General features: G+C 62.7%; 181 protein-coding genes and 3 pseudogenes. 89 read left to right on the top strand and 95 right to left on the bottom strand.

All coding sequences use genetic code 11. The features are described 5' to 3' along the window. Window positions 1-272, top strand: a 272-nt coding sequence (locus GCT19_RS20260; RefSeq protein WP_193727426.1) for a transposase, incomplete at its 5' end; no start/stop codon positions are given. Between the two features lie 13 nt (window positions 273-285). Continuing rightward, a pseudogene (locus tag GCT19_RS20255) lies at window positions 286-630 on the top strand (ATP-binding cassette domain-containing protein); the annotation flags it as partial. A 192-nt stretch (window positions 631-822) separates the two neighbouring features. Here GCT19_RS20255 and GCT19_RS20250 read toward each other — a convergent pair. The 9 genes from GCT19_RS20250 to GCT19_RS20210 form a co-directional block, all read right to left on the bottom strand. After that, on the bottom strand, window positions 823-1,155 hold the full coding sequence (locus GCT19_RS20250; protein WP_018434775.1) for a Rieske (2Fe-2S) protein: 333 nt from the start codon (window positions 1,153-1,155) through the stop codon (window positions 823-825). Between the two features lie 3 nt (window positions 1,156-1,158). Continuing rightward, window positions 1,159-1,470, bottom strand: coding sequence for a YciI family protein (locus tag GCT19_RS20245; RefSeq protein WP_013093843.1), 312 nt, complete (start codon window positions 1,468-1,470; stop codon window positions 1,159-1,161). Between the two features lie 5 nt (window positions 1,471-1,475). Then, window positions 1,476-2,348, bottom strand: a complete 873-nt coding sequence (locus GCT19_RS20240; RefSeq protein ID WP_152852910.1) for an intradiol ring-cleavage dioxygenase — start codon at window positions 2,346-2,348, stop codon at window positions 1,476-1,478. 45 nt (window positions 2,349-2,393) lie between these two features. Continuing rightward, window positions 2,394-3,461: a maleylacetate reductase gene (locus GCT19_RS20235; RefSeq protein ID WP_152852909.1), complete on the bottom strand. Its 1,068-nt coding sequence runs from the start codon at window positions 3,459-3,461 to the stop codon at window positions 2,394-2,396. Between the two features lie 7 nt (window positions 3,462-3,468). After that, window positions 3,469-4,935 carry an aldehyde dehydrogenase family protein gene (locus GCT19_RS20230; protein ID WP_152852908.1) on the bottom strand — a complete coding sequence of 489 codons (1,467 nt, stop codon included), beginning with the start codon at window positions 4,933-4,935 and terminating at the stop codon, window positions 3,469-3,471. A 46-nt stretch (window positions 4,936-4,981) separates the two neighbouring features. Then, window positions 4,982-6,001 carry a hydroxyquinol 1,2-dioxygenase gene (locus GCT19_RS20225; RefSeq protein WP_152852907.1) on the bottom strand — a complete coding sequence of 340 codons (1,020 nt, stop codon included), beginning with the start codon at window positions 5,999-6,001 and terminating at the stop codon, window positions 4,982-4,984. A 144-nt stretch (window positions 6,002-6,145) separates the two neighbouring features. After that, window positions 6,146-6,640, bottom strand: coding sequence for a cupin domain-containing protein (locus GCT19_RS20220; protein WP_018434781.1), 495 nt, complete (start codon window positions 6,638-6,640; stop codon window positions 6,146-6,148). Window positions 6,641-6,768: 128 nt separating this feature from the next. Continuing rightward, the gene (locus GCT19_RS20215) at window positions 6,769-7,698 is read right to left on the bottom strand and encodes a LysR family transcriptional regulator (protein WP_018434782.1); all 930 of its coding nucleotides are present in this window, start codon (window positions 7,696-7,698) and stop codon (window positions 6,769-6,771) included. Window positions 7,699-7,830: 132 nt separating this feature from the next. Beyond that, a complete protein-coding gene (locus GCT19_RS20210) occupies window positions 7,831-9,102 on the bottom strand; it encodes an MFS transporter (RefSeq protein ID WP_152852906.1) in 1,272 nt (423 codons plus the stop codon). 775 nt (window positions 9,103-9,877) lie between these two features. Here GCT19_RS20210 and GCT19_RS20205 point away from each other — a divergent pair. Beyond that, the gene (locus GCT19_RS20205; protein ID WP_018434784.1) at window positions 9,878-10,783 is read left to right on the top strand and encodes a cation diffusion facilitator family transporter; all 906 of its coding nucleotides are present in this window, start codon (window positions 9,878-9,880) and stop codon (window positions 10,781-10,783) included. Between the two features lie 108 nt (window positions 10,784-10,891). Here the strand turns inward: GCT19_RS20205 and GCT19_RS20200 are convergent, their stop codons facing one another. Further along, window positions 10,892-11,164: a hypothetical protein gene (locus GCT19_RS20200; RefSeq protein WP_013093856.1), complete on the bottom strand. Its 273-nt coding sequence runs from the start codon at window positions 11,162-11,164 to the stop codon at window positions 10,892-10,894. A 303-nt stretch (window positions 11,165-11,467) separates the two neighbouring features. Between GCT19_RS20200 and GCT19_RS20195 the strand changes: the two genes are divergently transcribed. Then, window positions 11,468-12,283: a class I SAM-dependent methyltransferase gene (locus GCT19_RS20195; RefSeq protein ID WP_018434785.1), complete on the top strand. Its 816-nt coding sequence runs from the start codon at window positions 11,468-11,470 to the stop codon at window positions 12,281-12,283. A gap of 58 nt (window positions 12,284-12,341) precedes the next feature. Here the strand turns inward: GCT19_RS20195 and GCT19_RS20190 are convergent, their stop codons facing one another. The 3 genes from GCT19_RS20190 to GCT19_RS20180 are packed head-to-tail and all read right to left on the bottom strand — an operon-like array spanning window position 12,342 to window position 14,243. Beyond that, a complete protein-coding gene (locus GCT19_RS20190) occupies window positions 12,342-12,647 on the bottom strand; it encodes an acylphosphatase (RefSeq protein ID WP_018434786.1) in 306 nt (101 codons plus the stop codon). A 45-nt stretch (window positions 12,648-12,692) separates the two neighbouring features. Further along, window positions 12,693-13,781, bottom strand: coding sequence for a hypothetical protein (locus GCT19_RS20185; protein WP_018434787.1), 1,089 nt, complete (start codon window positions 13,779-13,781; stop codon window positions 12,693-12,695). Between the two features lie 21 nt (window positions 13,782-13,802). Next, window positions 13,803-14,243: a hypothetical protein gene (locus GCT19_RS20180; RefSeq protein ID WP_018434788.1), complete on the bottom strand. Its 441-nt coding sequence runs from the start codon at window positions 14,241-14,243 to the stop codon at window positions 13,803-13,805. 403 nt (window positions 14,244-14,646) lie between these two features. Between GCT19_RS20180 and GCT19_RS20175 the strand changes: the two genes are divergently transcribed. Together GCT19_RS20175 and GCT19_RS20170 are read left to right on the top strand one after the other, a co-directional pair. Further along, window positions 14,647-14,916 (top strand): hypothetical protein, encoded by a 270-nt coding sequence (locus GCT19_RS20175; protein ID WP_018434789.1) that lies wholly within the window; start codon window positions 14,647-14,649, stop codon window positions 14,914-14,916. A 97-nt stretch (window positions 14,917-15,013) separates the two neighbouring features. Further along, window positions 15,014-16,648 (top strand): NADP-dependent glyceraldehyde-3-phosphate dehydrogenase, encoded by a 1,635-nt coding sequence (locus GCT19_RS20170; protein WP_018434790.1) that lies wholly within the window; start codon window positions 15,014-15,016, stop codon window positions 16,646-16,648. A gap of 114 nt (window positions 16,649-16,762) precedes the next feature. On the opposite strand, the gene GCT19_RS20165 is transcribed toward GCT19_RS20170, so the two are convergent. Then, window positions 16,763-16,942 (bottom strand): hypothetical protein, encoded by a 180-nt coding sequence (locus tag GCT19_RS20165; RefSeq protein ID WP_018434791.1) that lies wholly within the window; start codon window positions 16,940-16,942, stop codon window positions 16,763-16,765. Between the two features lie 10 nt (window positions 16,943-16,952). Then, window positions 16,953-17,120: a hypothetical protein gene (locus GCT19_RS42830; protein WP_162094074.1), complete on the bottom strand. Its 168-nt coding sequence runs from the start codon at window positions 17,118-17,120 to the stop codon at window positions 16,953-16,955. Between the two features lie 522 nt (window positions 17,121-17,642). Between GCT19_RS42830 and GCT19_RS20160 the strand changes: the two genes are divergently transcribed. Next, on the top strand, window positions 17,643-18,335 hold the full coding sequence (locus tag GCT19_RS20160; RefSeq protein ID WP_018434792.1) for a CBS domain-containing protein: 693 nt from the start codon (window positions 17,643-17,645) through the stop codon (window positions 18,333-18,335). 115 nt (window positions 18,336-18,450) lie between these two features. Here GCT19_RS20160 and GCT19_RS20155 read toward each other — a convergent pair whose 3' ends face one another. Beyond that, the gene (locus tag GCT19_RS20155) at window positions 18,451-18,897 is read right to left on the bottom strand and encodes an SRPBCC family protein (RefSeq protein WP_018434793.1); all 447 of its coding nucleotides are present in this window, start codon (window positions 18,895-18,897) and stop codon (window positions 18,451-18,453) included. 223 nt (window positions 18,898-19,120) lie between these two features. On the opposite strand from GCT19_RS20155, the gene GCT19_RS20150 reads away from it, so the two are divergent. Next, window positions 19,121-19,855, top strand: a complete 735-nt coding sequence (locus GCT19_RS20150; protein ID WP_152852904.1) for a haloacid dehalogenase type II — start codon at window positions 19,121-19,123, stop codon at window positions 19,853-19,855. On the opposite strand, the gene GCT19_RS20145 is transcribed toward GCT19_RS20150, so the two are convergent. Next, window positions 19,838-20,437 carry an NUDIX domain-containing protein gene (locus tag GCT19_RS20145; RefSeq protein ID WP_026228547.1) on the bottom strand — a complete coding sequence of 200 codons (600 nt, stop codon included), beginning with the start codon at window positions 20,435-20,437 and terminating at the stop codon, window positions 19,838-19,840. The genes GCT19_RS20150 and GCT19_RS20145 overlap by 18 nt on opposite strands. A 79-nt stretch (window positions 20,438-20,516) precedes the next feature. Between GCT19_RS20145 and GCT19_RS20140 the strand changes: the two genes are divergently transcribed. The 6 genes from GCT19_RS20140 (at window position 20,517) to GCT19_RS20115 (ending at window position 27,534) form a co-directional block, all read left to right on the top strand. Beyond that, window positions 20,517-21,272: a DeoR/GlpR family DNA-binding transcription regulator gene (locus GCT19_RS20140; RefSeq protein WP_026228548.1), complete on the top strand. Its 756-nt coding sequence runs from the start codon at window positions 20,517-20,519 to the stop codon at window positions 21,270-21,272. Between the two features lie 212 nt (window positions 21,273-21,484). Then, window positions 21,485-22,285, top strand: a complete 801-nt coding sequence (locus tag GCT19_RS20135) for a transporter substrate-binding domain-containing protein (protein WP_018434797.1) — start codon at window positions 21,485-21,487, stop codon at window positions 22,283-22,285. Window positions 22,286-22,646: 361 nt separating this feature from the next. After that, a complete protein-coding gene (gene treA, locus GCT19_RS20130; protein ID WP_152852903.1) occupies window positions 22,647-24,320 on the top strand; it encodes an alpha,alpha-trehalase TreA in 1,674 nt (557 codons plus the stop codon). 74 nt (window positions 24,321-24,394) lie between these two features. Then, window positions 24,395-24,763 carry a DUF2784 domain-containing protein gene (locus GCT19_RS20125; RefSeq protein WP_152852902.1) on the top strand — a complete coding sequence of 123 codons (369 nt, stop codon included), beginning with the start codon at window positions 24,395-24,397 and terminating at the stop codon, window positions 24,761-24,763. A gap of 485 nt (window positions 24,764-25,248) precedes the next feature. After that, a complete protein-coding gene (locus GCT19_RS20120; RefSeq protein ID WP_152852901.1) occupies window positions 25,249-27,084 on the top strand; it encodes a S10 family serine carboxypeptidase-like protein in 1,836 nt (611 codons plus the stop codon). Between the two features lie 51 nt (window positions 27,085-27,135). Then, window positions 27,136-27,534, top strand: coding sequence for a 2-oxoglutarate dehydrogenase (locus tag GCT19_RS20115; protein WP_152852900.1), 399 nt, complete (start codon window positions 27,136-27,138; stop codon window positions 27,532-27,534). A 104-nt stretch (window positions 27,535-27,638) separates the two neighbouring features. Here GCT19_RS20115 and GCT19_RS20110 read toward each other — a convergent pair whose 3' ends face one another. The 5 genes from GCT19_RS20110 to GCT19_RS20090 all read right to left on the bottom strand — a co-directional run bounded on the left by GCT19_RS20110 (window position 27,639) and on the right by GCT19_RS20090 (window position 32,627). After that, window positions 27,639-28,049, bottom strand: coding sequence for a VOC family protein (locus GCT19_RS20110; RefSeq protein WP_018434802.1), 411 nt, complete (start codon window positions 28,047-28,049; stop codon window positions 27,639-27,641). 88 nt (window positions 28,050-28,137) lie between these two features. Next, window positions 28,138-29,382, bottom strand: coding sequence for a metal-dependent hydrolase family protein (locus GCT19_RS20105; protein WP_152852899.1), 1,245 nt, complete (start codon window positions 29,380-29,382; stop codon window positions 28,138-28,140). Window positions 29,383-29,445: 63 nt separating this feature from the next. After that, a complete protein-coding gene (locus GCT19_RS20100; protein ID WP_018434804.1) occupies window positions 29,446-30,813 on the bottom strand; it encodes an MFS transporter in 1,368 nt (455 codons plus the stop codon). 144 nt (window positions 30,814-30,957) lie between these two features. Then, window positions 30,958-31,491 carry a helix-turn-helix domain-containing protein gene (locus GCT19_RS20095; RefSeq protein WP_018434805.1) on the bottom strand — a complete coding sequence of 178 codons (534 nt, stop codon included), beginning with the start codon at window positions 31,489-31,491 and terminating at the stop codon, window positions 30,958-30,960. A 62-nt stretch (window positions 31,492-31,553) separates the two neighbouring features. Further along, window positions 31,554-32,627, bottom strand: a complete 1,074-nt coding sequence (locus tag GCT19_RS20090) for an AI-2E family transporter (protein ID WP_152852898.1) — start codon at window positions 32,625-32,627, stop codon at window positions 31,554-31,556. A gap of 457 nt (window positions 32,628-33,084) precedes the next feature. Between GCT19_RS20090 and GCT19_RS20080 the strand changes: the two genes are divergently transcribed. After that, the gene (locus GCT19_RS20080; RefSeq protein ID WP_026228549.1) at window positions 33,085-34,362 is read left to right on the top strand and encodes a hypothetical protein; all 1,278 of its coding nucleotides are present in this window, start codon (window positions 33,085-33,087) and stop codon (window positions 34,360-34,362) included. A 39-nt stretch (window positions 34,363-34,401) separates the two neighbouring features. Here GCT19_RS20080 and GCT19_RS20075 read toward each other — a convergent pair whose 3' ends face one another. Then, entirely contained in the window at window positions 34,402-35,190 is a 789-nt protein-coding gene (locus tag GCT19_RS20075) for a hypothetical protein (RefSeq protein ID WP_176134754.1), read from the bottom strand. 304 nt (window positions 35,191-35,494) lie between these two features. Between GCT19_RS20075 and GCT19_RS20070 the strand changes: the two genes are divergently transcribed. Beyond that, on the top strand, window positions 35,495-37,081 hold the full coding sequence (locus tag GCT19_RS20070) for a phospholipase D family protein (RefSeq protein ID WP_018434809.1): 1,587 nt from the start codon (window positions 35,495-35,497) through the stop codon (window positions 37,079-37,081). A gap of 8 nt (window positions 37,082-37,089) precedes the next feature. Here the strand turns inward: GCT19_RS20070 and GCT19_RS20065 are convergent, their stop codons facing one another. The 3 genes from GCT19_RS20065 to tssH all read right to left on the bottom strand — a co-directional run bounded on the left by GCT19_RS20065 (window position 37,090) and on the right by tssH (window position 41,296). After that, entirely contained in the window at window positions 37,090-37,644 is a 555-nt protein-coding gene (locus GCT19_RS20065; RefSeq protein ID WP_018434810.1) for a hypothetical protein, read from the bottom strand. Between the two features lie 116 nt (window positions 37,645-37,760). After that, window positions 37,761-38,144, bottom strand: a complete 384-nt coding sequence (locus tag GCT19_RS20060; protein ID WP_013093882.1) for a PLDc N-terminal domain-containing protein — start codon at window positions 38,142-38,144, stop codon at window positions 37,761-37,763. Window positions 38,145-38,608: 464 nt separating this feature from the next. Further along, window positions 38,609-41,296 carry a type VI secretion system ATPase TssH gene (gene tssH / locus GCT19_RS20055; protein ID WP_018434811.1) on the bottom strand — a complete coding sequence of 896 codons (2,688 nt, stop codon included), beginning with the start codon at window positions 41,294-41,296 and terminating at the stop codon, window positions 38,609-38,611. 564 nt (window positions 41,297-41,860) lie between these two features. Here tssH and GCT19_RS20050 point away from each other — a divergent pair. The 8 genes from GCT19_RS20050 to GCT19_RS20015 all read left to right on the top strand — a co-directional run bounded on the left by GCT19_RS20050 (window position 41,861) and on the right by GCT19_RS20015 (window position 50,099). Then, window positions 41,861-42,478, top strand: coding sequence for a TagK domain-containing protein (locus GCT19_RS20050; RefSeq protein ID WP_018434812.1), 618 nt, complete (start codon window positions 41,861-41,863; stop codon window positions 42,476-42,478). Continuing rightward, window positions 42,462-43,298, top strand: coding sequence for a type VI secretion system accessory protein TagJ (locus GCT19_RS20045; RefSeq protein WP_018434813.1), 837 nt, complete (start codon window positions 42,462-42,464; stop codon window positions 43,296-43,298). The genes GCT19_RS20050 and GCT19_RS20045 overlap by 17 nt, the downstream gene beginning before the upstream one ends. Next, window positions 43,295-43,813 (top strand): type VI secretion system baseplate subunit TssE, encoded by a 519-nt coding sequence (gene tssE / locus GCT19_RS20040; RefSeq protein ID WP_018434814.1) that lies wholly within the window; start codon window positions 43,295-43,297, stop codon window positions 43,811-43,813. Before GCT19_RS20045 ends, tssE begins: the two co-directional genes overlap by 4 nt. Window position 43,814: 1 nt before the next feature. Next, the gene (gene tssF, locus GCT19_RS20035) at window positions 43,815-45,695 is read left to right on the top strand and encodes a type VI secretion system baseplate subunit TssF (protein WP_018434815.1); all 1,881 of its coding nucleotides are present in this window, start codon (window positions 43,815-43,817) and stop codon (window positions 45,693-45,695) included. Between the two features lie 2 nt (window positions 45,696-45,697). Further along, the gene (gene tssG / locus GCT19_RS20030; protein ID WP_152852897.1) at window positions 45,698-46,765 is read left to right on the top strand and encodes a type VI secretion system baseplate subunit TssG; all 1,068 of its coding nucleotides are present in this window, start codon (window positions 45,698-45,700) and stop codon (window positions 46,763-46,765) included. Beyond that, entirely contained in the window at window positions 46,762-47,832 is a 1,071-nt protein-coding gene (locus tag GCT19_RS20025; protein ID WP_152852896.1) for a type VI secretion system protein TssA, read from the top strand. The genes tssG and GCT19_RS20025 overlap by 4 nt, the downstream gene beginning before the upstream one ends. A 73-nt stretch (window positions 47,833-47,905) precedes the next feature. After that, window positions 47,906-48,916, top strand: a complete 1,011-nt coding sequence (locus GCT19_RS20020) for a fimbrial protein (RefSeq protein ID WP_018434818.1) — start codon at window positions 47,906-47,908, stop codon at window positions 48,914-48,916. 79 nt (window positions 48,917-48,995) lie between these two features. Further along, the gene (locus tag GCT19_RS20015; RefSeq protein ID WP_321576838.1) at window positions 48,996-50,099 is read left to right on the top strand and encodes a GlcNAc-transferase family protein; all 1,104 of its coding nucleotides are present in this window, start codon (window positions 48,996-48,998) and stop codon (window positions 50,097-50,099) included. Window positions 50,100-50,265: 166 nt separating this feature from the next. Here GCT19_RS20015 and GCT19_RS20010 read toward each other — a convergent pair whose 3' ends face one another. From GCT19_RS20010 to GCT19_RS19915, 20 genes are all read right to left on the bottom strand, one after another. After that, window positions 50,266-53,700, bottom strand: coding sequence for an RHS repeat-associated core domain-containing protein (locus GCT19_RS20010; RefSeq protein WP_321576837.1), 3,435 nt, complete (start codon window positions 53,698-53,700; stop codon window positions 50,266-50,268). Between the two features lie 16 nt (window positions 53,701-53,716). Continuing rightward, window positions 53,717-53,983, bottom strand: coding sequence for a PAAR domain-containing protein (locus GCT19_RS20005; protein WP_013093893.1), 267 nt, complete (start codon window positions 53,981-53,983; stop codon window positions 53,717-53,719). A gap of 89 nt (window positions 53,984-54,072) precedes the next feature. Then, window positions 54,073-57,201, bottom strand: coding sequence for a type VI secretion system Vgr family protein (locus GCT19_RS20000; RefSeq protein WP_152852895.1), 3,129 nt, complete (start codon window positions 57,199-57,201; stop codon window positions 54,073-54,075). Window positions 57,202-57,234: 33 nt separating this feature from the next. After that, the gene (tssM, locus tag GCT19_RS19995; protein ID WP_152852894.1) at window positions 57,235-61,200 is read right to left on the bottom strand and encodes a type VI secretion system membrane subunit TssM; all 3,966 of its coding nucleotides are present in this window, start codon (window positions 61,198-61,200) and stop codon (window positions 57,235-57,237) included. A gap of 13 nt (window positions 61,201-61,213) precedes the next feature. Continuing rightward, window positions 61,214-62,548, bottom strand: coding sequence for a type VI secretion system protein TssL, long form (gene tssL, locus GCT19_RS19990; protein ID WP_152852893.1), 1,335 nt, complete (start codon window positions 62,546-62,548; stop codon window positions 61,214-61,216). Beyond that, a complete protein-coding gene (gene tssK, locus GCT19_RS19985) occupies window positions 62,545-63,894 on the bottom strand; it encodes a type VI secretion system baseplate subunit TssK (protein WP_026228315.1) in 1,350 nt (449 codons plus the stop codon). Before tssK ends, tssL begins: the two co-directional genes overlap by 4 nt. Before the next feature lie 5 nt (window positions 63,895-63,899). Beyond that, window positions 63,900-64,445: a type VI secretion system lipoprotein TssJ gene (gene tssJ / locus GCT19_RS19980; RefSeq protein ID WP_152852892.1), complete on the bottom strand. Its 546-nt coding sequence runs from the start codon at window positions 64,443-64,445 to the stop codon at window positions 63,900-63,902. A 141-nt stretch (window positions 64,446-64,586) separates the two neighbouring features. Continuing rightward, window positions 64,587-65,069 (bottom strand): Hcp family type VI secretion system effector, encoded by a 483-nt coding sequence (locus tag GCT19_RS19975; protein ID WP_018433640.1) that lies wholly within the window; start codon window positions 65,067-65,069, stop codon window positions 64,587-64,589. 108 nt (window positions 65,070-65,177) lie between these two features. Beyond that, window positions 65,178-66,683, bottom strand: coding sequence for a type VI secretion system contractile sheath large subunit (gene tssC, locus GCT19_RS19970; protein WP_408582389.1), 1,506 nt, complete (start codon window positions 66,681-66,683; stop codon window positions 65,178-65,180). A gap of 44 nt (window positions 66,684-66,727) precedes the next feature. Beyond that, complete coding sequence (gene tssB / locus GCT19_RS19965; protein ID WP_152852891.1) at window positions 66,728-67,261, bottom strand: type VI secretion system contractile sheath small subunit; 534 nt, start codon at window positions 67,259-67,261, stop codon at window positions 66,728-66,730. 209 nt (window positions 67,262-67,470) lie between these two features. Next, window positions 67,471-69,231, bottom strand: coding sequence for an OmpA family protein (locus tag GCT19_RS19960; protein WP_227749294.1), 1,761 nt, complete (start codon window positions 69,229-69,231; stop codon window positions 67,471-67,473). Further along, entirely contained in the window at window positions 69,153-69,842 is a 690-nt protein-coding gene (locus tag GCT19_RS19955) for a DotU family type IV/VI secretion system protein (RefSeq protein ID WP_152852890.1), read from the bottom strand. The genes GCT19_RS19960 and GCT19_RS19955 overlap by 79 nt, the downstream gene beginning before the upstream one ends. A 24-nt stretch (window positions 69,843-69,866) precedes the next feature. Next, window positions 69,867-70,487, bottom strand: a complete 621-nt coding sequence (locus tag GCT19_RS19950; protein ID WP_227749293.1) for a fimbrial protein — start codon at window positions 70,485-70,487, stop codon at window positions 69,867-69,869. 13 nt (window positions 70,488-70,500) lie between these two features. Beyond that, entirely contained in the window at window positions 70,501-73,092 is a 2,592-nt protein-coding gene (locus tag GCT19_RS19945) for a fimbria/pilus outer membrane usher protein (protein ID WP_227749292.1), read from the bottom strand. 261 nt (window positions 73,093-73,353) lie between these two features. After that, the gene (locus tag GCT19_RS19940; RefSeq protein WP_018433647.1) at window positions 73,354-74,118 is read right to left on the bottom strand and encodes a fimbria/pilus periplasmic chaperone; all 765 of its coding nucleotides are present in this window, start codon (window positions 74,116-74,118) and stop codon (window positions 73,354-73,356) included. A gap of 99 nt (window positions 74,119-74,217) precedes the next feature. Then, the gene (locus GCT19_RS19935) at window positions 74,218-74,754 is read right to left on the bottom strand and encodes a fimbrial protein (protein ID WP_018433648.1); all 537 of its coding nucleotides are present in this window, start codon (window positions 74,752-74,754) and stop codon (window positions 74,218-74,220) included. Between the two features lie 254 nt (window positions 74,755-75,008). Then, window positions 75,009-75,659: a response regulator transcription factor gene (locus tag GCT19_RS19930; RefSeq protein ID WP_321576836.1), complete on the bottom strand. Its 651-nt coding sequence runs from the start codon at window positions 75,657-75,659 to the stop codon at window positions 75,009-75,011. A 498-nt stretch (window positions 75,660-76,157) separates the two neighbouring features. Continuing rightward, window positions 76,158-76,547: a BON domain-containing protein gene (locus tag GCT19_RS19925; protein WP_193727424.1), complete on the bottom strand. Its 390-nt coding sequence runs from the start codon at window positions 76,545-76,547 to the stop codon at window positions 76,158-76,160. A gap of 181 nt (window positions 76,548-76,728) precedes the next feature. Continuing rightward, window positions 76,729-77,916: a porin gene (locus GCT19_RS19920; protein ID WP_152852888.1), complete on the bottom strand. Its 1,188-nt coding sequence runs from the start codon at window positions 77,914-77,916 to the stop codon at window positions 76,729-76,731. A gap of 77 nt (window positions 77,917-77,993) precedes the next feature. Then, entirely contained in the window at window positions 77,994-79,175 is a 1,182-nt protein-coding gene (locus tag GCT19_RS19915) for a M20 aminoacylase family protein (protein ID WP_152852887.1), read from the bottom strand. A 154-nt stretch (window positions 79,176-79,329) separates the two neighbouring features. Between GCT19_RS19915 and GCT19_RS19910 the strand changes: the two genes are divergently transcribed. Then, entirely contained in the window at window positions 79,330-80,226 is an 897-nt protein-coding gene (locus GCT19_RS19910) for a LysR substrate-binding domain-containing protein (protein WP_018433652.1), read from the top strand. Between the two features lie 67 nt (window positions 80,227-80,293). On the opposite strand, the gene GCT19_RS19905 is transcribed toward GCT19_RS19910, so the two are convergent. From GCT19_RS19905 to GCT19_RS19885, 5 genes are all read right to left on the bottom strand, one after another. Next, window positions 80,294-81,721, bottom strand: coding sequence for a basic amino acid/polyamine antiporter (locus tag GCT19_RS19905; RefSeq protein ID WP_152852886.1), 1,428 nt, complete (start codon window positions 81,719-81,721; stop codon window positions 80,294-80,296). Between the two features lie 68 nt (window positions 81,722-81,789). Further along, on the bottom strand, window positions 81,790-83,226 hold the full coding sequence (locus tag GCT19_RS19900) for a basic amino acid/polyamine antiporter (RefSeq protein ID WP_152852885.1): 1,437 nt from the start codon (window positions 83,224-83,226) through the stop codon (window positions 81,790-81,792). 178 nt (window positions 83,227-83,404) lie between these two features. Further along, window positions 83,405-84,907, bottom strand: coding sequence for an efflux transporter outer membrane subunit (locus tag GCT19_RS19895; RefSeq protein WP_152852884.1), 1,503 nt, complete (start codon window positions 84,905-84,907; stop codon window positions 83,405-83,407). Beyond that, window positions 84,904-87,963, bottom strand: coding sequence for an efflux RND transporter permease subunit (locus tag GCT19_RS19890; protein WP_152852883.1), 3,060 nt, complete (start codon window positions 87,961-87,963; stop codon window positions 84,904-84,906). The genes GCT19_RS19895 and GCT19_RS19890 overlap by 4 nt, the downstream gene beginning before the upstream one ends. Next, window positions 87,960-88,934: an efflux RND transporter periplasmic adaptor subunit gene (locus GCT19_RS19885; protein ID WP_018433657.1), complete on the bottom strand. Its 975-nt coding sequence runs from the start codon at window positions 88,932-88,934 to the stop codon at window positions 87,960-87,962. Before GCT19_RS19885 ends, GCT19_RS19890 begins: the two co-directional genes overlap by 4 nt. 910 nt (window positions 88,935-89,844) lie before the next feature. On the opposite strand from GCT19_RS19885, the gene GCT19_RS19880 reads away from it, so the two are divergent. Genes GCT19_RS19880 through GCT19_RS19870 form a run of 3 tightly spaced genes read left to right on the top strand, consistent with a single transcriptional unit; the run spans window position 89,845 to window position 91,226 of the window. Then, entirely contained in the window at window positions 89,845-90,195 is a 351-nt protein-coding gene (locus tag GCT19_RS19880; protein ID WP_152852881.1) for a hypothetical protein, read from the top strand. Then, window positions 90,171-90,617 (top strand): hypothetical protein, encoded by a 447-nt coding sequence (locus tag GCT19_RS19875; RefSeq protein ID WP_152852880.1) that lies wholly within the window; start codon window positions 90,171-90,173, stop codon window positions 90,615-90,617. The genes GCT19_RS19880 and GCT19_RS19875 overlap by 25 nt, the downstream gene beginning before the upstream one ends. A gap of 30 nt (window positions 90,618-90,647) precedes the next feature. After that, window positions 90,648-91,226 (top strand): hypothetical protein, encoded by a 579-nt coding sequence (locus tag GCT19_RS19870; RefSeq protein WP_152852879.1) that lies wholly within the window; start codon window positions 90,648-90,650, stop codon window positions 91,224-91,226. Window positions 91,227-93,332: 2,106 nt separating this feature from the next. Here GCT19_RS19870 and GCT19_RS19865 read toward each other — a convergent pair. Together GCT19_RS19865 and GCT19_RS19860 are read right to left on the bottom strand one after the other, a co-directional pair. Beyond that, window positions 93,333-94,307: a ParB/RepB/Spo0J family partition protein gene (locus tag GCT19_RS19865; protein WP_152852878.1), complete on the bottom strand. Its 975-nt coding sequence runs from the start codon at window positions 94,305-94,307 to the stop codon at window positions 93,333-93,335. Continuing rightward, window positions 94,304-95,515 (bottom strand): ParA family protein, encoded by a 1,212-nt coding sequence (locus GCT19_RS19860; protein WP_026228326.1) that lies wholly within the window; start codon window positions 95,513-95,515, stop codon window positions 94,304-94,306. The genes GCT19_RS19865 and GCT19_RS19860 overlap by 4 nt, the downstream gene beginning before the upstream one ends. Before the next feature lie 45 nt (window positions 95,516-95,560). On the opposite strand from GCT19_RS19860, the gene GCT19_RS19855 reads away from it, so the two are divergent. Next, a complete protein-coding gene (locus GCT19_RS19855) occupies window positions 95,561-95,746 on the top strand; it encodes a hypothetical protein (protein WP_152852877.1) in 186 nt (61 codons plus the stop codon). 801 nt (window positions 95,747-96,547) lie between these two features. Beyond that, window positions 96,548-97,951 carry a replication initiation protein gene (locus GCT19_RS19850; RefSeq protein WP_026228327.1) on the top strand — a complete coding sequence of 468 codons (1,404 nt, stop codon included), beginning with the start codon at window positions 96,548-96,550 and terminating at the stop codon, window positions 97,949-97,951. A 125-nt stretch (window positions 97,952-98,076) separates the two neighbouring features. On the opposite strand, the gene GCT19_RS19845 is transcribed toward GCT19_RS19850, so the two are convergent. Then, on the bottom strand, window positions 98,077-99,573 hold the full coding sequence (locus GCT19_RS19845; protein ID WP_013093917.1) for a GntP family permease: 1,497 nt from the start codon (window positions 99,571-99,573) through the stop codon (window positions 98,077-98,079). Between the two features lie 2 nt (window positions 99,574-99,575). Continuing rightward, window positions 99,576-100,619, bottom strand: coding sequence for a patatin-like phospholipase family protein (locus tag GCT19_RS19840; protein WP_176134724.1), 1,044 nt, complete (start codon window positions 100,617-100,619; stop codon window positions 99,576-99,578). Window positions 100,620-101,174: 555 nt separating this feature from the next. Between GCT19_RS19840 and GCT19_RS19835 the strand changes: the two genes are divergently transcribed. From GCT19_RS19835 to GCT19_RS19810, 7 genes are all read left to right on the top strand, one after another. Then, window positions 101,175-101,546, top strand: a complete 372-nt coding sequence (locus GCT19_RS19835) for a GFA family protein (protein ID WP_152852876.1) — start codon at window positions 101,175-101,177, stop codon at window positions 101,544-101,546. After that, on the top strand, window positions 101,543-101,665 hold the full coding sequence (locus GCT19_RS44405; RefSeq protein ID WP_018433665.1) for a hypothetical protein: 123 nt from the start codon (window positions 101,543-101,545) through the stop codon (window positions 101,663-101,665). Before GCT19_RS19835 ends, GCT19_RS44405 begins: the two co-directional genes overlap by 4 nt. 7 nt (window positions 101,666-101,672) lie before the next feature. Then, complete coding sequence (locus tag GCT19_RS19830; protein WP_013093921.1) at window positions 101,673-102,413, top strand: response regulator; 741 nt, start codon at window positions 101,673-101,675, stop codon at window positions 102,411-102,413. Beyond that, window positions 102,410-103,753 carry an ATP-binding protein gene (locus tag GCT19_RS19825; protein WP_013093922.1) on the top strand — a complete coding sequence of 448 codons (1,344 nt, stop codon included), beginning with the start codon at window positions 102,410-102,412 and terminating at the stop codon, window positions 103,751-103,753. The genes GCT19_RS19830 and GCT19_RS19825 overlap by 4 nt, the downstream gene beginning before the upstream one ends. Window positions 103,754-104,134: 381 nt before the next feature. Beyond that, on the top strand, window positions 104,135-105,556 hold the full coding sequence (locus GCT19_RS19820; protein ID WP_152852875.1) for a basic amino acid/polyamine antiporter: 1,422 nt from the start codon (window positions 104,135-104,137) through the stop codon (window positions 105,554-105,556). A 50-nt stretch (window positions 105,557-105,606) separates the two neighbouring features. Next, entirely contained in the window at window positions 105,607-106,866 is a 1,260-nt protein-coding gene (gene arcA / locus GCT19_RS19815) for an arginine deiminase (protein ID WP_013093924.1), read from the top strand. 297 nt (window positions 106,867-107,163) lie between these two features. After that, entirely contained in the window at window positions 107,164-107,499 is a 336-nt protein-coding gene (locus GCT19_RS19810) for an RcnB family protein (protein ID WP_013093925.1), read from the top strand. Window positions 107,500-107,599: 100 nt separating this feature from the next. Here the strand turns inward: GCT19_RS19810 and GCT19_RS19805 are convergent, their stop codons facing one another. The 4 genes from GCT19_RS19805 to GCT19_RS19790 all read right to left on the bottom strand — a co-directional run bounded on the left by GCT19_RS19805 (window position 107,600) and on the right by GCT19_RS19790 (window position 112,735). Then, the gene (locus GCT19_RS19805) at window positions 107,600-108,856 is read right to left on the bottom strand and encodes an MFS transporter (RefSeq protein ID WP_152852874.1); all 1,257 of its coding nucleotides are present in this window, start codon (window positions 108,854-108,856) and stop codon (window positions 107,600-107,602) included. After that, the gene (locus GCT19_RS19800; RefSeq protein WP_152852873.1) at window positions 108,853-109,416 is read right to left on the bottom strand and encodes a GAF domain-containing protein; all 564 of its coding nucleotides are present in this window, start codon (window positions 109,414-109,416) and stop codon (window positions 108,853-108,855) included. The genes GCT19_RS19805 and GCT19_RS19800 overlap by 4 nt, the downstream gene beginning before the upstream one ends. Window positions 109,417-109,454: 38 nt before the next feature. Then, window positions 109,455-110,882, bottom strand: a complete 1,428-nt coding sequence (locus tag GCT19_RS19795) for an MFS transporter (protein WP_018433671.1) — start codon at window positions 110,880-110,882, stop codon at window positions 109,455-109,457. Window positions 110,883-110,950: 68 nt separating this feature from the next. Further along, window positions 110,951-112,735 (bottom strand): gamma-glutamyltransferase family protein, encoded by a 1,785-nt coding sequence (locus tag GCT19_RS19790; protein ID WP_152852872.1) that lies wholly within the window; start codon window positions 112,733-112,735, stop codon window positions 110,951-110,953. A gap of 221 nt (window positions 112,736-112,956) precedes the next feature. Here GCT19_RS19790 and GCT19_RS19785 point away from each other — a divergent pair, with 221 nt between their 5' ends. Beyond that, the gene (locus GCT19_RS19785) at window positions 112,957-113,634 is read left to right on the top strand and encodes a FadR/GntR family transcriptional regulator (RefSeq protein ID WP_013093930.1); all 678 of its coding nucleotides are present in this window, start codon (window positions 112,957-112,959) and stop codon (window positions 113,632-113,634) included. A 42-nt stretch (window positions 113,635-113,676) separates the two neighbouring features. On the opposite strand, the gene GCT19_RS19780 is transcribed toward GCT19_RS19785, so the two are convergent. Both GCT19_RS19780 and GCT19_RS19775 read right to left on the bottom strand, forming a co-directional pair. Further along, window positions 113,677-115,002, bottom strand: a complete 1,326-nt coding sequence (locus tag GCT19_RS19780) for a type II toxin-antitoxin system HipA family toxin (RefSeq protein WP_152852871.1) — start codon at window positions 115,000-115,002, stop codon at window positions 113,677-113,679. Between the two features lie 2 nt (window positions 115,003-115,004). After that, window positions 115,005-115,541 (bottom strand): helix-turn-helix transcriptional regulator, encoded by a 537-nt coding sequence (locus tag GCT19_RS19775; protein ID WP_321576835.1) that lies wholly within the window; start codon window positions 115,539-115,541, stop codon window positions 115,005-115,007. Between the two features lie 896 nt (window positions 115,542-116,437). Here GCT19_RS19775 and GCT19_RS19770 point away from each other — a divergent pair. The 3 genes from GCT19_RS19770 to GCT19_RS19760 all read left to right on the top strand — a co-directional run bounded on the left by GCT19_RS19770 (window position 116,438) and on the right by GCT19_RS19760 (window position 118,987). Continuing rightward, window positions 116,438-116,815, top strand: coding sequence for a hypothetical protein (locus GCT19_RS19770; RefSeq protein WP_035490626.1), 378 nt, complete (start codon window positions 116,438-116,440; stop codon window positions 116,813-116,815). 11 nt (window positions 116,816-116,826) lie between these two features. After that, window positions 116,827-117,042 carry a hypothetical protein gene (locus GCT19_RS19765; protein WP_018433676.1) on the top strand — a complete coding sequence of 72 codons (216 nt, stop codon included), beginning with the start codon at window positions 116,827-116,829 and terminating at the stop codon, window positions 117,040-117,042. A gap of 379 nt (window positions 117,043-117,421) precedes the next feature. Then, window positions 117,422-118,987, top strand: coding sequence for an alpha/beta hydrolase (locus GCT19_RS19760; protein ID WP_152852870.1), 1,566 nt, complete (start codon window positions 117,422-117,424; stop codon window positions 118,985-118,987). A 40-nt stretch (window positions 118,988-119,027) separates the two neighbouring features. On the opposite strand, the gene GCT19_RS19755 is transcribed toward GCT19_RS19760, so the two are convergent. Further along, window positions 119,028-120,188, bottom strand: coding sequence for an endo-1,4-beta-xylanase (locus tag GCT19_RS19755; RefSeq protein WP_152852869.1), 1,161 nt, complete (start codon window positions 120,186-120,188; stop codon window positions 119,028-119,030). Between the two features lie 365 nt (window positions 120,189-120,553). Beyond that, window positions 120,554-120,862 carry a BON domain-containing protein gene (locus GCT19_RS19750; protein ID WP_013093938.1) on the bottom strand — a complete coding sequence of 103 codons (309 nt, stop codon included), beginning with the start codon at window positions 120,860-120,862 and terminating at the stop codon, window positions 120,554-120,556. Between the two features lie 842 nt (window positions 120,863-121,704). On the opposite strand from GCT19_RS19750, the gene GCT19_RS19745 reads away from it, so the two are divergent. The 10 genes from GCT19_RS19745 to GCT19_RS19700 all read left to right on the top strand — a co-directional run bounded on the left by GCT19_RS19745 (window position 121,705) and on the right by GCT19_RS19700 (window position 131,619). After that, window positions 121,705-122,859 (top strand): porin, encoded by a 1,155-nt coding sequence (locus GCT19_RS19745; RefSeq protein WP_013093939.1) that lies wholly within the window; start codon window positions 121,705-121,707, stop codon window positions 122,857-122,859. A 204-nt stretch (window positions 122,860-123,063) separates the two neighbouring features. Next, window positions 123,064-124,155 (top strand): LacI family DNA-binding transcriptional regulator, encoded by a 1,092-nt coding sequence (locus GCT19_RS19740; protein WP_152852868.1) that lies wholly within the window; start codon window positions 123,064-123,066, stop codon window positions 124,153-124,155. A 204-nt stretch (window positions 124,156-124,359) separates the two neighbouring features. After that, window positions 124,360-125,607 carry an ABC transporter substrate-binding protein gene (locus GCT19_RS19735; protein ID WP_152852867.1) on the top strand — a complete coding sequence of 416 codons (1,248 nt, stop codon included), beginning with the start codon at window positions 124,360-124,362 and terminating at the stop codon, window positions 125,605-125,607. Window positions 125,608-125,736: 129 nt separating this feature from the next. Then, window positions 125,737-126,771 carry a carbohydrate ABC transporter permease gene (locus tag GCT19_RS19730; protein ID WP_152852866.1) on the top strand — a complete coding sequence of 345 codons (1,035 nt, stop codon included), beginning with the start codon at window positions 125,737-125,739 and terminating at the stop codon, window positions 126,769-126,771. Continuing rightward, window positions 126,768-127,598, top strand: a complete 831-nt coding sequence (locus tag GCT19_RS19725) for a carbohydrate ABC transporter permease (RefSeq protein WP_018433683.1) — start codon at window positions 126,768-126,770, stop codon at window positions 127,596-127,598. Before GCT19_RS19730 ends, GCT19_RS19725 begins: the two co-directional genes overlap by 4 nt. A gap of 58 nt (window positions 127,599-127,656) precedes the next feature. Continuing rightward, a complete protein-coding gene (locus GCT19_RS19720; RefSeq protein ID WP_152852865.1) occupies window positions 127,657-128,994 on the top strand; it encodes a GH1 family beta-glucosidase in 1,338 nt (445 codons plus the stop codon). Between the two features lie 112 nt (window positions 128,995-129,106). Then, window positions 129,107-130,237: an ABC transporter ATP-binding protein gene (locus tag GCT19_RS19715; RefSeq protein WP_018433684.1), complete on the top strand. Its 1,131-nt coding sequence runs from the start codon at window positions 129,107-129,109 to the stop codon at window positions 130,235-130,237. Window positions 130,238-130,287: 50 nt separating this feature from the next. Then, window positions 130,288-130,527: a hypothetical protein gene (locus tag GCT19_RS19710; RefSeq protein ID WP_152852864.1), complete on the top strand. Its 240-nt coding sequence runs from the start codon at window positions 130,288-130,290 to the stop codon at window positions 130,525-130,527. Window positions 130,528-130,999: 472 nt separating this feature from the next. Continuing rightward, the gene (locus tag GCT19_RS19705) at window positions 131,000-131,230 is read left to right on the top strand and encodes a type II toxin-antitoxin system Phd/YefM family antitoxin (protein WP_013093946.1); all 231 of its coding nucleotides are present in this window, start codon (window positions 131,000-131,002) and stop codon (window positions 131,228-131,230) included. Then, a complete protein-coding gene (locus GCT19_RS19700; RefSeq protein WP_018433686.1) occupies window positions 131,230-131,619 on the top strand; it encodes a type II toxin-antitoxin system VapC family toxin in 390 nt (129 codons plus the stop codon). Before GCT19_RS19705 ends, GCT19_RS19700 begins: the two co-directional genes overlap by 1 nt. Here the strand turns inward: GCT19_RS19700 and GCT19_RS19695 are convergent. Then, window positions 131,598-132,647 (bottom strand): LacI family DNA-binding transcriptional regulator, encoded by a 1,050-nt coding sequence (locus GCT19_RS19695; RefSeq protein WP_013093948.1) that lies wholly within the window; start codon window positions 132,645-132,647, stop codon window positions 131,598-131,600. The genes GCT19_RS19700 and GCT19_RS19695 overlap by 22 nt on opposite strands. A gap of 270 nt (window positions 132,648-132,917) precedes the next feature. On the opposite strand from GCT19_RS19695, the gene GCT19_RS19690 reads away from it, so the two are divergent. From GCT19_RS19690 to GCT19_RS19635, 12 genes are all read left to right on the top strand, one after another. Further along, window positions 132,918-134,213 (top strand): extracellular solute-binding protein, encoded by a 1,296-nt coding sequence (locus tag GCT19_RS19690; protein WP_035490628.1) that lies wholly within the window; start codon window positions 132,918-132,920, stop codon window positions 134,211-134,213. A 63-nt stretch (window positions 134,214-134,276) separates the two neighbouring features. Then, a complete protein-coding gene (locus GCT19_RS19685) occupies window positions 134,277-135,194 on the top strand; it encodes a carbohydrate ABC transporter permease (protein WP_026228331.1) in 918 nt (305 codons plus the stop codon). A gap of 3 nt (window positions 135,195-135,197) precedes the next feature. Further along, window positions 135,198-136,028: a carbohydrate ABC transporter permease gene (locus GCT19_RS19680; RefSeq protein WP_013093951.1), complete on the top strand. Its 831-nt coding sequence runs from the start codon at window positions 135,198-135,200 to the stop codon at window positions 136,026-136,028. Between the two features lie 69 nt (window positions 136,029-136,097). Beyond that, on the top strand, window positions 136,098-137,228 hold the full coding sequence (locus GCT19_RS19675) for an ABC transporter ATP-binding protein (protein WP_152852863.1): 1,131 nt from the start codon (window positions 136,098-136,100) through the stop codon (window positions 137,226-137,228). Between the two features lie 284 nt (window positions 137,229-137,512). Continuing rightward, window positions 137,513-139,918, top strand: coding sequence for a glycoside hydrolase family 3 N-terminal domain-containing protein (locus tag GCT19_RS19670; protein WP_018433690.1), 2,406 nt, complete (start codon window positions 137,513-137,515; stop codon window positions 139,916-139,918). 65 nt (window positions 139,919-139,983) lie between these two features. Further along, window positions 139,984-140,751 (top strand): SDR family NAD(P)-dependent oxidoreductase, encoded by a 768-nt coding sequence (locus GCT19_RS19665; RefSeq protein ID WP_152852862.1) that lies wholly within the window; start codon window positions 139,984-139,986, stop codon window positions 140,749-140,751. Next, complete coding sequence (locus GCT19_RS19660) at window positions 140,748-141,632, top strand: SMP-30/gluconolactonase/LRE family protein (RefSeq protein ID WP_018433692.1); 885 nt, start codon at window positions 140,748-140,750, stop codon at window positions 141,630-141,632. Before GCT19_RS19665 ends, GCT19_RS19660 begins: the two co-directional genes overlap by 4 nt. A 156-nt stretch (window positions 141,633-141,788) precedes the next feature. Continuing rightward, window positions 141,789-142,784 carry a LacI family DNA-binding transcriptional regulator gene (locus tag GCT19_RS19655; protein ID WP_152852861.1) on the top strand — a complete coding sequence of 332 codons (996 nt, stop codon included), beginning with the start codon at window positions 141,789-141,791 and terminating at the stop codon, window positions 142,782-142,784. Window positions 142,785-142,999: 215 nt separating this feature from the next. After that, window positions 143,000-144,403: an MFS transporter gene (locus tag GCT19_RS19650; RefSeq protein ID WP_026228335.1), complete on the top strand. Its 1,404-nt coding sequence runs from the start codon at window positions 143,000-143,002 to the stop codon at window positions 144,401-144,403. A 42-nt stretch (window positions 144,404-144,445) separates the two neighbouring features. Further along, window positions 144,446-146,230, top strand: a complete 1,785-nt coding sequence (locus tag GCT19_RS19645; protein ID WP_013093958.1) for an IlvD/Edd family dehydratase — start codon at window positions 144,446-144,448, stop codon at window positions 146,228-146,230. An 84-nt stretch (window positions 146,231-146,314) separates the two neighbouring features. Next, a complete protein-coding gene (locus GCT19_RS19640; RefSeq protein ID WP_152852860.1) occupies window positions 146,315-147,502 on the top strand; it encodes a fumarylacetoacetate hydrolase family protein in 1,188 nt (395 codons plus the stop codon). Between the two features lie 39 nt (window positions 147,503-147,541). After that, entirely contained in the window at window positions 147,542-148,984 is a 1,443-nt protein-coding gene (locus tag GCT19_RS19635) for an aldehyde dehydrogenase family protein (RefSeq protein ID WP_018433696.1), read from the top strand. A 152-nt stretch (window positions 148,985-149,136) separates the two neighbouring features. On the opposite strand, the gene GCT19_RS19630 is transcribed toward GCT19_RS19635, so the two are convergent. The 4 genes from GCT19_RS19630 to GCT19_RS19615 all read right to left on the bottom strand — a co-directional run bounded on the left by GCT19_RS19630 (window position 149,137) and on the right by GCT19_RS19615 (window position 151,777). Continuing rightward, window positions 149,137-149,403 carry a DUF4148 domain-containing protein gene (locus tag GCT19_RS19630; RefSeq protein WP_152852859.1) on the bottom strand — a complete coding sequence of 89 codons (267 nt, stop codon included), beginning with the start codon at window positions 149,401-149,403 and terminating at the stop codon, window positions 149,137-149,139. A 314-nt stretch (window positions 149,404-149,717) separates the two neighbouring features. Continuing rightward, complete coding sequence (locus GCT19_RS19625) at window positions 149,718-149,984, bottom strand: DUF4148 domain-containing protein (RefSeq protein ID WP_013093963.1); 267 nt, start codon at window positions 149,982-149,984, stop codon at window positions 149,718-149,720. Between the two features lie 198 nt (window positions 149,985-150,182). Beyond that, window positions 150,183-151,016, bottom strand: a complete 834-nt coding sequence (locus GCT19_RS19620; RefSeq protein ID WP_152852917.1) for a DUF2182 domain-containing protein — start codon at window positions 151,014-151,016, stop codon at window positions 150,183-150,185. Continuing rightward, window positions 151,016-151,777, bottom strand: a complete 762-nt coding sequence (locus GCT19_RS19615) for a DUF899 domain-containing protein (RefSeq protein WP_152852858.1) — start codon at window positions 151,775-151,777, stop codon at window positions 151,016-151,018. The genes GCT19_RS19620 and GCT19_RS19615 overlap by 1 nt, the downstream gene beginning before the upstream one ends. A 167-nt stretch (window positions 151,778-151,944) precedes the next feature. On the opposite strand from GCT19_RS19615, the gene GCT19_RS19610 reads away from it, so the two are divergent. The 5 genes from GCT19_RS19610 to GCT19_RS19590 all read left to right on the top strand — a co-directional run bounded on the left by GCT19_RS19610 (window position 151,945) and on the right by GCT19_RS19590 (window position 159,171). Then, the gene (locus GCT19_RS19610; protein ID WP_321576834.1) at window positions 151,945-153,174 is read left to right on the top strand and encodes a helix-turn-helix domain-containing protein; all 1,230 of its coding nucleotides are present in this window, start codon (window positions 151,945-151,947) and stop codon (window positions 153,172-153,174) included. A 14-nt stretch (window positions 153,175-153,188) separates the two neighbouring features. After that, window positions 153,189-153,863 (top strand): Vgb family protein, encoded by a 675-nt coding sequence (locus GCT19_RS19605; RefSeq protein WP_152852857.1) that lies wholly within the window; start codon window positions 153,189-153,191, stop codon window positions 153,861-153,863. A 590-nt stretch (window positions 153,864-154,453) separates the two neighbouring features. Beyond that, window positions 154,454-156,868 (top strand): alkaline phosphatase family protein, encoded by a 2,415-nt coding sequence (locus tag GCT19_RS19600; RefSeq protein ID WP_026228337.1) that lies wholly within the window; start codon window positions 154,454-154,456, stop codon window positions 156,866-156,868. Between the two features lie 122 nt (window positions 156,869-156,990). Continuing rightward, window positions 156,991-158,472, top strand: coding sequence for a cytochrome-c peroxidase (locus GCT19_RS19595; protein ID WP_152852856.1), 1,482 nt, complete (start codon window positions 156,991-156,993; stop codon window positions 158,470-158,472). Window positions 158,473-158,499: 27 nt separating this feature from the next. Beyond that, entirely contained in the window at window positions 158,500-159,171 is a 672-nt protein-coding gene (locus GCT19_RS19590) for a hypothetical protein (RefSeq protein WP_152852855.1), read from the top strand. 72 nt (window positions 159,172-159,243) lie between these two features. On the opposite strand, the gene GCT19_RS19585 is transcribed toward GCT19_RS19590, so the two are convergent. From GCT19_RS19585 to GCT19_RS19555, 7 genes are read right to left on the bottom strand one after another with little or no spacing between them, the layout of a single operon-like run. Then, on the bottom strand, window positions 159,244-162,339 hold the full coding sequence (locus GCT19_RS19585) for a complex I subunit 5 family protein (protein ID WP_152852854.1): 3,096 nt from the start codon (window positions 162,337-162,339) through the stop codon (window positions 159,244-159,246). Further along, window positions 162,333-162,707 (bottom strand): sodium:proton antiporter, encoded by a 375-nt coding sequence (locus GCT19_RS19580; protein WP_013093972.1) that lies wholly within the window; start codon window positions 162,705-162,707, stop codon window positions 162,333-162,335. Before GCT19_RS19580 ends, GCT19_RS19585 begins: the two co-directional genes overlap by 7 nt. 14 nt (window positions 162,708-162,721) lie before the next feature. Beyond that, a complete protein-coding gene (locus GCT19_RS19575; RefSeq protein ID WP_152852853.1) occupies window positions 162,722-163,426 on the bottom strand; it encodes a Na(+)/H(+) antiporter subunit B in 705 nt (234 codons plus the stop codon). Further along, on the bottom strand, window positions 163,423-163,767 hold the full coding sequence (gene mnhG / locus GCT19_RS19570; RefSeq protein WP_152852852.1) for a monovalent cation/H(+) antiporter subunit G: 345 nt from the start codon (window positions 163,765-163,767) through the stop codon (window positions 163,423-163,425). The genes GCT19_RS19575 and mnhG overlap by 4 nt, the downstream gene beginning before the upstream one ends. Window positions 163,768-163,770: 3 nt before the next feature. Beyond that, window positions 163,771-164,013 carry a hydrogenase subunit MbhD domain-containing protein gene (locus GCT19_RS19565; RefSeq protein ID WP_018433708.1) on the bottom strand — a complete coding sequence of 81 codons (243 nt, stop codon included), beginning with the start codon at window positions 164,011-164,013 and terminating at the stop codon, window positions 163,771-163,773. A gap of 3 nt (window positions 164,014-164,016) precedes the next feature. Continuing rightward, window positions 164,017-164,277: a monovalent cation/H+ antiporter complex subunit F gene (locus GCT19_RS19560; RefSeq protein ID WP_013093976.1), complete on the bottom strand. Its 261-nt coding sequence runs from the start codon at window positions 164,275-164,277 to the stop codon at window positions 164,017-164,019. After that, the gene (locus tag GCT19_RS19555) at window positions 164,270-164,797 is read right to left on the bottom strand and encodes a Na+/H+ antiporter subunit E (RefSeq protein ID WP_321576833.1); all 528 of its coding nucleotides are present in this window, start codon (window positions 164,795-164,797) and stop codon (window positions 164,270-164,272) included. Before GCT19_RS19555 ends, GCT19_RS19560 begins: the two co-directional genes overlap by 8 nt. Window positions 164,798-165,035: 238 nt before the next feature. Here GCT19_RS19555 and GCT19_RS19550 point away from each other — a divergent pair, with 238 nt between their 5' ends. The 3 genes from GCT19_RS19550 (at window position 165,036) to GCT19_RS19540 (ending at window position 166,874) form a co-directional block, all read left to right on the top strand. Continuing rightward, on the top strand, window positions 165,036-165,818 hold the full coding sequence (locus GCT19_RS19550; RefSeq protein WP_152852851.1) for an ABC transporter substrate-binding protein: 783 nt from the start codon (window positions 165,036-165,038) through the stop codon (window positions 165,816-165,818). Window positions 165,819-166,027: 209 nt separating this feature from the next. Beyond that, complete coding sequence (locus tag GCT19_RS19545; RefSeq protein WP_018433711.1) at window positions 166,028-166,354, top strand: DUF190 domain-containing protein; 327 nt, start codon at window positions 166,028-166,030, stop codon at window positions 166,352-166,354. A 235-nt stretch (window positions 166,355-166,589) separates the two neighbouring features. Continuing rightward, entirely contained in the window at window positions 166,590-166,874 is a 285-nt protein-coding gene (locus GCT19_RS19540) for a hypothetical protein (RefSeq protein WP_152852850.1), read from the top strand. Between the two features lie 29 nt (window positions 166,875-166,903). Here the strand turns inward: GCT19_RS19540 and GCT19_RS19535 are convergent, their stop codons facing one another. The 4 genes from GCT19_RS19535 to GCT19_RS19520 form a co-directional block, all read right to left on the bottom strand. Beyond that, a complete protein-coding gene (locus GCT19_RS19535) occupies window positions 166,904-167,152 on the bottom strand; it encodes a hypothetical protein (protein WP_152852849.1) in 249 nt (82 codons plus the stop codon). 120 nt (window positions 167,153-167,272) lie between these two features. Beyond that, entirely contained in the window at window positions 167,273-167,752 is a 480-nt protein-coding gene (locus tag GCT19_RS19530; protein WP_152852848.1) for an SRPBCC family protein, read from the bottom strand. Continuing rightward, a complete protein-coding gene (locus GCT19_RS19525; protein ID WP_013093983.1) occupies window positions 167,745-168,080 on the bottom strand; it encodes an ArsR/SmtB family transcription factor in 336 nt (111 codons plus the stop codon). The genes GCT19_RS19530 and GCT19_RS19525 overlap by 8 nt, the downstream gene beginning before the upstream one ends. Window positions 168,081-168,577: 497 nt before the next feature. Beyond that, window positions 168,578-168,901 carry a hypothetical protein gene (locus tag GCT19_RS19520; protein WP_152852847.1) on the bottom strand — a complete coding sequence of 108 codons (324 nt, stop codon included), beginning with the start codon at window positions 168,899-168,901 and terminating at the stop codon, window positions 168,578-168,580. Window positions 168,902-169,070: 169 nt separating this feature from the next. On the opposite strand from GCT19_RS19520, the gene GCT19_RS19515 reads away from it, so the two are divergent. Continuing rightward, complete coding sequence (locus GCT19_RS19515) at window positions 169,071-169,940, top strand: RNA polymerase sigma factor (protein ID WP_227749291.1); 870 nt, start codon at window positions 169,071-169,073, stop codon at window positions 169,938-169,940. A 119-nt stretch (window positions 169,941-170,059) separates the two neighbouring features. Next, window positions 170,060-170,635, top strand: coding sequence for a cysteine hydrolase family protein (locus GCT19_RS19510; protein ID WP_152852845.1), 576 nt, complete (start codon window positions 170,060-170,062; stop codon window positions 170,633-170,635). A 359-nt stretch (window positions 170,636-170,994) separates the two neighbouring features. Here the strand turns inward: GCT19_RS19510 and GCT19_RS19505 are convergent, their stop codons facing one another. The 5 genes from GCT19_RS19505 to GCT19_RS19485 form a co-directional block, all read right to left on the bottom strand. Continuing rightward, window positions 170,995-172,116: a LacI family DNA-binding transcriptional regulator gene (locus tag GCT19_RS19505; protein WP_193727423.1), complete on the bottom strand. Its 1,122-nt coding sequence runs from the start codon at window positions 172,114-172,116 to the stop codon at window positions 170,995-170,997. A 65-nt stretch (window positions 172,117-172,181) separates the two neighbouring features. Further along, window positions 172,182-173,141: a dihydrodipicolinate synthase family protein gene (locus tag GCT19_RS19500; protein WP_152852844.1), complete on the bottom strand. Its 960-nt coding sequence runs from the start codon at window positions 173,139-173,141 to the stop codon at window positions 172,182-172,184. Between the two features lie 38 nt (window positions 173,142-173,179). Continuing rightward, on the bottom strand, window positions 173,180-174,499 hold the full coding sequence (locus GCT19_RS19495) for an MFS transporter (protein WP_152852843.1): 1,320 nt from the start codon (window positions 174,497-174,499) through the stop codon (window positions 173,180-173,182). A 53-nt stretch (window positions 174,500-174,552) separates the two neighbouring features. Continuing rightward, window positions 174,553-175,467, bottom strand: coding sequence for a ribokinase (rbsK, locus tag GCT19_RS19490; protein ID WP_184131839.1), 915 nt, complete (start codon window positions 175,465-175,467; stop codon window positions 174,553-174,555). A 192-nt stretch (window positions 175,468-175,659) separates the two neighbouring features. After that, complete coding sequence (locus GCT19_RS19485) at window positions 175,660-176,379, bottom strand: TetR/AcrR family transcriptional regulator (protein WP_152852841.1); 720 nt, start codon at window positions 176,377-176,379, stop codon at window positions 175,660-175,662. A 344-nt stretch (window positions 176,380-176,723) separates the two neighbouring features. Between GCT19_RS19485 and GCT19_RS19480 the strand changes: the two genes are divergently transcribed. The 5 genes from GCT19_RS19480 (at window position 176,724) to hydA (ending at window position 183,884) form a co-directional block, all read left to right on the top strand. Continuing rightward, window positions 176,724-177,989: a Zn-dependent hydrolase gene (locus tag GCT19_RS19480; protein ID WP_018433723.1), complete on the top strand. Its 1,266-nt coding sequence runs from the start codon at window positions 176,724-176,726 to the stop codon at window positions 177,987-177,989. Window positions 177,990-178,115: 126 nt separating this feature from the next. Then, window positions 178,116-179,498 (top strand): NAD(P)-dependent oxidoreductase, encoded by a 1,383-nt coding sequence (locus GCT19_RS19475; RefSeq protein WP_152852840.1) that lies wholly within the window; start codon window positions 178,116-178,118, stop codon window positions 179,496-179,498. A gap of 48 nt (window positions 179,499-179,546) precedes the next feature. Next, window positions 179,547-180,827: an NAD-dependent dihydropyrimidine dehydrogenase subunit PreA gene (gene preA / locus GCT19_RS19470; protein ID WP_152852839.1), complete on the top strand. Its 1,281-nt coding sequence runs from the start codon at window positions 179,547-179,549 to the stop codon at window positions 180,825-180,827. Window positions 180,828-180,881: 54 nt separating this feature from the next. After that, entirely contained in the window at window positions 180,882-182,384 is a 1,503-nt protein-coding gene (locus GCT19_RS19465) for an NCS1 family nucleobase:cation symporter-1 (protein WP_018433726.1), read from the top strand. Between the two features lie 42 nt (window positions 182,385-182,426). Next, window positions 182,427-183,884, top strand: a complete 1,458-nt coding sequence (hydA, locus tag GCT19_RS19460; RefSeq protein WP_152852838.1) for a dihydropyrimidinase — start codon at window positions 182,427-182,429, stop codon at window positions 183,882-183,884. Window positions 183,885-184,097: 213 nt separating this feature from the next. Here hydA and GCT19_RS19455 read toward each other — a convergent pair whose 3' ends face one another. Next, window positions 184,098-185,132: an oxidoreductase gene (locus GCT19_RS19455; RefSeq protein ID WP_321576832.1), complete on the bottom strand. Its 1,035-nt coding sequence runs from the start codon at window positions 185,130-185,132 to the stop codon at window positions 184,098-184,100. A gap of 64 nt (window positions 185,133-185,196) precedes the next feature. Then, window positions 185,197-185,649 carry a MarR family winged helix-turn-helix transcriptional regulator gene (locus GCT19_RS19450; RefSeq protein WP_152852837.1) on the bottom strand — a complete coding sequence of 151 codons (453 nt, stop codon included), beginning with the start codon at window positions 185,647-185,649 and terminating at the stop codon, window positions 185,197-185,199. 156 nt (window positions 185,650-185,805) lie between these two features. Here GCT19_RS19450 and GCT19_RS19445 point away from each other — a divergent pair, with 156 nt between their 5' ends. Further along, a complete protein-coding gene (locus GCT19_RS19445; protein WP_152852836.1) occupies window positions 185,806-186,228 on the top strand; it encodes a PPC domain-containing DNA-binding protein in 423 nt (140 codons plus the stop codon). Window positions 186,229-186,266: 38 nt separating this feature from the next. On the opposite strand, the gene GCT19_RS19440 is transcribed toward GCT19_RS19445, so the two are convergent. Further along, on the bottom strand, window positions 186,267-186,878 hold the full coding sequence (locus GCT19_RS19440) for a LysE family translocator (protein WP_152852835.1): 612 nt from the start codon (window positions 186,876-186,878) through the stop codon (window positions 186,267-186,269). A 599-nt stretch (window positions 186,879-187,477) separates the two neighbouring features. Here GCT19_RS19440 and GCT19_RS19435 point away from each other — a divergent pair. From GCT19_RS19435 to GCT19_RS19425, 3 genes are all read left to right on the top strand, one after another. After that, complete coding sequence (locus GCT19_RS19435) at window positions 187,478-190,120, top strand: glycosyl hydrolase family 28 protein (RefSeq protein ID WP_152852834.1); 2,643 nt, start codon at window positions 187,478-187,480, stop codon at window positions 190,118-190,120. Window positions 190,121-190,392: 272 nt separating this feature from the next. Further along, window positions 190,393-190,911, top strand: a complete 519-nt coding sequence (locus GCT19_RS19430) for a DUF2778 domain-containing protein (protein ID WP_176134689.1) — start codon at window positions 190,393-190,395, stop codon at window positions 190,909-190,911. Next, window positions 190,892-191,152: a hypothetical protein gene (locus GCT19_RS19425; protein WP_152852833.1), complete on the top strand. Its 261-nt coding sequence runs from the start codon at window positions 190,892-190,894 to the stop codon at window positions 191,150-191,152. The genes GCT19_RS19430 and GCT19_RS19425 overlap by 20 nt, the downstream gene beginning before the upstream one ends. Window positions 191,153-191,283: 131 nt before the next feature. On the opposite strand, the gene GCT19_RS19420 is transcribed toward GCT19_RS19425, so the two are convergent. Together GCT19_RS19420 and GCT19_RS19415 are read right to left on the bottom strand one after the other, a co-directional pair. Further along, the gene (locus tag GCT19_RS19420; protein WP_152852832.1) at window positions 191,284-192,966 is read right to left on the bottom strand and encodes an alkaline phosphatase family protein; all 1,683 of its coding nucleotides are present in this window, start codon (window positions 192,964-192,966) and stop codon (window positions 191,284-191,286) included. A 403-nt stretch (window positions 192,967-193,369) separates the two neighbouring features. Next, complete coding sequence (locus tag GCT19_RS19415) at window positions 193,370-193,774, bottom strand: DUF427 domain-containing protein (protein ID WP_018433736.1); 405 nt, start codon at window positions 193,772-193,774, stop codon at window positions 193,370-193,372. 352 nt (window positions 193,775-194,126) lie between these two features. On the opposite strand from GCT19_RS19415, the gene GCT19_RS19410 reads away from it, so the two are divergent. Continuing rightward, window positions 194,127-195,113: a hypothetical protein gene (locus tag GCT19_RS19410; protein ID WP_026228346.1), complete on the top strand. Its 987-nt coding sequence runs from the start codon at window positions 194,127-194,129 to the stop codon at window positions 195,111-195,113. Between the two features lie 51 nt (window positions 195,114-195,164). On the opposite strand, the gene GCT19_RS19405 is transcribed toward GCT19_RS19410, so the two are convergent. Beyond that, entirely contained in the window at window positions 195,165-195,707 is a 543-nt protein-coding gene (locus GCT19_RS19405) for a DUF4142 domain-containing protein (RefSeq protein WP_018433738.1), read from the bottom strand. A 160-nt stretch (window positions 195,708-195,867) separates the two neighbouring features. On the opposite strand from GCT19_RS19405, the pseudogene GCT19_RS19400 reads away from it, so the two are divergent. From GCT19_RS19400 to GCT19_RS19380, 5 genes and pseudogenes are all read left to right on the top strand, one after another. Then, window positions 195,868-196,901 (top strand): annotated as a pseudogene (locus tag GCT19_RS19400) (glycosyltransferase family 4 protein). Window positions 196,902-197,310: 409 nt separating this feature from the next. Continuing rightward, window positions 197,311-197,532 (top strand): DUF2795 domain-containing protein, encoded by a 222-nt coding sequence (locus tag GCT19_RS19395; RefSeq protein ID WP_013094009.1) that lies wholly within the window; start codon window positions 197,311-197,313, stop codon window positions 197,530-197,532. Next, window positions 197,531-198,001, top strand: a pseudogene (locus GCT19_RS19390) (membrane-bound PQQ-dependent dehydrogenase, glucose/quinate/shikimate family); the annotation flags it as partial. The gene GCT19_RS19395 and the pseudogene GCT19_RS19390, both read left to right, overlap by 2 nt. Window positions 198,002-198,100: 99 nt before the next feature. After that, window positions 198,101-199,918 carry an HAD family hydrolase gene (locus GCT19_RS19385; protein ID WP_152852831.1) on the top strand — a complete coding sequence of 606 codons (1,818 nt, stop codon included), beginning with the start codon at window positions 198,101-198,103 and terminating at the stop codon, window positions 199,916-199,918. A gap of 100 nt (window positions 199,919-200,018) precedes the next feature. Continuing rightward, window positions 200,019-200,306, top strand: coding sequence for a hypothetical protein (locus tag GCT19_RS19380; protein ID WP_018433743.1), 288 nt, complete (start codon window positions 200,019-200,021; stop codon window positions 200,304-200,306). A gap of 31 nt (window positions 200,307-200,337) precedes the next feature. On the opposite strand, the gene GCT19_RS19375 is transcribed toward GCT19_RS19380, so the two are convergent. From GCT19_RS19375 to GCT19_RS19360, 4 genes are all read right to left on the bottom strand, one after another. Next, entirely contained in the window at window positions 200,338-200,937 is a 600-nt protein-coding gene (locus GCT19_RS19375; protein ID WP_018433744.1) for a hemerythrin domain-containing protein, read from the bottom strand. A gap of 87 nt (window positions 200,938-201,024) precedes the next feature. Continuing rightward, entirely contained in the window at window positions 201,025-201,348 is a 324-nt protein-coding gene (locus GCT19_RS19370) for a hypothetical protein (protein ID WP_227749290.1), read from the bottom strand. A gap of 43 nt (window positions 201,349-201,391) precedes the next feature. After that, window positions 201,392-201,649, bottom strand: a complete 258-nt coding sequence (locus tag GCT19_RS19365) for a hypothetical protein (protein WP_321576831.1) — start codon at window positions 201,647-201,649, stop codon at window positions 201,392-201,394. An 86-nt stretch (window positions 201,650-201,735) separates the two neighbouring features. After that, complete coding sequence (locus GCT19_RS19360; RefSeq protein WP_018433747.1) at window positions 201,736-201,933, bottom strand: hypothetical protein; 198 nt, start codon at window positions 201,931-201,933, stop codon at window positions 201,736-201,738. A gap of 411 nt (window positions 201,934-202,344) precedes the next feature. On the opposite strand from GCT19_RS19360, the gene GCT19_RS44400 reads away from it, so the two are divergent. Beyond that, entirely contained in the window at window positions 202,345-202,470 is a 126-nt protein-coding gene (locus GCT19_RS44400) for a hypothetical protein (protein WP_265334628.1), read from the top strand. A 27-nt stretch (window positions 202,471-202,497) separates the two neighbouring features. On the opposite strand, the gene GCT19_RS19350 is transcribed toward GCT19_RS44400, so the two are convergent. Next, complete coding sequence (locus GCT19_RS19350; protein ID WP_152852829.1) at window positions 202,498-203,382, bottom strand: manganese catalase family protein; 885 nt, start codon at window positions 203,380-203,382, stop codon at window positions 202,498-202,500. Between the last annotated feature and the right edge of the window lie 38 nt (window positions 203,383-203,420).

Here is a 203,420-nt window from a genome sequence, read left to right as displayed (position 1 = left end):
GTGCGATGCTCGAGCAGTGGTGTACCAACGTGATGCGCTCCAAGGTTGAACCGATGAAGGAGGTCGCCCGCATGATACGCAAGCATTTCGACGGCATCGTCGCATGGACCCAGACGCGCCAGACCAACGGCTTTCTGGAAGCACTCAACGGCCTGTTTCAAGCCGCCAAGCGACGCGCTCGTGGCTACGCAAACCTCGAAACTATGCGCACCGTGCTGTTCCTGATCGCCGGCAAGCTCAACTTCGCGTCGATCAATCCGCACGCGGCATAACCCATTCAAATTTCAAAAGAGCCAAAAATATCCGTCGCATCTGTCGGGCGGTCAGCAGCAGCGCGTCGCGATCGCCCGCGCGCTTGCGATGGAGCCGGAAGTGATGCTGTTCGACGAACCGACTTCGGCGCTCGACCCCGAGCTAGTCGGCGAAGTGCTGCGGGTGATGCAGGCGCTCGCCGAAGAAGGCCGCACGATGATCGTCGTCACACACGAAATGGGCTTTGCGCGCAACGTGTCGAATCATGTCGTGTTCCTGCACAAAGGCAAGATCGAGGAGCAAGGGCATCCGCATCAGGTGCTGACGAATCCGCGTAGCGAGCGGTTGCAGCAGTTTCTGGCGGGGCGTTTGAAGTAGGAGTGGCGGGGTCTGGCAGCGTCGTTCAGCCTCGCGCCTTACCCCGAATCATCCGCAAAACGAATGCGCCACTCACCAGATGGCCCCCGCGTAGGCCCGGAATTGCAGCAATTCGAAGTACAGTTCCCGTTTCCCTGAGCCGTTGGCCTAATCACGCTACCGCAGGGGTTGAACGTGCTATCAGAGCGACGACTACGGATTCAACACCACCCACGCATTCCCGTCGACCGTGATCTTCACCGCATCGAGGCTCGCCCCCGCGCACGGTCCCTCGATGCAGCGTCCGTCTTCGAAGCGAAACAACGCGCTGTGATGCGCGCACATCAACACCTGCGAGCGATAGCACAGCACATCGCCGGGTTCGAAATCGAGCGGCACCGAAAAATGCGGGCAGCGGTTCGCGTAAGCCCACACCTGCTCGCCACGCCGCACGACCACGACGGGCACGCCGGCGGCCGTTGCATCGACGACTCGCGCGCCGCCGTCGGGCACCTCGGCGAGCGGACATAGCAGCGCTTCGTTCATCGCTCAGACCCTGCGTTCCGGATTGCCGAGGCTCCAGTCCCACGGACGAATCTCGACGCAATCGAACAGCCCCGCCTTCATGTACGGATCGTTGCTGACGAACTCCATCACGTCGTCGATACGCTCCGCTTCGACGACCAGTAACGTGCCATTCATCGCATCGCATTGCGGTGCGAGCGTCGGACCACCGAGGCGCACGAACACGCCGCGATGCGTACCGCCGCGCAGCCACGTCCGATGCACCGGACGCACCCGTTCGCGCACTTCGCGCATGCCGGGCTTGTCGGTCGCGAATACCGCGAAAAAACGTGCCATTGCCATCAGCTCCGATCGAGGATGAAGTCGTAGCGCGCTTCGCGGAACGGTCCATCGAAACCGAAACGGCGCGCGAGTTCGTGATCCGCGGGGCACTCGCGATAGTCGACCATCAGCGACGGCTTCACGCCGAACACCGCGTCCGAGCCGAGATATGGGTCCTCGCGATCGAACACATGCGTGACGAGCGTATGATGCCCCGGCGCGTCGATCATGAAGTGCAGATGCGCAGGCCGCCACGGATGCCGTCCGGTCGCTTCGAGCATGCGGCCGACCGGGCCGTCGGTCGGAATCGGATAGCTGACCGGCACGATCGTCGAAATCGCGTAGCGGCCTTCGGCGTCGGTGCGAAAACGGCCGCGCAGATTGCCGTGCGGCTGCTCGGTGTCCTGCCCCGAGTACATGCCGTTCTCGGCGGTCTGCCAGACGTCCAGTACCGCGTTGGCAAGCGGTTCGCCGTCTGTCGACAGCACGCGCCCATGCACTAGCGCGGGCGTGCCGGGCGTGAACGCGATGTTCTCGCCATAGGCGCGCTCGGGCATGCCGCGAATATAGAACGGCCCGAACACGGTGGTGTCGGTGGCGCCCGTCGCGAGCCGGTGATTGATCGCGTCGACCAGCATCGATACGCCGAGCGTATCCGACAGCAGAATGAATTCCTGGCGCACGAGGTCGTCGCACATCTTGCCGGTGTCGGTCAGAAAGCGGATGGCCGACATCCATTCGGCCTCGGTCGGTTCGACTTCGCGCACGAACGCATGCATGTGCCGCACGAGGCTTTGCATCAGCGTGCGCAGCCGTTCGTCGGGCGTGCCGGCGAAGCTTGCTACCACCTGCTCGGTCAGAGCCTGCTCGGCTTCTTTGCTGTCTGTCGACATGTCTTCCTCCATCGATTGTTCTGACGATGCTGCGTTGTCCGGCGCTCAGGCGGGTTCGGCACCCTGCCACGCCCGTTGCAGCAGCGCGCGAATCGCATCCCGCTCCACGGGACGCGGATTCGCATACGGATTCTTGCACGCGAGATCGGTCGCTTCGTCGAGCCCCTGCTCGGGCATGCCGATCTGCGCGAGCGCCATCGGAATGCCGAGCGCGCGGTTCAGTTCGAACAGCAGCGGACCCGCGTCGGCCGCGCGCTTGCCGCCGAGCGCGCGGGCGACGCGCGCGAGCGCATCGGGCGCGGCGCCGTGGTTGTAGTGTGCCGTATGCGGCAGCATCGCCGCATGCGTTTGCGCGTGGGGCAGGTTGAACGTGCCGCCCAACGTATGACACAGCTTGTGATGCAGAGCCATGCCGACCGCGCCCAGACAGGTGCCCGCGAGCCACGCGCCGTACAGCGCGCTGCTGCGCGCGGCGGCATCGTCCGGTGCGCGCACGATCGCGGGCAGCGCTTCGCCGAGCGCGCGGATCGCTTCCTCGGCCATCAGGCTGATCACCGGGTTCGCGTCTTCCGCATACAGCGCCTCGACCGCGTGCGCCATCGCGTTGATGCCCGACGCGGCGGAAATGCCCGCCGGCAACGACAACGTCAGCGACGGATCGTAGATCACCGTGCGCGGCAGCACGCGCATATCGCGGCCCGTGCGCTTCAGACGCCCTTCGGTGAGGCCGTAGATCGGCGTCATCTCGGAGCCCGCGTAGGTGGTGGGCACGGCGATGATCGGCAGCGACGATTCGAGCGCGATCGCCTTGCCGAGGCCGACCGTCGAGCCGCCGCCCACCGCGACGCAGCAGTCGGCATCGAGCGCGGCGGCCGCATCGCGCGCCGCGCGAGCGACTTCGATCGGCACGTGCATCACCGCTTGCGCGTGCACACCGGCCGCGCGCTTCCCGAGCACCTCCGCGACCCGCTCGGCCAACGCGTGCTGCTCGGGTGTCGCCAGGATCAGCGCGCGCTTAGCTCCTAGCCGCTCGACCTCCGCGGGCAGCGTCGCGAGTCCGCCCCATTCGAACACCACACGCGACGGCGTGCCCTGATAGACGAAGCGCTCCATACGATCCTCAGCGTTTGAAATGCGGCGGCACGTTGCCGTCGACGTTGACCCACACCGAGCGCGCTTCCGTGTAGTCGTGCATCGCCTCGAAGCCCATCTCGCGGCCGTAGCCCGACTGTCCGACGCCGCCGAACGGGCTGCCCGGATTGACGCGCTTGTAGCAGTTGACCCAGCACATGCCCGCATGGATTCGCGCGGCCATCGAGTGCGCGCGCGACAGATCGCGCGTCCACAGCCCGCTGCCGAGGCCATAGTCCGTGCCGTTGGCGATCGCGAGCGCTTCGTCGTCGGTACGGAAACGCAGCACCGTGACGAACGGGCCGAACACTTCCTCCTGCGCGACGCGGTCGTTCGGACTCGCGGCCTCGACGACGGTCGGGCGCACGTAGTAGCCGTTCGCAAGTGATGCATCGCTCGGCGCAGTGCCGCCGGTCAGCACACGGCCGCCCTGCTGGCGCGCGATGTCGACGAACGCGAGCACGCGTTCCTGATGCTGCTTCGACGTGAGCGGCCCCATCTCGGTGTCGGCATCGAGCGGATTGCCGAGCCGGATCGACGACGCCAGCGACACGAAGCGCTCGAGGAACTGATCGGCGATGCGCTCGTGCAGGATCAGCCGCGAGCCCGCGATGCACGCCTGGCCCTGGTTGTGGAAAATGGCCCAGGCGGCGCCGTTGATCGCTGCGTCGAGGTTCGCGTCATCGAACACGATGTTCGCGCCCTTGCCGCCGAGTTCGAGCTGCACACGCTTCAGGTTGCCCTGCGAGGCCTCGACGATGCGCCGGCCGGTCGCGGTCGATCCGGTGAACGCGATCTTGCCGACACCCGGATGCTCGGCGAGCCGCTGCCCCGCCGTATGACCATAGCCCGCGACGATGTTGACGACGCCGTCAGGAAAGCCCACCTCGGCCATCAGCTCGACGATGCGCAGCGTGGACAGCGGCGTAATCTCCGAAGGCTTCAGCACGACCGTGTTGCCGGCCGCGAGCGCCGGTCCCATCTTCCAGCTCGTGAACATCAGCGGGAAATTCCACGGCACGATCTGCCCGACCACGCCGATCGGCGCGCGCTGCACGTAGTTCAGAAAGCCAGCTTCGACCGGAATCACCGAGCCTTGCAGCTTGTCGGCCATGCCGCCGAAGTAGCGAAAGCATGCCGCCGTGCGTGGCACGTCGAGCGAGCGCGAATCGCGGATCGGGTGGCCGGTGTCCAGCGATTCGAGTTGCGCAAGTTGTTCCGCGTTGGCCTCGATCGCGTCAGCGAGCTTCAGCAGCAGCCGGCCGCGTTCGGCGGCGGGCAGCGCGGCCCACTTCGGGAACGCGCGCGCGGCGGCGTCGACGGCCAGATCGACATCGGAGGCGGTGGCCGCGGCGATCTGCGTGATCAGCGAGCCGTCGTGCGGATTGAGCACGTCGATCGTGCCGCCTTCGACGGCGTCCGTGAAGCGGCCGTCGATGAACAGTTGGGTTTGCATGAATGATCCTCGGTTAATGCGGGCGCGGGGCTCTTCAATCGAGCCTTCAGAAATCGACGGGGTACGGCTTCAGCTCGCCGCTTTCATAACGCTTCGGCAGATTCGGCGTCGCGTTCTCCCACACGAGCAGCATCGAGCGCTTGGTCGAATAGCCCTGATGGCGGATATCGGCCGGCATCGCGCAGATGTCGCCCGCGCGCATCGTGATCCGCGCGCGCGGCGCGCCGGTGTTCTTGTCGCCGATATCCCAGACGATTTCATCGGACAGTTGCAGGAACCACTCGACGCGATCGTTGCCGTGAAACACCGGCAGGATGTATTCCTCGGTGGTCGGGCAGAACAGGCTCTGACCGCACACCGACGTGACCGACGGATTCCACGTGACGTCCGAGCGCGACAGATACTTGAACAGGTTGAACGCGTGCAACTGGCCCTCGAAGCCGGGCTCGACGTGCACCTCCGGATCGTCCTGCGCGACGTCGGCGAACCCGCGGTTCACCGGCAGATCGTCGCGCAGCGGCGAGTCGCCTTCGAGGCCCGGCATGCGGCGCGTCGCGATGCGCGTGCGCTCGATCGCGGCGTCGTTGTCGCCATGCTTGCGGCCGAACGCGGTGCCGGTTTCCTCGGGTGCGGCGAACGGGTCGAAGCCTTCGTTGGTCCAGTCGTGCAGGATCGCCTTGAAGGTCGCCATGATCGTCGGCGTCTCGAAGGTCTCCATGTAATCGACGCCCGCCTCCTTCATGATGCCGTTGAACGAGCCCGCATACACGTCGACCTTGCCGTAGTGATTGCGCGTGCCGAACACGTGATCGAAGTTGACCCAGCCGTAGAAGAAGCCCCATGCGACGTCGCGCATCATCGCGCGCAGGAACGCATCGGCCGGCACCGCGTGGGTGCGGGTCTGGCCCCTCGCGGGCCAGTTGATCTTGACGAAGTACTCGTCGCGCAGGAATTCGAACGCGCCGAGCGTGAAGCGGCGATAGCCGGTGACCGCGTCGGGTTCGCTTGCGCGCACGGTATCGGCGGCGAAGCCGGCCGGGTGATCGAGGGTTTCGAGAGATGCCATGTTTTGTCTCCTGTGTCGACCAGAGTTGGCGCTTTAGCGCTTACTCTGGTCCCATGCAACTAGTTGCGTCGACCAGAGTTGGCGCTTTAGCGCTTACTCTGGTCCCATGCAACGTAGTTGCGGGGTAGGTAGATGTTGTGCGTATCAGTGCAGGCAGATATCGGCCCATTTCTCTACCGACAGTTCGCCGAGCATCGTTTGCACGAGCACGACGCCGGGTTTCTGCGCGATGAAGCGATAGGCGCAACCGGCCGGCAGCAATGCCTGATGACCGCGACGCAGCACCACGTGACCCATCGCGCGGCCGGCGGGTTGCGGGCCCGCTGCGACGGTGCCCGTGCCGCTCTTCGGCGGGTTGTCGAGCTTGATGAAATCGATGCGCACTTCGCCGTCCATCAGGATCGCGAACTCGTCGTGCGTGCAGGCGAACCATTGCGATTGGCCTTCGGTGCGCAGCGTCTCGATCACGTAGTCGAGGTTCTTGCCGACCACGACCTTCTGGTACGGCGCCGATTCGGAAGCGACTTCGAAGATGTTGGAAAACACGTAGTGGCGCGCGTCGCCGCTCGTGATTTCGATTTCGCCTTTGCGGTAGCCGTCGAGCGAGCCAAAGACGGTGTGGAATGACTGGTCGGTCATTGCTGTCTCCTGGTTGGAAGCGGGTGTCGTTTGATTCAACTTTAGAAGCGCAACTGGATGGCAACAACCGGCGATCGGGCGATTACAGCATTCGGAGTTTGCAAATAATCGCCGTGTGGATAGCCGCCTTACGTCACCCAGCCACGCTCGATAAGCGGCCGGTCCCACGCGGGTTCGGGACCCAGGTACTCGGCCAGAAACTCGACCAGCGCTTTCACCTTGAGCGCCTGTCGTTGTGTCGCCGGATACACGGCCGCGAAATTCAGCGGCGACAGCGTGTAGTCGGTCAGAATCGGCACCAGCGAACCGTCGAGCAGCGCGGCGCTGGCGACCAGCGTCGGCAGACAGACCACGCCGCCGCCGGTCAGCGCATAGTCGCGCAGCAAATGCACAGAGTTCGACCGGATCATGCCCGGCAGCTCCATTTCGACGACTTCGTCGCCGTGCGTCATGGTCCAGCGATTGCGCGACGGGTAGCCCGAATACAGCGCCGTGGTGTGTTGCAGCAGATCGCGCGGATGCTGCGGCGCGCCATGCTCTTTCACATACGCGGGTGTCGCGCAGAACAGACGCCGCACTTTGAACAGGCGTCGCTCGATCAGCGATTCGGCGATCGGCGGAAAGATCTGGAAGGCGACGTCGAAGCCCTCTTCGATCGGATCGACCACCCGGTCGTTGACGATCACGTCGAGCTGGATGCCCGGATAGCGCCGGTTGAATTCTGCAAGCGGCGCGCCGAAGTGGCCGAGCGCGAAACCCGGCAGCATCTGAATTCGCAAGCGGCCGGTCGGTGTCGCGCGCAACTCGCGCATCTGGTCGGTCAGTTCGTTGACCCGCCCGACCACTTCCGCGCATTCGCGATAGAACGCCTCGCCCACCTCGGACAGGCGCACGACCCGGGTGCTGCGATGAAAGAGCGGCGCGTTGACGAACTTCTCCAGCTGCTGGATGCGCGTCGTGATCACCGAACTCGTCACGCCCAACTGCCGCGCCGCTTCGGCGAAGCTGCTCGTCTCGGCCACGCGTACGAAGGCCTCGATGCTCAGAAAACGGTCCATGCTGCGTCCTTGTCCACTCTCCCAGCCTGTCAGTGTATCTGGGCTGGGGCGCGTGAACGCGCCGCCCGGTCGGCGACAACGGACTCGTTGTCGAGCGCAGCGCCGACCGTAGTGCCGACCGATTGCAGCGCATCATTCCGGTTGCTCGCTGGCCGGCAGTTCGAGCGACGGCGCAAGCCTCTGACGACGCACGCGGGCCGGCGCGGTTTCCTCGAGCAGCAGACTCACGCCGATGCCGAGCAGCACCGCGCAGATCGGCAGCCACAGGATGTTCTGGATGCCAAAGTGCGTCGCGACGAAGCCCGCCAATGCCGGCGCAATGCCGCCGCCAAAAATCTCGCCCGCGCCGACGACGATGCCGATGGACGTCGAAATCATGCCGATCGGCGCAGCTTCGGTCGCAACCGGACCGGACAGCAGCGACACGAGTCCGAGCGTGAAGAACGACGCGACGAACAGCACCGCGAACAACTGCACCGGCTGCGCGCCGAGTCCGCGGAACAGATACAGCATCACCGCGGTGCCCGCAAAGCCGACGATGCTCGCGACGCGCCGCCCGGTCAGGTCCGACAGCCCCGGCAATCCGAACTGCCCGATAAAGCCGCCAAAGCCGATCGCCGAGACGACGACGCCCATGCGCTGCGTGTCGAGCGACAGATACTCGGTCAGGTACAACGGCAGCATCGCGCCGAGCACGAACACGCCGGTCATCGCGCAAAACAATGCGGCCATCGCGATCGGGATGTTGCGGCTCTTGAGCACGGTGCGCCAGTTGCCGCGTTCGGCCGGACACATGGAGCACTTCGGCGTCGCTTGCGGCGCGGCTTTCGGTTCGCGAATCACGAAGAACATCAGCGCGCCGAGAATCAGCCCCGGCACCGACACCAGCGCGAACACCCAGCGCCACGTGACCACGCTGAGCAATTGCGTCGCGATGATCGGCGACAGCGCGAGGCCGAACAGCGCGAAGCCGCTTTGCTGCAGGCCGAGATTGAAACCGCGGCGCTTCGGATGCGACGCGTCGGCGGTCGCGGCGAAGCTGGTCGGGCAGAACGAGCCTTCGGCGACGCCCATCAGCGCGCGCACCGCGAGCAGGCTCATCAGGCCGCCGGCGAGCCCGGAGAAACCGGACAGCAGCGAGAACGCGAGAATCGCCGGGATCAGGACCTTGCGGCGCCCGATCTTGTCGGAGATGCCGCCCATCAGCGCCGCGAAAATGCCCCACGACAAACCAAGGATGCCGATGCAGTTGCCGACGTCCTGCGCGGTCAGGTGCAGGTCCTTCATGATGGCCGGAAAGAGCGGCGCGATCAGCCACCGGTCGAGTCCCACGAGGCCGAAGCCCAGGGCCAGCAGCACGACGGCCTTCCATTCGTAGGCTACGTCCCAGTCGTTCGATTTCATCTGTGTCTCCATGTCTCCATAGGCCGGCCGCTTGGCGCGTGCACGGCATTCGCTGGCGCAACGGCGCGCCGCCGGGTTCGTCGAATGCAGCGACGGATGTCGTGCCGCGCCTCGTCGATGCGGCGGCGACGTGGCCAAGATTGGCGCAACTGGGGCGGCTCAGGTACGGGACAAGCGGCGAATGCGGTATTCGTGAATCGCAAATAATCGCGGGGGGATGGCGGGGCAGCCAGTGTGGGCAAGGCTCAGAGGTAGGCGGCGGGGGTGAATCGCATCCGCATGAAGGCCCCCCAGGGCAAGCCCGGGTAGACGCGCGGATGAGCGGCGGAAGGGTGGGGTGCGGGCTAGCCGTTGGGATCAGTTTGGCTAACCCGCGTATGGGTCGAACGGCTGTCTGGAATCGGCTTGCTGCTGATCGATGCAGGCTCGGGCACGCCCCTCGCCGTCAGCGACGGCAACCCGGTGGTCTCTCGCGGAGTCTGGAGCGTGCGCAGCATGGAAAGATGAGTGTGACTGCGGCGATCGTGCGGCAGTTGAAGGAAGTGATCTGAGCAGGTCGAACACTCGAGCGCTGCCGCTACCTGCCGGCAGATCCGCGTTGCGAAGCCGAGCCGTATCCGAAACCGGGAATGACTAACCGCGCAGGCTGCCAATGGGTCTGACAGTTAGTAGCGTTTTGTAGAGGTCAGCCGAGCCGAGATATTTGCGGTCAGTCGCGCCCGATATACTGCCCTCACTCCTGAACGTCTTTCAGCCACGGGCGGCCACTCGGACCATGAAAGCAACGGACCTCGAACAGCGCATCCTCAAACAATCGCTGCTTTGCACCGTGATGATCGCCGGACTGGGCATCGCGGTCGGCATTCTGAGCGGCTCGCTGGCGATCATCTTCGACGGCATGTTCTCCGCGCTCGACGCCGCGATGTGCAGCCTGTCGTTACTGGTCACCCGCCTGCTTCAACAGGAGAGCAGTCGACGCTTCCAGCACGGCTTCTGGCACATCGAACCGCTTGTGCTCGTGTTCAACGGCAGTCTGCTGGCGGTGCTGTGCTTTTACGCTTTCATTAACGCGGTCAAAGGCCTGCTCGACGGCGGCCACGAACTCGAATTCGGCTGGGGCGTCTTTTACGCCGTGGTGGTCGCCGCGTTTTGCTTCGTCATGTTCTTGCGCGAACGGCGCGTGAATCGCGTGATCGACTCCGAACTGATCGGCCTCGACATCAAGAGCTGGCTGATGTCGGCGTGCATCAGCTCGGCGCTGCTGCTGGCGTTTTCGATTGCATGGCTGCTCGAACGAATCGGACAAGGCCACCTGACGCCGTACATCGACCCCGGCGTGCTCGCCCTGCTGACGGTCGTGCTGATCCCGATGCCGATCGGAACCGTAATCGGCGCGGTCAAGGAAGTGCTGCTGATCACGCCGCCGGATCTGGAGCACGAGTTGCGCGACCTGATGCAACAACTGACCGCCGACTATGGCTTCGTCAAGCACTCGCACTATGCGACACGCGTCGGCCGAGGCCTGTTCGTCGAGGTGCACATCGTGTTGCCCGAGGCGATGGAGCACGCCGGCGTGCGCCAGCTCGATCAGATCCGCGACAGGATCTCGCGCGCGATCGGTGAGTCGGGCCCGGACCGCTGGTTAACCGTCGCGTTTACGCGCGACCCGCGCTGGTTGTAACGACGCGTTGCTGGCGCGCTGATCCGCTGATACTGACACCTGTTAGTCCGGCGGCGGCCCACAATCGGGCAGCGCACCTTTCGTCCGTTGCCACGATGTGTTGCGCGGCTAGTCCCCGAACGGATTGCCGGTGTCCTTCACTTCGGTACTGAGGTTGTATTCCGCACGCATGGCCTTGAGTACACCCTCGATGTCGCGCTCGAAGCCAATCGCATTGCCGAAGTGGGTCATGTTCCAGTTGCAGCCTGTCTTGTCAGCCTCCTGCAACTGCGGCCGCGGCACGCGAATCTTCACGCCATCATCGACGATTTCCTGCAGTCGATGAATTCGCCGATTGACCTCCTGCTGAAGCTGCGAGGCATTAAGCGTCTTGCGTATCATCCCTGGTCTCCTTCCGGTTGTTCGAGCCAGTCTAGCGCAAGTGAGGCGTTTCCCGACCTCGCGCTGAAATGCGAGATGCCGCAAAGAAAGCAGGCTGGCCGGTCCGTCGGGATGCGTCAGCGAGCGCCGACACGCGCGAAAGTCTGGCGGCTTTGGACGACGCTAGTTGTGCGCCGCACCACGCATCCGTCTGTTTTCTCTGTCTCCCGACTGAATTGTTTCCCCGATAGCCAGACATACGGATTCCGAGCAACATAGGCATGCGCTACAAGTTGCCAACGTGTAAAACCGGTGGGGGTAAGCATGGGACAACTCGACTTCAGCACCTTCGAGCACGAAGGTTGGGAGCGGGTCGCGCAGGCCTATCATGAGTATTTCGGTGATCTGACCGCGCAGTCGAACCAGGCAATTCTCGAGACCCTTTGCATTCGGCGGGGTGCGCGCTTTCTCGACGTCGCATGCGGCCCTGGCTACCTCGCGGCGGCCGCCGCACTGTGCGGCGCGGATGTCGCCGGTGTCGATTTCTCGGTCGCGATGGTCGACAAGGCGAGACGCGTCTTTCCGGCACTTGAGTTCCGCGTCGGCGACGCGGAGGATTTGCCGTTTCCCGACGAAAGCTTCTCGGCTGTGGGAATCAGCTTCGGAATGTTGCACTTTGCGCACCCCGAGCGCGCACTCGCGGAGGCGCTTCGTGTACTGCAACGTGATGGCAGAATTGCCTTCACGGAATGGGCGGCGCCGAACAAGGCGGTGGGCTTCGACATGGTGTTGAAGGCCATCGAGGAGTACGGGACGACCGATGTGCCCTTGCCGCCGGGACCATCCCTGTTCCGGTTCAGCGATTGGCAGGAATCGAAGCACATGTTGCTCGAGGCCGGCTTCGTCCAACCGGAGGCACGTGAGTTGGACCTCACCCTGGTGCTTCATGCTCCCAATACACCTTTTCATGCACTCCTGCGTGGTGGCGTGCGGTTTTCCGCGTTGCTACACGCGCAGACGCCGGCCGCGCTCGCGTCTATCGAACAGTCCGTCGCACGCGACGCAGAGGCGTATCGCAGCGATAACGGGGACCTGCGGCTTCCGATGAGCTGCGTTCTGGCTTCCGCGGTCAAGCCTTAGGGCACTCGAATATCCAGCGTTCATGTCCGACGGTTTGGGCTCTGTAGCGTGACCCGAACTAGACCGTCGCGGCGAGCTTGAATTGATCGAATCTGGCTACTGGTGGCGACAGTTCCTTGATTTCCAGGCGGTCAACCAGAGCTCCGTGGGCACCGTCAACCAGCCAGTCGCAGATTCGTTCGAGCTCTTCAGCGCGTCCTTGCAACACAGCTTCGACCGAACCGTCCATCCGGTTGCGCACCCAACCCGTGATCGCTCGAGCCGTGGCCTCGTCGATGCAAGCCTGCCGATAACCGACGCCCTGCACGCGACCATAGACTCTCACTAATCGGGTCCGCAAATCGGTATCGAACTGTGGTGTCATGGCGCACGCAACTCCAGGTTGGATAACAGGCAGCGCAGTTGCCGCTCAACCTCCGCGCATCTCGTCACTTTCGCCTGCCGAGTCTGTCGCCTCCCAGTCTGCCTGCGTCGTTGCTGGTGGCGTCGCCGGCTGGACGCGTGTCCACCACGCGGTATTTGCCGGCGCATGGAAGCGGAACTGCGTGCTCCATGCGGCCCAGAACTCCCGCTGCGCGGCTTGGGACGTCGGAAGAACAAATCCTAGCTTCTCAGCGAGTACCGGCAGATATAGGTCAAACGCTGATTTGACAACGTCGCCCCAGCTTCTTGCCTCAAGAATCGCCAGCCGATACGCGACTACCGCAATAGCGGCCGCAATCGCGGCATTCTGCAAAAGATCAGCTAGCACGTAGTTACCAGCCAGCCCGTCCGCAAGCCAGATGTCGAGCGCTCGCACGAACGTAAAGATGGACGTAAAGGAACCCAGAGCGACGAGTCCGACCAGAAAGTCAACTGGAGCTCTCGCGTCCGCAATGATTGCTTGATAGTCCTTGGGGATGACGGCAAGAAGACGCGGCCATACGAATATGCTGTCAACCTTATAGACTTCGCTGGAGTAGCCCTCGAATGCACGCAGCGTGTTTCCGAAGGCCGTAGAAAGAACCAGATTTTCATAGCGAGGGAAATCACGCGCGTTCCGCTCCTGGGTGCGGTACAGCTTCGCCCTTACGGTGGCTCTGTTCAATTCGGCTTTTCTGTATTCCGACGATTCTTTCGAGGCTTTGAGCCGCTCGATCGTACTGTTCTCTGTATCGAGTTCCGTACGAAGGCGTTCTATAAGACCCAGCTGACGATTGCGGCGGTCGCGTTCATCGCGCTTCCAGGCCTCGCGATTGAATGGCCATTTGTATCCTTCGAGGACCTGATAAAACCAGTTGTTCAGTACCAGCAAGAGCAGCGATAGAACCCATACGATAATGAGGACAATGAACAAGCCCCCGACCTTTTCGGTGTCCGAGGTCGCTTTGTTCAGCAAATCCCCAAACAGCGGGATATCCGCATTAGCTGCGAGAAAACCTGTAAAGCCCAGCAGGGCTGGCAAAAAGAAACCGAGGATAAATGCTTTGTCCAGTAGTTTCGATAGGCCCGAGAGCATCGGCGGTTATCCTTGACAGGTTCAGCGACGCACTGGCGGTGGGTTGCCGTCATCGGGGTCTTGCTGCGACTGTCCCGGAAGACCTCCGAACTGCAGAGCCCGGTGAACGGCGTTTAAATCGATGCTTGCCAGTTTGCTCGGTGGCGCTGCTGTGCCGGTGTCGTCCACAAGATGTTGATAAAGAAAATCGACAACCGCTCTGAGAGCATTGAGGGCGCTCGCGTAATCTTGTGCAATCGCAAGGTCATGGACTTCTACGGCGCGCCTCATCACCAGTTCGCGTAGCGGTTCCGGTGCTGATTCGTATTGGCGGGCAAACGCGGCGTTCCGCTTGATCTCTTCGAGCTGGTCGATCGCTATCGACGCATTCCGGCGGGTCTGCCCCCTGGGCACATGCACGGCGGCCCGCCCGACTACTTTGGTCAGCAGTTCGACGATTTCCCGAGACGAGTTTTCTTTCATCTTGGTCCCCTAGGAGGAGGCACATTGCCTCCCGGCCCCGCCCGGTCGTCAGCGCTCGAACCGTTAATGGATGTTAGTACAGCTGTTCGGTAGGAGGAAACAGTAAATCGTGTGCGCATGCCGCAGAGGCGTCGCGTCGGACTTCGCAATAAGTGAACGATCGCGAGGGTTACTGGCTGCCGTCGCTCCCTGTCACAGGGTATTGCATGCGTCGGCACCAAGGTCGACGCGCCCGATTCTTCGCAGAGACATGTTGGTTTTGGACCGCCTCAGCCCGGTCAAAGTGTATGGTGAGTCCCACCATCGAATCCACGTTTGCCGCTGTCGCGCGAGCATTCGACGGGTACACAGCCTGCCAGCGGCACGCTTGCCCGACAGCCCGCTGCGCCGGCACAGCCTTTGCATGCAGAGCCTGCATCAACTGGAGATAGCCATGATGCGATGTTTTGCGGACTTCGCTCCTAAGCAAGCGGTGCGCGGCAGTGCGGCCGTACTGGCGGCCGCCCTACTCGTAGCGGCATGCGGGACCGGCATTGCGGCATTCGCCGGACTCCTCCCGAAATCCGACGGGGTAGCGACTGCAGTGACCGCTACGCCGTTGGTCGAACTGCAGACCACGATGATGAATCTCATCGAATCCGGTTTCGAGGACACATCCACCGCTTCTAATTAATGTTTGAACACAGTTCGGCTCCAAATCTGCTGCCATTAGCTATGCTTCTGTCTGTGTCTTGCGCCTACCGCGTACTGCATGAACATAGGAGCGAAACGTGGCAAGTATTGACTTCGAGAACCTCCGGCAGTTGTTTCCAGTCACCGACGATATTCCAGAAACCGCCCGCCTTGCGGAGCCGATTCATCAGCGGGTCTCGCTCGTCGATGGAGAACTGAAGGCATGGGATGGCGCCTGCAAGACCGTGCTGTCTCCGGTCTGCGTGCGACAAGCTTCCGGCGACGCCGAACAGGTCGTAATCGGCAGTTATCCGGTCATGGGCGAAGTCGAGAGCGATGCCGCGCTGGACGCGGCCGTGCGAGCCTACGACCACGGTCGCGGCGAGTGGCCAACGATGACCGTCGCGCAGCGCATCGGCTGCATGCAAGACTTCATTCGCCTGATGGCGGCCAGGCGCGATGAGATTGTGAATCTGATCATGTGGGAAATCGGCAAGAGCCTAGCCGATTCACAGAAGGAGTTCGACCGCACCATCAGCTATATGCAAGACACGATTGCGGCGCTAAAGGAGCTGGACAACAGCAACTCGCGCTTCGTCATCGCCGAGGGCACCATCGGCCAGATTCGCCGCACACCGCTTGGCGTCGTATTGTGCATGGGGCCTTACAACTATCCGTTAAACGAAACGTTTGCGACGCTCATTCCCGCATTGCTGATGGGCAACACGGTCGTATTCAAGCCGCCTCAATATGGCACGCTGCTGTTCTTCCCGCTGCTCGAGGCATTCCGCTCAGCGTTTCCGAAAGGCGTCATCAACACGATTTATGCACCGGGCGCGGTGGTCGTGCCACACATGCTCGCCTCGGGAAAGATCGACGTGCTTGCGCTGATCGGCTCAAGCAAGGTTGCAGACCATCTGAAAAAGCAGCACCCGAAGTCGCATCGGCTCCGCGCGGTTCTCGGCCTGGACGCCAAGAACGCCGCGATCGTGCTGGCTGACGCCGACATAGACCTCGCCGTGAAGGAATGTCTGCTCGGTACGTTGTCGTTCAATGGTCAACGGTGCACAGCGCTCAAGATCTTGATGGTGCACCGCTCGATCGTCGATACGTTTCTTGAGCGCTTCAACGCAGCGCTCAAAAATCTCAAGGTTGGTATGCCGTGGGAAAAGGGAGTGTCCATTACCCCGCTGCCCGGCATGCATCGCACGGCCTACATGACTCAGGCGATCGACGATGCGAAGGCAAAAGGCGCGGCGGTCGTGAATGAAGGCGGTGGCGTGTTCTGCAAAACGCTTTTCTATCCGGCCGTGGTGTACCCCGTCAAGGAAGGGATGATGCTCTACCGTGAAGAGCAGTTCGGACCGATTATCCCGGTCGTGCCGTTCGATGACATCGATACACCGCTCGAATATGTCATCACGTCGGACCACGGTCAGCAGGTCAGCATTTTCGGCACCGACGCTGCCCAGATTGGCGCGCTGGTCGACCCGCTCGTCAATCAGGTGTGCCGCGTCAATCTCAACAGCCAGTGCCAGCGAGGTCCAGACGTCTTTCCGTTTGCGGGCCGCAAGGATTCGGCGGAAGGTACGCTATCGGTCACCGATGCATTGCGTGCGTTCTCGATCCGGTCCATGGTCGCCGCGAAGGAGACCGACTTGAACAAGACGCTGCTCGACACGATGGTCACGAACCATCACTCGAAATTCGTGAACACCGGTTTTATCTTTTAGCGGCTCAATGCGGCTTTGGGAGGTTTGGCGGTTACGGTGCCGGCGAGAATGCGCACAAATTCTCGTCGGCACCGCACGCATATGTTTTTCTTGATTCTGCATGCGCGAAGCGGGTCACTGCGGGTCCGGATGAGCCAGGCCCGCTTCCTCGATCACCTGCTCGTATTGTTCCACGCCGACTACGGCTCGGTACTCCTGCATCAGCCGGATCAGCGCCTGCGACGTCTTGGAAATCACGCCGTAGACTTCCAACTGCTGAGCGTGCACCAGCGCCTGCCCCAATGTTATGGCCACGTCAGTCTCCTTATTGCAGTTGAACAGCGAGCAAGTCGTTGGCGAACGCGGGCCGGGCGGAGGCGAGCTCCATCAGGTCGACGAAGCCCTTGCTGACCGCAAACTCATGCAGAGCATCATTGCCGCTGTCAGCCTTGATGCGACCGTAGCTTTCGACCATTTTCAGATCGGTAATCAAGTACATCATCTCAACCTCTTTCTGCCGGGAATGTCCCGAGTCGTTACGTGCGTAGCCCGGCGGAAAAGTGCACTCCGTCGCGCCGTTTTCCTCTCCTGCTACGGTTCGAAGCGTAGGTCGCGTCGCTTAATTCAAGCTTAAACAATGCCAGCGGCAGGAGCGTCGCCGGGACGGCGATTCAGAAGCGCTTGCGGCGACGACGAACGCCGAAATCGTGTGCCGGATTCTGCGCGGAGCTGGTCGCCTGCGCTTCGGGTGACCTCGAATATTGCTGCAACGCACTAAGCGACATCCGGGTTGAAGCCGACCTTATCGTTAATCAGGTATTGAAAATGGTTCGACGCCGCCCTGGTCGTAGCCCATTAGCAGCGGGAAGATCTGCCTTGTCTGGCATACCTGCCGGTAAAGTTAACCTACACTCAAGGCGCCTCAGCACCGCGGCCTTGTCCCCGGTGCGTCTGCCGAAATCGCGCGACGCGTGCGACCGTTGAGGACCCGTCGCGGCCCGCACAGGAGAAGAACATGCGCGCGCTCGACATCATGACTTCTTCGGTCATTACCGCCACACCGGATATGACCATCCACGACGCAGCGAAGCTGTTCGTCGACCACCACATCAGCGGCATGCCGGTGCTCGGCGCCAATGGGCAGGTGATAGGCATCGTCAGTCAGGGCGATCTGCTGCATCGTGTGGAAAACGGCACCGGGCACGGCAAACGTCGATGGTGGCTCGAGTTGCTCTCGTCGTCGGCGCGCGAGCAGGCCGCGAGGTATATCAAGGAGCATGGGCATGTGGTCGGCGACGTGATGTGCGAGAACGTCATTTCGATTCCCGAAGACATGCCGCTGCACCAGATCGCCGACCTGATGGAGCGCCGGCATCTGAAACGCGTGCCGGTGCTGAAGGAAGGGCAGCTCGTCGGCATCGTCAGCCGCTCTAACCTGATCCGTGCGCTCGCTTCCGTCGAGCCGATAATCGACACCGGCTCGCACGACGATGCGAGCCTGCGCGACGCAATCGTGCACGAGATGCACGGAAAGCGCTGGGGCCTCGCGAAACAAGGCGTGTTCGTCAAGGACGGCGTCGCGCATCTGTGGGGCATCATCGAATCCGAAGAGGAGAAGCGCGCGATCCGCATCGCCGCGGAAAACGTGCCCGGCATCAAGCGCGTAGAGAGCCATCTGGAATCGCCGAGCGTGATTCCGACGATGTAGACGGAGCGCCGTCCAAGTGCCGAACCTTCCCGGGATGAGTGCGAGCGGCGCGGTTAGGAACCGCGCCGGGCTCGGCTATTTCCTGGAAGGCAGAGCAAGCGACTGCTATTGAATGTCAGTCCGGAATTTCCGGCTCGACCAGCTTCGCCAGTTGCGCGAGTGATTCCTGCCAGCCGAGGTAACACATCTCGACAGGAATCATCTCGGGGATGCCCTCCTGCACGATGTTCAGTTCGGTCCCGCACGACACCTGCCGCAACGAAACGGTCGTATGCATCTGACCGGGCAGATTCGGATCGTCGAAATGGTCCGAATAGCGGATCTTTTCGAACGGCACCAGTTCTAGGTACTCGCCGCCGAACGAGTGACCCTTGCCCGAGCCGAAGTTATGAAACGACATCCTGTAGGTGCCGCCGACGCGCGCCTCCATCTGATGCACTTCGCAGGTGAAACCATATGGCGGCAGCCATTTCGCCATCGCGGCGGGTTCGAGGAACGCTCGATAGATACGCTCGGGCGTCGTGCGCAAAACACGGTGGAATTTGACGGTTCCGGTAGCCATGATGAGGGTGCCTTTCACTGGACGGGTTGAACATACTGTCACGACGCGCCGCCGTCGTGGGAATCGACACGCGCGAGACCAGGCAAAACCCTGGACGGTTCTCGGCACCTGCGCGGCTCCTCGGTCGTTACGACCCTTGCTTGCACTCTGCCGCAATGCTAGCAACGCGTGCTTTCTTTTCCCCTAAGATGGATTGTTCCTGCCATACCCACAAAGGACGATCATGGGTATCGACTCGGCACATCAAACCGCCATCAAAGCTTTCGTGTTCGATGTCTTCGGAACCGTCGTTGACTGGCGAAGCGGCGTCGCGCGCGATGCGCAAGCTTTTCTGCAGCGGTACGCACCGGATCTCGACGCATCCGATTTCGCGGACGCATGGCGACGCGAATATTCGCCCGCGATGGAAGAAGTGCGTAGCGGACGCAGAGCGTATGTGCGACTCGACGTGCTGCACCGGGAGAACCTCGTCAAAGTGCTGACGCGTTTCGGCATCGCCAACGTCCCCGAGCCCGAGATCGATGCGTTGAACCTCGCCTGGCACCGGCTGGACCCTTGGCCCGATTCCGTCGACGCATTGCAGCGCCTGAAGGGGCGCTTCATCATCGCGCCGCTATCGAACGGGAACATTCGCCTGATGGTGGACATGGCAAAGCGTGCCGGCCTGCCTTGGGATGCCATTCTCGGCGCCGAAGTCGTCCGCGCTTATAAACCCTCGCCGCGGGTCTATAGCGAAACGGCGGAAATTCTCGGCATCGCGCCGCGCGAGCTATGCCTCGTTGCCGCGCACAACAACGATCTCGCCGCCGCCCGGCGCGTCGGCCTGTGCACCGCGTTCGTGCTGCGACCCACCGAGCACGGCCCTCAGCAGACCAGCGATCTGGAGGCGGAAGAGGCGTGGGACTTCATCGTCGGCGATCTGCACGAACTCGCGACGCAACTAGGTTGCCCGCGCTGACGCAAACCCACGTAAAGCGACGTACTGCAACAACATGATCGTCTTGCCGTCGACGATTTCCCCTGCGTCGACCGCTCGCAACGCGGCTTGCAACGGCATTTCGATCACTTCGACATCTTCCCCTTCGTCCTCGACGCCGCCGCCATCGTTGACCCGCATCGACGCGTCGTACTCGCCGACATAGAAGTAGAGCTTTTCGGTTACGGAGCCCGGGCTCATGTAGGCCTCGAAAATCTTGTGGACCTCGCCGACGCGATACCCCGTTTCCTCCTCGACTTCGAGCCGGATGCGTTCTTCCGGCGAAGCATCGTCGAGCAATCCGCCCGGCGCTTCGATCATCATGCCGTCGTGACCGTTCACGAACGCGGGCATGCGGAATTGTCGCGTGAGTATCACGTTGCCGGTGCGCGGACTGTGCAGCAGGATCGTCGCGCCGTTGCCGCGATCGTAGGTCTCGCGGTTCTGGCGCTGCCATGTGCCGTCGCGGCGCAGGAAGTCGAACGTCACCTTCTTCAGCGTGTACCAGTCGTCAGATAGCAAGGTCGTGCCGACCATGCGAATCCGGTCTTTCGTTGCAGTCATGGCGCCTCCTGTCGACCATCGACAATGAATCATGGTATCGTGCAACTTCGTGCAATTTCAAGATATTTCGTGCAATACAATGTTGACGACCCAACGCAAGAAAGCGATCCTCGACGAGCTCGCGCGCAACGGGCAGGTGCTGGCTGGCGAGCTGAGCGTGGCGTTTGGCGTATCGGAAGATACGATCCGCCGCGATCTGCGCGAACTGGCCGCGGAGGGGCGCTTGCAGCGGGTTCACGGTGGCGCGTTGCCGGTGTCTGCCGCGCTCGCGTCGTTCGAGCAGCGTCAGGACATCGAGACGCTCGCCAAGCGGCGCATCGCGCGGCGAGCGGTCGAGTTGATCGCGCCGGGGCAAACCGTGATCGTCGACGGCGGCACCACGTCGGCGCTACTGGTCCAGGCGCTGCCGGCGGATTTGCACGCGACCATCGTCACGCATAGCCCGAGCGTCGCGACGGCGCTGGCCGCGCATCCTTGTGTCGACGTGATCCTGATTGGCGGCCGGCTCTACAAGCATTCGATCGTGGCCGTCGGCGCCGCGGCGATGGAAGGCATTGCGCGCATCCATGCCGACCTGTACTTCATGGGCGTGACCGGTGTGCATCCGAGCGCTGGCCTGAGCACCGGCGACTTCGAGGAAGCCGCCATCAAGCGCGCGCTCGCCGCGCGCGCGGCGGAAACGGTCGTGCTCGCGTCGTCGTCGAAACTGAACGCAGCGTCGCGGTTCGTGATCGGCGATATTACGCTCGCACAAACCATCGTGGTCGAGAAGAAAACCAGCGCGGAATTGACGAAGCCGATTGAAGCGGCGGGGGTGACCGTGGTGAGGGCGTAGGGTGTCTTCACGAATTGACTGATTGGCGTGATCGTGGGCCCGAAACCTCGCGCGCCCGCCTCCGAACAAACATAAAACAGACGACTTTTGGAGTGCTAGGATGACGCCCGCACCCGGACTTGTTCCGCGAAACGAGACTGCCGAGGGTGTGAACACGATGATGAAATCGTTGCGTTGTGCAGCCTGATACTCAAGTACAGAGGAGACACTCAATGAAATTTTCGAAGCTGCTGATTAACGCGCTGGCCATCTCCGCCTTCAGCTTTACCGCAGTCGCGGCTCATGCCGAAGATCTGCTCGACTCGGTCAAACGGGCCGGGGTCCTGAAAATTGGTCTCGAAGGTACCTATCCGCCGTTCGACTCGCGCAACAAGGACGGTCAACTGGAAGGGTTCGACGTCGATGTCGCGAAGGCCGTGGCAGCGAAGCTCGGGGTGAAACCGGAGTTCATTCCGACCGAGTGGAGCGGCATCATCGCGGCGCTGCAGAGTGGCAAATTCGACGTGATCATCAATCAGGTCACCATTACCCCGCAACGCAAACAGGTTCTTGATTTCAGCCAGCCGTACACGTACTCGGCAGCGCAACTGATTCAACGGGCCGACGACAAGCGTGAGTTCAAATCGCTCGACGAATTCAAGGGCGACAAGAAGATCGGCGTGACGCTCGGCACCAACTACGACCAGATGGCGCGCGCGGTACCCGGCATCAACGTGCAGACTTATCCGGGCGCGCCCGAGAAGCTGCGCGATCTCGCCGCCAAGCGTATCGACGCGACGATCGACGACCGGCTGATGCTGCCGTACATCATCAAGAACTCGCAATTGCCGCTGCGTACGGGCGCGGTGCTGAAAGGCGCAGATCAGGAAATGGGTATCCCGTTCCGCAAGGACAATCCGAAGTTCGCGAAAGCACTCGACGATGCGCTGACCCAAATGAAGCAGGACGGCACGCTGAAAAAGATCTCGATGCACTGGTTCGGCACGGATGTGACGCAGCCTCTCGCGCAGTAATTTTCTGGTTGTTCTCGCGTACCCGCGCCGGCCTGCAAAATAGTCGACACGGGTACGTCGCTTGCTCGACGAGCGGTTTCTCTCGCGGAATCGCTCGCGATCAACGCTTCCATTGCTTCGAATCGCGAAGCACGCGCAATTGCGAGATTGCCCGCCCCTTCCCCTTCGTTCATCACGTTCCATTCTTTATGCTGAGTGCATACAGGACATGCTGCGCCGCAGTTGCCTGATGCTTCGAAAGCGTGCGATGCTTTCGGAGCCATTGATCCGGCCACCTCGTGTCGGACTCGCAAGTCGTCGGGAGACGACGTCGAATGGCACGCGAAGAGACCAGTGATATGCCCACAACCTTGGAGGCATCATGAGCATTCAATCACTGTCTCGCATCAGCGCCGCATCCAACGCGCATTTCTTCCCCAGCTCAAATAAGTACTTCGTGCCGCGACGTTCGCCGATCACGCTCGGCGTCGCCTGCATCGCCACGCTGGTCTTCGCATCCGCGAGCTGTCTGGCCGATACCCAGGTGGGCGCCGCGCTGCCGCCCGCGCCCGACATTCTGTACGGCGATCTGTTCGTCGCCGTGCAAACCGCGCAGATCTTCAACGACCAGAAGACGTTCGTCGACTCGACACCGAATGGCAGTCCCGCCGCGATCGTACAGTTATACGAAACGCAGCAGAACCAGCCCGGCTTTTCGCTGCAGCAATTCGTCAGTCAGTACTTCACGCCCCCGCCCGATCAGAGCATCACGCCGCCGCCCAATCAGAGTCTGCGCGAGCATATCGACTGGCTCTGGACCGGCCTCACGCGCACGACCACGAGCGCGCCCGACTACAGCTCGCTGATCCCGCTGCCCAAACCGTACGTCGTGCCGGGCGGCCGCTTTCGCGAGGGCTACTACTGGGATACCTATTTCACGATGTTGGGGCTGCAGGAATCCGGACGCGAAGATCTCGTCGACGATATGCTCGACAACTTCGCGTACATGATCGACACCTTCGGCCATATTCCGAACGGCAATCGTACCTACTACCTGAGCCGCTCGCAGCCGCCGTTCTACTCCTATATGGTCGAGCTCGCGGCGCAGAAGGAAGGCAATAAGGTTTATCAGAAGTACCTGCCCGAGCTGCGCAAGGAGTACGCGTACTGGATGCAGGGCTCGACCAGCACGCCGCGCGGCGGCGCGACGCGCAATGTCGTGGTGCTCAACGATGGCACCGTGCTGAACCGCTACTGGGACGAGCTGGACACACCGCGCGACGAGTCCTACCTCGAGGACGTGCAGACCGCGCAGGCGAGCGGCCGGCCGGCCAACGAGGTCTACCGCGATCTGCGCGCGACCGCCGAAAGCGGCTGGGATTTCAGCTCACGCTGGTTCGGCGACAACCAGACGCTCGCCACGGTGCGCACGACGTCGATCATCCCCGTCGATCTGAACAGCCTGTTATTCCATCTCGAGACGACGATCGCGCGCGGCTGCTCGGCGACACGCGACTTCCATTGCGTCGCGCAGTTCATCGGCTACGCGGCACGGCGCGCGGAAGGCATCAACCGCTATCTGTGGAATAGCAACGGCTACTACGGCGACTACGACTGGCAACTGCGCAAATCGCGCGACAACCAGACACCGGCGATGCTCTATCCGCTGATGGCCGGCGTGGCGTGGCCCGATCGCGCGTGGAAGACAGCGCAGACCGTGCAGAGCGTGCTGCTGAAGCAGGGCGGCCTCGCGACGTCGATCTATAGCACCACACAGCAATGGGACGCGCCGAACGGCTGGGCGCCGTTGCACTGGATCGCGATTCAGGGCCTCAAGCGCTACGGACGCGCCGAGCTCGCTCAGTCGATCGGCACACGCTTTCTCGCGGACGTGCAGAACGTCTACAACACGCAGCAGAAGCTGGTCGAGAAGTACGTCGTCGAAGGTGCGGGAGAAGGCGGCGGCGGGGGCGGCGAGTATCCGCTGCAGGACGGCTTCGGATGGACCAATGGCGTGACGTTGATGCTGCTCGATCTGTATGGCAATGGGCAGTGAGGCGCCGCGGCATTTTCAGGCGAGTGCGCTGAGGTTGGCCTTATGATTCCAGACACATCCCCAGTGGAAGCAGAATGATCTGGCTCGCCAATCTTGTTCTGGTGCTGCACGCGCTGATCGTGGTGTTCATCGTCGGCGGACTATTCGCGATCTGGATCGCCCACGGTTTGCGACTTCCGTGGGCGCGCAATCGCGCGTTCCGGACGATACATGTTCTCGCCATCGGTATCGTCGCTACCCTCGCGGTGCTCGATGTGCCGTGTCCGTTGACCGTGCTGGAGGACAATCTGCGCACGGGCGCGGCCGGTCCGCAAGGCTTCATGCAGCGCTGGGTCAGCGCCTGGCTGTATTACGACTTTCCGGCGTGGGTGTTCGTAGTCGCCTATGTTGCGTTCTTGCTGGCGGTGATTCTTACGTGGTATCGAATTCGGCCGCGGGCGTGATTAAATATCGCCTTTTTAGGACAAGTTTCACCGGTTAAATTTACCATTTATTTATATTTTTCAATCGCAATTAATTCCGACAACGCAGCCACGAAAATCCGCAGTTCACCGTCGCTATTCAATGCAATTCGGATAAACCCGCCGCCATTTTTACCCGCTCCACACCACCACGAGTCCTCGCTATCCCGAATAGCATAATCACCGCTCGATCCTTGACAAGACCTCATTTCGCATCCTATTTTCACTCTTGCTGTAATCATTGGAAAGATTCAATTTAAATTTCTCTTGAAATGTCGAGATAATTCGACAGGGAATTCCTTTGTCCACTCAATCGATAATTTGGGAAAGCAAATAGAAATATCAATGCAAGCAATTTGAATTAGTGAATTCCGAAAAGCTGTTCATGCAACCGCTGCGTATCTTCCAACGCGCGTGACCGGCGAAAAGCGGCCTTTGTGTAGCGGTATCACTCACCAGGGAACGAGATGAAACCAGGCAGAAGGAGTACCGACGATGGCCGCGTCCGTCGTCATGGCCGGCTCGCGGCGCTAAGCGCGCTGACGTTCGGAATCGTCATCCTCGGCGGATGCGGCGGCAGCGACGGAAGTTCGTCAGCGTCGGCGGTGCCAGGCAGCATGGCGCAGGTCGCCAATCAGGCGCAAGCCGCATCCGCGCCGCAGACGCCGTCCGCCAATCAGCCCTATACCGATCTCACCACCTATTCGACGAGCGCGACATCCGGCATTGCCTCGTCACTGGTCGGGGAGAAAGCGGCGATCATGCACTACCAATGGACGTCCGGCAGCACCACCATCAACTACACGACGACTACCGGCCATTTGACCGCAATGGATCTGGCGAGCGGCGCACCGGAAGCGACGATGTCCTACGTGGCCTACACGGCGCCCAGCACGAACGGCAAGCCGCGGCCCGTCACGTTCGTCTATAACGGCGGGCCTGGCTCTTCGTCGATCTGGCTGCGTCTCGGATCGTTCGCGCCGACGCGCGTCGCGACCACCGATCCGCTGCTGAACGGCACCAGCTGGCCGAACTACCCGCTCGTGAACAATAGCGAGAGCCTGATCGACACGACCGATCTCGTGTTCATCGATCCGCCGGGAACGGGTCTCTCCGAAGCGATCCTGCCGAACACGAACCAGACCTTCTGGAGCACCGATGCGGACGCGAACATCATGCGCGACTTCATCATCCGCTACCTGACGGTCAATTCGCGCAGCAGCTCGCCGATCTATCTGTACGGCGAATCGTACGGCACGCCTCGCACCGACATCCTTGCGCTCGCGCTGGAATCGGCCGGCGTGCATCTGACGGGGATCACGCTGCAGTCTTCGATCCTGAACTACTTCGCGGATGCGATCGAGGCGGTGGCGATCACGGGTTCGCCCGATCAGCTCGCGCTCGAAACCGACACGTTGAGCGGCTACCTGCCGGGCTATGCCCAGGTCGCGGCGTACTACAACCAGGTGTCGCCCGCGCCTGTGAGTCAGGCGACTTACGCGCTTCGCAGCGAGGCGTTCGTGACCGCCAACTACAACCTGTTCAAGAATTACTCGCTGTACTGGACCCTGAGCCAGCTCGGCGCGCCCACCTACGCGGGACCGCCGAACTTCCCACCGACGTGGCTCGAGAAGTTCTGGGACGCCGAATCCGGCCTCACGTTGCAGGCGATGCAGGGCTACTTCAACATCAATCCGTTCAATATCACGCTGGTGCCGGGTTCGACGATCGGCCGCTACGATGGTCGCGTGTCGTTGCCCAACTCGGACCCGCGCCTGCAGAGCGATGGCGACCCGTCGGACATCCTGATCTCGCTGCCGTTCACCAACGCGTTGGCGACGCAAATGCCGGATTACCTCGGCTACACGGCACCGAACGCCGCGTATATGCCGCTGAACGACGCGGTCATCGAGGCGTGGGACTTCTCGCACGGCGGCCAGCCGCTGCCCGACACGATCCCCGATCTGCTCGGCGCACTGAAGCTGAATCCGCAACTGAAGGTGCTGGCGGAGAACGGCTATCACGATCTCGCCACGCCGTTCTTCAATACCGAGAAGCAGCTCGCGCGACTGAAGACGGTACAGGGCCTCAAGCCGAATCTGCAGGTCAACTTCTTCCAGGGCGGACATATGATTTATCTGGACGACGTGGCGCGCCCGCAGATGAAGGCCGATCTGGCGGCCTTCTATGCCGGCACGCCGATAGCCGGCGCACTCACGCTCGCGACGCTGCCGCAGCCCTGGGCCGATGAAGCGCCAGCCGCTACGCCGACGAGCGAAGCGGTCGCCGCGGCCGCACCCTGATCGATGGTGGTTTCGCTTCGCGCGAGACCCTCTCACTACTTCTTATGGCGAATGATCATGTCTTCAATCGATATCTTGCGACGCACGCTGGCGTTGATCGTCCTCGGTGTGGTCGTCGGTAGTGCGCACGCGCTGCCGCCTCAGCCGGTGGCGTCCGTGACCCTGCCCCACGGCGGACACGGCGTCGACGGTCCGTTCTTTCCTCATAACCGTGCCAGCGCGGTCGCGCCGACCACCGGCTCGACGCTGCAGCAGCAGGCTCAGCAGCGCATGGAGAGCAGGCTGGGCGCGAATTCGGTGCTAAACAACGGCTCGTCGATCACCAAGGCTCAGGCGCAAAGCAGCGGGCTCGGCTATATCGCCAGGCATTTTGACGAGATCGATAGCGCGCATTCGGGTCGTGTGACGTTGAACGACGTGCGGCAGTATCTGCAGCAGCATCAACAGTGATGGTCCCGTAGTCCATGGGACAGATGTGACGGCCGGCGGCGCGTCGCTGTCGTGCGACGCGTCGTCGGCCGCATGTGACTACGCGGCACGCGGATCGGGTACGCTCACTTCGCCGCCGCCTGGATCATCTTCCATCCATTGCCCGCCGGATCGCGAAAGCCCGCATCGACGCTGCCGAAACGATCCACCGGCTCCTGCGTGAATTCCACGCCGCGCGCCTTCAACTGCTCGTAGCTCGCGCGACAGTCGGTAACGGACAACACCAGCGGTGGCATCGCTCCCTTCGCGACCATCGCGCGCAGCGTTTGCGCGGTCGCTTCATCGTGGATCGGCGGCCCCGGCGCGAACAGTCCCAACTGGAAAGTCGGCTGCTCCGGGTGCTGGACCGTGAGCCAGCGATAAGCGCCGTTGCGCACATCCGTGTGAACGCGAAAGCCGAGCTTGTCGACGTAGAACGAAAGCGCCGCGTCCTGATCGTCGACGTACAAACCGACCACATTGATACCCTGATTCATGACTCCTCCGTCGGTGGTTGAGGGCTCGACTGTATCGCTGACCACCCGGCGGCGCTTCTCCAAAACTGCGCCAGGCACGCGCGCCGGTTCAATGCAATTCGTTGAACTCGACGCGCCCGCCCTTCATCACCAGCGGGATGCGCTCGCCCTGGCCCGTCAGGCAACTCAAATCGCGGAATGGATCGCCGTCGATCACCAGCACGTCGGCAAAGGCGCCCGGTGTCAGCCGTCCCAGCTTACCCGTCATGCCGAGAATCTCTGCGCCGATGGTGGTGGCGCTGCCGATTATCTCGGCGGGAGTCAGCACTTGCGCGCGGATCGAAAACTCGTCGCTTTGCATCCGATGGCCCGGCCCGAGCAGATCGGAACCGAAGCCCATCTTGACCCCGGCGCGCCTGAAAATCTCCAGCGACTTCAAGCCGGCTTCACGCACGGTGTCGATCTTGGCCGCGCTCTCGGCCGACAGGCCATAGCGCACGCCCTCGCTATGCAAGGCCTCGTAAGCCACCAGCGTGGGTACCACGTACGCGCCGCACTCGGCCATCAGGTCGGCGGTCGGCGCATCGATCAGATTGCCGTGCTCGATCGTGCGCACGCCGCAGCGCACCGCGCGACGCATCGATTCAGCCGTATAGGCATGCGCCATCACATAGGTGCCGCGCGCCTCGGCTTCGGCGACGACCGCGCGAATCTCGTCCTCCGAGTAGCCGAGCGCGCCGATCGGATCGGTCGGCGACGCGACGCCGCCGGAAGCCATGATCTTGATCTGGTCGGCGCCCATCTGCAGTTCTTCGCGCACGGCGCGGCGCAACGCGTCGACGCCATCGACGACCCGGCTCAACGCGCCGACGCGCACGCAGCAATTGCAAGGCGCGTCGCCGGGCATGAAGTCGGTGCGCGCGCGGCCGTCGCCGTGGCCGCCGGTCTGGCTCAGCGCGCGTCCGGCAACGAACAGGCGCGGCCCTTGCGCGAGGCCCATCTCGACCGACTGCTTGAGCGCGAAGCCGGCACCGCCCGCATCGCGCACGGTCGTGAAGCCGCGCCGCAGGATGCCGCGCATGATCGGCAACGCCTTGAGCGTGACGAATACGTTGGGCATGTTCACCTGGCTCGGCAAATCGAACTGCGTCGCGACCATATGCGCGTGCAGGTCGATCAGGCCCGGCATGATGGTTTTGCCTTGCAGATCGATGACCTGCGCGCCGGGTGCGTCGATCGGCTGCGGCGAGACTTCCTTGATCGTGCCGCCTTCGACGAGCAGATTGTGACCCGGCTGCAAAGCATGATGCAGTGGATCGAGCAAAGCGGCGTTCTTGAACAGAATGCGGTCCATATGTTGTTCCCGGAGTTGCAGGGTGCGAGCGCGCGATGCGCGCCCTATCAGCGGTTCAGCGGTTCAGCGGTTCAGGCGCATCGCGGCAATTTCTTCGAGCGACCGGCCGCGAGTGGACACGCCCATGATCAGAACGGCGAGCGCACCGATGATCAGCACCAGCGTCGTGCCGCCGAAGACCCCGCCGAAGCCCAGACGCGGATACAAAAAGCCGACCAAAATCGGCGCGGCAATCGCGCCGAGGCGGCCGATCGCCGATGCGACGCCCATGCCGGTCGCGCGCACTTCGGTGGGGAACACTTCGGGCGTGTACGCATAGACGCCGGCATAAGTCCCGTTCATGAAGAACGACAGCAAAAAGCCGGAGGTCAGAATTTCGGCATCGCTGTGCGTGAGCGCGAGTCCCAATGCTGAGAAACCGCCGAGCGCCATGTACGTGACGATGGTCGCGCGGCGGCCGATCTTTTCATTGAGCCACGCGCCCGAGAAGTAGCCGGGAATCTGCGCGAGGTACATGACCAGTGAATACGAAAAGCTGCGCGTGATCGTCATGCCGTTTTGCACCAGCAGCCCGGGAATCCACGTAAAGAACGCGTAGTAGCTGAACGTGATCGACAGCCACATCAACCAGGCCATCGCGGTGATGCCGGCCAGTTGTCGCGACCACAGCGCCTTGAGTTTCGCCAGTGGTGTACCGGACGCGACGGGGGCCGGGGCGCTGACGCCGGCCGCTTGCTCCGGCAGCAGCGGCAAGCCGGCGGCGCGTACCACGGCTTCCATCCGTTCGACGATCACCTCGGCTTCGGCGGTTCTGCCACGGCTGTCGAGCCAGCGCGGTGATTCGGGCAATGCGCGCCGCCACCACAGCAGCATGACGATCGGCAGTGCGGTAATCACCGAGACGACACGCCAGGCGTCGGGCGCGAGCGGTATGACCAGATAACCGAGTATCGCGGCGAACACGAAGCCGAACGAGAAGAACGCCGCCAGACTGCCGGTGAAGGTGCCGCGATATTTGCGCGCGCAGAACTCCGACAGGAATGGCGCGACGATCGCGCTTTCGGCCCCGGTGCCGAGCCCGGCGACGATGCGTGTCGCCATGAAGAATGGCCAATTCTGCGCGGTGGCGCTGACGAGCGATGCAAGGCAGTAGATGATCAGTGCCCACACCATCACTTTGCGCCGGCCGATCACGTCACCGAGAATGCCGGCGAGCGCGGCGCCGAAGAAGTAGCCAATGAAGGTGCCGCTGCCGAGCACGCCGGTCTGCACGCTGCTCAGATGCCACTGGTTGCGCAGCACTGGCAGCATGAAGGCTAGTACCGCGGCATCCATCGCATCGAAGACGTAGCCGAGTCCTCCCATCCAAAGTAGTTTGCGATGAAAGCTCGAGTACGGCAGGCGCTCTATACGCGCGGGAATCGTCGACATAGCTTCCTTCCAGAAAGGGGGCGCCGTGGCACCGGGCTTGGTCGAACGAGTATAGGAAGCCGAAATGAGCGGGTCTTGGTTGGAAACCGCACCGAACATGCGGATTCCGGCATCACGGCGCGTCGAACGCGAGCGCTGTCTGATTCACGACTTTTCGCTGGCAGGAGGCTCGGCAGCGTCGCCGCTCGCGCGGCGGCGCTTTTCCAGAACCGCGGTCGTCAGGTCCGGGCGTTGAGCGGCTTTCAGCACACAGGCGGGCACGCGATCGAGGTCGGCCTGATTGGCGCGTGCCTGCACGCGCATCTCGCTCGGGCTCAGGCCGGTGATGTCGCGAAACACGCGGCCGAACGTGCCGAGGCTTTCCCAGCCGGTCGCGAACGCGATGTCCGTGATGCCGAGGTCGGTGTCACGCAGCAAGGTGGTGGCCTGCTCGATACGCCGCGTCAACAGATAGCGATGCGGCGGCACGCCGAAGGCCCGCTTGAATGAGCGCGCGAAGTGCGCTTCCGACACGCCGCTGACTTCAGCCAGGCGCCTTACCGGCCAGGCTTCGTGCGACGCGGCATCGATGCGGTCTTTCGCGCGCAGCAGGCGGCGCAGCAGCGCAGGGTCTTCGAGTGCTTCGGCGCCGCCCGAGATGGGAAGAGGCTGGACTTCAGGGTCGTGTGAGCGGGACATGGCTGCGGCGACTCGCGCTGGCCGCAACCCGAGGCCATGAAGGGTTGGACGCAGCGGCCGCTTCAAGCGGTCTGCTCGGTCTTGCCATATGTGAGCCGGCCGTTTTTGGACAGCAGCACCGCAACCGGCCGCGTCATTTCGAACTCGGAGAAAATGATCGTCATGCTGGCAGTGATCGGCACCGCGAGAAAAGCGCCCGGCACGCCCCATAACGCCGACCACACCGCCATGCTCGCGACGATCGCGAAGGGGCTGAGGTTCAGCGAGTTGCCCGTCAGATACGGATCGAGAATATTGCCGATCACGAAGTGAATCGCGGACAGCGAAACCAGCACGACCAGGATCGAATTCAGGTCGCCGAACTGCAGTACCGACATCAGCACCGGGAACGCAACCGCGAGCACCGAGCCGATATATGGCACGTAGTTCAGCAGCGCGGTCAGTATCGCCCACAGCCCGGCGAACTCGAGGCCAACGCTGCGCATCGCGAGCCAGCAGAGCCCCCCGAGCAGCACGCCGAGAAACGTCTTCAGCGCGAGATAGGCGCCAATGCGCCGGTTGATGTCGATGACCACGCCGCGAATGCGCGCCGCGTTCGTCGAATTGGCGGTCATGTTCGCGAGCTTATCGCCGAACGTCCGGCGCTCGAACAGCAGAAAACTCGCATACAGCACGATCACGAACAGGTCGATGATCATCGACGACAGCGACGCCAGCAGACCCGTCACCATCGCCTGAATGTTCAGCTGCGTGAGTATGTTCCGCCGCAGTGACTCCCAGGTCGGCTCGCTTTCGAGGTGCAGCAGCGTCGAGATCTTGTGGATCATCAGCAAGAGCGAGTCCTGGTAGCGCGGCGCGAGCGCGACGAGCGCGTCATAGTTGGCGACCAGCATGTCGACCGCGAAGAAAATCGCGGCGCCGATCAGGAACATCGACAGTCCATAGCGCAACTGCACCGGCAGCCGCGGGCCGATCACCGGAATGCGTTGCAGCAGCCGCGTGAGGTCGACCACCAGGTACACCGCGATCGCGCCGAACACGATCGGCACGAAAACCGCACGCCCGATATACAGCACCCAGCCCACAATCAGCAGCAGCACCACTACGTATATGGACGCTTGCAATCTGTCGGTCATTGGTCAGTGCTCCATGAATCCGCAAACAGGTGCGCCCGGGCTCAACGCGAGGACGAAGGCGATCGCCGCGCACGCGCCCGCCGTACGAGCCCCTTACACAGCGGGCCGCGCGATGGGCAGAACTGATCTTCGCACAGAACGATGACAGCTCACATAAAAAGCGCGCCAGATCGTTCCGTCCGCAAGCTTCAGGCCGATACCTCGAAATGCGCCAGCAGAATGTCGCGAAACGTTGTGATGAGCCGCATTCGCTGGTGAAACCCTTCTGTTACGCTGTTTTAATCGGTTTCAATCACCTGACGTGATCCGACGCGAGCGCCTGCGCCACGCGGTGGTAGCGCTCGGTCCAATCCACGCAGTGAAGCCCGCGCCGCGCGTCGCGGTGCGATGTCCGCACCAGGTCTGTGCGTGATGTCCGCTGCACGCATCCCTCTCACCTCACCGCATGGAGAACGAGATGCTGCAACGGCTGGGTTCGCGATTCTTCGCATTGGGTCTGATCTGGACATTGTCCGCTTGTGGCGGTGGTGGTGGCGGCAGCGGCGCGGAACCCGGCAGCACCGGCTCGAACGGAGCGGCCGGCGCGACCACGCCCGCATCGAGTCCCGCACCCGCGTCGAGCCCGACACCGGCATCGAGTCCAACTCCTGCGTCAAGCCCGTCGAGTGCATCGGATGCGAGCGCGACGACGCCCAAGCTCGCCGCCGCGACGCCGATCATCGACGGCACGACACTCGGCGCCGCCATCTGGCCCGCGGGCGCTACGTCAACGGGCGGAACCGGTCAGCCCGTCGGCGGACTGAACTGCGCTTTGCGCAGCACCGCGTACACGTATGCGCACGTCTCGATCTACCAGAACGGGCAACTCCTGACGCTGCCGCCCAACATCGGCATGGTCGAGCCGACCATCAGCGCGCCGACTGGCTGTGCGTATCCGGTGCACACGGTCGATTCGAGCGGCAAGATCCATATGGACGCGACGACCGGCGCGACCTATACGCTCGGCCAGTTCTTCTCGATCTGGGGCGAGCCGCTGAGCGCGTCGAACGTGGCGGGTCTGACCGCCCCGCCGATCGCGATCTACGTGAACGACGGCGGCACGCTCACGCAATACACGGGCGACCCGGCGAGCCTCGTGCTGAAGCCGCACGACGAAATCACGATCATGGTCGGCACGCCTGTCACCCAAGTGCCCACCTATACGTGGACCGATCCGCCGCCGTTCGACCCGAACCCGATCACGCTCGTCTTCGGAGGCGTGGTCGGCTCGTCGTTCTGGCCGAACGGCACGACGTCGACGGGCGGCAATGGCACGCCGGTCGACGGCCTGAGCTGCGCGCCGAACATGAGTGTGCTGTACCACGTGCACGCGCACCTCGCGATCATCAAGGACGGGCAATGGCTCGCGTTGCCGGCGAACGTCGGCATCCTGTCGCAATGCACGTACGAGATGCACACGCACGACAACACCGGCATCATCCATATCGAAGCGCCGGACCAGAAAACCTATACGCTCGGCGACTTCTTCGATATCTGGGGCGAGCCGCTGACGAGCACGAACGTCGCGGGCATCATGGGCGACGTGGTCGCGTATATCAACGACAACGGCGACTCGCGCCGCTATATGGGCGACTTGCGCAATATCGAACTGACGTCGTTGCGCGACATTACGCTGCAGATCGGCACGCCGCCGGTGAGCACGTTGGCGACGTATTCGTGGTACGAGCCGCAGTAACATCCGCCGCAGGCCGCGTCACTTCGCCGTGACGCGGCTTCAACGCGGCGTACCCGAATGCCCGATGCCGCCCGGCCGGCCCGGCACGATGCCCGCGACGGAGCGCGGCGCCGCGTTCGCGACCAGAATCATCGACGCGCCCGCGAGACCGCTCGACACATGCTTCAACGCATGACCGGCGATCACGTGATGCGTGAGCTCCCAGATCTGCCAATCGAGGCTTTCGAAAATCTTCGCGACCCCGTAGAAGACGATCACGAGCGTCCATGCGATTACACCGTCCACCTTCCGCGTGAGCGTCATGCCGACGATCAGCATGAGCCCGCCGAACTGAAGAATCGCGTAAGGCCACAGGCTGTTGAACACCAGCCAGTAGCCGACAGTGGCGGGCGACACGACCACCATGATCAGCATCTGCGCCCAGCCGACGCGCTGTGCGCTCCACGACGTCCATAGCATCGCGAGAATGCCGGCGAACACGATCGTCATCGGCAGGCGATCCCAGACCAGCGTCGCATCGTTCGGCGCCATGTGGTAGTAAGCCGAGCCGAACGCGGTGAAGAGCAGCCCGAACGCGGCGACGACCATGCCGGGGAATTGCGCCGGCTGGTTCGACGCATGACGCCGGACCCAGCGCAGACAGAGCACCCCGGCGATCAGAATGACGACGTTCGACAGCACGTCCGCCGCATTGTGCAGCGGCCCCAGCGAGCGCTGATCGGCGAAGTGGTGATAGGAGGCCGGCTGCGCGAGCGGCCATATCAACTGCAGCACCGTGCCCGCCACGAAAAGCAGCACGCTAGCCAGCAGCAAGCGGGAGATCTTCACGTTGCTCGACTCCACAGTGGGCGAAACGCTCGAAGGCGCCGTGAACCGGGACGTTTACACCTCTCGACCACCGGTTACGCTGACGCGAAACGGATCACGCTCGCTCGCACAGAACCTATCCGGTCGATGCGCGGCCGGGTTGGCCCCCGTGCGAATTCGCGCAGCCTGCCCGTATCATCGGACAAAGCGCCTGGCGCAACAAGAGCGTCGGGCGGCGCACCGATGGACATGCGCTCATAGTATTCTTCTCAACCAATGCAAGCTGCGTGCAAGAACGCGCGACCCAAAGGAAGACCCGGACTCCATGCAAGCGCAGACACACCACCCGTCGTTCCCGCATCGTCGATGGAAGGGCGCGCTGTGCGCGCTGCTGTGCGCAAGCCTGCTCGCTGGCTGTGCGCGGTTACCGTCGCTCGAGGACCGCAAGGAGTCGCATGCGTTGTCGCCCGCGGTGGCGGCCACCACGGATCTCGGTCGCGCGGTCGCGCCCGAGCTGGCCGCGCACGCGGGACTCGCGGGCATTTATCCGCTGGCGGATGCGCATGTCGCGTTTGCCGCGCGCATGGATCTGATCCGTTCCGCGCAACGCACGCTCGACATCCAGTACTACATCTGGCGCGACGATCTGACCGGCACGCTGCTGCTCGAACAGATCCACGAAGCGGCGGACCGGGGCGTGCGGGTGCGCCTGCTGCTCGACGATCTCGGCATCGCGTCCGCGCTCGACCCGACACTCTCGGCGCTCAACTCGCATCCGAACATCGAGGTGCGCCTGTTCAACCCGTTCGTCGTGCGCAACCCGAAATTCCTCGGCTTCGTGACCGACTTCTCACGCGCCAATCGGCGCATGCACAACAAGTCGCTGACCGCCGACGCCACCGCGACGATCCTCGGCGGCCGCAACATAGGCGACGAGTACTTCGATGCCACCGACGGCGTCGTGTTCGCCGATCTCGACGTCCTCGCGATCGGACCGGCCGCGGCCGACGTGTCGCGCGATTTCGACCGCTATTGGGCAAGCGCGTCGGCGTATCCGGTCGACAAGATCCTGCCGCACGAGAGCGTCGACGAACTGGCCACGCTGGAGCGTGAGGCGAAGGCGATCGAACAGGACCCTGCCGCCGCGGAGTATAAGGAAGCGCTGCGCGGCCCGCGCGTCGTGCAGAACCTGCTCGACGACAAGCTGCCGCTCGATTGGGCCAAAACGAAGATGATCAGCGACGACCCCGCGAAAGGCCTGAACGACGCGCCGCCGGAAGCGCTGATTTCGCACCAGCTACGCGAAGTGATGGGCCAGCCGACGAAGTCGCTCGACCTCGTCTCGCCATACTTCGTGCCGGCGAATACGGGCACGCAGTATCTGAGCGGCCTCGCCGCTCAGGGCGTCGATGTGCGCGTGTTGACGAACGCGCTCGAAGCGACCGATGTCGCCGCCGTGCACTCGGGCTATATCAGGCGGCGCGTCGAGTTGCTGCAAACCGGCGTGCACCTGTACGAATTGCGGCGCGTCGCGGGTATCACCCAGAAGAAAGAACAGTCGCCGGGGCCGTTCGGCAGCTCCGGTTCGAGCTTGCACGCGAAAACTTTCATCGTCGATTCCCAGCGGGTTTTCGTCGGTTCGTTCAACTTCGATCCGCGCTCCGCGCATCTGAATACCGAGCTTGGCCTCGTCATCGACAGTCCCGATCTCGCAACGCGGGTCGATCGCAAGTTTCTCGCGCTGCTGCCGACGGTCGCGTACGCGGTGCATCTGGACGCAAACGGCAAGCTGCACTGGATCGAAACCAACGACGGTGTCGAAACCCGCCACGACACCGAACCGAATACGACGTGGTACGCACGGCTCGGCGTCTGGATGCTGTCGATTATGCCAATTGAGTCGTTGCTATAGCGTGCGGTTCAGAATCGTCGCAAATCGCGATCCCGCAATGGATCGGGCGAGCGCTGCGTCGCGCGCAACACGCCATTGGTATCGAACGCAAAATTGAACAGCATGTGGTGGATGTTGTTTTCGATGTAGCGGTATGACCAGACTTCGCGTTGCGAGAGCCGGAAAAACTGTGTCTGCACGGGGCGGCCGAAATTGGTCAGCACATCGTCGCGCGTCCATTTGCCGATTTCCGCGCGATTGAATTCGCTCAACTGCAAAACCTGACGCACGCTCACGATCTTGCCTGAAGCGTCGATGTCGGCGGCGACGGTGGTCGAGCCCATCGGCTGGGTCGGCCACATCAGCCGGCGGCCGCCTCCGGGCAAGTCATAGGTTTCGCGCGGCGGACCCATGCGGGCGATGATCGCCGCTTGATCCTGGCCGGCCTGGAATTGCTGCCACGGTTGCGCGCAAGCCGCGAGCATCAACGCCGTCACGCACGTGAGCGCGGCGCGACGCAACGTCAGCGGCGTGCGCGCAGTACGTGCACCAGCGTTCCGAACGTGGGCGAGGCGGGTAAGCATGGGTTCCTCCCGTTACGTTCGATCGCGCGTCGATCTGGAAACCCTTAGCGCGCAAAAGCCAACGCGACACGGGCTGTGCGCCCGCTCGCCGATGGCTGCAGTCAGGTAACCGACGCTTACTGCACCAGCTTCGCGCGCAAACGCGAGTGCTCGTCCGCGGAAATGGAACCGGACGCTTTCAGCTTGTCGAGCTTCTCGATTTCGTCGGCGACGCTGAAGCCCACCACATTGCGCAGATCTTCGCGCACCTGCTTGGCCCGCGCCTGATCGCGTTCCGCCATGCCGCGATGCTGCGTGAGCAGATACGCGAAGATGCCGATATACGGCAGGATGATCAGGAAAATCACCCACAGAACCTTGCCCCATCCGGACACGTCATGACGGCGGAACAGGTCGCTCGACACCGTGATCAACAGCCAGAACCACAGAATAAAGATGAAGATGGAGAAAACGTCGGCCAGAAAATTCGGGAATGTGAAACCATCATTAAAGAAGAGCATTGTTGTTCTCCAGTCATTCCGGTTGCAATTGAAAGGCGTAACGGATTTCGACCTATGGTTGCCCGCTATGGATGGCGCATACGATTAGCATGGCAGCGCGCTGAAAATCTACCATGACCGCATGTCGATGCGGCGCGCGCATTTCCTACTGTATGAAAGACATGCATCGGGTTCAATGGCTCGTTTAAAGTCACACGCCCGCCGTCCGGCGCGTTTCATTTGTCCTCCTCATTTCGGGCGCGGCAAATGCATGATGCGGACCTTTTTGTCTTTATAGACTATTCCGATCAAGTAGCGCGAGCAATTTTCAAGGATTCCCTGCGATTGGCGATTTCTGACGATGCGGCGATCATTCCGCATGGCATTGAACATGCGTCATGTGAAAACGATGTCAAAAGCGAGCGCGAATGCCCTGCAAAAAAAATGCCAAAGGAAACAAATCTGAATACATCCGGACGCACGCGTTATCGGCTAGCGCGGACCACCAGCGCGTCAGCAGGTGCCGCAGCGGGATCGGTCACCTCGATTGTCATATGCGTGAGCGCGCTTTTCGCTGCAAACGCATCGAGCCACTGCCGGGCGAGGCGCGGCAGCACGTGCTGTTCGATAAAGCCGATCAAAAGACGCGCACCGGTCTCGTGCACGAGGCAGCGACCGACAATGTAGTCCACCACCTCCGACGCATAACTCAGCGCGATGCGGTTGTTGTCCGCCATGCGCCGAACGACTCGATCGAGATGCAAACGCACGATCCGCGCGAGCGAATCCGAGCCCAGCGGACGATATGGCACCAGCGTCATGCGCCCGAGGAAGGCCGCCGGAAACGCCTTCAGCAATTGCGTGAGAAGCGCGGAACGCAGACCTTCAAAATCCGGCGCAAGCATTTCATCCGCGCATAGGCTCGCGCTCAGATCGGCGCCCACATTGCTGGTCATCAGGATGGTCGTATTGCGGAAATCGATGAAGCGACCATCGCCGTCTTCCATGTAACCCTTGTCCAGCACCTGGTAGAACATTTCGTGCACGTCGCCGTGCGCCTTTTCAATCTCGTCGAGCAGCACGACCGAGTACGGACGCCGGCGCACCGCTTCGGTCAGCACGCCGCCCTCGCCGTAACCGACGTAGCCAGGCGGCGCGCCCTTGAGTCCCGAGACCGTATGCGCCTCCTGGTACTCGCTCATGTTGATCGTGATCAGATTCTGCTCGCCGCCGTAGAGCGCTTCGGCCAATGCGAGCGCGGTTTCCGTCTTGCCGACGCCGGACGGCCCCGCGAGCAGGAACACGCCGAGCGGCTTGCGCGGGTCCGCGAGCCCGGCACGCGCCGTCTGCACGCGCTCGCCGATCTGCTGCAACGCGTCGTGCTGGCCGATCACGCGCGCCGCCAGCGTGGCGGGCAGCATCTGAACGGCGCTGACTTCGTCGGTAATCATGCGTCCGACCGGAATACCGGTCCAGTCAGAGACGATGTCGGCGACGATCGCTTCGCCGACTTCCGGAAACACGAATGGCGTGTCCGCCTGCAGGTTCGATAACGTCAGCTCCAGCTCGCGCAACGTCTGCAGCTCGCTCGCCGCGCTATCGCGCGCGTCGGCCTCAGGTTCGCGTTCTGCGGCGCGCCCGCTCACGACCTCGCGCGCGCCCGCCAGCGCCTTCGCCGCCTCGGACTGGCCCCGCCAGGCGGCTTCGACAACACGTTCCTCGAACTCGAGCGTTGCGATCGCCGCGTTGATGTCGGCCAACGCGGCCTCGCTGCCAAGCCCGATGCGCACCTCGTTCCCGAGCAGCTCGGCTTCGACGCGCGCGGCTTGCAAGCGCTCGCGAATCCGCTGTAATTCGCGCGGCGGCGCATGCTGCGATAGCGCGACCCGCGCGCAGGCGGTGTCGAGCAGGCTGATCGCCTTGTCCGGCAACTGACGCGACGGAATATAGCGATGCGATAGCGTCACGGCTGCGCGAATCGCTTCGTCGAGAACCACGACGCCATGATGGCTCGCGAGCGTGCCCGCGAGTCCGCGGACCATGTCGATCGCGGACGGCTCCTCGGGCTCGGCGATCTGCAGCACCTGAAAGCGCCGCGTGAGCGCCGGGTCCTTCTCGATGTGCCGCTTGTACTCGGACCACGTCGTCGCGCCGATCGTGCGCAACGTACCGCGGGCGAGCGCGGGTTTCAGCAGATTTGCCGCGTCGCCGGTGCCGGCCTGGCCGCCGGCGCCGACCAGCGTGTGAATCTCGTCGACGAACAGCACGACCGGCGCCGGCGACTTCGCCGCCTCCTCGAGTACCGACTTCAGCCTGGCCTCGAACTCGCCCTTCATGCTCGCGCCGGCAAGCAGCGCACCGACGTCGAGGCTCAACAGCCGCACGTCGGCAAGTTTCGGCGGAACTTCGCCGGCCGCGATCGCGCGCGCGAGCCCTTCGACCACCGCGGTCTTGCCCACCCCGGCGTCGCCGGTCAGAAGCGGATTGTTTTGACGCCGGCGCAACAGCACGTCGATCATCGTGCGAATCTCGACTTCGCGGCCAACCACCGGATCGATTTCACCGGCGCGCGCGCGTGCGGTCAGATCCGCACAAAACTGTGCAAGTGCCGCGCCCTTCGCCGATGCTGCGAGCACACCGGACGCCTCGCCCGGCACCGCGGACGAAAAGTCGCTCCGGTCGTACGGGGTGTCTTCCGCTTCGGGGGAATCGGCAATCCAGGCCGGCAACGCATCGTGAAGGCCCTCGACGGCAATCTTGCCGAACTCCGGCGAAATGGCCAGCAGCAAGCGCCGCAGTTCCGGCGTCTCGACAAGCGCCGCCATCAGCCACGCACCGCGAATCCGGCCGTCGCCGAAGGCCAGCGTCGCGACGACCCACGCTCGCTCGATTGCCGTCTCGACATGATGCGAAAAATCCGTGAGCGCGCTCGCGCCCGACGGCAGCGCGGCGAGCGCCGTCTGCAGGTCCCGCTCGAGCAGTTCGCGGCTGATGCCGCAGTGTCTGACGATGCGGTGCAGGTCGCCATCGGACTGCGCGAGCAACTGATGCAGCCAGTGCACCAATTCGATATACGGGTTGCCGCGCAGCTTGGAAAACACCGTAGCGGATTCGATGCTCCTGAAGAGCGTCGCGCCGAGCTTGCCGAACAACGCGTGGCGTGAAATGGACATGATGATGTTGCAGGTAAAGATGTTTGTTCCGGAAAAGGCGTGGCCCTGCCCTGGCATCCGGCGCTCTGCGCGCAGGTATCCGAGAAAGCACGCTGACCACACTGATCGAGTGACAAAGGATAGCCGGTCGATCGCTGCGTGTATTTGGGCCGTCGCCCATATTCCGCTGAAGATGCGCGAAGTAGCATTCACATCTTCCAGGCGCCAACCCGCATTTTTAGTTGGTGATCCTTTTATTTCTTGTCGGGAGAGTCTTTTACGAATGCGCGCTTTCCGGGCAGACCTGATTTGCCATTGCATACCGGCCACGCCATGACTGGATATCACGCTCGCTGGGACCATTCGCCCTTCGAAGCGGGCGCACTAAGAACGTTCGCACGAACCATCCAGTCTCTCGGGCTCGTTCGTACCGTTTCGCGAAACGGTCACGCCGGCGTGGAGTGTTCGTCCGACGCTGGTCCGGGTGCGCATCCCGACCTTCAGCCTATGCCCGATTTGTTACCGAACCCGCCTCTCGAAAAAGCGAACGCGTCTGAAGCCTCTGTCCCTGCGCCACCGTCGAGCGTGAATCCTCCCGCGGATCGGATCGAGCCCCTGCTCACGAAGCCGGATGACTTCAGCGACCTGATCGCACTAGCAGCCGAGGACGATGACGATCCGCTGCAGCTGTGGCGTGAACCGCATTCAGCGCAACACAGCGGCCACGACGGTAAGGCAATGCTTCTGACAGCCGACATCGACGAAGCGGACCCGCTCGCCGCGCTCACGCTCGAATACCGTGACGCGCTGCTGAGCCAGAAGAGCGACCACGCGCCCGAGCCGAAGGCGTCGCCCGAAGCTGATAGCGAGTCGATCATCGGATCACCTCCCGATCCGTTCGCCGACCTCGTCGATCCGTCGCATCCGGAAGCGTCCGTGTTCGACCTGCTGACGAAGGGGGAGAACATCGACACCCTGCTCGATAGCCTTGACTCGTTCGGCGCCGAGCAGATTTTCGAGGCTGACGAAACGCACGAGATCCTCGCGCTGCTCGCGCCGCGCGGAATACCGGCCCACCGTGCAAGCAGGGCCGCGCGGCTCGCGCGCGAAGAACATCACCTGGTCAGTATGGACAGCCACATCGCGATGCCTGAATCGATCGAATACGAAGAGCCAGAATTTTCAGATGAGAATATCCGCTGACCCGCTTAACTCTGACACTCCAACCCTTGGCAGCCTGCTCGACGCGCAGACTTACGGCGAACTGAAGGAGCAAACCATCGACAACGTTCGCAAGCATCCGTCGAACGTGCGCGAGCGCTGGCTGCTGTTCGAGCTGTTGTGCCTCGACGGCGAATGGAGCCGCGCGCTACAGCAGCTGCAGACGTGGGCCACGCTCGAGCCGGAAGGCACATCGCGCGCCCAGATGTATCGCGGGCTGATTCGCAGCGAGATGTTCCGCGCCGAGGTGTTCGCGGGTCAGCGCACGCCGGGCGAGATCGAGCCGTTGCCCGAGTGGGTGAAAACGCTGCTGCAAGCCAACGTCAAGCTCGGCGAGGGCAACCTCGCCGCCGCCGACGAACTGCGCGGCGCCGCGTTGAACGCCGCGCCGGCCACGCGCGGCGAAAGCACGCAGATCGGCGAATTCGAGTGGCTGACCGATAGCGACAGCCGGCTGGGGCCCGTGTGTGAGCTGACCGTCGCGGGCGGTTATCGCTGGGTGCCGTTCGAATCGCTGAAATCGCTGACACTCGGTCCGGTCACCGCGCTGACCGACCTCGTGTGGCGCTCGGCCGTCGTGGGCCTAACGGACGCGACTGTGCTGCGCGGCTATCTGCCGGTGCGCTATCCCGGCTCCGAAACTGGCCCCACTGCCACCCGGCTCTCGCGCGAAACCACCTGGAAAGACGTTGGGGAAACCGGCGTGATCGCGCTCGGCCAGAAAACCTGGAGCACCGACAAGGGGGACGTCGGCCTGCTCGACATCGGCGAATGCCGGTTCAATCACGACGAGCGGGTATGACCACGTCCGACGCGCGACCCCGGCAAGCCTATATGCCGTCGCTGATCGACCGTCTGCTCGACGATGCGCCCGCGCGGCGCAGCGAGCGGCCCGAGGCCTATGCACCGAACAGCGAAGGCATGCGCCGCATCATCCAGCGTGATCTGAGCCTGCTGCTCAACACGACGAGTCTGGACGACGAATTGGACATCGCGCGCTACCCGCTGCTAGCCGGGTCGGTCGTCAATTACGGCATTCCCGCGTTGTCCGGTAGCTACCTCGCCAGTCGCAACTGGGAAACCGTCGAGAAGATGGTACGGAACGCAATCGTGCGCTTCGAGCCGCGTCTGATTCCCGAGTCGTTGTGCATCCGGCCGCTCGATAGCAAGAACCCGGTGCGCTACAACCAGCTCGTGTTCGAGATTCATGGCCTCATGCGGTGGTCGCCCTATCCGCTGGAATTTCGCATTCAGAGCGCATTCGATATCGAAATGAATCACGTCACGTTCGACCCGCAATCCGGTAAGAGAAATTGACATGGACCCGCAATTTCTCGACTACTACAGCCGCGAACTGACCTACATGCGGGAAATGGCCGGCGAGTTCGCCGCGCAGCACCCGAAAATCGCACGCCGCCTCGGCATGGAGGGCATCGACGTTGCCGACCCCTATGTGGAGCGGCTCATAGAGGCATTCTGCTTCATGTCGGCGCGCACGCAGATCAAACTCGACGCCGAGTTTCCGCGCTTTACGCAGCGGCTGCTCGAAGTGGTCTATCCGAATTACGTCGCGCCGACGCCGGCGATCGCCGTCGCGCAGTTGCGTCCGAGCCTGCGTGAAGGCGATTTCACGAAAGGGCTGAAGGTGCCCCGGCATAGCATGCTGCGCTCGGCAATCCCGCCCGGCGAGCAAACCGCGTGCGAATTCCGCAGCAGTCAGGACGTCATGCTATGGCCTATCGAGATCGTTGAAGCCCGGCTTACGGCTGTGCCCCCGGATATCCCCGACACCGATCGCCATCTGTTGCCGCACATGCAATTGCACGGCGCATTGCGGCTGCGCCTGCGCACAACCGGCGAAGTGAAGTTCAACCAGATGACGAACTTCGACCGGCTGCCCATTTACATCGGTGGCGACGAACGGATCGCTTCGCATCTGTTCGAGCTGATCCATGCCGGTAGCGTCGCTTCGGTCGTGCGCGCGTACGGTGCGTCGAGAGACGAAGGGCACGTGGTCGCGAAAACACCCGTCGACTTTGAAGGTCTGCAAGCGGAACAGTGCCTGCTGCCGCTTACATGGAATACGTTTCACGGCCACAACCTGCTGCAGGAATACTTCGCATGCCGCCAGCGCTTCTATTTCTTCGCGCTGACGCAGCTTGCGGCCGGTCTCGCGCGCGTGGACAGCACGGAAGCGGAGATCGTGCTGCTGCTCGACCGTCTGCCGGAAGAGCTGGCCGCGCACGTCGATGCAGCGCGCTTCCTGCTGTTCTGTACGCCGGTCGTCAACCTGTTTCGCAAACGCACTGATCGCGTTGAAATCAATCGCGCGCAAACCGATTTTCATCTGCTCGCCGACCGCACCCGGCCGCTCGACTATGAGATTTTTTCGGTGTCGCGCGTATTCGGTCAGCGAGCGCAAACCTCGCTCGAAGTCGAATTCAATCCGCTTTATCAGACCCTGCATAGCGACGTGGGCAACCACGGCCGCTATTTCTCGGTGCGTCGCGAGCAGCGCGCTTTGTCGTCCAACGCACGCAGGTACGGCACCCGTACGCCGTATATCGGCACCGAGGTCTACGTGTCGCTCGTCGATCAGGCGGAGGCGCCGTACGGTGACGACATCCGCTACCTGTCGGTCGAAGCGTGGGTCACGAACCGCGACCTGCCGCGCCTGATCCCGCGTAACGGCAAAACCGATCTCACGATGTCCGACTCCGTGCCGATCGAGGGCGTGCGCCTCGTGCATGCACCGAGCGCGCCGCGCGCGCCTTACGCGAGCGGTGAAACGGCGTGGCGTCTGATCCGGCAGCTGAGCTTCAACTACATGCCGCTCGCCGAACTCGACCACGGCGATGGCGGTCAAGCGTTGCGCAACATGCTCGGCCTTTTCATCGCGCCAGGCGAGCGCGAACAGGCACGGCAAATCGAGGCACTGGTCGGTGCACGCACCGAACCGGTGGTGCGGCGTCTGCCAGGCGACGGACTACTCGTCTATGGGCGTGGCGTGCGCTGTGAACTGACGGTCGATGAAACCGGCTTCTCAGGCATCAGCCCGTATCTGTTCGGCCTCGTGCTCGAGCACTACCTCGCGCGTCACGTTTCGATCAACGTGTTCACCGAAACCGAACTTCGTTCGATGCAACGTGGCCTGATCGCCCAATGGCGGCCACGCATGGGCGGACGCGGAGCGGTATGAGCATGGAGGGGACTTTTGCGAGCGCCGTCGCGCCGACGCGATCATCGCTCGATCCGCAATCGCTCGACGCGTGGTTCGATCCCGACACGCCGTGGCAGTCCGGCTTCCTGAGCCTGCTGCGCGCGATCGCCGCGCGCGACCCGCTGATGCCGTTGCCGGGCACCGCGAGCCTGCCGCACGAAGAGCCGTTCCGGATCGGTCAGCAGCCCACACTGGCCTTTGCGCCGCGCGAAATCGCGTCGCTCGGCACGCGAGACGGTCGGCTCGATGTGCGGCTGTTCGGGCTCGGCCTGTGGGGGCCGCAAGGGCCGCTGCCGCTGCATATGACGGAGCTGGCTCACAGTCGGGTGGAAAGCCACCAGGATCATGCGCTCGTCGGGCTCGTCGATCTGTTCCATCACCGCGCGCTGTCGCAGTTTTATCGCGCGTGGGCATCGGGGCAAGCCACCGCGTCGCTCGACCGTGCCGGCGACGAAACGTTTTCGTTCTACGTCGCCAGTCTGATCGGCGTCGAGCCGGCCGAGGCGAAGCAGTCCTGCCTGCCCACGCACTCGCGCTATAGCGCGGCGGCGCACCTCGTGCGCGAGGCGCGAACGCCGCACGGCATCGCGGCGACGCTCTCGCATTACTTCGGTGTTCCGATGACCATCGAAGAATTCGTACCGCACTGGATCCACCTGTCCGCATCGGAACATACGAGGCTGGGGGTGCCGGGGCCCGCGGCGATCATCGGTGAATGCGCGCAGCTCGGCGAGGCCATTCCCGACCGGCAACACAAGTTCCGGCTCGTCGTGGGTCCGCTCGACCTCGATCAGTATCTGCGCCTCACGCCGCACGGCGAGGACTTGCCGACGTTCGTCGAATGGGTGCGGGCCTTCGTCGGCCATGAATACGCGTGGGAGGTCAGGCTGCTCGTCAACCCGCGTGCGGCGCCGGCTGCCTGCATCGGCACGTCGCAGAGACTCGGCTACTCGACGTGGCTCGGTGATTCCGTCGGCGACCTTCCGGTCGTCGGCATGGTTTTCGAACCTGAACAGTACAACGACCGACCCCGGAGTTCCTTCGCATGAACGCCAGCACTCCGACCGTCGCGCTGCGCTACGCCGATCTGCTCGAACCGGTGTCGGCGCCCGCGCCTTGCGGTCCCGATCTCGAATACGACCCGGCTTTCGTGATGCTGCAGGCGGCCGCGGCTCCACGCGCCGAAGCGCAGTACGGCGACTTCGTCGACGTGCCTCCAACGGCCAATTGGGCCGACATCGAACGCGATTGCCGCGCGCTGCTGCTGCGGACGAAAGACATCCGCCTCGCGGTGATCCTGCTGCGGTGTCGAACCCGGCTCGACGGCGCGGCCGGCCTGCGCGATGGCCTGGCTTTGCTGATGGCGATGTTCGAATGCTATGGCGAAGCGCTCCACCCGCTGCCCGTGTTCGAAGGCGAACGAGACCCGGCGATGTTCGCCAACGCGATCGGTGGGCTCGTCGAACCGGATGGCATGCTGGCCGATGCGCGCGACATACCAATGCCGAGGGCGGCGGGACTGCAACTGCATTTGCGCGACATCGAAAAATCATTCGCGACGCCGCGCCAGAAGGACGCGCTCGCCCCTGAATCCGTCGCCCGCTTGCTAAAGGAATTATGGGGCCGACGCGACGCAGCGATTGCCGCATTAGTCGAAGCGCAGTGTCTGACGCAACGCATCGCCGTATGGTGCGATGAGACGCTCGGCGTCGACGCGCCCGATCTCGGCGCGTTGTCCCGAGCGCTGCAGCCATTCGCGCAGCATAGGGTGGACGGCGGCGGCGCGTCCGCGCCAACGCCAGCGCCCGCACGAGCCGTCAACGAGCAGGACAACGACATCGAGCGTGGATCGGCGCCGGCCAGCGTCGCTACGGCAACGCTACCGCAGTCCGACGCGCCGGCCGATCCGCCAATCACCGCGCCCTCTCCAATGGATCGCTGGAGCGCGCTCGCAGCCATTCAGGAAACACGCAGGTGGTTCGAGCAAAACGAACCGAGCAGTCCCGTCATTGTTTTGCTGCGCCAGTCGGAACGAATGGTGGGCAAACGGTTTTCAGAACTCGCCCATATCATTCCCGCGGATTTACTCGCTAAATGGGATGAGTTCGACGGTTGAGGCAACGTGCGCGCATCTGCGTACTTTCTCCGCTGTCGGCCCCTACAGTCCGCCGGTCAACCAACAAGCTCACATGAAAAGACTCGTTCAATTTTTTATCCTGGTTTGCTTCGCGATGCCCCATTTCGCGTTCGCGATCTGCACTCAGTTGAAGCCTGCGCAAATTTCCGAACTGCTGTCTCAAGGCTACATCGCAGGGCATCCAATCGCGGTCAACATACCGTTTCAGGAAAGCTCGGTATCGATCGATCCGGGCTTACCGGTCGGCTCGGTGATCGCTACGGGCTTGTCGCCGGCGTACGCCACCTATGCGAACTTCGCGGACTGCACCAACGGAGGCACGGTCACATTCGGCTATTTCAATGCAACGCCGTCCATGGTGTCAGGGGTCTATAACACCAACGTTGCCGGAATCGGCTTTCGTGTGACCTACCTTCGCGCGAGCGGCACGAATTCGCCACTTCCGTTTACACCATCCTTTGCAGCCGGCGAGCCCAATCAGGTGATCTATGGTCGCTTCGGCATTGGCTCGCAATTCCGGATCGAACTGGTCAAAACCGGCGACATCGCGAGCAACGTCGACGTGATGTTCAACACCCTGGGAACCGGCATTGCCGATGGTGATGGCAGTCGGGTCGTGACGATCACAGGCGGCAGCATCAACGTCAAGGTTCTTCCAAGTTGCTCGGTCAATACCAGCACACTGAACATCGATTTCGGCACGTTCGGCCCAAGCGATGTGTCGACCACGAGCGGGCCGACCCAGCCAGTCGACTTTACGGTGCTCTGCACCGGTCCCACGCCACCGGCTTCAATTACCGCCGCACTTTCGGGAACCCCCGATACAGAAGATCGCAGCATGTTGAAGAACACCGGCGCGACGCATCTCGCAATTCGTTTGCGGGACGTTGCAAGCAAAACAGTTTTCCGGCCCAACGATCCGTCGAGCACCCTCGTCCACGCACCGCGGGGCGCGATGCAATCGCCGTTCGCACTCGAGGCGACCGTGCTGCGCGTCGGCACAGCGACGCCAACCGCCGGCAAGATCCAGGCAACTGCAACAGTCACGATGACGATTCTTTAAACCGACTAGCAACGGCAAACGTCTACCAGAAGCAACTAGCATGACCGAGATACCCGTCACACCGCCGAACTCGATCTTCGTGCAAATCGCGAGCTATCGCGACCCGCAGTTGATCCCCACCCTGCTGGATTTGATCGACAAAGCTAGCAGGCCGGATCTGCTGCGGATCATCGTCTGCTGGCAGCATGCGCACGACGAAACGATGATCCAGTTCTGGCAGCAGGGCTTTGGCAAATGGCGAGCCGAGCAGGCCGACAACTGGACCGTTCACCATCTCAGTCATCGTGAAGCGAAAATCGAATTGATCGACGTCCCCCACATGATGACGCAGGGCGCATGCTGGGCCCGCAATCTGGTCCAGCAGCGATACGGCGGTGAGCGCTACACGCTGCAACTCGACTCGCACCACCGCTTCGTCGAAGGATGGGACACGCTCGCAATCGAGATGCTGGAGTCGCTACGCGATGAAAGCCCGAAACCGGTGCTGACCGCTTACCTTCCGATGTACGACCCCGAAAACGACGATGCTCGATCGAGCGACGAGCCGAGGATATTGGCTTATGCGAGGTTTTCCAAGGAAGGGGTCGTCCTGTTCCGCTCGAAGACACTTTCCAACTGGAGAACCCGGGTTCGTCCCGTCCGTTCGCGCTTCTTCAGCGCGCACTTCGCATTTGCCGACGGTCACTTTGCCGAAGTGGTCCAGCACGATCCGGACTATTTCTTTCATGGCGAGGAGATTTCGCTTGCCGTCCGAGCGTTCACCCACGGCTATGACCTGTATAGTCCGCACAGGCTGATCGGGTGGCACGAATATCTGCGTTCCTACCGCGTCAAGATGTGGAACGACCACAGCCACGAGGCCAAGGAACGGGGTGAAATCGATGAGCCTTGGCACGAGCGCAACGAACGCTCATTGCAGCGCAATCGTGCACTGCTCGGTATCGACGAACAAGCTCTGGCTGACGTCGAGTTCGGCAAGTACGGACTCGGAGCCGAACGAACGCTCGCCGATTACGAGGCCTACGCTGGCATCAGCTTCAAGTGGCGCGGAGTTCAACAGTCGGTATTGAATGACGATCCGCCCCCCCCCGGGCTCTCAGCGTCCCGACGAAGCGACATGGAAAGCCTCTCTGCTGCGTGCAAACGACGTCCGCGTGTGCGTACATCGGAATGGATTCGATAGGCATTTGGGCACGCCCGGCGTCGAGCACGCGCTGCCGGCCGCGACCTCGGTCGCCGTCGTGATCTACGATAACGGCGAGACGGAGCTACGCCGCGAAACCGTCGACGCCAGTGGTCTTTCCCGATACCGGAAAAACGACTGGCTCGACTTCCATGTGACTTTCGAATCAGAACTTGGCCGGGTCCCAGCCAGTTACGTCGTGCAGTTGTTCGACGACGCCGGCAACGTATTGAGCCGAGTCCGACGCGCCATCGACGCATGACGCGTCCGCGACGACGACGCACGGAGACGCTTCCGGCGTCGCGCGGCCAAGAGGATTGCACCACATCAGCGGATTCGGCGCGTAGCAATACGGGCTGGCTCCAGCTTCGCCGTTGCGATCGGGACTGATGTAGCGGCCCGCGTGAGGATCATAGAAGCGCGCACCGTTGTAATACAGCGTGGTTTCATCGTCCGCATATTGGCCGGCATAGCGAAGGGGCTGCGCAAACGCGTCGCTGCTTTGCCACTCCGGCGTCACGAGACTGCCCCACGCACGATAACGCCCACGCCATACGACCCGGCCAGTCTCGTCCGTGAGCGCGACGGCCGTACCGGCGACGTCAGTGTGATAGTGATAGACCTGCGTGCTTTTGATCGCGCCATCAGGGGTGAGAGTCCGGTCCACTAAGGCGAGCGGCGCGAAGCCGGTTGAGCCGTCGGGTTCTGGTTGATATAGGTAGGTGCGCAGTTCCATCGCGCGGTGCTGCTGGATCAGTCTGTGTCCTTGCCACAAAAAACGCGTGACCTCGTCGCGCTCCGGCATCGATAGCTGCTGCGCACTCCGTGGCACAGTGGATTCGACACGCTTGGCGATACGCCGACCGATTGCGTCGTACTGATAGCGCACGGTATAGCCGTGGCGATGCGCGGCAATGACGCGCCCCTCCGCATCCCAATCAAGCGATAGCGCATGGTCGCGGCCACTTCTACGCACCAATTGTCCCCACACATCATGGTCGTAACGATGTCCGCGGCTTTCCCGTAACCGGTGGTCCGGATATACGGCGGGGAACCAGCTTCCGCCAGGCGTATCGAGCAGATTGCCAGCGGCATCCCACGTGAAATATTCGATGTCCCCTTTATCCGACACCGAGCGCAACAGACAGCCACGCCGGTCGTAGTCGTACCACGTCTGACCGTCGCCCTCGCCGGCCGTCCTGACGATCAGGTCAGCGGGACTGTAATCGGCTTCCCGCCACAATTCGGTGACAGGTTCTGTCGCGAAGCCAGGCGTCTCCACGTCGGGCCCCGTCACCGAGCGCCACCACATCGGCAAGCCGAGCGGCGAAAAGCCCGTATGCGTGCGCAAGCGACCTTGCGTGCGCGCAACCGGACGCCTCATCGCGTCATACCAGAAACGCCCAATCTGCCGTTCGTCCAGTTCGATGAACGCGATGTCGCCGGTTTCGAAGCGGCGCATACGCAACTCCTGCCCCTGCGGCAGCTGGATCGCGACAACACGGCCAGCGGCGTCGTACGTGTAACGCAGTGTGCCGTTTGCGCCGTGCTCGGCGATCAGACGGCCACCGGCGTCGTGTTCGAAGCGGATCTCATCCGCTCCGATACCGAGTAGCTCGCCTTCCGGTGTCGGTTCGCGACTCACGCAGTCGAGCAATCCGCGTGGCCCGTAGTGATACAGATAGCGGTTATGCGCGGTATCACGCTGAATCAGACGGCCCGCGCGGTCGTAGTCGAAGGTTTCGCAACGCTGTTGGTCGCCCGCCTTCCACGTGAGACAACGGACCTGGCCGCTAGCTGCATACTCGAAGCTACGTTCCACGCCATCGGCGTCCGTGATCGACAGGCAACTGCTCGCATTCCACCGAAGCACCTGCACCGCGCCGTTCGCGCTTTCGATTCGAACCGGACGCCCATGCGCATCGTACCGACGCACGATCACGTGCCCCTCTTCGTCGACCGCGCGTACGACATTGCCGCGCCGGTCTCGATACCAATGCCGGCTTCGGCCGCTCGGGCCAACGAACGACGTGCGCTGGCCAGCAGCATTCCACACATGACGTTCCGCCTGTCCGTCCGGACGCGTGATGGTCAACGGCCGGCCGAGGCCATCGCGCTCGATTCGCGTGACGGCGCCGAGCGCGTCGGTCACGCTGACGACGTAACCATTGACGTCGTACTCATAGCGCGTCGTGCTCCCGCCGATTCCTGTGCGACGTGTCACCTGCCCACACGCGTTATGGGCGAAGGTCGTGGCGCCCCCCTGCGCATCCGTCGAGCGCACGACATCGCCATCGTCGCCATATTCGAAACGCGTCAATTCTCCCGACGGGGTTTGATAGTGCAATGGCTGCAGGCGATCGTTGCGTGCCCACATCCGCGCCCGGCCATCGCTTAGCGCGACCGACACAGGCTCACGTGACGCAAACGCATACTGCGTCGAGCGGGTGGCGCCCTGCGGGTCCGTCTCACACGCGACCCGTCCGAGCGCGTCGTATTCGACGCGAACCACCCGCTCGCCGGGCAGGTGCAGGGTGAGCGGCGCGACGGCGTCGCCGTAGCCGAACTGGTAGCGTCGGCCGTCGAAGTCCGTGTGCGACAGCACGCGGCCCTGCTCGTCGTATTGCCAATGCGCCGCGTTGCCGAAGACATCGCTGACCTCACTGGCCTTGCTATCGAAGTCGTAGGCGAAGCGCTCACGCGCGCCTTCCGACGTGAGTCGTCGAACCACGCGCGCGGCGCCGCCGATCGTCTGCCATACGTAGCGTGTCACCATGCCGAGCGCGTCTGCTTCTTCGACGATCCGCCTATCGCGGTACGCAAAGCGACGCACGATTTCGCCGACCCGGTTGCGCACCTCGGTGAGTTCGCCATGCTGGCTGTAGCCGTACTGGACCAGCGCGCCGGTAGGACCGCCGTCGACACACTCGACAGCGCTCAAACGCGCTCCCATCCGCGCTTCGTAGTGCATGCGCAGCTCGTGGCCACAGGTCCCGCGCATGCGCAGCAAGCGCCCGTCGGAGTCCCAGATCAAGCCGATCCGCTGCTGACGCAGATCCTCGACATATTTGAGCCGAGCGATTCCGTTCGCGTCGAAATCGCCGAACACGCGGTAATGCGGCGTCAGATCCGCAACGACGAGGCGTCCGTCGCTCAGATGCGCGATGTGCAATTGCGCCGCCGCCGCAATCACCTGCGTCCCATGCTCGGGAAACGGCACGCTGAGCGTGCTGCCGTATTCGTCCGTGTAGAGCAGTTGATCGTCTCGCTTATGCAGCGTGACTTCCCAGTTCGTGCGCCAACCGACGCCGAGCAGCCCGAGCGCGTGCTGCACGCTCGAATAACAACGCGACCATGCTAGCGGAAGACGGCCTGGCAGACTGAAGTCGGTTTCGTCGGCAGGCAGGCAGATTTTGCTGCCGCTGATCACATCGACCGAGCCGCACAGAATGCCCGATAACGCCCGACGCATCCGAAAGCAGTCAACCAGGTCGCCGAGCCGCTCACAGCGATCGAGCAACGGTCCGACACTGGCGACGGGCAATACGACGCCGGGCAGTCCGAGCAGCTCGCCGCCGATGCCCGCGAGTCCCGTCGTCACGTGGCCACCATCGTCATCATGAACCGATGCGCACGTCTGGCGAGCCAGCGGAACACGGCGCGCCACACGAGACCTTGCCGCCAACCAATGTCGCCGGCACGTTGTTGATCAACACCGTCCCCGAACCCGCGACCACAGCTTGCGAACCCGGGTGCAGCGCGCAAACGGCAGAGCTGATGCCGACGAGCGCCGCAGGCAATCGATTGATGAAAACCGTTGGGGAACCCCCAGCGATCGAACCGCCATGTCCGATCGCATCGCCTTTGCGAGCCGCTGGAAACATGATCGATTTTCTCCTCATGAAAAACTGCAAGACCGTGCAGGGCGATGCGCGAAGGCATTCGCCGGGTGCACGGTATTGCAAATACGTTGTTACGCGTCTGTGCCGGTTGCCGGCGGTGTTTCAGTCGGCGGCGGCGGTTCTTCCGACGGTGGTGGCTCCTCCGACGGCGGCGGCTCTTCCGACGGTGGTGGCTCTTCCGACGGCGGCGGCTCCTCCGACGGCGATGGCTCTTCCGACGGTGGTGGCTCTTCCGACGGTGGTGGCTCTTCCGACGGCGGCGGCTCCTCCGACGGCGATGGCTCTTCCGACGGTGGTGGCTCTTCCGACGGCGGCGGTTCTTCCGACGGTGGTGGCTCCTCCGACGGCGGCGGCTCTTCCGACGGTGGTGGCTCTTCCGACGGCGGCGGCTCTTCCGACGGCGGCGGCTCCTCCGACGGCGGCGGCTCTTCCGACGGCGGTGGCTCCTCCGAATGCGGCGGCTCTTCCGACGGCGGCGGCTCCTCCGAAGGCGGCGGCTCTTCCGAAGGCGGCGGCTCCTCCGAAGGCGGTGGCTCTTCCGACGGCGGTGGCTCCTCCGACGGCGGCGGCTCTTCCGACGGCGGCGGCTCTTCCGACGGCGGCGGCTCCTCCGACGGCGGCGGCTCTTCCGACGGCGGTGGCTCCTCCGAAGGCGGCGGCTCTTCCGACGGCGGCGGCTCCTCCGAAGGCGGCGGCTCTTCCGACGGCGGCGGCTCCTCCGACGGTGGTGGCTCCTCCGAAGGCGGCGGCTCTTCCGAAGGCGGCGGCTCCTCCGAAGGCGGCGGTTCTTCCGAAGGCGGCGGCTCTTCCGAAGGCGGCGGCTCTTCCGAAGGCGGTGGCTCTTCTGACGGCGGTGGCTCCTCCGACGGCGGTGGCTCTTCTGACGGCGGTGGCTCTTCCGACGGCGGCGGCTCCTCCGAAGGCGGTGGCTCTTCCGACGGCGGCGGCTCTTCCGACGGCGGTGGCTCCTCCGAAGGCGGCGGTTCCTCCGTCGGAAGCGGATCTACCGTCGGAAGTGGCTCCTCCGAAGGCGGCGGCGAAATAATTGGAACGTCCAGCGCATCAAGCACCACTACCGGAACCGGCACTGTCACTGCGCTACCGCATTCCATGTCACCGGGGTTGAGGTCCAGCGGCATGCCTTGCACCACGACACGGGTGTCACCCTGGATGCGAATCGACTTGCCGATCAGCTTGATCTCGCCATCCTTGTTCATCGTCAGGGAGGACTTGCCGCACACGATAGACAGCACCCCTCCAGCCGACAGCGAATAGGCCCCGCCTACCGCGTGCGTCGACGCGCCACCGACCGTGACCGTACGTGCCCCGCCCACCGTCAGAGTCGAGGCACCCCCGACCGCAGTCTCCTCGAGCCCGCCGATCGAGACGAACTGTCCAAGATCCACGGAATAGAAGGCACCATCCTTCACCCTCACCGAATACTTGCCGCCAACGACCGTACTGGAAGTTGCCCCAACGTTCATGCTGTGCGCCGCGGCCACGCCGATCGTGTAGTCGGCACCGACCACGTGCGATTCGTTGAGCTTCGTCAGGCGGTTCATGTCCCGCTCCGCCTGCACCGTGAATTCCTCGGCACCCGCTTTGTCCTCGAAGCGAATGCTGTTGTAGTTCTGTAAGCCCCCTTCCATCGACCGGCTCATGAAACCGCTTTGCGTCGCGTTGCCAGGCAACGCATAAGGCGGACGCGTGACCGTGTTGTACAGGCTCCCGGTGATCAGCGGACGATCCGGGTCGCCGTTCCAGAAATCGACGATGACTTCCTGGCCGATGCGCGGAATGAAGATGCCACCGAAACCCTGACCGGCCCACGCCTGGCTCACACGGACCCAGCAGGAGTCGGTTTCGACATTGCGGCCGTAGCGGTCCCAGGCGAAGCGGACCTTCACGCGACCGAATTCGTCGGTCCACAATTCCTTGCCCTCTGGACCCACGACGACAGCCGACTGCGGCCCGCTGACGATCGGCTTCGACGTCTCCCGTGGCAGTCTGAACACTTCGCTTGTCGGCTGCACGGCGAACTTGTTGCTGCATGTGTACTCGTAGCCGCTTCCCGATTCATCCGGCGTGCCGCTCAGGTGCAGTTCCGTACCGATCACCAGGTATTCGCAGTTCGCGGCCGTATAGTCGTAGTGGGTCAGCACGAACGTCTGCCCGCACGCGAGCCCACGCACGTTACCTTTGCCTTGCGCTCGCGTGCCCGTCGCGCGCAGCGCTTCCATGCGCGTACGCGCGAGCAGTTCCCCGTGGCTGCTGTCGGTGTAGTCGCCCGGCCAGTCGTAGCGCTCGAGCAGGTTCCAGCTGGTGTCGCGCGGCTGCTGATTGATCGCTCGCATGTCGGCGCGCGAACGCGTGAAGTCGAAGTCGCTCGTCACGTAGTGACCGGTGCACAAAACTTCGGCCGTCGAAAATGCGCTGATGTATTCGGTGTCGGTCTTGCCGTTCTGCGGTTGGAACGCGAGCGTCCGGTATGCGGAGTTCGGCGACTGACGATGCGCGCCAATGTGATCGCACAGCACGAGCCGGTGCTTGCCGTCGGCATGCTCGAAAAACCAGTAGATGCCCCACTCCTCCATCAGACGTTGAATGAAGTGGTAGTCGGTCTCGCCGTACTGGACCTGGAACGCGCGTGGCTCGTTGGTCGGACTCTCACCCTCGAGCGCATAGCGGCTCACGTCGACGCGCTTTTCGACCGGGTACGGATAGTCTTTCAGAACTTCGTCGATGATCTCGATGACCGTCTTGTTCTGGAAAATCTTGTAGTCGGTCGTCAGGGTGGCCAGCCACAGCCAGGGCTTCAGCACGACACGATAGACGTTGTAGCGGCCTTCCCGACGCAGATATTGCGCGGCGGCGACGAGTCCGGTGATTTCACGCTGAGCCGCTTCGGGATCGGCACTCGGCTCGAGGTCGATCGCGACGGTCATTTCCTTGCCCAGCAGCGCCTTCAGGTCGAGGTTGGCACTGACGGCAAGCGGCACCGTGTAATCGTCGGGCGTGCGCAACAACAGCTCGTATTCGAACAGCTTGCCGAGAGACTCGTCGCCCTCCAGAGACATGAACTGCAGCGCCGGCTGCGTCAGTCCGTCCGCGCTCTGAGCCGGCCACCGCGGTATCGCCGCGCTGGATACGGTCACTGCGCGGCGTTGCACACTTATCGCGTTCAAGGGATTACTTGACATGCACTCCTCTGAGTTCTCTTTATCGAAAAGGCGCTACAGCTCGTCGGCGGATGCGGAGCCTGACGACGCTTCCGCTCGCGTTGCCAGCGCGCTTCCACTGCCAGGACAACGAAAACCCCGCAGCAACGCCGTCAGTTGCGGTCCCGACTGTCCGCCCGACGTCAGTTCGATCACCGCGTGCCGGTCGTCGAAATTGAAGTCCACTGCCGAGCGGCTCGATGACAACGTCGACGTCACACGACCCCGGTCGATCAGACGGAACAGCGCCCACGGACCCGCGGTCATCACGGTCGACGTGTCCGGACGCACGCGCGGATTCGCGGTGAGGCCGGCCATCGAGCCACCGCGCGGCCCCGGCCATGTGATCGGGAATGTCGCGACCGGACCGTGCGCATAGCGCAGGTTTTGCCCGTCGACGTCGATGAGCAGATCGGTAATCTCGGGGTCCAGCGACACGACTTTCAGGCCCGCGTTCCACGACATCCGGGTCGCGCTCGGATCGCGAAAAAATGTCTGGCGGATCGCCGCGGCGCGCTCGAACGGATCGAGGCTCGGTCCCTGCATGGGCGGCATGCCGGGGCTGACCGGCTTATAGCGCCACGGCCGTATGCTCGTATCGACACGGCTCGCGAGCGTCGTGTGGAAGAAGTCGTCGAGCAGGCCGCCTGCCGCAAACACGCGGTTGAAATCGTCGATGTCGACTTCCTGGACGCTCGCGACGAACGGATATTTGCCTTCGACAGCGCTGCGGCATTGCGCGCCAACGCTCGATTCGACCTGCATCGTCAGCAGGGAGCCGACGTTGCGGTCCACCTTGCGCATCGACTGCGACGCGAGGCCCACGAGCACGGCCCGAAACGGCGGCGGAAGCTTCTGCGCCTCGAGCTGCATCGTGGAGCCGAGGTCGTCCGTAGGCGGCATGCTGTTGGTGGCGAGCACGTCGCCGGCCGTCATCAATCGCGTGTACTGCTCGTTGATCAGCCCGATGACGCCGCCCAGCTGCAGCACGCCGCTGCCGCCAGGCAGCGCGCTCCCGCTATCGGCCTGGCCGGTCACGACTTCGCGCAGCGCGGCAAAGCGTCGGTCGACCAGTTCACGTTCCATCTTCCGCTGCGCAAGCTGACCGATGGTGGCGGTTGCGGCCACGGCGCTCGCGGCGCGCGCAACCTGCGAGCGACGCGTTATCACGTTGATGGCACTCCCCGCGGCCGACGGCTCGTCCGCGCCGTCAGCGACCGACAGCGACGTCTCGCGCGCGGCCGTTCGCGCGAGTCTCGCCAATGGCGAATCCGGCGCGGCCAGTGTGCGCAGCGTCTGCAGATCGGGCGCCAGCGTGCCGTCGCTGCCGGACACCGGCCTCACGTCGTCGAGAAACTGGCTCCAGTAGTTGCCATAGTCGGTCAGGTACTGGCGACGGATATCGTCGGCGAGCCTGTCCTTGCGCAGTGCGTTGCCGTTGGCCATCTGCCGCCACCGCGCCGATGCATCGGCCTCGCCCATCACCCACGCGTCCTGTTTGCGCGCCCGCTCGAGAAATTCGGGCAGGCGCTGGTTGAACACCGCGTGATAGCCGTCGTAGGTATAGAGACCGGGGATGCCTCGCGCGAGCGCCGAGCCGTCGGCCAGCATGAACACGGTAGTGGCCTGCGGACCCGCGGCGCTCAGCAGCGTGACGTTCTCGGGCGCCTCCGGCGCCATGGCGTTCATCGCACGTTCGTAGAGCCGTCCGGACGCCGGATTGCGGCCAAGGAACTCGCGCGCGCGACGCACCAGCTGCGCATTCACAGGTTTTGCCGGCGCCGCGGGGACCCCTTCTCCGATCAGCGCGTCGAGGTGTCGCGCCATCACGCTGCGCTCGCCGAGCGGTGCGACGCTGTTGGTGTGCTCCCAGTCGCCGAGCACCCATGCCTTGATTGCTTTCGCGTCGTAGTGCGAGCGATCGAACAGCATCAGGTAGACCGTCAGCGTGCGATAAACGCCGTCCGCGTCCTGTGCGCCGATTTGCGTATCGAGCACCGTTTCGAGCCGGCCGATGACTTGCGGCAGCAGCATCTGCTTTAGCAGACCGTCGTAGGTCTCGCCGGCGGCGGCGCTGATGGCGGGCACCGTGTACAGCCCGTAGCGCCATGCGAGACCGGGACTGTCGAGGTCGATGCCGTCGAACTGCGGCAGCTCACGCGACGCTGACAGTATCGACCCCATCGCCCCGGGCCGCGGCGCCTTGCGTTGCGACGAGACCCGTGCGGCGAGCCCATCGGTCTTGCCGTCGATCGCAGCAAGATACTCGCGGTTATTGCCGAAGCTCACGACGAGCGCAGCAATCAGCCACACCGCGATGATGATCGCGAGCAGATGCCCGACCAGACGCAACGCGCGGAAGCGGATCTCCCAGTACAGGTTCGGCCGCACCAGATGCGCTTCGGCCAGGATCACGCGCTGAAACAGATTGCGCAAGAAGTAGCCGCGATAGGCGGTAGGCGTAGCGTCGCCGGACGACGGCGAGACGGTTTTCGGCGCGGCGCCGAACAAACCCGCGAGCCCGCGACGCAGCCGCTGCAACAGTGTGGTGCTGTCGGCGGACACGGCCTCGTGAGTCTGCGCCGCGCTCGTGAAATAGACGCCGCGCAATGTGCTGTTCAACTGCGTGTCGTCGTATTTCGAATCGAGAAACACCAGCGCGAGCAATTCATTGAGTTCCGCGCACACGCTACGAAATTCGGACGGCAGCGCATAAAGCTTCTTGCGCAGATCGACCTCGTACACCCCTTGCAGCCTGGTGTTGATGCCGTCTTCGAGTCCCTGCTCCAGTTCTCGCATCTCGGCCGCGCAGGTCAGGCGCAGTGTGCCGCGGCCGTGTTGTTCCGGCTCTTCCCGATAAGGCAGTGTGAAGCCGAAAATCTGCGCGCGACTTTCCGCCGTCAACGACTGGAAATACTCGCCGAAGCCGGGCAGCAGATCGAGCTTCGTGACGAGTACGTAAACCGGGAATCGAATCCCCAACTGCTGGCGCAACTCGCCAAGCCGCGCGCGCATCGACGCGGCGAGCGCCTTTCGTTCTGACGCTGGGCGCGTCAACAACTCTTCGACCGAAACGGCCAGCAACGCACCGTTGATCGGCGCGCGCGGGCGCCGCTTGCGAAGCAGCCCAAGAAAGCCGCGCCATTCGGCCTCGTTCGCGGTCTTCAGGTCTTCCGGTTTGACGTCGACCTTCGCGGCGTCATGCGATGCGGCGTCCTGAACCGTATAACGGCCAGCGGTATCGATCAGCACCGCCTCGTTCGCGAGCCACCAGTCGCAATTCTCCGTTTCGACGCGGCTTCCAAGCGACGCCGCGGCCATTTGCTCCGCCTCCGGAAAATCCAGACCCGAATTCAGGATCAACGTCGTCTTGCCCGCACCCGGCGAGCCCACCACCATGTACCACGGAAGTTCGTACAGATAGCGCTGGCTTTCGAGCAGGCGACGCAGCCCCGCCGGCCCGCCGCGCATGCGTTTGAGCTTGTCGATCGCCTTCGCGACGACCGCGTGAAGCGCGCGAATTTCGTCTCGTGCAACTGGGGTCGCCGCCGACTTCTTCGTGAACGGATTCAGGACGCGCTGCAGCAGCACGTCGTCGCTGCGCACTGCCCGCCACAGGCGGTACAGCTGATAGATTGCATAGCAGGCAAGCAGCACCGAGATCAGCAGCACACGGGACCATGTGGTGCCGAGCGGATGCGTTTCGCCGAACGCGAGTATCGGTCCGAAATACCAGAGCGCGACACACAGCAACGCGACGCCGATGACGCCCGGCGACCAGCCGAGCAGCCAGAACAGCAGCAGCAACAACAGCACGACGACTGACAGCGTGCGCGAGAGCACGCTATCGAGCGGCCGGTAGTCTCCAAATGCGATCAGAGGCCCCACGAACCAGACGGCCGCAGCCGCCACGAGGATCGCGGCGAGCACCAGCGTCTGGCGCGTCAGCACAAGTTTCGATAAGCGGTTCAAATAAGACATCAAGGCTTTCCCGTTAATGCGTGACGAAGACTTCCACGCGTCGATTGCGGGAACGACCTTCCGCTGTAGTGTTGTCGGCGACAGGTTGTGTATCGCCCTTGCCGATGGCAACGATGCGAATAGCGGGCACTCCGTGCGCTTTCAATACGTCGGCGACGAACGCCGCGCGTTTTTCCGATAACACCAGGTTGTCGGGAAACTCCGCCGTATGAATCGGCTGGTTGTCTGTGTGCCCGGTCACCGTGACTTTGCCGCCGACCCGCGCGACCTCCTGCGCCACCCTGCTCAGCACCGGGTCCAGTTCCAGGCGAATGCGGCTTTGCCCCGGAAGAAACACGTAGTCGCCACGGAACACGACCCGGCTGCTGCTGCCGTTCTCTTCGACCAGGACCTGGCCCCGAGCAATCTCATCCTTCAGCAGAATCGACAGGCGCAAGCGCTCGTGAACGACCGGAGCCGCGACCTTGATCGGCACTCCGATCGCCAGAATCTTCGCTTGCAGCGCATTGCCTTGCGCCAGAAGCCGATACTCGTACCAGGCGAACAGCGAGAACACACATAGCGCAGCGACGCCCGCAGTCGCCCAAACCGGCACGCTTTTCAGCAACCGCATCCTGCCCGGCTCCTCGCCGCGCCAATGCGGCGACAGTTCGAGCCGCAACGTGTCCCGCGTGCCGCTGATGAGAGTCAGCATCCGCTGCCGGATCTGCTCCAGATGACGTGGACCGTCTGCCGCAACGCTGTAGCGTCCTTCGAATCCAAGGCTGAGAATGCGATACAGCACCTCGAGGACGTCGATGTACTCCTGCGGGTCGGTTGCCATGCGGCCGATCAGCAGGAAGAACTTCTCGCCGCCGTCCACTTCTCCCTCGAACTTCAGCAACAGCCCCCGCGCGGCCCAAATTCCACCACTCCCCCAACGCGTGCGGTTGGCCGCTTCGTCGAGCGCGGTGCACAGTGCGTAGCGAACAGCCGCCACGTGTTTCCACGGCAAACCCGCTTTGTCGCAGACTTTCTGGAATGCGGCGACCTCACGCACCAGCAGCGAGCGCAAGCTCGCGACCGAAGCCAACGAATCGAGCGAAGCCGGCATGTCCGCCAGCATGCGCAACAAAGGCTGCGCGGCTTCACGCAACGGATTGCGCGCGGTCTTCATGCGCTCGAGACGCGTCTGTACGTCTTCCGGCGGATCGAAGGCGGCCGCATCGACGACCGGCTCCTGATCGGTGACGGCCGCGGTTGCGGGACGCCCAGCGGGCAATGCAGACGGCTGGCTCTGGCCAGAAGCGGAGTTGGCGGGGGTCAGCAGAAAGTCGAACGCATCATCCCCGTAAGCGCCGGTACTCATTTTTGACGCACACCCCACAGTTCAAGCTTGAGTTCCGGGAAGTGTCCGGCGACATGCATGGCAAGCCCTCCGTGACGTGCAATCTGTTCCCAGAACGGTCCGGTACGCGACAGTTCGAAATAGATAAAGCCCGAGTTGAACGGAATCTGGCGCGGAGGAACCGGCAGCGCCGCCATTGTCAGACCCGGCAGGTGTGAACGGATCAATTCCGGCAAGCGCTGCGGATGGCTGATCTTCGTTTGGGCAAGAAACTGCTGCTGCAGCAATTCGGCAGGCATCTGCGCGCCCACCGCGAGCACGAGGCTCGAATAGCCTGCAAGTTCGTTCGGCAACATGGCGGCCGTACGGATGCCGTGCGCCTGCTCCGTAAGCGCAATCGGCTGCGCACCGCGAATCAACACCTGGTTCAACAGATAGTGAACCTCCTCGACGAGCGGCCTGATACTGCGGTAGAGCTGCGCGTGGTCATAGCCTGGAGCCGGCCGCGGACGACGCGTTTGCGGACGCACGAAGGTCGAAAGCTCGCCGGCAAAAAGCGCGAGCTCGCGATACAGGTTGACCGGCGCCGTCTCCTCGAGTTGGCAAATATGTTCGAGCAGCGGCTCATAGCGATTGAGCACCTGGAGCAGCAGATAGTCGGCCGCTTCGGCCGCCGCGCCCGAACGGCCATCGGCACCTGACAGACGAGCGGCGAGCGCGTCGGCACGTAGCCGCGCGAGGCCGTGCAGCTGCATCGCCCATTCGCGCAGCAATGGATTCGCGCCGTAACCGGTCACGGGCGGAATGTGGTCGGTGCTGTGCAGCGACACCGCGCCGTCGGCGTGTAGCGCCTTAACGCGCGTCAGCGCAACACCGATCCAGGACTGCGTCAGCTCTTTCTCGGGCAACAGCCGCAAGCGCAGATTCGACAGTTGGACGGGCTTCGGGCCTTGGCCGATCGCATTGCTGTCGCGCAGTTCCGTGTCGTACGCATGGTAACGGGCGAGCGAGCCGCTTTGCTCGGTGAAGGCGGTTTCCTCGGTATTGGGCAAGCGCAGCGGGATCGCCAGGTAGATCACCTGCTCCTGATGTTCCGCGCCGATCGTCAGTGGGGGCGGAGGCTGCGTCAGACCCGGCACCTCGAACGGCGTGCCGTCTGGAAATACGCCCAGCCCGCTCTTGAATACCAGCTTGCCGAACCCGAGCGATTCCTGATCGATTTCATAACGGCTGAAGCCCCAGAAAAACGGGCTCAGCGGCGCACTGCGGCGATGCGCGAACGACTCGAAATACCGTTCCTGCTGCTGAAACAATTGTGGGCGCAGGAATAGTCCTTCGCTCCAAACAACTTTGCTATACCAACTCATCGAAATTACTCTGACTTTGAAATCGAAACAGTGCGCTGGTCAAGCTGGATCGTCAGCTTCTGTTCCTTGTCTGGAAGAGCCATCCTGTACCATGCGGCGTCGGGCGCGACTGGCAATCGGTACACCGCGCGCCAGACTGATTTCCCGAGATCCCGGTAGCCGGCCAGCACGCCAATTGCGGTAGTGGCGGGGTTCGACTTGCGGACGATCTCGCGTGTGTCGCCGGGACGCAGAATGAATTCGTCGACGACCAGCGCGTCGTCGCCAAGGATTTTTTTGTCGTCGCTTTGCAGCGTGAAAAAGTCGGCGGTTTGAAACGCCGTCGGCGACTTCAGTTCGTAAACCCGCACGAGGATCGGCGCCGCCGTTCCCCACTCGTTCGGGTTGACGTTCTCGTTTGCCGCGATCTGAAGCCGGAGGGTCGTTCGCTCCTTGATAACAGGAGCCGGCACGCTAGCGCACCCGGACAGCCATGCGCTTGCCCCGCTCAGGGCTAGCCAGCCCCCGATACGCAGCCATATCGCGAAGCGGGAAAAAAAGATCGAAACCATCTGACGGTATCAAGGTGATCTCGCACTTCGCCCTGAATGAACCAGGATGCCTGCATCCAGCCCGGCACCCCGGCTAACAGCCTTGACACAGTTCACCGGACAACAGAGTGGTGGTGCCAGGATTCAGGAAAATGTGCGACTTTACGCGGTGTTCTTCTTGATATCGAAGGTCGCCGTAATCGCACCACCGCTACCGCCTTGCGCGTTCTGCACCACATACTCCTGCTTCAGACGAGCAAAGGACAGACGCACTGATTCGCGCGGACGCGATTCGCTGTCGCTGACACCGGAGGGATGCACCGAGGTAACCAGCACGTCGTGCATCGTGAATTTGATGTACTCGAGCGGATTACCCCCGGCCTTACGCACGACCAGCTTCGCCTCGTCGATGTGCTTACCGGTCAGGCAGTATTGAGTCAGATTGGGCGTTGCACGATCGATGAAATGCTCGAAGGTGAAGTCTTCGACCGTTGCTCGGCCGGCGCCACCGCCGGAACCAACGTGCATATTCGATTGCTGCGTAACGCCCCACCCCCAGCTCAGAACATCGATTTCGTCCTTGTGGTTAGCGTCCGCCGACTCACCATCAATCCCGTTAATCTTGAGAAAGATGTCTTGCGCCATAAAAGTACTCCTTGGTACACGTTAGTTTTAAGTTGCTCAATGAAAGTCAGGCATATTTAGTGAGCGCCTGTCCGTCGCTCAATCACCGCATAAGCAGTGGACGCCAGATCAGGCGGCTTCCTTCACGACCGGCAGCTTCGCGACGAGACGCAAAGAAACCGTCAGACCTTCGAGCTGGAAATGCGGACGCAGGAAGAATTTCGCCTGGTAATATCCCGGATTTCCCTCGACGTCCTCGACGACCACTTCGGCGGCGGCCAGCGGTCGACGTGCCTTGGTTTCCTGGGACGAATTCGCGGGATCAGCGTCGACGTAGTTCATGACCCATTCATTGAGCCACTGCTGCATTTCGTCGCGCTCCTTGAATGCGCCGACCTTGTCGCGCACGATGCACTTCAGGTAATGCGCGAAGCGCGAGCACGCGAACAAATACGGAAGACGCGCCGATAGATTCGCGTTCGCCGTTGCGTCCGGATCGTGGTACTCGACCGGTTTCTGCAACGATTGCGCGCCGATGAACGCCGCGTAGTCCGTATTCTTGCGGTGAATGAGCGGTATGAAGCCACTCTTGGACAATTCCGCTTCACGGCGGTCTGAGATCGCGATCTCCGTCGGGCACTTCATGTCGATGCCGCCGTCATCCGTTGGGAACGTGTGACACGGCAGGTTTTCGACTACACCACCGCTTTCCACGCCGCGAATCAGCGTGCACCAGCCGTAGTTCTTGAACGAACGGTTGATGTTGACCGCCATCGCGTAGGCGGCGTTGGACCATACATAGCGTTGATGATCCGCGCCGTCGGTCGCCTCTTCGAAATTGAATTCGTCGACTGGATTCGTCTTGACGCCATATGGCAGACGCGCAAGGAAACGCGGCATCGCAAGGCCGATATAGCGCGCGTCTTCGGAACTACGCAGCGAGTTCCAAGGCGCGTACTCGAGGTTTTGCGTAAAGATTTTCGTCAGGTCGCGCGGGTTCGCGAGTTCCTGCCACGAGTCCATCTGCAGCACGGACGGCGCTGCGCCGGTAATGAACGGCGCATGCGATGCTGCCGCCACCTTGGCAATCGAGCCCAGCAGGTCGACATCGGCGGGTGTGTGATCGAAGTAGTAGTCGGCGACGAGACAGCCATACGGCTCGCCACCCAACTGCCCGTACTCTTCCTCGTAGATTTGCTTGAAGAACGGACTCTGGTCCCACGCAATCCCTTTATAGCGCTTCATTGTGCGCCGCAGGTCGTCTTTCGACACATCCATGAAGCGGATCTTCAGCTTCTCATCCGTTTCCGTGTTCGCTACGAGGTGATGAAGTCCACGCCATGCGCTTTCAAGACTCTGAAAATTTTCATGGTGGAGAATCAGGTTGATCTGTTCGGATAATTTGCGATCGATCTCCCCAATAATCGACTCTATGTTTTTATACGCGTCGTCGGACACCGTTGCCGAGGTAAGCAGCGCCTGCTGAGCGAGCGTCCGGACAGCTCCCTCGACAGCTTCGCGCGCGCGCTCCGTTTTGGGCTTGAATTCGCGCGACAGGAGTGCGTTGAAATCGGACTGATTGGTCACGCTCGCGGTTGCCTTGGTGCGCGTATTCGCTTGAAGTTCGGCCATCATTTCCCCCATCGTTTCAGGCTGTGCTTTCATGCCGAAAGCTAAATTCATTCGTTGGTCAACGGCTCGCCGGTGGAAGCCGCTTCCGGTTTCGGCGCCTTGGCGAGTGCTTCGAGCAACGCAGGGTCTCTCAACACCTTGCTGACCAGGTTTTCCGCACCACTCTTGCCATCCATATACGTTTGCAGATTGGCGAGTTGCGTACGCGCCTCGAGCAGTTGCGCGAGCGCGTCAACCTTCTTCGCGACGGCTGCGGGCGAGAAATCCTCCATGCTTTCGAACGTGATATCGACCATCAGGTGACCTTCGTTCGTCAGCGTGTTGGGCACCGCGAACGCGACCCGCGGTTTCATGGCCTTCATTCGTTCATCGAAGTTCTCGATGTCGATATTGAAGAACTTACGATCGCCGACGGCGGGCAGCGGTTCGAGCGGCTTGCCCGACAAGTCGGCGAGGACGCCCATCACGAACGGGAGTTCGACTCTCTTTTCCGAACCGTAAATTTCGACGTCGTATTCGATCTGGACGCGGGGAGCACGATTACGTGCGATGAATTTTTGAGAACTGGTGGAAGCCGACATAGTGCTCTGAGGTTATCGCTCAAATAAAATAAGAAGCGGTGGCACCGCTCGTTTTCACTTAGGAAATCCGCTATCCGGTGATGTTATGTCTCGAAGCAGCGTGACGATATGGGCGATTGCCCAAAATTCGGTTTCGTTTGCAAGAACGAATGAGGGGTTTGACGTGCCACGAATGCAGGCACCCGGAGAGATGCCCGCGGCGAGTACCTTTAGTGCGTGGCTGAATCGGGAATCAGGGATATTTCGACGCGACGATTCATTTCGCGACCCTGACGACTTTCATTGCTGGCAATCGGCCGCGTATCGCCATATCCCTGAATGGCGAAACGTGCGACGGACAGCGAAGCAGTATTGACGAACCAATCGCGGATCGCCTGCGCGCGTGCCTCGGACAGCTTTTGATTCGCGACGCTGGGACCCACGTTGTCAGTGTGACCCGCGATGAGAATCACCTTGTCGGGATTCGCGCGAATCAGATCGAGAACGCCTCTGAGTCGTGGCTCTGCACCCGGCCTGAGCGTCGTCTTGCCGGTGTCGAACAATAAGAAGTTGTCGATCGTCATAGCGAGCGGCGGCGAATGCGCGGGAATCGATGGGGAATGCGACGTGGCGGTCACGCGTTCAAGCGCGACTTGCAACTGCTTGTCCCGATACAGTCCCCAGCCGAGTCCGGTCGGCAGACTGGGGCTCGCATTGCGGGCGAGCTCGGCGGAATGGGTGCGCAACGATTCGAATCGCTCACGCTTCGCATCCGTGCGGGCTGTGGGTAGATGCGTGTAGACCTCGAGGTCGTTGGCGACTCGCGCGACCAACCTGCTGTTCGACCATGCTGACACACCAACCGATACCATCAGGACGACGGCCGACGCAGCCACTGCGTGCAGCATTGCGGAGTACGGTCGGCCCCGCTCGCTCTTCGAGACCTGAAAGCTTTCGTCCCGCGCAATGGTCGTGAGTAAAGGCAGAGACAGCGGCTGCGGCTGCAGTTGCGCCTTCGGCATCATCAGCGGTGGCCGCAGCGTGGTTTTGCCGGTTAGCCATCGCGACCAGGCGCCGGGACGCATCGGCGGGTGTCCGATATCGGCCAACAGCAAGCCATGCAGCGAGAACGGCGCGGTGTTCGCGAGCGACGAAAGTATCGATAGCAGCGCCGCATCTTCTAACCAGTCGAACACTCCATACCCCAGACCGGCACGCGACGCACGTTCCGGGCTTCCCACATCGAGCCATGCCTGATCCAGCTGTAGCCTGAGTGCTTGCAGATGTTGCCGCGCGGTTGCGGTCGCGGGTTGCATCGTCGGCGGATTAATTGCATCGCCGAACCAGACCGGTTCCACTGCGTGGGCGTCACTCGCGCCGAGATACGCATAGATCGCGATATAGCAGGGTAAGGCGAACGCCCGGAAACCGAGGCTCGCGCCGATTTCATGCTTCCAGCGGGAATATTCGCGGCGAATCACCGCGTCGTCGCACTCAGCGTCCGGAACAACGGGTATCAACACGGCATCCGGCGGACGTTGATACGACTCCATCACCGTGGCCAGCACGCTGGACAGCTCCCCGGGGGACCTGACATGGAACCACACCGCATCACCGTTACGGCGCAGCGTGGATGACTGGCCATCGCGTGCAAACAACGCACCGGCATGCGGCCCGACGACAAGAACAATCGATAACTCACGCACGTTCCCGAGTTGAACGTGCTGGCCCTCGTGGGTCGGCTTCGATCGCCCGTAGGCTGGTAAAGCCGCCGTGCCCACCGCCGTCACCAGAACAAGGCTAAGCACAACGGGCCACGGCGGTTGGAGAGCAAGCGGCAAAACCAGCCATATCAGGCCAGCAACGGAGACAGCGATCCAGATCAGCGCCGGTCGGTAGCGGTTTCGGGAAATCATTGCGTACTCTGCCGGGACGACGGTTGAGGTAGACCACGTATCGCAGCGTCCAGGCCAAGGTCCAGCGCCGCCCATAGCGACGCGACGGCAATCGCGCCAGCAATGAATCCGGCGACGGTCCTGCGTAAATGTGGGATGCGTGATCTGTCCGATGGCCGAATCGAATTGGACAATGTCATGGCGGTATCTGGTACGTCGGATGTGGACAACACCGCGGTGTCACATCTGTGCGAATTCGCTGCCGATTTCGCACGCTCCAGATATGCGTTCGCGTCTCTCCGTCCGCCGTCGAAGCCCAGCCCCAGCAACATGCTGTAGAACTCGAGGCAGGCGAGATCCCGGCCGGCGCCATCCACCACCGTTTCGATCCGTTCCCAAACCAATGCAGGACCATCGCGCACGCCATGAAAACGCCTCTGCAACGTGTCACGCAACCATTCTTCGTGCTGGTTGGAAGGCAATGCATGCAACGTCAGTTCATCCAGCAGAACACACTGGGCGAGACTGACTTCCTCGATATCCATTGCCGGAAAGTTTCGATCCTGCATTTGCTGCTGTAGCGTCTCGACCAACGTGCTACAACGCGCGCGCCAAAAAGGAATAGCCGGCATCTGCGCGCCGTCGGACAGCAGTGCCGCATGCAACGCTGTCGCTCGCATCAGCGCGACCGTTGAATCAAACATCATATAAGTGTATGCCCGCCGTCACCCTCAGGGCATTTCGACGACATAGGTGACGAATGTACTCACAGTGCCAGCCGTGGCTCGACCCGTTGCGTAGTAGCTGGCAATGAAATCCACCGGCGTCGGATCAGTGGACGTGATCGGAATGACCTTCATCGTGGATCGGTCGCCGACCTTGATCCGCGATCCGTCCGCATTCGCTAGCATCACCTGTACATTCTTTGCCGATGTCGTGCCGCCCGCGTTTTGCAGGTCCAGATTTCCCGTATTGGGATCGGTCGACGAACCGCTCTCGAAATACACGCGCGCACCCGTCTCGCCGGTCGGGCATTGGATCGTGATGGTGAAGACCTTTGAGCCATCCGCCACTCCGGCTCTCGGCAGCGATTGCGTCGAAAGCCTCGGCAATGTGACCGTCATGTCGGGCGAACTGACCAGCGAACACGTCGTCGCGTTGTAGGTGCCACTAAAGTTGAGCGTGACCGAGGGCGATCCCTGTGCATGTACGCAAACTGATCCCAACAGCGCACTCGCAATCAACCCGGCAGTTGGTCCGGCAATTCGAAAGTATCTGCAAATATTTTTCATTTTCTGACCTCCACTGTCGGCGGAATCATCTGAGCCGCAGCGCTGGAGCTGACTGGGCATCGGCCTTCGCCTTTCAGCGAAGCGAACTGACCAGCGCCGCGCCCGCTGAACGCCGCGCGACGGGCTTCGCCGGCGCAGACCAGACAAGCGCTGGATCACAGCTCAGTTTGATGCGCGCAACGATTCCCGCGTGAGGGCTGCTGTCCGCTTTGTCGTCGGCTGGCACCATGTATGGCATCACGCACTGCTCCGCTGCGCGGTTGCCCCAGCGCACCAGCAGCTTGCCTTCGTGCTCGAGGCCGCGCAGATACGCGAGACCGCCCTGACCGACGATGCCCACCGACTTCTCGGATTCATCGAACACCTCGGCGCCCATCGGCATGGCTTTGCCTTCCCGATCCATGACCTCGGCGAAGATAGGCGTGCCCTGCGTGGTCGCAATCTTCACCTTCACCAGCGAATTCGCGCGCGGCACGACTTCTTCACTCGTGTTGCCCAGTTCAACGTCGAGCGGCACGTCGCTCGGATCGAGCGCGACCGTGTTGACCCGGTATGGCGTCAACGAAGACACCACCGCATAGCCGTGGCCGTCGATTCGCGCGCCCTGACCATTGATAATCCGGCCACCCTCTGCGCCTTTCGCTTCGACGAGCGCGAACGCCTGACCGAGTGGCGGGCTCAGCGTGACGCCGCCGCTGTGAATGACAACCGCGCCGTCGGCGTTGAATGCGGCTTGACGGGTCTGATTGCTGATCGATGCATTGAGGTTGTACGTACCGAACGGCGCGCGATACATCGCGTAACCGCCTGCGGAAACAGTTCGATTGTCGCCGGCGACGATCCGCGATGCATTGACACCGTAGTTGATCGGCGTGGCTCCGGTCGTGTTGCCCGACGCAGTGGCCTGGATCGTGCTGTCCCCGTTCGAGCTGCGCGCAACGTTGGTGGTCAGATAGTCGAACATACGATGCTCGTTCGAGTCGACCTTACCGAGCGGAATCGTCAGGTTCAAGCCCACCTGCGTGCTGATCTTCGAGTTTTGCAGCCGCGTGCGTTGCGCATACAGCGAGTAGGACACCCGCTTGTACGCGCTGTTGAAGCCAACCTGATATTGCAGATCGTAGCCCTTCGACGCGCCCCAGTAGTTCTGCGAACTGCCGGCGATATAAAAAGAGCTCGACTCGCCGATTGGCTGATTGATGTTCAGTTGCAGTCGGCTGCGCGTACGGTAGTCATACTGACCCGTGATGTCTCGCGAGCCATACCTCGCGTACATCGCGTCATGGAGGCTATAGAAGCGTGCGGTCGAGTAGCGGTAGGCCGCAACCGAAAAATTTGTGTTCGGCCCTGGAACAAGCTTGCTGTAGCTGATCCGGGTACTGTAGCCGGGTCGACCACCGGACACGCCGGGAATATTCGTTCCCGCCGCCGTTACGTCAAACGCGAATGCGCCGAGCGGCGTATTGAGCGCTACACCCACCAGGCCAGCCCAGTAACCTTCCGCAAACTGTGCACCGGTGTAGCCGGTCAACAGGTTTGTCAGGCCGCGCTGATAAACCGCCTGCGCCACCCACGGATGGTTATTCAGCACGGTATCGCGATAGACACCGGTCGTCAGATTGAAACGTGAAACACCAGGCCGCAGCAACTGCGGGACGGACGCAAACGGCACCAGAAAAGTTCGCTGGCGGCCGTCGGATTCTGCAATAGTGACCTGAAGGTCGCCGCCATAACCGGTAGCCGGCAGGTCGCTCAGTTCAAATGGTCCCGGCGGCACGCTGGTCTCGGCCACGATGATGTTGTTCTGACGGACGATGATGCGTGCATTGGTATCGGCCACGCCACGCACAACCGGTGCGTAGGAGCGCATGGAATCCGGCAACATGCGGTCGTCGCTCGAAAGCTGTACGCCACGTACGTTGAACGAGTCGAAGACGTCACCGCTCGTCGAGCTATCGCCGATCGTCAATTGACTCTTGAGCGCCGTGACATCGTGCTGCGCGAACAGCGCGACACTTTGCCAATGCGCGTCGGGACTCCGGTTCTGCAAGCTTGCCGTGGCCCACTGCCGGAAACGCCAGCCGTTGACGTTGAATCCGCTTTGCAGACCGAGGTAGGCACTGCTGAAGTCTCCGCTCCCATTGTTCTGGTGAGTCGTATAGCTGGCGAGACTGTATTGCACGAAGCCTGCGTTGATCCCGTTGTCCCAACGGGACGGATCGACATAACCGGCAGCCTCCTTGCGCAGTTCGATCTGTGGAATCGACAGATCGAGTTGGAGATCGGCGGTGTTGAACGACGCAAGCGATCCTGGTACGGCTTCCGCCAGCGGCACGCATTGCGACGACGCATCCGTATCGTCGAAGTCCCCCTTTCCGGCTTCCTTTAACCGCTGGATCACGCGCTCGGTATCTACGCCAGCCCGGTCCAGGCTAGACGTCGTGAAGCAGGGCGTTGCGATATCCGAGTCCGGCACCGCCTGAAACACGACATCGAAGCGTCCACGCTTCTTACCATTGACGAGCAGTTCGACCGGATAAACACCCGGAGCAACAGGATTACCTCGCGAATAGCGCGACAGATCGGCGACGTTGCCCGTAAAGAACGCGGGATTGAACTCGACTTCTTGCGGAGTCTCCGCAGAGCGCGCATTCGATGCCGGCATGTCAGATGACGTATCTGTATGCGCGGCGTCTCCGTTGGCATCGACTGCCTGTTGCGGCAGCTCGGACGCCGAGCAGTCACTGGGCGGCGTCACCCCGCCCGAATCCGGAGCACAGGCGGCGACCGCGGAGTTCGCGGAAAAGACCCAGCCCGACGCTACGATTGCCGCCCACGCCAGCGGGTGAAACCGGAACGGGACATTACCGAATGCTTTTTCAACTGCCGTCTTACTATTCCGCACGCCCGACATCCCGTATTCCAATTATTGATTCTTTTGCGCTTCCGCGCTTTGCACTCCTACCACCACCGCCGAGTCCTTGATCGCAGTGCCGAAGTCATTCAGAACTGTGTAGGAAACCGTGGCAGGAGCTTTGATATCCAGCTTTCCTTCTTGTGGATGGAGATCAACGTGCCCGAACGGAGGTGCCATAGTGGGCAAAAGAGCGACTTTCTTGCCTGCCGTCTCTACTTCCGCCATGCCGACGGAAATGTAGTAGGGCGATGGGTTGTCGAGACGAACGACCCTCTGACCTTTGTCATCCGACTCGACATGCCACTTCAGTTGAGCTCGTCCCGCCGTTGGGTCATCGAGCAACGATGTGGGCCGGTAAAACATCTTGATACGCGTACGGAACGCGAGCTGAATCATGTTCCGGTCATCAGCGTCCTTAGGCTTCGGCGGAATTTCCAGAACGTTCAACCAATAGACTGTTTCACGATCAACCGGCATGTCGCCGCCCGCGAACATGATGCGCAACGCCTGACCCCGGTGAGGTTCGACCCGAAAAACGGCTGGCAACAACGTAAACGGCACCTTGATTTCATTCGGCGCAGCTGCCGCATCGCCATCGTCCAGCCATGCTTGGACCAGGACCGGACGGCTCTCAACATTGTTCAAACGAACGTTGACTTCACGGTTTTGCGCCGGATAAATAACCCGCGTACCGGTAATGGTGATAGCAGCTTGTGCAGCAAACGACGCGACACTGCACGCTATGGCCGCAACCAGATATCTAGAGAATTTCATTGAAGACATTCGCTCCTCCACGCGACCGATAAGCGGAATGTCAGTTCGGGTTGCCTTCAGAGAGGAAGCGCAACCCGATGCCATTCGGCTTGGACTGGCTTACTGATATGCCAACGTGTAGCGAACAACGGCCGTCACGTTACCGGCCGTGGTTTTGTTCGTTGCGTAGTACCGGCCGCCGTAGCTCATCGTTGCGGTGCCATTGCTCGCGACAGGAACGAACGAACCCGTGCTACCCAGAAGAATTGGCGTGTTGCCATCACTGTCAAGCAATTGCACTTCGACATTGGAAGCCGGCGACGTGCTAGCCTGATTGATGGCATTACGCGTAGCCGGGTCCATGTTCGTGGTCTCGAAATGCGCCGCGACATTGCTCAGCGTTGCCGGGCACTGTGACACCGAAATTTCGAACATCCTGGAGCCGGCGGTTTGGCCAGCTGCAACCAGCGACTGGGTAGACAGGGTAGGCAGCGTGACCGTCTTGTCGTCGTCACCAGCGTTAATCACGCAGGTGTCGTCGATCAGTTCGCCGTTGAACGTTACCTGACCTGTGCCCGGTGCGGCTTGAGCAAAAACCATCGGCGCGACGGACAGGCCGGCCACCGCGATCATGAGTTGCGTCACTTGTTTTTTCATCAGATTCCTCTTTGTTGCTATTTCAAAACTACACACCCTTGTGAAGCCGGAGCTCCCCAGCGATCGTCAAGGCAGAGAAATGATGTCATTGAAGAAGACCCGTGTTAATGGGCCGATACCCAAAATGAAATACCATATGGGACAGCCGACAAACGGCGTGTCGATTCCTCGAGCTGAGTCGATGTCAGGACCGCCATACGATAGGGAAGGGCGCTACGAGAACTACAGAATCCGCCTGAGGATCGCGGCAATAGCTACGAGCAGGACCACTCGCGCACGATCGTGACGAGTTCTACGTCGTTTCTGGCACCCAGCTTCTTCATGCCAGCGTTCTTCTGATTGCTGACGGTCTTGGGACTGCGATTGAGCCGCTCGGCAATTGTGGCGATCGACATGCCGTCGCAGATCATTCGCACGACTGTCGACTCATTTTTAGATAGCAAATTGAGAGAAGATCCGCCTTGCGCTGCGCGCGTCGTTGCGCGCAACATCTTGTTCGCAATGGAATCAGGCAGAAAGACGCTCTTATTTTTGGCGGCACGAATGGCAGCGATAAGGCTGACAAAGCCCTCCGGCCCCTTACCGACAAAACCGGCCGCCCCCGCATCGAGCGCAGCCGAAATGATGTGCGTGGAAGAGTGCGTACTCAGGAAAACTACTCGTAAGGTTGGAGCGACACGCCGGATGCGGTCAAGAAGATTGAGACCATCGGCGTACGGATCGCCTTCGAATTCGTAGTCGCACACGAGCACATCGACTGATACTTCAACCAACAGCTGGAGAAGCTGGCCAATCGTCTCGCTTTTGAAACAGACCTGAATTTCCGGACAACGCTGAAGAAGATGCTCGACGCCGAGGAGAATGAATGGATGATCGTCGGCAATAGCCACTCTGATTTTGTTCACTCGCACTCCATACGACGCTGGTCAATACCTTTCTCGTGCCGACACACCTGCATGCTTTGCTACCAAAGTACGATGTCATTTCACGCCGTTACATGACGGGAAGGGCGCGGGGATATCTCGCCCATGCCACTCGTCGAAGGTTTTTGAGCCACTGTTTATTTGAATCAATTGAAATCGCTGAGCAGGTCGGTGCGCTTTTGGTAGAAACAAAGTAGTTTTTCGCATGCAACCTGACATGGACCACCATGAAGACGGGATAGCGCAACGCGCCCCGCCTTCAACTTGGGCGGATTGTACGGGGCGCTAACAGGAAAATAATCAGAGAATTCCTATATGCATCATAGGTACAAGGAGTGCTTGGCTCAAGGTGTTCTCCAGACACGCCTGCGAGCGGCAAGTACGTTGACCGTTCCACAAGAAGCAGCAATGACTGGGCGATGAGCAACGTCGTGCTTCGAGTCAATATCTAGCCCCAGTCGGACCCGTCGCGATTCCTCGCTAGTTGCTGCCCCGTGTGCTGAATTCCTTGCGCACCGCGACACGGCTCGTCACCGACTGAACACCGGGTACGTTTTTCGCAATGTTTGTCGCGAGATCGACCTGGTCCGCGGTCGGCGCGCTGCCCGTCAACGTCACGACGCCGTTATTCGCGCGCACTGTAATGTTGCTGGCCCGCAGCCCCTGGCTTCGCGCGCTTCTGAATGCGCGGCGTACGTCCCGCACGAGTTGCCGGTTGGCTGCCTTGATCTCGCCCTCGGTTGGCGAGGAAGCCGCCTCCGCTTGCGCCGTCGGAACCGATCCATCCGCTTGCGGTTGCGCGTGCGTATTTAGGCAAGCGAACACGACCGCGCTCGCGCCAACCAGCTTCACCCATTTCTGTGCATTCATTTTTTTCTCCTGTCGTCTATGGCCGGATGACATCGACGGATGACTCCGGCCGTTGATCGGTAATGCGCTCGTCGAATACGGTCGGCGCGGCGAGACTGACGAGAATGCACGCGCTCATATACCAGACCGGCGCATAGGCACTGCCCGTCGCGCCGATCGACCACGCCCGCCGTGACTCGATTCAGAACAGGTGATAGATGCCGAGCGACGCTGTCATCGGCGTCGTGCCCAGTTCAGGCGACGCGGTGCCCGTTTGCAGCGGCAGCGGATTGCTGTTCAGAATCACGCTCGAAATCCCGTAGTTGCGGATAAAGCCCGCGCGCGCATACAGCGACGTGCGCTTGGACAGCGAGTAGTCGTAGCCGAGCATCGCGCCGAGCGCCGAGTCCTTCGCCGGATCGCCGGCACTGTCTCGCACTCCCGATGTATCGCGATAGACCACCGACGCGCGCACCGCGTGACGTCCCCACGGCACCGTCGCGCCGACGATGTACGAGCGCGCGATGCCGTTGCCTGCGAGCTTCGGCGCCACCTGCGCGAACGCGGCCGATAGCACGTAGCTGCCGACGTCGTAGATCGCGGATACCCCGTAGATATCGTTGCGCACGGTTTGCTTGCCCGCCGGGGTTTCGACCGGCGAGCTCCACACGCGGTTGTACGCACCCGACAGATACCACGTGCCGTTCGTCCACGAAGCGACCACGCCCTGGTTCGACGCATTCGGCGACACGCCGGCCTGATTGTTGAACGCATAAAGGAACGTCGCGCCGAAGCCCATCACCCGCGGCGTGGTCCATGTCACCGCGTTGCTCGCGCGCACCAGCACCTGGCTCGAACCCGGCCCGAGGTCCGCGTTGTAGCCGACGCCCTTCGGCGTCTGCACCGCACCACCGGCGAGCCACGCGACAACCGAGTTCGTCGTCACTTCGCCGAATGGGTCGATGACTTCCGGCAGGTTCGCGGTCGGTTGCAAGCCGAGGCGCACCACACCCCATGTCGCCGAGTTCAGCCCGACCCACGCGGCGCGGTCGAACAGCGTATTGCTGGTGCCGAACGCACCGTTGTTCGCCATGAAGCCGTTTTCGAGGTTGAATTCCGCCTTCAGGCCGCCGCCCAGATCTTCGCGGCCAAACAACCCGAATTGCGACGTATGAACGCCGCCGCTCTGCGTTTGCCACTTCGAGGTGCCGCTGACGCTCTGGAAGTTCAGACCCATGTCGACGGCGCCGTACAGCTGAACGCCGTTCTGCTGGATCGCGCTTTCCATCGACGGCCACGCCGACAGCCACTGCTGCAGATATGAGTCGGCCCAGGCCGCATGAGACATCAGCGCCACGGCCGCGGCGCAAACGGTCTTTTTATAGTTCATGTGAATCCCCGATATGGACGTAGTCTGGCCACCGGCCCGGCCGCACGCCGGGTCGGCGAAACGCGAATTGGCGAAGTTCAGGTTGAGAGGTATTGCTCGACGAGCGCGGCCCAGTACGCGACGCCGATCGGCAGCGCCTGATCGTTGAAGTCGTAGCCGGGGTTGTGGATCATGCAGCTGCCGTGACCTTCGTGACCGTTGCCGAGCGCGACGTAGCAGCCCGGCACTTTCTCCAGCATCCACGAGAAGTCCTCACCGCCCATCATGCCCGGCGGCAGCGGCAGGATGTTCTGTGCGCCGACCACCGCGGCAACCGCTTCGCGAGCGCGCGCGGTCTCCTGAGCGGTGTTCATCAGCACGCGCGTGACCCGCTGATAGTCGATGTGCGCACTGACGCCGAAGCTGGCCGCCTGGCTCTCGACGATCTCGCGCAAGCGCGTTTCGATCAGTTGCTGGACCTCGTTGCTGAGCGTGCGCACGGTCAACAGGATCGTCGCCGTGTTGGGCACGACGTTGTGCACGGTGCCGGCCTGGATCGCACCGACGGTCAGCACCGCGGCATCGGCCGGCGGCACGTTGCGCGCGACGATGGTCTGCAGTGCCATCACGATGCTCGCGGCAGCCACCACGGGATCGCGGCTCAGATGCGGCATCGCGGCGTGCATGCCCTTGCCTGTCAGTGTGACCGTCACCAGATCGGCCGATGCCGCCATCGCGCCCTGCTGCACGATGAACATGCCGACCGGCACGCCCGGTGCGTTATGCAGCGCGTAGACCGCGTCGCACGGAAAGCGCTCGAACAGACCCTCTTCCATCATCCGCACGGCGCCGCCCTGCCCCTCTTCGGCCGGCTGGAAGATCAGGTTCAACGTGCCGTCGAAGCGCCGCGTTTGTGCAAAGTAATGCGCGGCCGCCAGCAGGATCGCCGTGTGTCCGTCGTGCCCGCATGCATGCATCTTGCCGTGCACCCGGCTCGCATACGGCAGACCGGTGTCCTCGATGATCGGCAGCGCGTCCATGTCCGCGCGAATACCGATCGCGCGCGTGCCGTCGCCGAGTTTCAGACGGCCGACCACCCCCGTGCCACCGATGCCTTCAGTAACCTGATAACCCCATTCCTTAAGTTTCTCGGCGACGAGCCGGCTCGTTTCGACTTCTTCGAATCCCAGTTCCGGATGTGCATGAATGCGCCGGCGCAATTCGACGAATTCGGCAGCCTGCTCGCGAATTGCGGGATCGATATTGATGTTATGGGACAACGCCGTCTCCTCTGACAGACCCGTATGACACGCGCTGGATCAAGCTCAGCGCGAATTGACAGGCAGTCTACGAGAGCGGCGGCGAATAAAAACATGATAAAGTTTTATGCCAATAACCGTTAGTTATAGTATTTACCCTGAGGTAATAAGGTTAATGGCAATTAAGCTTCATCAATTGCGCGCACTGGTCGCCGTCGCGGATCATGGCACGATCGTCGGCGCCTCGCGGGCGCTATTCGTCAGTCAGCCAGCCGTTACCAAAGCCATTCGGGAATTGGAATCCGATATCGGCATGTCGTTATTCGGCCGTAGCGTCAATGGCGTCGCTCTTACGCGCACCGGGGAATCTCTGTTGCGGCATGCGCGCTTGATCGTCGGGGAACTCGGGCGCGCCGAGCAGCAGATGGCGATGGAGCGAGGCGCGCAGGAAGGCCGCGTGACGATCGGTGTGACGCCGCTCGCGGCACTTACGCTGCTGCCCGATGCTTATGCGCGGTTTCGTCTGGACATGCCGCACATCACAGTCGAATTTCTCGAATTTCACGCGACGAAACTACAGGATCGGTTGCGCCAGGGTTCGCTCGATTTCGCGCTCGCCGCGGCGACCGAATCGTCCGCCGATTCGTCGATCGAATGTTCGGAACTGCTGTCTTATCCTTTGGCGTTCGCAGTGCGCGCGAACGGTGCGCTCGCGAACGCCAGTTCGCTCGCCGATCTTTGCGATGTCGAATGGGTCCACTCCGACACCACCGACGACTATCCGCAATTCGTCGCCGATCTGTTCAACCGTCAGGGCCTGCCGGTGCCGAGCCGGATCACTCGCTGCACGTCGCAATCGCTGATGTACAGCCTCGCACTCAGCATCGACGCCGTGATGGCCTGGGCTTCGCACACGCTCGAACTCGTGAACTCGACGGGGCATATGAAAAGACTGGATTTCGTTGAAACGTCGCGCACTGCGAGATTGCATCTGATGCAGCGCGAAGGCGCGATTCACACGCGCCCGGCCGACTATTTCATTCGCTGCATTCGCGAGGCCGCGCTGATGTGAGCCCCGCGGCGCGCGCGGCAAGCTATCTCCTGAGCACCGTCCTCACCCGCGAGCGGCACTGAAATGCTCAAACCCCGAAGTGATTGCGCACGAGATCGGCGAACGCGACCAGCGCGGTAAGCAGAACCACGATGAACAGCCAGCGTTCCAGCAGCGTGAACACAGGCCGTTTTCCCTTGCGACGCTCGGCGAGGTAAAACCACGCGGTCGCCGCCGTGTAAAGCACGGTCGACATCAACAAATAATGCAGACCGCCCGCGTACACGAGAAAGAGCGCATAGACGCAGCCGATCAGCGCAAGCACGAAATCGACGCGGCGTGACCACGGCTGCCCCGCATACGATTCGCCGCTCGCCGCGAGCTTCAAGCCATAGCCGGCGACGAACAGATATGGAATCAGGCTCATCGACGTCGTGAACTCCTTGGCCAGCGTGAACGCTTCTTTCGAAAACAGCGTCACGATCAAAAACGCCTGGATCACGAGGCTCGTCATCCATAGCGCGGCGACCGGTACGTGGTTGCGGTTTTCGCGGCCGAGAAACGCGGGCATCGTACGACTCTTGCCCGCCGCGTGCAGAATTTCGGCGGCGAGCAACGTCCATGCGAGATAGGAGCCGAGCACCGATATCAACAGGCTGAGCTTGACCACGACCGCACCCCACGCGCCGACCGCGGCGCTCAGCACGCCAGCCATCGACGGATTTTTCAGCGTGCCCAGCTGCTCGAGCGGCATCACGCCATACGACAACAACGTGACCATGACCATCAACGCAAGCACGCACAGAAAGCCGAGCACGGTCGCGACGCCGACGTCGCGCCGTTCGCGCGCGTGCCGTGAATAAACGCTCGCGCCTTCGACGCCGAGAAACACGAAGACCGTCCCCAACATCGTCTTGCGCACCTCATCGAACAGCCCCGCCGCCGACGGCTCGGGATCGGTCCACAGATTCGCGATGAACATCTGCCGTTCGACGCTCGATAGCACGAGAACCGCGAACAGTCCGAGCGCGAGCAACTTGGCGACCGTCATCGACGCATTCGCAATCGACGAGCCCTTCACGCCGCGCAGAATCAGAAAGTGAAACACCCAGATCATCAGCGAGGAACTGACGATCGCGCTAAACGTATTGCCGGCGCCGAACGAGGGCACGACGATCGCGAGCGCCGACTTGATCAACACGAGATAAGCCACGTTGCCGAGACAGCTGGCGCACCAGTAGCCGAACGCCGACAGAAATCCCGTATAGCGTCCGAACCCGACGCGCGCATACGTATAGACGCCGACGTCGAGTTCCGGCTTGCGCCACGTGAGCCGTTGAAAGATCAGCGCGAGTATTAGCATGCCGGAGCCGGTGATGGTCCAGCTGATCAACGAACCGACGACGCCGGTATATTTGCCGAGCGCCTGCGGCAACGAAAAGACGCCGACCCCGACCATCGAGCCGATCACCATCGCCATCAGGCCCGGCGCTGAAAGTCTGACGCGCTTGTCCATGCTGCGATCGCTCTCCCGCGAACACGTTCCGACCGAGCCGCGCTCGCGCGACTACGATGATCGACCGCTCAGATGACGAACGCGCCGCTCGCGAGACCGATCAGCGCAGCGATCGCGCCGCAAGCCGCAACGGCAAAGATGACCCACTCGACTTTCGAAAACACCCGCAGGCCGCGCTCGCGTTTGGCCACCACATACAGCACCGTACCGGGTGCATAAAGCAACGCCGACAGCATCAGGAACTTCAGACCGCCCGCGAACAGCAGAAAGGCCGTATAGAACGTCGCGAACATCGCGACGAAATACTCGGTGCGCAACGCGCCGCTGAAGGTGCTGCCATTCTGTCCACTGTCGTAACGCGCGGCCTTGATGCCGTATGCGGCCACGAGGAAATAAGGAATCAACGCCATCGAGCTCGTCAGATTGAGCATCAGCGCAAACGCATCGGTCGACCAGTACGTGCTGATGACGAAACACTGCACCACGGTACTCGTGAGCCAGATCGCGGCGACCGGCAGCTTGCGCTCGTTTTGTCGGGCGAAGAGGCGCGGCATCGTCTCGAGGCGCGCGGCGGCGAACAGCACCTCGGCACAGATCAGCGACCACGCGAGGTACGCGCCGAGGATCGAAATGATCAGACCGGCGCTGATGAACACGACGCCGAATGGGCCGAGCAGCGCGCCGAGTACCGCGGCCATCGACGGCTGGCGCATCACGGCGAGATCGGCGCGCGGCAAGGTCGCGTAAGGCAGCAGCGTCACCAGCACCAGCAGACACAGCACGGCGACGAAGCCGGTGATCGTCGCGGCGCCGACGTCCGAGCGCTTTTTCGCGTAGCGCGAGTACACGCTTGCACCTTCGATGCCGACGAACACGAATACGGTGACGAGCATCGTCGCGCGAACCTGCGAGAACAGGCCGTTGCCGAGCTGATCGTTGCCTTCCCGCAGATTTGCGTGAAACATGTCGGCGCGAAACAGCGCGATCAGTATCACGATGAACAGCACGATCGGAATCACTTTCGCGACTGTGACAATCGTGTTGATCATCGTGGCCTGCTGGACGCCGCGCAGCATCACCAGATGAAACAGCCAGATCCCCACCGACGACACAATGATCGCGGTCGCCGTATTGCCCTCACCGAAGACCGGGACGAAAGCGCCAAGCGTCGATTTGATCAGCACCCAGTACGACACGTTGCCGAAGCAGCCGGCCATCCAGTAGCCGAATGCTGATAGAAAGCCCGCATAATCGCCAAAGCCCGCTCGCGCATACGCGAACACACCGGCATCGAGCTCGGGCCGTCGCTGTGCGAGCGCCTGAAACACGCGCGCCAGCGCGTACATGCCGATGCCCGCCACGCACCATGCAATGACCGCGCCGAACGGTCCGGTCGCACGCGCGAAATTGCGCGGCAACGAGAAAATCCCGGCGCCCACCATCGAGCCAACGACCATCGCGGTCAATGCGGGTAACGACAGTTTCGTCTCGACCTGGGTTGTCATCGTTCACCCTTCAGAGAAGCTGATTTCTTCCAGAAAGGGACTTACGCGGAGCAGGTACGCGTACGCTGCGCATCTCCTGTTAGTCCTCCCGACTGAAGCCAACGGCCTGCGAGTACGCTTGCTACGCATTGATGCAATTCATCGCGCATGCGATGTGAAGCTATTCACCCGATCGTTCTTACTGTGAAGCCGGCGCCGGTGCGTTCGCGGTGTCGGGCGCGGGCGCCATCGGTGCGGGTTGATTCGAGGCCACGGGCGGATTGGCCAACCAGCCGCCCCCCATCGCCCTGAACAACGCGAACTGTGCCTGCAGCTTGCCGACCTCTTCCCTAGCCTGCGACGACTGGCTTTCGAGCAGCGCAACCCGCACCTGATCGATATCGACGCGGCCGGTATCGCCGAGTTCGTAGCGACGTCGCACCTGGCTCAGCTGCGTGGCACGACGCGTGACTTCTTCATTGCGCGCCTTGAACAACTCATCCTGCCGGTTCAAACGCGCCAGCGCACGGTCGACGTCATAGAACGCGCCGAGCGCGGTCTTTTCGTAGTTGAACATCGCCTGCTGCGCCTGCGCATCCGACGACTCCACCTGCGAGCGCCGCGCGCCGAAGTCGATCAGCGGCATCGCCATCGCCGCGCCGAATAGCCAGAACGTGCTGGCCCCGAGGTTTTGACCCGCGAACTCCCACCCATTGCGCGCGAGCATGCCGCTTAGCGATATGGTCGGCCAGTAGTTGAGCCGCGCGACATCCGACTGTCTGACCGCCGCATTCACGCGCGCCTGCGCCGCGATCAGATCCGGGCGCCGCATCAGCAGATCGACGGGTTGGCCGGGCTCGATGTGCGGCAGTGCGGTCATCAGCGTGTCGCTTTCATCCAGGATTCCGGCGAAGTCCGCTGGCTGCACGCCGCAAAGATTCTGCAAATTCAACCGCGCCTGTGCGATGCCGTTCTCCAGGTCCTGCATACGCGCATCGACCTGGGCGCGGCCAGCGCGCGCCGCTTCGATGTCCGTACTCATCACGAGGCCCGCGGTAAAGCTCTTTTCGGCGATATCGACGAAGTCGTCCGCGATTGCGCGGCTCTGCAGCAGGATCGAGCGCTGACGCAGCAGCCCGCGATACGTGACATACAGATCCGCGACACCCGACACCACGCTCAGGCGCACCGCCTGGGCATCGCCCGCGGCCGCGCGTACCTGCTCACGTGCCGCCGAGAGCCGCGAGCGTCCCTGGCCGAACAGATCGATCTCCCATTGCGCCTGCAACCCGACTCGCCAGAACTGCGCATCGGTATTGGTGATGCCGAGAAACTGCGCGAACTCGAGCTGCGTCTCGCCGCCGTGGAACTTGGCGCCGCTGACGCTCGCACCCACCGACGGCAACAGTTGCGAGCGAGCCAGCCGGATCCCGGCCTGCACCTGATCGACGCGTGCGTAAGCGGTAGCGATGTCGAAGTTGTGCGCGAGCGCGACTTCGATCAGTTTGTTCAGCGTCGGATCGTTGTACTGGGTCCACCATGCCGCGAGATCCTGCGCGGACATCGGTGTCGCCGCGCCCTGTTGCGCCTCCGAATACTGCGGCGGAAACGCGGCGGGCTTTTCCAGTTGCAACGAACCCGAACAACCTGCTTCGAGCAGCAGCGCCGCGATGGCGAGAAGACAAGGGCGCGCGCGGATCATTTTGTTTCCGGGTGTCGGCCCGGCTCCCATTCCGCCTGCTTGATCGAGAACAGCATCGAGTACAGCGCCGGCACGGCGACCATCGTCAGTACGGTGGCGAAAGCAAGGCCCGACATGATCGTAATCGCCATGTCCTTGAAGAACGGGTCCCACAACAGGGGCGCCATACCGAGCGCCGTCGTACCGGCCGACAGCATCACCGGACGCAGACGGCTCATCGCGCCGTGCGTCACCGCCTGCATGCGCGGCACGCCGGCGGCGATCTGCGCATCCATTTCTTCGACGAGCACGACGCCGTTCTTGATCAGCATGCCGATCAGGCTCAATAGACCGAGCAATGCCATGAAGCCGAACGCGCCACGAAACAGCAGCAGTCCGAGCGTCACGCCGCAGATCGACATCGGCACGACGAGCAGCACGACGAGCGCGGGCTTCAGGCGTCCGAACATCATCAGCACCAGTAGTGCCATCGCGATGAAGCCGAGCGGCAGTTGTCGGAACAGGCTCTGCTGCGCGCGCGTCGACGATTCGTGCTCGCCGCCCCATTCGAAGCGGTAACCCGAAGGCAGCTTGATGTTCTCGATGCCCGAGCGTATGCGGTTGAAGGCGTCGACGCTGTTCTGCCCATAGATAGCGTTCGCCGATACCGTGATCGTGCGAATCCGGTCCTCGCGCGCGATCTGACCTTCCTCGGTCCCGACCGTGAAGCCGTTGACCACGTCGCCGAGCGGCACGTAACGGCGCAGACCCGCGCTGAACACCTGCAGGTCCTGCAGGCCCGCGACGCCGCGCGTGTAGTCGGGCGAGCGCAGCACGATCGGCAGCAATTGATCGCGCTCCCGATAGAGGCCCGCGCGCAGGCCCTCGGTTGCATAAGCCATGGTGTCGGTGACCTGCCGGCGCGTCACACCGAGCGAGCGCGCGCGCGACTCGTCGAATTCCGGCCGCACGATGCTGATCGGGTTCTCCCAGTCGTCGCGGATCGCGATGATGCGGCCGTCGGCCTTCAGCACGTTCTGCGCTTCCTGCGACAAGCGACGCAGCACGGCCGGATCGGGACCGGAGAAGCGCGCCTGAATCGCCGCGCCTCCGCCGGGCCCGAAGTTCGGCCGCGTCACCGTCCAGTGCTGCTCGGGGAAGCGCTTCTTCAGATCTGCTTCGATGTTCGGAAGCATGACGTCGATCAGGCGCTGATCCTTCGCGCCGACGATGAACTGCGCGTACGACGGATCGCGCGTCTCCGGATCGTAGACAAGGAAGAAGCGCGTCGCGCCCGAACCGATATACGTCTGCACGTTGGTGACGTCCGCATGCTCGAGCAGCACCTTCTCGACTTCGCGACTCTTTTCGACGACCGCGCGAATGTCGGCGCCGCGCGGCAGACGCATATCGACATAGAAGATCGGCGTCGTCGACGCCGGGAAGAAGCTCTGCTCGACGAAACGGAACGCCCGGCCCGCCAGCACCGTCAGCGCAACGAGGCCGATGACCACCAGCACGCGCCGTCGGGTGACCCATGACAACAACTCGCCATAACGCCTGTATAGCTTCGCCTTGAACGGGTCTTCATCGATGATGTCCGCGGGCTTGAAAAGATAGGTGCCGAACAGCGGTGTCAGCGCAATGGCGATTACCCAGCTAAATAGCAGCGAAATCGCAGCGACGGCGAACAGGGACGCGCAGAATTCGCCGACCGCATCCGGTGACAGGCCGATTCCCGAAAAAGCCAGAATTCCCACGATGGTCGACGCGAGCAAAATCCATTGGCTTTGTTTGAGGATCTCTGTCGCCGCCTCGAGATGCGACTTGCCTCGCTGCACCCTCACGAGCATGCCCTCGACCACCACGATGCTGTTGTCGGTCAGCATGCCCATCACGATGATCAGCGCGCCGAGCGAAATCCGCTGAAGCTCGATCCCCGCCGCGTACATGACGAGCAGCGTGCCGAGAATCGACAGGAACAACTCGACGCCGAGCACGACCCCCGCGCGCCAGCCAAGCCCGATGCCGAGCGCAACGCCGACGATCGACACGGACAGGAACACGTCGAAGATAAAACCGCGCACGCTCTCGTCGACGACCTGCGGCTGATCGTAAAGCGAGTACAGCTTGATACCGATCGGGCGGTCGCGCTCGAGTACGGCGAGCTTCGCCTTGATCCTCTCGCCGACTCTGACCACGTTGACGCGCGGTCGCGCGCTGATACCGATCGTGATCGCGGGCTGGGCGTTGTAGTGAATGACATGGTTCGGAATCGTCGCATAGCCATGGCTCACGCGAGCGATATCGCCGAGCAGCAGCGTGCCGGGCGTATTGTTGACGGGCAGCGATCGGACGGCCTGCAGCGAATCGAGCGAGCCGGTCGGAGCGATCCGCAACGACAAGTCGCCGACGCGTTCGCGGCCCGCGGGCCGAACCTCGTTCTGCAGGAACAGCGTCTGCGCGAGATCGTCGGTGGAAAGATTGTTGGCGATCAGTTTCGACTGGTCGACGTCGACCGAGATCTCCTCCTGCTGCTGACCGGCGATCACGATGTCGGACACGTCGTCAAGCGTCAGCAGTTGGCGGCGCAGTTCGCGCGCGTACGCATATAGTTGCGCCTGCGTGTAGCCCTCGCCGGTCAGCGCGTAGAACATCCCGTAGACGTCGCCGAAACGGTCAAGCACGAGTGTCGGGCCAGCCCCCGGTGGCAGCCGGACCTGTGCATCCGACACAGAATTGCGCAATTCGTCCCACACTTGCGGCAATTGCGCCGACGTGTACTGGTCGCGAATCTGGACGCGGATTTCAGAGTAGCCAGGCATTGAACGCGAGGTCAGCTTCTCGACCTGCGGCATCTGCTGGATCGCGCTTTCGAGCCGGTCCGTCACCTCCTGCTCGACCTCGTGCGCACTCGCACCCGGATACAGCGTCACGACGACCGAGGTCTTGATCGTGAACTTCGGGTCTTCGAGCCGCCCGATGTTGTAGTACGCAAAAAGGCCGCCCAACAGCGAGATCAGCGCCAGAACCCACGCGATCAGCGGCTTTTCGATCAGGGGGCGCGCGAGATTCATTGAGGTGCATCCATTGGACGGACCGACATTCCCTCTTTCATGAACTGCGAGCCGCCGGCCACCACGCGGTCGCCCTCCGCGACCGCACCCGCGACGACCGCGTCGTCATTGCGAATTTCGCGCACGCTGACCGGCACCGCATGCACACGGCCGGACGCCGCATCGTAGCGCCACAGACTGCGCTGACCGTCCGCGCCGATCGACACCGCCGCGATCGGAATCGCGAAGTAGCCGTGGTTGTCGCTTGGCGCGACTTGCCGGGCCGTGTCGGACATCTGTACGCGCAATGCCATGCCGGGTAACAGCACGGCGCTTTGCGGTCCTTCGATGGAGAACACGAGCCGGTAGGCGGCCGAAGTCGGCGAGGTCTGCGTGGTCCGTTCGCGGAACACTAGCGCGAAGCGGTTCTGCGGCCGTTCGGGCAGCCACGCCTCGGCTCTCAGCGTCTTATCGACGAACAGCCGTTCGGCAATGCTCTGAGGCAGATCGACGCCGACATCGACACGGCCGATGTTTTCCAGATTGAACGCGGGTGCGCCAGCCTGCACGACCTGCTGGATCTCGATGTTGCGGCGAGCGATCCGGCCGTCGAATGGCGCGACGAGTCGGGTATTGCGCAGGTCGCGGCTCGCCATGTCGCGTGCTGCGCGTGCGGCATCCGTGGCAGCCGACAGCTGCTCATAGGCAGCCTGAGACAGAATCCCGTCCTTGCGCAGTACCGCCTGACGCTTCAGGTTGTCGCTCAGCTGCTGATACTGCGCGTTCGCGCGTTGCAGTTGCAGCTTGTAGGGTTCTTCATCGATACGCGCGATCACCTGCCCGCGTTTCACGGATGCGCCTTCGAGCACCGCGATCTGCACGACGCGGCCCGATACTTCGAAGGCGAGCGGCGAGATGCTGGTCTGCTCGACTCGCCCGGTAAAAATGCGAATGACGGAGGCGTCGGCCGGTTCGACTCTGGTGAGCTGCACGGCTGGCCTCGTATCGCCAGTCTGTGTTTCGGTCTGCCGTTGGCAGCCCGACTGTGAAACGGCGAGCGCACAGGTCAACACGCACGACGATACGCCGGTCAACAGGACGCTGGCTGTTCGGCGAGGCCGCGGTGCATCGGAGCGGTTTGCGTTCATGACGTCCTCGGCTGACTGCTGGCGCAACCCGTGTCGTTCACCCGGCGGCAACGTAGCTCGCGGGCCGGCGAATACGGTGCTCTACAGGTTGCTCATGAATTCATAGGGGTCCATAGCAGTGGACCGATGAGTGCATTCGCTGCGACTTCCACGGCCGGGTCAGACTCGAGGAACAGCGGCATCGCGTCTGTCGGACCGGCAACGTCATGCGTCGTCATTCAGGCTCCGTTTATCGGGCATCCTGTCTAACCGCCAACCTGCTTCACCACGCCGAAGAAAGACTAAGGAAATTGACAAGTCCGCCATTCATGACTTTGCGCAGTTCAGTAGTGGTCTGCCCGTGTCATGCGCGCATCATTGTCCCCGCTCACAGTTCGTCACAGGCATCATGGCCGATCAATGCGTTTGCCGTCAATCGATTCGCGACTTACTGCGGGCACACAGACTTGGTCCCATGATTGCTTCGACTTCTGTTGTCGAAATATAAGCATGGCTATTCTGTCTTTGCCGATGGAGCAGCCGTGTTTGTTAAATCGGGATTCTTTCTCGTTGGAGCCAATGCGCACCATGGCGAATGGCATTGGTCGCGCCAGCGACTTGCCGGGCGTAGAGTCCGACCGGCGCGACGCATCATGACACGCTCGCTCGCATTGCGGATGTCGCGGTGCGTAGCACTCGCGCTGCTCGTCAGCAGTCTTCCGTCCCGTTGCGCGATGATGACCGTCAACTCGCAAGCCCCGGGGAGTGCATCGCGATGCGGCACGGCGATATTCTGTCGACCGGCCGTCTAGACACGCTGCAAATCGCGGCAATCGATGGAAACACCTGCCAACGCGAGCCGCTCGATTGCATCAATCCGATCTCGTGCGTCGGCGGAATCGATACCGGCTGGCGATTGTCGAGGCTCACCGAACTGTCGTCGCGGATGGCCATTACGAACACGCCAGCCAATGCCGGTGAATGGAGCGACGCGCAATTCGATCTGTCCGGCTACCCGAAGGCGTGCGCGAACCGCGCGAAGTCATTCCGGCGTCGCGGCTGTCGTTCGCCGGGATACGTAGCGTTTATCGACGTGATGATTTGGGCGCCGAACTCGTTGCGGTGATGAATGTGCCGCCGGCTGAAGACGACGCCGATGCGGGCGGCGACGCCGATGACGAAAAGAGTAGCAATGCCGACACCGATACCGGTGTGTCGCCACAGGCCGCGGGACGGCCGAGGTCGGCATCGCGCTATTTCAGTGAGATGCCGTCGCCGAACGTCACGACGTTGATCCGGTTCAGCCTGGGCGCGCTCGAGCAGGTGCTTGCCTCACATGATGTCGTGCTGTCCGTCTACGATCCGTATCGCGAAGACAGTGTCGAGCGACACGCGCAGGCTGTGCCACTTTCGGCCACCTTCAGCGCCGGCGATGGCATCTGGCTCGCGCGCTCGGATTTCGCCGAGCAATCGTTGCGCATGCTGTTTGGGCGCGCACGCGCACGCGGTATCGATGCGCCGCGCATCTACATGATGCAACCCTTCTAACCTTTCGGTCCCAGTCGACGGATCATTCTGATGTTGCATGGCCTCGCGAGCAGCCCCGAGGCATGGGTCAACGTCGCCAATGATATTCATGGCGATGCGCGACGCCGGCGTCGCATCGGATGGGCTTTGTCGACTTTCCGCGACGCGCTTCGGGAGACGTTGAAGGACAACCGCGTGCTCGAAGGGACCGACATCGATCGTGAGGACGAGCGGCTCAATCGGCTACTGAACTTCGCACCGATGCCGCAAGTCGAGCACGCCATATTGATCGCAGCACCCCACCAAGGCACACCGTTCGCGACCAACCGGCTGTCGCGCTGGACGGCCAACCTCGTGCGTGTGCCGCTCGCCCTACAAAACGAAATCGCGGAAGTGATGGGAACGGGGACGAACATTGGACCGGAAGGTCGGACGTTCCACGTGCCAAACAGCATCGAGCTGCTGCGCGAAGCCGATACGGTGATTCGCGCGACGTCGCAGTTGCCGATCAGCCGTCAGGTTCGCTTCCATTTGATCATCGCGCGGCGCCGCGAAAGTGGCCCGCTCGAAGATTCCACGATGGCGTCGTCCAGCGCGCGCCTCTCGCGGGCGCGCTGTCGGAAAAGGTGATTTGTTGCCGGCGCAGTGTGCGGGAGACGCCGGGGCCGGGTTTGGAAAGTGACGGGGGAGCGACCAGGCGTCCTTTTAGGACGGGCGTGGGCGTGGCAGTCAGCGGCAACCCTTGGAAATTTATTCGCTACAAATTACGTATTAAATGTTACGGATGACTGGAGGGCGTGGGTGCGAACTTGCGCGCGATCCGCACTTTGTGGGAGTGACGGGGTATCGTGCACCAATTTGGCTGATTCGCGTGAAACAACGTCCCGTGAAATTGAAAAAGCTGTTTAAAAACAATGAGGTATGATATGAGAAAGACATTTACCAATGTTTCACGACGCGCCAATTGGCGAGATCGGCCGAAGAATCGCGGGTTCGCGCTCGGATTGGCTAATACTCGCTCGTTTTTCGATATTTAGTTCGTAAAAGCGGGCCTCGCGTTCCGCGCCCCGTATGTTATGGGATTTTTGCTCGTGGCCGACTCATCGAAGCTAGAGTTGGCGTCGCGCTCAGCGATGGACGGTGGCTTTGCGTTTGTGGAACGTGCGGTGGGTAATTGTCCCGCTCATCGACGGGAGAAGAGTGAGCCGGACGACGACTCTTTACGTTGACGACGATTTGCACATTTGCCCTCGCCTATCCTGCGAACCATCGTCCGGCGGGTTGATTTCCGATGCGCCAGGAGCAGCGTTGTCAATTTCGCGCGACCGCAGCGGCTGGCGCAGGCTCAAGCGGTAGCGCGACATACGGGACCAGAACGGGAAGATCGGTTCCGGTCGAAAGCTGGTTAGTTCGGAACTGGCCACCCGATGATTCGCGTGGTCGCGACACATTCCTTCGAACGAGCGGAGCCGCGCATCTCGTGATGTGGGCAAGTCGCTCGGACGACCTGCCGCCCCCTGGTTAATTGTCCGAGAGTGGCTTCTTACTGGCGACGTTGGGGAATTGCCGAACGCGCGTACCGCCCGATTGCGCAGCGGCAGCCAGGCGATCCGGGTTGAGTTTCTGGCCGTCGGCCGACTGTCTGGATCTGCAACGGGGATGTGATTCGGGGGCAGGCTTGCGACGATCGAAAGGAGCGGCGTACACCGCTGCGACAGCCTCGATCTGCGTCGATCGAGAGGGATCGCACTAGCAGGTTTGGCATCCCTTAACGCGGCACTCAAGTATTGGCTGGCTCCCGACACAGCTTGACGTATTCGTTCTGTTCGCTGAGAAAAACCAGATTCACAGCAGTCGTTCGCGCTTCCGTCCACCTGATCCGGATTCGTCGGTGATCGTACGGGACGGATTTCCCGGCCGAAGAACGGCTGACTGGTGTCCATAAGCGTTGGCCTCAGCACCGCGCGCGTCTGTGGCCTTAGGTGCTTCCGCACATTGCATCAGCCGTGAGAGACGTTGGCGATTTTCACAAAGTGCTGCGACCGTCAGCGTCACCCTGAACTCGGGGCTCTATGGAAAACCGGTTTCAGCGCATCCCGCGATATTTCAACGTGGCTGCGTGCAAGCGCGTGGCAAGCATTTGTTGCGCGGCGCCTCGATGTCTCGCGCAGCGATTTTTCTCATCGCAGGAGCGGGCCATCGAAGGCCGAGCGATAGTACGAGGATGAATAGCCCGTTTGTGACGAAGGGTTGAGAATCACCGTGGATGGCCTGTCGGAGAGCATTCTCTTTCAAAGAGAGGGAACCGGCCTACCATTGCCGCCGTCAGGTGACCATCGAACACGTTGGGCTGCGCCCTGACGATATGACCCGTCAGCGAGCTGGCAGAAGCCGGCTTCCAGACAGGTTCACAAATTCCAAGCCAATGGCGGGCTCGACTATGTCGGGCAACGGACCTGCACCGGCAAGCTTGCTTTGCGAATGCACTTACTACGCGAAAGTCCCCGCGACCCGGACAAGGCGCAAAGAATGCTCGTTCTCACGACAGCGCGCTCTTATCTCGTCGTCGACTTTTGCCGACAAGAGTGTCTAGAGTCTAGACACGCGGACGAACACTGAGGTGTCTCCTGAAAGAGTGTCTAGACTCTAGACACTCTCGCAGCCCACCCCATTTGGGCTGGCCGAAAAAAAGCCCGCACTTGGCGGGCCTTTCCACACTACAAACCAAACGTCAAATCAGCTCGTCTTCGGCTGCGATTGGAACATTTGGCCGATCAACTGTCGTATCTGAACTTCTTGCGCCTCGGTAATCACCCCGGTCTTGATCTTGATCGTGAAGTTGCTGACATCCTTCGTGATGCTTCCAGCGTGCTCTCGTCCCGCGAAAAACTTTTCGATGCTGCGTCCGCCAGTACCCGCCGACGTCGTCTGTCGGGTCGCCAAGGCAGTGATTGCCGCCGCGACCTTCCCTTGATCCATTTCGCCTCTCACCAACAGCGGCCAAATTTCGCGAGCTGCTTTAACCCCATCCTCGCCGTGCTTCTTGATCGCCGCCCCAATTGCTTGCGCCGCAGTCCCGCCCAATAGTCGCGGCTGAATATCGAGATCTTTCTTGATGAAGTCCGGCAGATTATCGAACGAAAGGAATTGATACAGACCCGCCCGCGACAATCCCATCGCCTCTGCCAGTCGCTTGCGATTCGGAAACTCCGCTTCCGACCGACGGATCGCAACGCCGATTTCATAGTCAGCAAGGTCGTCGCGGCTGATGTTTTCGACCATCGCCAGCACGGCCATATCCGAGTCAGAACAATCCGCGACCACTGCTTTGATCGTGTCCAGCCCCAACATCTTGTGCGCACGCCAGCGCCGTTCGCCGGCGACGATCTGATAGTCATCCGCGACACGACGGACCACTATCGGCTGCATCAACCCAACTTCCCGGATCGACTCCGCGAGCTCGGCCAACTTTGCTTCGTTGAACACACGCCGTGGCTGCCACGGGTTCGGCAAGATGCTCGCGACCGACAGTTGCGATGCGATGCCGGTCGATTCCAATTCCTGCACGCGAAGCTGCGCAACGGCCAGCGCACCAGCGAGGCCGGGCGCCGTTTGCGTGCGGTTGCTGCGCTTCACCTCGTCCTCGTTGATCGACGAAGTTTTGCGAATGCCGGACGTCTTGGCCAGCAACTGTTCTCGCATATTGCTCATTGCGCGTTCCTCCATTTTTCCGAATAGATCTCGTCGATCCAGCGACAGTAATCGACGAGAGGCTGCCGCACGCGTTGCAGCGACTTGGCCGCGCTGTGATTGCTGCTAATGTCGAAGACGGTCGAGAACGCCAACGCCCCGGTGCTCATCACCGAACTCGCCGGCACCTCGATCGAATGCAGCCAGTTTTCGTACGCGCTTTGCGCCCATGCGCGCACGATCGGCGCCGACGAGTTCCGCCCATAATCGACCCGCGATAACACCAGCGATACGAAGTCGTATTTCTTTTCTTTCTCGAATTTGATGAAGCTTTTGGACACGTCCGAGAAGAGCCGCCAGAACGACAGCGAGCTGATGAAATCCAGGTTTTCCGGCACCATCGGCATCACCATGGCATCCGCTGCCATCAGCGCGTTCAGGTTGAGGTACGAAAGCGACGGCGACGTATCCATCAGAATGTAGTCGTACTTCTTGCGCAGCGGCTCGAGCCCTTGACGAAGCACGGTCCAGAAACGAAAACCCGGACGAATCTTTTGCATCGCCGGCAGATGGAACTCCGCCCCGATCAATTCCGTGTGCGCAGGAATCACATCGATGCCATCCCAGTACGTCGACTGGATCCGCCCCTCGAGGCCGCCGTCGATGTCCTGATCGTAGACGTACGGCAATACCGTATCTTCAGGTGTCACGTCCTTTTCCGCGTACAGTCCGCACAGTTCCGAAAGCGACGCCTGCGGATCGAGATCGACTACCAACACCTTGCGGCCCCGCAACGACAGCCCTTGGGCGAGGCACATCGTCGTCGTCGTCTTTGCGGAACCACCTTTGAGCTGCGCCGTGATAATGATCTTCCCGTCTGGTTCCTTCAGGCGCGTGACCAGTGGTGTCTGGTAGATATCGGAAATCTTCTGCACCCAGATTCGCGCTTCTTCCAGCGTGAAGGTCCGGGTACGGCCCGTGCCGGCGGCGGTGCCCGAAGGCAGTTCTCCGTCGCCTTTTGTCGCGAGATACTGCACCTGGGAGTGAGAGATGTTGCACATCTCGGCAATCTCGCCGGTCTTGAAGACGGGAGCCGTTTTTCGAGGACGTGGAGCCAGAATCGTGTCACGCAGCTCATTAGTAAAAATCGTGACTTTTTCTGCGAACTCACTGATCTGCTCAAAGTGAACGGTTCGGTCTACGGCAGGAAGTTGGCTCGTTCTGACCATTCTGAGGTTTACCCATAAAATTCCGGAAACCTCAGAATACAGGAAATGCTTGAAAATAGCTTTTTAAATTACTGTTTTTATGTGGTTTTTCTGAAAGTTTTTCTATTTTCACACCGTTTTCGCTGGCGCGCCTGGAAACACCGCGCACTCGAAGGCACAAATGACCTCACCTTCATTCGCAACACGGCCGGCGGAGCCGGCACAGCTGCCCAAAACTTAAGCACGGGGTGAGGTTATTTGTGCACTTTCTCATTTCCGCGAAGCTCAATCCGGCGAGCCTCAGCACAACGGACCTCACCATTATCAAGATTTCGCCACCTTCCGGCGAGCGTTACCCCCTCACGGAGCGCAACTGCACAATCAACCTCACCTACCGCCGCTGCTTTCCGCCGGCGACAGACGGTCAGACCGAGCGACACACATCACCAATACCCGCAGATCATCCGGAAAGCACAACCAACCTCACCTTCGCCACACGAGCGTCCCTATCAGCCTCCAACGTATCGCACAACCAACCTCACCATGCTGCATTGCGCAATCTTCGCGTCCATTTACTTTATGAGCCAAGTTGGTAGGGTTTTTTTTTTTAAATCGAGAACAAACCCACAAACCTACACAGCCAAACGATATTTAATTTATTCAAACACTTAAGTCTAGAAAGGTGAGGTGTTTTGTGTCCAAGGTGAGGTTCGCTGTGCCCAGAGGTGCGGTTGGTTGTGCAGCAAGGTGAGACCAATTCCCTACCAAGGTGCGGTTCCATGTGTTTGACTATGCGTCGAATCTCAAAGGTGAGGTGCGTTGTGCATCTGCAGGAACGGAAGGCCGGATGGGCCGTCCCATAAGGCTTCGCAGCGCGGAAGCCCGTCTAGCAAGGTGAGGTTGCTTGTGTAGATGGTGAGGTTCTGTGTGTCGAATCGCGGAATGGACCACGAAATGGCCACCTCCGAGGCCGTGCTGATGGTGAGGTTCTGTGTGTTGACAGCTCACCACTGCATGCTTACAGTCCCGGGAGCTAAAAAGTGGATGAAGAACATGGCTACGGACAATCCGGAAGAGGGCAAGTCGAAAGCGACATCACGCCAGATGGCGCTCGCGCTGTTCGAAGACATGTTCGATCAGGGATTGCGCATCAACGAGGCCAATCGCGAGATCGGTTATCAGCGCAACGATTTCTTCACCGAGATCGTCAACATGGGACTGCCGGCGCGGCGTTTTCTCGATGCCGCGTACTTCATCGTCGCGCAGGAACCCGAGCAACGCGATCAGTACGACGTCGAACTCAACTACTTCAAGTGGCTGATGCGTTACGACAGCCGCAACCTGAAGCATTTGCGCACGATCGCCGACGAAGCTCAGAACGCGAAAGTCCGCGTGACGAATACGCCCGCGGACCGCGATCCCAATGAAGACGACCTGTGGGTGCAGGTTCAGCTGATCGGCATGGTCGGCTTTCATCGCGGACGTATGCGTTTCGACGTCCATCCACGGCTCGTGCCGCATATCCGCGATCCGCAGAAATCGCACTGGCTAAGCTTGCGCATTTCCACCGCGTTCACGCGCAGTCTCGCGCGCGCGATCTACGACAAGGTCTTGCCCAACGTGCCCGCTGGACGTACCGACTGGATCCAGCTCGAGGAAATGCGCAACTGGCCCGGCAAGATGGGCGCGAACGCCGCCATCTTCAAATACTTCAAGCGCGATTGGCTCGAGCCGGCGGTGCGCGAGATCAACGAAGTGTCGGACGTCGAGATGTCCTACGAGACGCGGACTGCATCCACGACGTCGAAGAAAATCGACCGCATCCGCTTCCTGCTCAAGCGCAAGGACACAGCCGACGCGGTACTCGCGAGCCTCGCCGACGCGAGCCATCTGTACAAAATTCTCACCGACGAATTCGGGCTGTCGACCAAGCAGTTCAGCGAGATTTCGGAGAACCGCGAACTCTGGACCGACGAACGCATTCAGCAGGCCGTCGAGTACACGCGCTTCAGAATCAAGCGCGGCCAGGTCAAGAAGAGTCCCGCGGGCTATCTGATGCGCGCGCTACGCGACAACTGGAAGATCTCCGACGCCGAGCGCACGATGGTCGACGTGCAAGCCAAACTGCTCGCCGACGAAGCACAGGAACAGGCGGTCAAGACCGAAACGAGAAAAACCGTGGCGAACAGTATCGCGACGCGCGAAGAAGAAGTGCGCGCGCGCATGAACGAGGATTCGCGCAAGGGCCGCGACCATTTCAGCGCCGCCGATGCGAAGACGCGCAAGGAACTGATGCATGCGTGGACAACATCGCGCGAAGGCAAGCTGATGCTGCGTCGGATGAAGCTCGAACCGTCGACGGTCACCGAAGATGCGATTCTCGCGAATACGGAGCTGGTGTGGTATCTGGGGCAGTTCGTGTTCGGCCGGATGAATGCGGCGCGCGCGGCCGCGTGAAGTGAGCCGGCAGTCGGCTGGACAGCAGTCCAAACACGGCCTAGCAGCAACGAGAAAGGGGTCTTGCACTGACGAACAGCAACGTCGGCGCAAGACCCCTTGATACTTCAGAACGCAGAAAACCTTTAGAACGTACCGAGCAGCGAGCCCAGCACGATCACGACCACCAGCGCGAGCAACGCGCCGAGAATCGCGACCATCACGATGTCGCGATAGCTCTCGCGATGGTTCGAGCCGCACACCGCGAGCAGCGTGACGACCGCGCCGTTATGCGGCAGGCTGTCGAGTGTCCCGGAGGACATCACGGCGACCCGATGCAACAGCGCCGGGTCGATGCCGTGTTGCGCGGCCAGTTGCAGATAGGTGCCGCCGAGCGCGTCGAGCGCGATCGTCAGACCGCCTGAAGCCGAGCCGGTCAACCCCGCGAGCAGGTTCGTGGCGACCGCCAGCGATACGAGCGGACCACCGCCGACGCCGAGCACCCATTCGCGAACGAGTGCGAACGCGGGCAGCGCGGCAATCACCGCGCCATAGCCGACCAGACTGCCCACGTTGAGCACCGGTAGCACCGATGCATTCGCGCCCGCGTCGATCGTCTCGCGCAGCGCCGGCAGGCGGCGCCGATTGAGCAGCACGAGCACCACGATCGCGACGACGAGCGCCACGCACACGCCCCACACACCGGCGACTGCCGAAAGCGACGTCTCGCCCCAACGGACCTCGGCCAGATAGTCCGCGTCGATGCGTGGCAGCACGATCACGTTCATCACGAAGTTCGTCAGCACGACGAGCACGAGCGGCGCGAGCGCGACGCCGAACGACGGCAGATCCTCGCTGACGTGCCCGCGCTTCGCTTCCTCCGGATCGAAACTCTGGGAGACGCTCGCGCGTTCGCGCACGAGGTTGTCGCTCGCCGGTGCCGTGGTGGATTTCACCGCCGCGTTGAGTCCGTCGAATCCCTCGTTGGCCGCCTTCGCACGCGATTGCTGCAACGACAACCACCACAGCCCGAACGCCACCATCACGATACTCGCGACGATGCCGAGCCCTGGCGCCGCAAACGGCGTCGTACCAAAGAAGGGCATCGGGATCGCATTCTGGATGGCCGGTGTGCCGGGCAGCGCGGACATCGTGAACGTCTGCGTGCCGAGCGCGATCGCGGCCGGCATCAGACGCCGCGGGATATTGGCGGCCTGGAACAGGGCCGAGGCCATCGGCGCGAGCACGAAGAACGCGACGAAGAGGCTGACGCCGCCATAGGTGACGAGTGCGCCACCGATCACGACGGCGAGAATCGCCCGATGCGCGCCAAGCTTCTCCGTCATGTATCTGGCGATCGCCTTCACGGAGCCGCTGTCTTCCATCAGCTTGCCGAACAGCGCGCCGAGCAGGAACAACGGAAAGAACTGCGCGAGAAAGCGCGCGGCGCTGAGCATGAAGGTCTGGGTCCAGTGCGCGAGAATCGGTTCGCCCGAAATCGCGGCGGCAAGCATCGCGGCGAACGGCGCGAGCAACAGCACGGTCCAGCCGCGGTATGCGAGGGCAATCAGCAGCGCGAGACTCGCGAGCATCCCAAAGAGTCCGAGACCAATCGCGAGCGGGGACAGCGTGATGACTTCCATGGTCAGACTCCGTCGAGCAACGCGTCGAGATCCAGCGAGGAGCGCACCCCGATCGAATCGGCGTGCCCGGTGAGGAACGCGTCCGCGGCGCGCCGGCCTTCGTCGCGCAGCATCGTCAGAAAGCTCCACTCGGCGTTCAGCTTCGACGAGTAGCCGAGTTCGGTCATCAGCTCGCTCGAGATCCGATGGATGCGCATCTCCGCCCAATGACGGCCTTCGTCGCTGCCGGCGTCCGCCGCGCGGCGCAGCAGCGCGATCATGCGCAGCTCTTTCAGCAGCGGCGCGTTGAAGGCGACTTCGTTCAGGCGGCTAATGATGTCGCGCGCGGTGCGCGGTGTTTGATCCCGCACGACGGGATTGACCTGGACCAGCAGCGTATCGCTCGACGTGCATTCGCGTACCAGCGGCGTGATGGTCGGATTCCCCGCGTAGCCGCCGTCCCAGTAGTCTTCACCGTCGATCTGCACGGCCTGGAACAGCGTGGGCAGGCAGCCGGAGGCCAGCAGCACGTCAGGCGTCAGGTCGCCATTGCGAAACACACGCGCCTGGCCCGTGCGCACGCGGGTGGCGGTGATGAACAGCTTGATCGGCGCGTCGCGCAGATGCTCGAAATCGATCGAGTCCTGCAGAATCTTCGCCAGCGGGTGTACGCCGCGCGGGTTCAGGTCGTATGGAGAAAACACGCGCGCCGCGAGGTCCATCGCGATGAAGAGCGGCGAGTAGTCGAGCGTCCAGCGGCCCATCAACACGTCGAACGGGCTGCGGCGAAACGGGCTGTACACCGATGCTTCGAATACTCGTCGCCAGAACGCTTCGAGCGCGGCGCGCGCGCCGGCCGCGCCGCCCACCTGATAGCCGCTCACCAGCACCGCGGCGTTCATCGCGCCAGCCGACGTACCCGATATCCCTTCGATCTGCAGCCACGACTCTTCGAGCAAACGGTCGAGGACGCCCCATGTAAAAGCACCGTGTGAACCGCCACCCTGCAATGCGAGATCGATAAGGGCGGGTTCGCGGCGAGCGGGTTGGTTTTTTCTTGCAGCCAAGACGACTCCCGTGATGAGGAGTGCTCCAGTTCGAGCTGACGCCGCATGCACGGCGGACGAATGAACAGCTGGCAAATGCTTTGAATTACCGAATGACGTGAGGCGTGTTTCAGAGGTGAAGCATCGCACTGCACCATCGGTATTGGAAGTGGCTAGTGATTAAAAGTCAAGCGCATTCAAGGCTCCGCGCGATTGTGCTCGGCAATGCCTGCCAGTCAAGCGGGACATGGAAAGCCGGTTGGTCATACCGAGGTCAAAATCAGCGTGTAAGGAGGCCGGCTGGCGCGCCGCGCCGCTCACCTGATCATGGATAAGCGGAGTATCTTTGCACGGGGAGCATGACGATGCGGCAGCAATGAAGCAACCCGCGTTATCCGTTTTGCGCGTGCCGCTTAAATGCGAATTCGCGCGCTTAATCTTCGCTGTTTCGCCTCGCGATAATTGCCATGGCTTATTGCAATGTAATGTATCGTCTCGGCGGCCGGATACATTACGACATAATTCGACTGATGAACCAGGCTATAAAGCAGGCATCGTCAGATCACGGAGATCAACATGAGCGCCGAATTGCTGCAAGGGTCGTGTCACTGCGGGGCCGTCAAGTTCGAAGTTCGCACCGAAATCATTCCGGCCGGACGCTGCAACTGCAGCCTGTGTCGCCGCAAGGGCGCGCTGATGACGCCGCTCTTTCCCGCCAGTCAACTGAAGATTCTGAGCGGCGAGGATTCGCTGACGCTGTACCAGTTCAACACGAAGGTCGCGAAACACTACTTCTGCAAGCATTGCGGCATCTATCCTTTTCATCAGACGCGCAAAGATCCGCAGCAATGGCGCGTCAATATCGGCTGCCTGGACGGGGTCGATCCTTATGCGCTCGAAGCCAGCGTGGCCGACGGCGCGAGTCTTTCCGTGCTGGAGGACGCATGAAACGCCTGTTTGCCATCGCCGTGTTCATCGCGGGTGGTTTCGCGGCCGAACTCGCGCATCCGTTGCAGTGTTCATTGATCCAATCGAGCGGCGTGCAACTCAAACGCCGCGGCAGATAATCCGTCGATGGAAACCTCCGACCACGTACTGATCGTCGATGACGATCGCGGTATCCGCGAACTGCTCGCGGGATACCTCGAGAAAAACGGCGTGCGCGTCTCGCTCGCGGCCAATGGCCGCCAGATGCGCGCGACGCTCGAGAACGGCGCGCCCGACCTGATCGTGCTCGACCTGATGCTGCCCGGCGAAGACGGCCTCGTGCTGTGCCGTGAGCTGCGCGCGGGCAAGTTCCGCGCGGTGCCGATCCTGATGCTGACGGCCCGCAGCGAGGAAGCGGACCGGATCGTCGGCCTCGAAATGGGCGCCGACGATTACCTGACCAAACCGTTCGCCGCGCGCGAGCTGCTCGCGCGAATCCGCTCGGTGCTGCGCCGCGCGCGCATGCTGCCGCCGGGTATGGAGGTGACGGAGTCGGCGCCGATGCTGTGCTTCGGCGACTGGCGGCTCGATACGACCGCGCGCCATCTGCTCGACGCGGACGGCACCGAAGTGGCGCTGAGCGGCGCGGAGTATCGTCTGTTGCGCGTGTTTCTCGATCACCCGCAGCGCGTGCTCACGCGCGACCAGCTGCTGAACCTGACCCAGGGACGCCAGGCCGATCCGTTCGACCGCTCGATCGATCTGATGGTGAGCCGCCTGCGGCAACGCCTGCGCGACGGCGCACGCGAGCCGCGCTACATCAAGACGCTGCGCAGCGAGGGCTATGTGTTTTCGGCGGTCGTGACTGCGATCGGAGATCCGCAATGAACGCTTCTGCATCACCGTCGTTGCTGCGCTGGCCGCATTGGCCGCGCACGCTGTTCGCGCGGCTCGCGGTGATTCTGTTCATTGGACTCGCGCTCGCGCAGGCGCTGTCGTTCTGGCTCACGATGACCGAGCGCGACCAGACGATGACCGGCATCATGATGGGCTACATCGAGCGCGAAGTGGCGAGCTCGGTCGCGCTGCTCGATCATCTGCCGCCCGACGAGCGCGCCCAGTGGCTGCCGCGGCTCGCGCGGCGCAGCTATGAGTTCGTGCTCGGCCCGGGGGTGTCCGGCACCCCGGTCGACGCGAGCCTGTCGGCGCGCGTCGCGCAATCGATCGGCGACGGCATCGGGACGCGTTACCCGCTGACCGTCAACGCGGTGCCTGGCGATCATGAGCGTCTGCAGGTGCACCTGAAACTGAGCGACGGCACGCCGCTCACCATCGACCTGCGGCCGATGCCCGGCGCGCCGTTGTCGCGCTGGCTGCCGCTCGTGCTGACGCTGCAGCTGCTCGTGCTTGCCGCTTGCTGCTGGCTGGCGGTGCGGCTCGCGACGCGCCCGCTCAATCAACTCGCGGTCGCGGCCGACACGCTTGGCCCCGACCTGAAGGCCGAGCGCCTGCCTGAAGCCGGTCCGTCCGAAGTGGCGCGCGCCGCGCGGGCGTTCAACGCGATGCAGGATCGGATCGCCACGTACATGACCGAGCGCATGCAGATTCTCGCGGCGATTTCGCACGACTTGCAAACCCCGATCACGCGCATGCGCCTGCGCGTCGACACGCTGGACGACGACAGCGAGGCCGCGAAGCTGCGCCAGGATCTGCAGGAAATGGAGGCGCTAGTCAAGGAAGGGGTCACGTATGCGCGCACGATGCATGGCACGACCGAGGTGCCGCGCCGCATCGATCCCGATGCGCTGTTCGATAGCCTCGTCTGCGATTACGTCGACGCCGGTCAGCAAGTGTCGCTGCAAGGCCAGTTCGGCCAGTCGCTGACGATGCGTCCGCAGGCGTTGAAGCGCATCGTCGGCAATCTGGTCGATAACGCACTGAGGTACGCCGGCGCCGCGCAGATCGATATCGGCGCGTTGCACGATGGCGAGGCTACCGTGTCGGTGCTCGATCGCGGTCCCGGCATTCCCGCCGAGTCGCTGGAGACGGTGTTCGAGCCGTTCGTGCGACTCGAAGGGTCGCGCAATCGTCAAACGGGCGGCACGGGGCTGGGGCTCGCGATCGCGCGGCAACTCGCGCTCGCGATGGACGCGACGCTCACGCTGCACAACCGCGTTGGCGGCGGTCTCGAAGCGCGGCTGACGTTGAGGAAGTTGCGCGAGTCATAGTTGGACCCAAAGCCCGCCACTGCGAAATCGTCATCAGGCTTGGACCATCGATGACTTTCGCGCGTCATTTCGAGCTGTCGCTCAGCTGCTTATCAGTAGTTCTGAGCGACCATATTTTCAGCTCGCTTCAGCGATTCCCCATCGTTTGAGAAAACCGCGTTGATGATGCGATACGTCGCTTCATTGTTAAATCATCGATATTGAATGCGACTTATCGATGCTCGCGGCGATAAATTGACAAACGTCAACGGACAGACCATTCTTTTCGTGTGGTGGTTGCAGAGTAACGCGGCTGATCAACAGCAAGATTGGCCGAGAGACACGTTTCGTTCGAATCTGATTACAGATCCTTGTTAAAAAGGTAACTAAAAAGGAATCGGAATGGCGTCCACTCCACAGAAGCTGTCAAAAATGCAACTCACCGGAATGGTCGTGGGCGGCATGGTCGGAGCCGGAATATTTTCCCTACCGCGTACCTTTGCCGATGCCACCGGTCCGTTGGGCGCCCTGATTGCATGGCTGATTGCGGGCACGGGCATGTTTATGCTGGCGCGCGTATTTCAGACGCTGGCCGAACGAAAGCCCGAACTGGACGCCGGCGTGTTTGCGTATGCGAAAGCGGGCTTTGGCGACTATCCGGGCTTTCTCTCCGCATTCGGCTACTGGATCAGCAGTTGTATCGGCAATGTTTCTTACTGGGTGCTGATCAAGTCGACACTCGGCGCATTCTTTCCCGTATTTGGCGACGGTAATACGGTCGCTGCGATCGTCGTTGCATCGATCGGGATCTGGCTGTTTCATTACATGATCCTGAAGGGCGTGCAGCAGGCGGCCTTTATCAACGGTATCGTCACGGTCGCCAAGATCATCCCGATTCTGGTGTTCATCCTGATCCTGTTGTTCGGCTTTCGAATGGACCTGTTCCAGGCCAACCTTTACGGCGGCGGTCTCGAAGGCAATATCTTCGAGCAGGTGCGGGCCACCATGCTGGTCACGGTGTTCGTGTTCATCGGTATCGAAGGGGCGAGCGTTTATTCCCGTTATGCAAAGAAGCGCTCGGACGTCGGGCATTCGACGATACTCGGATTCGTCGTCGTAACGTCACTGATGGTGCTCGTGACGATGCTGCCTTACGCGGTGCTCGAGCGCGCGGACATTGCGGCGATGCGGCAGCCGTCGATGGCTGCGGTGCTCGAAGCGGTGGTCGGTCACTGGGGCGCGGTTTTCGTCAGCATAGGTCTGCTGATTTCGGTGCTCGGCGCTTATCTGGCCTGGTCGCTGATCTGCGCCGAAGTGTTGTTCTCGGCGGCGAGGACCGAAGACATGCCTGCGATCTTCGGCAAGGAAAACGTCAACAAGACGCCGGCTAATGCATTGTGGCTGACCAACATCGTGGTGCAGCTGCTCGTCATCAGCACGTACTTCTCGCGCGATGCATTCGCGTTGATGTTGAATCTGACGAGCGCGATGTCGTTGATTCCGTACCTGCTCGTCGCGGTGTTCGGCTGCATGAACGCGAATCGCGGCGACGGTTACGACCTGCGCGCCGACGAGCGCCGGCGCGACCTGATCATGGCCGCAATCGCCGTGATCTATACCGCATTCATGATCTTTGCGGGCGGCCTGAAATTCATTCTGCTTGCCGCAGTGCTGTACGCGCCCGGCACAGCGCTTTACTTGTGGGCGCGACGAGAGCAGAGCAAGAACGTCTTCATCACTTCCGACTGGTTCATCTTTACCGTCATCGTCATTGGCGCGATCATCGGCGTCTACGCCCTCGTAACCGGAAGGATCACAATCTAACGACATCAGATTGAACAGAGCGGGTCACCACTGATATTCAGGAGGTCATCATGGCGAACACGGACGCGAAAGCGGGTGGTTTGGGTGTCTACTCGGAAGTCGGGCAGCTGCGCAAAGTGATGGTCTGCGCACCGGGGCTCGCGCATCAGCGTCTTACCCCGAGCAATTGCGATGAACTGCTGTTCGACGACGTGCTGTGGGTCGAGAACGCGAAGCGCGATCACTTCGACTTCGTCACGAAGATGCGCGACCGTGGCGTCGAAGTGGTGGAGATGCACAATCTGCTCGCCGAAACGGTCGCGGTGCAAGAGGGCAAGAAGTGGATTCTCGACAACCAGGTGGTGCCGAATCAGGTTGGCCTCGGCTTTATCGATGAATTGAGAAGCTATCTGGAAGGGCTCGACAATCGCAAGCTTGCCGAAACGCTGATTGGCGGCTTATCGACGCACGACTTCCCGGAAGCGCACGGCGGCAAGGCGCTGGAGGTCGCGAAGGAAGCGGCGGGCGGCACCGAATATCTGCTGCCGCCGTTGCCGAACACACTGTACACGCGCGACACGACCTGCTGGATCTATGGCGGCGTCACGCTGAATGCGCTGTACTGGCCGGCCCGCCACGAAGAGACGATCCTGACCACGGCGATCTACAGGTTCCACCCCGACTTCGCGGGCAAGGTCAACGTATGGTGGGGCGACCCGACCCAGGATCACGGTCTTGCCACGCTGGAAGGCGGCGACGTGATGCCGATCGGCAAGGGCGTCGTGCTGATCGGCATGAGCGAGCGCACCTCGCGGCAGGCCATCAGTCAACTGGCGGCAACGCTGTTCCAGAAAGGCGCGGCCGAGCGCGTGATCGTCGCGGCGATGCCGAAGATTCGCGCGGCGATGCACCTCGATACCGTGTTCACGTTCGCCGATCGAGATTGCGTGCTGGTGGCCCCGGACTTCATGGCGAAGACGCGCACCTATTCGTATCGGCCGAGCAGCCATCCGAGCGGGGTCGAATTGCACGCGGAAAACAAGCCGTTCACCGATGTCGTCGCCGAGGCGCTCGGGCTTAAGCAGCTACGCGTGGTCGAAGCGGGCGGCAGCGACTATCAGCGCGAGCGCACGCAGTGGGATAGCGGTGCGAACCTCGTGTGTGCGTCGCCGGGCGTCGTCTATGCATACGACCGCAACACGTACACGAACACGCTGTTGCGTAAGCAGGGCATCGAGGTGATTACGATCGTCGGTGCGGAACTGGGCCGTGGACGTGGCGGCGGTCACTGCATGACCTGCCCGATCATCCGCGATGCGGTCGACTATTGATCAGCCAGGCGGATCAATTTGACGGGTGATTGGTGACGTGCCGTCCCGCTCGCCTTTGCTGCCGCCAAGCGGTCCGGCTTGAAGTCGAACTTCCTTTTACTATACTTTTTAACGACTTAGAGTCAGGCCTGAAAATATCGAATTTGACATCTCGCGATTTGCAAAGATTACATTCGATAGACCAGCGATCGCTGCAATGAAGTTCGAGTTAATGAATCTGCGAGTAGCTGGACGATGACTTTTCACGTTCATCGCGTGAATGCCCGGAGCTTTCTTCCACCGCACGGAGGTTCGAACATGAATAACCGCTTTGTTGCGCAACTCGTCGCCTTGTCGTTTGCCGGTGTGTCGGCGTTCGCGATCGCGGCTGGACCGCCGCCGCAGGACGAAGGCGGCCAGATGGCCGGCACGGGCCGTCAGCAGGTGATGCCGTCGATTCCGCATCGTGACTGGCATAAAGGCCAACGTGTGCCGGCTGAATACCGTAATTACAATTTCATGATGGACGACTGGCGCGGACACGGCCTCAATGCGCCGCCGCGCGGGCATAAATGGCTGGGCGTCAATGGCGATTATGTGCTCGTATCGACGAACAATTGGACCATTTCCAACATCGTCGCCGGTAACGAGTAATGCTTCATCGTGGTGCCCAGGTTATCCGGTGACTGAGCTTTAGCGCCGGACCCTGGGCAATTCTTTGACAAGACACGATCCCGACGTGGACGCTACAGGTTTAACGCTGCGTATCGTATAGCCGATCAGGAACGAACAATGCAGTCACGCCGCTCAAAAAGAACACCGCGCCGACCACGAGAAAGCCGAGTCCGATCGAGAACTGCGTCGCGATAAAACCAATGACGATCGGCGCCGCCCCCGAACAGAAGCGCCCGAGATTATACGAGCCGCCCACTGCGGTGCCGCGCACCGACGTCGCGAAGCTTTCCGACATGAACGTGCCGATCGTGCCGAGCGGCACGCCATACAGAAAGCCGAAGAAAAGCATCAGCGTGGAAATGTTGTCGCGCGTGTGCCAGAAAATGATCACGGGCAGAAACAGCGCCGCACCGATGCAGCCGAGCACGTACACGCCGCGCCGGCTCCAGCGATCACCGAGCCAGCCTGCAAAGATCTTACCGATGAAGGCGACCACGTACGTGCCGATCATATAGCCGGTCAGCGAGCTGAACTTGATGTGCAGTTCTTTCTCGAGGTACGTCGGCAGCCAGTTGTTCAGGCCGTAAAAGCCTGACAGCACGAAGATCGATGCGAAGGTCCACAGGATGAACATCGTGCGTGCCTGGCGGTCACCGAAAATCTGCGCGTAGCGATTGTCGACGGGCCGCGTCTTGCTCGCGCGGTCGGCGGCGCGGCTCGCGAGCCATGCCGCCGGTTCGGGAACCGCGAACTTGATCGCGAACGCGAGCAGCACCGGCACGGCCGACACGTAGTACAGCGTGCGCCAGCCGTACTGCGGCAGAATCCAGTTGCTGAGCGCGATGACGACGATATAGCCGGCCGAAATGCCGGTTTGCAGCATGCCGAGTACCAGCGAGCGCCGCTCGGTCGGCACATATTCGGCCACCAGTGTAGTGACCAGCACCATGCAGCCAATGCCGAGCGAACTGATGAAGCGCACCGCCGCGAATTCGACGAAGCTGTGCGTGAACCCGAGCATCCCCGCGCCGAGCGAGAACAGCGCGAGCGCCCACGCGACGACGCGCACGCGGCCCAGACGATCGCTCGCCCAACCGCCGGCAATGCCGCCGATCGCCATGCCGAGCAAGGTCAGACTACCCAGCGCGCCGGCTTCGACGTTGGTCAGCCCGAAGTCGTCCTTGATGCGCGACAGCGTCAGGCCGTACATCATTACGTCGGCGCCATCGGCGATCAGCGCGAGGTAGCCGAGCGCGAAGACCAGCACCCAGCGGCCTTGCGAGACCGCCGGACGGGTCGCGGCTTGATAGTGTTGCAGATCGGATGGTGTTTTCATGGACGGGCGGCGCAAGCGGGGGATTGCGTACTCTGCCTGAGCAGAGCGGGGGCAAGGAAGGCGCCGATCAGCAGGCCGATACTTTCATGACGGCTGGTGTACCAGCCTTCCTCGTGCGTCAGGTTCATCGTACCGATGCACACGCCGTCATAGGCGATCGGAATGTTCAGGATCGAGCCGAGACCCATCCCTGTCATCACCGCATGATCGTCGAAGGCCTCGCGAATGCCTTGCGACGTGGCAGCGCGAAACGGCTTCAGATCCTGGAGTATCTGTCGCGCCCACGCGGTGCCTTGCTTCTTTTTGCGGCCGCCCAGTGGATAGACGTCCGGCATGTTCGTGTAGACCCGTTCGACCTCGTGACGCCGCGCATCGTACGACATGATCGTGATCAGGCTCAGGCCTATCGCCTTTGCCGCCACCGCGTGAACCGCGCGGAATAGCTCGAGCGGTTGGTCTTTCAAGCGCATCGCCAGCGCGAGACGTTCGAGGTCCGCGATTTCCAGCATCTGCGCATCGTGCGGTGCGGGGTCGGTCAGGTTGCCTTGCATCGTTTGCATCGCGTTCGGATCGGGAAGTGTGAAGAGTCGCAGTGCGTTCAGCCGTGCATGCCGGTGGAATTCAGTTGGCCTCGCGTGTCGCGTGCCGGTTCGAGTTCGCTCGCTTCGATATCCTCCAGCGAGCGGTTGCGCGTTTCGATGCCGAGGAAGAACACCACGCATGCGCCGATCACCAGAACCGTCGTGGTCATCCCGAACACACCGAGGAAGCCGAACAGCGGATAAACGAGGCCGACGAGGATCGGCGCGCTGACCGAGCCGATGCGGCCGAACGATGACGACGAGCCCGTGCCCGTCGTACGCACCGCGGTCGGAAACACTTCTGGCGTGTAAGCGTAGACGCCGGCGAATGCGCCGTTCATGAAGAACGACAGCGCGATGCCCGCGGCCATGATCTGTATGCCGGTGTGAGAAAACGCGAGCGTGATCGCCGCGATGCCGCCGAGCAGCATGTAGGAAGCGACCACCGCTTTACGGCCGATCTTCTCGTTGAGCCACGCGGCCGAGAAGTAGCCGGGAATCTGCGCGCCATAGATCGCGATCGAATAGCCGAAGCTCTTCGTCATCGTCAGTCCTTCCTTGACGAGCAGGCTCGGGATCCACGAGAAGAACGAGTAGTATGCGAACGCGACCGAGAACCACATCAGCCAGCTGACCGCGGTCGTCCGTGCGAGTCGCGGCGACCACAGCGCGACCACGTTGCGCCATGCGTTGGCGCGTCCCGGCGCAGAGGCCGGCGCGAGCATCGCGTGAAAGGCGTTACTAGCGGTCACCGGAGCAAGCGCAATGCCGCGCTCGACGAACGCCGCTTCGATGCGACCGACGATGCCGTTCGCCTCGTCCGCACGACCCTGGCTTTCGAGCCAGCGCGGCGATTCGGGCAGCGTCCGGCGCCACCACAGCAGCATCACGACGGGCAGCGACGTGATTACCGCCAGATAGCGCCAGCCGTCGGCGAAATTGCGCACTACCGCGAAGCCGAGAATCGACGAGGTCAGATAGCCGAACGACATGAAGCCGACCAGCGCGCCGCAGAACATGCCGCGATAACGGCGCGGCACGAACTCGGCGAGAAACGGCGCAATCACGACGGTCTCGGCGCCCGAACCGAAACCCGCGACGACGCGCAATGCGAAGAACGTGTGCCAGTCCTGCGCGGTTGCGCTCGCGAGCGACGCGACGCAATAGATGGCGAGCGCGCTCATCATGATGCGGCGCCGGCCGATCAAGTCGGCGAGCACGCCCGACAGGAATGCGCCGAAAAAGTAGCCGATATAGGTGCTGCTCGCGACCAGCCCGGTCTGCGCGCTCGTCAATTGCCACAGCTTGCTGACGACCGGCAGCAGAAACGCGAGCGACGACGAATCGAGTCCGTCGAACATGTACCCGAGCCCGCCGATCAGCAGCAGTCTGCGGTGAAAGCTCGATATGGGAAGTCTTTCAAGACGGGCGGCGACGGCGGACACGGCAACTCCTTCTGAGGAAATGGCGCGGCGAGGCCGCGCATTCTGCGCTGATGGCTGCTTCGGGCCGCTTATCGGCCGATCGCATAAGCCTGCATCTGACGCGGCGTGGCCGCGCCTCGCATCAAACCGTTGCGGATCGCGACCGCGCAGACCCGGCCGAGCGCCCACGGCTCCGCGACGGTGAGATCGTGGCCGCGGGCGCGCAGTTCGGCGAGCGTGCTGTCCGGAAAGCGCGACTCGGCGGACATCTTGCCGAGCTGCATCGCGCGCGGATAGAACGAGCCGGGGAAGTGCGCGGTCTGGAACGACGGCGCATCGGCGGCGGCCTGGAAGTTCATGCCGCCATGCACGTGCTTGAGAAACAGCTGCAGCGACCACTGATCCTGCTGGTCGCCGCCCGGCGTGCCGAAGGCGGCGTACGGCTTGCCGTCGCGTGTGACGAGCGTCGGCGACAGCGTGGTGCGCGGGCGGCGGCCCGGGCCGAGTGACGAAGGCAGACCTTCTTCCATCCAGAACATCTGCGCGCGCGTGGTCACGTTGAAGCCGAGACCCGGCACCGCTGGCGACGCCTGCAGCCAGCCGCCCGACGGCGTAGCCGACACCATGTTGCCCCAGCGGTCGACCACGTCGAGATGCACGGTGTCGCCGCGCAATTCGGGCAGCGGCGCGAAGGTCGGTTCACCCTGGCCGAAGCCGCCGGCCTGCTCGCGCCCGGCGTTCGCGACGATGCGCGCGGCGCGTTGCTCGCTGTCGCCGAGCACCCCGGGGCGGAATTCGAACGACGCGCGGCGCGGATCGATGAGGCGGCGCCGCTCGTCGTTGTATGCGTCGCTGAGCAGCATGTCCATCGGCACATGGGAAAACGCCGGGTCGCCGTAGAACACTTCGCGATCGGCGAACGCGAGCTTCGAGCACTCGATCACTGTGTGTACGAAATCGGGCCCAAGGGGGTCCATCGCGCCGAGGTCGAAACCCTTCAGCAGCGCGAGCTGTTGCAGGAACATCGGGCCCTGGCCCCATGGGCCGGTTTTGTGCACGCGCATGCCCGCGTAGTCGTACGACACCGGGTCTTCGTAGGTCGGCTCCCAGCGCGCGAGATCGCCAGCATCGAGCAGGCCGCTGTTGCGCAGGCCCGAGGTGTCGAGCACGGCGGTCGAACGGAAGTAGTGGTCGATCGCGTCGGCGACGAAGCCGCGATAGAAGGCATCGCGCGCGCGTTCGCACTGCTCGGCGCGATCGCTGCGCGTGTTCGCCTCGCGCAGGATGCGCTTGTAGGTTTCGGCGATCGCGGGATTCGCGAACAACCGGTTCGGCATCGGCGCCTCGCCGTTGCGCAGCCATTGCTCGGCCGAGGTCGTCCATTCGGTGCGGAAGAAGTCCTGAATCGCGAGAATCGACGATGCCATGCGCGGCAGCACCGGATAGCCGTTTTCCGCGTAGCCGATCGCATAGCTCAGCACTTCTTCGAGCGGCAGTTGGCCATAGTCGCGCAGCAGCGCCATCCATGCGCCGAACGCGCCCGGCACGACTGCGGGCAGCAAGCCCGTGCCCGGTACCACGTCGAGCCCCATCTTGCGCATCCGTTCGATCGTCATGCGCGCGGGCGTCACGCCCTGTCCGCACAGCACGCGCACGCGTTCTTCGCGCGCGCTGTAGAACACCACCGGCAGCTCGCCACCCGGACCGTTCAGATGCGGCTCGACGATCTGCAACACGAAGCCGGCGGCAGCGGCGGCATCGAACGCATTGCCGCCTTTTTCGAGGACCGCCATCGCCGATGCGCTCGCGAGCCAGTGCGTCGAGGCCACCATGCCGAAGGTGCCGATCAGTTCTGGACGGGTTGTAAACGACATGCGCGGCTCCTTGGCGACGACGGGTCCGAATCGACGAACCAATATGTAATGGTTCGACCGTAGAAAATGAAAGCGTAAGTCTAACGAAGCCGGGTTGCACCCGGTGTTAACCATCGACATGCGATGCAGTATAGCGAATCAAAAATCGCCGGGTGCTCTCGTGTCAAGTCGGCGCTATTCTGGTATCGTTGAAACCAATACAAATTGGTTCAGTGAGCGACATGGAAAAACCGATACTGGATGCGCTGCTCGAATACATCGCCGACCATCAGTTGAAGGACGGTGACGTGCTGCCGCCCGAACGAAAGCTCGCCGAAGAACTGGACGTGAGCCGCCGCGAGTTGCGCGCGGCGCTGGCTTCACTCGAGGCGTCGGGGCGGGTGTGGCGCGGCGTCGGCCGCGGCACCTATCTGGGCGCGCGGCCGCTGAAGTTTGCGCCGACGCTGCGCGGCTTGCGCGTGGGCACGAGTCCCGCGGATATCGCCGAAATGCGGCTGCTGTTCGAGCCGGCGCTGGCCGCGCTGGCCGCTACGAAAGCGAGTGGCGACGACCTGCAGGAGCTGGAGAAGTGCGCACGCAAAAATGCCGCTGCGAAAAACGACGAAGAGTGGCAGCAATGGGATCATCGCTTTCATTTGCTGATCGGACATGCCACGCGTAATCCCGCGTTGATCGCCTTGATGGAGGTGATCAACGGTATGCGGGTGAAGCCTGAGGTTCGCGAGAAAACGTCCGCGCAGGAGACGCGGCTGTTTTTCGCACAACAGCATCAGGCGGTCGTCAATGCGCTGAAAGCGCGCGATGCGGACGCGGCCGCGCAATGCATGCGCGAGCATCTGCTGAGCGTGCAGTGGCGTGCGTCGGCGAAGACCGATGCAGCGGCGGCGCGGCGCGCGTGAGGTTGCCGTGGTGCCGCGCCTCAATCAGGTAGCGGCGGAGCTTTACAGGGCAAGCTTCCGGTTCAACCGGCGCATGCCGTCGAAGACCGCATCGGCCACGTCCAGCGGAAAATCGGCGGGCAGTTGCGACGAGACGGCATCGATCACCGTCTCCGTTTGCGCGGTCAATTGATCGATCAGCGTATCGACGTCGCCGGAGGAGAAACCCACGCGCTGTCCTTCTGCTACCCAGTGCCGGCGTTGGATCTGGTTGAGCAGGTAGTGGACGTTCTTGCCGCGAACCGCCATCGCCAGCTTCACTTTTTGCGCCGCGAGGCGTCCCGCACCGCTGCCGATGATCGGATGCGCGGACAGCACGTCGTAAAGCGGTGTGGATTCGTAGCGATTGCCGGGCAGATGCGCAATGCTGAAGTTCTTCGCGTGGCCATCGGTCGCGGCGAGCAGCCAGAAAATCAGCTGCGTCGCGAAGAAGTTGCGGCGGTCGGTCGTTGCACGGGCGGACCCCGCGAGTATCTCCATGATCGCCTCGATGCCCGGGCCGCCGTCGGACTCGTACTTGTGCAGGGCCGACGTGCCAGTGGCCTGGCACATGTCCTCTTGCGGCAGACGCACGAACCACGTGGCGTCGCTCGACAAACGGCGATCGAAGCGCTCGACGATCAATACCTTCTGCTCGTCGAATCGTGCGATTTCGCAACGCGCGACGGGGAGCCCATAGGCCGCGACGATCTGCGAGCACAGCCATTCGTTTTCCACCGACGTGCGCATATCGGCGCGCATGTTGCCTACGAGACCAAGCGGCAGCTTGAAGATGTGCGTGGTCGGCGTGCTGCCTTCGGGCAGCAGCCAGCGGTTGCGATGACGGAGCAGCGCGGTTTTTTCCTGCGCGCCCGCGATCGACAGACGCAGGTCCTCTAGCGCATCGTGCTGCCCGAGCGGCGCCGCCGACGTCGTGCCGCGCAGCAGCGCGGCGATGTCGCTGTCGCTGAGTTCGCGGCCGTGGATGCTCGTCAGATCGCTCGGCTCTTCGTCCGGCGGCAGCAGTTGCAAGGCGCCGACGCAGTCGCGCCCGAGCGTGGTGAGCAACGCAAACGGCGCGGTGCTGCCGGTCCGGTAGCGCGCGGCGATGCGGCGTCGGATCGGTTCGCTGTCGGGCAACAGGTTGTCGAAATAGTCGGCGACGATCTGGCCGCGATACGGCTGATTGCCCGGTGTGAACGGCAGCGACAGCGATAGCGGGCGTCCTTGCGGATCGTCGATCCATTCGTCGGCATAGGTCAGACGTTCGCCGCCGCGGGTCGTTTCCCAGGCGCCGACCCGCAGGCCGTTCATCCAAAGGTTCAGGCGGTTCGGTGTGCTGCGCGCCATGCTTACCAGTCCTCCCGTTTCTTGCCGGCGCTGGCCGTTTTGGTTGCCTTGGCGGGTTTGAGCGCTTTGGGCTTTTGGGCGGTGCCGGCGGGTTTAGCCGGTTTGGCCCCGGTGGCCGATGCCTGGGCTGCGGCGCGGTCGTTGGCCTCGCCGGGCGACGTCGCCGCCGCGCGCCGCGCCGGAGCTTGCGCGCGCGTGGGGCGTTTGGCGTTGCCTTCTGTCGCGACTGGCGCTCCGGAGGCCGGCGCTGCGCTCCCGGCGCGGCGGGAGGGCGAGCGGTGCGGTGCGGGCGGGGCGGCTTCCACGGCCACGGTTTGCGTCGATCCGCTCTGCGTGAGCTTCAGATCGACCTGCAAGATCCGCAATACCCTGAAGAGCCGTTCGACGCTGACGGCCGCCGGATTAGCTTCGAGTTGCGCGTAGGTCTGTTGCGTGACGCCGAGATGCGCGGCCATCGCGGTTTGAGTGAGTCCAGCGGCCTTCCTGAAGCCCAGCAGGATCGGTCTGAGTTGACTCAGTGTCTTGATGGCGTAGTCCACGGTCGATCTCCGGTTCGGCTGCGACGGCGTAACAGGCCAAAACCTGTAAATTATGGGTACAGTCTATACCCTGTATTTATCAAATACAAGCTAAAGACTGTTAATGACGAGCATGGACGTATTTGAAACGCTCTCTATTCGCGCTAGTCATCACGCAACTAACGGTCAACCGCGCACCGCCAACCCCTTCGCTGCTACGCAGCCAGTCCGCCGCAGGCAAGGTGTGATCGACCGAAGTCCGTTAGCCGGCAGACGACGGCGTCAGATAAAGATGATGGTCAAACGCATCAATAAAAAACGAATGGAATGCCAGAAGACGCGTCTCGAACGTAAATCGACAGATTCACATCGTTTTCAATTAATGACCTAATCAGGAAGCCGAACATTAAGCCAGAAGCAAGCGCGTTCGGATAGGGTGGATAGAACACTGAATAGCCGTCGATAAAAATCGCTAGCCGTATCACTAGCGCCCAATCGAGCGCAGGATAACCGATCAGTGTTGACGCGCATTGCATCGCACCCTTTCGCTCGTCGAATGAAATTTGACACAAATTTCATGCGGCGTTCCTCGAGCGGAAATTGGCTTGGAAATTACAGAAAAGGCTGTAGACTCTATAGCGTGTGTTACGCGGCGATGCCAACACCATTCGAATCGTTGCGCACACACAGCATGTATGAAAATCACTCCAATCCGCCACGAGATTTTCTGCCATCAAGGTGTCTATTCGCTGATACGACTCAACGCTAATAGAACCTAAACCGGCGACCCACGCCGACCGGTGAACCTGAAAGGAGAACCGACGAGACACAGACCATTCTTCCAAATAGCGCGATCGACACCGCCGGATGCGGTCGCCGGCGGGCCGCTGGAAAACATATCTTCCCTGGAGTATGTGATGGCAAGCAAACCACAATGGCGAACGATGTTATCTGTGACTTTTCTGTCGCTGGCAATGATCGGCAACGTCGCGCGTGCGGAGAACATTCCAATCGTCACGGGCCAGCAATGGATGCAGTCGACCGATGAGCAGAAGAAGGCGTATCTGGTCGGTATCTCGAACGTGATCGACATCGAGCGTGCCTATGCGGGCAACACTGCGAACAGCAATGACATCGCGCAGCGCTTCGGCAAGGGAATGCAAGGCCAGACGCTCGACAGCGTGCGTCAAGGCCTCGACAGCTACTACGCGGCCAATCCCACGATGATCCAGCACCCGGTGATCGAGACCCTCTGGTTCCAGATGGTCGTGCCCGGCCTCAAGAAAAATCAGTAAGGAGAACGATCATGAAACGACTTGGGTGGATCGTCAGTATTGGCGCGCTGGCTGCGATGATCGGTTGCACGGACATGAGCCCGCGGACGCAGGGAACGATAGGCGGCGCGGCACTCGGCGCGGGCGCCGGTGCGGGCATCGCGGCGATCTCCGGCGGCGACGCGTGGACCGGCGCGATCATCGGCGGCGCGGCGGGCGGCGTGGCCGGCAATATCCGCGGCCGTTAGTCATTGCCAGCGAGCAAGGCCGGGGCGCGACGCGGGTCGCGTCCCGGCTTTCCGTTATTGAAGCGCACGCCCCGACGGTTTGGCCTCGATGGGCAGCCCGTAGGCGCCGGGCGAAGCGACCTCGGAAGCGTCGCTGAAGGACTGTTCCTGCAATCATTCGCGTCTGGCATATCTTTGCCTCTCCAGCATGCCGTGCCAAGCATCTGGTCATACGCGCCCTTCGTCGATGCCGCGTCGCGCGCCGGACGACAAAGTTTGAACCGGTGATTAAAAGCCCTTAGGATATCCACACCGGAAGCCGTCGCGATGACGGCATGCGCACGCCACGCAGAGAGCACCCTGCGCGCGGTGCAACCTTCATCTCATCAAGAGAACACGAATGCTGCGCACGTCGCTGAAGGTAATAAAGATAAGTGCATGGGTTCTGGTGCTGCTGGCGGTGCTCGCGTTCGGGCTACGCGCATGGTATTCGCAGCGCGGGCCGGAGCTGTCGGTATGGCACACCTATGTGCCGCGCGAAATGACCGTCGAGGAAATGAACACCGCCGACTGGAACGCGTATATCAAGGCGGAAAATCGGATTTTCGAGGACGTGCGCGTTAATGTCGTCGATAAGATCCGGCCGTCCGAGCGCATTTCGGCGAACCGTTATTACGATGGCTCGCCGATTTTTCCGTGGCATTTCGCCGAAAACTGGAATCGCTCGTACATTCTCGAACCGTCGGGACCGCCGGTCGGCGCGGTGGTGCTGCTGCATGGCATGACGGATGCGCCGTACAGCATGCGGCATATCGCGCGTCGATATCGCGATCGCGGTTTCGTCGCGATCGGCATCCGCTTGCCGGGACATGGCACGGTGCCGGCGGGGCTCACCGACGTGCACTGGAAGGACTGGACCGCGGCCACGCGGCTCGCGGTACGCGAAGCGCGACGTCGCGTGGGGCCGGACAAGCCGATCGAGCTGGTGGGGTTTTCGAACGGCGGCGCGCTCGCACTGCAATATGCGCTCGACGCGATCGAAAATCCCGCGCTCGCGCGTCCGACGCGCGTCGTCCTGATTTCGCCGATGATCGGCGTCACACGCTACGCGCGCTTTGCCGGTCTCGCCGGATTGCCCGCGGTGCTGCCGGCCTTCGCGCGCGCCGCGTGGCTCGGCATCGTGCCCGAGTTCAACCCGTTCAAGTACAACTCGTTTCCTGTGAACGGCGCGCGGCAGTCCTATCTCCTCACGAGCGTGATTCAGGAACAGATTGCGCGGCTCGAGCGCGAGAACCGCCTCGATTCGTTGCCGCCGATTCTGACGTTCCAGTCGGTGACGGATTTCACGGTCAGCACGCCTGCGGTGATGTCGTTGCTCTACGACAAGCTGCCTGAGAACGGCAGCGAAGTCGTGCTGTTCGACGTGAACCGCAGCGTGCGCTTCAGGACCTTTCTACGCAACGCGTCGTACACGGCGCTCTCGCGACTGCTGCGGATCGGTCCGCAGAACTATCGCACGACGGTGATCGCCAACGTGTCGCCAGATTCGGCGCATACCGTCGAGCGCAGCGTTTATGCGGGCGAAGTGCAAACGCGCACCAAGCCGCTGGGCATCGACTATCCGCAGGATATTTTCTCGTTATCGCACGTCGCGATTCCTTTCCCGATCACCGACGCGCTGTATGGCATCGCGCCGGACGATTCGGAGAACTTCAACGAGAACCTGGGCACGCTCGCGCCGCGCGGCGAACGCGGCACGCTGATTCTGACGCTCGATTCGATGTTCCGCATCGCGTCGAATCCGTTCTTCCCGTATCTGCTGGAGCGGATCGACGAAGGCATCGGCAAGATGCCGCCGCCGGTGGTCAAGTCACCGCCGCGCACGCACGAAACGGCGGGCGGTCCGGTCGACGATTTCGCGGCGGACCTGAACGCGCTCGGGGAGCTCGGCTCGGACGAGCCTTGAGGTGCGGACCGCCAACTGCTTTTCCGCACGAAGATCGACGCTACGGCTGATACGACGAATCGACGATCGTCCACAGCGCCGCTTTCGGCTTCAGGTTCGCATCGAACAGCAGCGGCAGGTTGTTGCGCGGCACGGGCGTCGACGTCAACCACGTGTGCTTGTCCGAGTAGCCCCAGAAGGTCACCGCCCTGATGCTCGGCTCCTGGTCGAACAGAGCGAACACCGCGCGGTAACGCTCCGCCTGCGCGCGCATGATGTCGTTCGGAACCGGATGGCCGAGGTCCGGCAGACATGCGTCTGGATTGCTCCAGCATTCTCCCGGATCGGTATATAGGCTCACGTCGAGCTCGGTCACCTGGTTTTCGAGGCCTAGCGCGGCGACGTCGTCGAATGCCTGCCTGATGTTCGGCAGTGGCGGCCAGTTCACGCTGATGTGCATCTGATGCCCGACACCGTCGATCGGCACGCCCTGCGCAAGCAAATCGCGGATTACCGCAAGCAGCTTTGCGCGCTTGCGCGGATCGTCGGTGTTGTACTCGTTGATATAGAGCTTCACGTCCGGGTCCGCCGCGTGCGCCGCGCGGAAAGCGATCGCAATGTAGTCCTTGCCGAGCGCTCGGTACCACGGACTGTCTTCGCGATACACCTGACGCGGATCGTCGCTAATCACTTCGTTGACCACGTCCCACGCATAGACCTTGCCTCGGAAGTGTGTGACGACGTCGGTTACATATCGATTGAGCCGCTTCGCGACGATGTCGTGGTAGTGCGGATCTTTCGGATCGCCGGCGAAGAACCAGGCCGGCGCCTCAGTCCAGTCGCCGGCCTTGAAGTGCCATACGAGCGTGTGGCCGCGCACTGCAATGTCGTGCGCCTGCGCGAACGCGATGATCCTGTCGGCCGGCTCGAAGTTGTACTTGCCTTCTGCGACGCCGATCGTGCCCGGCTTCATCTTGTTCTCCGCGGTGAGGCTCGAGAACTGAGCGGCGATCAGCGTCGCGTCGGCGGGACTGTCGATCGAATCGGGTTCGATCGCCGCGCCGACCTTGAAGTGCGCGGCCATCACACTGCGCAGTGGCGGCAGCGCTTCGGCGGGCGCCGCGGCGAGTGGCGGGCCGTCATGAGCGGCAGCCGCCTGGCTGAGCGCGCAGCCCGCGGTCCATGCGAGTGTACAAATGGCCGCTGCGCGAAGCATGCGCATCGAGGTCCTTAAAGGACGCACTCCTGGTCTCCTGTGAGGAAAATCCGGTTCGGATGTCTTTCTAACTACTTGTAACGTTATCGGTAACAATCGTGATGTTAAGCAACGGCCGTGAGTCCCGCTATGAGGGATTCACCCGACATATCAACGAGATGGCGGAGGGCGGATCAGCGCCGAGTCGACCGGTTTAAGCCGGCGCGGGATGAAAGCGCTTTCAGGTAGGGGCTGCACAGACCGGCCGCGCGGCTGACCGTGCGAAACAGGGCGCCAGTCACTCAATCTCAACTGGCGGATCAGGAAAACCGAATCCCTTCAACGCGCGGGTCTACTTCAATCGTCGTCCGCGCGTGGATTTCAGTTCGATTTCAATGCCCGTTCAACGAGCCGGCGTCGGGCGAGAGTCGGTTGTCCACCGAGGTGACACCGGGTACCGACATCGCAGCCCGTTCGGCACGCGCGACATGGTCCCGCTCGGGCACAAATCCGAGCAGCATGATCTGGCCAGAGTGGGCAAAGACGAACACATGCGACATCCCGACGCCGCTGCGCGCCTCCGCAACCCGCACGCTATGGGCGAGTTGTTGGTCGGTGGCTTGCGAATCCTGAGCATGGGCCATCGGCGCAATTGCGCCTGAAATGAGCAACGCGAGCGTAGAAACAAGGGTTGTTTTCACGATACCTCCTTATTAATGCCAAGGTGTGCCGGCAAATTCACCCGGCAAATCTTCCGGTCGGACTCAATGCGAGGCCACGGAAGTGCATTGGACAAAATCCTCTTTCATTGCTTTGTCGCGGTTATCGCGGTTGTGCGTCGAGGTTTGGCCAGTCGGGGCGTTGGGCGGTCAAGCCGTCGCCCGCAGAAAAGTTCGCAAGGGCAGCGTGTTCGAGCGGGACGTCGCAGGCGCGGCGTGGCGGGGAACAGCGAGAGCCGAGGGATAGGGCTGGTTGGAGCGTTCGTGATGGAGCGCGAGAGCCAGACAGATGCGCTGACAATCCCGCACTCAGCCGGCTATGCGGCTGAGCCCGGCTCGTTGCCCGGCATCGTATGCATTGATGATAGTCGGTAATGTCCGCCGCTGCTGACTGCTCCGACGCTGGTTCGTCAAGCCCAAACCGGCAATGCAGGCGAGCGGGCTCGTTGCATGTTTGCAACAACAGACGCGAAATTGTTCTTGCATTTGATCGCGTTTTCCTTGTTAAGCGAGCGCTGAGCGACGTGCGAGGCGCATTCGCGCATCGCTTTGGTTCGTGAATTCAAACGGATTTCCGACGCTTGTGACCATCACGTAATGGTCACAAAGCAGGGTGCTACTGCGGGATCGGGCGGCGCGCAACTGTTATCGATAACAGCGTTTTCCCTGAGCGGTTAGTTCGATGCGCGGGGCGAGGTCGTCCCTATAATCGCCTCGAAATGTGATGCGAATACGAAGCGAACATTTCGGCAAGAGGGGAAACGTGTGAGAACGCGTGCGTCCTGTGCGGCTTGGAGACGCCAAAATATATATAGGATATCTAAATGAAGAAGAAGCTTATTGCTGTGGCTGTGATGGCAGCCGCGACGACGGTGGCTCATGCGCAGAGCAGCGTCACCCTGTACGGCCGTATCGACAACGGCATCCAGTTTGAAACCGGCCTTCCGGGCGGCCACGCGTGGTCAGCTCAAAGCGGCGACTGGGGTTGCTCGTGGTTCGGCCTCATCGGCTCCGAAGATCTCGGCGGCGGCACGAAGACGATCTTCCAGTTGGAGGGGCAACTCAATACGATGACCGGTGCATCGGCGGGCAATCTGTTCGGCCGCCACGCAACGGTGGGCTTTACGAACGACAGCTGGGGTCTGTTCAAGATCGGTAACCTCGGCGCCGGCGAATTGGCGCAAGACAGCTGGGGCACCGACCCCCAGGTGATGCAGCGCTACGCGATCTCGACCCTGGTGCGCGGCCGTAACTGGACGAGCACCAGCAACGGCGCGGAGTACAACTCGCCGGTGCTGTTCGGCGGCCTCGTGCTGAAGGGCCAGTATTCGCTGACCAACAACACGAGCTGGAACTCGGCGCCGGTCAACGCGGCGGGCGTGCCGACCGGCCAGGGTCGTACCAACGCGGTTGAGGGCGTCTACACGTGGGGCTCGGGCGACTTCCGGGTGATCTACGACGAAGTGCGTGGCGCCAACGGCTCGTTCAACAACGTGTACTCCGCTTCGCGCGACATTCTCGTCGGCGGTAGTTACGTGATCGGTCCGGTCAAGCTGTACGCGGGCTATCAGCATCTGAGCGCGCCTGACGCGACCAACGCAAGCGTCGGCGTGACTGATGCGTCGCAGCCGCTCGGCGTGAGCGCGCCGACCAGCGTGAACCACGAATGGTTCGGCGCCGCATGGCAGGTCACGGCGCCCACGCTGTTGACGGCCGCGGTCTACCACGCGAACGCGAACAACGGCAACGGCAACGCGACGCTGTTCACGCTCGCCGGTACGTACGCGCTGTCGAAGCGCACGTTCCTGTACACGGAAGCGGGCTATGTGCACAACAGCTCGACGTCGAACCTGAACCTCGGCAACGGGCCGTACGGCAACAACAACTTCAATCCGGTGACGGGCACGTCGTCGAACAGCAACCCGAACTATGGTCACAGCCAGACTGGCGTCTTCGCCGGGATCATGCATTCGTTCTGAGTTGAAGTTGCCTGACCGGCAATCGTAGCGATCTCTTTGTTTCAAGGACTGTTTATTTCTCTTTCATAGAGAGGCCGGTGCGACGCCTCCTCCACCCTCGTCGCATCGGCTGCTTTTTCATTTTTTTCGATTTTCATCATCGGACGGGCTGCGTTTCTTCATATCTGAAAGCGCTTTCATCATCACAGGATTCAGGCAGAACTCATGACCCACGACGGCTCAAACGACAACCCCGGCGCGCCCAAGGTACCCAACGTACCCCTTGCGCCCAACGTGACGCTCGAGGCCATCGCGCGCGCGGCCGGTGTTTCTCCGAGCACCGTATCGCGGATCCTGAACGGTTCTGCGCGCGTGCTTCCCGCCAAGCAGCAGGCGGTGGAGGAGGCAATCGCGCGTTTCAACTATCGGCCGAACGTGCTCGCGCGCAGTCTCGCGAGCGGCCGGACCGAAACGATCGGCGTACTGACGCAAGCGGTGTCGAGCCCGTTTTACGCCGAATGGCTGCGCGGCATCGAAGAGTCGCTGTCCGAGCCGGGCTTTACGCCGATCTTCGTGAGCAGCCGCTGGAACATCGCCGACGAAAAGGCGCGCCTCGAACAGTTCATCGCGCGGCGCGTCGACGGAATCATCCTGCTCCACGCGCAACTCGATGAGTCGACGTTGACCGACTACTCGCGGCGCGCACCGATGCTCGTATTGGGCCGCTCGGTGCAGAACAGCGCGACGCTCGCGGGCCTGCCGATCGACAACATGCAGGGCGCTCGCGACGCGACCCACCATCTGATCGAGCAAGGCCATCGCGAGATCGCCTTCATCGCTGGGCCAGCCAGTCACGAGGATGCGATCGAGCGCCTCGTCGGCTACCGGACCGCGCTCGAGGAAGCGGGCATCGGCTTCGATGCCGACCTCGTCGAGCAGGGCGATTACCTCGAAACGGGCGGCGTCGCCGCGATGGAGCGGCTGATGGCGCGCCATCCGTCGTTCAGTGCGGTGTTCTGCGCAAACGATCAGACCGCGTACGGCGCGCGCCTCGCGATGTTCCGCCGCGGCGTGCGGGTGCCGGACGACGTCTCGCTGGTCGGCTTCGACGACCTGCCGACTTCGTCGTACATGACGCCGCCTCTGACGACGGTTCGCCAGCCGACTTACGAAATCGGCCGACTCGCCGCGCAGGGCATCGTGCAGATGATCCGCAAGCAGTCGATCGCGCTCAGCCCGATTCCGCTCACGCTCGTGACGCGTGAAACCACGCGACGGATCACGCCGCCGGTAAAGCGTGAAGACACGCGTACGTAGCGGCTTTTTTTTTGCCCCGACGTGAAAGCGCTTTCAGGCATCGGCAGTCCAGCAGAGATTCAGCAACACATTCGGCACCAAGCAAGGCCGCACCAAGCAAGGCCGCACCAAGCAAAGCAGCAACAAAGACAACAGGGGAAGTAGGTCGCAGCAACCGGGTATTCATCAAATGCAGTTCAAACAGGGTTCTTTAGGAGACGAGTAATGAAATTCCGCTTTTCAGGCTCTGCCGCCGCCGTTCTGCTCAGCGTGGCCGCAGTCGGCGCGCACGCCAACACCACGTTGAACGTCGCGGTCTTTCCGAAGCTGGACCAGGAAATCAAGGACGCGCTGCCGGCGTGGAAGAAGTTGCATCCGGACGTCGACGTCAAGGTGTCGTCGCTCCAGATCGCCGATCACCACAACGCAATGACCACCGCGCTCGCGACGAGCTCGAATCTGCCCGACGTGATGGCGGTCGAGGTCGGCTTCATCGGCCGCTTTGCGGCGGGCGGCGGTCTCGAAGATCTGTCGAAGGCGCCGTATAGCGCGGGCCAGTACAAGAGCCAGTTCATCAACTACACGTTCGCGCAGGCGACCACGCAGGACGGCGCGATCGTCGGCATGCCGGCCGACATCGGTCCGGGCACGCTGTTCTATCGCAAGGACATCCTCGACAAGGCAGGCGTCACCGAAGCCGATCTGACGAAGTCGTGGGACTCTTATCTGGCGGCCGGCGTGAAGATCAAGAAGGCGACCGGTGCATACCTGATGGCATCGTCGCGCGATATCGAAGACATCTACATTCGTGCCGACCTGAAGGAAGGCGACGGCGTGTACTTCGACAAGGCCGGCAATCCGATCGTCACGTCACCCCGTTTCGTGAAGGCGTTCGAACTCGCGAAGAAAGCGCGCGAGCTCGGTCTCGACGCGAAGATCACGCCGTGGTCGAACGAATGGGCCGAGAGCTTCAAGCGCGGCACCGTCGCGACGCAAATGATGGGCGCATGGCTCGGCGGCCACCTGTCGTCGTGGATCGCACCGGACACGAAGGGCCTGTGGCGTGCGGCCAATCTGCCGAATAACGCGTACGCATCGTTCGGCGGCACGTTCTGGTCGATTCCGGTGAAAGCGACGCAAAAGCCGATGTCGTGGGAATTCATCAAGTTCCTGACGACCCGCAAGGAAACGCAGCTCGCCTCGTTCCGTTCGATCGACGCATTCCCGTCGCTGCTCTCCGCGCAGACCGATTCGTTCTTCGCCGAGCCGGTCGCGTTTCTCGGCGACGAGAAGGCGCGTCTGATCTGGCGTGATGCCGCATCGCACATCCCGGCGATCCAGCGCAGCAAGTTCGACCAGGTCGCCGAGGAAGCGGTGCACTCGGCGCTCGACAAGGTCGTCGACGATGGCGCAGACGTGCATACCGCGCTGCAGGAAGCGCAGGACCAGATCGCCCATCGGGTCCGCCGTTAAGCGGTATTGATGCAAGGTCGCGGCACGCTGCGTGCCGCGGCCGAAGTGTCTCGCAGTGCGCTGCAAGTCTGCTGCAAACAGCGTGGCCGGTCATCGACCCACCCCACGCCCGACTGGACGGAACTATTGATGAACACTCCGCTGCCCACGACCGAAGAGGTCGCCCGCGATGCACGCGTGAGCGATGTGCTGAGCTCGCCCACGCCGTTCGCCGCGCCGCGCAAAACTTCGCGGCTCGATCCGGTGAAGGTCGCACCCTACCTGTTTCTCGGCCCGTTTTTCCTGCTGTTCGCGCTGTTTATGGCGTTCCCGCTGCTGTTTTCGCTGTACCTGTCGTTCCAGAGCTGGGACGCGACGGCAGGGCTGGCGAGCATGAAGTGGGTGGGTTTGTCGAACTTCACGTTCACGCTGACCGACCCGTGGTACTGGAAGTCGCTGTACAACACCGCGTCGATGGCAATCATGTCCGGCGTGCCGCAGCATCTGGTGGCGCTGCCGCTGGCGTTCTTTCTGCAAACCGCGTTTCGCCGCTGGCGCAACCTGATGGTCGGTCTGTACTTCCTGCCGTTCATCACGTCGAGCGTCGCGATCGCGCTAATCTTCTCGTCGCTGTATTCGACCGACTTCGGCATGATCAACCTCGCGATCGCCGAGCTCGGCAAGCTGCCCGGCCTGCACTGGATCGTCCCCGTCCATCCGATCGAGTGGCTGTATAACCCGAAGAACGTCAAGCCGGCGGTGTCGGTGGTGATCTTCTGGCGCTACGTCGGCTGGAACACGGTGCTGTATCTGTCGGCGCTGCAAACCATTCCGAAGGACCTGTACGAGGCCGCGCGCATCGACGGCGCGAACGGTTGGCAACAGTTCACCCGCATCACGATTCCGCTGATCAAGCCGATGATTTTCTTCGCGGTCACGTTGTCGATCATCGGTGGGCTGCAACTGTTCGAAGAGCCGTTCATTCTGCTGCCGAACGAAGGCATGGGTACCAGTCAGTCCGGCCTGACGACGGCCGTCTATATGTATCGCACCGCATTCCACGACGGCGATTTCGGCACCGCGAGTTCGATCGCATGGCTGCTGTTCATTTCGATCGGTGCATTGATGTGGTTGAACACGCGGATCTTTCACCGCAGCGGCATGAACGAGGAGAACCAGCGATGAAATCGTCGAACAACAAGGGCCGCTATATCGGCTATGCGATCGTGGTGGCCGGCGGGCTGCTGATGTTCTCGCCGTTCTACTTCATGTTCGTGTTCGCGACGCACACGAGCTCCGAGATTTTCTCGATGCCGCCCCCGCTGTGGTTCGGCAGCGCGTTTCTCGACAACATGGCCTCGCTGATGCGGCACATTCCGTTCTGGCGCAATCTCGGCTGGAGCTTCTATACGGCCGCGATGCAAACCGTGCTGACACTGCTGGTCACGTCGATGGCCGGCTACGCGTTCGCGATGTACGAGTTCCGCTTCAAGAAGACGCTGTTCGCGATCGCGCTGACCGCGATGCTGGTGCCCCCGTTCCTCAGCATGATTCCGACCTTCATGACGATGAACCTGCTCGGCTGGATCGATCAGCCGCGCGCGCTGTACGTGCCAGGCGCGGCCGCCGCGCTCGGCGTGTTCCTGATGCGCCAGTACGTCGCGTCGGCGATTCCGTCCGAGCTGATCGAGGCGGCGCGCATCGACGGCTGCGGTGAATTCCGCATCTACTGGAGCATCGTGATGCCTCTGTTGGGACCGGCGCTGGGCACGCTCGGGCTGATCAGCTTCATTCAGGCATGGAACAACTTTCTGTCGGCGCTCGTCGTGCTGCGTTCGCCTTCGATGTACACGCTGCCGCTCGCGCTGCGCATTCTGCAAAGCCCGACCAATTCGGATTGGGGCGCGGTGATGGCGGGCTCCGCAGTCGCGGTGCTGCCGTTGCTGGTGCTGTTCGCGTTCACCTCGCGGCGTTTGATCGACGGTCTGACGACCGGCGCGGTCAAGGCCTGAGATTTTTCCTTTCATCTTCACGCCCTGGCGGGCATGACCATTCGGGATAACAACATTTATGTCGACGTATCGATTCAACGAAGACTTCGTCTGGGGCGTGGCCACCAGTTCCTACCAGATCGAAGGCGCAGCGCATGAGGACGGCCGTGGACCGTCGATCTGGGACGCGTTCTGCAAAGTGCCGGGCAAGGTCGTGAACGGCGAGAACGGCGATGTCGCGTGCGATCACTATCACCTCCTCGAGGAAGACCTCGATCTGCTGGCTGAACTCGGCGTCAATGCTTACCGCTTTTCGATCGCGTGGCCGCGCGTGCAGCCGACCGGCCGCGGCGCATTCAACGACAAGGGTCTGGCGTTTTACGAGCGTCTCGTCGATGGTCTGCTCGAGCGCGATATCCAGCCGTTCGCGACGCTGTACCACTGGGACCTGCCGTTGTCGCTGCAGCATACGCAAGACGGCTGGGAAAGCCGCGACACGGCCTATCGCTTCGCGGACTACGCGCGCAAGATCGGCAGCGTGCTCGGCGATCGCGTTGCATCGATCGCGACGCACAACGAGCCGTGGTGCACCGCATGGCTCGGCAACGCAACCGGCTATTTCGCGCCGGGCAACGCCGATCTGAAGAAAGCCGCGCACGTCGCGCACCACCTGCTGCTGTCGCACGGTCTCGCGTTGCAGGCACTGCGCGCCGATGGCGTGAAGGCGCCGCTCGGCATCGTGCTGAATCAGTCGCCGGCGCACGGCGCGACGGATTCGCCTGAAGACCAGGCCGCGGCGTCGCTCGAATACGCGAAGTTCGTGCGCTGGTACATGGACCCGCTGTTCAAGGGCGAGTATCCGGCCGAGGCGCTGGAATGGTATGGCGCAAACGGGCCGCAAGAGGCGATCCTGAGCGGCGATTTCGACGTGATCGGCACGCCGATGGACTTCCTCGGCATCAACTACTACACGCGCATCTTCGCGAGCGCATCGGGCGAGAAGCGTCCGCCGGGCGTGCTTGGCTTCACCGATATGGATTGGGAAGTCTATCCGCAGGGCCTGACCGAATTGCTGACCCGCATCAACGCCGACTACAAGCTGCCGCCGATCTACATCACGGAGAACGGCTGCGCGGCGAAGGACGTGCTGGCTAACGGCCGCGTTCATGACGCCGAGCGCGTGCGCTTCTACGACCTGCATCTGGCAGCGTTGTCGGACGCGGTGAAACAGGGCGTCGACGTGGCCGGCTATTTCGCATGGAGCCTGATGGACAACTTTGAATGGGCGTCGGGCTACGACAAGCGCTTCGGCATGGTCTACGTCGACTATGCGAGCCAGGAGCGCACGCTGAAGGACAGCGCGTTGTGGTATCGCGACGTGATCGCACAACACGCCGGCGTCGCGGCCGTGCGCTGACGCGCACGCCCGGCGGCGGGCGCACCGAACCTCGCGTGGCGCGACAGTAGTGGGGCAGTGGGATAGCGTCACGCGGGGTCTGCAAGTACAAGGACTGAGGAGGAGGCATCAAATGGGCGAACTCGTATTGCGCAAAGTCTCAAAGACGTATGGCGAAGGACCGCAGGTGATCCAGGGCATCGATCTGCACATCCCGGACGGCCAGTTCACGGTGTTCGTGGGACCGTCGGGCTGCGGCAAGTCGACGATGCTGCGCATGATCGCGGGGCTCGAGTCGATCACGGGCGGCGACATTCTGATCGACGGCGTACGCGTCAACGATCTGCAGCCGACGGACCGCGGCATCTCGATGGTGTTCCAGAGCTACGCGCTCTACCCGCACATGACGGTCGCGGAAAACATGGGTTTTTCGCTGAAGCTGTCGGGCAAGTCGAAAAATGAAGTGCGCGAGGCGGTGGGCCGTGCCGCCGAGATCCTGCAGATCACGCATCTGCTGGAGCGCAAACCGAAGGCGCTGTCGGGCGGTCAGCGCCAGCGCGTCGCGATCGGACGGGCGATCGTGCGCAAGCCGCGCGTGTTCCTGTTCGACGAACCGCTGTCGAATCTCGATGCGGCGCTGCGCGTGCAGATGCGTATCGAACTCGCGAAGCTGCATCGCGAACTCGGCACGACGATGATCTACGTCACGCACGATCAGGTCGAGGCGATGACGCTCGGCCAGCAGATCGTCGTGTTCAACAAAGGCCACATCGAGCAGACCGGCGCGCCGCTCGAGTTGTATGAGCGACCGGCGAACCGCTTCGTCGGCGGATTCATCGGCTCGCCGCAGATGAACATGCTGGCCGCGACGCTGGTGTCGCAAAGCGATACGCAAACCGTCGTGGCGCTCGCCGGCGCGAGCCAGCGCATCGTGCTGCCCGGCCAATCGTCGCAGTCGCTGAACGGCGAGCTGACGCTCGGGGTGCGTGCCGAGCACCTGGGCATCGGCTCGCTCGACGAAGGTCTCGCCGCGCGTGTCGAACTGGTCGAGCATCTCGGCGACGTATCGCTGCTGCATGCGCGACTCGATGGCATGGCGCACGCGATCACGCTGAAGCTCGACAAGAAGGACGCGCAGCATGCGGTCGGCGCGCGCGTCGGGATCAAGGTGGCGTCGTCGTCGGTCACGCTGTTCGATGCGAACGGCGCCGCGGTGAGCCTCGCGCGACCCGAAGTCGGCGAAGACGTCGGCGCCGTTGTTTGACAGGCCGATGCCGACGAGCGGGCACCAGCACACCGATGGCGGATAGCGCGATGGAGAAAAATGGAGTGAAGGACGATGGCGAGGCCGCGGCTAGCGGCCCGTCCGGGCAGCGGTATGCGCAGACGCCTGGTGAAACCGCGGCTGCCGCGGACCGCGGGCAATCGGCTATCGAACGAGCGCCGCAGCAGCGAGGCAGGTTGAAGAAGCCGCGCGAATCGCTGCATGTGTGGATCGTACATTTCGATGCGGAGCCTTCATCGAGGCCCCTTGCATCGGACGACGAAGAGTGACGCAAGCTGGGATCACGTTAGCTGGCTCGCATTAAATATTACGTTTTGCTGTCGATGCCTTGCACGGAGCTTCCTCCTTGCTGGGCTTGGCTTCGAGGGTTGGATCGGACGGTTCGGATAGTCGTTCGGAGCTTAGGTTAACTCCGCATGGCGGCGGCGAGTGGGGACCATTAACATCCGCTAACGTTAAGGGTAACGTTCAAGGTTTCTGCATCTATTCGAAGAGCTAAAACACGAAGCAAAACATTGAAACCCGAGACGCGCCTACCGGTGCGGGCTGTGTCGCGGTTCCGGTAATCGTCGCCGCGAGTTGGACGGGAGTTCGAGGGAGCTCCTGGCAGTAGGTTGGGAAGTAGTACCTGAGAGCAAGGTTGATAAAGAACGTCGGGCCACGCATCGCGGTCGTTCGCATGCGGGCGCGCCGGCCCGACACAAAAAATAACCGTTGGAATTTTGCTGGGTGGAGAGCGTCATGGAAAAGCGAGTATCAAAAGCCATCTTCAAGTCCCGGGCCTGCGAGCTGTTCCGTCAGGTCGAGGCATTGGGCGAGACCGTGGTCGTCACCGACCGCGGGCAACCCACCATCGAAATCCGGCCGTATCGCAGCAAGCAGGAGAATCCGCTCGAGCTGCTGCGCGCGTCGATTACGCATTTCAATCTGAAGCACGCGTTGCAACCGGTCACAGCCGACCAGGAAGAGTAATGATCACGCTCGACACGCTTGCGCTCGTGTGCTGGCTCGGCAGGCAGAAAGCGCTGAGCCAGGCCGCGCACGATGCGATCGATCGGGAGCTCGCCGGCGGCGAGATCCTGATCTCGGCGATCAGCGCGTTCGAAATCGCGGAGTTCGTGAAGGTCGGCAGTCTCGGGCTGTCGATGGACGCGCGCAGCTGGATGTCGACGTTTCTGTCGCTAGACGGTGTGCGGATGATTCCGGTCGACACCGAGATCGCGTTTCGCGCGGCCACGCTGCCGCCTTCGCTCAGCTTGCATCAACGCCTGATCGTCGCGACCGCGCGCACGCATGGCGGCGCGCTCGTAACTTCGGATGCGAAGGTGCGCGCGTCGACTTACGTCGAAACGATCTGGTGACGGCCGCGGCGCTGCTTGGTGCGGACTGGGCCGGTGGAATCGCGCACCACCAGTTCCGCCGGCAGCGTGATGCGCTGCGAAGCGGCGTCGATCCCGGCGATTTGCGCGAGCAGCGTGTTGACCGCCGAGCGCGCCATTTGCTGGAACGGTTGACGGATCGTGGTGAGCGCCGGGTGAAACTGCTCGGACATCGGGATGTCGTCGAAACCGATCACCGAGATGTCGTCCGGCACGCGCAGGCCGGCTTCGCGAATTGCGGCGATCACGCCGAACGCGCTCTGGTCGTTGGCAGTGAAGATCGCGGTGGGGGGCTCGGCGAGGTTCAACAGGTCGAACGTGACGTCGAACGCCATCATTTGCGACAGGTCGCCCGCGGCGACCAGCGCGTCTTCGCGCGGCAGGCCGAGGCGAGCCAGCGTGTCGTGATAGCCGCGTTGCCGGTCGCGCACACCTTCGATCGTTTCGTCGCCGGCCAGAAACGCGATGCGCTTGTGCCCGAGCTCCGCCAGGTGTTCGACCGCGAGACATGCGCCGCCGTAGTTGTCGACCGACACCGACGGGAAGCCCGTCAGCGTGCCGCGCTGATCGACGACGACGACCGGCACCTTCGCGGTGGCGAGCGCCTCGAGGCACAGGGACTCGCGCGGAAGAATGGCGAGGATACCGTCGGAGAATTGCTGGATCAGCCCGAGCAGGTCGTGATGCGTATGACGATCTTCGTCGAACACCGTGTAGACCAGCATCTCGCAACCCGCGCCACGCGCCGCGCGGCCCGCGCCGAGAATCAGTTCGCTGGAGAATTGCGTGTCGAGCGTCGGCGTGATGATGCCGATGATGCCATTGCGGCCACCCGACAGTTTCTGCGCGGTGCGGTTGACGACGTAACCGATGTCCGACGCGATTCTCAATACTTCGTCGCGAGTTTCGCGCGACACGCCGGGACGGCCGTTCAGAGCACGCGATGCGGTCATCTGGGACACCCCGGCCAGCTTGGCGACATGCTCGAGCGTGGGGGTTTGTCTTGCCATGCGGGTCGGAGGTGTGCGAGAGGTCATTGGATGGGTCGACTCGCTAATCGCGTTAGCGATACCGTTTATGTAGTGGCTATTCTAGCAGAACCCTTTATATTTCCGCTTTCCCACAATCAATCAATCTTATACGGTGTTGCGTCGCAGCCCCGCCCAGACCAGGTAAAATCCCGCATAGCCTTAGTTCTCGCATCGACCTAACATTCACTAACGTTAAGGCTAACGTTAACGTTTCGGCGGTTTCTTAAAAATCCAGAAGAGGGGACAAAAATGGCGTACCCGGCTTTGTTTAAAGCGCGGTCCATCATCGGCGCGACGGCGCTGCTGTTTTCGTTGTCTGCAGTTGTTTCGAACGCCGTAGCGGCGGACTCCAAGACGATCACGGTATGGGACCAGCAGACCAATGCGTCGTCGAGCAAGATCATTCGCGATGCGGCGGATCGATTCGAAAAGGCGGTTCCGGGCTACAAGGTCGAGAATTCGCACGTCCTGAACGAAGCGTACAAGACGAAGCTGAAGGTCGCTTTTGGTGCGAACCAGCCGCCGTGCGTGTTCGAGAACTGGGGTGGTGGCGGCCTGCATGAATACGTGAAGTCCGGCCAGATCGCCGACCTGACGCCGTACCTGACCAAAGATCCGGCGTATCGCAACCGCTTCATGCAATCGTCGTGGGATGTCACGACGTTCGACGGCAAGACCTACGGCGTTGCTGCTGAAAACGCAGCGGCCGCGGTGATCTTCTACAACAAGGAAGTCTTCAAGAAGTACGGCATCACGCCGCCGAAGACGTGGGATGAACTGATGCACGTCGTCGACGTGCTGAAGCAGCACAACGTTGCAGCGTTCTCGCTCGCGAACAAGAACAAGTGGACCGGTTCGATGTACTACATGTACCTCGTCGACCGTATCGGTGGTCCGCAAGTCGTGAAGGACGCGATCGCAGGCAAGGGCAAGGGCTTCGAAGATCCGGCGTTCGTCGAAGCCGGCAAGCGCATTCAGGAACTCGTGAAGGCTGGCGCTTTCGCGCCGGGCATCAACGGTCTTGACTACGACTCGGGCGCCTCGCGCCGTCTGCTGTACACGGGCAAGGCTGCCATGGAGCTGATGGGCGCCTGGGAAGCTTCGACGATCGCCAACGAGAATCCGGCGTTCTCGAAGGATCTCGACTTCTTCCCGTTCCCGAGCGTGCCGGGTGGCAAGGGCGATCCGCGCGACCTGATCGGCACGGTCGGCGATGGCTTCCTCAGCATCTCGGCCGAGTGCAAGACGCCGGACGCAGCGTTCAAACTGATCCAGGCATTGACCGACGAACAGGCGATGCAGGCTCGCGCGTCGGATGACCACAAGCTTCCGCCGGTCAACAACGTCAAGATCGACGATCCGTTCACGCAGCGTCTGCAGAAACTGCTCGCCGCGGCTCCGAGCGTGCAGCTCTGGTACGACCAGGCACTGCCGCCGGCTCTCGGTGAAATGCACAAGGACACGACGCAGGCACTGTTCGGCCTGTCGCTGACGCCTGAAGCTGCTGCGCAGCAAATGGAATCCGCTTCGAAGAAGGGCGGTTGATCTTCTCCAGTCTCAAAGAAAAGTCCGACTGGCACCGCGAGGTGCCGGTCGGCATACAAGCCCGTGAATATTGCACTTTCCGCTACTCCCGAACGCCGGCTGAGGTTCTCATCGCAAACGCTCGTCACGGTTGTGTTTCTTGCACCGTCGCTGCTGCTGCTGGCCGTGTTCCTGCTTTATCCGCTCGTCTCCAGCCTGCGGCTGTCGCTGCTCGACTGGAACGGCCTCGGCAACACTGCCCGTTATATCGGGCTCGCGAACTGGGAGCGGCTCGCGCACGACACGGTGTTCTGGCAATCGCTGCGGAACAACGTGATTCTTGCCGTCGCGTCGATCGTCATCCAGCTTCCGATCGCGCTCGCGCTCGCCGTGCTGCTGGAAAAGGCCGGCCGTGGCTCGCGCTTGCTGAAGGTTCTGTATTTCCTTCCTCTATTGATGTCGAGCGTGGCGATCGGCGTGCTGTTCAAGCAAATCTACGATCCGAATTTCGGTCCGGTCAACGTCGCGCTGCAGGCATTCGGGCTTGATGGCCTCGCGAAAGACTGGCTGGGCGACCCGCATTTTTCGCTGGGTGCGACGATTGCCGTGATCATCTGGCAGAACGCGCCCTTCTACATGATTCTGTTCCTCGCCGGACTCTCGTCGATGCCGGCCGAGGTCAACGAGGCAGCGTTGCTCGACGGCGCATCCGAGTGGACCATTTTCTGGCGCATCAAGCTGCCGCACCTGCAAGGCACGGTGCGTACCGCTGTGCTGCTGTCAGTGCTCGGCTCGCTGCGTTACTTCGATCTCGTCTTCGTCATGACCGGTGGCGGCCCCGAAGGCTCGTCCGAGGTGATGGCCACCTACATGTATCGCACGGTGTTTAGTTCGTTCCAACTCGGCTACGGCAGCACCATCGGCTCGGCGATGTTCCTTATCGTCATCACGGTGGCGGCGGTGTCGATGTACTTCACCCGCCGTTATGCAACCGAGGTCTGAACCATGAACAAGAAACTTCGCTTTCCCCGCGTGGGGATTCCTCTGCTCGCACTGATCTGGCTGGCCGTCACGACGATTCCGTTTCTCTTCATGCTCGCGTCGAGCTTCAAGAGCCAGGAAGAGACCTTCGCGACGTCCGTGTGGGCGCCGCCGAGTCACCTGTATTGGGGCAATTACGCGGCTGTGCTGCACGGGCCGTTCTTCACTTATTTGCGTAACAGCGTGTTCACGGTGGGCGTGTCGGTGCTGCTGATCGTCGTCATCAGCGCGATGGCGGCCTACGTGTTTGCGCGCTTGCGCTTCTCGCTGAACAAGACGCTGTTCGGTCTGGTGGTCGCCGGCATGATCGTGCCGCTGCATGCGACGCTCGTGCCGATCTATCTGCTCACGCGCAACCTCGGTCTCTACGACACCGCGTTCGCGCTGCTCGGCCCGTATGTGGCGCTCAGTCTGCCGGTATCGATCTTCATCCTGACCGAGTTCATGCGCCAGATTCCGCGCGAGCTCGAAGAAGCGGCGCAGCTCGACGGCTGCAGTCCGTTCCGCATCTTCTGGCGGATTTTCTTCCCGCTTTCGGCACCCGGGCTCGCTACTGTGACGATCTTCAACGGCATTGGTCTGTGGAACGAGTTCATCTTCGCGTACATGCTGACGTCGACGGCCGAGCACCGCACGCTGCCGCTCGCGATTTGGGACTTCATGGGGCAATACGCGTCGAACATTCCTTCGATGCTGTCCGTTCTCGTGCTCACCTCGTTGCCGCTGATCGTTGCGTACGCGTTCGGTCAGGAGCGCGTGATCAAGGGGATGATGGCTGGCTCGCTCAAGGGCTGATCCGCATCGCACACCACCTCGAATCGTGTGGGCTGGAATGGCCCGCACACCGAACTTCGCAAAAACGACATGGCAAGCATCTCTCTCACTAACGTGCAGAAATCCTATACGAGCGGTAACTCGGTGATCCGCGACGCCAACCTCGAAGTCGGCAAGGATGAATTCTGCGTGTTCCTCGGACCATCGGGCTGCGGCAAGTCCACGCTGCTGCGCATGATCGCCGGTCTCGAATCGATCACCGACGGCGAACTGCGCATCGACGGTGAACTGATGAACAACGTCGAACCCGCGAAGCGCCAGGTCGCAATGGTGTTCCAGAACTACGCGCTCTATCCGCATATGAGCGTGTACGAGAACATGGCATTCGGTCTGCGCCAGGCGAAAGTCGATAAGGCGATCATCGACAAGAAGGTGCACAGCGCCGCTGCAGCACTGCAACTCGACAGCTATCTCGAACGCCGCCCCGCTGCGCTGTCCGGCGGTCAGCGCCAGCGCGTGGCGATCGGCCGCGCAATCGTTCGCGAGCCGGGCGTGTTCCTGTTCGACGAGCCGCTGTCGAACCTCGACGCCGCGCTGCGCGTGCAGACGCGTACCGAAATCGCCCGTTTGCATCGCGAGTTCAACCGCGCGAGCGCGGTGTACGTCACGCACGACCAGATCGAAGCGATGGCGCTCGCTGACAAGATCGTGCTGCTGCACGCCGGCGCGGACATGGAAAAGCACGGCAGCATCGCGCAGATCGGCGCACCGCTCGATCTGTATCACCGGCCGAAGAGCCGCTTCGTCGCGGGCTTCATCGGTTCGCCGAAGATGAACTTCATGCCCGCCACGGTCCTCGCGGTCGACGAAAAGGGCATTCAGGTCGAGCTGACCACGGGCGAGCGCGTGCGTGCCGAGGTCGACGGCCGCAGGCAGCGCGTCGGTTCGCAGGTCACGCTCGGCATCCGGCCGGAGCACCTTGCCCTGCCGTCGGCGCGGCCCGGCGTGCAGACGATCCGCTGCGCCGTGCGTCTGGTCGAACGGATGGGCGAGCACAGCTACGTGCACGTGGACGGCGGCGTGCGCGAGGGCAACACGTTGATCGCCAAACTGCCCGGCGACGGTGGCGTCAATCACGACGAACGCGTCGAGCTGGCGTTCGCACCGCAAGCGTGCCACGTGTTCGACGACAAGGATTTCGCGCTGCCGCGTCTGCACTGATCCGCTTGCCGCGATCGCGTTGCTTGCCCGACGCAGGCAAGCGCGGTCTCACTGCACCGCGTCGCTAGACGCACTGAACGACCCGTAGTCGATCGAACACGGCGAATCTCGAGTCGCGGCTGCGTTCGATCGATTAGCAGGACTGCGAAGCGCGGAAAGGTATCTGAAATTTAACGGGACGGCGTCCGGCCCGAAGCAACGCCCTGCCGCACGCTTGTCAGGAACAACGGATTTGTCGGCGCTCAATGCGCTTCGTACACCAGGATAAATAAAAGGAGTTTTCGATGTTGCTTCGCCAAAGTGAGGTGCCGCTCTACCGCAATCCCGCCGCAGCCGTGGAAGAGCGCGTGGCCGATCTGCTCGCGCGCATGACACTCGACGAAAAGATCGCGCAGCTTCATGCCGCGTGGCTGAAGCTGTCGGCCGATGGCAATCACAAGGCGCGTAGCATCGATTTCGCGCAGAGTGCCAACCAGATCACGGTCGATGAGATCTTGCAGTATGGCCTCGGCCAGATCACGCGTCCGCTCGGCACGCATACGGTCGATCCGAAGGAAGGCGTGCGCGCGCTCAACGAGCTGCAGCGCAAGATGGTCGAAGACACGCGCCTCGGCATTCCGGTGATGGCGCACGAGGAGTGCCTCGTCGGGCTGATGATCAAGGACGCGACGCTGTTCCCGTCGCCGCTGAACTATGCGGCGACGTGGAATCCGCGGCTGGTCGGCGAAGTGGGCACGATCATCGGCGAACAGGCGCGTTCGATCGGCTGTCACCAGGGGCTCGCGCCGGTGCTCGACGTGTCGCGCGATCCGCGCTGGGGCCGCACCGAGGAGACGCTCGGCGAAGACCCGTATCTGGTCGGCGTGCTCGCATGCCACTACGTGAAGGGCCTGCAAGGCGAACAGCGCGATCTGCTCGCGACGCTCAAGCATTTCGTCGGTCATTCCGCGAGCGAAGGCGGCCGCAATCATGCGCCGGTGCATGTCGGTCCCCGTGAACTCAACGACGTGTTCATGCTGCCGTTCGAAATGGCCGTGAAGCTCGCGAACGCGGGCTCGGTGATGCCGGCGTATCACGACGTCGACGGCGTGCCCTGTCATGGCGATCGCGCGCTGCTGCACGACACGCTGCGCGAGAAGTGGGGCTTCGACGGTCTTGTCGTCGCGGATTACGCGGGCGTGGACCTGCTTTACAGCCACCATGCGGTGGCGCGCGACAGCGCGTCGGCCGCGGCCCTCGCGTTCAACTCCGGCCTCGACGTCGAGCTGCCGGGCCATGAGTGCGCGGTGCATCTGAAAGAAGCGCTCGAGCGCAACGAGATCACCGAAGCGACGATCGACACTGCCGTCTCGCGCGTGCTGCGCGTGAAATTCCAGCTCGGCCTGTTCGAGAATCCGTATGTCGATCCCGAACGCGTCGACGTGAAGAGCGCGGCCGCGGGCGATACCGCGTATCAGGTCGCGCTCGAATCGGCGGTGCTGCTGCGCAATCAGGGCGACGTGCTGCCGCTCGACGCGAACGGTGCCGACAAAATCGCGGTGATCGGCCCGACCGCCGACGATCCGCTCGCGCTGCTGGCCGGCTACAGCTTCCCGGTGCATCTGATCAACAGCGGCGAGCAGTCCACTGCTTCGATCGCGACGCCGCTGCGCTCGCTGCGCGCGTTGCTCGGCAATGAGCGCGTGATTCACGCGCAGGGCTGCGACATCATCAAGGAACGTCGCGCCGGCGCGCCGGTGTTCCCGGGCGACGTGTCGCTCGATCTGACCGGCGACGCGCATTGCGACGAGCTGATCAGCAAGGATACCGACGGCATCGCCGCCGCGGTCGAGGCCGCGCGGCAAGCGGGCGTCGCGCTGGTGTTCGTCGGCGATCTGGCGGGTCTGTTCCAGTCCGGCACGGTCGGCGAAGGGTCCGATACGGACAGCCTCGACCTGCCGGGCGTGCAGCAGGCGTTGCTGCAGGCGGTGGTCGACAGCGGCACGCCGACCGTCGTCGTGATGACGGGCGGCCGCCCGTACAATCTCGGCGGCCTCGAAGAGCGCATCGCCGCGCAGATCATGGCGTTTGCGCCGGGCGAGCGCGGCGCCGAAGCGTTGGCCGATCTGCTGGTGGGCCGCGCCGATTTCAGCGGCCGTCTGCCGCTGTCGGTGCCGAAGAGTGCGGGCGCGGTACCGTACGTGTATAACCATCGTCTGAAAAGCGCCGGAACGCCAATTGCATACCATTTCGGTTGCCGCTATCCGTTCGGTTTCGGTCTCGGCTATACGCAGTTCCGTTACGGTGATCTCGCGCTCGCGCACAGCGAAGTGCCGATCGAGGACGGTACGATCGAGCTGAGTTTCACGCTCGACAACATCGGCGCACGCGACGGCACCGAGATCGTGCAGATCTACGTGCGCGACCGTCACGCGTCGGTCGCGCGGCCGGTGCGCGAGCTGAAAGCGTTCGCGCGCGTGCCGCTCGCGGCCGGTGCATCGGCGCGAGTGCGCGTCAAGCTGCCGGTCGACATGCTGAACTTCACCGACGCGCGCGGCGAGCGTATCGTCGAGCCCGGTGACTTCGATCTGCTGGTCGGCAGCTCGAGCCGCGATATTCATCTGAGCGGCACGGTCGCGGTCGCGGGCGCCGCGACGAGAACGCTCGAACGCAACTGGCGCATGCTGAGCGAAGTCGAGATCGCGGCCTAAGCGGCGGGTCGGGGCGGCGAGTGCCGCCCCTTGTGTGGTCCTACTCGTTACAAGTGGAAAATCTGATGTCGTACGCAACCTATCCAAGCCTGGCGGACAAAACCATCGTCGTAACCGGCGGCGGCAGCGGGATCGGCGCCGCGATCGTCGAGGCTTTCGCGCAGCAAGGCGCGCGCGTGTTCTTCCTCGACGTCGCCGAACACGATTCGCTCGCGCTGCAGGAAACGCTTCGCCACGCGAAGCATCCGCCGCTGTTCCGCCGTTGCGACCTGAAAAATGTCGACGCGATCGAAAGCACGTTCGCGGCCATCGTCGAAGCGGCGGGCCCGATCGACGTGCTCGTCAACAACGCCGGCAACGACGACCGGCACGAAATCGGCGAGCTGACCGCGAGCTACTGGGACGACCGTATCGCCGTGAATCTGCGCCATCAGTTCTTCTGCGCGCAGGCCGCCGCGAACGGCATGCGTCGCGCGGGGCGCGGCGTGATCCTGAATCTGGGCTCGGTATCGTGGCACGTCGCGCTGCCGAACCTCGCGATTTATATGACGGCCAAGGCCGGCATCGAAGGGCTCACGCGTGGTCTCGCGCGCGATCTCGGCAACGCGGGCATCCGCGTGAACTGCATCATCCCGGGTGCGGTGAAGACACCGCGGCAGATGCAATTGTGGCAGTCGGCGGAGAGCGAAGCGAAGGTGGTCGCGAGTCAGTGTCTGCAATTGCGCATCGAGCCCGAGCACGTCGCGCGCATGGCGCTGTTCCTCGCGTCCGACGACGCGTCGCGCTGCTCAGGCCGTGATTACTTCGTCGACGCAGGGTGGTACGGAGAATGAGCATGCCGGTACCTGTGTGCGTATGGGCGGTCGGCGCCGAGCTGGCCGAAGGGCCGCTGTGGCAGGCCGCAGAAAACGCCGTGTATTTCGTCGATATCAAGGGGCGCCGGATTCATCGGCTGTCCGTCGCGACCGGCGAGCAGCGGACGTGGCAGGCGCCCGATCAGCCCGGTTTTCTGGCGCCGCTCGCTAACGGCACGTTCGTATGCGGGCTGCCAGGCGGCCTGCATCGCTTCGATCCGGCGAGCGGGGAGTTCAGCAAGCTCGTCGACGTCGAACCGCATCTGCCGGGCAACCGCCTGAACGACGGTTTCGTCGATGCCCGGGGTCGCCTGTGGTTCGGCTCGATGGACGATGCCGAAGAGGCGCCGAGCGGCTCGCTGTATCGTGTGAACGAGCAAGGCGCGGCCGTCGCGCAGGACGACGACTACGTGATCACGAACGGCCCGGCGATGAGCCCGGACGGCCGCACGCTGTATCACAACGACACGATGCGGCGCGTGGTCTATGCGTTCGACGTCGCCGCGGACGGCACGCTGTCGGGCAAGCGCATCTTCGCCGCGATCTCGGGCGACGGCCATCCCGACGGCATGGCGGTCGATGCCGACGGCTTCGTGTGGATCGCGCTGTTCGGCGGCTGGCGGATCGAGCGCTACTCGCCGGCGGGCGAACTGGTCGATCAGGTGCCGCTGCCTTGCGCGAACGTGACGAAGCTCGCGTTCGGCGGCGACGATCTGCAAACCGTCTATGTGTCGACGGCATGGAAGGGGCTGACGGCGGTCGAGCGGCAGCATCAGCCGCAGGCGGGCGGGCTGTTCTCGTTCCGCGCGCCGGCGGCGGGACAGGCTCAGGCACGCTGCACCGTGGGCTTCGAGCGGTAAACGACAAAAACACAGCGACAGGACAAGCCGCAAAACGCAACCCTGACGTTGCCTGGTCGCTCCGCAAGGAGCGGCCCGCTATCATGTGCGTTCCATGACTTTCGCGCATTCGCCCCGATTCCTATCATGACGTCCAGGCCGCCAGTCCCGCCCCGCATGTCCGATGTTGCCGAACGTGCGGGCGTCTCGAAGATGACCGTGTCGCGCGTGCTCTCGGGCCGCAACGTGTCGCAGGCGACCCGCGAACGCGTGCAGAAGGTCATCGACGAACTCGGCTACGTCGCGGATGCGGCGGCGGGGGCGCTGTCGTCGGGACGCTCGGAGTTCGTCGCGGTGCTGGTGCCGTCGTTGTCGAGCTCGAACTTCTCCGACACCGTGCGCGGCCTGAATGCCGCACTGAATCCGCACGGTCTGCAACTGCTGCTCGGCGATACGGACTACCTGCTGGAGCAGGAAGAACTGCTGGTGCGCTCGATGCTGCGCCACCAGCCGCGGTGCGTCGCATTGACGGGCGGCCGGCACACCGAGGCGACCCGCATGCTGCTGAAGCGCGCCGGCATTCCGGTCGTCGAAATGTGGGATCTGCCCAGCGATCCGATCGATACGGTCGTCGGCTTTTCGAACTCGGCGGCGGCGCGCGCGATGGTCCGCCACCTGCACGAGCGCGGTTATCGGCGGATCGGCTTTATCGCGGGCGCCAGCGAGCGCGACCGGCGCGGGCACGACCGGATGCGCGGCTACGTCGCGGAAGTCAAGGCGCTCGGCCTCGGCGAGCCGCGCGTGATCCGGCTCGGCGATTCGCCTATCACGATGAGCCACGGCGCGCCGGCGATCAGCGCGTTGCTCGACACGTGGCCCGACACCGAAGCCGTGATGTGCGTGAGCGACATGTCGGCGTTCGGCGCGATCATGGAGTGCCACCGGCGCGGGCTGTCGGTGCCGGGCGACATCGCGGTTGCCGGCTTCGGCAACTTCGAGGTGTCGTGGTGCTGTCAGCCGAGCATCACGACGGTATCGGTCGACGCATACGGCATCGGCCTGCGGGCCGGCGAAACGCTGCTCGCGGCGCTCGCCGATCGCGAAGCGGGCGACGTGCATCGCAGGAAAGCGGTGAAGATCGATTTCACGGTGATTGCGCGCGATAGCGCGTAGAGATCGCGTCGCTGAATTCGCGAGCCGCGAAATCGGCGAACTACCTTTAATTAGACAGATCAGGGATATCCCTTGGTTGTCCGGACGGTAAGCCGCGCGTAACATCCACAGCCTGAAATGTTACCGGTAACTTCAAGCCGAGGTTCGGCTGCTCGCATCGCACGAGCCGCGAAGCAACGGCATTTCCTACCAAAAACACGCTGATGGAGAAACGAATGACCGCTGTACCGTCCGCCATGGCGCCCACCGCGCGCGTCGACGAGTTCGAGGAAAGGACCTATCGCAAGGTCGTGCGCCGGCTGCTGCCGATACTGTTGCTGTGCTATGTGGTTGCGTATCTTGATCGCGTGAACGTCGGCTTCGCGAAGCTGCAGATGCTCGACGATCTCGGCTTGTCCGACACGATGTACGCGATCGGCGCGAGCGCGTTTTTCTGGGGCTATTTCATCTTCGAAGTGCCCAGCAACGTGTTTCTGCATCGCTACGGCGCGCGTTTCTGGATCGCGCGGATCATGTTCACGTGGGGGCTCGTGTCGATGGCGCTCGCGTTCGTCGCGCCGCTCGCGCAGATCGCGCACGTCGAAACCTCGACGATGTTCTACATCCTGCGCTTCCTGCTCGGGCTCTGCGAGGCCGGCTTCTTCCCCGGCGTGATTCTGTACCTGAACTTCTGGTTTCCCGCGCAGCGCCAAAGCCGCGTGATGTCGGGCTTTCTGATCGCGATGCCGGTCAGCCTGATGCTCGGCGGGGTCGTGTCGGGCTGGCTGATGGAACATACGGCGGGCCTGCTCGGCTATCAGGGCTGGCAATGGATGCTGCTGATCGAGGGCGTGCCGTCGCTGCTGACCGCGTTCGTCGTGTACTTTTCGCTCGACGACGGCATCGAGCGCGCGCGCTGGCTCACGCCGCAGGAAAAGAGCCTGCTCGCGGCGAATCTGCAGCGCGAAAGCACGCACAAGACCGCGCGCTTCGGCTCGGCGGTGCGCGATCCGCGCGTCTGGCTGCTGGTCGCGATCTTGCTCACGTTCAATACCGGCTTCTACGGCCTCGCGTTCTGGCTGCCGTCGATCATCAAGGCGACCGGCGTGCAGGACCCGCTGCATATCGGCCTGTTGACCGCGATCCCGTATGGCGTGGCGATCATCGCGACGCTCGCGAACGCCGCGCATTCGAAGAAGACCGGCGAGCGGCGCCTGCATGCGGCGATTCCGGCGCTGATCGGCGGAGTCGGTCTGATCATGAGCGCGGCTTTGGCGCATCATGTGGTGTGGGCGATCACGTTTCTGACGATCGCCACCGCCGGCATCCTCGCGTTGATGCCGATTTACTGGACGTTCCCGGGACAGTTGCTGTCGGGCGCCGCGGCGGCGGCCGGCATCGCGATGATCAACGCGATCGGCAATCTGTCCGGCTTTACCGGTTCGATGATCACCGCCGTGGCCAAAAATCTGACCGGCGACATCAACAACGGCACCTACGCACTCGGGGCGTGTCTGCTGGTCAGCTGCGTGCTGATCCTGCTCGTGCCGCGCTCGATGCTGACGCGGGCCACGCCGAATGAAGACAGCGCGCCGCGCCGCGAGACGGCGCGGGCGCAGAAACACGCAGAGCACGCGTAAGCACGGATAAGCAACCCTCACCCAGACAGAGAGACACGCATCATGTCAGCATCCACCCCGCGCCGGCTGCGCAGCCAGGAATGGTTCGACGATCCCTCGCATGCGGATATGACGGCACTGTACGTCGAGCGTTTCATGAACTACGGTCTGACGCGCGAAGAGCTGCAGTCGGGCCGGCCGATCATCGGCATCGCGCAGACGGGCAGCGATCTCGCGCCGTGCAACCGGCATCACATCGAACTCGCCGCGCGCACGAAAGCAGGCATTCGCGACGCGGGTGGCATTCCGATGGAGTTTCCGGTGCATCCGCTCGCCGAGCAGAGCCGCCGGCCGACCGCCGCGCTCGACCGTAACCTCGCGTATCTGGGGCTCGTCGAAATCCTGCACGGCTTTCCGCTCGACGGCGTCGTGCTGACCACCGGCTGCGACAAGACCACGCCCGCGTGCCTGATGGCCGCGGCCACCGTCGACATGCCGGCGATCGTGCTGTCCGGTGGCCCGATGCTCGACGGTTGGCATGACGGCAAGCGCGTCGGCTCGGGCACCGTGATCTGGCATGCGCGCAATCTGCTCGCGGCCGGCGAGATCGACTACGAAGGCTTCATGGAGCTGACCACCGCATCGTCGCCGTCGATCGGTCACTGCAACACGATGGGCACCGCGCTGTCGATGAACAGCCTCGCCGAAGCGCTCGGCATGTCGCTGCCCGGCTGCGCCAGCATTCCGGCCGCTTACCGCGAGCGCGGCCAGATGGCCTACGCGACCGGCAAGCGCATCGTCGACCTCGTGCGCGACGACGTGCGGCCGTCGAAGATCATGACGAAAGAAGCGTTCGAAAACGCGATCGTCGTCGCATCGGCGCTCGGCGCATCGACCAACTGCCCGCCGCATCTGATCGCGATCGCGCGGCACATGGGCGTCGAGCTGAGCCTCGACGACTGGCAGCGCGTCGGCGAGCAGGTGCCGCTGATCGTCAACTGCATGCCCGCGGGCGAGTATCTCGGCGAGAGCTTCCATCGCGCGGGCGGCGTGCCGGCCGTGATGCACGAGCTCGCGAAAGCCGGCCTCGTGCACGAGGAATGTCTGACGGTGTCCGGTCGCACGATGGGCGAAATCGCGGCCGCCGCGCCGGCGCCGGATCGCGAGGTGATCAAGACGACCGACGATCCGCTGAAGCACGGCGCGGGCTTCATGGTGCTGTCGGGCAACTTCTTCGACAGCGCGATCATGAAGATGTCGGTGGTGGGCGAGGCGTTCCGCAAGACCTATCTGAGCGAGCCAGGTGCCGAAAACACCTTCGAAGCACGTGCGATCGTGTTCGACGGCCCCGAGGACTATCACGCGCGCATCAACGATCCGGCGCTCGAAATCGACGAGCATTGCATTCTCGTGATTCGCGGCACGGGCACGGTCGGCTATCCGGGCAGCGCCGAGGTCGTCAATATGGCGCCGCCGGCGGCGCTCGTGCGCCAGGGCATCACTTCGCTGCCCACACTTGGTGACGGACGTCAGAGCGGCACGTCCGCGAGCCCGTCGATTCTGAATATGTCGCCGGAAGCGGCCGTGGGTGGCGGCCTCGCGCTGTTGCGCACGAATGACCGCATCCGCGTCGATCTGAATTCGCGCAGTGTCAACGTGCTGGTCGACGAAGCCGAACTCGCGCGACGCCGCGAAACCGTGCAGTTCGAGATTCCGCCCGCGCAAACGCCGTGGCAGGAGCTGTACCGCAAGACGGTCGGCCAGCTTTCGACCGGCGGCTGTCTGGAACCGGCGACGCTTTATCTGAAGGTGATTGCCGAGCGCGGTAATCCACGGCATTCGCATTGACCTGCAGGTGACAAGGCCGGGCTTCGCACACAACGCGACGCCCGGCCTTGCCCGTTTCTCCACTTATCCGAAAGAGCCCATCCCATGTCCGCAACTTCCTCCTCCAGCTTTCTTCCCGGCGATCTGAACGACGCGCTGCTGATCGGCCGCGTGTGGCGCAAGACCGAGCAGCATGAAGGACCGTGCGTGGTCGTCGTGCGCGGCGGCGAGGTGTTCGACATCACCGCGACCGTGCCGACCACCGCCGATCTATTCGAACGCGACGATGCCGCGCAATTTGCGCGCAGCGCGCCGGGCGTGCCGCTGGGGCCGGTCGCGCAACTGATCGACGCAAACCAGCCGGGCGCGAGCGCCCCCGCCGTGCGCCTGCTCGCGCCGTGCGACGTGCAGGCGATCAAGGCCTGCGGCGTCACGTTCGCGGTGAGCCTGATCGAGCGCGTGATCGAGGAGCAGGCCGGCGGCGATCCGGCGAAGGCGAAGGAAGTGCGCGAGACGATCGCGTCGACGATCGGCACCGATCTGTCGAAGATCAAGCCGGGCTCGGAGGCCGCGATGAAGCTGAAGGCCGAGCTCGAACGGCGCGATGCGTGGTCGCAATACATGGAAGTCGGCATTGGCCCGGACGCCGAAGTGTTTTCGAAATCGCAGCCGATGTCGGCGGTCGGCTTCGGCGCGGACGTCGGTCTGCTCGCCGCGTCGGTGTGGAACAACCCGGAGCCGGAGATCGTGCTCGCCGTGAATAGCCGCGGCAACATCGTCGGCGCGACGCTCGGCAACGACGTGAACCTGCGCGACATCGAAGGCCGCTCGGCGCTGCTGCTCGGCAAGTGCAAGGACAACAACGGCTCGTGCGCGATCGGCCCGTTCGTGCGGCTGTTCGACGACACGTTCTCGCTCGACTCGGTGCGCAGCGCGAGCGTGTCGCTGCGCGTCGAAGGCTCCGACGACGACTTCGTGCTCGACGGCGTGAGCCACATGAGCGAGATCAGCCGCGACCCGGCCGACCTCGTTGCGCAGACCTGCGGCCGTCACCATCAGTATCCGGACGGCTTCATGCTGTTCCTCGGCACGATGTTCTCGCCGATCAAGGACCGCGACGCGCCCGGCGCCGGTTTCACGCACCACCTCGGCGACCGTGTGACGATTTCGACGCCGCAGCTCGGCGCGCTGACCAACACGGTGCGCCTGTCCACCGAAATCGAACCGTGGACGTTCGGCGTGCGCGCGCTGTATCGCAACCTCGCGGCTCGTGGCCTTCTGGTTGCTGAGTAACCGGATTGTCGCTGCAACTTTCGAAAGGAGAATCAGGACATGAGTCAATTTGCAAACTACATCGACGGACAGTGGGTCGACGGCGCGAGTGTGTCGCGCAACGTCAATCCGTCGAATCTCGATGACGTGATCGGTGAATTCGCGCAAGCCGACGCGGAGCAGACGCATCGCGCGATCAGCGCCGCGCGCAAGGCTTTCGCGACGTGGTCGCTGTCCACGCCGCAGCAGCGCTTCGACGTGCTCGACCAGGCGGGCAGCGCGATCCTCGCGCGCAAGGCAGAGCTCGGCAAGCTGCTCGCGCGTGAAGAGGGCAAGACGCTGCCCGAGGCGATCGGAGAAGTGGGCCGAGCCGGCCAGATCTTCAAGTTCTTCGCGGGCGAAGCGCTGCGCGTCGGCGGCGAAATCGTGCCGTCGGTGCGGCCGGGCATGACGGTCGAAATGACGCGCGAACCGGTTGGCGTGGTCGGCCTGATTACGCCATGGAACTTTCCGATCGCGATTCCGGCGTGGAAGATTGCGCCCGCGCTCGCGTACGGCAATACGGTCGTCATCAAGCCGGCCGATCTGGTGCCGGGCAGCACGTGGGAGCTGGTCAAGATCATCGCCGAGGCTGGCGCGCCGGCGGGCGTGATCAACCTCGTGATGGGCCGCGGCTCGGTGGTCGGCGAGGCGCTGGTGTCGTCGCCGCATGTGGATGCGATCAGCTTTACCGGTTCCGTCTCGACGGGCCGCGCGATCGGCGCGAAGTGCTTCGAGTCGGGCAAGAAATTCCAGCTCGAAATGGGCGGCAAGAACCCGATGGTCGTGCTCGACGACGCCGATCTCGACGTCGCGGTCGAAGCCTGCATCAACGGCGCGTTCTACTCGACGGGTCAGCGTTGCACGGCATCGAGCCGGCTGATCGTGACCGCAGGGATCTATGACCGCTTCATCGACGGCATGAAGGCGCGTATGCGTGCGCTGAAGGTCGGCGATGCGCTCGCGGACGGCACGCAGATCGGCCCGGTCGTCGACGACAAACAGCTCGAGCAGGACGAGCGCTATCTGGCGATCGCGCGCGAAGAGGGTGGCACGGTGTTCGGCGGCGAGCGCGTCCAAGGCGTGACGCCGGGCAACTTCCTCGCGCCGGCGCTGGTCACGGAGACGACCTCGGCGATGCGCATCAACCGCGAAGAGGTGTTCGGGCCGGTCGCGTCGGTGATCAAGGTCAAGGACTACCAGGAAGCGCTCGCGGTCGCTAACGACACCGAGTTCGGTCTGTCGGCCGGCATCTGCACGACGTCGCTGAAGTACGCGAGTCATTTCCGCCGCCATGTGCAGGCGGGCATGGTGATGGTCAACACCGCGACGGCGGGGGTCGATTATCACGTGCCGTTCGGCGGCAGGAAGGGATCGAGCTACGGTCCGCGCGAGCAGGGCGCGTACGCCCGCGAGTTCTACACGTCGGTGAAGACCGCGTATATCAACCCGGGCGCGGTCTGACGCGACACTAGCCGGGCTTCCCAAAACGGAACTGGCCCACCATCGCATCCAATCGCGATGGCGGGCCAGTAGGGGAAGCTGCAAGAGCGCTATGGCAAAGCGCTCCGGCAGGTACAGCTACATCAACAGCAACTCTTCAACCGGAACGCGGCTTACTGCGCTGCGCGGCCCTGTTGCGACGAACCGCTGGTCACGCCGCCGACCGCGCTGTTTTGCGCCGCGACGCGGGCTTCGGCAGCTTGAACGTCGTACGGGTAGGTGTTGGGATTCCAGCGCCCTGGGTTGTAGCCGGCCTTTTCGAGCTGAACCAGCTCTTCACGGACTTGCGCGCGGGTCACCGGCTGGTTCGATTGAGCGAAAACGGCAACCGGAGCAGCAAGGGTAACGGCGATAACGACAGCTTGAACGAGGGATTTCATTTTTACTACCTCCAGGTTTTGTCTTATTAGGCTGCGAAGTCATTTGTTTGCAGCAGTGATGACAGTCTAGGGGGAGCCGGAACTAGGGTAAATACCTAATCCCTGAACTCACTGTTTCCCTAACTAAACCAATATTGGGGCAGCAAGGCCATCGAGCCATTTCGGCCGCCATGTGCAGGCGGGATGCCCAAAACGGAACTGGCCCACCATCACATTCAATCGCGATGGCGGGCCAGTAGGGGAAGCTGCAAGAGCGCTATGGCAAAGCGCTCCGGCAGGTACAGCAACATCAACTTTTCAATCGGGAACGCGGCTTACTGCGCTGCGCGGCCCTGTTGCGACGAACCGGTGGTCACGCCGCCGACCGCGCTGTTTTGCGCCGCGACGCGGGCTTGAGCAGCCTGAATGTTCGACGGATATTCGTTCGGGTTCGAACGTGCCGGGTTGTAGCCGGCCTTTTCGATCTGGACCAGCTCTTCACGAACTTGCGCGCGGGTCAGCGGCTGATTCGATTGAGCGAAAACAGCAACCGGAGCAGCAAGGGTAGCGGCGATAACGACAGCTTGAACGAGCGATTTCATTTTTACTACCTCCAGATTTTGTCTTGTTAGGCTGCGAAACCATTTGTTTGCAGCAGTGATGACAGTCTAGGGGGAGCCGGAACTAGGGTAAATACCTAATTCCTGAACTCACTGTTTCCGTAACTAAAACAATATTGGGGCAGCAAGGCTGTCGAGCATCGATTTGCGAAGCGATCAACGGTGGATAGGGCGCGTGTATCAGCCCGCTGAGAGCGCTTGGACAAGCAGCAAACCTGCGACGCCGATGGCTATGGCGCCGATCGCCCGGGCGACGCGCGCGCCGTCCGGCGCGACCCGCTCGGCCGTGGTGGCGACCGTCACGGCCGCCATCAGGCGCAAATCCGTCATGCCGGCGACCAGCAGAATCGCCGTCAGCCCCGCGCAGCAACCGGCACAGTCGATCCCGATGCGCAGACCGTATCGCCACGCGCTTGCCGCGTCGGCGGCCAGGCTCGGTTTCGCGCGACAGCAGGCGAGGCGGCGGGCTTTCCACCTGCTGAACTGCAACACGCCAGCGAGCACGACGACCACGCCGGCCGCTAACGGCACCGAACGAGCGAGCGCTAGCCACCGCAACTCGAACGCCGCGAGCGATGCACCGAGCGCAAACACGGCCACGCCCAGCACCGTCCATACGACGGCATACGCGCCAGTGACGAGCACCGTCAGCAGCGCCAGTCGCCCCGCGCTCGCCCGCGCGCCGACCGCGTCGCGATAGCGCAGCAGCGTCGGCATCAACGACGGCAGCATCATCGCCGCCATCATCACGATCCACATGCCGATGAACGATGCCGCGGTGCGGGCCCACGTGCGCCCGCAGGTCGGCATCCACAGTGTCGACATCGACCAGCCGCCGGGCATCGGCAGCGCGCCCATCGCCGACATCGACGCGTTGTGCGCCAGTGTCGCCGCGACGCTCGCGATGAACACCAACGCGCAGACGCCGACGAACACGCGCTGCGATGAGCGCATCGCGCGCCACGTGGAGAAGTGCTGCCCGCTCGCGCAGGCAGCGCGCACGAGCGGGCCCATCACCGCTCGTACTCGTCGTGACGGCGCCACCAGATGCCTGTCTCGTTGCGTCCCTTCGGCGCCCGATCGAGCCACTGGTACATGCCCCACAGCGCATCGACGCCACGCGCGTAGGTCGAATACGTGTGATAGACGACGCCGTCTTCGAGCACGAACGCGCTCATGCCGGGCCGGTCGCGCGAATAGGTGGCGGCGTCGGTGCCGCAGGTCGCCGCGAATTGGGCGACGGGCTCGGGCGCGGGACTCACGTCCATCGCGTGACTGTTGCGTGCGTAGTTGTACTCGATATCGCCGGCGCGCTGCTGCGCCTCGGTGAACGAGACATTGAAGTCGAAATTGAAGTCGCCGCTTGCCGACGACGCCCATGGAAACGTCCAGCCCATGCGCCGCTTGTACGCCTGCAACTTCTCGAGCGGCGCGCGCGACACCGCCATCAGCATCACGTCGTGATGCGCGAGATGCACGGCGAAGCCGCCGAAGCCGTCCGCGATCGACGAGCACGATGGGCAGCCCGCCTTGTAGTCGGGGCCGAACATGAAGTGGTAGACGAGCAGCTGCGAACGTCCTCTGAACAGCTCGACGAGCGACGCGCTGCCTTCGTCGGTATCGAAGCGGTAGGCCTTGTCGACCCTCACCCATGGCAGCGCCTGACGTTGGCGCGCAAGCTCGTCGCCGTGTCGCGTGTGCGCTTTTTCCGCGTCGAGCAGCGCGCGTCGCGCGTCGAGCCACTGTTCGCGTGTTCCGATCGGATGCGTGGTCATCGTGAGTTCCTCCGTGAGTCGTGCCGCGCCGCGCGAGGTCTTGCCCGACGGCATCGGTTAGGGTTGGTGGTCGTGCTAGATTAGGACCGGGCATCCATTGGGTGGGAGTGACAAGTGTGGCGGGATTCGCTTGATGCATTGACGTGCTACGCGCGGACTCGCACGCCGTGGACGCGCTGATTTCGGCGGCGGCGCGCGCGCTCGCGGCCGGCGATCCGCTTGGCGCGCTCGACCGCGTCGCGTTGCGCGACGACGCGCCGGCGCTCGCGCTGCGCGGCATCGCGATGGCACAGCTCGGCGATTTCCTGCGCGCCAAGGCGCTGGTGCGCGGCGCCGCACGCGCATTCGGCGCGCAGCATGCGGTCGCCCGTGCGCGCTGCGTGGTCGCCGAAGCGGAGATCGCGTTCGCGTCGCGCGATCTCGCCTGGCCCGCCAGAACACTCGATGCCGCGACCGCCACGCTCGACGCGCACGGCGATCGCGTCAATGCCGCGCATGCGCGCTATCTGGCGGCGCGGCGTCTGCTGCTGATCGGCCGTCTCGACGAAGCGGAGCGCAAGCTTGCGGCGCTCGATCCCCGGCCGTTTCCGCCCGCGTTGCGTGCCGCGCATGAACTGGTGGTCGCGGGGGTTGCGCTGCGGCGCTTGCGCAGCGGCGCCGCTCGTGCCGCACTGGCGCGGGCCGCACGCGCGGCAAGCGAGGCCGGTATTCCGGCGTTGATCGCGGAAGTCGAAAGCGCTTCGGTCGCACTGAGCAAGCCGGCGGCGCGCAAGATCGCGCATGGCGAAGAAGAACCGATCCTGCTCGATGAAATCGAGAAGCTGCTGACCTCGAATCAGGCGGGCGGCCCGTTGATCGTTGACGCTTGCCGCTACGCGATCCGCGATGCGAACGCGGCGGTTGCGCTCGCGAGCCGACCCGTGCTGTTCGCGCTCGCCCGCGTGCTCGGCGAGGCATGGCCCGACGACGTGCCGCGCGACGCGCTCGTCGCACGCGCATTCCGTGCCAAACGCGCCGACGAATCGCATCGCGCGCGGCTGCGCGTCGAGATCGGCCGGCTGCGCGCGGCGCTCGGCACGCTCGCGAGCGTCAGCGCGACGACGCGGGGCTTCGCGCTCGAACCGCGTCATGCGCGCGAGGTCGTCGTGCTGGCGCCGCCGGTCGAAGGCGAGCATGCGGCGCTGCTCGCGTTTCTATCGGATGGCGAATCGTGGTCGAGTTCCGCGCTTGCCCTCGTGCTCGGCGCGAGTCAGCGCACCGTGCAACGCTCGCTCGACTCGCTCGCCGAGGCCGGCAAGGTGCAGCCGGTGGGCGAGGGGCGCGCGCGCCGCTGGATGACGCCGCCGCTCGCCGGATTCGCGACGGCTTTGTTACTCCCTTCCCCGTTCCCTTCGTGATTAGGATGGTCACCATGAACCACTCTGCCGCCAGAATCGTCCGCGAATATGGGCCCTTTACGGGCGTCGATAAAGTGCACGGGGTCACTTACGATGGCCGGCAGGTGTGGATCGCGACCGGCGAACGGCTCGACGCGTTCGATCCGGCGAGCGGCGAGACACTACGCTCTATCCCGGTGCCCGCCGACGCGGGCACGGCTTTCGACGGCGAGCACCTGTTCCAGATCGCGAACGGCCGCATCCAGAAGATCGATCCGCAGAGCGGCCGTGTGCTGTCGACGATCGCGGCGCCCGGCGACGGCGGCCACTCGGGCCTGACATGGGCCGAGGGTTCGCTGTGGGTCGGTCAGTATCCCGAACGAAGAATCTATCAGGTCGATCCGGAGACTGGCGCGGTGCTGCGCACGATCGAATCGAATCGCTTCGTGACCGGCGTCACGTGGGTCGATGGCGAGCTATGGCATGGCACGTGGGAAGGCGACGAGAGCGAGCTGCGGCATATCGATCCGCGCAGCGGCGAGGTGCTCGAAAGCGTCGAGATGCCGGCCGGCACTGGCATCTCCGGACTCGAATCGAACGGCGCGGATCTGTTCTTCTGCGGGGGTGGGGGCAGCGGGCTCGTTCGTGTCGTGCAGCGTCCCGCGCGAGATGACGGTACGCAATTGACGGTCGATTCCACGAGCGAGTGAGTCATTACTTAAATTGCGCGGCGTTCTTAGCGGGTGCCGGTGTCTGGTTTACTTGTGCTCGTCGATAACGCCGGTCATCTCGTCGTTAGTAAAACGATGTATTCCATTTCATTTCTCTTTTCGCGACATTACCATCGCTATATGCGGACCGCCTGCAGCGACTTCTAGTACACCGTGGCTAAGCGATCAGCCACCGTCTGGTCGCGGTCCAGTCATCTCGTTTCGTTCACCTTTTCCCACCACGGTGCTCGCACCGGTCTCATGTGCCTGCGAGCAACGTGCCCAGGTTGCTCGCAGTACATCATCACGTACCTTTGTTCATTGGTTCGGCCCATGCGGGGCGAAACGTGCCATCGCGCCGCACTCGCAGCATGCGAGGCATTCGCGGCTTTATTTCATTTCAGTTATTTGGCCGTGCATTGCGACTTTTCAAAAAAGATGTGAATAGAACCAGGCCAGGTTCTCACGCAATTCCCCTTATCGTGAGCGGACATACTTTTTACACAATCGCTTCATATTATTCGCTAGTTTTACTAAGTCCTACCCCACAAAAAAGCGATTGCCGATACAACTACCACAGGGTCCCTCACATGTCATCGCATCACAAAATGCGCCCGGCGCTTTGTCTAACGTCCGTTGCCGCTGCCTGCGTGCTCGCAGCTTGCGGTGGAAATTCGGACAGCCCCTCTGCCAGCAACAACAACGGCGGCACGACCGCCGGCACGACCTACTCGGGCGTGGTCGCCGCAGCAGCCTTCGTCCCAGGCAGCGCGAGCGGTAACCCGACCTTGAAGGCCGGCTACTACTCGGGTGCCACCGTGTTCGTCGATGCCAATGGCAACGGTGTGCTCGACAGTGGCGAAGTCTCCGCGAAGACCGACAGCAACGGACACTTCTCACTGACCACGACTGCCAAGGGTCCGCTCGTCGCTGACATCACCACTTCGGCCACCAACACGGCATCGGCCGCCAAGGTTGCCAGCCACCTGATCCTGCGCGCTTCGGCCGACCAGATCGCCGACCAGGGCGCCACCAAGGTGGTGATCAGCCCGTTGTCGAGCGAAGTGCAGCGGCTCGTCGAAGCCAACGGCACCAAGTACGCGGCGGAGAAGGCCAATCTGTCCACTCGTTTGTCGGGCCCGGCGTTCAACGACGCGTCCGTGACGGTTCCCGCCGCCGACGTCCTGGCCGACGTCAACACCCTGTCCGGCGCCGAGCAGTACGCCGTGCTGTTCGAACAAAACGCACTGACCAACCGCTACACGTACGCGACCACGAAGCTCGATCGTGGCGACAAGTACCCTGACGCGCTGGCCGTTGCTGGTGGCGATCCCACCTTGGCAAGCGTTTCGGGCATCACCGCTGGCGAAACGATCCCGACGGATGCGCGTAAGGCGATCACCTTCGCACAAGCTCAGCAGGCTGCGTTCAACGTCGAAGCGATTCCGCGTTACGACAACATCTTCGTGATCATGCTGGAGAACAGCAGCACGAACCGCGTCAAGGGTTCGGCGTACATGCCGGCGGTCAACTCGATGATCACCAACGGCAACTACTTCTCGACCTACTTCGCGACCGGCAGCCCGTCCGAGCCGAACTACACCGCCTTGGGCGGCGCCGACGACTTCGGTATCGGCGACGACAACTGGTGGGGTTGCGCTGCCACCGGCACCACCGCCCCGACGGACAAGCCTTTCACCGGCGGCACGGCTTCCGACGGCCAACCGCTGCCGGCCCACGTTGCGCTGACGCCGAACGACCCGATCATCGGTACCACCGCCGGCGGCGCCACCGTGGCCGTTGGATCGCTGCTGTCCAATTACACGGCAGCCGCCAACCAGGCGTGCTCGACGGATGGCACTGGCTCCGTTGCCAACCACAACATCATGAACGCGCCGAACCTGTTCACGCAGATTTCGAATGCGGGCCTGACGTGGCGTACCTACAGCGAATCCATGAACCCGGGTCAGGATCCGCGCGCCGACAGCCTCGGTGACACGGGCGTATCGCAGGCCTATAACCAGACCGACGGCAGCATCACCGTAACGGGCACGCCGTTCGCCATGCCCGGCTCGCTGTACAAGACCAAGCACCATCCGGGCATGGCCTACCAGAACGTGCGTAACCAGCCGGAGTTCTACGCGAACAACCGCACGATCTTCGGTACCCAGTACTACACCAACGCGGCCGACCTGACCAACACGACGCTGTACAAGGTTCCGACCGGCTACAACGTCGACCAGTTCAGCACCGACCTCGCGAAGGGCGACGTCGGTACGCTGAACTTCATCATGCCTGACCAGTGTGATGACTTGCACGGCACCGGCAGCGACGGCACCTGTAAGGACAGCACGACCGCTTCGGGTTCCATTCCGGCTCACTCGCTGCTGACCCGCGCCGACTTCTACACCAACGCCGTGGTGCAGAAGATCAAGGCTTCGCCGCTGTGGCAGAACAAGCAGCGCAACGTTGCCATCGTGGTCATGTTCGACGAAGGCAATGGCGCGTCCAACGGCGCCGGCAGCTCCTGCTGCGGCTGGGACGTGGGTGGCAAGGCTACGCAGATGCAGAACGCGGACGGCACCTGGACCCCGGTTCAGGCGAAGTACGGCAATGGCAACAAGGGTCACGGCAACTCGATCTTTGTGCTGATGACCAACCAGCAAGACGTCGGCACCGCGCCGAAGGGCGTCGCCGACAGCGATACGTACAGCCACTTCTCGTTCGTGCGCACGCTGCAGGACATGTTCCAGCTGGCCGACCCGGGTGTTCCGACTTCGTACGCCAACCGTTCGAAGTACACGGAATCGTACATTGCGCAGAACATCGCCAACCTGCCTGAGTACGCTGGCAGCGCCGATACGCACTACGACGCGGTTCGTCCGATGAACCATGCCTACGTGATTCCGGCCGGTTACACGCAGAAGTTCCAGACGGGTGACGTCAGCGATCCGGCGCAAGTCGGTCCGGACGCGACCCAGAAGAACCTGTGGGCAGCGAAGTAATAAAAAGTACTAAAGGGTAAGCACGCGCAAGCGTGCCATTCATCAAGCAGTAGCCTGCGCGGGGGAGTGGTTCGGCCACTCCCCCGCCGGGTGTTTTATCGAAGAAAGCCGGGGGAGTAGCGATGCGCAAGGTTTATGCGGGGGCGCTGTATGTCATCTTGTCAACATTGGCCGCTTGCGGGGGCGGGGGCTCGTCGCAGTCGCCTTCGACTGACGCCGGTACGGGCTCAACGGGGTCCTCGGGGTCGGCGCCTACGAGCACACTGAGCGCGGCGGCCCAGATCGGTCAGCAAATGTTCTTCGACAAGAACCTGTCTGGCGGCAAGAACCAGGCATGCGCGTCCTGCCACGATCCCGCGTTCGCCTACGGCCCGCCCAACAGCCTGGCGGTGCAACTCGGTTCCGATGGCGTATCGGAAGGCCAGCGCGCGGTTCCCTCGCTGCGCTACAAGGCGATGACGCCGGCCTACGACGACAATGCTTCGAACCCGGACGGCATCACGGCGAACGCGCCGGGCGGCGGGTTCATGTGGGACGGCCGCGGCAAGACGCTGGCCGACCAGGTGGCGCTGCCCCTGCTCAATCCCATCGAGATGAACAACGCCTCCAGAGACGCGGTGGTGCAGGCGGTGAAGAACTCCGCGTATGCCGCAAAGTTCACGGCGGTGTACGGCCCGGCCGTGTTCGGCGATACGGACACGGCGTTCCAGGACATCGGACTCGCGCTGCAGGCCTTCCAGAATGAGGACCCGAGCTTTGCGCCGTATTCGAGCAAGTTCGACCTGTATGCGAACAACAAGATCGGCGGCACGTTGACGCCGGCCGAAATTCGCGGGATGAACCTGTTCAACGATACCGATCACGGGGCCGGCTGCGTGGCCTGTCATTTCATGGGCGCCAACTTCAACGGCTCGAACGCGCTGGGGACCGACTTCACCTATCAGGCGATCGGTGCGCCGCGCAACGACGCGTCGATCCCGGACAATCCGAACCCCATCGCGGCCAACCTGAACGCGAGCTACTACGACATGGGACTGTGCGGCCCGATCAATAACGGCAGCTATGACAGCCACACACCGCTTTCGGCCACCAGCGGCGCCGGCCCGGACCCATTTACGGGCGTGAACAACCCGGACCCGTACTGCGGCCGCTTCAAGGTGCCGACGCTGCGCAACGTCGCCGCGCGCAACGCGTTCTTCCACAACGGCGTGTTCCACTCGCTCGAGCAGGTGGTTCGCTTCTACAACACACGCGACACCAACCCTGAGTACTGGTATCCGTCCACGGGTGGCGATTCGACCAAGCTGACCAGCAACCCGAGCTATGCGCTGCAACCCAGCTATGCAGCGGGCGCGACGGTGAATATGTTCAACGATCTGCCGGCCGCCTACCAGGGCAATATCGACGAGGAACTGCCGCTGGGGCAGGGCCAGACCGACGCGGGCGGCACCACCGCGTTGAACGGCGCGCAGCCGCGTGCTGTCCATTCGGCGCCGCAACTGTCCGATCAGGACGTGCAGGACGTGATCTGTTTCCTGAATACCTTGAGCGACGGCTACCACGCTCCCGCAACGCAGCCCACGAGCGGTAGCTGCGTGAATTGATCCTTCTGAATACTTGAACTATCCACGATGATGCATTTTTCGAATGCGGTGCGCGGCACTGCCATTGCGGTTTCCCTGACGGCGTCGTTCTTTTTGGGCGGTTGCCAGAACAAGGCCGAACCTTCCGCGGAGAACTTCACCAACACCATCACGCACTACCTCGCCGACCGCGGCCACCTGTGCGTGGCGAAATACGATTGGCCCATCCACGTGGCCGATCAGGACGCCGTGGTCACGCATTCCCGCGATGCGCTGCAATTGCCGGTGATGGAAAAGCTGGGGCTCGTCAAGAGCACCGCGATGATGGTCGAACGCACTGGCGAGGACGGGGCCAAGATCGAGGCGCCGGGACGGGAGTATGTGCTGACCGACGAAGGCAAGAAGTTCTACCTGCACAATCCGGTGGTGGTGGCGACGCCCGGGAAGACGGTCACGCACGACGCCGATCTGTGCGTGGCCACGCTGTCCTTGGACAAGGTGGTGGGCTGGGAGCCGCCCCTGACTCGCGACGGCGAGACCAGGACCTCGGTGCTCTACACCTATAAGATCGACCCGGCGCCTTTCGCCAAGACTTCCGAGTTCCAGCGAGTGTTCCCGATGGTGGCGCGTGTGATCGAGGGCGCCGGCACCATGCAGCTGCGCGAGGGCGTGCGCCTGACCAAGGAAGGGTGGGTAGCGGAAGAATATTTCGTTCGCTGATCGTTGACTAGGTCGCGTGGAACCTGATGCGCGGCGGCCCCCCGTGCCGCCGCGCCAGGATCACCCGCACGCTTATGGCGTCCCCGCTGGACCCAATCCCGTACTCGCGAAATAGATCACGAGAAAATACAGCAGCACGTAGAGCGCGTAGGTCTGCCCGTTGCCGGTATAGACGCGCCGTATCCGTGCCGCCGCCGCGAGCGCGATATGCGATAGGCCGCGCCAGAAAATCTGCGCGACCGGCGGCACGGTGCGGCTCAGCATCGGCCGGTAGAAGTGGTAAAAGTCCGGGGCGTTGCGCGCGTTGCCGCGGCGGCTGCGGTAGTACAGCGCAGCGAGTCCGAATACGATCGCGGTGACGATCAGCACGACGATCACGACCGGCGTCGGATTCCAGAACCCGTAGATGCTTTCGAGCGACATGCCGCCCCATACCAGCGTCGCCGCGAACTGCGGATCGATCGCGGCGGACACCGGTCCGAGCAACACCTTCGGAAAGAACGACAGGATCGCGATACCGATCACGAACAGGAATTGCGGCACCAGCAGCATCACCGGCGCTTCGCGTACCTGCGGCCGCTGCGGCGGGCGCGGCTCGAGGAAGACGCCGTTCAACAGCCGCAGCATGTACAGAAAGCCGGCGCAGGTCGCGAGCAGTCCGCATACGGCGAGCCCGTACCAGCCCTTGTCGGTCATTGCGCTCAACAGCAGCCATTTGCCGCCGAAGCCCATCAGAGGGGGCAGGCCCGACATCGACACGAGCGCGATCACGACCATCGCGAACGTCAGCGGCATCTCGCGCGCGAGGCCGCCCACATTGGCGAAGTTGCGCGTGCCGGTGCGCAAGATCACACCCGCGAGCGCGAGGAACAGAATGCCTTTCACGAACATGTGATTGGCGACCAGGTACAGCGCGGTGACCCAGCCGAGATGACTCATCAAGCCGATCGCGGTGACGATATAGCCGGTCTGGCTCATGCTCGACAGCGCGAGCATGCGTTTGAAGTCGTTCTGCCGCAATGCCATCAGCGCGCCGAACAGCGCCGTCAGCATGCCGATCCATGTCATCACGTGCGCGAGTTCGAGGCCGACCTCCGAGCGTATCGTCAGGTAGGTGCCGATCAGCAGGCCGAACATCGCGACCTTGCTGACCACCGCCGACAGCATCGCGGTCACGTCGTCTTCCGCTTCGGTGTAGGCGCCCGGCAGCCATACGTGCACGCCGATCGCGCCCGCCTTGATCAGAAAGCCGGCCGCGAGCAGCACGAACGCGTAGTTCGCTTCCGGTCCCGAATGGATCAGCGCTGATAGCGCGATGGTGTCGTCGATCGCTGCCACGTTGGCGAAGCCCGCCAGCAGGAAGAACGCCGCCAGCAGCGAAAACAGCAGGAAGGTCAGCACGTGCGGACCCGCCCGCCGGCACTTCGCGATCAGGAAGCACGACGACAGCGTGATGATCTCCCAGCTATAGAAGAATTCGAGCGACGTCGACGAGCGCAGCAGCGCCGGAATCGACAGCGACAGCACGACGAGCATCGGATAGAAGCCGGGGCGCACATCGTCGCGATAGAGACTCGCCGCGGCGATCACGAGGCTGCCCGCGAGCAGCAGCCAGGCGAACAGCCCGGCGATTCCGCCCGAGCCCTCGCAGAGCAGACTGCCGATCAGTCCAATCGCGATCACCGCGAGCACGCCTTTCACGCGCCCCGGCAGACGATCGGCCGCATAGAACAGCGCGCCTGCCGCCAGCGGCGAGAAGATCCACGCCGACGCGACACCCGAGAACACGGCCGCCATATAGGCTGCCGCGATCAGCAGCACGGCGGCGCAGAACAGCGGCAACAGCGCGGCGAGGTTCGGGTGCGCCTTGGCCTCGACGTCGGACGGAGCCAGCGCGCGCACGAACCAGTGGAACATATAACCGGCTTCGAGCAGCGAGCCGGTCAGGATCAACACGATCCAGTACGGCTTGCCGGCCGCGGTCAAACGCATCACGAGTTCCCACTTCGCCCAGAAGCCGGGGAACGGCGGCAGCCCCGCAATCGCGACGAGGAAGAGGCCGAGCAGGCCGATCAGCAACGGGCTGCGCGACAGGATCGCGCGTGCATCGTCGCCATGCCGCCGTAGCACGCCGTTCAGCCAGAACAGCCCCGCCTTCGCGAACAGATGGTTGATGAAGAGGCCGCCGACGACGAGCGGGATCGATGCGTCCGCGCCGACCTGGCGCAACAACGCGAGCGACAGCATCAATAGCGCCATTTGCCCGATCGACGAATAGCCCAGCACGCGCTGCGGTTTCGTCTGCTTGATCGCGAGCAGGTTCGAGAACAGGAACGTGACGCCGCCCGACACCGCGAGCAGCGTCAGCTGGCCGTCGAATAGCGGCAGCAATTTCAGCAGCGCGAAGAACACGCCCGCCGACACGCCGACCGATACCAGCGCGGCGACGCCGCTCGGCGCGGTCTCGTAGACGTCGAGCCCCCAGCCGTTGGCTGGAAACGGCTTCAGCTCGATGACGAGACTCGCGAACACGAGCAGGATCGCGGCCGTGCCGACCGGGCCGCCGATCTGCTCGCGCAGCGACAGCAATTCGTCGATGTTCAGCGTGCCGCTCACGTAGTAGAGCAGCACCGCCCCGAGCAGGAACAGGGTCGACGCGATCACGGTCGCCAGGATGTACTTGAATGCGGCGGCGAGCGCGGCGGGCGTGCGCTCGAGCCCGAACAGGCCGTATGTGGCGATCGACACGATCTCGAGAAACACGAACAGGTTGAACAGGTCGCGGGTCATCACCATGCCGTCGATGCCCATCACCAGAATCAGGTACAGCAGCAGCGCCGCGTAGTTGCCGCGCAGGCGGTCCCACAGATGCAAGGCGCCGAGCAGCGCGACCACGTTGACGCTGAACGTGAAGAAGCCTTCCCACAGGCCAAAGCGCAGATTGATCGATACCGGCGGCAGCGCGCCCGCGGTCAGCACCTCGATCGTGTCGCCGCCGTCGAGCAGGCCATAGAACGACACACCGGAGACCAGCACGATCCCGCACAGCGCGATGAAAAAACCGAGTGTGAGCCACGGCTTGCCGAGCCGATACAGCAGCGGAATGACGAAGCCGCCGCCGAGCCCGAGAATGAAGATCTGCAACGGATGAAACAGCGCGGCTACCATTTCGACTCGGTGAAGGCGTCGATGGACAGCGTCTTTTTGGCCGCGTAAAGACGGATCGCGAACGACAGCATGATGGCGGTGACCGATAGCCCGATCACGATCGCCGTGACGACGAGCGCCGATGGAATCGGATCGATCGCGCGATGCGCGGCGGCGGATTTGCTGAGCGCCGCGTCGATGATCGGCGCGGTGCCGCCCGTGATGTAGCCGGTCGCAACCATCACGATGTGCAGGCCCGTGTCGATCACCGCGAAGCCGATGATGATGCGCAGGATGTTGCGGTGGGTCAGCATGCCCCACAGGCCGATCAAGGAAAGGCAGAAGCCCGTGATCAACAGGATCTTCGAAACCGGGATGCCCGTGCTCATGCGCTCTCCTTCGTTCAGCCTCTGAACCGGTCGATGATGACGCTAAGCTCCGCGCCGACCTTGACCCCGAGCAGCGTGGAAATCAGCGGGATCGCGCCGGCGCTGAACAACGCACCGAACTGGCCACGCGGCAGAAAGCGCGCGTCGAGAAAACCGCCCGCGAGCACGAGGCCCAGAATGCCGATGCAAACATAGAGCACGCCCGCGAGCGATTCGACGACGCTCAGCAGCGCGACGTTCAGCGTCGAGCGGGGCCGCGCGAGCAGCATCAGCATCACCGCGGACGCGACGATCGCGCCGCCCTGGAAGCCGCCGCCCGCCGACAGATGGCCGTTGACGATCACGTAGCCGCCGAACGTGAAGATCATCGGCAGCAGCACCTGCTTGCCGGTATGTACGATTTCGCCGGCGGGCCGGCGCGCAAGCGCGGCTTCGTCCGCCGCAGCGGTGGGAGTCGCGTTGCTTGCCTCTTTCAGCAGCACGCCGACGCTCGCCGCGACCATGAACAGCACCGCGACTTCGCCGAGCGTGTCGAAGCCGCGAAACGTGATCAGGATGCCGGTCACGATGTTCGGCGCGCCGAGTTCGAGCGGCCCTCTGACGACGTAATACCAGGCGAGCGGGCGCAGCCCCTGCAACTCCGTATAGCCGCCGACGATTCGCCAGAACACGACCGCGAACAGCAGCACCGTCAGCAGCGCGAACACGCGGCGCATCATGATTCGGCCTTCCCGGCGGTGCGCGCGTCTTCGTCCGCGAGCGCGTCGGTGATCGTGGACGGGGTCATCGGCGTGCGGACCAGCCAGGCGGCGCGCGATAGCGCATGCGAGGACACCGGGTTGGTCACGAGCACGAAGTAGATCAGCAGGATCAGACGGAAGGTCCAGCTCGGGTGGTAGAACGCGAGGCCGATCAGCACGAGCATGTTGCCGAGCGTCGACGCCTTGGTGCCGGCCTGAATGCGCGTATAGGCATCCGGCATGCGCAGCAGCCCGAGGCCGGCCGAGAACAGAAAGACGGCGCCCAATAAGATGAACACGCTGCCGATCAGTTCGAACATGCGCTAGCCCTTCTGATAACCGGTTTTGCGGATCGCGTACAGGAAGACGAAGGTCGTGAGTCCGGAGCCGATCGCGGCTTCGGCCATCGCGACGTCGGGCGCGGCGAGCAGCAGGAAGGCGACCGCCGCGAACAGGCTCGCGAGTCCTGAACTCACCATCGCGGCCAGCAGATTTTTCAGGCAGACGGCCAGTACGCCGCTCACGAGGATGCTCGCGCACATCAGCAGCAGGAGCAGTTCGAGCATCGCTCACAGCCCCCTTTCGAGAAAACGCGCAATCGCGAGCACCGCGAGAAAGCTCAGCAGGGCATACACGAGTGCGACATCGATATAGACGAAACGACCGGAGACCTGCGCGTACAGCGCGATCAGCGACAGCGAGATGACCGTCAGCACGTCGATCGCGACGATGCGGTCGACGAGTGTTCTGCCGATCACGAGACGGATCACGCCGAACAGGATCGCGAACAAGATCAGCACGCCGGCGATCCGGAGCATGATCTCAGCCAAAGACTTTCTCCAGATGCTTTTCGAACGGTGCGACGAGTGTCCTGGTCGCTTCGTCGATATCTGTCGTCTTCACGTCGAGCCAATGAATGAAAAGTATGTCGTCCCGGATATCCATCACGAGCGAGCCCGGCGTGAGCGCAATCGAATTGGCGAGCGCGAGACGGCCGAGTGGTGTCTGGAGCCGCGTGCGAACTCTGACGATGCCAGGCTTGATGTCGATACGCGGCGAGTACACCAGCGCCATCACATGCAGATTGGCGCGTACTAGCTCGACGATGAAGGTCACGCTATACGCGGCAAAGTGATACGGCGCGGCTGGAGTTAGACGTAGGCGCTGCCATGCTTCGCTCGACGAAACGAAGACACGCGCGATAACGAAGGTAATGACGAGACCGACGAGGGCGGGTTCGACCGCGAGCGATGCATTCGCGACCATCCAGATGACGAACAGGACGACCCAGAGGCCGGGCATTCCCCGAGGAACCAACGACGACACCGGTTTTCCGTTGTTCGAAGCCACGTCATCGGTTCCTATGGAGGCCGTGCGGAAAATTCTAAGTGACAATTTATGGCAAATCAAACCCGGCGCCGATGTCCGCCGAAGCCTGATGCAAGTCTATGCGGAGCCCGCATGAATTGATTTTTTTAATGAATTTGTGCGGATGGCCGGAACACGGTCGAATGTCGGGTTTCTCGCGGCCCGCGCATTGCGCTGTGCCGCCTGTTTGAATTCATCGAAAAACCGATAAGGAGCAACAATGAAAGCCATGCTGGCCACCCTGACGATTGCGCTGCTGGCCGTATCGTCCGCAAGTGCAATCGCCAAGGAATGGTCGACCGTGCGGTTCGGGGTCGACGCGAGCTATCCGCCGTTCGAATCGAAAGCCGCCGACGGCAAGCTCGTCGGCTTCGATATCGATCTCGGCAATGAGATTTGCCGCCGGCTCAACGCGAAATGCGTGTGGATCGAGAATTCGTTCGACGGCATGATTCCCGCGCTCAAAGGCCGCAAATTCGACGGCGTGCTGTCGACGATGTCGATGACGCCCGCGCGTCAGGCGCAGATCGGGTTCTCGTCGAAGGTGTTCCGCATTCCGACGCGTCTCGTCGCGAAGAAAGGCTCGCCGATCGAGCCGACGCCGGAAGCGCTGAAGGGCAAGCGCATCGGCGTCGAGCAGGGCTCGATTCAGGAAACCTACGCGAAGACGTATTGGGAGCCGGCCGGCGCGGTGATCGTGCCGTATCAGGATCAGGATCTGGTGTATTCGGATCTGCTTGCCGGCCGTATCGACGCGTCATTGCAGAACGCGGTGCAAGCCGATATCGGCTTTTTGCGCACCTCGCGCGGCAAGGACTTCGGATTTGCCGGCAATCCGCTTTACGACGCGAAAACGCTCGGCAGCGGCACGGCAATTGGATTGCGCAAAGACGATACCGATCTGCAGGAAAAGATCGACAAAGCGATTGCCGATATCCGCGCCGATGGCACTTACGACCGCATTGCGAAAAAGTATTTCGATTTCGACGTGTACGGTCAGTGAGCCGGGACCGCGCGGCGCGTGGCCAGCTTCGACCTGGCACTCGCGCGGCCCGACATCTAGACTTGTGTCATGACCTTCCTGAGCCGTCATGTGGCGAGCCGGTACGCCCGAATCGGTTACGACCGGCGCTTCACGCGGCGCTGCAGGTTTCCGCTTACAAAAGTAAGCGGGCAGGGGGGCTGTCCGACCCGCATGGGGGAGGCACTGACATGCAGGGCTTTCAGATCACGTTCTTCACGCAGCAGGGGCGCAGCCACCATGGCAAGCCGCTTGCCGACTGGCTCGTGCGTCTCGCGAGCGAACTCGGTCTGCGCGGCGCGACCGTGATTCCGGCTTGCGAAGGCATCGGCCATCATCATCGCATTCATTCCGCGCACTTCTTCGAGCTTGCCGATCAGCCGTTGTCCGTCGTGATGGCGGTGACGAGCGACGAAGCCGATCGGCTGTTCGATCGTCTGCGTGCTGAGGGTTTGCATCTGTTCTACGTGAAAACGACGGCCGAGTTCGGCGTCGTTGGAGAGGACGACGGGGCTTGAACGCCCCGCTCTCGATGACGAGTCCCGCGCCTCATTCGTCTGGGCGCCGAAGTCCGCCGCCATGTTCTTATCGGCGCGTGCTTGCAGCTTGCCGCTGCGGCACGCGTGGCGGAATGTCTCGCAGATTTTCTCGACCTGGTCCGCGTACGCGCGCAAGCACCCAGCCGCACATCGCTGCGATGGGCATGTCGAATGCTTCGCTACAAGAGCCGAATCATCCGAGGGAGAGCGAATCATGCGACAGGTTGCGACAAACATGCTGATCGCGCTATCGGCCGTTGCGTTGATGGCAGGCGCATCCGGCTGCAAGCGGTCGGCCGAGAACGGCCGCATGTCGACGGGCCAGGTGAGCAGCGGTGTGATGAGCAATTCGGCGAGCCCGCGTGGCACACCGGGCGATAGCGACGCGGCGAATCGCGCGAACGCGGAGGCGGGCGCCGCAGCGAGCGCATCGCCCGCCGCGAGCGTAGCTGCGCCGGTCCACAGCACGCCGGCGAGCGCGGCGTCCGCGACGCAATAAGCGTCGCTCAGACGGGGTGGATAGCTGGACTATTCGTCCAACGGGTCGGGGTCGCCCAATGCGGAGTCGATCGCGCGCTGGGCATCGTCGACGGCCTCGCCGATCGCGGGCCTGCCGCGCAGCGCGGAGCGCGCGCGACGCGGAGCGGTCCAGGATTCGACGTCGCGAGCATCGGTATCGGTGCGATCGATTCGCGTGGTGATCGACGAACCGCCGGCCGGGTCGTCCTCGACGAGCACGGTGATCGTGAAGCCGCGGTGGACATGAACTTCCTGCATCGGCGGTGCTCCTTGGCTGGTTCGCTTTCGGAGCAGCATGCGCCGTTCCATGCGCGCAGGAACTCGTGCTTTTATCGATTATTCTCATCGGAGGCCCGCTTCAATCTTATGCCCCCCGCTTCATGCCTTCCCGGCATGACTGCCGCCATTGGCCGGATAAGCCTCCTGCAACGCAATCGAGCCGGTCTCCAGCAGCGATTTGAGGTTGGACATGATCTTCGGCCAGCCGCCCGACACCGCCTCGATGAACTTCGACTGATCGCGCTCGATCGTGTGCGTGAGCGTCAGCTTGACAGCCGTTCCGCTCGGTTCCAGCTCCATCGTGCAGCGTGAATCGCCTTCGGCCTGCAGTTCTGGCCGCTTCTGATGCCGCCAGCGAATCACGAGGCGCCGCGGCGGCACAGCCTCGATGATCTCGCCGGCGTCGAAAGTCTCCCCCGCGCTCGACACGAGTTTCCACGACGAACCCGCCGTCCATTCGCTATCGCAGTGCATGCCGAACCAGTACTGCTTGATGAACTCGGCGTCGGTGAGCGCCGACCACAACTGTTCCGGCGTGGTGCGGATATAGGTCACGTAGACGAATGTCGATCTAGTCATTGCCTTTCTCCAGGCGTCGTTTCAGGGTAGAGAGCGCCTTCAGGCGCGGCTTTTCGAACTTGGCAATCCAGCGCTCGTAGATCTGCTGCAGCGGCACCGGATTGAGGAAGTGCAATTTTTCGCGCCCGCTGCGTACGGTAACGACGAGGTTCGCCGCTTCCAGCAGGCCCAGATGCTGCGTCACGCCTTGCCGCGTCATGTCGAGGTGCTCGCACAGGTCGTTCAGGGTCTGGCCGTCGTGCGCGTGCAGCACGTCCAGCAGCTTGCGCCGGCTCGGATCGGCGAGGGCTTTGAATAGCAGGTCTGTGTCGTCGGGGCGTTCGGCCATGAACGGCTATAGGCAAGTGATCTGTTGCATTTACTATAGGCAAGAGAATGCTTGCATGTCAAGGAGAGTGAGGAAGCCTCGTAGGTCCCGTTATCGGCGCACAACAAAGCCTGCGGGAGCGCCGAAAACCCCGCTCAGAGACAAAAAAGTCTGCGGCAAGCGCGAAATTTGCGCCAGATGTTTGTGAAACAACGGAGTGCCCGCAGCGACCAGTATTCATTGCGTTGCTCAGCGGCCCCGTCGAGTGAGCGCTGTACTTGTCGTGCGCTGTCGACTAGACCATCGACGGGCAGTGAGCTGACCGCTTTCTGCAGCTCCGTGCGACTGAAGAAACTGCCGCTTCAAGAGCTAGCAAGGTCGCATCGACGTATGGTTCACACGAACATCTCCGAAGCTTTCATATCGGCTGGCGGCTTCAATGAATAGAGATTTCAGAACCGCAAGCAACGGCTTGTAGAGTCGCGGCGCCCAAAGGTATCCGAAGCGCATCCTCCGATTCAACGTCCGGCCGAATCGTCTGGCAAACCGTACGAGTCCAGTAAGTCGACGCCCAATCGCAAAACTTCGACGGGCGCTTCCAGGCGTTCCGTGAGACCTTTCTGGTATGCCTTGAAGGCAGGAAGCTCGGTGACGGCTGCCGAATCGTCAGCGGCGAGATTCACGAAGAGGTGAATGAATTCACGGCCGTTTCTGAACAGCGCATAGGCGGTGTGTTCGGGCGCCGTATTCCGGAGGCTATCGAACACAGCCCGCGACAGCGCTTCGTTTTCCGCGGTTTGTTCGGGTTTGATGGTGTAGCGCACCAGTGTCAGTCGTTGCATGATTTCTTCCTTTCACGGGTATCGGCGCCGGTGTGGTCCGATAACCGTAAAGACGACGGCGACAAGCTAAAGGATGCGCGCGAAAAAAAATTTTTCCGGACCGCATCCTTTGGGTGCGCGGGAACGTCTATTCGATATCGGGGTGCGGGATCAACCGGAGGATTCGGCTTTGGATGCGAATGAACTCACTCAACTGATGGCGGCGATGCGCCCGCGTCTGCATCGGTATTGCACGCGCATGATGGGCTCGGCTTTCGATGGAGAAGACGTCGTTCAGGAGACGCTGTCCAATGCGGTCGCGGCCTGTTCGGCAGCCGGCGAGATTTTGCACCCGGAAAGCTGGTTGCTGGCCATTGCTCATCACGCGGCGCTGGATGCACTGCGCCGCCGCAAGCGACAAGGCCACCAGGAGTCCGACGAGGCGCTGGCGAATCTGACGGACCACGGCGCCCATGCCGATGCGAGAGTGGCGGCGACCGCGAGTCTCGCGATGTTTCTGCATCTGTCCGTCGTTCAGCGCTCTTGCGTGGTGCTTGCGGATGTACTTGGCTATTCGCTGACGGAAACGGCAGCGATCCTGAGTGTCAGCGTTCCATCAGTCAAGGCCGCGCTGCACCGGGGGCGCGTTCGGCTCAGGGAACTGGTCGGCGTACCCGACGCCGCGCTACCGCGCCTCGCCGAAGCCGACCTCGAGCGGCTGCGCGCTTACGCAGAGCGTTTCAACGCTCGCGACTTCGACGCGTTACGCGATCTGCTCGCCGAAGAAGTCCGTCTCGACCTCGTGAGTCGAGCGCGTCTGGCGGGCCGCAAAGACGTCTCGATCTACTTCACGCGGTATGCGGAGTCGACCGGCTGTTCGCTGTCATTGGGCTGGGCCGAGCATCGCCCGGTGCTGCTGGCTACCGATCCGGTAGTGGCCGACGCGGGCGTGGCATATGTCATCCTGCTGGATTGGACCGACGACGACCGTATCATCGCGATCCGCGACTTCCGGTTCGCGCCTTACGTGATGGAAAGTCTCACGGTGCAGCGACTGTGATCGGCAAGGCGAGGCGGCGGCGCTAGCACTGTTGCGATAGGTACGACTGTCCGGTGAGTGCCGCATTCTGGGCAGGAGATCCCGCTAAGATACATTCTTTCTTCAAGAGATCTCTGCTCATGACTACGTTAGCTGGTCGCCCTAACACCGCCCTGCTCGTGATCGATCTTCAGAACGCAGTCGTTGCGAACGCATATCGACGCAATGAAGTGCTCGACGCGGTCAACGTGCTCATCGAGCGGGCACGCACTGCGCGCGTTCCAGTAGTTTGGATTCAGCACACCGACGACGACCTCACGGAGGGCAGCGAAGCGTGGCAAATTGTTGCCGAACTCGTTCCGGCGCCAGGGGAGGCGATTGTCGAAAAGAGTTATCGCGACGCGTTCGAAGACACCGATCTGGAGCAGGTGCTGTCGAGGCTCGGCGTTGGTCAGCTCATTGTGACCGGTGCGCAGACGGACATGTGCGTTCGATCAACGCTCCATGGTGCACTCGCGCGCGGCTATGACGCGACGCTGGTCGGCGATGCCCATACGACAGAGGACATGACGCAAAGAGGCGCGCCGTCACCAGATGCGGTGATCAGCCATACCAATATGTACTGGAGCAATCAAAGGGCGCCGGGTCGCTTGGGCGGGGTCATCGAGAGTAAGGAGGTTGATTTTGCGCGCTCTGACTTACGCGCTGACTCGTGATGATGAGAGCGTGACCAGTCTCCGAATCGTCCGAACCCTCAGGCGTTGTGGGCACCTGGACAAATGACGAATATGCCCTGGACTGATTCAAACCGGTCTGGAGCGTGCCATGGCAACCTTCCCCCAAGGCTTTTATATTAGTTTGGTCGCTCCGATTGGCGGTTCCCTCGAGTTCACCACCGATCCGTTCGACCCAGGCCCAAATCAGCATCTTTGCGGAGCCACCTGCGAATGAAGGTATCGGTTTCAGCTTTGGCGCGACCTCGGCGTAAAGCAATAAAAACCCTGCTTCGCCGGTAATGCCGTTCGGTCAAGCACTGAACTGCATTCTTGCCACCCGCAAGCGCACACGAAAATCATCATCCTTTGCCAGCCGAATCGTGACACGGCCCTGTTGACCCGCGTACTTTCAGCACCGCTGGCACCGTATATCCTTGCCGCGTCGCGTGGCCGTCTAGCGCATCGAGCAGATGCCTCGCGGCCACCGTGCCGATCTCGCGTGTGTCCACGTACATCGTCGTAAGGGGCGGGCGCGCTTCGCGTGCGATCGCGAGATCGTCGAAGCCGGTGACGGAAAGTTGCTCGGGAATGGCGATACCCAACTCTTCCGCCTCCCGCAACACGCCAAGCGCAATATGATCGTTGCCGCAGATGATCGCTGTCGGACGCGGCCCGGGCTGTTGCCAGAGCGCGCGCAACGCCCGCCGCCCAAAATCGAGCGTGGATTCACCTTCAACGAGATGCTCCGGCCGCACCGCGAGGCCATGACGCTCGAGCGCGATGCGAATGCCCGCGAGCCGCGCCTGCACCCGGTCGTTGTCGCGCGTCGGCTGGATGCAGACCGCGAACGACCGGTGCCCGAGCGCGACGAGATGTTCGGTGATCTCCTCATACGCGGCGCGGTGGTCAACGCCGATGCAATCGTGCGGACTGCCTTTGCGCCATGCATAAAGCACGACGTACGGCACACGCCAGACGCGAAGCGCCTCAAACAGCTCCGGCGGATGCGCTTCGCCGACTACCGCGATCGCCTCCACGCCACGCGCGAGCATCGCTTGAACCTGGGAGAGCGCCTCCTTGGGATCGTAGTTCGAGCAGCCGAGAAAAAGCGTGATGCCGCGCGCGGCGAACGCGGCCTGCATGCCGCTCACCTGCGAGGCGAACACCTGATCATCGAGCGTCGGAATGACGATGCCCGCGATGTGGCTGCGCGTCGATGCGAGCGCGCGCCCGGCCGCATTCGGAAACCAGTTCAGCTCCAGCGCGGCCTGCTCGACGCGCTCGCGCACGCTGTCCGATACTTTGCCGGGCTCGTTGTACACGCGCGATACCGTCGCCGTGGACACGCCCGCGCGCTTTGCCACATCGGACAGGACCGTGCGCCCCGTGCCGCGGCGGGAGCGCGCACCGGCCGACCGAGCGGCCGGCGGCCGTTCTTCTTCGAGAGCAGAGGCAGGGGCGGAGGCGGAAGAGCGAGGCATCGAGTTTCAGGTTTCGTACAGGGAGCCCGTCATCTTACTCGCGGCGCGATACAACGGCGCATCGGTCAGGCCCCGGCTGCGATGCGCGAGCGGAAATGCTCGGTACCATCGACGATCTTGTCGAGCACCGCGTCGAGCGCCCAGAAGCGTTCGCGCACGTCGTAGTCGATCGCGCGGCAGCGAATGGACTGGAACGTGCCGATCCGCTGGTGATACATCTTCGCGAGCGCCGGATAGCCGAGCGCCTCCGACACCGCCGCAAGTACGAGAAAAGTCGAAAGCTCGTGTGCGAGCGCCGGATTCTCGTCGGCGCGGTTGCGCAACCAGTTGTACAGGTCCGGATGAAAGTTCGTGAACACACCGTTGAAACCGGCCGAGCCGGCTTTCATCGCGTCCCACGCAATCGCGGCATTCGCGTTCAGGATCTTCATGGGCGAGCCCTTCGCCAGCGCGACGCGGCGCTTCACGGTGTCGAGATCGCAGCTCACGTCCTTCAGCATCACGAAGCGGCCGGTATCGATGCACATCTTGAGCTCGTCGTCGGACAGCAGGCGCCGGTAAGGAGCGGGGCACTCGTACAGCCCCAATGGAATGTCGGAAGGAAGGCGGCTCATCAGGCGACGCAGGTTCGCCGTGAACGCTTCGGTGCCTTCGCGGCGCGGATCGAGCCGGTTCGTCACCAGCACGATGCCGTCCGCGCCCGTTGCCGCGGCCGCGTTCAGCTCCTGGGCCTGGGCGTCGGGATCGTCGCTGATATGGCCCGAGACCACCACCGGCACGCGGCCGGCCACGCGCTCGACCACGAAGCGGCCGAGCGCGGCGCGTTCGTCGAGGCTCAGGAATTGCATTTCGCTCGACTGGGCGACCGCGAAGAGCGCGTCCGAGCCATGCGCGAGATACCACTCGATCAGTCGTTCGAGCCCGGCATAGTCGATGGTCCCGGCGTCGTCGAAAGGCGTCAGCATCACGGGCACGATGCCTTCGATCGAGCGCGTCGAGCGCGGCAGGGAAGTGGGGAGGGTCATGTCGGTGTTGTCCTCTTGAGAATTGAAAATGACGCTTCTCAGGCGTGAGCGCGAGCCGGCGTACCCGGTTCGGTCTCGAACTCGATCGGCTTGCGCACGAGGAAGAGATAGCTCATTGCGCCGACGAAGGCAATTCCCGCGGCCGTCAGCAAAGCCGGCACGAAGGACCACGCCTGCGCGATGTAGCCCGTGAGAATGGGCGCGAGTGCGCCGCCGAGAAAGCCGCCGAAGTTCTGGATGGCGCCGAGCGAGCCGACACGGTTGGCCGGTGCGGCTGCGGTTGCCAGTGCCCATGAGCTGGCTGATGCTGCATTGGCGAGAAAGATCACGACCGAGATGCAGACGATGGCGATCGTATTGCTTTCGACGAGTGCGGCCGGCACGGTGAACGCCACCATGCCGAGCATCGCGATGACGACCGCGTTGCGCCTGCTCGCCACCGGCGAGGCGCTCCTCTTCGTGATGAGGTCGGAGAACCAGCCTGCGCAGAGCGCGCCGAGAAAGCCGCAGAAGAACGGCACCGAGGCCGCGATTCCCGTGTGCATCAGAGTCATGTGGCGCTCTGTCGTCAGGTAGCCGGGCAGCCAGGTCAGATAAACCCAGTTCAGATAGACCGAGCCGAAGAAGCCGATCAGCATCCCCCAGGTCGTGACGTTCGAGAACAGCGCGCGCCAGTCGGCGAAGCTGAGCTGCTCGGCAGGCTTCGTCTCCACGGCGTCGCCTTTGAGGTAGTGCAGTTCCTCTGCAGTGAGCGCAGAGGGGTTTGGATCACGATAGATAGCGAGCCAGATCACCGCAACCACGAGACCGAGCGCGCCGGTAACGATGAAGGCCCAGCGCCAGTGAAATTCCACGACGAGCACCGACAGGCACAGCGGTGCGAGCGCCGTGCCGAGCGGCGACGCTGAATTGAAGATGCCGGTCGGCTTGCCTCGCGCACGCAGCGGAAACCAGTTGCTCACGACGCGCGCCGCCGACGGAAACTGCGGCGACTCGCCGATGCCGAGCACGATGCGCGCGACGACGAACCAGCCGAAGGTGGACACGATGCCGCCCGCGGCCTGCGCGAGCGACCAGATGATCAGGCCGACTCCGAGCAGCCTGCGCGGTCCGATGCGATCGACGAGGCCGCCGACCGGCAGTTGGAAGAGCGCGTAGCTCCAGGAGAATGCCGACAGCAGCAGCCCCATTTCGCCGAGCGACAGACCGAGATCCTTGCGGATCAGTGGATTGGCGACCGCGAGCGTGCCCCGGTCGAGATAGTTCACGATGCCGCTCACCATCAGCAGCGTCAGCGCCACGATCTGGGCGCGGCGCACGCGCGGAGGTGCCTGCTCGGACACGGGGGTTGGGTTCATGCTGTCGTCTCCATGTTGTGTTGTGGATAGGCTGCGATCCCGCGCAGCCGGGTCTATCGAACCGTTGCCGGGAACGCGGGTTGCGCTCGCACTTCGGCCTGGGTCGGAATGGATGCCTGCGCGCCTTCACGCGTGACGCTGAGCGCCGCGGCTCGCTGAGCGAAATCGATCGCGTCGCGGATGCTCGCGCCGCGCACCCGCTCAGCCGCGAAGCCGCCGACGAAGGTATCGCCGGCCGCCGTGGTGTCGATCGCATCGACGCGTAGCGCGGGCAGGTGGCCTTCCTCTCCAGTCGTCGCATACCAGACGCCCTCGGCGCCGAGCGTGACGATCACCGTCTCCACGCCTTTCGCGCGCAGACGCGTCGCAGCCTCGCGCGCGGAAGCGGGACTATCGACGGCAACGTCTGTCAGCAACGCCGCTTCCGATTCATTGAGGATGAGAAAGCTCGTCTGTTCGTAAAGTGCGTCTGGAAGGGCCTGCGCCGGGGCGGGATTCAGCAGCACCGGGGTGCCGAACCTTGCCGCGAGCGAAATTGCGTGCGCCACGGCATCGAGCGGCACTTCGAGCTGGCAAATCAGCATGCCGGCCGCAGCGATGCCGGCAGCCGCGGCGTCGACGTGATCGGGCATGAGCGCCGCGTTGGCGCCGGGCGAAACGACGATCGTGTTCGCACCGTCCGCGGCCACGGTGATGACCGCGATGCCGCTCGACGTGTCATCCACCGTGTGCAAATGCGCCGTGTCGATGTGTTCGTGCTGAAGGCCGTCGCGGAGCTGCGCGCCGAATTCGTCGCGGCCGACACAGCCGAGCATGGCCACCGAGGCGCCGAGACGCGCCGCCGCGACCGCCTGATTGGCGCCCTTGCCGCCAGCGAATGTCGCGAACGCGCCACCGAGCAGGGTTTCGCCGCGCGCCGGAAGTCGCTCCGCATGGACGACGAGATCCATGTTCGCACTGCCGACCACGACAATCCGGCCCGAGGAATGCTCGTCCGGAGTTCGAATGTTAGCGCTTACATTTTCTCGTACTTTTGACGGTGACATGTCTTAACTAGGGGATATTGCTGATTGCTGGACGTGTTAGCGCTTACATTAACGCGCAAAACAGCGCCCGGGGCAACGGAAAAATGACGTCATCAGGGAAACTCCCTAAACGAGTCAGCGGACCGGCGATCGCGCTCCGCTCGCCCGCAGGATCATGCTGACCACTTCTTCCGTCGTAGCTTCGAAGCGCTTCGTCGAGAGTGCGCGCTTGCCCGAGAGCGCGCATATCTGAGCCTCGAAATCGGCGTAGTGCTGCGTGGTCGCCCAGATCATGAAGAGGAGCGTCCGAGGGTCGACGGGCGCGAGCAACCCTTTGGCTATCCATCGCTCGATCAGCGTCACCCGGGTGTCCATCCACGGCTTCACGCGTTCGAGCAGGATCTCCTGCATATGCAGCGCCCCGCCGATGATTTCGTTGGCCCACACCTTCGAGCCAAGTGGGCGGCGCCTTGACAGGGCCATCTTGGCGCGCACGTAGCCGCCGATCGCCTCGACCGGATCGTCGCTTGCATCGAACAGGTTGGCGGCGGCGTTCCATTCCTCGAACACATCGTCGAGTACCCGCCAGTACAGCGCCAGTTTGGTCGGGAAGTAATAGTGCAGATTCGCCTTCGGTAAGCCCGCGCGCTCTGCGATCAGCGCCGTGCTCGCGCCTTCGAAGCCGCGTTCGGCGAACACGGCTTCGGCGCAGGCGAGTAGATGGGATTCGTTCGACGCACGAATGGAGGCTTTGCGCCGATGTGGCTTGTGCGATGTGTCGGCGGCGCGTTGCGCCTGCGCGGTGCCGCGCGTCGCGAGGGGCGCGGGCCGCGTGGTGGGTTCGTCGTCGCGCATGGTATTCGGTCCATTTGGAAGAGAAGGGGAGCGCGGCGGCCGCGCGCATGCCGGCTTCATTGTAGCCATGATGCAAGCGCGTCGCGTATTCACTGGCAGCGGAGAAAAGCACAGTACGGGCGCCTGGTTTTTCGCGCACTGCAGCATCAATGGCACGCTTCTCGCTCGTAACTCCGCATTGAATTCACGAAGTTTCTCGTCTAAAACCTGTCCAATCGGACAGGATTCGAAGGGTTGGGTTTCAGGGGCCGCGCAGTGCCATCGAGACGTGCACCGTCGTGTCTCTTCGCGCCCCACACGATGGCATGCATGCACGTTTGAGAAGCACGGACAGGAGAACACGCATGAACGCAGTAAGCGAAGCCGCGCTGACGACCGCGATCCACGTGAACGGCCAGCGCTTGTGGGACAGCCTGATGGAGATGGCCAGGATTGGCGCCACGCCCAAAGGCGGCGTATGCCGTCTCGCGCTGACCGATCTCGACAAGCAGGGCCGCGATCTCATCGTGCAATGGGCGAAAGAGGCGCGCTGCACGGTCAGTGTCGATCAGATGGGCAACGTGTTCATGCGCCGCGCGGGACGCAACAACGAGCTGCCACCCGTGATGACCGGCTCGCACGCCGACTCGCAGCCGACGGGTGGGCGCTTCGACGGTATCTATGGGGTGCTTGGCGGCCTCGAAGTGATTCGCTCGCTGAACGACTACGGCATCGAAACCGAGCGGCCTGTTGAAACGGTGATCTGGACCAACGAAGAGGGCTCGCGCTTCGCGCCGGCGATGGTCGCCTCCGGCGTATTTGCCGGCGTGTTCACGCTCGAGTACGGGCTTTCGCGCAAGGACGTCGACGGCAAGACCATCGGCGAGGAATTGCAGCGGATCGGCTACGCGGGCGCGTTGCCGTGCGGTGGCCGCAAGATTCACGCGGCGTTCGAACTGCACATCGAACAGGGGCCGATACTCGAGGCCGAACACAGGACGATCGGCGTGGTCACCGACGCGCAAGGTCAGCGCTGGTACGAAGTCGTGCTCACGGGTCAGGAGGCGCACGCCGGGCCTACGCCCATGCCGCGCCGCCGCGACGCGCTGCTGGGCGCCTCGCGCGTCGTGCAGCTCGTCAACGAAATCGGCTTGCGTCACGCGCCGCTCGCGTGCGCGACGGTCGGCATGATGCAGGTGCATCCGAACTCGCGCAACGTGATTCCGGGCCGCGTGTTCTTCACCATCGATTTTCGCCATCCGCAGGACGAGGTGCTGGCGCAGATGAACGCCGAGCTGCGCGAAGGCATCGCGAAGATCGCGGAACAGGGCAAGCTCGAAGCCGACGTCGAGCAGATTTTCTATTACGCGCCCGTGCCGTTCGACGAGGCATGCGTGAAGTCCGTGCGCGCGGCGGCCGAGCGCTTCGGCTATTCGAATCGCGACATCGTTTCGGGTGCAGGTCACGACGCGTGCTATCTCGCGACGGTCGCGCCGACCTCGATGGTGTTCGTACCGTGCATCGACGGCATCAGCCATAACGAAGTCGAGGACGCGACGATCGAATGGATCGAAGCCGGCGCGAACGTGTTGCTGCACGCCATGCTCGAACGCGCGAGCGAGCCCGGTTGACTCACAACGATCGAACGCAAGCGGTCTCAGCGCCGCGCTGTCTTTCCAACGATTCCCCACGTACCGGCCGTGCGCCTCACGCATACGGCCGGCGGACTCGTGTTTTGCCTCGCAAGGAGCATCCGGATGTCCCCGACCACCTCGAATGCCGCCAACGGCATCGCGCCAGGCCGTCTCAGTGCCGAGCAACTGGGCTGCAATTTCGCCGACGTCGCGCCGCCGCTTTCCGCGAACGCGGCCGTGATCGCCGCCGACCGCTGTCATTACTGTTACGACGCGCCTTGCGTGAACGCATGCCCCACGGGCATCGACATTCCCGGTTTCATCCGCAAGATCGGCAACGGCAATCTCAAGGGCGCGGCGCGCGATATCCTCGGCGCGAACCCGCTGGGCGGCATGTGCGCGCGCGTGTGCCCGACCGAGATTCTCTGCGAAGGCGCCTGCGTGAGAAATCATCAGGATGGCGAGCCCGTTCAGATCGGCGCGCTGCAACGTCATGCCACCGACTTCCAGATGGCGCGCGAAGCCGCCGGTGCCCCCGCGCTATTCAAGCGTGCCAGCGAAACGGGCCGTCGTGTTGCCGTGGTCGGCGCGGGTCCCGCCGGTCTTGCCTGCGCGCACACGCTCGCGCTCGCCGGGCATCGCGTGAGCGTCTTCGATGCGGGCAAACATCCGGGTGGCCTGAACGAGTACGGCATCGCGGCGTACAAGACGGTCGACGGCTATGCACAGCGCGAAGTGCGGTGGCTTCTTTCCGTTGGCGGGATAGAGCTGCGCCAGGGCCAGCGACTGGGGCACGACGTGACGCTAACGGAACTACGCGCGGCGTATGACGCGGTGTTCATCGGCGTGGGCCTTGGCGGCACGCATAAGCTCTGCATTGAAGGCGAACTGCTCGACGGCGTGCTCGATGCGGTGGATTTCATCGCGCGCGTGCGCGAGGCCGACGATCTTTCCAGCGTGCCCGTGGGTCGCCAGGTGGTGGTGCTCGGAGGCGGCAATACGGCAATCGACGCGGCCGTGCAAAGCCGCAAGCTGGGCGCGCAGCAGGTGACGCTCGCTTACCGTCGCGGCGCGGCGCAGATGAGTGCCACCGGGGCCGAACAGGAATTTGCGCGCAGCCAGGGCGTGGTGTTGGCCGAGTGGATGAAACCGCTGCGTATCGTTGGCGACACGCAATTGCGGGCCGTGGAGTTCGAGCGTACCCAGCTCGATATGAGCGGCGCACTGCGCGGCACGGGCGAGCTCGTGCGCGTGGAGGCCGATATGGTGCTGAAGGCAATTGGCCAAACGCTCTTACCCGAAGGCCTCGACGGGTTGCAGCTCACCGAAGGCGGACGCGTCGCGGTGGATGCGAACGGCGCCACCTCCGTTGCGGGCGTTTTCGCGGGCGGCGACTGTGCCGGCCACGGCGCCACCGATCTGACCGTCCAGGCCGTGCAGGACGGCAAGCTCGCCGCGCACGCGATCGACCGCTTTCTGGCGAATCAGTCTGCCAGGGCCGCCTGAGCCGCCCGATCGCCACACCGAATCCAGATAAAACCAAGGAGTCGCATCATGGCCGACTTGCGCTGCACGATTGCCGGCATTCAATCACCCAACCCGTTCTGGCTCGCCTCGGCACCGCCCACCGACAAGGCCTATAACGTCAACCGCGCCTTCGAGGCGGGGTGGGGCGGCGTGGTCTGGAAAACGCTCGGGCTCGACCCGCACGTGGTGAACGTGAGTTCGCGCTATGGCGCCACCACCTGGCGTGGCCAGCGCATCGCAGGGCTGAACAACATCGAGCTCATCACCGACCGGCCGCTCGACGTGAACCTCCAGGAAATCGCGCAGGTGAAGCGGGACTGGCCCGACCGGGCGCTCATCGTCTCGCTGATGGTCCCCTGCAACGAGCACGACTGGAAGTGGATTCTGCCCCAGGTGGAAGATACCGGCGCGGACGCCGTGGAGCTCAACTTCGGCTGTCCGCACGGCATGAGCGAGCGCGGCATGGGCGCAGCGGTGGGGCAGGTGCCTGAATACATCGAAATGGTCACGCGCTGGGTGAAAGAAGGCACGCGGCTGCCTTGCCTCGTGAAGCTGACACCGAACGTCACCGACATTCGTCACGGCGCACGCGCGGCGATGAAGGGTGGTGCGGACGGCGTCTCGCTCATCAACACCATCAATTCGATCGTCGGTGTCGATCTCGATCTGATGGCGCCGCTGCCCACCGTGGATGGCAAGGGCACGCATGGCGGCTATTGCGGTCCTGCCGCGAAGCCCATTGCGCTGCACATGGTCGCGGAGATCGCGCGCGACCCGCAAACGCACGGCTTGCCCATCTCCGGCATCGGGGGCATTTCAGACTGGCGCGACGCCGCGGAATTCATCGTGCTGGGAGCGGGCAGCGTGCAGGTATGCACCGCGGCGATGCACTACGGTTTCAGGATCGTCAGCGACATGATCGACGGCCTTTCCAACTGGATGGACGACAAAGGCTACGCGAGCCTCGACGCGATTCGCGGCCGCGCGGTGCCGAACGTCACCGACTGGCAATACCTGAACCTCAACTACGACATCAAGGCACGTATCGATCAGGACCGCTGCATCCAGTGCGGGCTCTGCCATATCGCCTGCGAAGACACCTCGCATCAGGCCATCACCGCCACGCGCGACGGCAAGCGCCACTTCGAGGTGGTCGATGCGAACTGCGTCGGGTGCAATCTGTGCATGCATGTCTGCCCGGTCGACCAATGCATCACGATGGGGCGTGTCGATTCGGGCGAGCGCTACGAGAACTGGACCACGCACCCGAACAACCCGGCGCGTGTCGCCGATCCGAAAGCCGCCTGACACTTTCAAGCCGAATTGAGCCAGACCCACGACAAGCGACGGAGAACCCACAACATGAGCCAGCCCTTTGCAGTCGACGCCAACGCGCGCCGAGCCGAAAGCGAGCTATACAACGATGACCTCGCGCCCACCGGCGCCGCGCAGCGTACATGGCACTGGTATCACTTCGCGGCACTCTGGGTGGGCATGGTGATGAACATCGCCTCCTACATGCTCGCCGCCGGTCTCACCGAGCAGGGCATGTCGCCGTGGCAATCCGTCATCACGGTGCTGCTCGGCAATCTGATCGTGCTCGTGCCGATGCTGCTGATCGGTCATGCGGGTACCAGGTACGGGATTCCTTATGCGGTGCTGGTGCGAGCGTCCTTCGGCACTCAGGGCGCGAAGCTGCCCGCGATGCTGCGTGCCGTCGTGGCGTGCGGCTGGTACGGCATTCAATCATGGCTTGGCGGCAGCGCCATCTATACGCTCGTCAACATCCTCACGCACAACGCGCTGGTGGGCGATGCGCTGCCGTTTCTCGGCATCTCGATCGGGCAGGCCAGCTGCTTTCTCATCTTCTGGGTGTTGCAGCTGTACTTCATCCTGCACGGCACCGATTCGATCCGCTGGCTCGAAAGCTGGTCCGCGCCCATCAAGGTCGTGATGTGCGCGGTGCTCGTGTGGTGGGCCTGTTCGAGGGCCGGCGGCGTAGGCTCGATGCTTTCGCAATCGTCACAGTTCGTTGCTGGCGGCAAAAAGGCGGGCCTGTTCTGGGCGACTTTCTGGCCGAGCCTCACGGCCATGGTGGGTTTCTGGGCCACGCTCGCGCTCAACATTCCCGACTTCACGCGCTTCGCAAAAACGCAAAAGGACCAGCTCGTGGGTCAGGCGATTGGCCTGCCCATTCCGATGGCGTTGCTCTCGGTGGTCTCCGTGGTGGTGACTTCGGCAACGGTCGTGATCTACGGAAAAGCGATCTGGGACCCGATCGACCTCACGAGTCGCATGGAGGGCGTCGGCGTGGGCATCGCGCTCGTCATCCTCACGCTCGACACGATGTGCTGCAATCTGGCCGCGAATCTGGTCGGGCCGGCCTACGATTTTTCGAGCCTGTGGCCCAAGGGCATCTCGTACAAGGCGGGTGGCCTGATCACCGCGGCCATCGCCATCGGGATGATGCCGTGGAAGATTCTTGCCACCACGCAGGGCTACATCTTCACCTGGCTCGTCGGCTATTCGGCACTGCTTGGGCCGGTGGCCGGCATCCTGATAGTCGACTACTTCCTGGTTCGCCGCACACGCCTCGACACGGCCCAACTATTCGAAGAAGACGGCGAATACGCGTACTCGAACGGCTGGAATCCGGCGGCGGTCATCGCGCTGCTCGCGGGCGTGCTGCCGAATCTGCCTGGCTTTCTCAACATCGCTTTCCCGAACGCGTTTCCCGGCGTGCCCGATGCGTTCAAAAGCATATACACCTATGCGTGGTTCGTTGGGCTCGCTATCGCGGCGGTCGTCTACGGCGCACTGATGAAACTCGGCAAGAGCCGGCGTGCGACCGTTGCGAGCGCGTGAGCGTTTCGAGCGTGAATGTTCAACTGAAGGAGACCTGGCATCATGGCGATCCTGATTCGAGGCGGCACCGTCGTTAATGCAGACCAGAGCTGGCGTGCGGACGTGCTCTGCGAAAACGGCGTAATTCAGAGCGTTGGGGAGAACCTCGACGCGCCTGCGGGCGCAACCGTAGTCGACGCCGGTGGCCAATACGTGATGCCTGGCGGCATCGATCCGCACACGCATATGGAACTGCCCTTCATGGGCACGACCGCCAGCGACGACTTCTACACGGGCACCGCGGCGGGGCTTGCGGGCGGCACGACATCGATCATCGACTTCGTGATTCCCAACCCGAAGCAGGCGCTGATGGACGCCTTTCGCGAGTGGCGCGGCTGGGCCGAAAAAGCTGCCTCCGACTACGGCTTTCACGTGGCGGTGACGTGGTGGGATGAAAGCGTGCATCGGGACATGGGGCTGCTCGTGAACGAGCATGGCGTATCGAGCTTCAAGCACTTCATGGCCTACAAGAATGCCATCATGGCAGACGACGAGATTCTCGTGAACAGCTTTGCGCGCTCACTCGAACTGGGCGCGCTGCCCACCGTGCATGCGGAAAACGGCGAACTCGTGTTCCAGTTGCAACGCCAGTTGCTGGCACGCGGTTTCACGGGTCCCGAGGCGCACCCGCTTTCACGGCCGCCCGAAGTCGAAGGCGAGGCAGCGAATCGCGCGATCCGCATCGCGCAGGTGCTCGATGTGCCGGTGTACATCGTGCATGTCTCGGCGAAAGACGCACTCGAGGCGATCGCGCGCGCGCGCAGCGAAGGGCAGCGCGTATTCGGCGAAGTGCTGGCGGGGCATCTCGTGATCGATGAGTCGGTTTATCGCGACCCGGACTGGACGCGCGCCGCCGCCCACGTGATGAGTCCGCCGTTCCGTAGCCAGGCGCATCGCGACGCGCTCTGGCGCGGGCTTCAGGGCGGCCTGCTGCACACCACCGCAACCGACCACTGCGTGTTCTGCGCTTCGCAGAAAGCCATGGGCCGCCATGATTTCACGAGAATTCCGAATGGCTGCGGCGGCGTGGAAGATCGCATGGCGGTGTTGTGGGATCAAGGTGTGAACACCGGCCGGCTCACGCCGAACGAGTTCGTGCGCGTCACCTCCACCAATGCGGCGCAAATCTTCAACCTCTACCCGCGCAAGGGCACGGTGGCCGTCGGTGCCGACGCCGATCTCGTCGTATGGGATCCCGAGGCCACGCGCACGATCTCGGTCAAAACGCATCATCAGAACGTGGACTTCAACGTGTTCGAAGGGATGACGGTTCGTGGCGTGCCAACACACACCGTCTCACAAGGCGAACTCGTGTGGGCGGATGGTGACCTGCGCGCGCGGCGCGGCGCCGGGCGTTACCTGAAGCGGCCCGCGAATCCCGGTTATCTGCAGGCGTCGCGCCTCGCGAGGAGCCTGAAGCAGACGCAGCCGGTGCATCGCGAAGGTGACGCGCCACGATAGACACGGCAATGTCTGGAGGCACTGCGGGAGACCCCGGCGCTCGACGCTGCAGGATCGACGTCAGGCGCCGGGAGTTCGAGTGCAAACCGGTCGGCGCTCTTTGTCCGTGCGGGAGTTCGCCATTGAGGCCATTGCGCGATGAGATGCAGGAAAAGCGCGAGGCGCGCGTGCGGTCATGTTTGAATGTGTCTCCCGCATTCCGCGATCCATGCGCTATCCGGTCGCTGTTCCAGTCAGCGATTCACAGACCTGCCAGAGACGCATTGCATCGGTTCCGTTTCTTGCCTGACTGGCGACGTTCGCTGGTCCCACGACTTCACCACGTGTTTCGAACAAGCCGAGCGGACCATAGTAGCCGCCGTCGACGACATCGGCCGCGGTGGCGGCATAGAGCGTTGAAAGCGCGCCGGTCTGATCACTGTTGAACAAGGTATCGATCAGTCCGCCTAGCGCGGAGCGGACCATCGGGCTTGCGGCAAAATGGTCGGCACGAAACAGATTCGTGTTGGCAACGCCGGGATGTGCGGCAACTGACATCACGCGCGACCGCACGGCGCGCAATCGGCGGTCGAGTTCGAACGCGAACATGAGGTTGGCGAGCTTCGACTGTCGATAGGCGGCCATCGGCCTGTAGTGACGCGTTGCCTGAAGGTCGTCGAAGTCGAGCCGCCCGGTCTTGTGTGCGATAGATGCAACCGTGACCACGCGCGGCCGCTCGGCAGACGCTCCTGCCGCCATCTCGAGTGCAGGCAACAGCAGGCGCGTCAGGGCGAAATGCCCGAGCACATTGGTGCCGAACTGCAATTCGAAGCCGTCGACCGTTTCGAGGCGCCGGCGGGGCGCCATGACGCCCGCATTGTTGATGAGGATGTCGAGCGGCCGGCATTGCGCGAGTTCGCGATCGCAAAAGGCGCGCACCGAAGCAAGGCTTGCGAGATCCAGTCGTTGAAGCCGCAATCGGGCGGCGGGCAGTTCTCTCTGCAGACGGGCGAGGGCATCGGCGCCGCGCTGTTCGTCACGGCAGGCGAGCACGACCTCCGCGCCTTTGCGAGCCAGTATTGCAGCGGTGTGATAGCCAATGCCGCTGTTGGCCCCGGTGATGATGACGCGCTTGCCGTGCTGAGGCGTGATGTCGGCGACGCTCCATTGTTTGTTCTGGTTCATTGGCGACTGTCGAGGGAAGGCCGTTAGCCGGGGAGAATGCCGATTAGCATACCCGTTGCACCGGCGCTGCTTTGCGGCGCTCACGCCCACGGCCAATCCATTTCGATTGTTCCTTTAATCGAGTAAATCGATGACGTTGCGGGAATACTCAGGAGTCAGCGAGCCGCTGCAGCAGCCCCACCGCGGCGGCGAGCCTAACCTGTTCTCTAGCCGATAGCTGCGCCTGCAGGGCGCGGATGAGCCAGTCCTCTTTGGCCGCCCGACTCGCCTGCAGCGTTCGTCTGAACGTGGGTGTGAGATCGATAAGGGTTTGGCGTCCATCGGTCGGGTCCGCTTCGCCTTTGACGGCGCCCAACGTTTCCAGGCCGGCAACGGTAATGCGCATGGACTGTGGTTTCACGCGCTGCGCTCGCGCCAACGCGGAAACGGTGGCCGGGCCGTCGCGCTCCAGATGAAACAGCACCGACTTCTGTGCCGACGTGAAGTCGCTCGATTGCGAATGTTCTCGCGCGCGGCGAACCAGTTTGCTCACGGCAACGCGCAGTTCGCCGGCAAGGGCGGCTAAATCGGTAGAGTGGGGAGACAGTGATTGACGTGTCATCGCGAGAACATAGCATATCTACAGTTTAACTGTACAAGTTAGCTGTAGATATTTGCGTCGTCGAGTCAGCACGAACACGGCAGCGACAAGCGCCGGTAAGATACCCTCTCATCCACGCACAATCCCCGCGTCTACCGCATTTCAACCGGCCCAGGCATGCAAGCCCATCCCCTCCGACTGTCGCCCGGCGACGACCTTCGCGTTGCCATCGAAGACGCGCTTCGTCAACGCGAGCTGCAAGCGGCCTTCGTCGTCCAGGGCATCGGCAGTCTCCACGTTGCGGCATTGAGGTTCGCTGGCGCGCAAGCACCGACGGAAGTTCGCGGCGACCTCGAAATATTGACCCTCGCAGGCTCCGTCTCGCCCGATGGCGCTCATCTGCACATGTCGATCGCGGATGCGCACGGACAGGTGTTCGGCGGTCATGTGGCGCACGGCTGCACGGTGCGCACGACGGTCGAGTTGTTGCTGGTGTCGGTTCCGGGTTATTCGTTCGCGCGGGAGCCTGATCCGCAGACGGGCTTCATGGAACTCGTGATTCGCGGCGGCGGCGGTGCGCCGCGGCCCGATTCCGCCTGACCGTGCGAAGGCGGCATCCCTTCGTGCGCCAGTAGCTGTCAACGCCCCGCCAACATCCGCCCGCCGACTCCGACCAGCAGCACACCCGCAGCCGTATCGAGCACGGCCTTGCGGCGGACCAGCGTGCGCCGAACCGCCGGATGCGAGGCAAGCAAAGCCATCGCGCAGTACCACGCGCATGAAATGCCGATCGACAGCGCGACCACCGCGATATCGAGCCACATCGGCGCATGCGCGGGCACCATCAACGCGAAGATGCTGCCGTAGAACGCGATGGATTTCGGGTTCGTCATGCTGACGAAATAGCCTTTCTTCGTCGCAGCCCAGCCGGACGCGGCGCTGCCGACGCCCGCGGACAACGGCCGCCGCGCGGTCACGATCATCTTGATGCCGAGCCAGATCAGATAGAGCGCGCCGGCGATCCTCAGCACGGCGCCGAGCCAGGTGACGTGCGCGACGATCAGGCTCAACCCCGCGATCGCGAGCAAGGCCCACGTGCCGGACGCGGCGGCGAGCCCGAGGCCGGTCATCATGCCGGCGCTGCGTGACGCAATGGCCGTCGAAGTGACGATCAGAAAGTTGGGGCCCGGGCTCGCGACGCTGAGCAACAGGACGCCCGCAAGCGCAAGCAGGATGTTGACGGATTGCAAGATGAATCTCCCGTGGTGGGTTGGGTGTGGGTTGAAGCGATCGCCCGGACGCTTTCATCATACCGACGCGGTTTGATGCGTCGTCGGCGCAGGCGTCGCTTTGTAACTTTCGACCTTTCGCCGTGCTTTGGGCCCGCTGACCGTGTCTCTGATATTGGGAGGTCGGGTTTACTGTAATTGAAACAGCGCCCGCTTCTAAAGCATGATCCGTCGTACGTTGTATGACGAATATTACTATTGCCCGACAAGCTGGTTCGCGTGCTCGCGGAGTCGGTTGGCTGTGAGTCTGTCGCGTGGCCGGTTCGTAGCCTGAAGATGAGCTTCGAGACGCCGTCCCATGCTGGGCAAAGCTTTTCGGTTGCTCTGCGCTCTTGAGATCTGGCTGGGAGCCGGGTCGTTGCGTGGACATAAGGTGCGGGACATTTTGTTTTTGGCCGCCGCGCGTCGAGTGAAAAGCTCCGGATTTTTATGTCGTGTCTTGTACGATGTCTTATAACAAATTGATGCTCTGCACGCCCTGACGCTTTCCCGCCCCATCCGCGCAAAGAAGGCGCGGCCTGTCAGGAACAGGCACTGGATCGACCCCAAGGAGATAACTTATGAAGATGCGCTCAGTCCGAGAGCTTGCGGTACTCGGCCTGTTTGTTTTGACCGTCGCCGGTTGCGGTGAGGGCAATAATATTTCAGGTTCGAGTTCGACCACGCCACCCGCCAACCCGACCTCGCCGACGTCCCCGGTCTGGACGCCCGGCCGCTACGCTGGCGATACGAACCTGCCGGATTCGCCGTCTTTGCCGGCGGACACGCAGGTTTGCTCGACGCTTCAGGCAAGCAACAACCTGGTGAAGAACGCGGACGGCTCGCTGCCGGTCAGCGCCGACCCGACGCCGGCCGCTTACGGCGGCGCAACCACGGCGCTCAACAACCCCGACCAGGCGCGCATCCAGGCCGCGCTCGACGCGTGCGGCGCCTCCGTGGACGCGGAAGTCGGCGCGAAGATCACGCAGGCTGACCAGCAGGCCGCCGCTACGCAACAGGCGGCCAACAATCCGAACGTCAACATCGCGGGTGCATCGAGCGAAACGCTGTCGAACCCGACCTATAAGGCCACCAGGTTCGCGGTGCGTCTCGTCAGGAACAGCAGCGGAGCCGGCAATGCGTTCCTCAGCGGTCCGCTGGTTCTGCCTTCGGGCGTCACGCTGTGGGTCGACGACGGCGTCACGCTGTTCGCGAGCCGCGACGTGGTCGTGTACGACAAGACCGCACAGGATCGGCCGAACGCGATCACCTGCGGCGCCGCCATCAACAACCCGGCCGGGCTTCCCGCGCCGGCCGGCACCGCCAACGCGGGCGCGGCGACCATCGCGGGCACGAGCGGCATGCAGAACTGCTATCCGCTGATCCGCGGCACGCATACGGTCAATGCGTCGATCATGGGCACGGGCTCGATCGATGCGCGTGGCTACATGCCGCTGATCAGCTCGTCGCCGCAGTATCCGATGATCCGCTGGGCAACCGGCGTGACCGAGGCGTTCACGTATTCGGGCAACAACATCACCGGTGTGACGACGCCGAAGTTCAGCTGCACCAATACGATCGCCGCTTACCGCGCGGGCACGCTCGCGCCGGAAGGCACCGCTTGCGACGTGGTCACCGCGATGGGCAAGACGACGCTGACTACGCCGGCCGTCACCTATGTGGTGAACCGCCAGGCAACCAGCATCCCGAGCGGCTACACGGTCAACGGTGGCGGCTGTACCGCCGGCACGGCCGGTTGCGCACGCTGGGTGACGGCAAGCTGGTGGGATATCTCGTACCACGGCAACAAGGACATCGGCGGCGGCCCGTACAGCTTCCAGGGCAACCCCGGCATGCTGTGGATGCAGCAGTCGAAGAACCTGTCGCTGTATCAGATCACGTTGCGCAACAGCACCTTCTTTACCGTCGAAGCCGACGGGGTGGACGGCTTCACCGTGTGGGGCATCAAGATCATCACGCCGTTGCTGCCCGATGCGGCGAACCAGGCGAGCGTCGGCATGAACAACGATGCCTTCGACGGCGTCAGCGGTTCGTACACGCACCTCTATACGGGCGCGACGATCGACGCCAGCTCGACCGGCGTGAAGAACACCGACGGTGTCGACCCGAGCGTTGCCGCAGGTCCGGAACACGCGGCTCTCGGCACGGGCAGCAAGACGACGTCCGCAGGCCAGGTGTACTTCGACGGCTACGTGAAGAACGTCGCGATCGTGTACAACTTCCTGAGCCCGTCGGACGACAACGTCGCATTCAAGGGCGGACTGCAGGACCCGCGTCCGGCGTCGGCACAGGGCGCGACGACGCCGGCCAACATGCTGTGGGCCATCGACGGCAACCGCGACGTTTCGTCGAACCGCACCTACGGCATCACGGTCGCGCACAACCACAACTACAACGGTCATGGTCTGTCGATCGGCAGCCCGACGAATGCAGGTGTCCGCAACATTCACTTCTACGACAACTACTTCGACAATATCTACGACGGCAGCAACGCGTCTACCGATAATGGCATCGTGGGCCTGCGCATCAAGAGCGGTCAGGCACGCGGCGGCGACGTCAGCAACATCTACTACGACGGCGCATGTATGCGTGGTGTGAAGGATTTCCTCGTGTTCGACATGTACTACACGGGCCCGAGTGCCGATCCGATCACGTACACGGGGTTGGGCTGGCTGGTGCCGAGCTTCCACGACATCAACCTGAGCAACATCCGCATGATGAACATCCCGGCCAACAAGGCTGCGGGCAAGAACGGCGGCGGCGGTCTGACGTTCCGTGGTTTGCATGCCGACACGGCTTACGCCAATACGCAGAGCGTGATCCAGTTGAACCTGGATAACGTGGTCGCGGACAAGGACGTCGCGTTGTCGATTGCGAATCTGAGCAAGCCTGTCGTGAACATCGGTTCGACCGATGGCTCGTCGCAATCGAAGGCGGCCAACGCCACGCTGAACCTCGGCGCGAACGTGAGTCTGATTGGCTCGTCGATGGCTCACGGCGCGGGCGGCATTTTGACGAACACGTCGAGCGGCGCGGGCAAGTACACGACCCCGACGAACACGTTGAACCTGACCGTCAATGGCAGCGACGACGCTGGCGCCGCGGGCGACACGGACCCGGCGGGTACGATCGTCTCGCAGAATGCGAAACTGTCGCTGTGCGATCAGGCTTCGTCCTGGCCGGTTTTCCCGAATGTGAAGTAAGCGTGGTTGCTTGAAAGACCAGGACCCGCGGTGTCAGGCTGCGGGTCTTTTTTGAAGCCTCACGGGTGACCGTGGGGCTTTTTTTCAACCTTGACAGACGTGCCGCCAGATGCGGATAGTCGACGACCATCGCACACGTCCCGGCTTTTTCAGAGTCGTCTGATGCCGGGGCACGAAGCACACACCTAGCATCGCGCCCGCGCTACTCGCTATGCCTTCCTTCCGGCGAGTGGCGACTGACCTACAACCAGCGCAAGCAGGAGGCGTGACACGTGGCCTACAACGGCAAATTTCTCGTGAATAACGAGCCCCTATCACCGCTCACCATTTTTGGCGTGGGCACCTTCGACGCTTATTCGGGCGACCGGCAATACCGCAATCGGGGCGGATGCACAGCTGTGCCTGGCAAGGGGCCGATTCCCGCCGGTAGATACTGGATCGTTGACCGTCCAACTGGCGGCATCCGTTCACAGGCGTACGCCTTGGGAAAAGACGTGTTGAATGCCGTTTCCGGCCATCCGTCGAATCACGGTGACTGGTTCGCCCTGTATCGGGATGACGGCAGCATTGATGACTTTGCGTGGGTCAATGGCGTCAAGCGTGGTCAGTTCCGGTTGCATCCAGCGGGCGGGCACGGCGCATCACTTGGTTGCATTACCCTGCCAAGCCATAGCGATTTCATGAGAATCCGCAATGCGTTGCTGCACACGGCGAAAATCCCCGCGCACACTTCGGGCCTGCGCGCATATGGAACCATTGAGGTCATCACATATGGCAACACTTGCCCGTAGACTGTTCAAGGTCGCGTTGTTTCTGGCACTGTTTGTCCTATCAGTTCTTTATGTTCGCCCGCATCCCTACGAGTGGACAGAACGCGAGTCGAATGCATATTGGGCGACTTCCGATTGGCTCGGTGTGCGTGACCCTGATGACGTGTATTACGCGGTATGGGTGACAATCGAACTGATGGTGGCGACGCTGGCGTATGTGGCGATCATGAAGCTATGGCGGTGGTATCGCACGAAACACTGAGCCCAAGCTCTCGCACGCGCCGGCACGCGCGGTCCCCGCGTCACGCCCCCTCAGAAACGACCGCGCCGCGATCGTTCCAACACCGATCGCGGCGCAGCTCACTACTCGAATACGTCGACCACAGCAAACACTCAGTCTTCGCGATCGAACTCCGGCAGCGGACGCGTTCCTTCAATCGCGACCGAATGCAGCAGCTCGGGCTTCAGCTCGAGCAGACGCAAGATCGTCGGTGCGACCTGCGTGGTCAGCACCCGCTCGTCGTTGACCTGCCCGGCGTGATGCGCATGAGGCACGTACATCACGAGGCCGAGATGGCTGTCGTCGGGCGCGTTGCCGCCATGCTCCTCGTCCTTCGACGTGCTCGACGTATAGATGACGCCCGGGTTAGGCTGAACGATGATGTCGGGCGTACCGCCGCGCGACGGATCGCCGAACCGGCTCGCCAGTTGCGGGCCGGACAGGATGTACGCCTGCGGACCGTCCGCGCAGATGCCCGGCGCGTTGCAGCTCAGATTGTCTTTCAGCGTCTTCACGACCGAGGCAACCTGGCTTTGATCGCGCAGCCAGATCAGACCGACGTCGTCGGTCTGCACGAAGCCGGTGCCGACGAGCCCGGTGCCGTCGTTCAGGTTGCCGCTCTTCGTAGCGGCCTGTCCAAAATTGCCGCCCGAATCCAGATAGTTGTTGGCTTCGAGCAGCTTGGTCAGCGTATCGCCGTTCTTCACCAGCTTCGAATGATCGGTCGGCGACTGACCATGCTTCGCGGTCACGATGATCGCCGTCGACGAATAGAGATTGCGTTGCTTCAGTTCGGACACGATGCGTCCCAACGCGTCGTCGATATAGGCGATCGCGCCGGCCACTTGCGGACCCGGCGTGAAGCTCGCATCCAGATAACCGCCGCCCGTCGCGACCGTGGCCTTCTGCGCGACGCTCAGCGTCTGGAAGTTGGCGCCGAACACGGTCGGAACCGCGACGTTCTTTCGACCGGTCGAATCCTTGCCATCGATTTCATGGATCAGCGATTGCACATGGTAGTTGTCGAACTTCTCCGTGTGCGTGTACGTGTCGAGGTAGTAGGTATTGGTATCCGGATCGATCGAATTTATTTCGGTTCGCGAAAGATCGTCGACGCCCATGCCGGACGGTCCGTTGAGCCAGTCGTAGCCCCACGCGTGTTTATCGGCCCACGCGGTGCGCGCGCCGTTCACGTTGCCCTTGATCACTTCGAAGACCGTGTTGGTCTTCAGGTAGTTGTGCGGATAGACGGGCGTACAGACGCCATTGACGAGCGCATGCGGAATCGCCTGCGGATTGAACGTGCCGCCGCCGTCGAGATGGATCAGCGCACCGCCGTTCTCGCCATCGATGCCGGTCGTTTCATCGAACACGACGTTCCAGCCGGTCGGGCCCGTGCAATTGGTATCGGACGGCGCATAGAGCGTGCGGTCGTAGGAGACGTCGTAGAACAGGCCCGCGGACTTCGGCGAGCCGCCGGTCACGAGCGCGGCGAGGCCCGGAAACGAATCCGACAGTCCCGGTGTATGCGCGTTCGTATACGTGGTGCCTGACTTCGCGAGCAGCGCAAGGTTAGGGCAAGTATTCGCGCCGATGCAACGCGCGACGTCCTGCTCATGCAGACCGTCGAAGCTGATCAGCAGCACGTGCTTGACCGACGCGCGATCGCGATCGTGATCACGGCCGTGACCATGATCGTCGCCGGCGGTCGCGACTGCCGAGTACAGCCCGGCGAGCAGTGCGACGGCGGCGCACATTGCGCTTTGCTTACGCTTCCATTTCGTGATCGGTTTCATGTCTCGTCCTTTTGTTTGACAACGAATTTGGGTAAAGCGGGACGAATTTGAACCGTAAAAAAGTCATTTGCGTGACCCGGATTTTTTATTTGGCGATACTGAAGTCTTAAGGTCTTGTTAAGGTCCGCGTGATCCGTGCGAGTCGTCAAGCATGAAAAAACGGCGCGGGTTATCGCAGCCGGTGCCGTTTCGCCGGTCGGTGGTCAATTACCGTCAGGCGCCATCGCAGTGACGCGGATTCCGTCGATGTAACCTTTTCAGCCATGTTGATTCACCTCCGTAGCGCGGCTTGAATACCGACTGCAAAGAGAACGAGCGGCCCGCTCAGAGTCACAGCTGGCGTGGCGAAACAGCGACCGCCGCGCCGTGCGGGTGGCCGGCCAAAAGGCGCGGGCGAATCGGCCTAGTGGGCGGCCGGCTCCTGCGTGATGGAATCCACGCGGTCGGGATAGAACGCGAGGTGTTCGCGGATCGGCGCGACTGCGTCGTAAGGGTGCTCGTAGGTCCACACCGCGTTGGTGCCGCGCTCGCCGGCCGATGGAATCGAGAAATAGGCGCATTCGCCTTTGTACGGACAATACGTTGCATGCGCCGTGCGTTCGAGCCGGGTCATGTCCACGTCCCTGCGCGGGATATACAGCACGGCCGGATAGCGGGCTTCGCGCAGCGTCAACGCGTCGTGGGTATCGGCGATCACCTGGCCGCCTGCCATCACGATCACGCGCGCGCGGTGCTGCTCGATCGTGATCGGATGGTCCGGGCCGGGGACCTTGACGGGTTTGTCGTTCGGGACCGAATGAGTGGACATAACGATGCTCCGTGGGAAAGTGGGGCTGCGAAATTCCGTTTATCGACGGTGGTGTCCCTTGCCCGAGCGCAAGGCAAGCGACTGAAGATATGCCCGTATTGCCGTACTACTTTACTTCGGGTATTTCTATACATACTAGCGCAGACCTTCCAGGTGCTGTGAGCGGCGCAACGCCCGCCGGAGTTGCATCGACTGCGTGCACGTGTTTCAGTGCAGCGGAATCGCGACTTCGCGGAAGACGAACACAATTAGCCGACTGACAGGAGTGCGTGATGCTCGTTGGATACGCCGTGTTTGAGTCTGCAAGTCAGCCTGCAATCTCGTCGTCGACAAATGGCGAGGTTGTTTGACTATGCCGGCACTTCGGAAGCGTTGGTCACTTCGCGCATTAGGCGCGGGTGCCGCTGTGCCTTTGAGCCTGCTGTCGTGCCCGTCGCACGCGCAGGTCGTGCCGGGGCAATTGTCGAGCAATACCGTGATTGGCGGCAATGTAAAGCAGCACGCGGACGCTGTGCTCGCGATCATGAGCTACACGACGGTCCCGGACGTCACGACCAGCAATCTGTCGGTCAATAACGGCCTGACCGGTAATCCCGGCTTCGGGCAGACGCAATTCGGCGGCGGCTTCACGCTCAGCAGGTCGTTTCCGTTGTACATGGAGGGCACGCTCGCCTACAGCCGCTACGATCCGATCTTCATCGCCACGGATGGCGCCCAGCAGCGTGCGGTGCCGACGAAGTGGAACACCTTCAGCGGCACGGTCGGCCTGGGCTGGGATTTCCGCATCACGGACGAACTGGCATTCCGTCCGATCCTGAACGGTACGATCGGGCGCGTATCGAGCGACCTGAAGGTGGGGCAGACGCTGTTCAACCACGTCACCGACAGCAACCTGCAGTTCCTCGAGAACGGCTCGCTCAATGCCTACGGCTATGGCGGCTCCCTGATGCTCGACTTCGAGCACTACCGCGAAAACTACGAAATCGACGCCGAATTGCGGGCAACCGATATTTACCTGCGCAGTTTCGGCGGTTCATCGGAGGCCGTTCAGGGCTCGGCCACGGCCCAGCAAGTGAGCCTATGGACACGCTGGCGCGCGCCCACCGGCTGGCACGCGCTGGACCGGCCAGTCCGCTACGTGCTCGAAGCCGCTTACTCGCACTATTTCGGCGACAGTGCGGGCGTGCTGGGTTTCAACGACCTCACGTCGCTTGGCGTCGGCCTCGAACTCGATAGCAGCAGGTATCCGGTCATCGTCACCCGCACGCGCGCGATGGTGCGCTATGTGTTCGGTCGCAATGTGCACGGCGTGTCGTTCGGATTCGCGATGAGTTTCTAGCCCGGATTGCTTTGCGGACTACACGGATGGCGTGGATACCTGCCTTCGGTGCTACTGCGTCACCCCCTTCTTCGCCGCGAGATCCTGCGCCATCTTGTAGTGCTCCTCGATGGTAGGCAGCGCTTTTTGCGCGGCCTTTTTTAGATCGGCGTTCTGGCCATCGGAAATTTCCTTCTTGAAAGCGCTCAGCGCATCCTCGTGTCCCTTCACGCCGACCTTCTGGATATACGCCTGATCGAATGCCTTGCCATGCAGGCCCTTCAGCGAGTCCAGCACCGTGGTGTCGGAATTGTCCTTCGGCACCGCGACGCCGTGTGGCGCAGCCATCTTCAGTTGCATCGTGAGCTTCGTGTGATCGAGCATCATGTGGTGCGCGAACGATTTCACATCCTTGTCGCTGGAGTTCTTCGTCGCGAGCTTGGCCGCGTCGATTTCGGTCGACGACGACATGCTCGCCGCCTGCACGAAGTCCTTGTCGGCCTGGGGCAGCGGATTGGCAGTCGTGGTCGAGGCGGCCTCGGTTTGCGCGCCGGCAATATGGGGGATGACGGCAAGCCCACAGCACATCGCGGCAATGGCGGTAACGCGCTTCATGTTTTCTCCTCTACGAAGTGGAACGGGATGAATCGAAGCGGGACGGATGACACGCTTCGATCGACACCCCGCAAGCGCCATACCATCGTCCACCGCGCGTCTGGAATGGTGATTGCTCGACGACGGAGGTCTGTACCGTACAAGAACGACGGAGGCTCGCATGCGCATCGCGCAAGTGTCGACGCTCTACGAGCGCGTGCCGCCCGTCGCCTATGGCGGCACCGAGCGCGTCGTGTCGTGGCTGACCGAGGCGCTGGTCGAGCGCCGCCACGAGGTCACGCTATTCGCGAGCGGCGACTCGCTGACGCGCGCGCATCTCGTGTCCGTCTATCCGCGGCCGCTGCGCGAGGTCGAGAACACCGCCGACCCGCAGGCGTTTCATGTCGCGATGCTCGAACAGGTCGTGCAACGCTCGGCGGACTTCGACATCGTGCACTTCCATACCGACTACACGAGCTTCCCGTTCGGCAGGCGGCTGCGCTGCGCGCACGTGACGACGCTGCACTGGCGGCTCGACATCCCCGGTCTGGATGCGTTGTACCGCGAGTTTTGCGACGTACCGCTGGTATCGATCTCCGACGCGCAGCGCGCGCCGCTGCCGCGACTCGCGTGGCAGCGCACCGTCCATCACGGCCTGCCGCGCGGTCTTCACACCTTCAGGCGCACACCGTCCGACTACCTGGCATTCGTCGGCCGCATCGCGCCGACCAAGCGGCCCGATCTCGCGATCGAGATCGCGCGCCGTGCGAACGCGCGGCTCGAGATCGCGGCCAAGATCGACGACGGCGATCGCGTCTACTACGAGCACGAGATCGCATCGCTGATGCGGCAACCGCATGTGTGCTATCGCGGCGAGGTCGGTGGTCGTGACAAGGATCGCTTCATCGGCGACGCGCGAGCGCTGCTGTTTCCGATCGACTGGCCCGAGCCGTTCGGACTCGTGCTGGTCGAGGCGCTGGCGGCGGGCACACCGGTGATCGCATTCGACCGCGGCTCGGTCCGCGAAATCATCGACGACGGCGTGACCGGTTTCATCGTCGATAGTGTCGACCAGGCCGTCGATGCGGTGAAGCGTATCGGCGAACTGGACCGGACGCGCTGTCGCGAAGCATTCGAGCGGCGCTTCACCGCGCGGCGCGCATGGCCGACGAGTACCTCGAGGTATACCGGAAGCTGTTGGCATCGAAGCGATGAAGCGTTGAAGCGCAACGACGCCCGCGCGAGCGTGGATTTTTCAACGCGGGACGCCATTCTTGACCAACGCCATCGGCTCTGACAGCCACGGAGCATGTGGGCGAACCTCGCGTCACGCGGGCGCCGCGTGCGCGTGCGCAGCGGCCTGAGCGTATCGATCGGCAAGCACGAGTGGGGCAGACCGTCATCGCGCATCTCACGGCGCATCCCGGCGCCCTACAGGCACGCCGGATGCGAAGGCACGAGCATCCGCGCGTGCCCGAACCGATGCCCGCTACGGACATGCAGCCGGAGCAGCAGCCGGTACGCGACACGCCGGACGTGCAAGCGCCAGGCTCGGCGCCGCCGTGCCGCGCCACCCCGGCCAGCACTTGACCCTTCCACGCAACCCACCCATCAGGGGAACGAAATGACCGACTCCCGTTCGACCACGGGCGAGCGCCCGCTGAATCCGTTCATCGACGTGCAGAAAGCGCTGAAGGGCGCTTCCTATCCCGCCGACAAGGACAGCCTCATCGAAACCGCGAAAGCCAATGGCGCCGACGACGACGTGCTGCAACGGCTCCAGGATCTGCCCGACCAGCAGTATCAGAGCCCCGCCGACGTCTCGAAGGGCGTCGGCAATGAATAAGGGCAGCGAAACGAGCGGCATCAAGCTCGCGCTCGGCGCGCCATTCGGCTTCGAACTGAACGCGTTCCTTTCGCCGCTCGGCATTCCGTGTCAATCGCCGCCCTGGGGCTACGTGGCCGGCGTGGATCTGCGCCAGGGGCATATCGTCTGGGAGCACAAGAACGGCACGATCCGCGATAGCGCGCCGCTGCCGATCCCGATGCCGCTCGGCGTGCCGAGCCTTGGCGGCATGGTCACCACCGGCGGCGGCGTCGCGTTCCTGTCCGGCACGCTCGACTACTACCTGCGCGCCTATGACGTGCGCACCGGCGCGCGACTGTGGCAAGCGCGTCTGCCGGCCGGCGGCCAGGCCACGCCGATGACCTATGCCGACAGCAACGGCAAGCAGTATGTGCTGGTGGTAGCGGGCGGACATGGCTCGCTAGGCACGAAGCAGGGCGACTCCGTGGTCGCTTATTCGTTGCCGTAGTCGCGCCGGTATCGCGCTTGCTCGGTTGAGGCATGAATCGATCGAAGGACGGCGTAGCAGAACGAGACCCTGAACACAGGCCCCGACGAAGGATCACCCATGCGATTTTTTGCGCTCGCGACCGACTACGACAACACGCTCGCCACCGACGGCCAGGTCGCCGATTCGACGTGGGCCGCACTCGAACGCCTGCGCGCGTCGGGCCGTCACGCGATCCTCGTCAGCGGACGCGAGCTCGACGACCTGCTCGCGATCTGCCCGCGCATCGAGCTGTTTTCGCGCGTGGTCGCGGAAAACGGCGGCGTGCTGTATTGCCCGGCCGATGGCGCGCGCCGTCTGCTCGCACCGGCACCGCCGGAGAATTTCGCCGCGGAGTTGCGGCGGCGCGCGCCCAACGCTTTCAGCGTCAGCCAGACGTTGGTCGCGACGATGAAGCCCCATGAGCATGTCGCGCTCGATGTGATTCGCGACCTCGGGCTCGAATTGCGGATCATCTTCAACGGCGACGCGGTGATGATCGTGGCGCCGGGCGTGTCGAAGGCGAGCGGTCTGAGCGCGGCGCTCGCCGATCTCGAACTGTCGCCGCTGAACGTGGCCGGTATCGGCGACGCGGAAAACGACCATGCGCTGCTCGACGCGTGCGGCCTCGCGGCGGCCGTCGCGAACGCCTTGCCGGCGTTGAAGAAGCACGCCGATATCGTGACGGGCGGCGTCGCGGGTGCGGGCGTGGCCGAACTGATCGACGCACTCATCGCCGACGATTTGCGCAGCACCGCCGACGCGTCGCCGCGCAATCGCATCGTGCTCGGCCCCCGCTGTGATGCGCCGGACAGCGAGCCGCTGTCGTTGCCCGTATACGGCAGCGTCGTGCTGCTCGTCGGTGAATCGGGCTGCGGCAAGTCCACCGCGACGGCGGGCCTGCTCGAACGGCTCGCGGGCGCGGGCTGCCAGATGTGCATCGTCGATCCTGAAGGCGACTATGACAATGACGATGCGACCTTCGTGCTCGGCGATGCGAGCAATGCACCGTCGATCGAGGAGGCGATGCAGTTGCTGCGCCGTCCGGCACGGCCGGCCATCGCGCTCAATCTGCTGCGGGTGCCGCCGTCGGATCGGCCGGTGTTCTGCGCGAATCTGCTATTGCAGGTGCAGCGTTTGCGCACGCGCACCGGACGGCCGCACTGGCTCGTGTTCGAAGAGGCGCATCACGTGTTTCCCGCGCAATGGGCCGGCGCGAACCAGGCGATTCCGGAAGCGCTCGAAACGGCACTCGCGGTCACCGTGTCGCCCGAGCAGTTATCGCCGGTGTTGCTGCAGCAGGTCGGCACGGTACTCGCGATGGGCGACGGCGCCCATGCGGCCTTGCAGCGCTTTGCCGCGGCAAGTGGACGTGAGCCGCCAGCGTCGAGCGGTGACGGTGCGCAGCTCGCCAAAGGCGACGCGCTGTTATGGCGCGTCGGCGCCGCCGCGCCGCCGCAACTCGTGCGGCTCGAACCCGGTCGCAAGGAAAAGCGCCGGCATCGTCGCAAGTACGCGGAAGGGCTGCTGATTCCCGAGCGCAGTTTTTATTTTCGCGGCGAGCACAACGCGCTGAATCTGCGCGCGCACAACCTCGTGCTGTTCGTCGAGATTGCCGAGGGTGTCGATGCGGCGACATGGCAGTTTCATCGCCAGCGTGGCGACTATTCGCGCTGGTTCGAACAGCAGATCGGCGACGCGGACCTGGCCGACGAAGCACGCGGCATCGAGCAGGACAGCGCGCTCGATGCGGCGCAAAGCCTCGCGCGCATCCGCGCGGCGATCCACGCGCGCTACACCCAACCGGAGAATCCTTCGCTGCCCGCGGTGTTGACCGGCTCGCCGCAAAGTCGCGACGAGCCCGACGCGCGTCAGTCCGACGCCGATCCGCGGCCGTGAGGCGGGATTGCAACGCGCCCCGCGCACGTTGCCCGCCGGGCACGCGTTATGCGCAACTCCGGTCAAAGCGGGCCGATGCAACGGACCGAAGGAGCCGAACATGCGTGTGCAGGCGATAGAGATGGCCGACTTCCTCGTAAGCTGGACCGTCATCAGAGATTCGGAGGGTGCTTTTCAATGGATCGTGCTAGTGACCGAGCGCGGCGGCGGGCATGGCACGGTCTTCGAGCGACGTGGGACGTGTGGCCACGTGTCGTGGGGCGACGCGCAGGACATCGCGGCCGAGAATGCGCGCCGCGTCGCGGCTACGCTCGTCGAACCGGGCACGCTCGACAAGGCGACACAGCGGCGCGGGCGGACGCCGGCGGCGCCCGGCGCGAATCGTTGATGCCCGCTTGCGTCAGTCGTTCGCGCATCCGCTACTCATACTGCCGCCGCGTCCGTTCCGCGCGACGCGACTTCGGCAGGCTGCGCCGCAACGCGAACAATAAGGTCGATCCCAGCAGCAGCGCAGCGATCGGAAAGGTGCCCGCCGCATTCACCGCAATGTTCATCGGACGCTCTCCGAGCAACTGCATCCGGCGGCGCGTCATCGCGGCGCCGAGCGACTGCAGTTCGCTTTTCAACACGCGCTCGGCGTCGGGCAGCAGGATGGTTTCCTCGTCGGCGACGTGATGGGCGACTTCGCGGATCAGTTGAAAAAACAGCCCGTCGTAGGCGGCGTTTTCAGGGCCCATTGCGCGCAGCTTTGCGATCGTCGCGCGCATCTCGTCGTGCTCGGAACGACTTTTCGACAATGTCTCGTCGTTGCCTAGCGCGCGGTCTAGCGCCGGGTAGAAGATTTCTTCCTCCAGTTGCGCGTGGATTTCAAGCGCGTCGCACACGCCGTTGACGATCGCGCGTTTGCGCCACCACGGCGTGGACGCGTGGTATCGGTGCGAAGCGGCGAGCACGTGCATATGGTCGAGGCGGATCATCGACGTAATCGATGGCGACAGCGATGAGGCGTCGTTGGGCATGGCGTTTCTCCACGGAAAGGGTGCTCGCGGGTACCGCATGCGCCATTCCTGATGCCCCACAATGGGTCAATCGTGCGCCAGTGCCCGCTAGCGGAGCTCTTTGCTGCTCGACAGTGCGCTCAAGGCGGAGTCCGTGGCATCCGCTGCACGGGCGAACAGATCGTCGACGATTCGGCGCGCCGCGCTATATCCGCCCATCACCGCATCGGCTTCGGTGTCGAACGGCCGGCCGCCCGCAATGTCGAAGCGCAGCGGCGAGAACGTGGCAACCGCAGCACCCGCCTGATAGATGTGAACCACCGCCGCATAGCGCGTGCGTACCGCCGCGCGCCCTGCGGGGCGCAACGTGAAACCGGCCTCGACGGTTACCTCGATCGTGAACCCGTGGTATTCGTAGGTCCGCATCATCATGTCCTTCGTTGCGTGAGTGTGTGATCGCGCCGCTGCGCGACGATCATGCGCGATGGCCGCGGCGCTCGCTGCGTGCTTCGAGCGTTGCGAGCCGCGCGAGCAGCAGCCGCGCTTGCGGTTGCAGCGCCGGCGGCAGTTCGGCATTGGCCTCGATGCGCGCGCGCCAGTAAGCCGGCCTTGCAACTATCGTGCCCTGCCAGTCGAGGCAGTCGCGTTTAACGAGTTGTTCGAGGCGCTGGACCATCGTGCTGATGTGCTTCAATTCGTTGGCGGCGTCGTTATAGTTACGCGGGGCTTTCACAGGTTCTCTCCAATTTGTTGTTAGTCGTTGTCGTGGGTCAGCGTTTCGACCATACCGCGTCGCTCGCTCGACGGGCCTGTGCCGCCTCAACGTTTTCGCATCAGGGTTTGAAGCAACGATTCGCCGTGGTTCGTCACGCGCGGACGATGCGCGCCTGACGGTGTGCTTTCGAGCGCGACCAGGCGGCGCTCGAGCAGCGCGTTGAATTCCTCGCGCTCTATATCGGTGGACTCCGGCGATGCCTTCACCAGCATCAAAACCGCAAATTCATGAGGGCTCAGCATGGTCTTTCCGGAGCGGTCAATTTTTCACGGAACGTACGTTTTTCGCGTTGTCGACAGTAAGTCGTGCCGGTCTGTCGACGTGTCGGAAAACGCCGGAATCAGCATACGCTGGCAACCGCAAAAAGGTGCATCCAGGCGTGTGTCCGAAACTCTCAGATTGCGGACAGCCATACGGGGACACGCGACCCCGCCTTCGCGCGAATTCGAAGAAACCTGTTCGCGGCCGATTTGGCGTAGCGTAGTCAATGTGAATGGCGGTTGAAGGAGGGCACAATGCCTGACGTCCGACGAGGCTGCCCTCGCGCCATCGATGCGCGGGAGCACGAAAATTCCGCGAGGTGCGATCCCAACCGCGACGCGGCGCGCGCTGCGAAAAACCGTCGTGCGGCGGCGCTGCGCACATCGCTCGTCATGACATTCGCGATCGCCGCGACGGCCGCGTGCGCGACGCCGCCCGAACGCGGCACCGCGCAGCCTTCGGGTCAACCGACCTGCAACGTGGCCGGCAAGTTCTGCAACACGTTTTTCGGACCTTGACGATACCCGCGGCAGCGCCTCGAGCGATCACCCGACCTCGTTGCTGCGCGGGACTTCGCTGCCTATTTCGGCGCCGGTCGTCGGATCGCTCGATGGGTCGGAGCGCAGACGCGTGGCCATCGCAGTCACGGCGGTTTCCTGCTGCGCTTCGAGTCCCACCGACGCACTGCCGTCGCCGCCATCCACCGCCGGTTCACCGGTCTGTATCGTGAGACCGGTGCCGCTGTTCCACGGTGTGTTGATCACTGCTCCGTCGTGCGACATCTTGTAGTAGACGCTCGCGAATTCCTGTCTCGGCGGCAGCTTGCCCGGCGGGAAACTCGGCGTGATTGCATACAGCGCCTTCTCGAACGACTTTTGATGCGCGACTTCGCGGGTCATCAGAAAGCCGAGCGCTTCGCGCACGCCGGCATCGTCGGTCACGTTGATCAGCCGTTCATAGATGATCTTCGCGCGCGCTTCGGCGGCGATGTTCGAGCGCAGGTCCGCGGTCGGCTCGCCGATCGTGTCGATGTACGCGGCACTCCACGGGACGCCGCCGGAGTTCGTCAGCGGCGGTCCGCCGCCGTATAGCACCTGCGTAAGGTGACTGTCGTTGCCCGCGCCGTTGAGCTTGCGATAAAGCTCGGCCTGCGCCTCGACCGCTTCGGCGAGTTCGCCCTTCGCGCCGCGATTCAACATCGCGACGATCGAGCCGATGATCTCGAGATGGCTCAGCTCTTCGGTGGCGATATCGAACAGCATGTCCTTGCGCCCGGGGTCTTCTTCGGCAACGGCCTGCGTGAAGTAGCGCATCGCGGCGGCCAGTTCGCCTTGCGGCCCGCCGAACTGCTCGAGCATCAGATTCGCAAGCCCGGGATTGGTCGTGCCGACGCGGACCGTGTATTGCAGCCTTTTGTTGTGCATGAACATCGTGACCTCCATTGGAGTTGGTACTGTGGGTCTTCCAT

This window comes from Paraburkholderia atlantica (genome assembly GCF_009362785.1).
GTDB lineage: Bacteria > Pseudomonadota > Gammaproteobacteria > Burkholderiales > Burkholderiaceae > Paraburkholderia > Paraburkholderia atlantica.
Note: the sequence above shows the minus strand (reverse complement) of the source record. Positions and strands in the feature narration are given on the sequence as shown.

Coding starts and splice junctions, on each gene's coding strand:
- GCT19_RS19415 (WP_018433736.1), bottom strand. CDS start 193,774: ATGTCCACTCATTCGGTCCCGAACGACAAACCCGTCAAGGTCCCCGGC.
- GCT19_RS19505 (WP_193727423.1), bottom strand. CDS start 172,116: ATGCCTCGCTCTTCCGCCTCCGCCCCTGCCTCTGCTCTCGAAGAAGAA.
- GCT19_RS20245 (WP_013093843.1), bottom strand. CDS start 1,470: ATGGCACGTTTTTTCGCGGTATTCGCGACCGACAAGCCCGGCATGCGC.
- GCT19_RS19625 (WP_013093963.1), bottom strand. CDS start 149,984: ATGAAATCGCTCGTTCAAGCTGTCGTTATCGCCGCTACCCTTGCTGCT.
- GCT19_RS19420 (WP_152852832.1), bottom strand. CDS start 192,966: ATGAAACCGATCACGAAATGGAAGCGTAAGCAAAGCGCAATGTGCGCC.
- GCT19_RS19940 (WP_018433647.1), bottom strand. CDS start 74,118: ATGAAATTCTCTAGATATCTGGTTGCGGCCATAGCGTGCAGTGTCGCG.
- GCT19_RS19500 (WP_152852844.1), bottom strand. CDS start 173,141: ATGACCCTCCCCACTTCCCTGCCGCGCTCGACGCGCTCGATCGAAGGC.
- GCT19_RS20225 (WP_152852907.1), bottom strand. CDS start 6,001: ATGGCATCTCTCGAAACCCTCGATCACCCGGCCGGCTTCGCCGCCGAT.
- GCT19_RS20240 (WP_152852910.1), bottom strand. CDS start 2,348: ATGTCGACAGACAGCAAAGAAGCCGAGCAGGCTCTGACCGAGCAGGTG.
- GCT19_RS19720 (WP_152852865.1), top strand. CDS start 127,657: ATGTCGACGTATCGATTCAACGAAGACTTCGTCTGGGGCGTGGCCACC.
- mnhG (WP_152852852.1), bottom strand. CDS start 163,767: ATGTTCGAACTGATCGGCAGCGTGTTCATCTTATTGGGCGCCGTCTTT.
- GCT19_RS19595 (WP_152852856.1), top strand. CDS start 156,991: ATGCGCAAGGTTTATGCGGGGGCGCTGTATGTCATCTTGTCAACATTG.
- GCT19_RS20140 (WP_026228548.1), top strand. CDS start 20,517: ATGTTGACGACCCAACGCAAGAAAGCGATCCTCGACGAGCTCGCGCGC.
- GCT19_RS20080 (WP_026228549.1), top strand. CDS start 33,085: ATGCTGCAACGGCTGGGTTCGCGATTCTTCGCATTGGGTCTGATCTGG.
- GCT19_RS19465 (WP_018433726.1), top strand. CDS start 180,882: ATGAGCCAGCCCTTTGCAGTCGACGCCAACGCGCGCCGAGCCGAAAGC.
- GCT19_RS19710 (WP_152852864.1), top strand. CDS start 130,288: ATGGAGAAAAATGGAGTGAAGGACGATGGCGAGGCCGCGGCTAGCGGC.
- GCT19_RS19665 (WP_152852862.1), top strand. CDS start 139,984: ATGTCGTACGCAACCTATCCAAGCCTGGCGGACAAAACCATCGTCGTA.
- GCT19_RS20210 (WP_152852906.1), bottom strand. CDS start 9,102: ATGAAATCGAACGACTGGGACGTAGCCTACGAATGGAAGGCCGTCGTG.
- GCT19_RS19950 (WP_227749293.1), bottom strand. CDS start 70,487: ATGCCCAGTCAGCTCCAGCGCTGCGGCTCAGATGATTCCGCCGACAGT.
- GCT19_RS20235 (WP_152852909.1), bottom strand. CDS start 3,461: ATGGAGCGCTTCGTCTATCAGGGCACGCCGTCGCGTGTGGTGTTCGAA.
- GCT19_RS19860 (WP_026228326.1), bottom strand. CDS start 95,515: ATGGTCAGAACGAGCCAACTTCCTGCCGTAGACCGAACCGTTCACTTT.
- GCT19_RS19725 (WP_018433683.1), top strand. CDS start 126,768: ATGAAATCGTCGAACAACAAGGGCCGCTATATCGGCTATGCGATCGTG.
- GCT19_RS20020 (WP_018434818.1), top strand. CDS start 47,906: ATGAAAAGACTCGTTCAATTTTTTATCCTGGTTTGCTTCGCGATGCCC.
- GCT19_RS19855 (WP_152852877.1), top strand. CDS start 95,561: ATGCTTGAAAATAGCTTTTTAAATTACTGTTTTTATGTGGTTTTTCTG.
- GCT19_RS19530 (WP_152852848.1), bottom strand. CDS start 167,752: ATGACTAGATCGACATTCGTCTACGTGACCTATATCCGCACCACGCCG.
- GCT19_RS19735 (WP_152852867.1), top strand. CDS start 124,360: ATGAAATTCCGCTTTTCAGGCTCTGCCGCCGCCGTTCTGCTCAGCGTG.
- GCT19_RS19485 (WP_152852841.1), bottom strand. CDS start 176,379: ATGCGCGACGACGAACCCACCACGCGGCCCGCGCCCCTCGCGACGCGC.
- GCT19_RS20025 (WP_152852896.1), top strand. CDS start 46,762: ATGAACGCCAGCACTCCGACCGTCGCGCTGCGCTACGCCGATCTGCTC.
- GCT19_RS19425 (WP_152852833.1), top strand. CDS start 190,892: ATGGCAACACTTGCCCGTAGACTGTTCAAGGTCGCGTTGTTTCTGGCA.
- tssG (WP_152852897.1), top strand. CDS start 45,698: ATGGAGGGGACTTTTGCGAGCGCCGTCGCGCCGACGCGATCATCGCTC.
- GCT19_RS19350 (WP_152852829.1), bottom strand. CDS start 203,382: ATGTTCATGCACAACAAAAGGCTGCAATACACGGTCCGCGTCGGCACG.
- GCT19_RS19925 (WP_193727424.1), bottom strand. CDS start 76,547: ATGAATGCACAGAAATGGGTGAAGCTGGTTGGCGCGAGCGCGGTCGTG.
- GCT19_RS20190 (WP_018434786.1), bottom strand. CDS start 12,647: ATGACACCACAGTTCGATACCGATTTGCGGACCCGATTAGTGAGAGTC.
- GCT19_RS19410 (WP_026228346.1), top strand. CDS start 194,127: ATGCCGGCACTTCGGAAGCGTTGGTCACTTCGCGCATTAGGCGCGGGT.
- GCT19_RS20180 (WP_018434788.1), bottom strand. CDS start 14,243: ATGAAAGAAAACTCGTCTCGGGAAATCGTCGAACTGCTGACCAAAGTA.
- GCT19_RS19825 (WP_013093922.1), top strand. CDS start 102,410: ATGAACGCTTCTGCATCACCGTCGTTGCTGCGCTGGCCGCATTGGCCG.
- GCT19_RS19645 (WP_013093958.1), top strand. CDS start 144,446: ATGTCAGCATCCACCCCGCGCCGGCTGCGCAGCCAGGAATGGTTCGAC.
- GCT19_RS20095 (WP_018434805.1), bottom strand. CDS start 31,491: ATGTCCCGCTCACACGACCCTGAAGTCCAGCCTCTTCCCATCTCGGGC.
- GCT19_RS19545 (WP_018433711.1), top strand. CDS start 166,028: ATGCAGGGCTTTCAGATCACGTTCTTCACGCAGCAGGGGCGCAGCCAC.
- GCT19_RS20060 (WP_013093882.1), bottom strand. CDS start 38,144: ATGCTCTTCTTTAATGATGGTTTCACATTCCCGAATTTTCTGGCCGAC.
- GCT19_RS19920 (WP_152852888.1), bottom strand. CDS start 77,916: ATGAACTATAAAAAGACCGTTTGCGCCGCGGCCGTGGCGCTGATGTCT.
- treA (WP_152852903.1), top strand. CDS start 22,647: ATGAGCATTCAATCACTGTCTCGCATCAGCGCCGCATCCAACGCGCAT.
- GCT19_RS19865 (WP_152852878.1), bottom strand. CDS start 94,307: ATGAGCAATATGCGAGAACAGTTGCTGGCCAAGACGTCCGGCATTCGC.
- tssM (WP_152852894.1), bottom strand. CDS start 61,200: ATGTCTTATTTGAACCGCTTATCGAAACTTGTGCTGACGCGCCAGACG.
- GCT19_RS19565 (WP_018433708.1), bottom strand. CDS start 164,013: ATGCTCGAACTGCTCCTGCTGCTGATGTGCGCGAGCATCCTCGTGAGC.
- GCT19_RS19895 (WP_152852884.1), bottom strand. CDS start 84,907: ATGATCCGCGCGCGCCCTTGTCTTCTCGCCATCGCGGCGCTGCTGCTC.
- GCT19_RS20110 (WP_018434802.1), bottom strand. CDS start 28,049: ATGAATCAGGGTATCAATGTGGTCGGTTTGTACGTCGACGATCAGGAC.
- GCT19_RS19770 (WP_035490626.1), top strand. CDS start 116,438: ATGGCAAGCAAACCACAATGGCGAACGATGTTATCTGTGACTTTTCTG.
- GCT19_RS20205 (WP_018434784.1), top strand. CDS start 9,878: ATGAAAGCAACGGACCTCGAACAGCGCATCCTCAAACAATCGCTGCTT.
- tssF (WP_018434815.1), top strand. CDS start 43,815: ATGGACCCGCAATTTCTCGACTACTACAGCCGCGAACTGACCTACATG.
- GCT19_RS19870 (WP_152852879.1), top strand. CDS start 90,648: ATGTTGCATGGCCTCGCGAGCAGCCCCGAGGCATGGGTCAACGTCGCC.
- GCT19_RS19605 (WP_152852857.1), top strand. CDS start 153,189: ATGAACCACTCTGCCGCCAGAATCGTCCGCGAATATGGGCCCTTTACG.
- GCT19_RS19510 (WP_152852845.1), top strand. CDS start 170,060: ATGACTACGTTAGCTGGTCGCCCTAACACCGCCCTGCTCGTGATCGAT.
- tssK (WP_026228315.1), bottom strand. CDS start 63,894: ATGAGTTGGTATAGCAAAGTTGTTTGGAGCGAAGGACTATTCCTGCGC.
- GCT19_RS20145 (WP_026228547.1), bottom strand. CDS start 20,437: ATGACTGCAACGAAAGACCGGATTCGCATGGTCGGCACGACCTTGCTA.
- GCT19_RS19635 (WP_018433696.1), top strand. CDS start 147,542: ATGAGTCAATTTGCAAACTACATCGACGGACAGTGGGTCGACGGCGCG.
- GCT19_RS19730 (WP_152852866.1), top strand. CDS start 125,737: ATGAACACTCCGCTGCCCACGACCGAAGAGGTCGCCCGCGATGCACGC.
- tssC (WP_408582389.1), bottom strand. CDS start 66,683: ATGATGGCCGAACTTCAAGCGAATACGCGCACCAAGGCAACCGCGAGC.
- GCT19_RS19850 (WP_026228327.1), top strand. CDS start 96,548: ATGGCTACGGACAATCCGGAAGAGGGCAAGTCGAAAGCGACATCACGC.
- GCT19_RS19375 (WP_018433744.1), bottom strand. CDS start 200,937: ATGCCCAACGACGCCTCATCGCTGTCGCCATCGATTACGTCGATGATC.
- GCT19_RS19535 (WP_152852849.1), bottom strand. CDS start 167,152: ATGCAGGAAGTTCATGTCCACCGCGGCTTCACGATCACCGTGCTCGTC.
- GCT19_RS19900 (WP_152852885.1), bottom strand. CDS start 83,226: ATGACAACCCAGGTCGAGACGAAACTGTCGTTACCCGCATTGACCGCG.
- GCT19_RS20160 (WP_018434792.1), top strand. CDS start 17,643: ATGCGCGCGCTCGACATCATGACTTCTTCGGTCATTACCGCCACACCG.
- GCT19_RS19745 (WP_013093939.1), top strand. CDS start 121,705: ATGAAGAAGAAGCTTATTGCTGTGGCTGTGATGGCAGCCGCGACGACG.
- GCT19_RS19760 (WP_152852870.1), top strand. CDS start 117,422: ATGCTGCGCACGTCGCTGAAGGTAATAAAGATAAGTGCATGGGTTCTG.
- GCT19_RS19820 (WP_152852875.1), top strand. CDS start 104,135: ATGGCGTCCACTCCACAGAAGCTGTCAAAAATGCAACTCACCGGAATG.
- GCT19_RS19695 (WP_013093948.1), bottom strand. CDS start 132,647: ATGGCAAGACAAACCCCCACGCTCGAGCATGTCGCCAAGCTGGCCGGG.
- GCT19_RS19880 (WP_152852881.1), top strand. CDS start 89,845: ATGCGGCACGGCGATATTCTGTCGACCGGCCGTCTAGACACGCTGCAA.
- hydA (WP_152852838.1), top strand. CDS start 182,427: ATGGCGATCCTGATTCGAGGCGGCACCGTCGTTAATGCAGACCAGAGC.
- GCT19_RS19700 (WP_018433686.1), top strand. CDS start 131,230: ATGATCACGCTCGACACGCTTGCGCTCGTGTGCTGGCTCGGCAGGCAG.
- GCT19_RS19845 (WP_013093917.1), bottom strand. CDS start 99,573: ATGGAAGTCATCACGCTGTCCCCGCTCGCGATTGGTCTCGGACTCTTT.
- GCT19_RS19435 (WP_152852834.1), top strand. CDS start 187,478: ATGAAGATGCGCTCAGTCCGAGAGCTTGCGGTACTCGGCCTGTTTGTT.
- GCT19_RS20115 (WP_152852900.1), top strand. CDS start 27,136: ATGATCATGTCTTCAATCGATATCTTGCGACGCACGCTGGCGTTGATC.
- GCT19_RS44405 (WP_018433665.1), top strand. CDS start 101,543: ATGAAACGCCTGTTTGCCATCGCCGTGTTCATCGCGGGTGGTTTCGCG.
- GCT19_RS19670 (WP_018433690.1), top strand. CDS start 137,513: ATGTTGCTTCGCCAAAGTGAGGTGCCGCTCTACCGCAATCCCGCCGCA.
- GCT19_RS20185 (WP_018434787.1), bottom strand. CDS start 13,781: ATGCTCTCGGGCCTATCGAAACTACTGGACAAAGCATTTATCCTCGGT.
- GCT19_RS19525 (WP_013093983.1), bottom strand. CDS start 168,080: ATGGCCGAACGCCCCGACGACACAGACCTGCTATTCAAAGCCCTCGCC.
- GCT19_RS19890 (WP_152852883.1), bottom strand. CDS start 87,963: ATGAATCTCGCGCGCCCCCTGATCGAAAAGCCGCTGATCGCGTGGGTT.
- GCT19_RS19495 (WP_152852843.1), bottom strand. CDS start 174,499: ATGAACCCAACCCCCGTGTCCGAGCAGGCACCTCCGCGCGTGCGCCGC.
- GCT19_RS19445 (WP_152852836.1), top strand. CDS start 185,806: ATGCAAGCCCATCCCCTCCGACTGTCGCCCGGCGACGACCTTCGCGTT.
- GCT19_RS19385 (WP_152852831.1), top strand. CDS start 198,101: ATGCGATTTTTTGCGCTCGCGACCGACTACGACAACACGCTCGCCACC.
- GCT19_RS19620 (WP_152852917.1), bottom strand. CDS start 151,016: ATGGGCCCGCTCGTGCGCGCTGCCTGCGCGAGCGGGCAGCACTTCTCC.
- GCT19_RS19765 (WP_018433676.1), top strand. CDS start 116,827: ATGAAACGACTTGGGTGGATCGTCAGTATTGGCGCGCTGGCTGCGATG.
- GCT19_RS19680 (WP_013093951.1), top strand. CDS start 135,198: ATGAACAAGAAACTTCGCTTTCCCCGCGTGGGGATTCCTCTGCTCGCA.
- preA (WP_152852839.1), top strand. CDS start 179,547: ATGGCCGACTTGCGCTGCACGATTGCCGGCATTCAATCACCCAACCCG.
- GCT19_RS20100 (WP_018434804.1), bottom strand. CDS start 30,813: ATGTCGACGATTCCCGCGCGTATAGAGCGCCTGCCGTACTCGAGCTTT.
- GCT19_RS19615 (WP_152852858.1), bottom strand. CDS start 151,777: ATGACCACGCATCCGATCGGAACACGCGAACAGTGGCTCGACGCGCGA.
- GCT19_RS19575 (WP_152852853.1), bottom strand. CDS start 163,426: ATGATGCGCCGCGTGTTCGCGCTGCTGACGGTGCTGCTGTTCGCGGTC.
- GCT19_RS19650 (WP_026228335.1), top strand. CDS start 143,000: ATGACCGCTGTACCGTCCGCCATGGCGCCCACCGCGCGCGTCGACGAG.
- GCT19_RS20175 (WP_018434789.1), top strand. CDS start 14,647: ATGCAGAGCCTGCATCAACTGGAGATAGCCATGATGCGATGTTTTGCG.
- GCT19_RS19810 (WP_013093925.1), top strand. CDS start 107,164: ATGAATAACCGCTTTGTTGCGCAACTCGTCGCCTTGTCGTTTGCCGGT.
- GCT19_RS20045 (WP_018434813.1), top strand. CDS start 42,462: ATGAGAATATCCGCTGACCCGCTTAACTCTGACACTCCAACCCTTGGC.
- GCT19_RS19905 (WP_152852886.1), bottom strand. CDS start 81,721: ATGGACAAGCGCGTCAGACTTTCAGCGCCGGGCCTGATGGCGATGGTG.
- tssE (WP_018434814.1), top strand. CDS start 43,295: ATGACCACGTCCGACGCGCGACCCCGGCAAGCCTATATGCCGTCGCTG.
- GCT19_RS19960 (WP_227749294.1), bottom strand. CDS start 69,231: ATGGGCGGCGCTGGACCTTGGCCTGGACGCTGCGATACGTGGTCTACC.
- GCT19_RS19640 (WP_152852860.1), top strand. CDS start 146,315: ATGTCCGCAACTTCCTCCTCCAGCTTTCTTCCCGGCGATCTGAACGAC.
- GCT19_RS19360 (WP_018433747.1), bottom strand. CDS start 201,933: ATGCTGAGCCCTCATGAATTTGCGGTTTTGATGCTGGTGAAGGCATCG.
- GCT19_RS19800 (WP_152852873.1), bottom strand. CDS start 109,416: ATGCAAACGATGCAAGGCAACCTGACCGACCCCGCACCGCACGATGCG.
- GCT19_RS19755 (WP_152852869.1), bottom strand. CDS start 120,188: ATGCGCATGCTTCGCGCAGCGGCCATTTGTACACTCGCATGGACCGCG.
- tssH (WP_018434811.1), bottom strand. CDS start 41,296: ATGTCCATTTCACGCCACGCGTTGTTCGGCAAGCTCGGCGCGACGCTC.
- GCT19_RS19660 (WP_018433692.1), top strand. CDS start 140,748: ATGAGCATGCCGGTACCTGTGTGCGTATGGGCGGTCGGCGCCGAGCTG.
- GCT19_RS19910 (WP_018433652.1), top strand. CDS start 79,330: ATGGCAATTAAGCTTCATCAATTGCGCGCACTGGTCGCCGTCGCGGAT.
- GCT19_RS19785 (WP_013093930.1), top strand. CDS start 112,957: ATGGAAAAACCGATACTGGATGCGCTGCTCGAATACATCGCCGACCAT.
- GCT19_RS19405 (WP_018433738.1), bottom strand. CDS start 195,707: ATGAAGCGCGTTACCGCCATTGCCGCGATGTGCTGTGGGCTTGCCGTC.
- GCT19_RS19790 (WP_152852872.1), bottom strand. CDS start 112,735: ATGTCGTTTACAACCCGTCCAGAACTGATCGGCACCTTCGGCATGGTG.
- GCT19_RS20125 (WP_152852902.1), top strand. CDS start 24,395: ATGATCTGGCTCGCCAATCTTGTTCTGGTGCTGCACGCGCTGATCGTG.
- GCT19_RS19935 (WP_018433648.1), bottom strand. CDS start 74,754: ATGAAAAAACAAGTGACGCAACTCATGATCGCGGTGGCCGGCCTGTCC.
- GCT19_RS20195 (WP_018434785.1), top strand. CDS start 11,468: ATGGGACAACTCGACTTCAGCACCTTCGAGCACGAAGGTTGGGAGCGG.
- GCT19_RS20230 (WP_152852908.1), bottom strand. CDS start 4,935: ATGCAAACCCAACTGTTCATCGACGGCCGCTTCACGGACGCCGTCGAA.
- GCT19_RS19805 (WP_152852874.1), bottom strand. CDS start 108,856: ATGAAAACACCATCCGATCTGCAACACTATCAAGCCGCGACCCGTCCG.
- GCT19_RS20065 (WP_018434810.1), bottom strand. CDS start 37,644: ATGCTTACCCGCCTCGCCCACGTTCGGAACGCTGGTGCACGTACTGCG.
- GCT19_RS20220 (WP_018434781.1), bottom strand. CDS start 6,640: ATGACCGACCAGTCATTCCACACCGTCTTTGGCTCGCTCGACGGCTAC.
- GCT19_RS19600 (WP_026228337.1), top strand. CDS start 154,454: ATGTCATCGCATCACAAAATGCGCCCGGCGCTTTGTCTAACGTCCGTT.
- GCT19_RS19585 (WP_152852854.1), bottom strand. CDS start 162,339: ATGGTAGCCGCGCTGTTTCATCCGTTGCAGATCTTCATTCTCGGGCTC.
- GCT19_RS20150 (WP_152852904.1), top strand. CDS start 19,121: ATGGGTATCGACTCGGCACATCAAACCGCCATCAAAGCTTTCGTGTTC.
- GCT19_RS19705 (WP_013093946.1), top strand. CDS start 131,000: ATGGAAAAGCGAGTATCAAAAGCCATCTTCAAGTCCCGGGCCTGCGAG.
- GCT19_RS19975 (WP_018433640.1), bottom strand. CDS start 65,069: ATGGCGCAAGACATCTTTCTCAAGATTAACGGGATTGATGGTGAGTCG.
- GCT19_RS19830 (WP_013093921.1), top strand. CDS start 101,673: ATGGAAACCTCCGACCACGTACTGATCGTCGATGACGATCGCGGTATC.
- tssB (WP_152852891.1), bottom strand. CDS start 67,261: ATGTCGGCTTCCACCAGTTCTCAAAAATTCATCGCACGTAATCGTGCT.
- GCT19_RS20005 (WP_013093893.1), bottom strand. CDS start 53,983: ATGTTTCCAGCGGCTCGCAAAGGCGATGCGATCGGACATGGCGGTTCG.
- GCT19_RS19780 (WP_152852871.1), bottom strand. CDS start 115,002: ATGGCGCGCAGCACACCGAACCGCCTGAACCTTTGGATGAACGGCCTG.
- GCT19_RS19675 (WP_152852863.1), top strand. CDS start 136,098: ATGGCAAGCATCTCTCTCACTAACGTGCAGAAATCCTATACGAGCGGT.
- GCT19_RS19590 (WP_152852855.1), top strand. CDS start 158,500: ATGATGCATTTTTCGAATGCGGTGCGCGGCACTGCCATTGCGGTTTCC.
- GCT19_RS19520 (WP_152852847.1), bottom strand. CDS start 168,901: ATGCAACGACTGACACTGGTGCGCTACACCATCAAACCCGAACAAACC.
- arcA (WP_013093924.1), top strand. CDS start 105,607: ATGGCGAACACGGACGCGAAAGCGGGTGGTTTGGGTGTCTACTCGGAA.
- GCT19_RS20250 (WP_018434775.1), bottom strand. CDS start 1,155: ATGAACGAAGCGCTGCTATGTCCGCTCGCCGAGGTGCCCGACGGCGGC.
- GCT19_RS20215 (WP_018434782.1), bottom strand. CDS start 7,698: ATGGACCGTTTTCTGAGCATCGAGGCCTTCGTACGCGTGGCCGAGACG.
- GCT19_RS19740 (WP_152852868.1), top strand. CDS start 123,064: ATGACCCACGACGGCTCAAACGACAACCCCGGCGCGCCCAAGGTACCC.
- GCT19_RS19540 (WP_152852850.1), top strand. CDS start 166,590: ATGCGACAGGTTGCGACAAACATGCTGATCGCGCTATCGGCCGTTGCG.
- GCT19_RS20070 (WP_018434809.1), top strand. CDS start 35,495: ATGCAAGCGCAGACACACCACCCGTCGTTCCCGCATCGTCGATGGAAG.
- GCT19_RS19945 (WP_227749292.1), bottom strand. CDS start 73,092: ATGCCGGCATCGAATGCGCGCTCTGCGGAGACTCCGCAAGAAGTCGAG.
- GCT19_RS20090 (WP_152852898.1), bottom strand. CDS start 32,627: ATGACCGACAGATTGCAAGCGTCCATATACGTAGTGGTGCTGCTGCTG.
- GCT19_RS19690 (WP_035490628.1), top strand. CDS start 132,918: ATGGCGTACCCGGCTTTGTTTAAAGCGCGGTCCATCATCGGCGCGACG.
- GCT19_RS20105 (WP_152852899.1), bottom strand. CDS start 29,382: ATGGACCGCATTCTGTTCAAGAACGCCGCTTTGCTCGATCCACTGCAT.
- GCT19_RS19370 (WP_227749290.1), bottom strand. CDS start 201,348: ATGATGATGCGGACCTACGAATACCACGGGTTCACGATCGAGGTAACC.
- GCT19_RS19380 (WP_018433743.1), top strand. CDS start 200,019: ATGCGTGTGCAGGCGATAGAGATGGCCGACTTCCTCGTAAGCTGGACC.
- tssL (WP_152852893.1), bottom strand. CDS start 62,548: ATGAGTACCGGCGCTTACGGGGATGATGCGTTCGACTTTCTGCTGACC.
- GCT19_RS19480 (WP_018433723.1), top strand. CDS start 176,724: ATGAACGCAGTAAGCGAAGCCGCGCTGACGACCGCGATCCACGTGAAC.
- GCT19_RS19955 (WP_152852890.1), bottom strand. CDS start 69,842: ATGATGTTTGATTCAACGGTCGCGCTGATGCGAGCGACAGCGTTGCAT.
- GCT19_RS19450 (WP_152852837.1), bottom strand. CDS start 185,649: ATGACACGTCAATCACTGTCTCCCCACTCTACCGATTTAGCCGCCCTT.
- GCT19_RS20000 (WP_152852895.1), bottom strand. CDS start 57,201: ATGTCAAGTAATCCCTTGAACGCGATAAGTGTGCAACGCCGCGCAGTG.
- GCT19_RS19550 (WP_152852851.1), top strand. CDS start 165,036: ATGAAAGCCATGCTGGCCACCCTGACGATTGCGCTGCTGGCCGTATCG.
- tssJ (WP_152852892.1), bottom strand. CDS start 64,445: ATGGTTTCGATCTTTTTTTCCCGCTTCGCGATATGGCTGCGTATCGGG.
- GCT19_RS20200 (WP_013093856.1), bottom strand. CDS start 11,164: ATGATACGCAAGACGCTTAATGCCTCGCAGCTTCAGCAGGAGGTCAAT.
- GCT19_RS20120 (WP_152852901.1), top strand. CDS start 25,249: ATGAAACCAGGCAGAAGGAGTACCGACGATGGCCGCGTCCGTCGTCAT.
- GCT19_RS19395 (WP_013094009.1), top strand. CDS start 197,311: ATGACCGACTCCCGTTCGACCACGGGCGAGCGCCCGCTGAATCCGTTC.
- GCT19_RS19655 (WP_152852861.1), top strand. CDS start 141,789: ATGTCCGATGTTGCCGAACGTGCGGGCGTCTCGAAGATGACCGTGTCG.
- GCT19_RS19835 (WP_152852876.1), top strand. CDS start 101,175: ATGAGCGCCGAATTGCTGCAAGGGTCGTGTCACTGCGGGGCCGTCAAG.
- GCT19_RS19715 (WP_018433684.1), top strand. CDS start 129,107: ATGGGCGAACTCGTATTGCGCAAAGTCTCAAAGACGTATGGCGAAGGA.
- GCT19_RS44400 (WP_265334628.1), top strand. CDS start 202,345: ATGACATTCGCGATCGCCGCGACGGCCGCGTGCGCGACGCCGCCCGAA.
- GCT19_RS20155 (WP_018434793.1), bottom strand. CDS start 18,897: ATGGCTACCGGAACCGTCAAATTCCACCGTGTTTTGCGCACGACGCCC.
- GCT19_RS19580 (WP_013093972.1), bottom strand. CDS start 162,707: ATGAGCACGGGCATCCCGGTTTCGAAGATCCTGTTGATCACGGGCTTC.
- GCT19_RS19630 (WP_152852859.1), bottom strand. CDS start 149,403: ATGAAATCCCTCGTTCAAGCTGTCGTTATCGCCGTTACCCTTGCTGCT.
- GCT19_RS20135 (WP_018434797.1), top strand. CDS start 21,485: ATGAAATTTTCGAAGCTGCTGATTAACGCGCTGGCCATCTCCGCCTTC.
- GCT19_RS19475 (WP_152852840.1), top strand. CDS start 178,116: ATGTCCCCGACCACCTCGAATGCCGCCAACGGCATCGCGCCAGGCCGT.